We start from the raw sequence: 230686 nt of genomic DNA on the forward strand, positions 1-230686 counted from the left end.
TAAAGGAGAGCGAAAATGCGCAAAAGGAGGATGGTCCATGCTTCGCCTCGCAACGGGGACGGTAGTGTGCGTGCTTCAGACGCGGCCAGGCATGCAGCTTTTGGAGCTTGCGATGATGGAGGGGGATAAGCGGGAAAAAGCCGTGTCATTCACATGTGAAGAGTATGTCCCCGGTGATGCGTTACTCGTCAATACGACGGCAATGCGGATGCAACTCGGGACGGGCGGCTACCACTTCGTCGTGGGAAGAGCTGAGCCGGCTCCTGAGCTTGACCTCTATCCCGGGGCGTGGGGTCATGTGATGAAGCTGCGCTACTCTCCTTGGCAGATGGCGGTTGACTCCGTGGAGGAGCAAGCCAGTCCGTATCACGATCTGTTTTTGCGGGAAGATTTGTCGTTGGAGGGAACACCGGTCCTGATCGGGGAGCTGCACAGCCTGCTGCCGGCGGCTGTCATAGCCTTGAAACAGCAAGAACCGCAGGCAAAGATCGTCTATGTAATGCCGGATGGGTCCTCCTTGCCGATCGCTTTGAGCGGAAATGTGCATCAGTTGAAGCAGGCAGGCCTGCTGGACGCGACGATCACGGCCGGACACGCCTGGGGTGGTGATTTTGAAGCCGTCACTATCCATAGCGGCCTGTTGGCGGCCCGTCATGTCGCCGGGGCAGATGTGATCGTTTGCATGCTCGGACCGGGCGTGGCAGGGACAGGTACACCGTTTGCTTTTTCCGGCATACAGCTGGCGGAAGTGATCCATGCAGTCTCGGCGCTTGGGGGCTTTCCTATGCTCGTCCCGCGGATCAGCTTTGCAGATCCGCGCCAGCGTCATTACGGGATCAGCCACCACACGACGGCGATCCTCAGCAGGTATGCGCTGCGGCCGGCGGTTGTCTGCGTTCCGGTATTTGAAGATGACCGCGATCCTGTCCTTCAGAAGCAGATCTCAAGTCTGGAAGCGCGGGGGACGCATGTCTATGTCAAGGGAACGGCTCCTCACGTGGAACGAATCGCCGAGATGGAGAATCATTATGGCTTGACTTTTACGACGATGGGCAGGACCTGGCAAGAGGATCCGGTCCCGTTTCAGACTGCCGTCCTTGCCGCCGATTGGCTCGGGGACCGGCGTATGGATTTGGCCGAGGCGTTCAGCGCCGACCCGCATTGCTTCTCTTCTCCAGATAGGCTTGCAGCGTTACGTCTTTTTTGTGCCAGGAACGGAGGGCAGCCCTGATCTCCCAAGCTTTTCCCACCATGCGCAATTCCTTTTCGCTCACATAGGTTTTCATCCTTGATCTCCTCCGCTACAATAATGTGGACAAGCTTCATGTTCCCAACATATGGTGGCGCGTTGGCATTTAGAACGAGGAGAAAATAGAATAGGGAGGATCACACATGAACAACAAATACGAGCATCTTTACGAAAAAACCATTTCCAGCCAATCGATTTACGAAGGACGGATCATCAAAGTAAAGGTCGACGATGTGCTGCTCCCGAATGGGCATACGGCGAAGCGGGAAATCGTGAACCACCAGGGGGCCGTGGCAGTCATGCCGCTTACCGACGATGGAAAACTGATCGCCGTGCGCCAGTTCCGCAAGCCTTTGGAGCGGACTATCGTGGAAATTCCGGCAGGCAAGCTGGAACTGGGAGAAGAACCGCTCGCTTGCGCCGTCCGCGAGCTGGAGGAAGAAACGGGCTATACGGCCCAAAACATGGAGCTATTGAGCTCGTTTTATACATCGCCGGGCTTCGCGGATGAACTGCTTCACGTGTACGTGGCGACTGGCCTTGCCAAAGGAGAGAGCAGACCGGATGAAGACGAATTCGTGGATGTGCTGGAGCTGACGCTCGACGAAGCGAAGGAGCTGCATAAAAACGGAGAGATCCGCGACGCCAAGACGGTGGTCGCGCTGTTCGCCTGGGAAAACAGGGTGCTGAGATCCCGTGAATAATATCATGCTGGCCGACTTCTTTTGCGACATGCACATCCACATCGGCGGTACACGGAGCGGAAAACCGGTGAAAATAACTGCCTCCCGCCAAATGACGCTGACCAGCATTTTGGAGGAAGCGTCCGAAAGAAAAGGGATGGACGTCGTGGGCATTATCGATGCGCATTCCCCCGAAGTGCAGGAGGAATTGCTCGATTTGCTCTCCTGCGGGTCCGCGTCAGAGCACGAAGACGGCGGCATCATCTACAAGGATACGGTGCTCATCCTCGGCTGCGAGGTGGAAATCAAGGAAGAAGGCAGGGGAGAAGCCCATTTTCTGGTCTACCTGCCGCGTGTGAGAGACATGCAATCCTTTACCGGACGGCTCGCAGCGCGCTGCAAAAACGTGCATCTCAGCTCCCAGCGGATCCATGCAAGCTTACAGGAGCTGCAGACGTATGTGGAAGAACACGGAGGCGTGATCGTCCCTGCGCATATTTTCACACCGCACAAGGGCCTGTACGGCAACTGCGCCGATTCGCTGGCGGATGTGCTGGACCCGTCGCTCATCTACGCGGTAGAGCTAGGCCTCAGTGCCAATACCCGGATGGCCGATTGCCTGTCGGAGCTGCATGACAAGACATTCCTCACCAATTCGGACGCCCATTCCCTCGGAAAAATCGGCCGTGAGTACCAAGCGATTCGCATGGCGGAGCGGACGTATGCGGAGTGGGTAAAAGCGATTCGGAGGGAAGAGGGCCGAGGGGTGGCGGTCAATTACGGCTTGAAGCCCGCGTTGGGCAAATACCATCTGACAGCATGCCAGAATTGCCAGTCCCAGCTCCCCGCGGATGCCGAAGGGAGATGCCCGGAGTGCGGGTACAAACGGGTCGTCCGCGGAGTCGCAGCGCGCATCGAACAGCTGTCGGATTGTCCTCCGGATCGGCATCCCGCTCATCGCCCTCCTTACATAGAGCAGGTTCCTCTCGAGTTCATCCCCGGCGTAGGACCCAAGCTGATGCAAAAGCTGTACGAGGCATTCGGCACGCAGATGGACGTCCTGCACCGAGCCAGCAGGGACGACCTCGCGCGGGTCACGGGTGAAAAAATCGCGGCGCTGATTGAAAAAGCCCGCCTCGGCACGCTTTCCGTACAGGCCGGCGGGGCAGGGACATACGGGCGGATCGTCCGGGAGTGAGCAGGCATAGCGTCATACTCGTCCGCATAAGCTGTACAGTAATCAGGGAAGCGGGAGGCGACGCATCGTGCGTTCACGAGTCGGACAAACTATCCAAACGTATGCGAAAGACCATCAGTCGCTCTATTGGTTCACGATTGTCCTGTTTACCATGGGCGTCATTTTCGGGGCCGTGCTGGTCAATTCCTTGCCCCTTTCGCAGAAGCAGGAACTATACGGCTTTCTTCAATATTTCTTCAACAGCTTATCCCAGCAAGGCATCCCGGAGACGACCACCCATTTTCAAGATGCCTTCGGCTATTACGCGAAGACAGTGGGTATCATGTGGGTTTTGGGGCTGTCCATCATCGGCTTGCCCATGATCCTGCTCATTCTCTTCCTGAAAGGGGTGGTCGTCGGGTTTACCGTCGGCTTCCTTGTGAATCAGCTGCAATGGCACGGGGTGACGTTTGCGCTTTTGGGCGTTTTGCCGCAAAATTTGCTGGTCATTCCCGCCTTGTTCATCGTAGGCGTGAGCGGAATTTCGTTTTCGCTGCGACTGATCAAGACCAGGCTGATCAGCAAGCGCGATGTCATCATGCCTCACTTTGTCGGTTACACCGTTCTGGTGGTCTGCATGCTTGCTGTCTTGACGCTCGCCGCGCTGTTCGAGACGTTCGTATCGCCCAGGCTGATGCAGCTGGTGCTTAATTAAGAATAATTCTCATGTAAGAACTTCTGCATTTGACTTATTCAAGGACCCTCTACTATAATAGGAACAGGTTTCATGCGAGCGGGGAGGGGCATTAATGTTGGAAGAAAAATTAGAGAAAATCAAGCAGCAACTGCAGTCACAAAACTACAAGTTGACACCACAGCGTGAAGCCACTGTTCGCGTCCTGTTGGAAAATGAAGAAGACCATTTGAGCGCGGAAGATGTGTATCTCTTGGTTAAAGATAAAGCGCCGGAGATCGGGCTGGCGACTGTATACCGGACACTGGAGCTGCTCAGCGAGCTGAAGATTCTTCACAAAATGAACTTCGGCGATGGCGTAGCCAGATACGATCTGCGCGATGACAATGCAGCATACCATCATCATCATCTGATCTGTCTGAACTGTGGAACTGTCGATGAGATATTCGAAGACCTGCTCGTTACAGCAGAGGAAAAAGTCAAGAATGTTTACAACTTTTACATTACCGACCATCGCTTGACCTTTTACGGAATTTGCAGCCGCTGCATCGATAAAGTCAACGTGGAAGACTTTAAATAAAGAAAGCTTCTCTGGGAACGGAGAAGTTTTTTTCTTTTTCCCGCACGTTTTTCCTTTGTAATGGTCATCGGTTCCGCGTGGCATCATATACAAGGAATAACAGACAGGAGGCGAAACGGCTGATGATCATCGGCGTGCCGAAGGAATTGAAAAACAATGAAAATCGGGTCGGCCTGACACCTGCCGGGGTAAGCGCGTATAAACAGGCCGGCCATCGCGTGCTGGTCGAAACCCGGGCAGGAGCGGGCTCCGGATTCGGAGACGAGGACTACCTGGCTGCAGGGGCCGAAATTTTTGAAAAGGCGAGCGATATTTGGCTGCACGCCGATATGATTTGCAAGGTAAAAGAACCGCTGCCGGACGAATACCCGCTTTTTCGGGAAAATCAGATCCTGTTTACGTATTTGCACCTCGCCCCTGAAAAAGAGCTGACCCGGCAGCTCATGGAGAAAAAAGTAGTGGCGATTGCTTATGAGACGATCCAGACCGATGATCGGGCACTTCCGCTGCTGATGCCGATGAGCGAGGTGGCAGGGCGTATGTCCGTGCAAATCGGGGCGCAATTTTTGGAGAAGCCGCACGGAGGAAAGGGCATCCTGCTTGGCGGCGTGCCAGGCGTGCCGCCCGGAAAGGTCGTGATCGTCGGCGGAGGAATCGTCGGTACGAATGCGGCGAAGATGGCAATCGGGATGGGCGCTGATGTGACGATCCTCGATATCAACGCAAACAGGCTTCGCGAGCTGGACGATATGTTCCAGGGGCGCTTGCGGACACTGATGTCCAACCACTACAATCTGGCGGAAGCGGTTCGCCAGGCTGATTTGCTGATCGGAGCCGTTTTGATTCCGGGAGCACGGGCACCGCGCCTCGTGACTGAAGAAATGGTCAAATCCATGTCGCCTGGATCTGTCATTGTGGATGTGGCCATCGACCAGGGCGGATCCATCGAGACTGTCGACCGGATTTCCACCCACAGCGATCCGACCTACGTCAGGCACGGCGTCGTCCACTATTCCGTAGCCAACATGCCCGGGGCCGTTCCGCGCACCTCTACTATCGCCTTGTCCAACGTGACGCTTCCCTACGGTTTGCTCTTGGCAAACAAGGGCTATCGAACCGCGATCACGCAAAACCGTGCGCTTGCCCGGGGGGTGAACGTCATCAACGGACACATTGTCTATGAAGCGGTCGCCCGTTCGCTGCAGCTGCCGTATACGCCGCTGGATGACGTTCTGCAAGATTTGCCGATGTAGCGTCGAATGGGGGAGCGGACAAGTGCATATAATGGAGGGGAACAAGTAGGAGGGGATCGATATGCGGATTCCGTACCGCCGGTTGATGGAAGTCCTGCGCTTTCTGCTTCTGTTTGTGACGTGCACGCTGCTCTCCTATGGGATTATTGCGCTTCTGTCCGCCAAATTGCTTCCGGAAAGTCCCTATGAACAGCCCCATGGCAACGCGGTGAAGGTCATCAAGCTTTTGAATTCACCGCAGTCTCAAGATCTGGAAAGCTATTGGAGTCGTCTGCAGTTGTTTTACGTCACCGGAGAGTAAGGGCCCTCCGAAAGTAGGCGGAAAGAAGTTTTTCAAAAAAGCAGGAGTTTCTTTCTCTGCGTGGAAAGAAATACAGGATACTTATCACCTGAAGGGGACAGCTTCATGGACAGTCTGATTGATCAATTCATCCATTTCCTGGCTGTGGAGAAGGGGCTTTCGCAGAATACCCTGGAGTCCTACCAGCGGGATATGGTCGCCTATACCACGTACTTGCAGGAACAGGGAATAACGCGTATCGAGGATTCGACACGAACTCAGATTATCGGTTACCTGCTCGTCCTGAGAGAAAAGGGCAGAGCGACAGCTACACTTTCCCGAAACATGGCATCGATCCGGGCATTTTACCAGTTTCTCGTTCGGGACAAATACATAGACAAAGACCCCTCCATCCATCTGGAGACCCCGAAGATTGAGAAGCGGCTGCCCAAGGTGCTATCGATTGAGGAAGTGGAGCGTTTGCTGGAAAGTCCGCCGGTTCATCATCCTGCAGGACTGCGTGACAAGGCGATGCTGGAGCTGTTGTACGCGACGGGGATTCGCGTCTCCGAGCTGGTCAATCTGGATGCAGCCGACGTAAATCTGGACATGGGTTTTGTCAAATGTATGGGAAAAGGCTCCAAGGAGCGGATCATTCCTTTGGGCTCGGTCGCCGTACAAATGGTGCGGCAATATTTGGTGGCCGGCCGGCCGAAGCTGGTCAAGGGAACGGGCGATACAGCCCTGTTTCTGAATCATCTGGGCAAGCAGATTACGCGGCAAGGATTTTGGAAGATCATCAAGAGGTACGCACTGAAAGCCAACATTCGCACCGAAATCACCCCGCACACGCTCCGCCATTCCTTTGCGACCCATTTGCTGGAAAATGGTGCGGATCTGCGTTCCGTTCAGGAAATGCTGGGTCATGCAGACATTTCCACGACACAGATTTACACGCATGTCACACGGACCCGGATCAAAGATATTTATGCCAAGACTCACCCGAGGGCGTAGCCGAATCGGCGGATGCCTCGGGAGCTGCGGCGCCAATCAAAAAGAGAGAGCCCTTTACGGGTGCAGAAGACTCCGTCGCACTGCGAGGCGGAGCAACCTTTTTCTCATCAGGTCAGACGTCTGACGACTTGATGAAAATCTAATCATTTGCGGAACTGGAGGCGTTTGTATTGCGTTTTTCTCGAGTATTTTTGATCGTGATGGATAGCGTGGGAATTGGAGAATTGCCTGATGCTCCGAGATTTCACGATGAAGGCGCCCACACATTGGGACACATTGCCGAGAGGGTGGAAGGATTTCGTTTGCCGAATCTGGAAGCGCTTGGCCTGGGGAACATCGCCCCACTCAAAAACGTGCCTGCCGTCCCTGCCCCTAGTGCCCACTACGGAAAGATGCAGGAAATTTCCATGGGCAAGGATACGACTACGGGCCATTGGGAAATCATGGGGCTTCATGTGTCTACGCCGTTTAATACGTACCCGGACGGTTTTCCGGAGAGGCTGATTCACGAATTCGAAGAGCGGATCGGTCGGAAAGTGCTAGGGAACAAGGTCGCTTCCGGCACGGAAATTTTGGATGAGCTGGGCGAAGAGCATATGAAGACGGGAAACGTCATCGTCTATACTTCAGCGGACAGCGTGTTCCAAGTGGCCGCTCACGAGGAAGTCATCCCGCTGGAAGAGCTGTACCGCATTTGCCAGATCGCGCGCGAGCTGACACTTCGGGACGAATATGCCGTGACCCGCGTTATCGCCCGCCCGTTCGTAGGCGAACCAGGCCATTTTACCCGGACGGCAAATCGTCATGATTATTCGGTGAAGCCGTTCGCGCCGACCGTCATGAATCGCTTGCAGGAGGCTGGTCTCGCTTCGATTGCGATCGGGAAGATCAGCGACATTTACGCAGAGGAAGGGGTCACGAAGTCCATCCGCACCAAGGACAACATGGACGGAGTCAACCAGCTCTTGGCTACGATGCAAGAGCCGTTTACCGGTTTGAGCTTTGTCAATCTGGTCGATTTCGATGCGAAGTTCGGCCATCGCCGGGATCCGCAAGGTTACGGAGAAGCCCTGATGGAATTTGATGCGCGCATTCCCGAGCTGCTGGCTGCCCTGCAGGATGGCGACCTGCTCGTGATTACCGCCGACCACGGAAACGATCCTGTGCACCACGGCACGGACCACACCCGCGAGTACGTACCGCTTTTGGCGTACCACAAAGGAATGACCGGAGGCAGCAATCTCGGAGTTCGGGAGACGTTTGCGGATTTGGGGGCTACCATTGCAGACAACTTCGGCGTGCAAGCTCCCGTGATTGGGAAAAGCTTCCTGAGCCGTTTATAAAGATTAGGATTTATAAACATTTATATAGAAGAAACAGATGAAGAGGAGTGTTCCAGATGGCAAATTTCCATGAAGCAGTCGCCTTTATTCAACCAAAATTGGCAGAAACTCCAACGATCGGTCTTGTACTCGGATCCGGGCTGGGAGTGCTTGCGGATGAAATCGAAAATCCGGTCGTGATTCCTTACCATGAAATTCCGGGCTTTACCGTATCGACGGTGGTCGGTCACAAAGGGCAGCTGGTCATCGGAAAACTTCAAGGCAAACAAGTGGTCGCAATGCAAGGCCGCTTTCATTTTTACGAAGGACATGGACTGGACGCGGTCGTGTTCCCGATTCGCGTGATGAAGCTGCTTGGTGTGGAAACGATCATCGTGACCAACGCGGCAGGCGGCATCAACGAAAGCTACCGTCCCGGCAATCTGATGTTGATCTCCGACCATATCAACATGACGTTCCGCAATCCGCTGATCGGAGCGAATGATGAAGCGATGGGAGCTCGCTTCCCCGACATGTCCGAAGCGTATTCCAGGGAGCTGCGTCAAGTGGCGAAGGCGGTGGCGAGCGAACAAGGCATCGAGCTGCAGGAAGGTGTTTACGTCGGCCTGCTTGGTCCGAGCTACGAGACTCCTGCGGAAATTCGCATGCTTCGCATTCTGGGAGGGGACGCAGTCGGCATGTCGACGGTACCGGAAGTGATCGTCGCCCGCCATATGGGTGTGAAAGTGCTGGGGATTTCCTGCATCAGCAACATGGCCGCAGGTATTTTGGAGCAGCCTTTGTCCCATGATGAAGTCATGGAGACGACAGAAAAGGTGAAAACGCAATTCTTGGCATTGGTGAACGGCATCGTTGCCAAGCTGTAAGAGGCAACCCTAGGAGGGATAGCAATGCGCATGGTCGATATCATCGCCAAAAAACGAGATGGCGGCGAACTGACGACAGAAGAAATTCAATTTCTGGTCCGTGGCTACACAGATGGCAGCATTCCTGACTATCAAATGTCCGCATGGGCAATGGCAGTCGTGTTTCGCGGGATGACACCAAGGGAGACCGGAGACTTGACGCTGGCGATGGCAGGGTCTGGCGAACAGCTGGACCTGTCTTCCCTGAAGGGCATCAAGGTAGACAAGCACAGCACAGGCGGGGTAGGTGACAAGACGACGCTCGTGGTCGCTCCACTCGTCGCGGCAGCGGGTATTCCCGTTGCCAAAATGTCGGGGCGGGGTCTTGGCTATTCCGGCGGGACGATTGACAAGCTGGAGTCTTTCACCGGATTCGAGGTGGAGCGGACGCGCGAGCAGTTTTTGCAGCAGGTGCGGGACATTGGCGTGTCCGTCATCGGCCAGTCCGGCAATTTGACGCCGGCGGACAAAAAGCTGTATGCGCTGCGTGACGTGACGGCGACAGTGGAAGCTGTACCGCTCATCGCCAGTTCCATCATGTCCAAGAAGATCGCAGCGGGGGCAGACGCCATCCTGCTCGACGTGAAAGTGGGCAAAGGCGCTTTCATGAAGAGTCTGGAAGAGGCCGAGACGTTGGCGCGTGCGATGGTGGAAATCGGAAAGCAAGTGGGGAGGAGAACAGTGGCCGTCATCAGCGATATGAACCAGCCACTGGGCTTTGCCGTGGGCAATGCGCTGGAAGTGAAGGAAGCGATCGAGACATTGGCCGGAAAAGGACCGCGCGACTTGACCGAGCTGGCGCTTGCCGTCGGTTCTCGCATGCTCCTCTTGGGCGGGCTCGTAGCCAGCGAGCAGGAGGGCCGCAGCCGCCTGCAAGAGATCATGGCGGATGGATCCGCCGTGGAGAAGCTGGCCCAAATGGTAGCGGCACAAGGCGGGGACAAAAAGGATGTATACGATGCGGAGCGCCTGCCAAAAGCGACGATTATCCATGAGGTGAAAGCACAGGAGGACGGCTATTTGACGGCAATTGATGCGGAAGCTGTCGGACATGCTTCGGTTGTCCTCGGGGCGGGCAGATTGACCAAGGACATGCCGATCGATCTGGCAGTCGGCCTCGTGCTGCACAAAAAGCGGGGAGACCGCGTGCAAAAGGGAGACGTGCTGCTGACGATCCACGCGAATAAAGATGAACTGCTGCAAAGCGCCTTGCAGGAGCTGAAAGGCGCGTACTCGATTTCGACAGAAGCCCCGATCGAGCAGCCACTGATCTACAAAATTATCGAGTAAGAACCTGTCATTGATACGCAAAGAAAAAGGGGTATGCCCACTGCATGTCGCATACCTCTTTTCTGTTTAAAAATGTAGTTTCTCGAAAAAATATAGTTGATTAAATTCGTTTTTTCATATTCAATATTATTTATCTGCACGATGTTCAATAAAGTAAAAAATATTTTATTGTTCGGATGCTCTTTATAATGTTTTATAATTCTACTTGTCAAATTTCGTTGACACCGCTATCATTTCAGATTACTTTTAATGTAACAAACATAATGTAAAAGATTTTTTCGAATTTCGTAAAAAAATGATGGAGGTTCTCGGAAAATCGTATTTATGAAAAAGCTGGACCATGTTGACAAGCAGATCCTGCAAATCCTCCAGGAAGACGGACGAACACCGTATACAGAAATCGCGCATCAACTTGGTGTTAGTGAAGGTACGATTCGTTCCCGTATCACCCGCCTGTTGCAAGATGGAGTCTTCCAATTCGTGATCCATCCAGATCCGGAGAAATTGGGGCTGCATGTACAGGCTATCATCGGATTGACCACCAAACTGGGCATGCAGAAAAACGTCGCCGAAGAACTGAGCAAAATATCTGCCGTGCGGTTTGTGGGTGCGTTTAGCGGTAAGCACGACTTGATTCTCCAGGCGTGTTTCCATAGCAATGATGAACTGATCACCTTTGTCAATGAACGACTCTCTCAAATTGAAGGGATTGTGGCTGCCGATGTTTCTTTGGAACTGAAGCAGTACAAGGATTCCTTCTCTTTCGTTCAGGATGACGAGGTGACCTTGCAGTGAAAGGGGTTGATGCCTTCCAACCGAAGTCAGATCGCTTCGCAAGACGTTCGTTTTTTTCGCTCTTTATTTTCTGAAAAAAGACAAAAAAGAAAAACGTACTGGGGGTAATTGCGTTGAAAAAGAATGTGTTTGCACTCGTGAGCTCTCTTGCTGTACTCGGAACTGCCTTGGCGGGCTGCGGTGGCGGCCAGCAAGCATCCAATCAACCGCCTGCTGAGCAGCAAAGCGGAAACGGCCAAAGCCAAACGCCAGCGGCACCTGCGCCAGCCGAGAAGAAGCCTCAAGTGCTCCGATTGAATCTCCATTCCGAGCCGCCTACTGCGGATCCGGGACTTGCGGAAGATACCACTTCCGGCGCTATCATTCTTGCTACTTTCGATGGATTGACGCGGATCGGTGCAGACGACAAGCCGCACGAAGCTGCAGCAGAAAGCTGGACCGTATCGGACGACAAGCTTACGTATACGTTCAAGATCCGCGATCACAAGTGGAGCAATGGAGATCCCGTCACAGCTCATGACTTTGAATATGCTTGGAAGCGTGCTCTCGATCCGAAAACGGCTTCCAATTACGCATATCAGCTGTACTACATCAAAAACGGTGAAAAAGCGAACAAGGGCGAAGCAAAGCTTGACGATGTCGGTGTGAAGGCACTCGACGACAAAACTTTGGAAGTCAAACTGGAGAATCCGACTCCGTTCTTCCTTGAACTCCTTGCATTCCGCACCTACTTCCCGGTCAACCCGAAAGTGGTGCAAGGCAACGACAAGTGGGCAGGCGAAGCCAATACGCACGTCGGAAACGGACCGTTCAAAATCGAAACATGGGAGCACAAGAGCAAGCTCGTTCTCGTGAAGAACGACAACTACTGGGATAAGGACAACGTGAAGCTCGACCGCATCGAATTCGCGATGGTGGAAGACGAGAATACCGAGCTGTCCATGTTTGAAAACGGCGAACTTGACTGGGCCGGTTCTCCAACGAGCTCGCTCCCGACTGATGCGATTCCTGCATTGAAAGACTCCGGAAAAATGGTCACCAAGCCAATTGCAGGTACGTACTGGTACAAATTCAATACGGAGAAGCCGCCGTTCAACAACGTCAAGATCCGCAAAGCGTTCACGTACGCAATCGACCGCCAAGGCTTGATCGACAACATCCTGCAAACCGGACAGCTCCCTGCGACCGGCGCCGTACCGCCTTCCATGGTGCTCAATCCAAACGGCTACTTCAAGGACAAAGACATCGATACCGCGAAGAAGCTGCTGGAAGAGGGCATGAAGGAGCTGGGCATTTCCAAGCTGCCGCCGATCACCCTGTCCTACAACACTTCGGAAGGCCACAAAAAGATCGCCGAAGCCATCCAGGACCAATGGAAAAAGAATCTCGGCGTGGAGGTAAAACTCGAGAACAAAGAGTGGAAAGTATACCTCGAGGACCTGCATCAAGGAAAGTTCCAAATCGGCCGGATGGGCTGGCTGGGTGACTTCAACGATCCGATCAACTTCCTGGAGCTGTACAAAGACAAGGATGGCGGAAACAACGATACCCGCTGGGAAAATCCGAAGTTCAAGGAGCTGCTCAATCAGTCCGCATTGGAGTCCGATCTCGATAAGCGCAAAAAGATTCTGGCAGATGCCGAGCAAGTGCTGATGGATGACATGCCGATCATGCCGATTTACTTCTACACGCAATCTTGGGTCCAAGATCCAAAAGTCAAAGGCGTGCAGATGACCGGTCTTGGCGACGTGGATTGGAAAACCGCTTATATCGAGTAAAACCATCTCTTGCCGCACCCGGCAAGCAGATCTGGCAGCAGGAATCCGGTTTGGCGGCGGGACGGGAAAGGGTCAGCTTCGTCTCTCCCGCCCGCCAGGCCTTTCCATATAAAACATAGATGGCGCGCAGCAGCCAGTAGAAAAAAGAGAGAAAATTTTGCAAGAGATCATATCATGGGTTATTTACACAGCCGATTTTTGCACTGTGTCGGTAACGTCCGCAGTGTAAACATGGGACGTGAAAGCAATCATTATCTGTCAAGGGGGTAAGTTAGTTGATCCGTTATCTTGGTAAGCGCATCATCTTCATGCTCATCTCACTCTTCTTGATCGTAACGGCCACCTTCTTCATCATGAAAGCAGTTCCCGGTGGACCATTTACGTCAGAGAAAAATGTTCCGGATGAGATCAAAGCGGCTCTGGAGGCCAAATACAAACTCAACTTGCCGTTGCATGAGCAATATTTTGATTACTTGAAAGGTGTTATTACCTGGGATCTGGGTCCGTCCTTTACGGAAAAATCATCGACGGTCAATGAAATGATCAATCGCGGTTTCCCTGTTTCCGCTCACTTGGGAGCGCAAGCGCTCTTGCTAGCAGTATTCGGAGGCATTATTCTCGGTGTCATCGCAGCACTCAAGCACAACAAGTGGCAAGACTATTCAGCCATGGTACTCGCAGTACTCGGGCTTTCCGTTCCAGGATTTATCCTGGCATCATTTTACCAGTATTTCTTTTCCATTAAATGGGGCTTATTGCCTATCGCGAAGTGGGAAGGTTTCGAATACACGATTCTCCCGTCTCTCGCGCTTGCTGCATCGCCCATGGCGTTTATCGCACGCTTGACTCGTTCCAACATGATTGAGGTGCTGGGACAAGATTATATTAAAACGGCCAAAGCAAAAGGACTGCACACGTTTACCATCACGGTAAAACACGCAATCCGCAATGCTCTTTTGCCAGTCATCACTTACCTGGGTCCACTGATCGCCAACATTTTGACAGGTGCATTCGTTATCGAGCGCATCTTCGGGGTTCCTGGATTGGGACGCGAATTCGTTCTCTCGATTACCAACCGCGACTACACCGTAATCATGGGGACGACAGTATTCTACTCCATTATCTTGGTCGTGATGATCCTGATCGTTGACATCGCGTACACCTTGGTAGACCCACGGATCAAGCTGGCAGACGCAGGAAGGGAGTAATGATAAGATGCAACAATTGACGAAAGAGCATTTCGAGCCGATTTCCGTTGACCTTCGCCAATCTGAAGCAATCAAGCGCCCCAGCCTGTCGTTCTGGGCAGACGTATGGCGCCGATTGAAAATGAATAAAGTGGCAATGGCATCTATGATCTTTATCGCTTTGCTGATTCTCGCAGCGATCTTTGTGCCGTTTCTCACTCACAATGATTACTTTACGACTGATTTGGCTGGAAAGAACAAAAAACCTTCGATGGAGCACTGGTTTGGTACCGACGACCTGGGTCGCGACGTTTTCGTGCGTATCTGGTACGGCGCCCGCATCTCTTTGGAAGTAGGTCTCGCCGCTGCATTCATCGACCTGATCATCGGCGTCATCTGGGGTGGAATCGCCGGTTTCTACGGCGGAAAAGTGGATGAAGTCATGATGCGTATCGCCGATATTTTGTTTGCCATTCCATATCTTCTCGTTGTGATTTTGCTCATGGTTGTGTTAGAACCGGGGGTAGGGACGATTATTATCGCCTTGACGATAACCGGATGGATCGGGATGGCCCGGATCGTGCGGGGACAAATGCTTCAGCTGAAGTCTCAGGAGTTTGTTCTCGCAGCCCGTTCCCTCGGTGCCGACTCCAGCCGTCTGATCTTCAAGCACCTGATTCCAAACGCTTTGGGTCCGATCATCGTTACCTTGAGCTTGACTGTTCCGTCGGCTATTTTCGCCGAATCCTTCCTCTCCTTCATCGGATTGGGGGTAGCGGCGCCTATTGCTTCCTGGGGGACGATGTCGTCCGAAGGTTTGCCTGCCATGAAGTACTATCCATGGCGGCTGATGTTCCCGGCTGTTTTCATCTCCGTGACCATCTTGGCATTTAACTTGTTCGGTGACGGTCTGCGCGACGCAGTAGACCCACGCCTGCGGAAATAGGAGGGATCATCGTTATGGAACGCATTCTGGATGTAAAAGACCTGCACGTCTCCTTCCATACGTATGCAGGGGAAGTAAAAGCAGTACGCGGTGTCAATTTCCACGTGAACCGCGGGGAAGCGGTCGCGATCGTAGGGGAGTCCGGCTGTGGGAAATCCGTGACAGCCCAGTCTCTGATGAAACTGATCCCAATGCCTCCGGGCGATATCAAAAAAGGGGAAATTCTCTTCAACGGCGAGGATATCGTCAAGAAGTCGAATAAAGAAATGGAAGCCATCCGGGGGAAAGATATCGGGATGATCTTCCAGGACCCAATGACGTCCCTGAACCCGACGATGACCATTGGGAACCAGATTACAGAGGGCTTGATCAAACACCAAAACATGTCTCGCAGCGCCGCTCGCGAGCGTGCGATCGAGCTGTTGACGATGGTCGGGATTCCGCAGCCGGAAAAACGCGTCGAGCAATATCCGCACGAATTCTCCGGCGGGATGCGTCAGCGCGCGATGATCGCCATCGCTCTGGCTTGCTCTCCCAAGCTGCTGATCGCCGACGAGCCGACGACGGCTCTGGACGTGACCATTCAGGCCCAAATCTTGGACCTGATGAAGGACCTGCAAAAGAAAACCGGCACGTCGATCATTCTGATCACGCATGACCTCGGCGTCGTAGCTGAAATGTGCGACCGCGTCATCGTCATGTACGCAGGGAAAGTGATTGAATCGGGAACCGTAGACGATATTTTCTACAACCCACAGCACCCGTACACCAAAGGATTGCTCCGTTCCGTCCCGCGTCTGGACCTGAACCGCGACGAGCCGCTGACTCCGATCTTCGGAACTCCGCCGGACCTGCTTCGTCCGCCGGTCGGTTGTGGATTTACGGCACGTTGTGAATCCGCAATGCGCGTGTGCCAAGAGATCGATCCTGAACTGAACGATGTCAGCAAGACCCAACGAGCTGCTTGCTGGCTCCAGCATCCGCTAGCTCAGAACCGCGCAGGATCGTAGGAGGAGGGGTAACCGTGGAAAACCGTGATACGCTGATTGAAGTACGCAACCTGAAGAAGTTTTTTAGCATTGGTGACAATACACTGAAAGCCGTAAACGATATCTCTTTTGAAATCAAGCGCGGGGAGACGCTCGGTGTCGTAGGGGAGTCCGGCTGCGGGAAATCTACTGCAGGCCGCACCATTCTCCGACTGTACGACGCGACTGGCGGGGACGTGTTGTTTGAAGGCAAAAGCATCATGAACCTGAACAACCAGGAAATGAAGGCGATGCGCCGAAACATGCAGATGATCTTCCAAGACCCGTATGCTTCTCTGAACCCGCGTATGACAGTAGGGGATATCATCGGCGAGGCGCTGGATATTCACAACCTGGCCACCGGTCAAAAGCGCAAGGAACGCATTCAGGAGCTGCTGTCGCTGGTCAGCCTGAACCCTGAGCATATGAACCGCTTCCCGCACGAATTTTCCGGGGGCCAACGCCAGCGAATCGGGATTGCCCGCGCGCTGGCGGTTGAGCCGAAGTTCATTGTGTGCGACGAGCCGATCTCTGCCCTGGACGTTTCGGTACAGGCGCAAGTAGTCAACCTCCTGGAGCAGCTGCAGGAGAAAATGGGACTGACCTACATGTTCATCGCACATGACCTGTCCATGGTGAAATATATCTCTGACCGTGTAGCCGTGATGTACTTGGGCAAAATGGTGGAGCTGGCTGACAGTGAGGCGCTTTATGAGAAGCCGCTGCATCCGTACACACAAGCACTGTTGTCTGCGATTCCCATTCCGGATCCGGAAATCGAGCGCTCTCGTGAACGCATTGTTCTGCAAGGTGATGTGCCAAGCCCGATGAATCCGCCGAGCGGCTGCCATTTCCGCACCAGATGCCCGAAAGCCATGCCGGAGTGCGCTGCTGCGGCGCCAGAGTGGAAGGAAATCGAGCCGGGACACTTTGCTGCCTGCCATCTGTATAACTAATCACATCCAGCGGGTTCTCATGCCATTAGGCTGGGAACTCGCTTTCCTTTCTGGACGTGGTTTTACCTCTGGAAAAAACGGGTACGATACCCATAAGGATTTTTTTCAGAGGTGTTTTTTTCTGCTTTTGTTCTGGTAAATTGTAGAGCATTTAGAAAAAGGGGGCAAAAAAACATGAAAAAAATATCATTGCCACGATGGAAGGGAAAAAACCCGGGAAGATCCGCGCCATTCCTTGAAAAAGTCAAGTCGTTGACCGAGAGCTCTGCCAGCCAGTTAAAAGGATCGATTGCAACAAAAATGATTGTGTTTGGCCTGATTCTTGTCCTTATTATTATTGGTTCTTTGCAATACATAGCCCTTTCTTTTTCAAAGTCAACCTTGATCAACATCACCTCCAAGCAAGCCAAAATGTTGGCGGAGCAACACGCCACCAGCATGGAAGACTGGGTGTCTTCTATCGTCAAGTCTGCGGAGTCAACGGCAGCCAAGCGCGTCATGTCTACCGAGCTGGAGCCGTTGATCATGGAACAGTTCAGCCAGCTGCGGCAAAGCCACAAGGAGATTTCGAAGATCTATCTGGTCGATACGGCGACCGGGAAATCTCTCTACTCCCTGACCGGGAAAAACGAGATCGATTTCAAGCAGAAGCAGTACTTCCAGAAGGCGATGAGCAGCGAAGAACCCGTCGTCTCGGATGAAGAAATCATCGAAGGCATTAACAAGAGTTTTCTTTATATTGCGACTCCGATCGGGGAAAAGAACAAGGATACCAGCCGATTGTTTATCGTCGGCTTCACGATTGATGAAATCGTCGAAAAGGCGCAGCAGATTCCTTTCATGCAGAACGGCTACGCTTTCATTGTCCGTCCGGATGGCCTGGTCGTCGCGCACAAGAATCCGGAGCAAAACAACAAGCTTTCTCTGGCAGGAAACAGCGAGTACAGCGACATGATGGAATTGATGAAGCAGGATGCGAGCAACAGCCTCCTCTATTCCGATCAGGGGAAATCGAGCTTTGCCGCATTCGCTCCGATCCCTACGCTGCATTGGCACGTCGTTTTGTCGACCGGTGTGGATGAAGTGTACGGCGAAGTGAACGGCATGGGTTGGTACTTCGTGCTCATCAGCATCCCGGTGATTGCCGTATCGGTATGGCTGATCTGGTGGTTCGCGAGGCGTATCCGTTCTTCGCTGTACGCGATCGCACAGGACATGGAACGGATCGGCTCCGGTCAATTCGATGTCCATGTCCAGGTAAACGGCAATGACGAACTGGCCATGGTCGGCCGCAAGATGAACGAGATGGCTGGCGAGCTGCGCAATCTCATTGCCTTGGTCCAGGGACAAGCCAATCAGTTGAATATCGCTACGGATGAACTGACGCTGTTTGCAGAAGAAAACAAGGGTGCCATCAACGTGATCACGGAGAATATTTCCCTCATCGCGCAGCGCGTCTCGACGCAAACGAGCGAAGTACAGGCGACCGCACTGACCGTATCGGAAATCTCCCAAGGGGTGGAGCAGGTGGCTGTCGCTGCCGAGTCGACTTCCATGGCGACGACACGGACATTTGAACGTGCGCAAGGCGGCTTGCAATTGGTAGAGGACGTCATCGGTACCGTGCGCCGGGCGAGCGCCGAGGTCGAACGCACAGCCGGGCAGATGCACAGCCTGCGCGACCGTGCCCGCCAAATTACGAGCATCGTGGAAATGATCAGCAGCATCGCGTCGCAGACCAACCTGCTCGCCTTGAATGCCGCCATCGAAGCAGCCCGGGCCGGGGAAGCCGGCAGAGGGTTTTCCGTGGTCGCCAGCGAGGTTCGTAAGCTGGCGGAGGAGAGCAGCTCATTTTCGGAGCGAATCGCATCGATCGCTCATTCCATCAACGACGAGGCGATGGATATGAGCAAGCACATGGACGAAATCGTGACGATGGTCAGCGGCGGTCTGCAATCGGTGGAATCCGTCGGCACGGCCTTCCAGAACATCGTGGCGGAAATTCAGTCCGCAGCGGAGCAAAGCGAATCGATGACCGCTACGTCGGAAGAAATGGCGGCGGGCAATCAGGTAGTCACAGGCTCCATGCAGCGTTTGGCCGAAATGTCGGATGAAATCAGCGATTCCATCACCGGTGTCGTCGAGACGGTCGATGAGCAGCTGCACTCGATTGCAAGGATTAATGAAAACGTGGAACAACTGAAGAAAATGGCGGACGAGCTGACGGAAAACGTAAGCCGATTCGTGATCTGATGAGAAGTCCCTTCTGTATGATGCAGAAGGGATTTTTTTTGTGAATATTTTCCTGTCTGCTTGGTGAGAATAAAACCATGAATGGAGGGAAGAGACTGCTATGAAACGGAATGGATATCTCGCTCTATGCTTCATCATGTGCTTCACCTTCTTCTCCCCAATAGCCTCAGCTGTTGCTGCTGAGAAGTCTGGTTCCCAGACTGGAGAGATGAACTTTGCGCCCCATGCGAAATCGGCTGTCATGATCGAGGCAGATACGGGGACCGTCTTGTACGACAAAAACGCCAATGAAAAAATGCCCCCGGCCAGCATCACCAAGGTGATGACGATGCTTCTGATCATGGAAGCGATTGACCGTGGAGAACTCAAAATGACGGATAAAGTGAGGACAAGTGAAAGAGCTGCCTCCATGGGCGGATCGCAAATTTTCCTCCAGCCAGGCGAAGAAATGACCGTGGAAGATATGATCAAGGGCATCGCGATCGCATCGGGAAATGACGCCTCCGTTGCCATGGCCGAGCATCTGGGAGGGACGGAAGAAGGCTTCGTCAACCGGATGAACGAGCGAGCCAAGCAGCTCGGTATGAAGAACACGCATTTCGTCAATTCCAACGGGCTGCCCGCGGAGAACCATTACTCTTCCGCGCACGATATCGCAATCATGTCGAGAGAACTGCTGAAACACGAAGGCATCACCCGTTTCACGGGGACGTACCAGGATTACTTGCGCAAGGATAGCGCGAGCCCGTTTTGGCTGGTCAATACCAACCGGCTGGTGCGTTTTTACGAAGGGGTAGATGGCCTGAAAACGGGTTATACCGGCGAAGCCAAATACTGCTTGACCGCGACTGCGAAGCGCAACAATATGCGGATCATCGCGGTCGTCATGGGCGAGCCGGATGTGAAAACCAGAAACAGCGAAGTTTCCACAATGTTCAACTACGCGTTTACCCACTTCCAGGTCTTGCCGATGTACAAAAAGGGAGAAGCGGTCAAGACCATCACGGTCGATAAAGGCCAGCAGCCCCAGATCAATGCGGTGACCCCTCATTCCGTCAGCCTGCTGATGAAAAAGGGAGAATCCGCCGATCAGTTCAACCGGGAGATCGTGCTCGACCAGCGTGTCAATGCGCCCGTCAGCAGAGAGCAAATCATCGGGCACATTTTCATTCGGACCAAGGACGGCAAGGAAGTAAACCGAATCGACTTGCATCCGGAACAGTCGGTGGCGAAAGCAGGCATGTGGGAGATTCTTAAGCGGACGACCAAGAACGTCTTCATCAGTTACTAGGCAGACACCAATGAACGCGAAAAGAATCGAGTTGCCTCGAATGGACCATGGTGGCTGCTCGATTTTTTTGTTCTTTTGTCGAGGGGCAGGAATTGATTTGCGAGAGGAAGAAAGAGACTTTCATTACGGGATGAAGGAGTGAGTCAGCTATGAGTTTGCGCATCGCGATGGAGACCCGGCAGGACGTGCTGGTGATCCGTTTGCAAGGAGAGCTGGACCATCATACGGCAGAAGAATTGCGCAGTAAGGTGGATGAAATTTTACGAGCACCCCACATTCGTCATATTGTGCTTAGTTTGGCTGATTTGACGTTCATGGACAGTTCAGGCATCGGGGTCATTTTGGGCAGGTACAAGCAAGTGTCCTCCCGATCGGGTGAAATGTACGTGACCTCGATCAATCCGACGATCTATCGGATCTTTGAGATGTCTGGCTTGTTCAAAGTGATCAAGTTTCGTGAAAACGAAGCAGAAGCACTGCTCGTCCTGGGGGTGGCGTAACCATGGCAACACGCAATTTCATGTCGGTGTCGTTCGCGGCTGTAAGTCAAAATGAGGCGTTTGCCCGGGTGGCCGTCGCATCGTTCATCTCGCACCTGGACATCACCATGGATGAACTGGAAGAAATCAAGACAGTGATTTCTGAAGCGGTGACGAATGCGATCATCCACGGGTATGACGAGAATCCCGAGGGTGTGGTACATATCTCCGTGAAGATTGAAGAGGGAACTGTAGATATTGTCGTCGAAGACAACGGCAAGGGGATCGAAGACGTGGAGCAGGCCATGCAGCCGCTGTATACCACGAAGCCGGAGCTGGAGCGCTCCGGCATGGGCTTCACCATTATGGAGAATTTCATGGACTCTTTGGAAGTGGCGACATCCGTCGGCAAAGGAACGACTGTACGCCTGACCAAACGCCTGTCGTTTGCCAAAGCCTTGCAAAATTAGGGGTAGTGCCAAATGGGTGCCGATATCAAAAATGCGAGTCAACCATTTCTGACCAATGACCAAGTGAAAGATTTGATCGCCAAGAGCCAGGCTGGTGACGCGGATGCCCGCGAGCTTCTCGTGAACAGCAACATCAGGCTGGTCTGGTCCGTCGTCCAGCGCTTTATCAACCGTGGCTACGAGGCTGACGATCTGTTTCAGATCGGCTGCATCGGCCTGCTGAAAGCCGTCGACAAGTTCGATCTTACCTACGATGTGAGGTTTTCCACCTATGCTGTACCGATGATTATCGGGGAGATCCAGCGGTTTTTGCGCGATGACGGTACGGTCAAAGTGAGTCGATCCTTGAAGGAAACTGCCAACAAGGTGAGACGAGCGAAGGATGAGCTGTATAAGCAATTCGGCCGGGCACCCACCATCGCGGAGGTTGCGGAAGCAGTGGGAATCACGCCGGAAGAAGTCGTCTTTGCCCAGGAAGCGAGCCGAGCGCCTTCTTCTATCCATGAGACCGTATTTGAAAACGACGGAGATCCGATTACGCTGATCGACCAGATCGCGGACGAAGGGGTAAACAAATGGTTTGAAAAGATTGCGCTGAAAGATGCGATCAGCCGCTTGAGCGAGAGGGAACAGCTCATCGTCTACCTGCGGTATTACAAAGATCAGACCCAGTCAGAGGTAGCGGAACGGCTGGGCATCTCGCAAGTCCAGGTATCTCGTTTGGAAAAACGCATTTTGCAAACGATCAAGGATCAGATTGAAAACTAGCTCCCTGCGGTTAGGAGGGGGGCTGCCGAACGCACCAGAGCAGATTGCTTTGGTGTTTTTTGCTGTGCAAAAAAAAACGGACGGGTCAAGACTGGAACGCTGCAGGGGGTATGGCTTTCAGGGAGGGACACATACTAGCACTGCGAGAGAAAAAGCAAAAGGGAGGAATCCGTTTTGACAGAACCGATGTTTTTACGCCTGCGCAAACGGCTCGCGGTAAAACCCGAAGCGCTCATCACGATGGGAGACATCTGTCAAATTTACTGGAATGGGGAGCGCGAAGATGCCATCAAGCGCATGCCGATCTACCGGGTCAAGCCTGCCGACGGCAATCTCATCATCATCGATATCATGCAAGTAATTCAGCGGCTTCGTTCCGCTTATCCCGAAGTGGAGCTGGAGATCCAGGGCTCGCCGCAGATCATCGTGGAAGTGCAGAATCCAAAGAAGAGCGCCAATCTTGTGCTGGTGACGCTGGTCTGGATTTTGCTGTTCGTCGGCTCGGGTCTTGCGATCATGAACTTTCATACCGATGTCAGCATGATGCAGGTCCACCAACGGATCTTCTATCTGATTACCGGACAAGAAAGCAAGCAACCGCTTTGGCTGCAGATTCCGTACTCGATCGGGATCGGGATGGGGATGATTTTGTTTTTTAACCACATTTTCAAGAAGAAGATCAACGAGGAGCCAAGCCCTCTGGAAGTAGAGCTGTTCATGTACCAGCAAAGCCTCGACCAATACTACATCCAGCACGAAAACAAGGAAAACCAGCGGACGAAGCCATGACGATCTGGATCACAGCGCTTTTGGTGCTGATCGGCCTGGGGGGAGGCTTGGCAGTCGGGAGCGGATTGGTCGCGTTCATCACCGTGCTGGATATCATTCCGCGATTGACCCAATTGACCAACTCCCACCGCTTCATTCGGGCATTCGAATGGTCCCTGGTTATGGGGGCTATCTTTTTCACGCTCATCGATTTTTTTCAATGGGGAGCCAGGCTTCCGCTTGTCATCACATCCATCTATGGACTGTTTGCCGGGATATTCGTCGGAACGCTGGCCGCCGGTCTGACAGAAGTGTTAAACGTGTTTCCAATCTTGGCCAAGCGATTGAACATGGATGGGAAGCTGCTCTATCTGCTCATGGCCTTCGTATTCGGCAAGGTGATCGGTTCCATTTTGCAGTGGCTTTTGCATTTGTAATAGAGCCAACTGGTAAATACCACTATTCATAGGCAACTTTTGAAACAGGAAAGATATAGGTACGGTCCAAGACTGCGAAAGAAGGAGTGGAAAAATGGCGACCAAGGCAAAGTCTAAACCAGTGGGATCCATGCAGATGACAAAGCAGTTGTACCAGCAGCATGCATCCAAATACCAGCCGAAGCGAAACGTCCTGCTTAATTCCATTCGCGCGTTCTGGGTAGGCGGGACCATTTGTCTGCTCGGACAAATCTTGCAAAACATGTACATCCACGTCTTTGGATTCACGGAAAAAACGGCGAGCAATCCTACCGTTGCGACTCTCATCTTTCTCTCGGTTTTATTGACGGGGCTTGGTGTCTACGACAACATCGGCCAGTACGCCGGGGCAGGCTCAGCGGTGCCGGTCACCGGTTTCGCCAACTCGATCGCATCGGCAGCTATTGAACATCGCAGCGAAGGCTTGGTGCTCGGCGTAGGAGGCAACATGTTCAAACTGGCTGGATCGGTCATCGTGTTTGGCGTGGTGGCCGCTTTCATCGCGGGCATCATCAAAACGTTGTTCAAAATGATCGTTTGAGGAGGGAGCGCAGTGGACGCAAGCAAGCAAGGATCCCAAATCAATCGGCAAACATGGCGCTTCACCCATGATGTTCGCTTGCAGGCGTCAGCCGTTGCGGTCGGTCCCAAAGAAGGGGAGGGACCTTTGGCTTCGTTGTTTGACAAGGTTTACGACGACTTGTACTGCGGACAGCAAACGTGGGAGGATGCAGAGCGGCAATTGATGGAAGATGCGGTTTCCGCGGTTTTGAAAAAAGCGGGCATCACGGGCAAGGATGTCGACCTCATCCTCGCCGGGGACTTGCTCAACCAGAATATCACGACGAACTTTACCGCCGAAAAGCTGGCGATTCCTCTCCTGGGGATGTACGGGGCATGTTCCACTTCAATGCTGACGCTCTCTACAGCCGCTGCCTTGGTCAACGCGGGCTATGCGAGCAGGGCGATTGCAGCCTGCAGCAGCCATAACGCAACGGCAGAGCGGCAATATCGCTATCCGACCGAATACGGCGGACAGAAGCCGCCGTCCGCCCAATGGACGGTGACGGGCGCGGGAGCAGGCTTGGTCGCGATTGGCGGAAGCGGGCCGCGTATCACCTATGCGACCATCGGGAAAGTAGTCGACATGGGCATCAAGGATCCATTCGATATGGGTTCAGCGATGGCTCCAGCAGCGGTCTCGACGTTGCAGACGCATTTCAAGGATACCGGAAGAACCCCGCAGTCATACGACCTGATTGTCACGGGGGACCTCGCTTCCGTCGGTTATCCGATCGTAAAAGAGCTGATGCGAAACGACGGGTACGAGATGGAGCCGGTCTACAACGATTGCGGCCTGATGATTTTCAGCCCGGACCAGGATGTGTTCGCTGGCGGGAGCGGCTGTGCGAGCAGTGCGGTCGTCACGTACAGCTACATCATGGATCAGCTGCAGAAGGGACTTTTGAAAAAAGTGCTCGTGTGTGCGACGGGAGCACTGCTCAGTCCCATCAGCTATCAGCAAGGAAATTCAATCCCCTGCATCGCTCATGCGGTCGCTTTGGAAGGAGAGGTATGATGGAATACGTCATTGCGTTTGTCATCGGAGGACTGATTTGCGTGGTAGGCCAGCTGCTGCTGGATGTTGGCAAACTCACTCCCGCGCATGTGATGAGCACATTGGTAGTGGCCGGTGTCGTCCTGGATTTCATCGGGGTATACGACAAGTTTATCGACTTTGCGGGAGCGGGCGCCACTGTGCCGATCACGAGCTTCGGGCACTCCCTGTACCACGGCGCAATCAGCGAAGCCAACCAGCACGGTCTGATTGGTGTCGTGACCGGAATCTTTGAAGTGACAAGCGCCGGTATATCAGCCGCTATCGCATTTGGATTTCTGGCCTCTCTCGTCTTCAAGCCGAAAGGGTAAGGCAAGTGAGCAAAGGCGGTGACCGGTGATGAACCGACAGCGAAGAAGGGTGATTCTGGTAACGGACGGGGACTACGTCGCCCAAAAAGTAATCGAGAGGGTCGCCGGCGAGGTAGGAGGACGCTGCATCTCGCTCTCCGCAGGCAATCCGACGCCGCTGCGAGGCAGCCAGATGGTTGAACTCATCAAGATGGCACCGTACGATCCCGTGATGGTCATGTTCGACGACAATGGCGACTTTGGGAGGGGAAGAGGGGAGCAGGCGATTGAGTACGTCGTCAAACACCCGGATATCGAAGTGATCGGCGCCATTGCCGTCGCTTCGAATACGAGGTCGGTCCGTGGCGCGACCGTCAGCTACTCTGTCGACAACCGGGGTAGGGTGGTGGAAGGCGCCGTGGACAAAGACGGATATGCTGACCCGCAGCTTCAAAATCGCATCTATGGCGACACCGTGGATATTTTGAACACGCTTCACGTGCCAAATGTCATCGGCATCGGCGACATCGGTAAGATGGATGGAAGAGACAGTCTGGACAACGGCTGCCCGATTACCAGAAAAGCCGTGCAGTGGATATTGGAAAGGAGCGGAGAGCATGACACACGTAACCGAGAAGCGCCGTCCCATCTCGGACCACATTGAAGAGAACAAGGAGTATTTTCACGACCGGCTGGGGGTGGGCACCAGCTTTGATATCGCTGCCCACGACTTCTACATCGGGAGCACGCGGGTGCTTTTGTATTACATAAACGGTTTTGCCGACAGCCATCTCATCACCCTGATCATGAAAGACTTGAACGATCTGCGTGGGCGAGAGGTACAAAACAACGTGTTTGACCTTCTGTTTTACAAGTACATTCCCTTTTACCAACTGGAAAAAGTCAGCACGACCGACGAATTCATGGACAAGCTGCTGGTTGGGCAGGTGGGTCTGATCATCGACCATTCTCCCCATGCCATCATCATGGACGCGAAGGTGCTGCCGGTACGGACACCGGCAGAGCCCGATACGGAGAGAATCGTACGGGGGGCCCACGACGGCTTCACGGAGGCGCTGGTCACCAACACGGTCCTGACTCGAAGGCGGATTCGCGACGAGCGCCTGCGCTTCGAAATCATGCAGATCGGGGAGCGCACGAAGACGGACGTAGCCGTCGCATATTTGAAGGATGTAGCCAATCCCAAGCTGGTAGACACGCTCAAGGAACGCCTGCAACATATTCAGATCGACGGGATTCCGATGGCGGAAAAGACGGTGGAGGAGTTTATCATCGGCAAGACGCTCAATCCCTTTCCGATGGTCCGGTATACGGAGCGTCCCGATGTAGCGGCAGTGCATTTGCTGGAGGGACACGTGCTCGTTTACGTAGACAACTCTCCCAGCGTGATGATTACCCCCGCGACTTATTTTCACCATGTCCAGCACGCAGAAGAGTACCGCCAGACACCGGTTGTCGGGGCTTACCTGCGCTGGGTGCGCTTCTTCGGCATTTTCGCATCGCTATTCATTTTGCCGATCTGGCTTTTGCTCGTGATGCACCCGAGCATGATTCCGGAGCCGCTGCACTTTATCGGGATCAAGCACAAAGGGAGCATTCCTCTGCTGGGGCAATTCCTGATGGCGGAGGTCGGGCTGGATCTGATGCGAATGGCCGCGATCCATACGCCGACTCCTCTGTCCGTGGCCATGGGACTTCTGGCGGCGATCCTGGTGGGAGATGTGGCCATCAAAGTGGGGTTGTTCGCCCCGGAAGTCATTCTCTACCTGGCGGTTGCTGCCATCGGCATGTATGCCACGCCAAGCTATGAGCTCAGCATGGCCAACCGCCTGGTCCGCCTCTTCTTGATCCTCATGGTCGGGTTCTTCTCCACGACAGGCTTGATGATCGGATTGACGCTTGTCCTGATCGCGCTGGCCGCCACCCGTTCCCTGGATACTCCATACCTGTGGCCGTTCATTCCGTTCAATTACAAAGCGCTGAAGGATGTTTTGATCCGGATGGCCGTGCCGCAGAAAAACACCCGCCCCAGTATTGTCCGATCGAAGAATAGCGCCAGGCAATAATATTCTGAAAACGTCGGTCAACACCCATTGTCAAATGAACGTCCATGTAGTACATTGGATGGGAAGCCTTGCTTAGATAAGTATGTTCGGCAACTGACCTTGTGTCGGTTGCCTTTCTCTATAAAAGGTTGAAAGAGGCAAGACTGATTCGGTGCAGGAGACTGGGGAGGAAAGAAGCATGTTTTTACACGGGACAAGTCGAGTAAACGAGCAGGGCAACCTGGAGATCGGAGGTTGCGATACGACCAAGCTCGTACAGACATACGGCACACCGCTTTACGTATACGATGAGGCGCATATCCGCAGCAATTGCCGGGAATTTGTTGAGGCCTTCCGCAAGTCAGGCTTTGCTTTTCAGGTAGCATATGCCAGCAAGGCGTTCTGCACCATGGCCATGTGCAAATTGGTCGAAGAGGAAGGGCTGTCGCTGGATGTCGTGTCAGGAGGCGAGCTGTTCACCGCCTTGCAGGCAGGCTTCCCGCCGGAGCGCATTCATTTCCATGGCAACAACAAATCTCCGGACGAGATCACCATGGCGCTGGATGCAAAAATCGGCTGCTTCGTAGTCGACAACTTTTACGAGCTTCACCTGCTGGAAGAGCTGGCGGGGGAACGGGGCGAAAAAGTATCGGTCCTGCTGCGTGTCACACCAGGGGTTGAGGCGCATACGCACGAATACATTTCCACCGGCCAGGTGGATTCAAAATTTGGATTTGACGTAAAACACGGCCACGCTTTGGACGCGATGCGATACGCGCACGAGAGCCGTCATCTTCATTTGCTGGGCGTACACAGCCACATCGGTTCGCAAATTTTCGAGACGGAAGGCTTCCTCGTCGCGGTGAAAAAATTGACCGAGCTGCTGGGCGAGGCCAAGGAAGCGTTTGGCTTCGTGCCGGAAGTGCTGAACGTAGGGGGCGGATTCGGAATCCGCTACGTGGAAGGGGATACGCCGCAGCCTGCGGAAGCGTATATCAAGGCGATCACAGACGCCGTGCGCGAAGAGCTGAACGCCCGCAGCATTCCGCTTCCGGAACTGTGGATCGAGCCGGGGCGCAGCATTGTAGGCGACGCAGGCACGACCCTGTACCGCATCGGCTCCCGGAAGGAAATCCCGGGCGTGCGCAAATACGTAGCGGTGGACGGCGGCATGACCGACAACCTCAGACCAGCCCTGTATCAGGCTGAATACGAAGCGGCCATTGCCAACAAAATGAACGAGCCTGCCACAGAGGTCGTCTCCATCGCCGGCAAGTGCTGCGAATCCGGCGATATGCTGATCTGGGACGTGAAGCTGCCCGCCTCTTCCGCAGGTGACATTTTGGCGGTGCCAAGCACAGGCGCCTACGGCTACTCCATGTCAAACAACTACAACCGAATCGCTCGTCCGGCCGTTGTATTCGTAAAAGACGGCGAAGCGGATCTGATCGTCAAGCGCGAGAGTTACGCGGACGTCATCAGCCATGACCTGCTGCCAAAGCGTGCGCAATTGCAACGCTAACCGAATGAAATTGAGAGCCTCCCCGGGAGTTCGGGGAGGCTTTTTCGCGCTCGCGACGAGATTATTTATCAATCCTCCATCACTCATTTACAAAAAATTCACGAGCGGGTGCCATAATGGAAGGGGGCGAGGAGGAAGGATTCACCATGTGGTCGATGCTCATGAGAAAGTTTCGGCGTTTTCCCGTCTTTTCCCTGGATAAGCGACAATGGATGAAAAACGTCATCCACCAGGAAGTTGGGAAAGGGAAGCGCGTCATCATGTTTTATGTAGATATCGTCAAACTGACGGAAGTGGAGAATCGCTATGGCGATGTGATCGCCAAACGGGTCCTCCATATTTTCGAGCGGATTCTGCCGCATGTCTCCCGCCAGGTGTTTGAAATTCGCGGCAACATACTCGCCATTCAAAAGCTGTGGGGCGACGACTTTGCCATCTACGTCTCGTTTGGCGGGGACGTGAATGAGGAAGACTGCCGGATGCTCTCGATTCATTTTCAGGAACAAGCCGAAAAACAGCTCAATCGGCAGGTGAGTTTCGTCAACCGGGAGGAGCTTCGCGTCCATATCGGCTATGCGGCTATCTCGGGACAAGACATCGTCAAGGAAATGTACACGTCAGTCAAGCGGGCCGCACATATGGCCAAGTACGGAATCACCTCCGAAACCTATACGCACGTCACGCAATTTCACCAGGTACTCGCCGAGGAGAATGTGACGATGAATTTTATGCCCATCGTTCATTTGCCGGATGGGGAGACCCTAGGCTGGGAGGCGCTGGCACGTGGACCGGAGGGAAGTCCGTTTGCGACGCCGTCGATGCTGTTTCGCTATGCGGAAGAGACGGACACGGTCTTCCGGCTGGAACACATTTGCCGGAAACGGGCGTTGGAACAGCTGCGTTACGTCAAGCCTCAACAAAAGCTGTTCATTAATTTGGACCCCCGCGCAATTGACGATCCGTTTCTTCTGCGGGGAGAAGTGTTTGCCCGCTTTGAACAATACGGCTTGAATCCGTATAACATTGTGTTTGAAATTACCGAGCGACATGCCATCTCGAACTATGCGGTGTTTCGCAAAATCATCGAAGAATACCGCAAAAAGGGGTATCTCATAGCCGTCGATGATGCGGGAGCGGGCTATTCCAGCCTGGAATCGATCACAGAGATTTACCCGGACTTCATCAAGCTCGATATGTCGCTGATTCGCAACGTCGATGTCGATCCGATCAAGCAGGCTCTCTTGGAAACCATCGTGCAGTTTGCCGAAAAGGTCGGGTGCAAAATCATCGCGGAGGGAATCGAGACCGGACGCGAGCTGGAAACGCTGATCGAGGTCGGAGTGACTTACGGCCAGGGCTATTTTCTCGGCAAACCGGACAAAGGCATGGGGCACGCATCCGGGCAAGCGATGAATTTTCTGCGCACGATGCAGGAGAAAAAAGCGAGCGTACGGGAAGAGCCGTTCCTGTTCACTCCCGCCATGTCGGAGATCTTGGCGAAGACGATCACGGTGGAAAAGCATGTGAAGGTGCGACGCGTCCATGAAATTTTCGAACAAAACCAGCGGATTGAAAGTGTCGTGGTCCTGGAAGAGGGCCGGCCAGTCGGGCTCGTCATGCGCTTTGCACTCTATCAAGTGCTGGGTGGTCAATACGGAATCGCCCTTTATTACGAGAGGCCGGTCTCGCAAATCATGAACGCCAATCCGCTCATCGTCACCAAGGACGACAAACTGGACGAAGTGGCGCGCAGGGCGATGACACGGGATGCCTACCACTTGTACGATGTGGTCATCATTACAGGCGTTGAAGGGGAGTACATCGGAATTGTCACCGTACAGAGCTTGCTGGACAAAATGGCCTCCATCAAGCTCGAGATGGCTTCTTCCGCCAATCCGCTGACAGGACTTCCCGGAAACGTGCAGATCGAACGGGAGTTGAACAAGCGCATCAAGCAGCAGGTGTCGCAGATGGTCATCTACTGCGATCTGGATCGCTTCAAGTGGTTCAACGACCGCTATGGATTCGAGACGGGGGACCAGATTATTGTCCGGACCGCGAATCTGCTCAAGGAAGCGGTGATGCGGTGCGGCAGCGGAGACGATTTTATCGGGCACATCGGCGGAGACGACTTTATTTTGATCACGAAGGCCGCGGGTGCAGACGAGCTGATATCGTTTCTGCTCGAGGCGTTCCCCTTGTTTTTTGCGGACATTTATGAAAAGAGGGGCTTGGGGGAAGGAGCTATCCTTTCCATGTCGATGGCCGGCGTATGCATGATCCCTGGGCTCTATGAAAATGTGGAAGCGATTGCCGAGCGGGCCGCTTACGTCAAAAAGCGGGCCAAGGAGCTGCCAGGCACCGTCTTCCTCGACGAAAGGGACTGCGCAGCCGATGAAACGCACCAAACGCAGGTATAAGTTGGACGGCACTCCTCACCCATGGTAAAATGGGTACGTTAACTTAACCCATGTCTGGAGGCTCACAAATGAAAAAAGCGCTGATCACCATGGAAAACGGCAACCAAATCGAACTGGAGCTGTTTGAAAAAGAAGCTCCGGGAACCGTTGCCAACTTCGAGAAGCTGGCAAACGAAGGCTTCTACAACGGTCTGTCGTTCCATCGCGTCATCCCTGGATTCGTCGCGCAAGGTGGCTGCCCTTACGGAACAGGTACAGGCGGCCCTGGCTATACCATCAAATGCGAAACAAAAGGCAACCCGCACAAGCATCTGCGCGGCGCTCTGTCCATGGCCCATGCGGGAAAAGATACCGGCGGCAGCCAATTCTTCATCTGCTACGATTCCTTCCCTCACCTGGATGGCGTACATACCGTATTCGGCAACGTCATCTCCGGCATGGAGCACGTCGATGCCATTAAACAAGGCGACAAGATGAGCACCGTCAAAGTAACGGCTGAATAGGAGTGCCCCGACAAAACACTGGCGTTGAATCGCCGGTGTTTTTCTGTTTGTCAAGGAACGCGCTGGCCAGAGGCTTGTAAGCCTATCCATCTGCTGGTATCCTAGAAAATAGACGATTTTTTTGAGGAGGAACCAATGGATCTTTTTCATTTTGATTGGAAGACGGTGCCGTTCCGCATGATCGCGTTCGTCATCGCCTTCTCTTTGCATGAATGGGCTCACGCCTTTGTCGCCTGGAGGCTGGGAGACAATACGGCGAAAGACGAAGGCCGCTTGACCGTGAATCCGATTCCCCACATCGACCCGTTCGGTTTGATCCTGATCCTGTTCGGGCCGTTTGGCTGGGCGAAACCGGTTCCGATCAATCCGCTTCATTTTCGCGGCAATAAAAGGCTGGGGATCGTGTACGTGTCGGCAGCAGGTCCGCTGATCAATCTGGTGCTGGGCATTTTGTTTTCCGTTCTGTACATCGTGGTGGGCTACTCGGGAGCACTGGAAGGCATGACGGAGAAATGGGCGTACGCCATTAAGCTTACGATAGAGTATTGCATCATCATCAACTCGGCTTTGTTTGTTTTCAATCTGTTGCCGATCGCCCCTCTGGACGGATACAAGATCCTGCGTTTCTTGTCACCGCGCAGCTGGGATCGCTTTTTCTACAATTACGAGGTCTACGGACCGTGGATCTTGCTGCTTTTGATCTTCATCCCGGGCATCAGCTCCACGATCTTCGGAATACCGCTCGGCTTCGTCATTATGTGGGTGCAACAAGCAGCTTTGAAGATCGTCACACTGTTCGTATAAGGAAACGAGGGACTACCTGTGGCTTACAGCATCAAACTGGATTCTTTTGAGGGGCCGCTCGACCTGTTGCTCCATCTGATAGACAAGGCCAAAGTGGATATTTACGACATTCCCATCGCGGAAATAACCGAGCAGTACTTGGCGACGATCGATACGATGCAGCAGCTGCAGCTGGATGTAGCGAGCGAATTCGTCGTCATGGCGGCGAGCCTCCTCTCGATCAAAAGCAAGATGCTGCTGCCGAAGAAAGAGGAGCACGTCTTTCAGCAGCTCCTCGATATGGACGTCGAAGAGATCGACCCGAGGGAAGAGCTGGTCCAGCGGCTCTTGGAGTACAAGCGCTACAAGATGCTGGCGGAGCGCCTGCGGGAGATGGAAATCGGACGCAATCAGGTGTATACGCGCCCGGCGGAAAATTTGGCTCCCTACGTGCGGGAAGAGGATCATACCGTGAAGAACGTCACACTTTACGACCTCATTTCCGCCCTGGAGAGATTGGTGAAAAAGGCGACGGACAAGCAGCCGATTACCAAAGTATCGCGCGATGAAGTGTCCATCAAGGACAGGATGCGCGAAATTCGCGAGCTGGTCCGGGTAGGGGGAGGAATGGTTCGCTTCTCCCAGCTCTTCTCCAAAGGAGCGACCCGCTCGGAGATCGTCACAAGCTTCCTGGCCTTACTGGAGCTGATGAAAGCGAAAGAAATCACCTGCGTCCAGAATCAGTTGTTTCAGGACATCATGATTTGCGAGAACAAAACGAAAGGAGTCCCTGAAGATGGACTATGACAAGCTGAAAGGCGTCATTGAGGGCTTGTTGTTCATTTCGGGCGATGAAGGCATCGATGCCAAGGAAATCAGCGAGATCATCGAGGTATCGGAAGAAGAAGTCATCGACTTGATTGAAGACATGAAAGCAGACTTTCGCCGCGCAGGGAGAGGGATTCAGATCGTAGAGGTCGCCCGGGCGTATCAGCTCACGACACTGCCCGAGCACGTTCCTTACTTTGAGCGGCTGGCCAGCTCGCCGAACCAGTCGACGCTTTCCCAGGCTGCGCTGGAGACCTTGGCCATCATCGCTTACAAACAGCCCCTGACCCGCTCGGAAATCGAAGAAATCCGGGGAGTGAAATGCGAAAAGGCGCTCAACACCTTGCTGTCCAAGCAGCTCATTCGCGAAGCGGGGCGAGCGGAAGGCATCGGGAGACCCATCCTGTATGCGACGACCAAGGACTTTTTGGAACACTTTGGATTGCGGGAATTGGCGGACCTGCCGGAGCCCCCGGTCAATTTGGACATTGAGGAGGCCCGCATGGAAGCGTCCGCCCTGTTCGGAAAGGCCGAAGAACCGACAAACGACTAGCTGCGTACGGGCAGTTTTTCGTACTAATAGACGACTCGTCCCCATATACTTGGTACAAACCTGTGCATCGTCGTACTTTGTAATGGGGAGGACGTTTATGAAGGTGCGAAAATTAGTGTCCGGCGTGCTCGTCGTTTTTCTTTTTATACAGGTCCTTCTGTTGCCTGCTACGGACGCGAATGCCGCTGCCAAGCCCCCTGGGCTGTCGGCGGAGAGTGCAGCGCTGATTGACGTGACGAGCGGGCGAATCCTGTACTCGAAAAATGGCACGAAAAAAATGCGAATCGCAAGTCTGACCAAGACGATGACTGCGATTGTGGCGATCGAGTCGGGCAAGCTGAACGACGTGGTCACAGTGCCGCAAGAGGCCGTAGGAGTCGAAGGTTCTTCCATTTACCTGAAAAAAGGGGAAAAGCTGACCCTGGAAGAGCTATTGTACGGGCTGATGCTACGCTCCGGCAACGATGCGGCAGTGACGATCGCCACCCATGTCGGGGGCTCGCTCCCCGGCTTCGTCTACATGATGAACGAGAAAGCGGCAATGATCGGGATGAGCCACACGAACTTTACGAATCCGCACGGGCTCGACGACAGCAACATGCACTACTCTACGGCCGAAGATATGGCCAAACTGTCCGCCTACGCCTTGCGCAATCCCGTGTTCCGCCAGATCGTGTCTACAAAAGTAAAGGACATCTCGTGGGAGGGCGAGCAGTGGGACCGGCGTCTCTTGAACAAAAACAAAATGCTCCACCTGTACGAGGGAGCGGACGGAGTAAAAACCGGCTATACGAAGCTAGCGAAGCGCTGCCTTGCATCGTCCGCCACGCGCGACGGAAGGCAGCTGGCGACGATCACGCTTAATGCCTCGGACGACTGGAACGACTCCGCCAAGCTGTTGGACTACGGCTTTGCCAACTTTCCGCTGAAAGAACTGGTAGGGGGCAAGCAGGACGTGAAGCCGGATACGCCCGTTACGATGGAGAGGGGTACGCACCTTGTCACCATGAACGCGTTTCGCTATCCGCTGCAGCCAACCGAGGCCGATGACGTACACAAGCGCGTCGTTCTTGGGGAGTCGGTGATCAACGGGAAAATGAACGGTCAATTGGTGGGCTTTCTGCAATTTTACCTGAAGGAGGACATGATCGGACAAGTGCCGCTGTTGGTAAGTGCCGATTCCTCGGTCGAGGGGAGACCCGAGTCCGGAATCCGCGGGTTTTGGCGGCACTTCTGGACGATAGCGGCGGGAGGGCTGTGGAGTGCTTAACATCATCTGGCTGGCCCTGATTGTCGTCAGTATCGTGGTAGCCGCCATCAATGGAAAGATCAATGTCGTCAACCAGGCAGCATTCGAGGGAGCAAAGACAGGCGTGACCGTTTGCTTTGGCCTGCTGAGCATTCTCGCCTTCTGGATGGGTCTCATGCGCATAGCAGAAAGATCGGGGCTGCTGGAGCTGCTGGCACGCGTCCTGTCCCCGATCATCCGGCTGCTGTTTCCCGATGTGCCCAATGGGCATCCCGCCATCGGCTACATTTTGTCGAACATGAGCGCGAATTTGCTCGGGCTGGGTAACGCAGCGACGCCCATGGGACTGAAAGCCATGGAAGAGCTGCAAAAACTCAACCCGAACAAACATGTGGCCTCCCCTGCCATGTGCACGCTCCTCGCGATCAATACAGCGAGCATCACCATCATCCCGACCACGATGATTGCCATCCGGATGCAGTACGGCTCCGCGAGTCCGGTAGAAATCGTCGGAACGACTTTGCTCTCTTCCTTCGGGGCAACGATTGTCGCCCTTCTCCTAGACCGCTGGTACCGCTACCGTCATGCGAAACGTCACAGATAGGGGGAAGTCGCATGTACCAATGGGTATCCCTGCTTTCTCTCTGGGCCATTCCCGTAACGATCTCCTTCGTGCTGCTGTACGGCTGGCGGAAGCAGGTACCCGTCTACGAGGCTTTCGTGGATGGGGCGAAGGGCGGACTCACGACAACGATCCGCATTCTTCCGCACCTGATTGCCATGATGGTGGCCGTGACGATGTTCCGGGAGTCGGGTGCCCTCGAACTGTTGCTTGGACTGATCCGACCGCTGCTCGATGCGTTGCATTTCCCGGAAGAGCTGGTCCCGCTCGCTTTGCTGAGACCGTTGACGGGGACTGGGTCGCTTGCGATCGCCACGGACCTGATCGCTCAATACGGGCCGGATTCCTTTTTGGGCAGGCTGGCGGCGACCATGCAAGGCAGCACCGATACGACGCTTTACGTCCTGACTGTGTACTTCGGCGCCGTCGGAATCCGCAACTCGGCTTACGCCTTGAAAGTCGGGCTCTGGTCCGATTTGGCCGGGGTCATTTTTTCCCTGCTTGTCGTCTCGTACGTATTTTCCTAAACAGAGTTCCGGAAAAACTTCCTCGGCTTGGGGAAGTTTTTCCCTTTTTCTTGTCCACACTGGTAAGAATGGGTATGATGTTGGAGAGGTGATCCATGAATGGAACGTTTACAAAAAGTTTTGGCACACGCAGGAGTCGCCTCTCGTCGGCATTGCGAAGAACTGATCGTGCAAGGCAGTGTTCAAGTGAACGGCAAAGTGGTGCGTGAATTGGGTACGCGAGTGGATCCAAGCGTCGATCGGATCACGGTGAACGGCCGGGCGATCCGCATCGAGCAGCACGTCTACCTGATGCTATACAAGCCTACGGGCGTTATTACCAGTGTATCGGACCCGCGCGGACGGCGGGTGGTCACGGACCTGCTCACGGGAATCAAGGAGCGTGTTTACCCGGTAGGCCGCCTGGATTACGATACGTCCGGCTTGCTCCTGCTGACGAACGACGGGGAGCTGGCCAACCGGCTGGCCCATCCGAGCTACGAGATCGACAAGGTGTACCGCGCCTGGGTGCGAGGTGTTCCGAGTCCTGACAAAATCAAAAGGCTGGCGACAGGGATTCGCCTCGAAGACGGTATGACTTCGCCAGGAGAGGCCCGGTTGCTCAAAACCGCCCCCGGTCAGGACAAGGCGCTCGTCGAATTGACCATTCACGAGGGGCGAAACAGGCAAGTGCGGCGAATGTGCGAGGCGATCGGCCATCCCGTCCTTTCGTTGGAGCGGATCAGGCTCGGCTTCCTGACATTGGAAGGATTGCAGCTTGGGCAGTACCGTCCACTGACGAGCACGGAAGTCGAAAGGCTGAAGCAAGGGCTCGTCCAAAAGCGAAAGCCCCGAGAGAATCGGCGTTGATACGTTCAAAATCTGTTCATAAGTTATACGCTGCCGGAAAAACTAGGAACGCTATAATAGAAAGGAAAAACATTGTAATTGATTAGGGTAGATGGGAGTTAGGGCAAATATGAACAAAAGCAATCGTACATACATTCGCGTCGCCGTTTTGGGCCTCCTGCTCGTGGCGCTTGTCTTTGCTCTCTATTCAAGCTTTGTCAAGGATCCGAATGCGGTCAAGGTGGGGAGTGCGGCTCCGAACTTCAGCTTGCAGCAGCTGAACGGACCAGAGATGGCCTTGGGCGATCTGAAGGGCAAAGGGGTCGTGCTCAATTTCTGGGGAACGTGGTGCGAGCCGTGCAAGAAGGAACTGCCTGCGCTGCAGCAGCAATACAACCAGTTCAAGGACAAAGGGCTGGTCGTGATCGGCGTCAACATCGGCGAATCTCCTGTTGCCGTCGAGCCGTTCGTAAAGCAGTTCGGTGTCAATTTCCCGATCCTGCTCGACAGCGATTCCCAAATCACCAAGCTGTATCGCATCGGTCCCATTCCGACGACGTACTTCATTTCTCCGGATGGGGATGTGGAAGAGATCTTCATCGGCCAGTTGAACGAAGCCATGATTGCAGAGAAAGTGACGAAAATCTTGCCGTAAGTGAGGATTTACTATGGATCAGCGAAAATGTGAATGTGGACATGCCAATCCCGTTGGAACGCTGCTCTGCGAATCCTGTGGCAAGCCCCTGGACGTTGAACTAGCGGAGCAGACAGCATTTCCGGACATGCGCTACGAAGGAATGGCGCGCCGTTCCCAGACGTACACGAAGACAATCATCGACCGGGTCTGGAACTGGTTTTCTTCTGTCAAAATTGCAATCGGTATCATTCTTGTCATCTTGATTGCGTCGGCTGTGGGGACGGTGTTCCCCCAACAGCAATACATACCTGTGCCCGTGCCGACGGAAGCGGACGTGGCCCGCTTCTATACAGAGACGTACGGAACGCTGGGGACCATTTACTACGAACTGGGCTTCCACAACTTGTATTCTTCCTGGTGGTTTGTGACCCTTCTGGTCATGCTCGGGACGTCGTTGGTCATTTGCAGCTTGGATCGCGTCGTGCCGCTGTACAAAGCGCTTTCCAAACCGCGACTCAACCAGCACAAGTCGTTTTTAAAAGGCCAAAAGCTCTTTGGCGAGGGATCAATGCCGGCCGGCCAGACTCAGGAAGAACTATTGGGTACTGCCGGGCAAGCGCTCCGGAAGAAAGGCTATCGCATTTTCTCGACCGATCGCGCGCTGATGGCCGAAAAAGGCAGATTCAGCCGCTGGGGGCCGTACATCAACCATATCGGGTTGATTCTCTTTTTGATCGGGGTGCTCATGCGCAATCTTCCCGGATTCTTCCTGGATGAGTACGTCTGGGTGCGGGAAGGCCAGACCGTGGCGATTCCCGATACGCCATACTACGTCAAGAATGTGCAGTACCATACCGAGTACTGGTCCGAGAGTGACATGCCGCAGCAGCTGGACTTGAAAGGCGGCGTCATCCCGAAGAGCTTCCAGACCGATGCTATTTTGTACATAAACAAAAACGCCGATTTGCCGGGAGCCAAACCCGAGCTGGTGGAAGTGAAAAAGGGACCGATCGTGGTCAATCACCCGATGGAGCATGAAAGCCTTTACTTGTACCAATCGGGCGTGCAGGAAATGCAGTTGGGCGCTCTGAACTTCGAACTGGTCGATCAGAAAGCGGGCAACAAGCAGCTGGGGCAAATCAAGATCGACCTGTACAATCCGCCGAAAGAGCAGGACATCGGCAACGGGATCAAAGTGAGAACGCTCGACTACTTTCCGGATTTCATCATGGGGAAGGACGGCAAACCTGCAACCCAGACCAACTTGCCGAAAAACCCGATGGTCGCATTGGAAGTCATCGGAGAAAACGGGAGCCTCAACGAAAAAATGGTCTACCTGCAAGGAACGATCATCACCCAGAAGTCGGACCCTCGCTACGGACTGGTCATCCATAAGCCGGATCTGATCGACATCACGGGATTGAACGTACGCATGGACAAAGCGGTTCCCTTGATCTACTTCGGTGCGTTCATCTTCATGATCGGGGTGGTAATGGGCTTCTTCTGGCAGCATCGCCGCATTTGGGTCCAGTTTCAGGAAGGGCACATCCTGCTCGCCGCCCATACCAACAAAAACTGGTATGGCATGCGCAGAGAAGTGGACGGCCTGATCGATCAGATGAAATGGCAGCTCGTATTGGAAGAAAAATCGAAGGCGTAATGGCTTCAAGGAGGGACTTCTGAGTGCAGCTCATCCAATTGAGTGACTGGTTATTGGATATCGCGTTTCTGCTTTACGTGCTCTCGTCTGTAGTATTCGTCGTAGCGGTGACGGGGAAGAAATGGGCGGGGCGCGATCCCCACGTGCACGAAGCGCGTTTTGGCCGCATTGCATACGTGATGGCGGTCATCGGTTTTTTGGCCCAGACCGGATATGTCGTGACCCGCTGGATCGGGGGCGGGCATAGTCCCACCAGCAACATGTTCGAGTTCATGGCATTCCTGGACTTCTGTATTATTCTCGCCTATCTGATTATTTACAGGATTTACAAGCTGACAGTGATCGGTGCTTTCGTCCTGCCGCTCGGGGTCATCATGCTGGCGTACTCGTACGTGTTCCCGAAGGAAGTCACGCCGCTCATCCCTTCGCTGCAAAGCTATTGGCTGCACATCCATGTAACGACAGCGGCATTGGGAGAAGGAATTCTGGCGGTCGGATTTGCAGCAGGTCTCATGTACCTGATTCGCACAGTCCCGCAACATGTCTCCACCAGGAGCACGAAATGGCTGGAAGTGGTTTTGGCCGTCGTACTGATGCTGGTGGGCTTTATCGGAATGGAATCTACATTCGCCCGCTTGGATCAAAAGACGATCTTTGAAATGAACAAGGCGCAGCCGAACGCGCTAGGGCAAATGGAGAAGCCGCAAGCCGTCTACACCATGCCGGCGATCGTGGCGCCAGCCGATTCCACTGTCATTCAGGCAGGACCGATGTCTCCGCTGTTTACGGCACCTACCTGGATGGAAGGCAAAGATGCCGCTCGCAAACTGAATACGATGCTGTGGTCGATCATTACGGGCGTGATCCTTTACGGAGTCTTGCGCTTGCTCTTCCGCAAGAGGCTGGGGGCGATCATTCAGCCGTCCGTAGAAGGGATCGAGCCGGAATTGCTGGATGAGATCAGCTACCGTGCGATCAGCATCGGCTACCCAGTCTTCACGCTGGGAGCCCTCATCTTCGCCATGATTTGGGCGCAAGAGGCATGGGGACGCTTCTGGGGCTGGGATCCAAAAGAGGTATGGGCGTTGATCGTCTGGCTGTTTTACAGCGCATATCTGCATTTGCGCCTGTCGCGCGGCTGGATTGGTGCAAAGTCAGCCTGGATGTCCGTCATCGGTTTTGTCATCATCTTGATCACGCTGGTCGTAGTCAACCTGGTCATTGCCGGTTTGCACTCCTACGCAGGCGTCTAACTATCCGAGAAAAAGCTGGTTCAAACGCCAGCTTTTTGGACTATTTTCTTACGGTTATACGATATCATGAGGCTAAGAGGTGTAAAGCATGGAGAAAATGGCACGTATCCTTGTTGTTGATGATGAAGAGCGCATCCGCCGTCTGCTGAAGATGTATCTGGAACGAGAAAACTTCCTTATCGACGAAGCCGACAACGGGGAGCAGGCAGTCGAAATGGCGGTCGGCAGCGACTACGACATCATCCTGCTCGACCTGATGCTGCCAGGCATGGACGGCATTGAAGTCTGTCAGCGCATTCGCGAGTTCAAAGCTACGCCCATCATCATGCTGACGGCAAAAGGAGAGGAGACCAACCGCGTTCACGGGTTTGAGGCGGGAGTCGACGATTACGTGGTGAAGCCGTTCAGCCCCCGTGAAGTGATGTACCGTGTGAAGGCCATCCTGCGCCGTTCTTCCGCTACCGCTTATTTGAAAACAGAGACATTCAATAGCCATTCGGTCCTCGTCTTCCCGGAACTCACGATTGATCACGATGCGCATAAAGTCATCGCAAGCGGCCAGGAAGTAAGTCTCACACCGAAAGAATACGAGCTGCTGCACTACCTGGCGCTCTCCCCTGATAAAGTCTTTACCCGGGAAGAATTGCTGAAGGATGTATGGCACTACGAGTTCTTCGGAGATTTGCGCACGGTGGATACGCACATCAAGCGCTTGCGCGAGAAGCTGAACCGCGTCTCTCCTCAGGCGGCAAACATGATAGCGACAGTGTGGGGCGTCGGCTACAAGCTAGAGGTGCCAAAATAACGTGGACGTCTATTTTCGCAGCGTAGTCGGAAAGCTATGGATGACCATTATCGCCTTGTTTGCCCTGGTCTTGACGATTTTCAGCCTGCTGATCGTACAGTCCTTCGATAGCTTTTACACGAATCGGCAAACCAAAAACTTGCAAGAGCTAGCGGAAGGTCTGTCAAACGGCCTGTCCGCCAGCGAGGATACGCAGCGGGCGCTGGAGATGGCTGCGACGTTTGGCGTCGTGCACCATACCGGGATGGTCGTGCTGGACAACCAGAAAAAAGTGATTGGAACGAGCGAAGGGAAAGGTCTTCCCCCAATTCCGATCGACCAGCTGCTGGCTGCGCCCGAGCTAAGGCTGCAGGACGCACTGGCAGGCAAGCATCCAGCACCCGAGCGGATCTATTTGCCAGTCGGGGGCGGCGGACAGAACAATCCAAACGCCAATATACAAATACTCGCGGTGGCTGTCCCGATGAAATCCGCTGCGGCACAGTACGGATCGGTCGTCATGTATCAGGCGATCGAAGATTTTGATGATACGGTGAACGAAGTACGATTCCTCATTTTCGTGGTGGGGGTCATCGCCTTTATTTCCACGACTGTTTTCGCCTTTTTCCTCTCCTCGAGAATCACGATTCCGCTGCGGCAGATGAAGGAGACCGCCCATCGGATTGCGGAAGGGGACTTCCATGCGGAGATTCCCATCCGGACGACGGACGAGCTGGGCGAGCTGGCTGCTTCGTTCAATACGATGGCCACTCGGCTCAATCAGCTCGTCGATGCCTTGTCCAAGGAAAAGGAGCAGCTTGCCAGCGTATTGCGCAGCATGGTCGACGGAGTCGTGATGATCGATACGGAAGGCAAGATCGCTTTGACCAACCCTCCGGCTGAGCGCTTTTTGCGGGATTGGAAATACGAGCATCCGTCCGAACCGATTCCGCTGTTCTCGATTTATCAGCAAGTCGTCCAGACCGGACAGGAAGTGACGGAGGATATACCCCTGCAGGGACGCATCTGGGCGCTGGTCATGGTGCCGGTGAACGACCGCGAGCAAATTCGCGGAGCGGTTGCGGCTCTCAGGGACATGACACAGGAGCGCAAACTGGACAAGATGCGCAACGATTTCGTCGCCAACGTTTCCCATGAGCTGCGCACGCCTCTGTCCATGCTGCAAGGATACAGCGAAGCGATCGTGGACGACTTCGCCACGACGCCCGAAGAGCACAAGGAGCTGGCGCAGATCATCTACGACGAATCGGTGCGCATGACCAAGCTCGTCAATGAACTGCTCAGCCTGGCGCGGATGGAAGCGGGGCATGTAGAGCTGTTCCGGGAAACTGTGGAGCTGCGGCCTTATATGGAGCGAATCCAGCGCAAATTCACCAATCTGGCTCGGGAGCGGGACATTCATCTGCTTCTTGACATGGCGACCACTCACAGCGAAGTGAACATCGATCCGGATCGGATGGAGCAGGTGCTGACGAATCTGATCGACAATGCATTGAGGCACACGCCGGCAAGCGGAAGTGTGACGATTCGGGCCCGCGGAGAAAAAGACAAGACGCTGCTGCTGGAAATTAGCGATACGGGCAGCGGTATTCCACAGGAAGACCTGCCGTTCGTGTTTGAGCGTTTTTACAAGGCGGACAAGGCTCGGACGCGCGGTCGGGTAGGCGGCACGGGCCTTGGTCTCGCGATTGCGCGGAACCTCGTAGAGGCGCACGGTGGGACGATCAACGTACAGAGCAAGCTGGGAGAAGGAACGACGTTTACGATAGCCCTGCCTGTCCAAGCGAAGACAAAATAGGAGTGTAGAGAGAAATGATCAAGACGATCTTGTTTGATGTGGATGGCGTCATGCTCAGTGAAGAACGTTACTTTGACGCGTCCGCACTGACTGTATGGGAGCTGCTGTACAGCCCGCAATACCTCGGGCTGAAGTCGGACGCCTTTACCCCCGCTCCGCAGGAAACCGATATTCGCCGGATTCGCGAAGAGGTGTTCGCGAGAGACGAAGTGCTGGACTTGATCAAAGCACGGGGGATCAACTCCAACTGGGACATGGTCTACTTGACGTTTTCCTATCATTTGATACGACTGGTTGAGGAATTGAAATCGCAAATGGGGGAGAAAGCAGCCAGCCTGCTTGGCGGGCAGATCGACCGTGAGAAGCTGGCACAGCTGCGAGTGTGGAAAGAGGCATACGCTCCAGGCTTTGCTCCCGACTACGCTGCGTTTACTCCCGATTTCGCGAAGGGTACTGCGCAAAAGGCGGAGATGCTGCTTTATCTCAATCAAATTGCCAAGGAGCGCTGCGGTATCGAGACGGACACGTTCTCGCGCAACAGCGTGCTGTGGGAGCTTTGTCAGGAGACGTTTCAGGAATGGTACCTCGGCGATGAGCGGGTCGCCGCTTCCATCGGCAGAGACACGATGCAGCCCGGCAAGAAAGGCTTTCTGGCCGATGAAATTCCGATCGTTCCGCCAGCTGAGCTGATCGAGCTGCTTCGCACATTGAAAGAGAAGGGGTATACGCTCGGGATTGGCACCGGACGGCCGACGATCGAGACACACGTCCCTTTGAATGAATTGAAGGTCCTGGAATGGTTTGACCCGGATCGTATCGTGACGGCGTCCCACGTATTGCAGGCCGAAGAGGAATATCCGGAGCATGCTCCCTTGTCCAAGCCGCATCCTTTTTCCTATGTAAAAGGGATGCTGGGATTATCTGCCCCGAACAGCGGTGTGGTGAACATTCCTCTCCCGATCGCCAATGGGGAGGAAGTGTTGATCGTCGGAGACTCTATGGCGGATTTCCTCGCGGCACGTTCCATCGGCTGCCAATTTGCGGCTACGCTCACCGGCCTGTCTGGTCAGGAGGCGCGGTCCAAGTTTGAGGAAGTCAAAGCCGACTACATCCTCGACGATGTACGCGGTCTCCTGTCCATTCTGAAATAGGGCGAGGACGAACGCGAATCGATTGACTCAAAAAAGACTCCGTCTGGCAGATCCAGGCGGAGTCTTTTTGCTGACCTCTTTTATTCCCATTGCAGCGATTTCAGGCATTGACAACGGAAGGCGTGAATCAAAAACAGATCCACGACATTCTTGCGCACGATCACCTCGTACGTGCCATCTTCGTGCGAGTAAAACAGCGCGTCCGTATAGTCCTTGTTCTCCTCGAAAAATGTGCGAACTTGCTTGAGACGTTTGCGCATCTCCTCGGATTTGACGACGATTTGGAACGAGACGTCGTTGTGGTTTTCGATCTTCTGAATATCGATCAAAGATTCGTCAAAGGTATAGCTCAGCAAGCGGTTTCCTCCTCACCAAATGAAATAGCGCAAGTATACGTAGAGATGAGAAATCACTATGGAGATGAGCATCAGCGGGAAAGCGACTTTCAGGAAGCCGACGAAGCTGATGTTGTGTCCTTCCTTGGAGGCCAGTCCTGCGACGATGACGTTGGCGCTTGCTCCAATCAGCGTACCGTTACCGCCCAGACACGCCCCGAGCGCAAGGCTCCACCATAGTGGTTCTAAGTTCGTGATGCCAAGAGAGCCCATTTCCTTGATCATCGGGATCATCGTCGCGACGAAAGGAATGTTGTCGATAAAAGCGGAAGCGATCGCACTCAGCCACAAAATGAGCAGGGAGGTATGAAGTGGATCGCCACCGGTCAGCTTCATGGCTTCTGCCGCGAGTTTTCCGATGACACCGGTTTCAACCAGCCCCGAGACGAGGACAAACAAGCCGATGAAGAAGAAGATGGTATTCCACTCGACTTTGCTGATGGCATCCTCCAAGTAGTGCTCGCCGGTGAGCAAGAGCAAAAGGAAGGCGCCAGTCAAAGCGATCGTGGCGGACTCGAGCTCAAGAGCACCGTGCAGCATGAACCCGATGATCGTCAAAGCCATGACGGTTAACGATTTTTTCAGCAAAACGGTGTCGGTAATCTCGTCGCGTTCGTTCAGCTGCATGATCTTCGCGCTCAGTTCCGGTGTTGTGACCAATTGCTTGCGGTAAATGAACACGAAACAGAGGATCGTAACGGCCATAATGATCACGATAACGGGAGCGAGGTTGAACAAAAAGGCCATGAAATCGAGTTCGGGTACAGCACTGCCGATCATGATATTGGGAGGATCGCCAATCAGTGTCGCGGTTCCCCCTGCATTTGAAGCAATAATCTCACTGATCAAAAAGGGGATCGGGTTCAATTGCAGTTGGCGTGCGATGCTGAACGTGACCGGAACGATCAGCAGAACAGTCGTCACGTTGTCCAGAAAGGCGGACGCGACCGCTGTGATAATACTTAAGTAGACAAGGATTCGAATGGGCTTGCCCTTTGCAGCCTTGGCAGCGCGGATGGCGACGTATTTAAACACGCCTGTCTGCGCGGTGATGGCTACCAGGATCATCATCCCGATGAGCAGCCCCAATGTGTTGAAGTCGATGTGATGGATGGCCTGCTCCTGGCTTACGATGCCAAACAAAACCATGAGGATCCCGCCGGACATCGCAACGATAGTGCGGTGCAGCTTTTCACTAATAATGAATGCGTACGTGACTAAAAAGATGCCGATGGCAAACAGCGCCTGATTCGTCATAAGAAGCTCCTTTCATTTGCAGGGTGGTCTTGTCCTATTATAGCGAGAAGGAAAAAAAGGGTAAAGAAAAAGACCCGGCTCGCAGCCAGGTCTTTTCAAGCCTTACGAATAAAGCGATCCCTTACAGCTCGATTTGTGTCACGCTTTTGACTTCGGCCAGTTCACCCATGGTATCCAGCAGCTCAGCAGTGAGCGGCTTGTCTACGGACAGCATCATGATCGCGTCTCCGCCGACGTCGCGACGACCGACCTGCATGGTAGCGATGTTGACGCTGTTTTCGCCGAGAATGGAACCGACTCGTCCGATTACACCCGGACGGTCATTGTGGTGAATGTAGAGCAGATAGCCTTCCGGAGCGACGTCGATCGCATAGTCGTCGATTTTCACGATCCGGGCGCCGTATCCGTTCAGGCGGGTACCTGCTACGGTACGCGTTTCCTGCGTCGTTTTCAGGGAAACCGTCAGCAAGTTCGTAAAGCCCTTGTTCTGAGCGGCTTTCTGTTCCGTTACTGTGATGTCGCGAACCTTGGCCAGAAGCGGCGCATTCACGAAATTCACTTCTTCACCCAGGCGGAAAGACAGCACTCCTTTCAGCACAGTGCGCGTCAGCGGCGACGTATCGACATCGGTCAGTTCGCCGCTGTATTTGATCTCCACTTCCGAAATGGAGCCGACAGTCACCTGTGCGAGGAAGTGCCCCAATTTTTCGCCGAGAGTGAAGTACGGCTGCACTTTTTCCATGACGTGCGCCGGGATCGAAGGCAAGTTCACTGCATTTTTGAACGGCTCTCCACGCAGCACCTTGAGAATCTCCTCGGATACATCTACGGCCACATTTTCTTGGGCTTCGATGGTGGAAGCACCCAAGTGAGGGGTCGTGACGACTTTCGGATGACCGACCAGCGGGTTGTCTACAGGCGGTTCTTCTTCGTAGACATCCAATGCGGCTCCGGCTACTTTTCCGGTCGTCAGCGCTTCGTACAACGCTTTTTCATCGATGATCCCGCCGCGAGCGCAGTTGATGAGGCGCACGCCATCCTTCATCTTCGCGAATTCGCGGGAGCTGATAATGTGGCGGGTTTCTTTCGTGAGCGGAGTGTGCACGGTGATGAAGTCGGCATTTCGGCAAATCTCGTCGACCGTTGCGTGGATGACGCCCATTTTTTGCGCGCGCTCCTCTGTCAGGAATGGATCGTAGCCCATGACGGTCATACCAAACGCTTTCGCGCGTTTTGCTACCTCGGAGCCGATCCGTCCCATTCCGATGACGCCGAGCACTTTGTTGTTCAGCTCGACACCTTGAAAGCTTTTGCGGTCCCAAGTGCCGTCCACCAGTTTCTTGTGAGCCTGCGGAATGTTGCGGGCGACTGCCATCAGCATCGCAAAGGAGTGCTCTGCAGTAGAAATCGTATTTCCGTCAGGGGCATTGATGACCGGAATACCGGCCTGGGTAGCGGCGTTCACATCGATGTTGTCGACACCCACACCGGCACGGCCTACGGCTTTCAGCTTTTTGCCTGCCGCGAACACTTCTGCTGTCACTTGCGTCTGGCTGCGGACGAGCAGGGCATCGTAGTCTCCGATAACAGCGAGCAGATCGCTAGGGGAGAGGTTGGTTTGACGAACGACTTCGACGTCGGGAGCGTCCAGCAGCTGTTGAATACCAAATTCGCTAAGTGGGTCCGTAATCAGTACTTTATACATGTGCGATGAGCACCTCCTGAGCAGCTTTTACGCCGGCGCCCAGTTCGACAGGGGCACCGATTTTGTGGAGCGACATTTCAAGGGCAGCGATGACTTGCAGGACGTCGAGCGGTTCGCAGTAGCCCATGTGGCCGATACGGAAAATCTTTCCTTTCAGATGCTGCTGTCCGCCTGCGATGGTGATGTTGTAATGCTTGGTCAGAGCCTTGCGCATCGCTTCGGCATCAAAAGCGCCTTGCGGGTCGCAGGAAGTGACGGTCGTCGCTGCGTAGGCGTCTTCGGCCATCAGCTTGATTCCCAGTGCCCGCATCGCCGCGCGGGTCATATCGCGCATGAGCTCGTGGCGTTTGACGATGGCAGGCAAGCTCTCCTCTTCCATCATGTCGAGCACTTCCGCGAGGCCGAAGATCAAGGATACAGCAGGCGTATACGGTGTGGTTTGATCAGCCAGGCTCTTACGGTACGCTTTCAGATCCAGGTAAAACGCGAGCGACTTGTTCTTTTCGATGACGGACCAGGCGCGTTCGCTGGCTGCCAGGAAGGCGAGGCCGGTAGGGAGCATAAACGCTTTCTGAGAGCCTGTCACCACGATGTCGACACCCCAGGCGTCCATTTCGCAAGGGACAGCGCCCAGGCAGCTCACTGCGTCTACGATGAACAGAGCGTCCGTCTTTTTGCGGATGACCTGTGCCAGCTCGGCGATCGGGTTTTGCACCCCGGTAGAAGTTTCACAGTAGGTAGCAAAGACGGCCTTCACTTGCGGCTTTTCATTCAGGAACGAGTCCAGAAGCTCCGGAGTGACTGCCGTGCCCCAAGGAACCTCAAGGCGGTGAGCAACAATGCCGTAGCGCTCGCAAATTTTGGCGAAGCGTTCGCCGAAGTTGCCGCTGACCAGAATTGCCGCTTCATCTCCTGGCTGGAGGGTGTTGACTACACCCATTTCCAATGCGCTTGTTCCGCTTCCCGCGATGATGTAGACATCTTGCTTGGTTCCGAAATACGGCTTGAGGCGCTCAGCTGTACGTGCGAACAGAGCGGAGAACTTGCCGCTGCGATGACCGATCATCGGCTGGTTCATGGCGCTTTGCACGCGCGGCGGGATCGGGGTAGGACCCGGGATTCTCAAAATCAATTTGTCAGTAAACATGCTCTCTCTCCTCCTTGAATACAAGCAAAATAAAAAACCTCCCGTTCTCACACTGCTCCTATCACAGAACAGTGAGGGACGAGAGGCTTTGCTTCGCGGTGCCACCCTCATTTACCCTTCTTTTCTCAAAGAAGAGCCTTAGCAGGTACATGACCTAAAGAGATAACGGATCTACCGTTCGCGTCTACAGGAGGTGGGCCTCGTTCGACGCAACAGCTCGAAAGTGCTTATCTGTGATTGGAACCGCCGATTCGCAGCAACCATCGGCTCTCTGAGGGTTTCCAGGGCACAGCGTTTCTTCGTCATCGCTGTTTTGCATTATGTGTTCGTAAGATTTGTACTTACGATAACACGGCAAAAAGGGGAGCGTCAAGCACAAAAAACAGAAAAAAAGAACGTTATCTATGAAAAAGTATTTTTTGTTCGTAAATAAAGGTCAATTGAAGTCTTGAACAGTCTGAAAAACAACCAAAAACCGAACGTTAGGATATTAGTCTCACGAAAAATGGAAAAAAGCCGTTTTAATGTTCGGTTTTTCTGTGATTTTATTGTATCGAATCCAAGGCGAAGTGGAAATGAAAATTTGCTGATCAACCGTTCATCGGCGATTGCGAAGAAACTGAAAAACCTCTCGCGCCCAAATGGCGGAGAGGTTTTCTTCCCATGAAGTCGGAATCACTATTCCACTTTGATCGAGTCAGTTGGGCATCCTTCAGCAGCGTCGCGAACGTCGTCTTGAAGAATGTCTGGGATTTCAACACTGTTGGAGTTGTCATCCAATTTGTTGAAAGCCAAGCCCTCATCGTCGTAGTCAAAGACGTCAGGAGCGGTCGCTCCACAAGCGCCGCAGGCAATACAAGTATCTTTATCTACCCATGTTGTCATCGTGGTTTCACCTCCCATTACGAAGTGGTACGTCCACTATCATAGACCATTGTATGCTCTTGCTGACAAGATTTCAAGATTGAATCAGTCTAAAAATGTACTTACCTGTAAATCGGAATTTCCGGAGTATGCAGCCCGGAGTAGAGTTTGCTGCTCATTTGCTTGAAATCCCCTGCATGCACGGCATCTGTCGCTTCCAAAAGCAGAAGCGCACTCTTTACATCGTGGACTCCCAGCGACTGGGCCTCATTGGAGGCAAGCAGCTTGTCGATCCGCGCCGTCAGGTCTTCCGGACTGTAATTTCTCCATTGTTTCTGTCCAGACATCGCGATAGCGGCGAGGTACGTCCGGTAATGGAAAGGATACTGCTTCCATTCATTTGTGCTGACGGTTGCGGTTGGAACCGTTTTTGGCATCGGCTGTTTTCGTACATAGGCGGATTCCCATACCGCAACAGACTGGTACAGCAGCTCCTGGGCCGAAAGCCAGCTGTTTTGGAACAGCGTCAGGCGTGAAGCGATGTCAGCTGGGCTCTGGGCATTACTATTCTGATCGGATCGCAGTTGCTCCATACTATCCAAATAAGCCCGGAGGCTGTTTGTAAAAGTGGTGTGGGATTGTGCCAGCAGCGGAGAAGTGGGCAGCGGCACGTTCTTTTCCAAAGTGCTCAAAGTCCGCTCTGCCATCTTGGTCAATCGCTTCAACGAATCGGCTCTTTGCGTTTGATCCAGCGAAGCCCACTTGCCCATCTCCTCGAAATGAGCCTGGCGAAAATCGAGCAGGGGAGCGTAAACTGCGTAATAAAACCGGACGAAGTCCTGTTCGTTATAGAGCTTTTGCTCTTTCAGCATCTTTTCTTTTTGGGCTTCTTTCTGTTCCGTTTCCTGCTTGGCGGCTTGCTCGGCTGCGATTCGCGTCTTCATGTAATGGGCGCCGAAAAAAAATCCACCAACCGTGCAAGCAAGTGTTATGATGATCATGTACGCCATCATAAATTCTGACTTTTTCAATCGTTTTGTCATAAAACTCCTCCGTCTGATGATGCAGCGAATAATAAAAGTAAAGAAAGATCAAATAAAGGAGTACCAATGAATAACCGGAGCATTGCGGCACAGGAAATTCTTAGCGCTGTCGCCTTAAACGCCATGATTCCGCTTGCCAACGAGCGAACGCTTCAGGCAGCCTACTACATATTGCGGGGCCGAAAAGCCAATCAGACTCTGCAAGACGTGCACTTGTACCACCTTTATCCGTATTATCGGATGTTTCCCCGTTTTTCAAAAGAGGATTGGGAGAAAATTGTTTCAACTTTGTTGCAAGACGGGCTGATCGAGCCGCTGACTGTGAAGGGAGCGAGCGCCAAACCGTCTTTTGCCGTGACCGCGAAGGGCATTAGTCAGGCCCGTGAATGGCGGGAGAGCTATCAGCTCGATCAATGGTTCGGTCCGTTTACCGACGCGGGCATTGCCCAACGGATCGAGCTGTTTTGGCATCGACTGCATCTGCTCGTGCAGACGGTTTCCCATCTTCTGGCGGAAGACCTCGGATTCTTGCCTGTCGTATCCGACAAAAAAATACAGCAGTGGGTCAAGGAGCAAGTCGCTACGCAAAAAGCCAGAGCCCTGTGGCAACGGCAACTGTGCGAGGAGCTGCATCGACTGTGGTCTTCATTGCCGGAGCGCGTGCAGATGTTGCTCGTCGGACAATTGTCCGGGGCAAGCCAAGTGGGAAAAACGCTGGGACAGCTGGCCCAAAAGCTTGAAGAACCCGCTGCCTATCTGCACCTGCTGTTTCGCTATGGACTGGCGGCGTCGCTCCAGCGATTGCAGATGGAGCCAGGACAGTTTGACTTGCTTTCGCGCTTGGCCGTCCAGGACGATAAGCTGGACGCCCGCCTGACGGAAAGCGCCGCCCGCACGTATTCCCTGATCCGTCGAGGATGGGGAATCGAACAAATTGCCACAGCCCGAAAAATCAAGATCAGCACCGTAGAAGACCATCTGGCGGAAATCGCCCTGCGCTGCCCGGAGTGGGATTGCTCGGCTTACTTGGATCCCGGCCTGGGAGCCCTGATTGTGCAGATCAGCGAACAACTGCAAACGAGCAGGCTTCGGCTGATCAAAGACCAAGCGGGCGCTTCCGTCTCTTACTTGCAAATTCGCCTGGCACTGGCGCGCAGACAGGGGGAGGGCGGGGAATGAACGGAATGCTTCTGCAAAAACTGAAAGACCATTTCGGGCATGATTCCTTTCGGCCGGGTCAGGAAGAAGTCATCCGTCGTGTGCTGAACGGCCGCAATGTCCTTGCCCTGCTGGCGACGGGAGGAGGAAAGTCGGTTACGTACCAGCTCCCCGCTCTGCTTCTGCCGGGTATCACTGTGGTAGTTTCCCCGTTGATTTCGCTGATGATCGATCAGGTGCAGCAGCTGAGAGCGAAGAGGAAAATCGCAGCGGCGTACATCAACAGTACACAGGACCAGGGAGAAGCGCGGGAGATCATGCAAGGTCTGGCGAGCAGAAAGTACAAGCTGCTGTACATCTCGCCGGAAAAGCTGCAGCAGCCTTACATTCAGTCGGCATTGCGGCGGGTGGGAGTATCTCTTGTTGCAGTCGACGAGGCTCACTGCATTTCTCAGTGGGGCCATGATTTTCGGACAGACTACCTGAGGCTGCCTGACGCGATTCGCCAGCTGGGAAACCCGCCGGTTATAGCGGTTACCGCTACTGCCACTTCCGATGTTCGCGACGAAATTCGCGAGCTGCTGCATATCGAATTGGACGATGTCATTGTTCAACCGGTCAACCGGGCGAATATTGCCCTCGATCTACTTTCGGTACAAGACGAAGTAGAGCGCCGCGAGCAGGTCATCGGGCTGATCGACGAACTGAAAGGTCCCGGTATTGTTTACTGCAGTACGCGAAGCGCGGTCGAAGCACTCGTCGCTACCTATCAGCTGTCGGGCAAAAAAAGGGTGCACGGCTATCACGGCGGGATGGACAGCATGGAGCGGATGTTGATCCAGACGCAATATTTGTCCGGGGAGCTCGATGTCATCATCGCTACGAACGCCTTTGGCATGGGCATCGACAAGCCTGACATTCGCTATGTCATCCACTATCAGATGCCGGCCAGCCTGGAGGCATACGCGCAAGAAATAGGCCGCGTGGGGCGTGACGGAGAGCCAGGGTACGCCGTCTTGTTTTACGTAGAGGACGATTGGCTGATTCATCAGCACATGGTCGAAAAGGAATACCCGACACAGGCCCAGGTCGCCAGGTTCTGTCAATGGTTTGCTGCCGGCCATCCTGTGAACGCAGAAGCCTGCGCTGCTCTTGAAATGTCGGAAGAAATGGTCCAGATGCTGACGTTTTATGCCCAGGACGCGAGCGGGCGATCAGAAGTCGCGGCTGCGATCGACAGGACCATGGAAACTCCACGGCAAATTTGGCTGGAGATGGACAGGCGGAAGCGTTTGAAGATGCAAAAGCTGCATGCAATGCGCTTATATATAGAGGAATCGGCTGAATGCCTGCGCAAAAAATTGAATCGCTACTTCTCCGAGGAGGAGAGGCGCTTTTCCCTTCATTGCTGCTCCCGCTGCGGACTGGACAAGCAGGCTTATCGTGGTGATCGGAACACCGGGGCTGGAAACAAGGACGAGAACGTTTGGAATTTGCGGCAGGCGTTGGAGAACCTTTTGCCGAAAAAGGAATAGGGGGAAAATCACAGGGAGGGACAGTGGGCAAGAGATGGATGAAGCTAATTTGCGGTTAAATCTCTGGCTGACACAAGTAGTGGTTCTGGCAATCGCTGCGGTCGGCAGCTTTCTCGTCCATGGGATAGGCGGAACGGCAGGACTTTTTGATATGCCAAAGTGGACAGGCATGACACTGGCGATGGGCTTCGCGCTGTCGATTGTAGTGGCGAGCATCGCTATGGACCGCTTTCTGCCGCCACATTGGCAAGACGATGGCAATGTGAACGAGCTGGTATTTGGAAGCATGTCGCCGCTCATGACCGTACTGGTCTGCATTTCGGTCGGGGTGGGAGAAGAGTGGCTGTTTCGCGGCGTCGTCCAGCATTTTGCCGGGAATTTGGGGACGAGCGTCATATTTACGGTCATCCATATCCGATATTTGAAGAAGCCGCTGCTTTTTCTCAGTGTTTTTACCACCAGCATGCTGCTGGGACTTTTGTATGAATGGGAAGGCACTTTGTGGCCGTCGATCACCGCCCATATCGCGATTGATCTGTTGCTGGCCTTTTACTTGCAGTACACATTGAAAAAGGGGAAGGGGGAGAAAGAGTGAGCTTGGAACAAACCGGGCTGCCGCCTAGGCGCCATCGCAGGAATCGCCCAGCGGGGCCATTTTCGTTCAAAAGGATTATTCAATCGGGACTGGTTGTGTTTGGTGCGCTGTTTTTCGGCGTAATCGGAATCGAACTGTACCAGGCGAAGGTCAGTAAACCGCCGGCTGCAGAAGGCGGGCCCGTGGTAACGACAGAACCGGCAGGCACCGGGGATGATCAGGACAAACAGTCAGCAGCTGGTGCGGTCGAACCGAATGCTTCGTCAGCTCCGGTCACGGTGGCTTCGTCCGCCACTCAGGGGCAGCCAACACCAACTCTGCCTTCCCGGGATGGCCATTCATCCGCGCCGCCTGCTTCCACCCAAGAAATGGGGCAAACGGCAGGCACTGTTTCATCCTTCGGCCGAACTGAGGAAAAGGGCGCAAAGGCAAGCCAAGGAACTGGAGATAATCCGGGACCGGCGTCGAACAGTCCGAAGCCGGTGACAAGCAGCACCGCACAGAAGCCGAAAGCCGTCAAACATGTGGTACAAAAGGGCGAGACGCTCTACATGCTTTCGCGCAAATATTACGGCAACAACTCGAACGTGGCCCGCATCGCTTCCTACAACGGCCTGTCGGTGGAAGCGCAGCTGACAGCCGGAAAAGTGATCCTGGTCCCGCTTTCCCCGTAATGGTATTTTGCTTCCCGGGTTATGCTAGGGGGAAATGCGAAATGACGGGTGGCGATTGCCGGTGATATACGATACCATCATCGTTGGCGGAGGAATCGGCGGGTTGCAGACTGCCATTCAATTGGCGAGGAGCTTGCGCCGTGTCGCGGTCGTAGACATTCCGGGCGGGAGGTCTATGATCGCGAAAGGCTACCGCAACCTTTTGGGATTTCCAGAAGGAATCAGCGGAGAAAGCCTGCGCCAACTCGGCAGGGAGCAGGCGGCCAAGTACGGAGCCGTCTTTGTCGAAGAGGAAGTGATCTCTCTGCGAAGCGAAGGAGATCGAGGCTTTTTCATCTATACCAAAAGCGCGTCCTCTCCTTTGCATGCACGGACGCTGGTCATGGCGACCGGAATACGCGATCCTTTCCCTGACCTACCGGGAATCCATGAATGTCTGGGTGTGTCCGTCTTCTTGTGCCCGGATTGCGACGGTTATGAGACGGTCGGGCAGAAGGTGGCGGTAATCGGGGCATTGCCGCAAGCGATTGGCATGGCGGACGAGCTTGCCCACTATACGACAGACATCGTCGTGGTGAATCATGAGAAAAGTCCCGTGGAAGACGATTGGAGGCAAGAGCTGCAAGAAAAAGCGTTTCCGTTCGGGACATCAGTTGGAGGTCACGAGGGCATTCCTTGCCATTCCCGGGGCTAAGGTGCAAACTGGTCTCCTGCAGGGCTTTTCGGTTCGGCTCAATCCAAAGGGACACGTCTTGACGAACCCGCGAACGAAAGAAACCGACCATCCAAATGTTTGGGCTGTTGGGGATATTGGAGAGCATTCGCAACAAGTTGCTGTGGCGATGGGGGACGGTGCGCTGGCCGCTATCTGGATTCAAAAGCGGTTGCGCGAACTGGATGCAAAAAAACGCCGATGACCGGCGTTTTTTGTTTGCCGGGTGATCTTCGCGCCTGCCGCTGAGGAACCCGAACTAGCAAAGGTCAATACTATGGGAAGAAAAGGGCTGCAAATAGGAGGAACCTCGCGTGGTGGCCATCATGGGGAGAAGCTTGCTGGTAGGGGTCCTTGCCTGGATCTTGGGAAATGGGGCACTGCGTGCATTTCCATCAGGACACCACCAGCTTACCCACATCGGCGACTGGCTTTCGCTTCTTCTGTTTTCGCCGGTTGAACTATTGCTATCCGCTTTTTTGTTTGCGCTCGCTTCGTTTCTCTTGTTCGGCTTGCTGCATTTTCACGTACAGCAGTACATTTTCCTGCGAAATGCAGGCGGAGCGCTCGTTTGGATGCACCTGACGTTGTGCCTGTTCACGTTTTTTCTGCTCGTCATACAGTTCGCCAAAATGCCTGTCGCCACCACCTTCACTGCTGTGCTTGCCGTCATGTACGAAATGACGAGGGGAGACCTGCTTTTCCTGGGAAAGCGCAGGAATTGACAGGCGGTGCCAATCTTCTCCCATCGGATTCGACAGCGACCGCGAATGTGCGCGAACGACACGCCCGTCACCCCCGTGGCTATGTTCTGGATAACAAATGTGATATGATAGGACTACCTCGGATTTTCCCAAACGCTAAAAATGGTTGAATGAAGAGCGGGTATTCGTCGGAAAATGCGGAGAACTCTTACAGGCTTACCATCATATTTTGTAGTACGACTGGATGGCGAGGAGGGACAGTCATGCGTGTTGAACGCCTTGGTCAAGATAAAATACGAATCTTTTTAACGTTTGACGACCTGTCAGAGCGCGGGATAGAGAAAGAAGACATGTGGCGTGACATTCCTAAAGTACATGAACTGTTCAACGACATGATGGAGCAGGCGTATCATGAATTGGGTTTTGAAGTGTCAGGGCCTGTTGCCGTTGAAGTGTTCGCCTTGCCAGCTCAGGGGATGGTCGTAATCGTGACACGGGGCAAGACCGGCTCGAAGGAAGGAAAAGAAGAAGAGGAATTCGACGACGAAGACGTGTATGAGCTTGAGGTGACGTTGGAGGAAAGCGACCTCATCATCTACGCCTTCCGAGATTTTGAGCATATGGTCGAAGCCGCTCATCGCATAAACGCTCTTTTGACAAATGGTGGTTCCGCTTATTTCTACCAGGGCAAATATCATTTGGTGCTGGAAGAGGTGGAACTGGATCAGGAGCGCTACCACAAGCTGATTGCGATTCTCTCTGAGTACGGGGAAGCGACGCCGACAACCATTTACGTGCTGGAGGAATACGGAAAAGTTGTCGTGGCAGATGATGCAGTCAAGGAAATATGCAGGCATTTCACATGATCGCTTGAAAGCCTGGGAAGATAAAAACAGCACCTAGTCAACCGCTAGGTGCTTTTGCTGTTTTCAGGGGTCGTTTTTTGACTTTTTGGTCTCTTTTTGGTCTTGAAATTTTGGCAAAAGAAAGGGAAGTTTCCGATTTTTCGCGTTACTGCCAACGCTTTGCCCGCAGAGGCGCTGGTCAGAGTGTTGGGGGTTTGTGGAAAAGGTGTTGCCGGTCTGGAAGAAAAACGTTTGCGAATGCCCCGTCTGAAGCAAAAAATACGCATTCTCCGAAAAAAATTGTCCATGAATAAACTTCCATCATTTCACCATGTTACGGCGGAACGGTTTCACTCAACTGGTAATGAAACGGCCCCATTTGGGGAGCCTACACATATGGACGTTATCGCATTTTCGTGCTTGTACAGTCAATTCAGACTACTCATATCAACGTTTTTGGCTGCTGGAAATCCTTTGAATGAATATGCGCATGAAACGAAGAAAACGCTTCCGAATTGGAAAAAAGGTTTTTTTTACGCTTCTCATCCGAAAGACAAACATGTATACTAAAGGCTGCGTTTACCGATAACATTTTTGAGGTGGTAAGTAATGGGTAATCAAGACGTGGTAACCGAAAGCACCCAAGGGAATGAAAAGCAAGAAAGCATGAACTTGCTGAAATCTACTCAAGTGGTGATCAAGGAAGCACTGGAGAAACTAGGTTACCAAGAATCGATGTATGAACTCTTGAAGGAGCCGCTGCGCGTTCTGACCGTACGCATTCCCGTTCGCATGGATAACGGCGAAGTGAAAGTGTTTACGGGCTATCGTGCACAGCACAACGATGCTGTAGGTCCGACCAAGGGGGGCATTCGTTTCCACCCGGAAGTTACTGAGGATGAAGTTAAAGCACTTTCTATCTGGATGAGCCTCAAAGCAGGTATCGTCGATCTGCCATACGGTGGCGGTAAAGGCGGTATCATTTGCGACCCGCGTGAAATGTCTTTCCGTGAACTGGAGAGACTGAGCCGCGGTTACGTTCGCGCAATCAGCCAGCTTGTGGGACCGACGAAAGACATTCCGGCTCCGGACGTCTTTACGAACTCGCAAATCATGGCATGGATGATGGACGAATATAGCCGTATCCGTGAATTTGACTCCCCTGGTTTCATTACGGGCAAACCGATCGCACTGGGTGGTTCCCATGGCCGTGAAACAGCTACGGCGAAAGGTGTAACCATCTGCATCCGCGAAGCTGCCAAACGCCGCAACATCGACGTGAAGGGCGCTCGCGTAGTAATCCAAGGCTTTGGTAACGCAGGTAGCTACCTGGCGAAATTCATGCACGATGCAGGTGCGAAAGTAGTGGGAATTTCCGACGCATACGGCGCTCTGCACGATCCGAACGGTCTGGACATCGACTATCTGCTCGATCGCCGCGACTCTTTCGGAACCGTGACCAAGCTGTTCAACAACACGATCACAAACAAAGAACTGCTCGAACTGGAATGCGATATCTTGGTGCCGGCAGCCATTGAAAACCAAATCACTGCTGCAAACGCTCACAATATCAAGGCGCAGATCGTGGTGGAAGCAGCAAACGGTCCGACCACTCTCGAAGCGACCAAAATCTTGACAGAACGCGGTATCCTGCTCGTTCCGGACGTACTGGCAAGTGCAGGCGGCGTGACTGTGTCCTACTTCGAGTGGGTGCAAAACAACCAAGGCTACTACTGGACAGAAGAAGAAGTGGAAGAAAAACTGGAACAAGTGATGGTTCGTTCTTTCGAGAACGTATACTCCCTGTCCCAAACACGCCGCGTAGACATGCGCCTTTCCGCATACATGGTGGGGGCACGCAAAATGGCAGAAGCATCCCGCTTCCGTGGCTGGGTATAATCGAAGTTCCGTTCTGTACTCCGCATCCCATAACCAAAACCCCTCTTTGGCCAAAACCAAGGAGGGGTTTTTTTATCATCCGCCGTTTACTGATCAAACAGCTTCTGCAATTGTTGAAAATCGCGGGTGTGCTGGAGGGTTACCATCAGTTTCAGCCGTGCTTTTTGTCCATTCAGGCCGTTGGAGAAGATGACGCCGAGCTCCTTCAACTGGCGTCCGCCGCCTTCGTAATCATAGACGTCCTGCACCTGTCCGTTGTAGCAGCGGGAGACGAGCACGATCGGAATGCCTTTCGCCAACACCTGTTTCAATGTAGGGAGGATGGCAGGGGGGAGGTTGCCAAGGCCGAATGCTTCAATGACCAGACCGTCGATCGGCTGCTCCAGCAAAAATTGCAGCCAGGAGGGATCCATCCCCGCTACCGCCTTGATCAGCGGCACGTTGGCATCCGCATGAGTGATGGCGTAATGCTCGCGTGTGAGGGGAGCGTGGTGATAGTGCACATGTTTCTTGGCGATGGTGCCGATTGGACCGTATTGAGGCGATTGGAAGGTCGCCACGTTGCTCGTGTGGGTCTTGGTTACGTGGCAAGCCGCATGAATTTCATCGTTGAAAACCACCAGCACGCCTTTGTTCACACTGTCAGGATCGGCGGCGGTCCGAACGGACGATATCAGATTGACAGGGCCGTCTGCTCCGAGCTCGTTGCTGCTTCGCATGGCTCCGGTTACGACGACGGGGATCGTCAGGGCCAAAGTCAGATCGAGGAAGTACGCGGTTTCCTCCAATGTATCCGTGCCGTGGGTGATCACGAGTCCGTCGTACGGCTGGGCGGCGAGCTCCTGTTCGATGTGCAGCCGCAGTTGGTTCATAATGGCAGGAGTCATATGCGGGCTTGGCAAATTCAGGACATTTTTCATCGTGATGTCGGCATAGCGTTCGAGGAATGGCACAATTTTGTTGACCGCTTGATCGTCCAGCGGTTTTACGCCTTCTGTGTCGTCGACAGACATGGCGATGGTGCCGCCTGTATTGAGTACCAGTATTTTTTTCAACATGATCTCTCTCCTGTAACGGGTTTTCAGCAACCAGTATTCATGGTACGATGAATATCAGCCTTGTGTAAAGGAGCAATACGCAGATGATTGCTATGATCGGAGCGGCAGTCGCCCCCGGTATTGCCATCTTGAGCTATTTTTACCTGCGTGATAGCCTGGAACCGGAGCCGATTTCGATGGTGATCCGGTCATTTATCTTTGGGGTGCTGCTGGTGATCCCTGTCATGGTGATCCAGTACATCATGCAGAATGAGTGGAACTGGCGGGACGGCATTGTCGCGGAAGTGTTCCAATCCGCAGTAGTAGAGGAATTTTTCAAATGGATGGTCATTTTTTTTACAGCGTACAAACATGTAGAATTCGATGAGCCGTATGACGGGATCGTATACGCCGTGGCAGTTTCGCTCGGCTTCGCTACGTTGGAAAACCTGTTTTACTTGATTATCAATGGAATGGATATCGCCTTATGGCGGGCTCTGTTGCCGGTGTCCAGCCATGCCTTGTTCGCAGTGTGGATGGGATATTATCTGGGATTGGCGAAGTTCTCCAAGTCCGCTGTCAAAGAGCGGGTGTTTCTCTGGGTCTCAGTAGCTTTGCCAATCGGATTGCATGCGTTGTACAACGCCATCTTTTTGTCTGTCCAAAACTGGCTGGTGGTAATCGTACCGTTCATGCTCATCCTCTGGTGGCAAGGGCTGAAAAAGGTGCAGCGCGCCCACGATTTCGGTTCTAAAAAGCTCTCTTCGCGTCCACAATAGACGAGAGGAGGAGACGAAACGTGCTGAAAAACCAACGTGCAAAAGTTACCATTCGCTGCAATGTCTGTGGAGAAAAATTCACCCTGAGGGGCCGCCGCGAGCCGGGTGGACAGGTAGAAACAGGCTTCAAGCAATGCCTGTGCGACAATGACAAGCATTTCAGTGTAGACGAGACTTGACAGAGAGGCCGATGCGTTTTTGCGCGTCGGTCTTTTTTGTATGGCAAGCGGAGCTCTCCCCAGAATCTGTGTATAATCCATACTTCCTCCACTAACACTATGCAGAGACTTCACGAAAAGCCAAAGGGGATGTAGCTTCAGGGCTACACGATTCCGCTTTTCTGGATTAGTTTTTGACTGCTGAAAGGAGGAGTATAACATATGGTTTACGGAGCTACTGCACGCATCTTGTTTCCCGTAGCCCTGGTCGCGCTGGTAGGGGCGGGTGTGTGGGGGTATCAGGAGCACAATGAGAAAAACTCGGTGCTGATCAAGGCGGAAAACTCATATCAACGGGCTTTTCATGATCTGACATACCACGTGGACAAACTTCATGACGAATTGGGGAAGGCGCTGGTCGTCAATTCGCGCCGCCAGATGACTCCTACATTGACGAGCGTATGGCGCCTCGCCTATGCGGCCCAGTCTGACGTGGGGCAATTGCCGCTCACGTTGATGCCGTTCAGCAAGACGGAAGAAATGCTTTCCCGGGTCGCAGATTTCTCCTACCGGGTAGCTGTGAGAGATCTGGACAAGCAACCGCTGACCGAAAAAGAATACGGCACGCTGAAAAGCTTGCATAAGCATTCCGCCGATATTCAAAATGAGCTGCGCAAGGTGCAGTCCAATGTCATCAATAATCAGCTGCGCTGGATGGATGTGGAGACGGCACTTGCTTCCGACGACAAAAAATCGGACAACACGATTGTCGACGGATTCCAAACCATCGAGAAAAAGGTGCAGGAGTATCCGGACCTGGATTGGGGAGTCGGCATCCAAAGCCTGGATAAAAAGAAACAGCAGCGGATCAAAGGGCTCGATGGCAAAACGATCACCAAGGAGGATGCTCAGCGCATCGCGACGGAGTTTTTGAGAGACAAGGCGAAGGGTGCCCGAATAGAAGTGGATGAGAACGGGCAGGGCCAGCAATACAATGCGTTTAGCGTTCGAGTGAGCTCTCCCGACCAAAAGCATACGACCCACCTGGACGTGACGAAACGCGGCGGGAAAGTGGTCTGGATGATGAACGAACGTGCGGTAGGCAAAGAAACCATCGACATGAAGCAGGGAGAAGAGCTCGGACGCAAGTTTTTGGAGCACCGCGGCTTCAAGGATATGGCCGTGACAGAGACGGACAGCTACGGAAACAGCGCCGTGTACACGTTTGTCCCGATGAAGGATGGGGTACGCATTTACCCGGACTCCATGACGGTTCAAGTCGCTCTCGACAATGGGGAAGTCACCGGGTTCAATGCGACCGAGTACTTGTTCAACAACAAGCAGCGCACGTTGCCCAAGCCGCGTATCACCAAGGAGGAGGCGCGGAAAAAAGTCAATCCGAGCGTGAAGGTGACGAGTGAACGTCTGGCTCTGATCGAAGGCAAGAACGACGGAAACGAAGTGCTCGTCTGGGAAATGGCTTGCGACTTCGACAACAGCCCCTACATGATCTACATTAATGCGGAGAACGGGGAAGAGGAAGAAGTCGTGAAAATGGATACCGGAAAAGGTGATCGTGCGGAGAGGTAAAATCATGTGCGGCAATAGTGGGGGAAGCCTTGATTTTAGTGGCTTTCCCCATTTGCCGTAACGCAGCGCATGGGTATATAATGGAAACGTGAGAGGGGAAAAAGGAGGAACGTTTCCACATGTTGCTACCAAGAATTGGACAATCAATACGACTCAGTTTTACGGGTTCCTCTGAAGAGACGCGGGAGCATACTTACAAGAGCAGAATCGTGGACATTCAAGACGAGATTGCGTTAATCGAATTGCCGACCAATGAAGATACGGGTCGCACAGGCTTGTTCGGGGCGGGGGAAGCCTGCGAAGTCTGGTATCTGGGGGAGGATGGCTCCCGGTTCGATTTCCGTTCCACGATCGTGGGCAGGAGAAGCGAGCACATCCCGGTGTTGTTTTTGCAATTGCCCGCAAAGGATGCCATTCACCGTACGCAGCGTCGCAACTATTTGCGGATTGACTCTTCCCTGGACGTTGCCATCAAGCTGGACGACCCCATCAGGCGCTATCATTTTCTCGCCAGAACGGTCGATATCAGCGGCGGGGGCTTGTCTTTTACCTGTGAAGAATCATACCGGCTGCAAACGGGCGACAAGGTCCAGGTGTGGATATCCATGCCGAACAAATCGGGAGCTGTGCAGCATGCAAGCGCAGTCATGGAGGTCGTACGCCAGAAGCCGGCCGAGAAAAAAGGCTTGCATCAGTGGATTTCGGGCAAGTTTGTGCAAATCAGCGAACAGGATCGGGCAAAAGTGGTCCGCGCATGCTATGAAAGACAGTTGGAGCTACGCAAAAAGGGAGTTGTTGAGTAACATCCGATCCAAAAGGACGTGAAGCAGGTGACGAGTCAGTACAACGAGTGCTTTCGACGTTTCGCAGGCAGGATGGAAAAAGGCATCATGATCGGAATTGTTGTTTGTGCGATGGCTCTCACCGTCGGAGAAATGCTGATCCAGTACGCGCCGACGCGGCTGTTTCTGGTCGAGACGGAGCGGCTGGAAGGAGTTTCTAGACTCCCATGAGGGTTTGCGCAAGCTTCCATACTATGGTACTATTATAGATAACATAGAAACAGGCAGATGTATGGTAGAGGCTTCGACAGAAGCTTTTCTTGTTTCTATTCCCTTTCCGAATTTACAGTACATAGCAGGTGAGACGTAGATGAACATTGCCATTGATGGACCAGCGGGAGCAGGAAAAAGTACTGTTGCAGGGAAAGTTGCAAGTCGCCTGGAATACGTTTACATCGATACAGGTTCGATGTATCGGGCGTTGGCATGGGCTGTCCACAACCAAGGACTTCCTATCGCCGACGAGCGTACCGTGTCCGAACTGCTGCAGCACAACCAGATTCGACTGGTTCGCGAAGGCGGACAGCAGCATGTGTACTGGAATGACACCGATGTGACCGCGTGGATCCGGACGCCGGAAGTGAGCCAATACGCTTCCATCGTGGCCAGCTACGGTTCCGTTCGTGAACAGATGCTGGTGTTGCAAAGAAACTTGGCAAAGCAGGGCAACGTCGTGATGGACGGAAGAGATATCGGGACTCACGTGCTGCCCGACGCTGAGGTGAAGATCTTTCTGACTGCTTCCATTCGGGAGCGGGCCGAGAGAAGATGGAAAGAACTCCTCGCAAAAGGAAGTCAGGCACAGCTCGCCGATCTGGAGAAGGAAATCGCAGAGCGCGACTACCGCGACATGAACAGGGAAGCAGCTCCCCTTCGTCAGGCGGAAGATGCCGTGCTGGTGGATACCACCGGGATGAGCATCGATGAGGTCGTGGAAAAAATCCTGCAAATTTGCGAGCGAATGGGAGAGTCCGCCCAGTGAGTTACTATCGTACATTTCGAGGCTTTTTTCGGATTATTTTTTCGCTTGTCTTTCGATGGCAAGTAATCGGGCGTGAACATATACCTAAGGAAGGCCCTGTCATTCTTTGCGCCAATCACATTTCGCTGTGGGATCCGCCGCTGCTCGGTTCAGGAATCGAGCGCATGGTGAATTTCATGGCGAAGGAAGAGCTGTTCCGCATCCCCGTTCTCTCTTTCCTGATCACCAAGTTCGGAGCATTTCCGGTCAAGAGAGGGGCAGGCGACCGTGCAGCGATCCGGGCGACGCTGAAACTGCTGGAAGATGGGAAAATCTTGGGAATATTTCCGGAAGGCACACGCAGCAAGACAGGTGAACTTGGTGAAGGTATGCATGGTGTCGCCCTATTCGCCCTCAAATCGCAGGCACAGGTCATTCCGGTCGCAATCGTCGGGCCATACCGTTGGTTCCGCCCCATCAAAATCGTATACGGCGAGCCGATCGACCTGACAGCGTTGCGTGAGGTCAAGTCGAACGCAGATACGTTAAAAGAGACAAGCGATCTGATTATGCGGCACATCCGAGAATTGCTTGATCAGCATCGTTCCTAAGCAGACGGTATAGAATTACTAAAGGGTAGAATACTAATTCTGCTGGAACATACTGGCTTCGTCAGTAGGAACTGCAAGCCCTCGGGCGGCAGTTAAAAATATACATGCTCCCGCTTCGTGTAACGTGGTAAAAAGAACGTCTACATAGATGGTCTGGGACTGGATGGTATTAAGGAGGTCTTTTGGATGATGGAAGAAACGAACGTAAGTCTAACAGATGCAAAGACGGTTTCCGTGGGGGATGTCGTCAAGGCTACCGTAACGAAAGTGGAAGACAAACAAGCTTTGGTCGACGTCGGCTACAAATACGATGGACTCATTCCGATCAGTGAACTTTCTCCCCTGCACGTCGAAAAAGTATCGGACGTGGTAGCCGTCGGCGACACCTTCGAAGTGAAGGTGATCAAGCTGAACGACGAGAAGGAAGAGCTCGTGGTGTCCAAAAAAGCGGTCGCCATGGAATCTTCCTGGGCAGACCTGGAGAAAAAGATGGCGGATGGCGAGATCATCGAGGCAACCGTCAAGGAAGTAGTCAAAGGCGGTCTCGTCGTTGATGTCGGCGTACGCGGCTTTATCCCTGCTTCGATGGTAGAGCGCCATTTTGTTGAGGACTTTTCCGATTACAAAGGGAAGTCTTTGACCCTCAAAGTCGTTGAAATGGACAAAGAAAAGAACAAAGTAATCCTCTCCCACAAAGCTGTCCTGGAAGAGGAAGCCAAGCAACAAAAGCAATCGGTACTGGATAAAATTCAGCCGGGACAAATCCTCGAAGGTACTGTGCAGCGCATGACAGACTTCGGCGTCTTTGTCGACATCGGCGGAGTTGACGGCCTCGTACACGTTTCTGAGCTGGCGTGGAATCGCGTCGATAAGCCTTCCGACGTCGTAAAAGAGGGCGACAAGGTAACCGTGAAAGTGCTCAAAGTCGACAAGGAAAATGAGCGGATCGGTCTGAGCATCAAGGAAACGCAGGCGGGCCCTTGGGCGAAAGTGGCTGACGAATTCAAAGTGGGCTCCGTCGTGAACGGTACCGTCAAGCGTCTGGTTTCGTTCGGTGCATTCGTGGAAGTGGCACCTGGCATCGAAGGGCTGGTTCACATTTCCCAAATTGCCAACCGTCGTGTAAACACACCTGGAGAGGTCCTGAAAGAAGGCCAAGAAGTACAGGTGAAAATCCTGGACATCGTCCCGCAAGAGCAGCGTATCAGCCTGAGCATTCGCGCCGTCGAGGAAGATCGCGTGGAGCAGGCAGAGCGTGCCAGCAAAAAAGAGCAGCAGCAATTCCAGCAAGAAAACAACCAGCCGATGGGCGTAACGCTGGGCGAGCTGTTTGGCGACCTGAAAGACAAATTCAAGTAAGCAATGATAGATGAGGGGATACGCACAGGCGTATCCCTTTTTCTTTGGTATTCGAAGGAAAGGAGAATGGGAATGGATCGGTCTTTGCGAAAGCTCGAACATATCCGGCATGCACTGTCTGCACAAGAAATGGAGGGAAGCGTATTTGACGATGTCCGATTCGTTCCGAACAGCCTGCCTGACTCTCGATATGCGGATACGTCGCTTATCTGCGATCTAGGACCGTTTCGGCTCTCCTCGCCGATTCTGATCAATGCGATGACTGGCGGGGCCGAGCAGACGACACAAATCAACCGCAAGCTGGCCATCATTGCGAGAGAGCGAGGACTGGCGATGGCGGTCGGCTCCCAGATGGCGGCATTGCGGGATCCAACTGTCCGGCATAGCTACCAGGTCGTCCGGGAAGAGCATCCACACGGAATCATCTTTGCAAACGTGGGGGCGGAAGCGACCGTGGAGGAAGCGCAGGCGGCTGTTGACATGATCGAAGCGGATGGGCTGCAAATTCATTTGAATGTAATGCAAGAGCTCTTGATGCCGGAGGGAGACCGGGAATTTCGGGGCTATCTCGAGCGCATTAGCAGCATTCGGGAGAGCGTGAACGTACCGGTGATCGTCAAGGAGGTAGGCTTTGGCATGGCGAGGAGCAGCATTCAGGAGCTGGTGGGAATAGGCGTCGATTTGATTGATGTCGGAGGCAAAGGAGGAACCAACTTTGCCAGGGTCGAGAATATGCGCCGGACCGAGCCTCTTGTCATGTTTGAAGAGTGGGGGCTGTCCACGGTCGAGAGCTTGCTGGAGGCCTCGTGTGCGACAGGCCTCACTACGCAGTTCATCGCGACAGGAGGCATCCGAAATGGATACGATGCAGCTAAAGCACTGGCGTTAGGGGCTTCAGCATCTGGAATCGCGGGTGCGATGCTGAAGTGCGTGCAGACGATGAGTCTCGAAGAATGTATGGAAGCCGTGGATATGTGGCACCACCAGATCAGGATCGTAATGACGGCGCTGGGGGTAAAACGGGTGAGTGGGCTTTCAGAGCAGCCGCTTCTCATAACGGGAAAGACGGCCGAGTTGGCGCGCCTGCGCGGCATTTCCTTGGAGCGGTGGGCGCAAAAGAAGTGAGTCGTCCAGCCGGTGACTCATGAAAGGCTGGAGGTTGAGGCATACTTTGGGGAGACTACCACATCCCAAAGGAGAAGAACATGAACGAGGGAACCATTGCGCTTCTTTCCCAGTGGTGCTTGATTTGCTTGGTCTGGATGGGGAGCATGGATCCACTGCTGTCGGAAATGAAGGTGTCACCGAGACGCTTGCTTGCCGTCCTTTGCGCGTTTCTGCTCTGTTCCTTTGTCAGTTGGAAAGTGTACTTCGCACCGATCGAAGTGAGTCTCAGCGGTGCGATGCTGCCTTTTTTGGCCAGCGCTTGGCTGTACGCCCGGCTGCCTCAGGTGCACAGGAGGCTGTATGTGCTGGGAGCGTGCGCTACGGCAGTCCTTCTGTTTTGGCTAAGGTGGCTGTTTTTCAACGATCCCATCCTGTTGTTTTGGGATGAACGAGTGATTTTGCCGGTCACCGGAATCTTGTCCATCTTGGCGATGACTCGTCACCGTGTAGCCCAATTGTTCCAAGTGATGGTCGCTCTCCCATTGGCCGACGTGCTCTACTCTCTGTACTTCCGAAGGCTTTCCGGTACTTGCTCGCTGGGGAGCGAGTATGCGCAAGATTTGCTTTGGAGCGCGATCTCTTTATGGGGGATTGTCACAATCACGCGCTTGGCTGCACTGCGTATCCTCAAATGGAAGAAGACCGCGTCACCCGATTCCAACCCAAAGAGGTGAGGAGGCCAACATGCTGCCACAACTGCTTCGAAATGAGTTCGTTTTTCCGCTGGCCATCGGATTTGTTTTCGGGATTCTGTGCCGGATCAATTTGCTGAGGACGGATTACCGGCAATACCCCACCTATCCGCACGGGAAAATCATTCACGTCTCCCTTGGCGTCATTGCGTCAGCGCTGGGAGCGTTGGCGATTCCGGCATTGCTCAAGGAAAACTATACGGCTGTCACTTTTCTCACGGTGGCTGCCCAGCAATTCCGGGATGTGCGGAATATGGAGAGGACGACCCTCAGCGAGATCGACAAGCAGGAGCTGGTGCCGCGGGGAGGTCCTTACATCGAAGGGATCGCCATGGTGTTTGAAGGCCGGAACTATCTGGTCATGTTCACGTCGCTGTTGACGACGACCGCCACGATCTTTTTTCAGTGGTGGGGAGGGATCATTGTCGGGCTAATCGCGATCGCCGCATCCATGAAGCTGAAGTCGGGCAAGACGCTGAAGCTGATTGTGGATGTCGACCCGGCTCCGGTCAGGGTGGAAGGCAAAGACCTGTATGTGGGAGACATCTACATCATGAACGTCGGGCTGCAAGACTCGCAAAACGTAATCCGGGAGCAGGGGATGGGCTTTATCCTGGTACCCAAAGATGCGAATGCGACAGTCACGATCGCACACCCCGGACAGCGCCAGGCGATTCTGCACGATGTCGCGACACAATTGGGAGTGTACACGGATTCGGGCGAGCCGTCTTTGACACCGTTGGTTAAGCGGGATCTGCATACCGGCAGACTGGGCGTTTTCTTGCTTCCCCAGGTCAAGGATCCGGATCGGGCCCAGAGTGTCATCCGCGCCGTTCCCATCCTGGAGAGCGTATTCCGCATGCCGCTCAAAACCAATGCCGCGAAGCAGGAGGTGTAGATCATGCCGAGCCAGATTTTGGCCGTGATCACCTTGACCAAGGACAGCATCGCAGGCGGTGCCCCTATTTTTATCGAGCCGGACAAGGAAAGGATGCAGCAAACGGCGTTTACCCTGGAGAAGATTCTGGACGCGATGGTGCATGAAATAAGGGAAGATACCCTCATCATTGTTCGGCATAACTAGTCTATGGTATGATTAGCAAGACAAAAAGTAAATGAGAGAGAGTGTTGTTGATTATGGGATTGCCAGTGGTAGCCATAGTGGGGAGACCCAACGTGGGCAAGTCCACGATATTTAACAGGCTGGTCGGCGAGAGAATCGCCATCGTGGAAGATATGCCGGGGGTAACCCGTGACCGTCTGTACGGAAAAGGAGAATGGTTGACCCACACGTTTCACGTGATTGATACGGGCGGAATTGAGTTCGGCGAGACCGACGAAATTCTCACGCAAATGCGTTACCAGGCGGAGCTCGCCATCGATGAGGCGGATGTGATCATCATGATCGCGGACAGCCGGACAGGCGTGACTGACGCAGATATGGAGCTGGCGCGAATGCTGAACCGCACGGGGAAGCCGATCGTGCTTGCCGTGAACAAAGCGGACAACCCGGACATGCGCGCCGATATTTACGATTTTTACTCCCTCGGACTGGGAGAGCCTTATCCGATTTCGGGGGCTCACGGTCTTGGCCTGGGGGATATGCTGGAGGAAGTCGCCCGTCATTTTCCGGAGCGGGACGAAGACGAGTACAGCGACGATGTCATTCGCGTGTCGATCATCGGACGCCCAAACGTCGGGAAGTCGTCGTTGACCAATGCGATTCTCGGCGAAGAGCGCGTCATTGTCAGCGATGTGGCAGGCACGACCCGGGATGCGATCGATACGCCGTTTGAACGGGACGGGCAGAGCTACATCCTCGTGGATACGGCAGGGATGCGCAAACGCGGGAAGGTGTACGAGAATACCGAGAAGTACAGCGTGATGCGGGCGATGCGGGCCATCGAGGACTCGGATGTCGTGCTGGTTGTCATCAACGGGGAAGAAGGCATCATCGAGCAGGACAAAAAGATCGCGGGCTATGCGCACGAAGCAGGGCGCGGTGTCATGATCGTCGTCAACAAGTGGGATGCTGTGGAAAAGGACGACAAAACCATGCAGCGCTTCACCGAGTTGATCCGCGAAGAGTTCAAATATCTGGACTACGCTCCTATTCTGTACGTCTCGGCCAAGTCCAAGCAGCGCGTACATACGATACTGCCGAAAGTCAATGAAATCGCACAGGCGCATGCCATGCGCGTCCCGACCTCCGTGCTGAACGATCTGGTGACGGATGCCACGATTCGGACTCCACCGCCATCCGACAGAGGAAAACGTCTCAAGATCAACTATGCGACGCAGGCGACCGTCAAGCCGCCGACGTTCATTTTGTTCGTCAATGACCCGGAACTGATGCATTTCTCCTATGAGCGCTATATAGAGAACAAAATACGGGAAGCGTTTGTGTTTGAAGGGACGCCGGTACGTATTTGGACGCGGAAAAAAACGTAGGGAGAGGAAACCGCCATGGTGATTTTATCCTGGGTGCTCAGCTATCTTATCGGCTCGATTAGCTTTAGTTATCTCATCGCCAAAAAAGTAGCAGGAATCGATATCCGTTCCCACGGAAGCGGGAATGCCGGGGCGACGAACACGCTGCGCGTTTTGGGGAAAGGACCGGGAATCGCCGTTCTGATTTTGGATGCGCTGAAAGGGCTCGCGGCCATGGGGATTACCCATTTGATCACAGGGGATCCGGCAGCTTATGCGGTGTCGGGACTTTTTGCGATCGCGGGCCACAACTGGCCGATCTTTTTCGGGTTTCGCGGGGGAAAAGGCATTGCTACCACGCTTGGGGTAGCACTGGGCTTTTCTCCCGTGGCCTTTCTCATTGGTGCGGTTCTGGCTGTACTGGTGATCGCGGTGACGCGTTATGTATCGCTCGGTTCGCTGGTTCTCGTGACGGCATTGCCCATCGTCATTTATGTATTGGACAAACCGATTGCTTTTTTCTGGACGAGTTTGATTCTCGCGGTCTTTGCGTATGTTCGCCATTATAATAATATCCGAAATCTTCTCACGGGAAACGAACGGAAGCTGGGAGACAAATCCCACCGCACACTGGGCTAGGAGGGAAACCAATTGATTCAAAATGTTGCCGTCATCGGCGCGGGCAGTTGGGGAACTGCACTCGCTACTGTTTTGGCGGATAACGGCCATCAGGTCTCCATTTGGATGCGGGACCCGAAGCAGGCTGACAGTATCAATCACGATCATGTAAACGAAAAGTACTTGCCAGGCGCCAAGCTTTCCGCCAGAATCGTCGCCACGACGGATTTGCGTCTTGCCGTGTCGGAAAAACAGGTCGTACTCGTGGCTGTACCGTCCCACGCCATGCGGCAAATCTGCCGCGACCTTGCGCCGCTCGTTGCGGAAGAAGCGCTGCTGATTCACGCTGTCAAGGGATTTGAGCTGGAGACGCTCAAGCGCATGTCAGAGGTCATCTCCGAGGAGTTGCCCTCTGCAATCGCCTCGAGGCTGGCCGTGCTGTCCGGGCCGAGCCACGCGGAAGAAGTGGTTAAGCGGCAGCCTACCACGGTCGTCGTCGCCTCGGAGTCCGAAGAGAGCATGCTGCGGGCCCAGGACTTGCTGATGAACCGGAACTTCCGGGTTTACACCAATCCGGATGTGGTAGGCGCGGAAATCGCGGGTGCGCTGAAAAACATCATTGCACTGGGGGCAGGCATTTCCGATGGCCTCGGGTTCGGAGACAATGCCAAGGCTGCTTTGCTTACGCGCGGTCTCGCGGAGATCAGTCGCCTGGGACTCAAGATGGGAGCGATGCCGCCTACGTTCTCCGGGTTGGCCGGTATCGGTGATCTCGTCGCGACCTGCACGAGCAAGCACAGCCGAAATTGGCGGGCGGGGTTCCTGCTGGGCCAGGGCAAAAAGCTGGATGACGTACTCAACGAAATCGGCATGGTCGTGGAAGGCGTTCGGACGACTCGTGCTGCCAACGTCATTGCCGAGCGGGAAGACGTGGAGATGCCGATTACGCACGTCCTTTACGCGATTTTGTTTGAGGGCAAGGACCCGCGGAAAGGCGTGGAAAAATTGATGGGAAGACTGAAAACGTACGAGATGGAATACTTGAATCCGGACGGTGAGTAGGCGAATGCCTCACACTTTTAGGCTCTTGCACATACCATAGGGTGTAAACCTTGGTGGCAGGAGGAGTCCAATATGAGCAATCCATTTTCTGGCGGGTTCTTGGATCGTTTGAAGGGGAAAGGCACGGAAAAAATCGATGAGTCAAAACTGCGTTCGTTGGCCAGTCAAGTAAAGAAGAGCGATTTTGAGGACGAGGAAAAGCTGAGACAGATTATCAAAACGCTCGCCACACTCGCTGGAAAGCAGCTGACAGTCGAAAAGGAAGACAAGATCGTCGAGATGTTCTACAACCAAGAAATCAATATCCACGACATGGCTTCCATATCCAAGCTGTTGAAATGAGAGAAATGGGCGATTATGCCCGTTACCTGATGACAAATTGGTCATACAGTAAGACTAGGAACAATCATGGCTCTACAGGGACATGGCTGACCTACAGAACCAAGAAAAAAAGAGGGATCTCATCCCTCTTTTTTTCGTTGCTTTGCATTGTTGCTGTTGCCGACTGTCTGGCTCAGGAGATTTTGGACTAATGGAGATTGCAGCAATCCCAGCAGCTGGCCGATATCTATGTTGCCAAGCGGATTGCTGTTGGTGGCTGCCGGTTCGGGTTCCGGTGACTCTTCTTCGGCCATTCTGGCTGCCTCGGATACGCCCTTGCGCCTGGTTCCCTTCTTTTCCGTCGCGGCCGCCTCTGCTTTTTCTTCCGGTTTTTTTCCGAGGTTTTCAAACAATTCCATCGCTCCGTACAACGAGTCCATCGTTTCCTCGACCTGACGGATCGTACTGCTGATCCCTTTGATATTATTTCGCATTCTGGAGACGGACGTCCGCAAGTCAACCGCTGGTACGATCTTTTTTGGCGTGATCGCCAGGGAAACGTCCGTCACCTCTTCGCTCAGCTTCCTGCTTGGTATGGGGGCGTAGGGATTGCGCCATTTTCGCGTGTTTTTCGCTTTGCTGCTCAATTGCCATCCCTCCAATGGGCGAATTCATCAGGATAGTCTATGCGAACGTCCAGATGGAGGTTCGCAGGCCGTCAGACGAAGGCAGGCGAAATATGGTATAATGAAGCAAAAAATGCAAAGGATGCTGTTTTTCCAGATGGTTATCGATCCTATGACCAAGATGAACATCTCGTTGATTGCGATCGGCCTGATGTTTGTCTGCAACCTGCTCATGATTTTTGCCAGGAAAATGACCAATGCGCCACTTCGTTTTTTAGTCAAAACGTTGGCGTTTTTGCTGCTCCTCGCAGTTTTTGTCATGATCCTCATTGTCATTTTTGTCTAAGGAGAGGGAAAAATGTCTCAACTAACGCTAGTAACCCGTGACGGCAGACATGTGCTTCCGGTAGAGCTCAACCAGACGGTCGTCGCTCTCGCCAAAAAGAACAAGGTCGTGTGGGGGCACGCTTGCCAACGAGGGGTATGTGCCCAGTGCCGGACGCTTGTCGTCGAAGGCGCGGAATATCTAAACGAAGTCACCAATGAAGAAAAGCTCCGGCTGCGCAAAGCAGAACGCGCAGAAGGGTATCGGCTCGGCTGCCAGATTCAGATCGTCCGAGAGGGAGATGTACAGCTGGCACATCGGCCGTATTGACAGGAGTCGTGGTACCATGGGCAAAGTAACGTTTCTCCCAAGCGGGAAAAGCATCAAAGCAAGGCCAGGACAATCGATGGTCAGTGCCGCTGCAGCCGCACGAGTCGTCATCCCTCAGCGCTGCGGTGGACATGCCTCCTGCCTGATGTGCCGTGTAGTACTGGAAAGCGGCGAACTGTCCCCGCCATCCGCTCTGGAAAAAAGGAAGATGCCGGAACGGGATCTCGCGGAAGGCGTCAGGCTCGGCTGTCAGGCAAAAGCGACCGGCAAAGACTGCACGGTACGCATCCCCGAAAACCGCTTGAAGTCCGTCGTACAGGCGGCGTTGGAGCGACAGCGGAAAGAAAACGAAGAGTAAGGTAGAGGTGTACATCTTTCATGTGGCAATCATGGCGCAAATCGTTCAAGCTGATCGCGAGCTTGGCTGTCCTATCCGTCCTCTTGTCCGGCTGCTTGTATCCGGACGAGCGCAAGGCGGAAAACCAAGTTCCCAGCGTATTTTATTTGGAAGCGACGCAAAAGGCAATCGAGCAATTTCAACAAGACACTGGAGTGCTGCCGATTGTGACCAAGCAGATGGACACGCCCATCTTTGAAAAATACGAAATCGACTTTCGTAAAATGATCCCCAGGTACATGCCGGATGCACCGGGGAACGCCTTTGAAAAAGGCGGCGTCTACAAGTACGTCTTAATTGACGTGGAAACCAAACCGACAGCGAAGCTGCTGAATCTGGGAGCCGTCAGCACGGTAGCTGACGTGCAAAGCGCGGTAAACCGTTATCGCGGATACTACAACAAGCTGCCCATCAAAGACGACCTGGGCAACGGCTACTACTCGATCGACCACGAGGAGCTCGGTGTGAAAACGTGGCAGGTTCCTTCCACAGTCGGCCAAAACTTTTTGCCTCTGGTCATGAACGCAAACGGCGAAGTAGGCATCGATTATGCGTCGGATATCGCGCAGCTGCTGCGTGAGAAAAAAGTGGAAGTACCGAAAAATACCGACCCGCGTTACGTGTTTGCCCGCGAATCGATGTTCGTGCCGGCGAAATCTTTCCCGTATGAATTGGTAAACGGCGAACCGCGCCTGCTCAAATTGTAACGAAAAAACGACTCGAGTCCGAGTCGTTTTTTTTGTTCTAGTTATCCAGCAAATACATATATTTGTACTGTCCACGAAACTAGTACGAGATTCCCGGGGAAAATACTGGCGGTCAGGGATAATTCGGAAAAACGGTCATAGTGTAAAAATAGACAAATAGAAGGAGGTCATCGATGGTGGAACGAGTCGACATCTTTAAAGACATAGCCGAACGGACGGGCGGCGATATCTACCTGGGAGTGGTAGGGCCCGTACGTACGGGAAAATCGACCTTTATCAAGCGGTTTATGGAGCAGGTCGTCATCCCGAATATCCAGTCGGAAGCAGAGCGGATCCGAGCAACGGATGAATTGCCGCAGAGTGCTTCAGGCCGAACGATCATGACGACAGAACCAAAATTTGTTCCGAATCAGGCCGTCAATGTACATGTAACCGAAGGGCTCAGTATCAACGTCCGCCTCGTTGACTGCGTCGGTTATACGGTACAAGGGGCCAAAGGATTTGAAGACGACAACGGGCCGCGGATGGTGAACACCCCCTGGTACGAAGAGCCGGTCCCGTTCGAAGAAGCAGCGGAAGTAGGGACCCGCAAAGTCATCCAGGAGCATTCTACCATCGGGATCGTGGTCACGACAGACGGCAGTATCGCGGAGATTCCGCGTGTGGGATACATTGACGCCGAGGAACGGGTGGTAAACGAGCTCAAGGAAGTAGGGAAGCCGTTCGTCATTGTGGTCAACTCCACGCGTCCGCGCTCGGACGAGGCCCAAAACCTCCGCTTGCAGCTCCAGGAAAAATACGATGTTCCGGTAGTAGCCCTCTCTGTGGATCACATGTCGGAACAGGAAATCTTGCTTCTCATGAGAGAAGTACTGTTTGAGTTCCCAGTCCATGAAGTAAACGTAAACCTGCCAAGCTGGGTCATGGTGCTGGAGAGCGGGCACTGGCTCCGCCAAAACTACGAGGAAGCCGTACGTGAAACCGTGCAGGATATTCGCAGGTTGCGCGACGTGGACCGCGTCGTCGGCTTCTTCAACGACTACGACTTCGTGGAGCGAGCGTCCCTCGCAGGCATGCACATGGGGCAGGGGATAGCGGAAATCGATCTCTATGCTCCGGATGAACTGTACGACCGCATACTGATGGAGATCGTAGGGGTCGAGATCAATGGCAAGGATCACTTGCTGAAAATCATGCAGGAGTTTGCCCATGCCAAGCGTGAGTATGATCAGGTGGCAGAAGCGCTGCACATGGTCCGCAGTACAGGTTATGGCATAGCGGCTCCGTCCTTGCATGAAATGACCTTGGACGAACCTGAACTCATTCGCCAAGGACCTCGTTTCGGCGTTCGGTTGAAGGCGACCGCTCCTTCCATTCACATGATCCGCGTCGATGTAGAATCCGAGTTCGCACCGATCATCGGGACCGAAAAGCAGAGCGAAGAGCTCGTCCGATACCTGATGCAAGACTTTGACAAAGACCCGCTCTCGATCTGGAATTCCGACATCTTCGGCCGTTCGCTCCATTCCATCGTCAGGGAGGGCATCCAGGCGAAAATTACGATGATGCCCGACAACGCCCGCTACAAATTGCAGGAAACGCTGGGACGGATTATCAACGAAGGCTCGGGTGGACTGATCGCGATTATTTTGTAAGAACTAGGAGAAAAGTCCTAGAAAGGCATTTAAAAATGGAGGCACCCGGCGTGACGGGATGCCTTTTTTTCTTGTATTTCGCTTTATTTCGACAGGAGGGGCTTGAATTTAGGAAATCGGTGTATTACTATAAGCTTGTCAGAACGGTAAAAACAACCATTCGTGTATAAAACGCACGGTTTCGGTTAAGAAAAATAGTAATAAGGACTTGGCGTTCTTTGAGGGGAGGTGAACAAAAATGAACAAAACAGAACTGATTGCAAAAGTGGCTGAAACCACTGAACTCACCAAGAAAGATGCGACCAAAGCTGTTGACGCAGTACTCGACGCAATTGCTGACGCATTGAAAACAGGTGACAAAGTCCAACTGATCGGCTTTGGTAACTTCGAGGTTCGTGAGCGTGCGGCTCGTAAAGGTCGTAACCCGCAAACAGGCGAAGAGATCGAAATCGCTTCCAGCAAAGTGCCTGCGTTTAAACCGGGCAAGCAACTCAAAGACTCCATCAAGTAATCGTCACGTACGTGATCGAAACACTTACATAAAAAAATCCACATTTTTGCAATGTGGATTTTTTTCTGCCTAAATTGGGTGAGTTACATAAGGTTCACGCTGCGAATGTTTTTGTTTTTTGGCAGACGTTGTGATAAGATGGCCTTGTTTCTTTGACGAGACAAGACCCTGAATTTAAAGAGCCAGAGTCTCAAGGTAGGAGGTACGCAAATGGACGTTGATTTGGATAAAATACAGCAGGCTGTCCGGATGATTCTCGAAGCGGTAGGGGAAGATCCGGATCGGGAAGGGCTGTTGGATACGCCGAAACGTGTAGCGAAAATGTACGCCGAAGTATTCGAAGGCATGAGAATAGACGAGGAACAATATTTCGAAACCGTGTTTAGTGAAGATCACGAAGAGATGGTTCTCGTGAAGGACATTCCGTTCTACTCGATGTGCGAGCATCACCTGGTGCCTTTCTTCGGAAAAGCGCATGTGGCCTACGTGCCGCGCGGAGGCCGGGTGGTCGGACTTAGCAAGCTGGCGAGGGCCGTCGACACGGTAGCGCGCCGTCCGCAATTGCAGGAGAGAATCACCTCGACGGTAGCGGATGCCATCGTCCGCAAGCTGGATCCTCACGGTGTCGTCGTGGTCGTGGAAGCCGAGCATATGTGCATGACGATGCGGGGAGTCAAAAAGCCTGGTTCCAAAACCGTCACCTCTGCTGTGCGCGGGATGTTCGAAAAGGATGCCGCTGCGAGAGCCGAGGTATTCAGCCTGATCCGCTCGTAATACTCCGGGCGTCATTAGAAAAAAACGTAAAAAGCTATTGACCGTACAGGTAAATTATTGTATAGTACAGATGTACGTCGGGATGTGGCGCAGCCCGGTAGCGCGCACCCTTGGGGTGGGTGAGGTCCAGGGTTCGAATCCCTGCATTCCGACCATCTACATTGCATGTACGGAAGCCTGAGAGATCAGGCTTCTTTTTTCGTTTGATCCGGATTCCATATTTTCTATTGGCTTCCTGTTCTTTCTTTTCTATAATAGGGGAGAGACAAGCTAGGAAAGGTTGTTCGTAGCCATGAAGGTTCCCGTATCGCTTCAGCCCTATATGAATCAGTTATCGCAATCGTATGGTACCTCTCTGGCGCAAGGGTCGCTACCGGCCGGAGATCCGGGAATGTTTTCCGACGTGCTGCAGGCGCAGCTCTCTGCCGGCCAGCGCGTCATTACCGCCGAGGAGATCATCGCGGATCTGGATGGTTCGCCTGAATGGAACTACCCGCAGGGTGATTACGGCAGTCGAACAGATGCTTCTGCTAGCGGGGCGAACGGAGGCCGATCCTCCATCCCACCCGCAGACCTGATGCATAAAATCGATCGAGTGGCCCAGTCGATTGGCGTGGATAAAGATTTGGTCCGGGAAGTGGTACGCGCAGAGTCCAACTTCAATCCGTTGGCCGTCTCCGGTGCAGGAGCCAAGGGGTTGATGCAGCTCATGGATCAGACAGCGAAAGCGTTGAACGTTCGCGATGTCTATAATCCGGATGAAAACCTTACCGGGGGCACCAAGTATTTAAAGAGCCTCTTGGACCGTTACGACGGCAATGTGAAGGTGGCGCTGGCTGCATACAATGCCGGGCCGGGACGTGTTAGCCGCCTGGGGATCGACGACGATCAGGAATTGATGGAGAAGTACGACCAATTGCCCCAAGAGACGCAGCGCTATGTGGAAAAAATCATGAACAGATTGCAGTCTGACCGGACATCATAGTAGTCAAAGACACATATCGCACCCGCAAGGAGGAAAAACAGTGTCGCAACCGTATAATCAGGATTATTTTGTGGTAAAAGCGAAGGAAAACGGTGTCCATGTAATCGGGCTCACCCGCGGCTCCGATACCCGCTTCCACCATACGGAAAAGCTCGATAAAGGTGAAGTCATGATCTTTCAATTTACCGAGCATACTTCTGCGATCAAGGTTCGCGGGAAGGCTGTGATTTACTCCCAGCACGGGACGGTTGACACGACCGAATAGCTGGCACGTTTGGCGCAAAAGCAGGCATAGCCTGCTTTTTTTGTTTGTACAATGGTGGGGAGGAGGGATGTCTATGCCACGAAGACTGCTTGCTGCCATCGCCGTTTCCGCATTATTGGCTTTCCTGCTGTCGCTCGTCCCGAGCGCACGTTGGAAGCAGACGGATATTCCGACCTTCCAAGCTTCCCGTCCGATTGACCTGAGCGAGCGAAATGCGCTGGATTTGTTTACAACGGTCCCCACACATTATAATATTAAGCGTATAAAATGGGAAAATCCGTCGGTTTATGTCGATTTGGCCGTGAAACCGGAAGAAAAGGTGGAGCTCTCTCGCGTTTATCTGGATTTTTACAGCTTGACACGTGAGCTTTTTGCTGTAACGGCAAATGTCAAGCACGTGTATTTCCGCTTGCTGGAGGAAAAGGACGTTCCCAAAGAATCCAGGCTGTTAGTGGCGATTGAGTCCAGTGATGCCAATCAGGCTGCTTTCGGCAAGCCCCCGGAAGAAATCCCGGATGTGGACACCTATGTGCGGGGGGCGTTTCCGGTCCGGATTGACCCGTATTTTTACGAGAGAATTAGTCCCTGATGTTAGAAGTATGGTATGATGATAAGGACGGCCATTTGACCGGGCAGTACAGATAGACGAAAGAGTGTACGGAACAGGCAGACAGCATCAGGTTGTGCTCAGCTTGTGGAGGAGGACGCATGAGCAAAGAACAAATCCCCTATGTAGAAGAAGTTCGGTCCATCATCGAGCAGATCTACAGGCGAAGTACCCATTCCTATGTAGAACATTACGTTGACGTTCCTTCCCTGGCGGAAAATCGTCTAGCCCTTTTGTATCTGTTTTTGCGGGAGCAAGGGATGACAAAGGAACGCTCCGTCGTTTACTGCACGGCGACTGGGCTTGTCCAGCTGGGCTTGGACATTCACGAATACGTAAAAAATGATTACGAACGAACGCTGGCTGCCGAACGCAATCGACAGTTGACCGTTTTGGCAGGAGATTATTACAGCGCACGCTATTATGCTCTCTTGGCGGAAGCCGGCGAGATTGCGGCCATCCAGGTATTATCCGCAGCGGTTCAACGCGTGAACGAAGCAAAAATGAGGCTGTACCTGGCAGGAAAGGACGGCAAGCTCCCATCGGATGAGGAGTATTGGGAACTGCGCAATACGATTGACACAGGACTGTACGTAGCTGTCGTGGAGGCGTGTGCGGATTCCGAAGAAAAGCGCCGCTTCTGGACGGACTTGATGAAAGAAACGGCGAAAGTGGAAAGCGTGATCGGGGAATGGGAGCAGCTAAAGTGGCAAGAACAGGTTCCATTTGGTTTTGCCCGTTTTTTGCTGCAAAAGCCGGGGACGACCCTGGCGCAGGTTATGGCGGGCATTGAGCAGAAGGCCATCGAATTGATCGGCATGTGCGAGCAGATGGTCCGGACGCTGCACCCGGTTGAGACCCGCAATATGCTCGCTACGATGACCGCGCGTTATTCACATCGGGTCAACCGGCTGAAACGGGTAATTGAGGAGATGTAGTCGAAGTGAACCAAACCCAAATGAACGACAAAGCCCAGTATGTTCACTCCGTGTTCGAGAGCATCGCAAGCGAATACGACAAGATGAACAACGTGATCAGCTTTGGCAGCCATGTTGCATGGCGCAATTACACGATGAAGCAAATGGATATTCGGCCGGGCCAAACCGCACTGGATGTGGCGTGCGGTACCGCTGACTGGACGATCGCGCTCGCACAGGCTGTCGGCACGGAAGGACGTGTGGTCGGGCTTGACTTTAGCCAAAATATGCTTGATGTCGGCGCGTACAAGGTTACCCAAAAGGGTGTCGGGCACATCGTGAGTCTGGTAAACGGGGATGCGATGAAGCTGCCGTACGAGGACAATACGTTTGATCACGCCACGATCGGCTTTGCGCTGCGGAATGTACCAGACATCCAGACGGTGCTAAGTGAGATGGCGCGGGTGGTGAAGCCCGGCGGAAAGGTCGTCTCGCTGGAAGTGTCCAAGCCTCCTTTTCTCCCTTATCGCAAGCTCTTTTATTTTTATTTCTACAACATCTTGCCGTTGATTGCGAAATGGACGGTAAACAAATACGAGCAGTATGCGTGGCTGCCCAAGTCGCTGACGAACTTTCCGGACAGTCGCGAGCTTGCGCGCATGTTTCAGCAGGCGGGACTGGATCCCGTGCAAGTGAAGCTGTTCATGGGCGGAGTGGCTGCTCTGCACATCGGAGTCAAGCCGTAACGCAATCGGGCCTCCCGTCCGGTTTGGCACCGAAATTTTGCAAGAACCGGTTGGGGAGCTGCAGGTATTTCTTCAGTGGATAGGAAGTGTATTACATGAGTCTTCGTAAGTTGAAAATTATTTTGGAAATGATCAAGTTCGAGCATTCCCTGTTTGCTTTGCCATTTGCTTTTATGGGGGCCGTATTGGGGAATATTGTCATTGAGAAGTCTTGGCCCACTTGGACGGAAATCTTTTGGGTTACAGTCGCGATGGTTGGTGCGCGCAGCGCCGCCATGTCCCTGAATCGGGTGATCGATCGCTTTATCGATGCGAAGAACCCGCGGACGGCGAACAGAGCGATTCCTGCAGGACTGATTTCGATTGTGGAAGTCATCGCGTTCATTGTGGTGTCCTTTGCTGTCCTGTTTATCGCTGCGTACCAACTCAATCCGCTGGCCGTCAAGCTGCTGCCCCTCGCGGTATTCGTGCTGGTATTGTACTCGTATACGAAGCGTTTTACGTGGCTGTGCCACTTTGTGCTGGGGGTAGCGATCGGCTTCGGACCGCTTGGAGGCTGGGTCGCGACGACCGGGCAGGTAGACGGAATCGGCCTTTTGCTGTTTGCGTCTGTGATGTTCTGGACGGCTGGATTTGACATTATCTACGCTTGTCAGGATGCAGACTTCGACCGAAAAGAAGGCCTGTATTCCATGCCGAGCCGTTTCGGGGTTGGCAATGCGCTGATGGTCGCCCGGGCGTGCCACGTCTTGACATTTGTCGGACTCATGTCGCTGTACGTGCTGGCTGATCTGTCCATCTGGTTCCTGCTCGGCGTTTTGATCTCGGGTGCGATTCTGATTTACGAGCACACGCTGGTCAAGCCGACCGATCTGTCCAAGCTGGATGTGGCCTTCTTCAACATGAACGGCATCTTGAGCGTCGTCATGTTTGCGTTCACGATGATTGATCTGGTGATCTCATGAGCGGACAGAAGTGGGCGGTCGGCATTACAGGAGCGAGCGGTGCGATCTACGGCGTACGGGTAGTACAGGAGCTTTTGCGTGCCGGGCACACCGTTCACCTCATGGTTACAGAAGCAGGCTGGCAAGTGTTTCACGATGAGCTAGATTGGCAGGCGGAAGACCGTGACAGCTTTTTGCATGACAAGCTGCAGCAAAACTTTCCCGGACAGCTGCACTACTGGGGGTTGCGGGACTTCAACTGCCCGGCTGCCAGTGGTTCCTATCGATGCGACGGGATGATTGTCGTCCCTTGCTCGATGGGAACTGTCTCCGGGATTGCCCACGGCGCATCAGGCAATCTGCTAGAGCGAGTCGCCGATGTTATGATCAAGGAAGGCAGACGTCTGGTCCTCGTCCCGAGAGAAACGCCGTTGAATGCCATCCATCTGGAAAACATGCTCACGCTAAGCAGGCTAGGGGTCAGGATCCTCCCGGCGATGCCTGGATATTATCAAAAACCGCAAACGATGGACGACCTGATCAATTTCGTTGTGGGAAAAGCTTTGGATGCACTGGATGTACCACATTCGCTGTTTCGGCGTTGGGGGGAATAGTAGCGTGACAAAGTCGCTAAAAATCGGGCAGATCCTGTACACGAACGTATTGCCGGTTTATTTTTACTTTGAGCAGGAGCGGTTTGAAGACCGCATCGAGTTCATTCGGCAAGTCCCTGCGCAATTGAATGCGGCCATGGCACAAGGTGAGATCGACTTGGGTCCGATCTCTTCCTTCAGCTATGCCGAGCACGCGTCTGAATATGTGGCGCTCGCGGATCTGTCCGTCAGCGCAAAAGGGCGGGTAGGCTCCCTTTTCCTGTTCAGCAAGAAGCCGATCGAACAGCTGAACGGGTCGCGAATCGCCCTGACCAATACGTCCGCAACGACGGTCAATTTGTTGAAGATCGTTCTCCATAAGTTTTACGAATATGAGATTTCGTACGTTACACAAGAGCCCGTTCTGGAAGAAATGTTGCAAGAGGCGGATGCGGCGCTGTTAATCGGAGACGACGCGATTGACGCCAAGCGAAGGGGCGGCGACCTCCATGTATACGACCTTGGCGAATTGTGGCATCAGTTCACGGGCTATTCCATGACGTTTGCGATTTGGGCGGTGCGGAAGGCAGTGCTGGCCGAGCATGGCTCACTTCTTGCCGACGTGCACGCCTCTTTTCTGGCGAGCAAAGAAAAGACGAGACAGCATACGGGTCCTCTCATCGATTACGTACTGGCCCACTTCGGTGGCGACAGGGAGGAATGGACCCGCTATTTTCAAGGATTGCAGCACGATTTCGGCGACGAACAGCGGATTGGACTCGAGTATTACTACCGATGCGCAGCGGAGCTGGGACTTCTACCTGTGCCTGCGACCGTCGACATCTGGCAGGCTGGTGGACGGCAGACCAATACTACGCTCACGAGATAGGTGGAACGGATGAACCTAGTCGATATTTACTTCAAGATGAAAAAGGACGTCCAGTACATTGAAGACGAACTGGAAAAATCGATCGATACCGATATGCGGGAGCTCTACCAATCCTCGACGCATCTGCTGAAGGCAGGGGGGAAGCGGATTCGTCCCGTGTTTGTCCTCCTTGGCGGCAAGTGGGGAGAGTACGATGTCAAACGCCTGAGGCACGTGGCGGTGCCGCTGGAGCTGATCCATATGGCTTCGCTCGTTCACGACGACGTGATTGACGATGCAGACAAGCGCCGCGGGAAAGACACGGTTCGGATGAAATGGGACAACAAGGTGGCCATGTATGCGGGAGATTATATCTTTGCGCGAGCGCTCGCCATTGCCGCACAGCTTCCCATCCCGAGACTCCACCGAATCTTGTCCAATGCGATGGTCGAGCTTTGCAAGGGCGAGATTGAACAAGTCAAAGACTTGAACAACTGGGACCAAAACTTCCGTACGTACCTGCGCCGGATCAAGCGGAAGACTGCGCTGTTGATTGCGATCAGCTGCCAGCTGGGAGCTGTGGCGAGTGGAGCGACTGACGAGCTCATCCGGAAAATGTACTGGTACGGATATAATGTTGGCATGGCTTTCCAAATAACGGATGACATCCTTGATTTTACCGGGACGGAAAAACAATTGGGAAAACCCGCCGGGAGCGACCTCGCCCACGGGAATATCACGCTGCCTGCACTCTACACGGCCCATTTCGGACGTGCTCGCGAACGCTTCCAGAAGTGGATTGCAGACCAGACATTTTGGGATCATGTCGACGAAGCGATTCAGCTGGTTCGGGCGGATGAAGGAATCGCCTTTTCACAAAAGCTGGCAGAGCGCTATATCGCCCGTGCCCATGCGATTTTGGCCGATTTGCCAAACAACCAGGCGAAAACGTCTTTGGCAGGCATTGCCGATTTTATTATCGAGCGCAAATTTTAATGGTTTTTTAACAGCATGCCTGTTGCTTGGCTACTTTTCTTTTGATAAAATTTTCGTTGGTGTGTAGGCACCAATACATAGCTCTAATGGAGGCAACCTTACAATGGAAAAAACATTCCTTATGGTAAAACCTGATGGCGTACAACGTAACCTGATCGGGGAGATCGTTTCCCGCTTTGAGAAAAAAGGATATCAACTGGTTGGCGCGAAGCTGATGAACGTGAGCCGCGAGCTGGCAGAAAAACACTACGCTGAGCACAAAGAGCGTCCTTTCTTCGGCGAACTGGTAGACTTCATCACTTCCGGTCCTGTATTCGCAATGGTATGGCAAGGAAACAACGTAATCAGCACCGCTCGCGCTATGATGGGCAAAACCAACCCGGTTGACGCAGCTGCTGGTACCATCCGCGGCGATTTCGCTACTTCCGTGGGCATGAACATCATCCATGGCTCCGATTCCCCTGAAAGCGCTGAGCGTGAAATCGGCCTGTGGTTCTCTGCTGACGAAGTACTCTCCTTCGAAAAAACCATCCAACGCTGGATCTAAGGTGTAGCACCGATTTGAAAAATAACCCCGGAAACGGGGTTATTTTCGTTTTTTCGTCACAATGTCCCATGAGCTCGATAGGATTTTGGCGAAAAATAGCGAAAAAAGAGGGGAAGTAGTCAAAGGGGGAACGTTCCCATGGAAGATAAGGACTTTCTACAATTTATCGCAAACGTCAAAAAAATGACCGGAATTGATCTTGCCCTCTACAAGGAAGCACAGATGAAGCGCAGATTGACTTCGCTCCGCGTAAAACGAGGCTATCAGTCGTTCAGCCAGTACTTTGATGCCATCGCCAAAGACAAGGAGCTCTTTTACGAGTTTTTGGACCGGATGACGATAAACGTATCCGAATTTTTTCGCAATCCGGGCAGGTGGGAAGTGCTCGAAAATAAAATATTGCCTCGTCTGGCTGCGAAGTCGCCCCGCCTCAAATGCTGGAGCGCCGCTTGTTCGACGGGCGAGGAGCCGTATACGCTCTCGCTCATCCTGCTGCGCAAGCGACTGGAAGCGACGGTGCTCGCATCGGATATCGATGAAGGGGCGATTGCCAAGGCCAAGCAAGGGGTGTACACGGACAGGTCCCTGCAGGACTGCCCGAAGGAACTCGTCAGCAAATACTTCTCCAAAGATACGCTCAGCTACCGTATTAGCGATGAAGTGAAGAACCGCGTCACGTTCAAGAAGCACAATCTCCTCGCCGACCCATTCGACTCGCAGTTCGACCTGATCATTTGCCGCAACGTCATGATCTACTTTACGGAGGAGGCCAAGCACGAGCTGTATCACAAGTTCAGCAGGGCCTTGAAACCGGGGGGAGTGCTGTTCGTCGGGAGTACGGAACAAATTTTTCAGCCCCAGCAATATCAATTGGAGACAGAAGATACGTTCTTTTATCGAAAAATGGGATGATTCACAGGTCTGATGAGTATATCTCTGCCCTTTTTTCCCAAGAATAGAAATACGGATGATCAAACAGGGGGGCAGCAGATGGACAAACACAAGGTCATTGAGGCGTATCGTCGCGGTCTCATTACTTTGCAAGAGTGCGGGCAAATCTTGGGTGCCGAAAAAACGCAGCTGGACGATCTGATGCGTGTCGACCATTCGCGTCAGCCGCTTGGCTCCAATCCATACTTGATCGTAGACCAACTGTAAACGACGCCTTGGCGTTACCGCTGCGCTTCTCCTTGCCGGAGGAGCGTTTTTCCTGCCCGGAGAAAGGAAATCAGTCCGTTTGCGACTTTGGTATTTCCACGGCGTGGCAGGTATGATATTATAGCGCTTAAAAGTGATAAAGGACAGCGCCCGTTTGATAGCAGATGGGAGAGGGCTGCCTGGAGGATGGAGGAAGCGAGAGATGCGTTACTTGACAGCAGGGGAGTCTCATGGGCCGCAATTGACGGCGATCATTGAAGGCGTCCCGAGCAATCTGCCGATTTCCGCTGAGGCGATCAACGAGCAGTTGGCACGCCGCCAGAAGGGACATGGACGCGGCAGAAGAATGCAGATTGAGAAAGACCAGGTGAAAATCCTTTCCGGTGTGCGACACGGTTATACGACCGGGGCACCGATTACATTGGTGGTGGAAAACAGAGACTGGACCCACTGGCAAGGGATCATGAGTGCGGAGCCGGTCGAGGGTGCTGAAGAGAAGCGCCGTGTTTCTCGTCCACGTCCCGGCCATGCGGATTTGAACGGGGCGATTAAATATCACCAGCGCGATATGCGAAATATTCTGGAACGTTCCAGCGCCCGCGAGACGACCATTCGCGTAGCGGTAGGAGCGGTAGCGCGCCAGCTGCTTGCCGCGTTCGGCATTCGCTTGGGCGGACAAGTGCTGCAAATCAACGATGTCGTGGCCAAGCGCGAGGAAGTGAGCCTGGATGAACTGATCGCGCGTACGGAAGAATCACCTGTCCGCTGTCTGGACAAGGAAGCGGAACAAAAGATGATGGCAGCGATCGACAAAGCCAAAGAGGACGGGGATTCTCTCGGCGGAATCGTGGAGGTCATCGTGGAAGGCGTACCGATCGGTCTGGGCAGTCACGTGCAGTGGGATCGCAAGCTCGACGGGCGTCTGGCGCAGGCGATCATGAGCATTCAAGCGTTTAAAGGGGTAGAGATCGGAATCGGATTCGAAGCGGCAGGGCTTCCCGGTTCGCAGGTGCACGATGAGATCGTGTGGAACGAAGAGACAGGATACAGCCGGAAGACAAACAGGGCGGGCGGCTTGGAGGGCGGCATGACGACCGGAATGCCGATCGTCGTGCGCGGTGTGATGAAGCCGATCCCGACCTTGTACAAGCCGCTTATGAGTGTTGATATCGATTCGAGAGAACCGTTCTCCGCCAGCATCGAGCGCTCCGACAGCTGTGCGGTGCCAGCCGCGAGCGTCGTGGCGGAAGCGGTGGTAGCATGGGAAATTGCGCAGGCAATGTGCGAGAAGTTCCCGTCCGATTCGATGGATGACATGGTGGAAAACGTCCGCCAATACCGTGCGTACACGGAGAAGTTTTAATGAGGCACGAAGAGAGATTGATTGTCGATTTGGGAGAGCGCTCATACCCGATCGTGATCGGAGAGGGAGTCCTGCAAAAGACTGGGGCACTGCTTCTGGAAGCAGGCATTTCAACCTCGAGCAAGCTGTTGATTGTGACGGACGAGCACGTCGCGGCTCACTATCTCGAACCGTTGCGGGACGTACTGGCGGAGGCGGGCTACCGCACTACCGCCAGCGTCATCGCGGCGGGAGAGCAATCGAAAAGCCTCGCGGTCTACGACCGGATCATGACCGAGGCGATTGAGGCTGGGCTTGACCGCAAATCTGCAATCCTGGCTTTGGGAGGCGGCGTCGTCGGCGACTTGGCTGGCTTTGTAGCTGCCACCTATATGCGCGGGATTCACTTTGTCCAGCTTCCAACCACCCTGCTTGCCCACGACAGCTCGGTCGGCGGAAAAGTAGCCATCAATCACCCGCTGGGCAAAAACCTGATCGGTGCGTTCCATCAACCGCGTGTAGTCATTTACGATACGTCTGCTTTGCGTACGCTCCCGAAGAGAGAAGTGGCGGCGGGCTTTGCCGAAGTGGTCAAACACGGGTTGATTTCGGATTCTGCCTTCGTCGACTGGCTGGAGGAGCATGCCCAGAGCCTGTGGGAGCTGGATTCCGAATTGCTCGCGCAGGCAATTTCCCGCGGTTGTGCCGTCAAGGCGGCAATCGTGTCGAACGACGAGACGGAGCAAGGCCAGAGAGCTTTGCTCAATTTGGGGCATACGTTTGGGCACGCGTTTGAAGCATTAAGCGCCTATTCCGTGCTCAATCACGGAGAGGCGATTTCTATCGGCATGTGCCTGGCGGCGAAAGTAGCGGAAAGGGTCGGGCTTGCGGACCAAGGGGTGTACGAGCGCACGCAGCGGCTCCTGAGCTTGTACCATCTGCCGACGGGATGGCCGGGCGATTTGACGCCCGAAGCCGTGCTGGACGCGATGAAACGGGACAAGAAGACGGTGGGCGGCAAGCTTGCTTTGGTATTGCCGCGGGCCATCGGTCACGTAGAAGTAGTAAAAGACATCGATGAAGCGATCATCTTGACAGTGATGAGAGAAGAAGTGGAGGCTTAGGCAATGGGAGTGCGAGGAATCAGAGGAGCAATCACGGTAGAGGCGGACACGCGCGAGGAGATCGTCTCCTCGACGAAGCTGCTGCTTGAGGAAATGGTCACCCGCAATCAGGTGCAGCCGGAGGATATCGGCAGCGTGATCATTACGACGACGGAAGATTTGAGTGCGACATTTCCTGCACAGGCAGCGCGCATGCTGGAAGGCGATGGGTGGCAGTACGTTCCCCTCATGTGCGCCCGCGAAATTCCGGTGCCGGGCGGATTGCCGCTGTGTGTGCGCGTGATGATGCACGTCAACACTGAAAAGACGGCGAAAGAGATCCAGCACGTGTTTTTGCGCGATGCAGTGAAGCTTCGTCCTGATTTGACAAATCGGTAGTTGACTTTCTGGGCGCTCTCTTTTACGATAAGTGAAACGAGAGCGCCTCGTTTTCCGGTTTTTATGAGAATTGCCGGCTGAGAGCAGAGCAAGTAGAGCAGAGTTGAGATGAGTTAGGTTGAGGAGAGAAGAGCAGGCTGGGATATTTGTTGTACGCCCAAACCAGTGCTCGCACTGGTTTTTTTATTTCGTCGATATGTGGTTGACGGGTAAGAAGCTTCGCCTGCGATAAAGGCTAGGCATTACAAGTTTATCCATGAAAAACGATGCATTGTTTTTCATTAAACTTGAGTGGTGGACGTATAAAGCTGGCTCCCGGGAACGGGCAGCGTAGGCCGTCCTCCGCAATTGCATATTTTCTCCCCCTACCTCTCGCTCTAGAAAGCGGGCAGAGAAAAGGCATAGACCTTTTCCTGGACCCGAAAAAGGAGATGAGAGTCCATGTATTTCCCCTCCCTGGCCGAGGTTCAATCCCTTTCGGCAGACTATTCCTTTATTCCCGTTAGCATGACCTTGTTGGCCGATCAAGAAACACCGATCCGTCTGTATCAGAAGATTCGCACAAGCGACTCGTTTCTGCTGGAGAGTGTAGAAGGCGGGGCGAGATGGGCGCGATTTTCGTTCATCGGCATGAACCCCTTTCAGATCGTGGAAGCCAAAGGCGAGGAAATCACTGTCAGCCGCCGAGGCAGCGAGCGCACCATCCATCAGGGCAATCCGGTGCACTTCCTGCGTGAGGAAATGGACCGTTACAAAAGCCCGAAGCTGCCTGGATTTCCCCGATTGAGCGGAGGCGCAGTAGGTTTCTTCGGCTACAATACGCTCCGCTACTTTGAAAATTTGCCGGCACATCGGCATGAGGCACTGCGCGTTCCCGACATGCGCTTCTTGTTCGTGGACGAGATGATCGCGTTTGACCATCTGAAGCAGGTAATTCAGCTGATCGTCAATTTGCACGTCGAAAATGGCGATACTCCAGATGACATTGCCCGAAAATACGAACAAGTCTGTGATCGGCTTGAGCGTCTTGCCGCCAACGTGTCTGCTCCCGCGGAAACGGAGCAGCGCATCCAGGTAGCCGCTCAAAAACCGGCGCCACTTTCGGTCCAGGCCAACATGAGGCGGGAGCAGTACGAGCGAATCGTGGAACAGGCAAAAGCGTACATCGCGGCAGGAGATATTTTTCAAGTGGTGCTGTCCCAGCGTTTTTCTGTAAAGACAGACGTCGATCCGTTTGCCGTGTACCGTTTGCTTCGTACGCTCAACCCGTCGCCTTATATGTTCTACCTCGAATACGAGGGGGAGACCGTCGTGGGCACATCGCCGGAGCTCCTGGTTCGTGTAGAGGACGAGAAGGTGGAGATGCGCCCGATCGCAGGAACGCGCAAGCGGGGGGCGACTCCAGAGGAAGACGAACAGCTCGCGGCGGATCTTTTGGCCGACAGCAAAGAGCGCGCCGAGCACTACATGCTGCTCGACCTCGGACGCAATGACGTCGGGAAAGTCTCCGCATACGGAAGCGTGAAGGTGGAAGAAGCGCTGGTCATCGAGAATTACTCCCATGTCATGCACATGGTCTCTCACGTCACTGGCAAGCTTCGCGAAGGACTTCACCCGTTCGATGCGCTGCTCTCGGCCTTCCCCGCCGGGACAGTCTCCGGCTCGCCCAAATTGCGGGCCATGGAAATCATCGCCGAGCTGGAGCCCGATGCCCGGCATTTGTACGCCGGAGCGATCGGATACATTTCCTTCGACGGCTCCCTGGATAGCTGCATCACCATTCGGACGCTGTTCTTCCAGGATGGCATTGCTCACGTGCAGGCCGGAGCGGGCATCGTGGCGGATTCCGTACCGGCGAGCGAGTACCAGGAGACAGTCAACAAGGCAGCCGCCATGATTTCCGCTCTGGAAAAAGCCGAGCAGTTATTCGCGCGCAAGGAGGAGATGACATGCTGACCCAGGCACTCGAACACATTTTGCAGGGCAAGCATCTGGATACAGCCGTCGCGGAAGAGGCGATGGGCGAAATCATGGACGGAAAAGCCACGCCGGCGCAGATCGGTGCTTTTCTCGCCAGCCTTCGATTGAAGGGGGAACAAGCAGAAGAGATCATCGGCTTCGCCCGTGCGATGAGAGCGCGTGCGACGAGGTTTCCTATCGATATTCCTGGTTTGGTCGATACGTGCGGTACGGGAGGGGACGGTGCCCATACGTTTAACATTTCGACGGCAAGTGCGTTTGTGGCGGCGAGCGATGGTGTACGGATCGCCAAACATGGCAACCGGGCCGTATCGAGCAAGAGCGGGAGCGCCGATGTGCTCGAGGCGCTCGGAGTTCCTGTCGACTTGTCGCCGAAGGATGCAGCCGATTGCTTGCGCGTCACCAATCTGTGCTTCCTGTTCGCTCCACTTTACCATCAGGCGATGAAGCATGCGGCAGGACCGCGCAAGGAGCTGGCCGTACGCACCGTTTTCAACCTCCTCGGACCGATGACCAATCCCGCAGGGGCCAGCCACCAGCTGATGGGCGTGTATGACCGCAAGCTGCTCGAGACGGTCGCGTCTGTGCTGGGCCAGCTCGATGTCAGGCGGGCGCTGGTCGTGGCGGGCGAGGATGGGCTCGATGAACTGACGGTGACGGGTGCCAGCCACATCGCAGAACTGCGGGATGGCGAGATTCGGACATATGAGATCACACCGGAGCAATTTGGGCTGCGCAGGCATGAAAAGGAGGCCCTGAGAGGAGGAGACGCTGCGGAGAATGCGGCGATCATCCACGAGGTGTTCTCCGGCAAGCGTGGAGCGGCCCGCGACATCGTCCTGCTGAACGCCGGGGCGATTCTGTATCTGGCAGATCGCACCAGCTCGATCGAAGCGGGCGTGATCCGGGCGGCAGAGCTGATCGACGACGGACTCGTGATGAGAAAGCTGGAGCACATCAGGCAAATCGCAGGGGGAATGATTCATGCTTCGTAAAATCGTAGAGAAAAAACGGGAGGAAGTAGGCCGCCTCCACCAGGAACACTCTCTGGCATCGCTGCTGGCGGACGCAAAAGCAATGGAGCGTCCGCGCGGCTTCCGGCAGGCCCTGGAAGAAAGCGCGAGGCCGGTCAGTGTCATAGCCGAGGTGAAAAAAGCGTCGCCTTCCAAGGGGCTGATTCGCGCGGATTTCGATCCGGTCGCGATCGCCAGAGCCTATGAGGCTGCTCAGGCAGAATGTATGTCCGTGCTAACGGATGAGTCCTTTTTCCAAGGCAGCTTGTCGTATCTTCGCCAGATTCGCGAGGTAGTCGATCGGCCTTTGCTTAGAAAGGACTTTCTCATCGATGAATGGCAAGTAATCGAAGCGCGTGCGGCAGGCGCTGATGCGATCCTGCTCATCGCGGCGATCCTCGACGGAGAAGAACTGCGCCACCTGTCCCAGACGGCTGCGGAGCTGGGGATGGACGTGCTGCTGGAAGTGCACGACCGCAAAGAATGCGACGTGGTGTTTCGATATACAGAGCCGAAGCTGCTCGGGATCAACAATCGCAATCTTCATACCTTCCAAACCGATCTGGCGGTTACGCATGGCATCATCGCGGATCTGCCCCGCTCTATCACTGTCGTAAGCGAGAGCGGAATATCCCGGCCGGTCGACATTGAACAGGTGAGAGAGGCCGGTGCGCGAGCCGTGCTGGTAGGCGAGCACTTTATGCGCCAGACGGACGTTGCTCAGGCCGTCCTTTCGCTGGTAGGGGCAGCCTCGACAGCCAAACCGGGGGTGATCTTGTGACTCGGATCAAAATCTGCGGCATCAAACAGGCGGATACTTTGGAGCTTCTTCGCGACCTTGGCGTCGATTACGTCGGTTTCGTTTTTGCCCCGAGCAAGCGACAGGTGGATGCAGCTTCAGCCACGGCACTGCTCGCGTCCGTAACGGGCCATCCTCCTGCCGTAGGCGTTTTCGTCAACCCGACGATGGAAGAATTGGCTGACGTGGTGGCTCAGGTTCCGCTCGCCGTCATCCAGCTGCACGGACAGGAGTCTCCTGCGTTTTGTCAGGAGGCACGCGATCGGTTTGGCCTGCAGGTGTGGAAAGCGCTGGCCGTCGGCGGAGAAGAGGACGCGACACGTGAAATCGGGCGATATACCGACGCAGTCGATGCGTTTTTGTTTGACACGTACGATCCGAGTCAGGCGGGCGGTACCGGCAAGCGCTTTTCCTGGGATCATATTCCTCGACTGCAGGAGAAGTGCGGGGAAAAATCGTGCATCATCGCGGGCGGAATCAACCCGGAGAACGTGGCAGAGCTGGTCGGCCGGTACAAGGCGGAGATGATCGACGTCTCCAGCGGAGTAGAGACGGACGGAGTAAAAGACGGCGAAAAAATCAAAACGTTGGTGGAGAGGGTGAAGGCGCATGAAGGAAGCAGTGGCAGCTACGCGAGTCGTGCCTGACAAAAACGGGCGCTTCGGAGCGTTTGGAGGAAAGTTTGTACCGGAGACGTTGATGAATGCGCTGACCGAGTTGGAAGCGGCGTTCGCCGAAGCGATGCAGGATCCGGCTTTTCGCGAGGAATTGAACGGATTGCTCCGCGAGTACGCAGGGCGTCCTACTCCGCTTACCTACGCGGAGCGGCTGACGGAAGAGCTCGGAGGGGCCCGCATTTATCTCAAGCGGGAAGATCTGAACCATACCGGTGCCCACAAGCTGAACAATGCCTTGGGGCAAGGGCTATTGGCAAAGCGCATGGGGAAAAAGTCGATCATCGCCGAAACGGGAGCGGGCCAGCACGGCGTAGCTAGCGCGACGGTCGCGGCGAAGCTGGGGCTTTCCTGCAAAGTGTTCATGGGCGAGGAAGACATCCGCAGGCAGTCGCTGAACGTATTTCGCATGAACCTGCTGGGCGCCGAAGTGGTTCCGGCCGTATCCGGCTCGCGCACGCTGAAGGACGCGACAAATGAAGCGATCCGCTATTGGGTCTCCAACGTGGAGGAGACGTTTTACGTGATCGGCTCGGTTGTGGGCCCGCACCCTTATCCATACATCGTGCGGGAGTTCCAGAAGATCATCGGTGAAGAGACGCGCGCGCAAATTTTGCAAATGCTGGGCAAGCTGCCGGACGAGATCATCGCCTGCGTCGGCGGGGGAAGCAATGCGATCGGGATGTTCTACCCGTTTATCTCGGACGGACAAGTCGCGCTGCGCGGTGTGGAAGCGGCCGGTCGAGGTGTGGATACTGACAAGCATGCGGCTACCCTCAGCCTCGGACGTCCGGGTGTGATCCACGGTTCTCTGACCTATTTGCTGCAGGATGAGCACGGGCAAGTGCAGGAGGCGCACTCCATTTCAGCGGGACTGGATTATCCCGGCGTCGGGCCGGAGCACGCCTACCTCAAGGATTCCGGCAGGGTGACCTACACCTCCGTTACGGACGAGGAAGCGCTGGCGGCTGTTCAGATGCTTTGCAGAACGGAAGGGATCATCCCGGCGCTCGAGAGCGCGCATGCGATCGCCGAAGCCATGAAACGCGCCCCGCAGATGTCGAAAGACGAGATTCTCGTCATTTGTCTGTCGGGCCGCGGGGACAAAGACGTGCTGACGATCCAGGATGCACTGGGAAGCAAAGAGGAGGGGAAACAGCAATGACGACAGCCGTGAATCGCATCGATAAATTGTTTGCGGATCGCAGCCGCAAACGCTTTATCCCGTATATTACCGTGGGAGATCCGACGTTGGAGGCGACCTATCAGCTCGCGCATGCATTGGTGGAAGCGGGAGCAGACCTGCTCGAGCTCGGGATTCCATATTCCGATCCGCTGGCGGACGGCCCGACGATCCAGCGGGCGTCGCAGCGAGCGCTGGAAAACGGCGTGTCGATCGGTGACGCTCTCCAGCTCGTAGCAAGATTGCGAAAATCCGGGATGGAAGCAGCGCTCGTCTTGTTTACCTACATCAATCCGGTTATGCAGTACGGGATTGACCGGTTCTTCTCCGATCTCGCCAAGTACGGTGCCGACGGAGTCGTCATTCCGGATTTGCCCGTCGAGGAAAACGGCCTGGCGGTGGAAGCGGCCAGGAAGTACGGACTCCACGTCATTTCCTTGGTGGCGCCGACCTCGGAATCGCGGATCAAGTCGATCGGGGAACAGGCAAGCGGATTCCTCTACTGCGTATCATCCCTGGGGGTTACGGGCGCCCGCGAGAGCTTGCGCGATGATCTGTCCGAGTTTTTGGAAAGAGTAAAGGCAAGCACGGCTGTCCCAACCGCTGTCGGCTTTGGGATTTCCACGCCGCAGCAGGTAAAGGCTGTCGCGCCCCATACGGACGGAGTAATCGTCGGCAGCGCGATCGTCCGAGAAATTGAGAAACATGCAGAGCAATTGAAAGATCCCGTGCAGTCCCCAGAGGCTGTCGAAAAAATAAAAACGTTTGTACATCAGCTGGCGAGTGCGCTACAATAATGGGAAAAACGTGACTGGAGTGAACGTGGATGCAACCGAAGCAACGCATACTCAATGCCCCGGTGTATCAGCCGGGGAAGCCCATTGATGACGTCAAAAGGGAATACGGTTTGACGGAAGTGATCAAGCTGGCGTCCAACGAAAATCCGTATGGCTCATCGCCGAAGGCAAAAGAAGCCATTGCCGCCCAATTGGACAATCTGTCTCTTTATCCGGACGGCGCGAGCCTGAGCCTGCGCTGGGATTTGGCCGAGTTTCTCGGGGTGAAACCAGGTCAGCTGATCTTCGGCAACGGTTCGGACGAGAACCTGCTGATGATCTCCCGCGCTTACCTCAGCGAGGGCACCAATACGGTCATGGCGAAGCCTACATTCTCCCAGTACCGTTCCAATGCGATTATCGAAGGGGCGGAGCTGATCGAGGTTCCGCTGAAGGAAGGCGTCCACGACCTGGAAGCGATGGCTGCTGCGATCAACGAGCAGACGCGTGTAGTCTGGGTGTGCAACCCGAACAACCCTTCCGGCACGATCGTGACCAAAACAGAGCTTGAGGCTTTCCTCAAACAAGTGCCGAAAAACGTTCTCGTCGTGCTGGACGAAGCGTATTACGAATACGTCGTAGATCCGGAATACCCGCAAACCGTACCGATGCTGGCTGATTATCCAAACCTGATCATCCTGCGGACGTTCTCCAAAATTTACGGGCTGGCTACGCTGCGCGTAGGGTACGGCATCGCGTCCGAAGAGATCGTTTCCCAGCTCGAGCATGTACGCGAGCCGTTCAATACGGGAACGCTGGGTCAAGTGGCCGCGAGAGCAGCCCTGCACGATCAGGATTTCGTGAAAACCTGCCGCGAACGCAATCGCGAAGGCATGAAACAATTCACTGACGCTTTTGAAGCATGGGGCCTGGAGTATTATCCATCGCAGACCAACTTCATCCTGGTGAATCTGAATCGGGATTCCGACGAAGTATTCAAGAAGCTCCTCAGTCAGGGAATCATCATCCGCTCCGGCAATGCGCTCGGCCATCCGGGCTGGCAGCGCATCACGATTGGGACTCCGGAGCAAAATGAAAAGCTCCTTGCTGCCCTGAAAGATATCGTCACAGGTGCATGAATAAAAGGATGCCGGGGGGACTCCCGGCATCTTTGTCTACACGCGCAAAGGAAGGATCGAAACATTGAAATGAAAAAAATGACCATAGCCATTATCGGCGTCGGCCTCATTGGCGGGTCGATCGCTCTGTCCATGCGTCGCGATCCGGCGATCCGGGTTGTCGGCTACGACATTCGCCAGGATAGCTTGGACAAGGCCTTGACACTTGGCGTTATTCATGCAGGGACGACAGACCTGCAGACGGCGGTGCGGGAAGCGAACGTCATCTTCCTGGCCGCCCCCGTGGAGCAGATCTTTGCCACTCTGCGGAAGCTCTCCGACCTGGACCTGCAGCCCGAAGTCATCGTGACCGACGTAGGAAGCACAAAGTCCGCAATTGTCAGCCAAGCGGTGAAAGTCGTTCCGCCCCATGTGACTTTCATCGGCGGACACCCGATGGCGGGCTCCCACAAGTCGGGGGTAGAAGCGGCATCGGATCGTCTGCTCGAAAACGCCTACTACGTGCTGACGCCTGCCTCGGATGCTCCAGAGCATCACGTGCAGCGACTCGTAGAACTGTTGTCTCTCACGCGGGCCAAAGTCGTACAGATGGATCCGGACACGCACGACCAGGTAGTGGGCGCTGTTAGCCACTTTCCTCACGTGCTGGCCTCTGCGCTCGTCAATCTGGTGGCGGGGTACGATGATGAAAACGCCTGGCACGCCCGATTGGCCGCAGGAGGATTCCGCGACATCACCCGCATCGCATCGAGCAATCCGCGTATGTGGCGGGATGTTCTGCTGCAAAACCGCGATCATATCCTGAAAATCGCGAAGGATTGGGCGAGTGCCCTTGAAGATGTGATGGACCTGGTCGAAGCGGGCGATGCGGACCGGATCGAGCATTTTTTCCAAACCGCCCGCGATTTTCGCGATGGTTTGCCGGAGCGCAAGCCCGGGGCATTGCCGCCGCTGTTCGACCTGTACATCGATATTCCCGACCATCCGGGCGAAATCGGACGAATTACCACGCTGCTCGGCGCAAAGCAGATCAACATCACAAATCTGCAGATCAGGGAAACGCGCGAGGATATTTACGGAGCCCTGCGGATTACGTTCCAGTCCCAGGACGAGATGGAAAAAGGGGAAGAGCTGCTCCGTTATTTCGATTACAATGTATACAGACGAGTCTAGCATTCTGGTACCGTCAGACTTTACAACGAAGACGCTTCACAGCATGACTGCTACGAGTTAGAAAAAGGGGAGTGGAACAGTGCTTCGCGTAAGACAAGCCAAAACAATCAACGGAACCGTCCGCGTTCCGGGAGACAAGTCGATTTCTCACCGCGCTGTCATGTTTGGGGCGCTGGCGGAAGGAACAACGAAGATCGAAGGATTCCTCCCCGGTGCCGATTGCCTGAGTACCATCAGCTGCTTTCGGAGAATGGGGATTGCCATCGAACAGGATGGCGATAAGGTCACCGTTCACGGAAAAGGGTGGTACGGACTGCAGGAGCCGTCCGAGCGGCTTGATGTCGGCAATTCGGGTACGACGATTCGCCTGATGGCAGGCATCATGTCCACCCAGCCGTTTCACGTCGTCATGGAAGGGGACGAGTCGATCGCCAAAAGGCCAATGCGCCGGGTGATCGGTCCGCTCCGGCAAATGGGAGCCAAAATCGACGGGCGGAAAGACGGGGAGTTCACGCCGCTTGCCATTCGCGGAGGCGATCTGCACGGCATCTCCTACCAGTCGCCGGTGGCCAGCGCCCAGGTAAAATCCGCGATACTGCTGGCGGGCTTGCAGGCAAAAGGAGTAACCAGCGTGACGGAGCCTCATCTGTCCCGCGATCATACCGAGCGCATGCTGCAAGCATTTGGCGTCCAGGTGATTCGCGATGGACTGACGGTCTCGGTAGAGGGTGGGCAAACCTTGAAAGGGCGGACGATTCAGGTGCCAGGGGACATCTCTTCGGCGGCATTCCTGATCGCTGCCGTCATGATGGTCCCAGGCAGCTCGCTGTTGATCGAAAACGTCGGCATCAACCCGAGCCGCACCGGTATCATCGACATCGTAAAAGCGATGGGCGGCAGCCTGGAGCTCGTCAACGAGCGTGTGGTGAACGAAGAACCGGTGGCAGACCTTTTGGTGAAGCACTCAGAACTGCACGGCATCGAGATCGAAGGGGACATCATCCCTCGTCTCATCGACGAGATTCCGGTGATTGCAGTGATGGCTACCCAGGCAACGGGGCGAACGGTCATTCGCGACGCCGAAGAACTGAAAGTAAAAGAAACAGACCGGATCGCTACGGTCGTAAGCCAGCTGTCCAAATTCGGAGCCAAGGTCACGCCAACGGATGATGGAATGATCATTGAAGGCAAAACCGAGCTGAGTGGGGCCGTAATTGACAGCATGGGGGATCACCGGATCGGCATGGCGATGGCCGTCGCTGGTCTGGCGGCGACAGGGGAAACGGGCATCGAGAATGAAGAGGCTATTGATGTTTCTTTCCCTGGATTCGCGACCTTGCTGGAAACAATCAGCCGTTCATAGACGATTTGCAAAACAACCCGCATGGAATGTCGTGCGGGTTGTTTGCTAGGGAAAAAGCGTGCCGAACTGGCAAATGGACCTGCACAAGTAAAAAATCTTTCAAGAGCCTAGTTTTTAGCAAAAATGATTTGACAAGCGCTTACATTCCGTTTATTATAAAAATACAGTATGGTTTCTCTCCACTCCTATCCAATATAATAAAGCACAGTCGTGCTACCGCCGTTTGAATGCGCTTACAATCAACGGCGGTCTTTTTTTGTACTTTTTGCCCGATTCCCGCATATGCTCGTACAAATCGGAATCTCGAAAGCAGGGATCGGGAGGGGGACGAGCAGTGTCTCATCAGGAGCTGGTCATTCGCGGGGGAACGGTCGTTACATCGTACGGCGTGAAGGAAGCCGATATTTGGATTGCGGACGGGCAAATTACCCGGATCGCCAAGGATACCTTGCCGAAAAGCTCGATGGGTGTTCCTCTCGTGGAGATCGATGCGGAAGGCATGTATTTGCTGCCCGGTTTCGTGGCTCTCCCGGATACGCCGTTGTACAAGGTAAGGGAACGCGATTCCTATCTGGATCGATTTCGTCATTTGATCAAATTGGGCTGTACAAGCCTGGTGGATACGTTTTATCCTGAGCCGTGGATGAATCATACACAGGTCAAGTACCAGCAGGCCGCTCATTACAACAGCCTGGTGGATTACATCTGGCACATCGGCCTGGACGTCTCGCAATTGAGCGAGGCACAGGTGCACGGGTGGAAACGGCGCGGCTTTTCCGCTCTGCATGTGACCGTGCGCACTCCGGAGGAAATTTCCAGCGTAAATTGGGAAACGATTTCGAGCCTTCATCCGTCAAATAAGACGATTCTTCATTTACACATGCCGTCCAGCGGCCTTGGAAAAGAACAGAAGGACCGCCTGAGACGGTCTTGGATGGAAACGACACAGTATTGGAAGCTGCGAACCGTCATACCCGATTCGACGACCGAACTGGAATCCATCGAGGCCGATCCTTATTACCATATCTTCCGATTGAAAAAAGAGTGGACGGATCGAGCCTTGCGACAAATGAACCGCCACTGGTTTCGCACCTGGCAGGTAGCGGCCCCCTTGCACGATGTGCAGGTCGATGTTCGCCGCAAATGGTGCGAGCCGGATGAACTGCTTTGCCTGCTGGTTCGACTTGCTTCGACGAATGTAGCCAAGGCTGTCGGCTTGTACCCGCGAAAAGGGACGCTGCTCCCAGGTTCGGATGCGGATATTGTTTTCCTGAAAAAGGAATTTTGGTTGACAAAGTATGATCTTTCCACTATTCTCAATTTTAACGAAACGCAACTTCCAGCATCTGTTATGTCGAACGGTAAGTGGATTTATCGAGATATGCAGTTTAGCGCTTCCATTGGCATGGGAAGGTGCCTGTTCGACACCAAACCCTACACATATGTCATATAACCCCAAAAATGGGGGTTTTTTCGTGAAGGATTCCAGCCAAGTAACGAGAAAAAGAATCGTAGGCTCGCGCAACTTTTTACATCCCCAGCAGTCTAATTTAGCAAAAGGCCGCTGAGGGATCGGAATCGCAAGGAGGTAATCCTGATCATGACCGATTCCCAGCTTATCCGAGAGATTAAAGAAGGTAATCTGGAATGCTATGCTGAACTGATTCGTCGATATGAGAAAAAGATCCTCTCCTTTGTCACGCATTTACTGCGTCAGGCTCATTTGGAACATATCGCAGAGGATATCTGTCAGGAGACGTTTTACAAGGCGTATAAAAGCATTCATTCTTTCCGAGATGTAGAGGCGACTTTCTCCACCTGGCTTTATACGATCGCGCGAAATTCTGTCCTCAGTGAGCTGCGCAAGAGCCGCAATTCGGACGTGTACTTGGACGACACGCTGCAAGTTCCCGTTGCAGCAGCCAAGAATTTGCCCGAGCAAGTGCTGCTGCGCAATGAGCGGGAGCTGATGGTCAGACAGGCAATCAACAGTTTGCCGGAGAAGCAGCGTTCCGCACTGATTTTGCGGGAATACGAGCAAATGGACTACACCGAGATCGCGACGATCCTGGATCTCACAGTCAGTTCTGTGAAGTCCTTGCTTTTCCGCGCGCGCCAAAGTATTAAAGGACAGTTGGAAACCTACATCCTGGACCCTCATTTGGATGAAGCTGAAGGGATGAATCGATGATGAGATGTGAAGAAGTTCAGGAGATGTTACCTGAATACGCCGATAACCTGTTGCCGGAAGTGACGAAGCGCCGTGTGGACCATCACATGGCGGCATGCTACGCCTGTCGTTCGGATTATGAGATGTGGACGGATAGCGGCGAATGGATGAAGATGGATAAGGAAGAGTACCATTCCGTCACGCCATCTCGTTCGATCGTAGATGCGGTCATGGCACGGATTCTCTCCGAAGAAAAGTGGGCCATTCCGATTGGGCGGAAGATCTTTAGCGTAACGGCCAGGATGCGCCGGATCGGTGCAAGTGTGGCGGTTCTTTTGCTGATGCTGTTTACCTTTACTTTGTATCTGAATACGAGCAACACGGAAGACGCCAATTCGCTCGTGATCAACGGCGAAGTGATGGCGATCAATACGCCAAAGGCCGAAGTGATCTCTTCCTCGATGCAATCGGACGACGGTACGTATGTGGTCCAGGCGGAGACAGCGGTCTCGCAGGAGGAGCCGCTTGCGAATGCGACAGCTTCGATCGTGCCACTCGACAACAAGCCGAGCTCCAGCGATCCGGCCAAGCCCAACTACAGTATTGTGCTCAGTGTTTTTGGCATTTTGATTACGGTTATCACAATGAGTTGGCTAACACGGGCTTAATGGTATATGATCATAGGAAAGACAAAGACCGTCCTTGGACGGTCTTTTGTGGCTCTACGCGGGATGGATCGCATCCGTGCAAACTTTTTACATACGAGGTGAATGTGGCATGCCAAAACAGTGGCTCTATGTCATAGATGAAGCGGTGAAGCGCATTGAGAACGACGAAGTGGAGCTCGGCTTGACTGCACTGCAAAAAGTGCAGGAACATGGAAAGGAACTCCCGGATGTCATGATGTACCTGGCAGAGGTATGGTACCGTTTGGGGCATCTGGACGAGGCGGCCAATCTGCTGACGGAGGTCATGGAAAAAAATCCGGCGATGGATCCGTCCTTGCGCAGGGAATGCCAAATGCTACTGGCCGAGATCGCCCTGGATTCCAGCGATTTTGAGACGGCTCAGCACTTGCTGTACGAGTGCAAGGAATCCGGCTATGAAAGCATCCAGCTGGATTTGCTCCTGGCTGATCTGTATTCTTTGCAGGATCTGGACGAAGTGGCGGTCAAGTACCTGGAGCAGGCGCGGCAGAAAGAGCCGGACAATCAAGACTTGCTGGCAGCTTTGGGGAATTTGTACTTCCGCATCGGGCGTGACGACGAGGCTATGAAGCTCCTGGATATGGCAGGTGAGGAGAGCTTGCCCCTGCTTATGGCAAAAGGTCGTTCTCTGGCGCAGAGCGGACAATTTGAACAGGCGTACCAGGTGTTTCGCCAGGCGCTCGTCCTCGATCAATCTCCGGAGGTGCTATACGGGTGCAGCCTGATGGCATTCCATCTGGGACGACTGGATGAAGCGGCCGAGTTGGTCAACAATCTGCAGGCGTTGGACGAGGAGTACGTAGCCTCCTACCCGCTTGCCGCGGATATCTACCTGTCTTCGGGTCGCACGGAAAAAGCGATCGATTCCCTGAAGCAGTACGTTTCGTTGTCAGGATTTGACCTCGACCAGATCCGCCGGCTGATCGCCCTTTTGACGCAAGCTGGACGCTATGATGAAGCCAAGGAATACCAGCAGCTCCACGATCTGTGGGACGAAGAAGCGGAAGACGAATAAACAAACCGGATAGATACAGGAAGTCACGTCGGTGGCTTCCTGTTTATTTTTCCGCATATTGGCAAGAATGAGGGATACAAGTACGTCATCGTAAAGAAGGGATGCAAGGATGAACTTGGCTGAGATCTTGGTGTATACCGATATCCGGCAGCTCCATCAGATTGCCGACCATTACGGATGCGAATGCAACCCTCATTCCAAAAACGAACTGATCACGTCGCTGCTGTCCAGCCTCAGACACCGGATGACCATCTCGCAAGAAGTAGCGCACTTGTCGAAGGAAGAGATGCACTTTCTGCTGCTGCTGTTTCTCGATAAGCGGACGGTGATGTCCCTGGAGGATTTGCTGGCCAAAGCCGGCATCGCCCTTGAGAGCAGCAAGGAGAAAAAACGCGAGGAAGCCAGGCGGTACATCGCTTCGGCCATGCGCCGCGGATGGATCTTCCCGGCCAAGAGCAAAACGGTCGGACAGTACCAGGTGCCGCTGGACATCAGAGAGCCGTATCTGCAGAGCTGGCTTGATAAGTGGCGGGAAGACAACCGGCTGATTTCACCCGGGCCGGATGCGTATCGGGACGAAGGGACCGCCCTTTGCGACGATATCATGCAATTTTTACAATTCCTTCAGCAGGAGCCGGTGCCGCTGACGGCGGAGGGAGGAATGTACAAGCGACACCAGCAGCAGCTGTTTCAGTTTCTCCACGTGAAGGAAGAGACACTGCAGCCCCAGAAGTGGCGCTTTGGTTACGGATTGCATTTTGACCTGTATCCAGACCGATTCTCTTTGCTCTATGACTTCTGTTACTACCATAAATGGATCGAGGAGACGGCGGGAAGGGTCGCGATCACGGAAGCGGGAATGGAACTCCTGCAGCTCTCCTATGGAGACCCGCTGTACCACGAGCTGATCCGCTTCTGGATGCGGCTGTACAAGCGCGCGATTCCCAACCTGCCCATGCTCGTCCAGCTCATACCGTTGATCGCTGCGGGAGGCTGGGTCAGCCAGCAGACGCTCTTGGATACGTTGCTGCCGTGGATCAAGGAGTTTTATTATGACTCGCCCGCTGATATTCTAGTCAATCGCGTCTGCAAGATGATGGTCCACCTCGGATTGCTCAGAGTGGGGCAGGACGAGCAGGGGCAGTGGCTGTACACGGCGACGTATGCTAGCCAAACATGGCTTCGCAAATACAATGGCTTTACAGAAACGACTATTTTATTGAAGTGAGGGATGGGTATGGAGTGGCCGAATTTCTATTCCAACGCGTACGGAACAAACAATCAAATGGTATCCGGTCTGTTGTCCGAGATGGTGATTGACGAACAGATGCGCCAGTATCGGAAGCGTACATTGTATCAGGAAATCGACGAAGCTTTGGCGAGCAAGAACAAGGAAGTATTTTTGCGCCTGACCGACGAGCTGAAGGAAATCATGGCGTATGAACAGGCGTAACCATTGAAATCAAAGCAATTGCCAGTCTCCGCACATTCATGATACGCTAGTTTCCAGAATCTACGAAATGGAAGAGGAGACGGCCTTATGCAGTGGAATGTCGATGAACTGGAAAACTGGGAGGAGCTGCGGAGCTTTGTAGACACCGCACTTCTCCCTATTTATTTGTACCGGAAAGGAAAGTCCGTGCCCGAACACGCAATGCGGATGAACTATTTGCTGAATGTAGCGGCAGCCATTGAGCAAAAATTGAAAGGGAGAGTGCTGCTGTACCCGGTCAGCTACCATTTCGCGGAAGAGCAGACCTCCCAGGAAGCGCCGGAAGGCTTTGTCCACCAAATCCTGCTGCACTTCCAAGGCGATCGGGTGCGTCCGGCGCAAACGGTTGAGGAGGCAAACGTGCTGACGCTGCCGGTAGGCGATGAGGACCTCGATTCCTCGTTGCGTTTCGAAGTGACGGTAGACGTGCTCTACAAAGAAATCATTCGCCATTGGCAGCGTTCGAGCGCGAAATAGAGCAAGACGTTTCCGGCCATAATATAGGAGAATAAGAGGGCAAGGGGCAAATTTTGACAAAATGGCAACAATCGCTTCGTTAGCCCGGATTGGAATAAGTCAGGGGAGTTGGACATTCTTGACATTGGAAAAGCCGTTAGCTATGATTGGGATTGACCTAGTGTATATGTAATGAAAACGCCATCGTTGCGCTATTTTACAGGATAAGGAGGGAAAAAGAGATGGGCGACAAACGCGAAATATCCAGACGCACATTTTTGAACTACGCTCTGATGGGAACTGGCGGGTTCCTTGCAGCGGGAATGATCACCCCTATGATTCGCTTTGCAGTGGACCCCTTGCTGAAAGGGCATGCAGGTGGAGATAAAGTGGCAGTCGGCAGTCCGGATGAATTTAATGCCGAGCCAAAACGTGTTGAATTCAAGGTCCATACCAAGGACGGTTGGTATGAAGCCGAATCCACAATGTCCGCATGGGTAACCAAAAACGAGAAGGGTGAAATCCTCGCTCTGTCCCCGATCTGTAAGCACTTGGGCTGCACGGTAGACTGGAACACCAGTCCTGAGCATCCAAACCAGTATTTCTGTCCGTGCCACATGGGCCGTTATTCGATCAACGGCGAACACATCTTGGGAACTCCTCCGTTGGTGTCCCTCGACGAGTACGAGACGGAAGTAAAAGATGGAAAACTGTATTTGGGGAAAATAAAACCAAATCCTCGTCCGGGGGTGACAGGCTAAAATGTTACAGAAAATGTATGATTGGGTCGATGAGCGCCTGAACATCACTCCAATGTGGCGTGATTTGGCCGACCACGAAGTACCTGAGCACGTGAACCCGGCCCATCATTTTTCCGCTTTCGTTTACTGCTTTGGTGGCCTAACGTTCTTTATTACCGTTATTCAAATCTTGTCTGGTATGTTTTTGACGATGTACTACGTGCCAGACATCATCAATGCGTATGAATCCGTCAATTACCTGCAGAACGAAGTAGCGTTCGGGGTAATCGTACGCGGTATGCATCACTGGGGCGCCAGCTTGGTCATTGTGATGATGTTCCTACATACGTTGCGTGTGTTCTTTACAGGTGCGTACAAAAAACCTCGCGAACTGAACTGGGTTGTCGGGATGCTGATTTTCTTCGTGATGCTCGGTCTCGGCTTCACAGGCTATCTGTTGCCATGGGATAACACCGCTTACTTCGCGACCAAAGTAGGTCTGGAGATCGCAAACTCTGTACCGCTCATTGGTCCTTACGTCAAAATGCTGCTCACGGGTGGAGACATCGTTGGTGCGCAAACGCTTTCTCGTTTCTTCGCCATCCACGTATTCTTCCTGCCGGGCGCTCTTCTCGGTCTGCTCGGGGCGCACTTTATCATGATCCGTTCGCAAGGTATCTCCGGTCCACTATAAACTGTCTTCGATACTAAGGAGGAAATAGCATGGCAAAACTTGACAAAGATGCTACCTTCGTCGGAGACTCGCGGGTGCCGGCGAAGCGTATCCCAAACATTTCTCCATCCTATTCTGACTTTCCGGGAAAGACGGAGCCGTTCTGGCCCAACTTCCTGTTGAAAGAGTGGATGGTGGCAGCTGTTTGCTTGGTCGGATTCCTCGTGCTGACGGTTTCCCATCCGTCGCCGTTGACTGACAAAGCAAACCCGAATGACACGTCGTTCGTTCCGTTGCCTGACTGGTACTTCCTGTTCCTGTACCAAATGCTGAAATATCCTTGGGCTTCCGGTGACTGGGTAGTCCTCGGGACCATCGTCATTCCTGGGATCGCTTTCGGCGGTTTGATGCTGGCTCCATGGCTCGATACGAGCAAAGAACGCCGTCCAAGCAAACGTCCGGTAGCGACAGGCCTGATGCTGACAGCACTGGTAGGGGTATTCTACCTGACTTGGGCTGCTGACCACGAGCACTCCCTGAGCCATCCATCCAGCAAGACGGGTGGGGGACACAATGGAGGCTCCAACGCAGCTGCTCCTGCTCCAGCTGACTCCAGCTTTAAAGCGGACGCTGTATGGAAAGCGCAATCCAGCTGCATGGGCTGCCACGGTCAAAACATGGAGGGGGCTGTAGGGCCAAACCTCCAAAAAATCGGTAGCAAATACAATGCAGAGGAAATTGCCGACATCATCCACAACGGAAAGCCACCTGGAATGCCAGGCGGTATGATCAAGGATGAAGCGGAAATCAAGAAGTTGGCTGAATACATGGCAAGCTTGAAATAAGCTAATAGGGAAAAAGCTGACTGAAGCAAAGGTCAGCTTTTTCTTTAGCGGCGTACACAGCGGGAGACGATAATCATGATCTGGATATGGGAGTGGTTTAGGCATTCTTTGGGGAAAAGATGGTTTCTGTGGACGCTGTTCATCATCAATTTTCTGGGGACCATATACGGATTTATCTGGTATGGAAATCAGTTGGCCGAAACGCCAGCGTTCTTGCGCCCTTTTGTCCCGGATAGCCCGACAGGGAGCGGACTTTTCACATTAGTTCTGCTCACGTACTTGTTGGGTCGCCACATTCCTGTACTGGAAGCTTTGGCTGGCATAACCAATTTCAAATATGGTGTTTGGGCGGTCTGCATTATCTTGGCTGGCTGGATGTTGGGAAATGAAGTGCGGTGGACAGACATCATGCTTATGATTTCCCATACGGGCATGGCCGTGGAATCTGTCCTGTACGCACGTTTTTACAAGCTGAGTCTGCTCCCAGTCGGAATCGCGGCACTGTGGACCCTGAATAACGACTTTCTCGATTACGTGATGCTTATCCATCCTTGGTTGCCGAGTGTACTTGATCCCTACGAAGGGATTGTTGGCTTATTCACTGTGCTTCTCAGCTTGATTTCCATTGCCGTTATTTGGTTTGCAAACAGCAAGTCTGCGATAAACAAGGTCTAATCTTGTCCTCCTTTCCATAGTCTGTACAAGGGAAAGGAGGTTTTTTGCGTTGAAGAAAAACATCCGCTATTTGTTATTTTTCATAGTCATCGGCCTTTTTTTGTCGTGGCCCATCCACAGTCTGTACACGAAGCTGGATCAGCCTACGGATGAAAAGCAGCTGGCAGCCTTGGATCAGATTGCGCACGAGATGCTGACCAACGTAAAAAAAGGAGATATCGACGGGGCCCAAAAGCGGATCGTCCAACTGGCCCAGCAGTTTCCGAACCAGCGTATGCCGATCCCTATCCGAATCGAAAGCCTCAATGCGGTGACACAGTCGATTCTTGCGGCAAAAAAGAGCTTTGCAGGGGCGAATGTGAGCGAGCAGCAGCTTCTCTGGCACGCCACTCAAGTGCGGGTAGCCATTGACGCATTGACACACGTGCACCAACCGATGTGGAGAAGCTACTATCCTTCCATTGCCACACAAGTCCAAAATTTGCAGCAATCCGCAGTCGAGCGAAATTATACCCAATTCCGCGAGCAGTTTGACGAAAACTATCGTCTGTATCTCGTGATCAAGCCTGCGATGAGCATTCAGCTTCCCGAAGCCGAGATGACGTCGATTTCTGCCGCTTACGATCGGATCTCCAAAGAAATGCGCAATGCCCAGGTGGATTGGCAGTTGGTTCGGGAGGCGCTGAGGGATTTGAACGGATCGATGCAGACGGCGTTTATCGGGCGCGAGGAGAGCACCTTTGCCAGACTCATGATGCGGCCCGATTCTCCGATGACGATGATCGTCTCCGTCGGGATTGCCTTGCTGATTGCGTTGTCGTACGTGGCATGGAAAAAATACGAAGGGGAAATTCGTTCGGCGTAGAGGATGTGCCAGGTCGGCGAGGAGAGTGACCGGGGGGAGAAGGCAGCATACGAAAAAACGCGGGGGAGCGCCACCCGCGTTTTTTTGTCTATCCCTTACTGGTGAATCGGCTGCTTGTTCTCGTCCAATGTAAATCCTTCACCCAATACCTCATGAACATCGTTGACGATGACGAAGGCATGGGGGTCGATCTCTTGCACGATCGCCTTGAAGCGCATGACCTCATTGCGGCTGACGACTACGTAGATCACCTGTTTTTCCGCTCCCGAGTACGCCCCTTTGCCGGACAGCAGGGTCACACCGCGTCCAAAGTCGAGGATTTGCTTGCAGATGTCATCCGTGTGCTCGGAAATAATGGTGAGAGCCTTGCCCGCGTATGCCCCATCCTGAAGAAAATCGATGACGCGGGCCGCGATGAAGACGACGACGAGCGTGTACATGGCACTTTCCAGATTCAAGTAGAACAGAGAAGCGCCGATGACCAGGATATCGCCGAGGAACAAGGTTCTTCCCATGCTGACACCCATGTATTTTTGCAGCAGACGGGCAATGATATCGACCCCGCCAGTCGTGCCTCCGTAACGGAAGATGATGCCGAGTCCCACCCCGACAGCGACTCCGGCGTACAGCGAAGCCAGCAAGCGATCATTCATGGGGAGCGGGAGAACGTTGTCAAAGACGGACAAAAACACGGATAGAGAAACCGTTCCCAAAATGGTATAGAAAAACGACGTGCGTCCGAGGATCTTCCACCCCAAGATGAACAGAGGGATGTTCAGGGCGAAGAAGACGAAGCCTTGGTCAACCACGGGGAACAGCAGCTTGATCAGAATGCTGATCCCGGTTATTCCGCCTTCTGCGAGATGGTTGGGGATGTTGAATGAGTTGATGCCGAATCCCATGATGGCAGAACCGATGATGATGGCGATGATGCTCTTGAGACGTACATTCATAAAGTCCTCCTGTTCGCCAATCGGGCAAAAACAGCGATCCCGATCGACATGAAATGCAGGTAAATCGCACGTTACCTTTAGCCATACGAATGCCATTATAATGGAGAGTTTCTTCGATTGTCCATATGTTGGAAGGCGCATACACCTTAGATTTGGCAAACGAAGCCTTTTCGGTTACGATAAGTGAAAGAGAGAAGCATGCCTAGGTAAAGGAGTGAGCCGATGGAACGGCAGAAGACTATGCATGAAATGCAGCAGGAAGTGGACAAGTACATATCGCAATTCAAGGAAGGCTATTTCTCTCCGCTCGCCATGATGGCGCGAATGACGGAAGAGGTAGGCGAATTGGCAAGGGAAATCAACCACTTCTACGGCGAGAAGCCAAAGAAGCGGGACGAAGGCGAAAAAACGGTCGAGGAAGAGCTGGGTGACGTTCTGTTTATCGTGATCTGTTTTGCCAACTCTCTCGGGATCGACCTGCAGGAAGCCTTTGATCGTATTATGCACAAATTCAATACCCGCGATAAAGATCGTTGGACGAGAATAGAGGAGAGCCAGGGATGATGGAAAAGCAAATTCGTGTTGCGGTAGCAGGGGCGAATGGCCGAATGGGGCAGGAAGTCGTGAAAATGCTGGGAGAAGATCCGCAGCTTTTCTATACAGGAAATCTGGATACGCGTGGGGACGAACAATCCGTCCGGGTGCAGCTGGAAGAGATGAAGCCGGAGGTGCTGGTGGATTTTACGACACCGCACAGCGTCTACCGCCATCTGGATATCTGTCTGCAGTACGGGGTGCGCCCTGTCGTAGGGACTACCGGCCTTTCGCCGCAACAGTTGCAGGAGATGACAGACCGTTATAAGGAAGCGGGGCTCGGCGGGATTATCGCTCCCAACTTCGCAATTGGCGCCATCCTCTGCATGAAGTTCGCCGCGATGGCTGCCAAGTACATGCCGCATGTCGAAATTATCGAGCTGCATCACGACCGAAAGCTGGATGCGCCAAGCGGAACTGCGCTGAAGACAGCGGAAATGATCGCAGAGGTACGCAAGGAGCTGAGCCAAGGCCACCCGGAAGAAAAAGAGATCATCCAAGGTGCCCGCGGAGCGGAATACGACGGATTCCGCATCCACAGCGTACGGCTTCCGGGGATGGTAGCGCATCAGGAGGTACTGTTCGGAGCGGTGGGGCAGACCTTGTCCATTCGCCATGACTCCATTAACCGCGAGTCGTTCATGCCGGGTGTCAACATGGCGATCAAAGCGGTGGTCAATATGAATCAGCTGCTTTACGGATTGGAACATCTGATGGATTAAACGTTTGTTTAACAGCGGAACGAGCGATCTCAAGTGAACATAAGGGAGAGGTTTGCGTGAAAATTGCTTTAATCGCCCACGACCGGAAGAAAGAAGAAATCGTACAGCTTGCGATGGCGTATGAATCGATTTTGGCCAGACACGAGCTGGTCGCCACTGGAACGACTGGACAGCGGATTATGGATTCGACTTCGTTATCCGTGGCTCGCGTCCTCTCGGGACCGCTGGGAGGCGATCAGCAAATCGGCGCGATGATCGCCCGCAACGAAATGGACCTGATCATCTTTTTGCGCGATCCGCTGACTGCCCAGCCGCATGAGCCGGACATTACCGCGCTGCTCAGGCTTTGCGACGTCCACAAAATTCCGTTCGCCACCAATCTCGGCACAGCGGAAATTTTGCTCAAGGCTCTGGAGCGCGGGGAGCTGGACTGGCGCGATGTGGTACATAAGGAGAATGAAAAATGAGTTCACTAGATATCCTGGCGATCGGGGCACATCCGGACGATGTGGAAATCGGTGCAGCCGGCAGCTTGCTCTTGGCAGCGAAACAAGGAAAACGCATCGGAATCCTCGATTTGACGTACGCCGAGCTGTCTTCCAACGGGAATGTGGAGCGCCGGCAGCAGGAAGCGGCTGCGGCCGACCGGCTGCTCGGTGTGACCCAGCGATTCAACTTTGGCCTGCCTGATCGCGGCTTGGAAGGCGTCAGAGACGAGGCAATCAGTCGGGTGGTGGACTTGATAAGGCGGACTCGTCCGCAAATCGTCCTTGCACCTTATTTCCAGGATCGTCACCCCGATCACGAAAGCGTCAGCAGGATTGTACGAGAAGCAGTCTTTTCCGCCGGTATCCATAAATATCAGCCGGACGACGCCCATCCTGCCTACCGTCCCGCTCAGCTCTTATACTATTTTATTAATTCGACGGTAACCCCACAGGTGGTTGTCGATGTGACGGCGATTTACCCGGAAAAAATGAACGTCCTGAAATGCTACCGCAGCCAGTTTGAGCTGGAGGAGGGCAGCGTGGCGACCCCCCTCACAAACGGATACCTGGAAAGTGTGGAGTACCGGGAGCGTCTGTTTGGCCAGCAGGCTGGCGTCATGTATGCGGAAGGCTTTGTAGGGGCTGCGCCGTATGTACTTTCCAATTTGTAAGAAGGAGTGACACCCAGATGAACATCGGGATCACCTGCTACCCGTCCTTGGGCGGGTCGGGCGTCGTTGCGACGGAATTGGGCAAGTTGCTCGCGGAACGAGGCCACCAGGTGCATTTTATCACCTCGGGGATGCCGTTTCGCCTGGGCGCCTTTCACCCGAATATCTTTTATCATGAAGTTGAAGTGAACAATTATGACGTCTTCAAATATCCCCCGTACGATTTGACGCTGGCCAACCGCATGGCTCAGGTCGCCAAAAATGAAAAACTGGACCTGCTGCACGTCCATTACGCTGTGCCGCACGCCCTGTGCGCCTTTTTGGCCAAACAGATGGTCGGGGATCATCTCAAGATCATGACGACCTTGCACGGAACGGATATCACCGTGCTCGGATACGACTCCAACCTGAGCGATATGATCCGCTTCGGCATTGAGCAAAGCGATCTGGTCACGGCGGTGTCGAAAGATTTGATCCGCCAGACAAAAGAATTGCTTCATGTCGACAAGGAAATCGTCCCGGTCTACAATTTCGTGGACAAACGCCGCTACTATCCGAAGGAAGTGGGCAAGCTGAAAAGCGTTTTCGCACCGAACGGCGAAAAAGTCATCATGCACATCTCCAACTTCCGGCCGGTGAAGCGAGTGCCGGACGTGATCGATATTTTTGAGAAGGTGCAGAAAGAAGTCCCGTCCCGTCTCATTCTCATTGGCGAAGGACCGGAGATGGGGGCAGTCCGCAAAATGATAGCCGAGAAGGGACTGGCCGATCACGTCTGTTTCTTGGGCAAGCAGGAGGATGTCGCGGAAGTATTGTCCATGGCCGATGTCATGCTGCTGCCTTCGGAAAAAGAGAGTTTTGGCCTGGTCGCTCTCGAGGCGATGGCTTGCGGCGTCCCGGTAGTGGCGACGGTCGCGGGAGGACTTCCGGAAGTGGTTTTGGACGGAGTCTGCGGTTTCTTGCGCCCGATTGGCGATGTGGAAGGGATGGCAAAAGCAACGGTTCAACTGCTGCAAAACCAAGAGCTGTACCATCAGTTTTCCATGAACAGCATCGAGCGTTCTTGCAAGACGTTTTGTCACGAGACGATCGCTTCCCAGTACGAGGCGCTGTACGAGCGCATTGTCGGGTAGGAGCTACGGACGATGTGTGCTGCCTTTTGTCATGTGCAGCAATTTCGAAATGAAAATAAACAACCCGTATAAAATTTTCATCGGACATTCCTCCTTGGTTAGGCGGACGGGACGGATATGGAGGGAGATCACATGGGAAAAGAACTGGCGGCCTCCGTGCTGAAGACACTGGAGGATCATGGCTTTGAAGCCTATTTCGTCGGCGGCTGCGTCCGCGATTGGCTGCTCGAGAGACCCGTGCATGATATAGATATATGCACAAATGCCCATCCCGGCGACGTGACCCGCCTGTTTCCCGACCATGTTCCGACAGGACTCAAACACGGTACGGTTTCGGTAAGGGTGAACGGACAATTCTTCGAGGTAACGACGTACCGAAAGGAAGGCAAGTACGAGGATTATCGCAGGCCGAGCGCTGTCGAGTTTGTCGAAGAGCTCTCGCTCGACCTTGAGCGGCGAGATTTTACGATGAACGCGATGGCAATGGATTTGCAAGGCGGACTACATGATCCGTTTGACGGTCAGGGCGATTTGGCGAGGCGTCTCGTGCGGGCCGTCGGGGACCCCGGGGAACGCTTTCGGGAAGACGCCTTGCGATTGCTGCGGGCAGTCCGTTTCGCAGCGCAGCTCGGCTTCGCCATTGAACCGGATACGCTGGACGCGATGAAAGAAACGGCACCGTACTTGGCCCGGATCGCTGTCGAGAGGGTGCGCGAAGAGCTGAACAAGATGCTGGCAAGTGCCGAGCCCCAGATCGGCTGCTGGCTGTTGTGCGAGACGAGGCTGTTCGACTACGCCCCGCTGGTGGCCGGTCTGTTTGACAAGTCAGTCGACGACTCATGGCGGTTGGTCCATCTTCCTGCGCTCACGCAAAGATGGGCACTGTTGATGTACGCAGCCGGATATGAGACGGAAGCGGCCCGGCAAGTGTGCACGGGACTGCGGATGTCCAAACGCGAGACAGAGTCGATTTGCACGCTCGTCAGCTTGCTGGGGCGGATTCAGCCGGATTGGGATTCCCCCGTCTCATTTGACTGGGGTCCGCTGCTGCTGAAGGAGGGCAGGGAGACCTGCGAAGACCTGGCTCACGTCATCCAGGCATGCTGGTGGAACCATGCCGATCCCCGATTGTTTTCCGCCATGCAATCCGCTTACGAAGCGATGCCGGTGAAATCTTTGAAGGAGCTGGCTATCACGGGTCGAGACTTGCAGGTCGCCTTGCAGAAAAAGCCGGGCGAGTGGATCTGGCGCACGCTCGATACACTGCTGGAGCATACTGCCCTGCACGGGCTGCCGAACGAGCGGGACGTATTGATCGAGGTAGCGAGGAAAGAGGTTGCACGAGATGAATATTAAGCAGGTTATCCTAAAAGCGTTTCACGATCATCCGGGACGCTTCATTTCCGGAGAAGAGCTGAGCCAGACGTGCGGCTGCTCGCGAACGGCAGTATGGAAGCATATCGAAGAGCTGCGGAAGGACGGCTACGAGGTGGAAGCCGTGCGCAAGTCGGGTTACCGGCTGCTCGGCGCTCCGGACCGTCTGTCAGCTGCGGAAATCACTGCCGGATTGGACACCGATCGCATGGGTCAGCACGTCATTGCTCACGATGAGGTAGTCTCCACCCAGCCCCTGGCCCACGAAGCCGCTGCACGCGGCGCGAAAGAAGGCACACTGGTGCTGGCAGAATTGCAGACGGGCGGCAAGGGCCGCCTGGGCCGCCCCTGGCATTCCCCGAAAGGTACAGGCATCTGGATGAGCCTGATCATCCGTCCGGCCATTCCGCTGCCGAAGACGCCACAAATGACCTTGTTGACAGCGGTGAGCGTGGCTCGCGCCATTCGGGAAGAGACAGGGCTGCCTGTCAAAATCAAATGGCCCAACGATATTTTCATCGGCGATAAAAAGGTTTGCGGAATACTGACCGAGCTGAACGCCGAGTCGGATCGGGTCAACTACTTGGTCATCGGAATTGGACTCAACGCCAACAGCGTGGCAGAGGACTTTCCGGAAGAGCTCGCCAGGATCGCGACCTCATTGCGGATCGAGTCGGGCGAGCCGATAAAACGGGCGCGGTTCATCCAGCAATTTTGCCGGATATTCGAAGAAGAGTACGACCATTATCTGGCGCATGGCTTCGCCCGGGCAAAAGCCGAGTGGGAGAAGCATTCCTACACGATCGGACGGTGGGTAAACGTCCAGACGATTTCGCAAAGGCTCGAGGGCCGAGCTGTCGGCTTGGACGAGGAGGGGGTTCTGATGGTCGAAGATCAGGACGGGGCCATCCACAAAGTGTACTCAGCCGACGTCAATTATCGTGCAAATGAGTGAATCTTTTGCTATACTCCATGAGTGGAGGCTGTATCACCTGGTGAACGGTACTCCCGGAGTATGTTTTTCTTTTTCCTGCGTAACACGAAACGAATGATTCACGTATGGACAAAAATCTGCTCAGAGCCTGTGTGGACCGAGACAGAAGGAATCCGTAAAGACGCATGATGTCTCTTTGGCATGGACAACCTTCTCCCGTTTTCGGCGAGAAGGTTTTTTTGATGCCATTTGCTCCCCAGGTTAGGTGCGTACAGAGGTGAACAGAATGGCAAATGGCAACAAACCGGTGACGACCTACGACATTCGAAAAAAGAAAGAGGCAAACGTCCCCATCACCATGATGACGGCGTATGACTATCCTTCCGCCAAGCTGGTCGAGGAAGCGGGAGTGGACATGATATTGGTTGGGGATTCGCTCGGAATGGTCGTACTTGGATACGACTCGACGATCCCGGTGACGATGGAGGATATGGTTCACCATACGAAGGCAGTGACCCGCGCGGCGAAGCGGGCATTGGTAGTGACCGACCTGCCGTTTCTCAGCTATCACGGAACAATGGAAGAGGCAGTAAAAAATGCCGGCCGACTGATGCAGGAAGGCGGAGCAAAGGCGGTCAAGCTGGAAGGCGGCCGCGAACTCGCTCCATTGATCGAACGCTGTGTGCAGGCCGGAATTCCGGTCGTGGGGCATATCGGGTTGACCCCCCAGTCTGTCCACCAATTGGGCGGCTACAAAGTGCAAGGGCGTGACTTGGCGGCTGCACAGCGCCTCCTCGAAGATGCGCTCTCCCTGCAGGCCGCGGGAGCTTTTGCCGTGGTTTTGGAGTGCGTGCCGGAAGAAGTGACGGGAATGATTGCGAAAAAACTGGAGATTCCGGTCATTGGAATCGGTGCAGGCGTTGCGTGCGATGGACAAGTATTGGTCTTCCATGACGTCGTCGGGTACGCGTCCCAACTGACTCCGAAGTTCGTGAAGAGATATGCCGACATCGGGGAGACGATCCGTGAGGCTGTATCCAGCTACGTCAAGGAAGTAGAAGCACGCAGCTTCCCCGCGGCGGAGCACGTCTTCCACGCCTCGGAGGATACGATCAAACAGCTGTACGGAGAAGGAGTGGCCCAATCATGATTGAAACCATGCGCCAAATCAATACGATCGCCGAGATGCGCGTCCATATAAACGAGGCCAAACGGCAAGGTAAGAAAGTCGGTTTCGTACCGACGATGGGGTACTTGCATGAGGGGCATTTGAGCCTCGTGCGTGCGGCAAGAGAAACCTGCGATCTGGTCGTCATGAGCATCTTCGTCAACCCGCTGCAGTTCGGTCCGAACGAAGACTTTGACCGGTATCCGCGCGATATCGAGCGGGACAGGGAGCTGGCCAGATCGGCGGGGGTCGACCTGCTGTTCACCCCCGAAGTGAGGGAGATGTATCCGCGGCCGATGTTGACCAATGTATCGGTCGCCACCGTTACCGAGCCGCTGTGCGGAAGGTCCCGTCCCGGACATTTTGACGGAGTGGCTACAGTCGTGGCCAAGCTGTTCCAGATCGTCCAGCCGGATTACGCCTTCTTCGGTCAGAAAGATGCGCAACAGGTAGCTGTCGTCACGCAAATGACGTACGACCTGTCGATGCCGGTTCAGGTCGTCCCTTGCCCGATTGTACGGGAGGCGGATGGCTTGGCCATGAGCTCGCGCAATGTCTACTTGTCTTTGGAAGAGCGAAGCCAAGCGCTCGTTTTGTCTCGCAGCCTGAAGCAGGCGGAAGCCTGGCTGGCGGAAGGGATGGCAATCCGTGAAATTCGCGATGGCCTGATCCGCATGATTTCGGAAATGCCGCTCGCTTCGATCGATTACGTCGAGGTGCTGGGCTATCCCGATCTGGCGCCGGTCGACAAGCCTTCTAAGGGCGATTCGATTATTGTGGCGCTCGCTGTCCGTTTCGGAAAGACACGGTTGATCGACAATCTGATCACGACCATCTGAGAATCAGGAGGTATCTGCTTTGTTTCGCACAATGATGAAGGCAAAAATTCACCGTGCAACGGTAACGGAAGCGAATTTGAACTACGTCGGCTCCATCACGATCGACAAAAACCTGTTGGACGCGCTGGATATTTTGCCGGGAGAAAAGGTACAAATTGTCAATAACAACAACGGCGCCAGACTGGAAACGTACGTCATTGAAGGGGCGCCAGGCAGCGGCGTAATCTGCCTGAACGGGGCGGCAGCCCGACTGGTTCAGGAAGGCGACATTGTGATCATCATTGCCTATGCCATGATGACAGACGAGGAAGCGCGCACGTTCAAACCGCGCGTCGCGATTATGGATGAGAACAATCAAATCAAGGAAATGATTGGGGAAGAAGTCCACGGTACGGTATTGTAGCCGGATCGCTTTGCATAGAGCCACCTGCCTTGTGAGACAATGAGACTACTCACGCCTCATAGGGGGTGGCTTTTGCGTGAAAATCGAAGAATGGTTCCAGACTCTGAAGAATAAAGCGGAACTCATTGAAAGCAAATGGGCGGGTGCAACAGAACAGGAGCGAATTCAGCTTGCCGACCAGCTGTTTTACTTGCGGCAGGTCAGCGATACGGTCGTTGACCTGTGGCTGCAGTTTGAGGAGCGCCTGTCGAATGCCATACGGCGAATCAAGCAGATGGAGGGGCAACTGCCATCGGAGGGCAATCAGGTGCAGGCGGCGGCGACTCAAGAGAATGCTGCCAAGCATGCTAAGCCGCCGGAAGCGGACGGAGAGGACACTATCAGTCAAAAGGAGACCGTACCTTACGAGCCGATGTTTCGGCGCGGAGAGGGCTTTTATCATCTGCGCATGTACCAGGACGCCAAAAAATGCTTTGCCGAGCTGATCCGCGAATCGCCGGATTGGGAAAGCGGACGATTGTACTACGCCTACAGCCTGCTGTTTTGCGAAGAGCGGGAGAGCGCCTTCCGAGAATTTCGCTTGCTGAGCCGTTCTGCCAGCTCTCCGGCTGTCATGGCAATCAGCTACAATGCCATCGGGTGCATTCTCGCGGAGGAGGAGCAATGGCTGGAAGCAGCTCAGGCTTTCAAGGCATCGCTGGAAGCGAGACCCGACCAAGAAGAGGCGCGCTACAACTTGGCTCTCTGCTACTTGAAAGACGGGGACGCTCAGGAGGCTTTGGAGGAAGCGGAGCGCTGCCTGCTAAAGGATGAGAGTGACTGGGAAGCACAAATGCTTTGGCTGCGAGCGGCTCAGATGTTGCAGGCCATGGATGAGACGGCCGAATTGGCGCCTCCTTCCCCGCTGCAATTGCCGACGCGCGACCTGGGTACCGACACGCTTCAAGAGATGGCTTCTCTTTACGAATCGGTCGGAAATTATCACCGGGCGCAGATTTGCTATCACTTTTTGGCGGAAAGGCTGCCGCGGGAAGGCTGGACCTGGCATGGTCTCGCATGGAATACTTGGCTGATCTCCGGGACGAGGAGGGCCTTGACCCTCATGAAAAAGGCAATCAGCCTCGCGCCGCACGAAGATGACTTTACGTTCAGCTACGGTTGGATGCAGCTGTTCGACGGCAAAGCGGAACAAGCAGTGGCCGCCTTCCGCAAAATGCTGGAGAACAACAGGGACAACCGGCTAGGGCAGTCGGGGATGATTTCTGCGTACGAGAAGCTGGGCGAGCTGCAGGCAGCCAAAAAGCTGGCGAAAGAGTTTACGGAGGATCCTGAGCCGTACATCCGTTCTTTGGGCTATTTTCATCTCGGCCGCCTTGCGGTTGTAGAAGAAAATTGGCGGTTGGCGGAACAGTACTTCCAGCGTACTCTGCCGCATGCCAACCTGATCCGGGAGGTCCCCATCTACATGCAGCTGTGCGCAAGCAAGCTAGGAGAACAAAATCGGCAAAGCGGGCAGCTTCAGCCTTCCCTGCAACTGCAAGCAGGAAATCCCCCGGTTGTTGCCGAAGAGTGAGGGGGGAGCGGATGAGAGGATCCGCCCAGGTTATGAGGTGACAAACGTTTGAATCGATTACTGGTAGTAGACTTTGAAACGACGGGAAGCCATCCGCGTCAAGGAGACAGCATCATCCAGATCGGCGCCGTAGCCATTGATGACGGCCAAGTGACGGACAGCCTCTCTACCTTGGTAAATCCGGGGCAGCCTATCCCGCCTTTTATTACGCAATTGACTGGCATTACCGACGAAATGGTCGCGGACGCACCGACGCTGGAAGAGGTGTTTCCGCGCCTGCTGCGGTTATTGGATGGCAGGGCTTTTGTGGCCCACAATGCCAGCTTTGATCTCCAATTTTTGCAAGAAGCCCTGCTGAGCCAGGGCTATTATGCGTTTGACGGGTATGTGCTGGATACGGTCGAGCTGTCGCGGCTGATCCTGCCTACCCAAAACAGCTACCGACTAGGTGAGCTGGCATCCGATCTGGAAATTGCCCACGACCATCCCCATCAGGCAGACAGCGACGCGATGGCAACAGCCGAATTGTTCCTGCATCTGATGAACATCCTGAAGAGCTTGCCATTGGTGACCATCCAGCGCCTTCAGATGCTGGTGTCCTCCTTTCGCTCGGATATCGGGTCCCTTTTGAGGTTTATCGAAATGGAAAAGCTCGTGTCCATCCCGGAGATGGATGCAGAGCCGGGCAAAAACGACGGGGAGGAAATGTGGGACGTATACCGACAGCTGGCGCTGCGCAAGCGCGAGGAGAAGCTGACAGCCTCCTTAAAGCCGCAACGCCGAGCGGAGACCCCGATGTCCCCTTTTTCTGAAATGCTGGAGGGAATTATCGGTGAACGGGGCAGTTTGCCTGTCCGTGTAGCCGGTTACCAGCGCCGGGAGGCCCAGGAAGCCATGATGAACGCAGTGTTCGACGCCATGCAGGATGGCGTTCATCTCCTGGTGGAAGCGGGTACGGGTACGGGAAAATCATTGGGATATCTCATTCCCGGCATTATTTGGGCCAAGCAAAATCAGCAGCCATTGGTGGTCAGCACGAACACGATCCAACTCCAGGAGCAGCTGTTTCATAAAGAGATTTTGACCTTGCAGCAGACGCTCCCGTTTGATTTTCGGGCATCGACATTGAAAGGCAGAGGGAATTATTTGTGCCTGCGAAAGTTCGAGCAGGCGCTGGAAGAGCCGGTCGAAGGCAGCAGCCAGGAGATGCGAATGGTCAAAGGACAAATGCTGGTCTGGCTCACACAGACCCGGACTGGCGACGTCGAGGAACTCAGCATGCCGCCTGCAGGGCAGCTTTTTTGGCAGCAAGTCAAGAGCGACACCGGCTCCTGTCTGAACCGTGCTTGCCCGTGGTTCAGCCGCTGCTATTACTTTCAGGCGAAGGAGCGGGCGAGGGACGCGGAGGTTTTAATCGTCAACCATGCGCTTCTCATCAGCGATTTGCAGGCGGAGAGCAGAATCCTGCCGCCGTACGAAGTGGCCATTATCGACGAGGCGCACCACCTGGAGGACGCGGCGACCCAGCACCTGGGCAAGCAGTTTACGACTACGCAGCTGCTGTTTCTGTTCGACAGGGCATCCGTGGAACCGGACGGGGCACTGACCCGGTACGTGGCAGAGTGGGAGAGCTGGCTTGGTTCGCCGCAGAGCAGTCTGCAGGAACAATTGGCGGCGCTTGTTCCACTGTCGGCCCGTATGCGGGAAAAGGCCCAGTACTGGACGCAGCTGTTGTATGCGTGGGCATCCGATCGGGCGGAGGAGACGACGGATGCGGGACGGGAAACGGTCCGATACCGCGCCGAATCGTTCACGGGCAAGCATGAAAGAATCCGCAAGTCGACGCGCAAGCTCATCGAGAGTATGACTGCGTTTGCCGAGGGAATGGAAAAACTTCTAGAAGGAGTCCCGGTGGAAGAAAAACCGCCGTTTGCCGTGAGCAGCTTGCGAACGGATCTTTCCGGACTCCTCGGCGACTGGCAAAAAGTCGTGGAGCTGCTGCACTTCTTTTTGCTGGAGCAGGATCCGCAGTATGTCTACTGGATGGAGGTAGAGTCCCGCACGGCCCGCAAGCAGGTTCACCTGTCGGCTGCCTTGCTGGACGTCTCCGAATCGCTGGCAGAGCCGCTCTTTGGCCAAAAGCGCAGCTTGATTCTCACTTCCGCCACCTTGACCGTGAAAAACAGCTTTTCTTACGTCATGAACCGATTTGGGCTGGACAAGCTGCCGGAAAATCGGGTGAGGACATTGGCGCTTCCTTCGCCTTTTGCCTACGACCAGCAAGGATTGCTGCTGATTCCGTCTGATTTTCCGGCACCTGGAAAGGACAGCGACCAAGCGTATTTCGAAGCGGTCGTTCAAGGTTGCATCGATGTCGTCCAGGCGACCAAGGGCCGGACGATGATCCTGCTGACCTCCCACAGCATGCTGCGGATGGTCTACCAGGCCATGAAGGAACGCTTCGCGGAGTCCGGAGAATCGTACACGCTGCTTGGCCACGGGATTGACAGCAACAATCGCAGCAAGCTGGTCGGACTGTTTCAGACAATCGAGCGAAGCGTGCTGCTGGGAACGAGCAGCTTTTGGGAAGGGGTAGACATCCCGGGAGAAGCGCTGAGCAGTCTGGTCATCGTACGGCTGCCCTTTACCCCGCCGAATCACCCTGTCTACCAAGGCAGGGCCGACTTTCTCAAGGCAGAGGGCAAAAACGCGTTTATGTCCCTGGCTTTGCCGCAGGCCGTCATCATGTTCAAGCAAGGAGTGGGCAGGCTGATTCGCCACCAGCTCGACCGCGGTGTCGTCATCGTCTTTGACACGCGGATCGTGGAATCCCGATACGGACGGTCCTTTTTGCAATCGTTGCCTCCCTACCAGGTGGAGAGCGGTCCGTGGCCGGAGCTTCGCGAGAGAATCGAACCGTTTCTGGGCATGACCACCTTGCCGGATTCATAAAATGAAGCAATAGTCTCCCAGGGATTTAGGTGATAAAATAGATGGGATGGAAAACAAAATGGCGCTGGTTGCTTCTGGGATTTTGCGCGGCATTCCTCTTTTCCTGCACGCCCCAGAGTCGGACGCAAAGCGTGGTCAAAGTGGAAGACCCGTATGCCAGTGAGAATGAGCAAGACTTCACCGGTCTTGTCCTTACCTATTTTGCGCTTCCGCACGGAGAAAGCACGCTTGTCCGCCTTCCGGGGGGCAAGACGATGCTGATCGACACGGGACGTGCAGAAGATTGGCCTGTTTTGTTTGAACGCTTGTCGGAACGAAAACTAACGAGGCTCGACTATCTGGTGATCACGAACGATCAACCTGAACATATAGGCGGCTATCCGTTTCTCGAAAAACAGTTTTTGGTCGACACTGTCATTTTGCCCAAGCTGATTCAGTCATCGATTGAAAATGTCGTACCCTTGCGCCCTTCCCAAAAGCGGATAGCCTTGACGACTCAGGATCTGCCGCAGCTGGGAGACGACGTGAGCATGCAGGTGCTGCTTCCGGAGGAGCCATTGTTTCTGTCTCCGCAAAACAATTCGCTCGTCTTTCGGTTGCAGCACAAGCAGCTGCGGTTTTTGTTCACGAGCGGGATCAATGAGAAAGCGGAGGAGCGTCTGCTGGAGAAATACGGCGACCAGCTGAAGGCAGAGGTGCTGAAGGTGGGGGACCAGGGCAGCAATCAAGGTTCGTCCCAGCCTTTTCTCAGCAAGGTCGACCCGCAAGTCGCGATTATCCAGACGGGGAAGCTCCGCGACAAGATGAAGGACAGCCATACGGAAGTCTTGGAGCGGTTGGGCGAATCGTGGGCAGAGACTTACATCACCAGTCAGGACGGATCGATCACGATTTTGTCGAACGGGGAGGATTATCGGATCATCAAGCAAAAAAAGCAATAAGGGGGAGACCGAGCGTGGCCAAACACGAAAAAATTTCGGAAGCGGTCGTTCGCCGCCTGCCGATTTATCTTCGCTACCTCAGTTATCTGCAGCAAGTAGGGGTGGCAACCGTTTCCTCCGGGCAAATGGGCAAGAATCTGGATGTCAATCCGGCGCAAATCCGCAAAGATCTGGCCGCGTTCGGGGACTTTGGCAAGAAGGGCATCGGCTACGATGTCCATTACCTCGTGGAAAACATTCGCCAAATCCTCAAGCTGACGGATGAAATTCGGGTCGTGCTGGTAGGTGCCGGGCATTTGGGTCATGCCATCAGCAATTACAACGCTTATTTGAAGGATAACATGCGGATTGCGGCTATCTTTGACTGCGATCCCCAAAAGCTGGGAAAACAAGTGGCGGGTATTTCGATCCAGCCTCTGGAAGAGCTGGAACAGACGATCGCAGAAAAGCAGATCAAGCTGGCGATCATCACGGTACCTGCCCCGGCAGCGCAATCCGTATGTGATCAGTTGACTAAAGCGGGGATCAAAGGAATCCTGAATTTCGCCCCAACCACGATACGCGCTCCCAAGGACGTGCGTATCCACTACGCGGATGTGACATCCAATTTGCAAAGCCTGGCTTATTACTTATCGTAAAGAACGGAGTGTTTCCATGAAAAAAACCATCCTGATCCATGCAACAGTCATTACCGTAAACGAGGCAAACGAAGTCATCCACGATGGTGCCGTCGCGTTCGAGGGCGACAAGATTACGTACGTCGGGCCGACTCCGGAAGACCTCTCCGACGCAGGGTACGACGAAGTCATCGACCAAAAAGGCGATTACATCCTTCCGGGGTTGATCAATACGCATGGCCACGCCGGCATGTCGCTCCTGCGGGGATACGCGGACGATTTGCCGTTGCAGCAATGGCTGGAGGACAAAATGTGGCCGCTGGAAGCCCAATTTACGAGCGACCATGTGAAATGGGGCACCCAGCTGTCGCTGATTGAGATGATCCGCACCGGTACGACGACTTTCGTGGATATGTACGACCATATGGACGAGGTAGCGAAAGCGGTCCATGCGGCTGGCATGCGCGCTCGCCTCTGCCGGGGAATGATCGGCTTGTGCTCGGAGGAGGAGCGCAAAGCCAAACTGCAGGATGCGACCCTGTTCGCAAAAGAATGGCATGGTCAGGCGGACGGCCGCATCACTGTCATGATGGCTCCGCATGCCCCTTATACATGCGACCCGTCCTTCATTACCCAAATCATTGAGAAAGCCGACGAACTCTCGTTGCCTCTGCACATCCACATGTCGGAAACGGCCTGGGAAGTAGGGCAGAACGAGCGCGATTACGGACTGCGTCCCGTGGCACACCTGGAAAAGCTGGGAATGTTTAAGCGTCCTACACTCGTCGCGCATGCCGTGCATCTGACGGATGAAGAGATTGATATCTTGGCAAACTATCAAGTAAGAGTTTCTCATAACGTCGTGAGCAACTTGAAGCTGGCAAGCGGCGTGGCGCCCGTGCCGAAAATGCTGGCGAAAGGCGTAAGCGTCTCTCTGGGAACGGACAGTTCTGCCAGCAACAACAACCTGAACCTGTTTGAGGAATTGAAATTGGCCGCGATCCTGCACAAGGGCGTAAACTACGATCCGGTAGCAGTTCCAGCGGAGGAAGCCTTGCGCATGGCGACCCGCTACGGCGCAGATGGTGTCTTCCAGTCCGAGTCGTTGGGTTCCATTGAAGTAGGAAAACAGGCGGACCTGATTGTCATGGACAGCCATCAGGCCCACTTCCATCCGGCACACGAACCGATTTCTCACGTGGTTTACGCAGCGAACGGCAGGGATGTGAAGGACACGATCGTCGCCGGCAAATACTTGATGCGCAATCACCAGCTGCTGACGCTGGATGAAGAACGGGCGATTTACGAAGCAAACCGCATGTTCCAAATGCTGAAACGGTAAAAGGCTCCTGTCAGGTGTGGACAGGAGTGAAAGAAAGTAGTTGTAGGTAGGGGAAATTGGGTTTCAACAACGTCATGCCGTGCTTATTTTCGCCACAACTCGGTCAGGGGATGATGGCGAAAATCCAGTGAGGGTGTGTGTGATGAAATGCGAAGTGGTGAAGACAAGGCTGCCCAGGAGACGCGGTATTCCTGAATCAAGAACCCTAGTACGTCAGGAGATGTGGGTTGCTCGGAGCTCTTCACACGCTCACCTCCTCGGGGTGTACATGTAGTATGACCGACGTCCCCCTCGGTATGAGTAGCAACTTTTCCGTCCCGTTCTAAAACCTTCCCGTATAGCATAGGCTTAGACAACAAAACGGGACAGGGGGATTGGGACATGTATATCCGGCCCAAGCTGCTGTGGTGGCTCATACCCATCTTTCTCAGTCTGTTTTTCGTGGGGATCGCGCTCGGTTCCTTGGACAACCGAAGCGACATGAAAGGTGGACGAGTCATGGAGCAGGGAGCAAGCGCGGGATACGACCCGGCGACGCTGTCTGGATTGCTGGATCAGTTGACGCGGGAAGAGGAGCGGACGTTTGTCGTATACATGCAGAATCACGCTTTAAACGGGCGCTATCAGCGCGAACGGTTTTCGCTTTCCGGCGAAATCGCTGGCCACACGTTAGAAATTTCCCGTAACGACGAGCAAAAGGTAAACGTAATAATAGATGGACAGACGCAGGATCATACGTCGCTGCCTTATGCGCTGTACACGCCGCACGAGCATGCGTCTCTGATCAAAAGCGTCCTGCAATCGGTGGCCCCTCAGCCTTTGCAAGACCCCAGCGGTCAGGGCTGGAAGGGGTTTCGTGTGTCCGTTCCACCAAGGGAGGTCACCTCGCTGCTCGCACTCTGGTTGGGGCCATCGTTTCCGATCGAGGACCTCACACCGGAGCTTGCAAAAGGGATTGGTGTGACCTACCAGCTCTGGTACGAGCCGTCGTCGGGCAACATACGGCAAATGGACATGGAGATGACAATCAAGACGGCAGCAGGCGTCAAGCGCGACGAGCTGCGATTTCGCCTGTAACGTCACGAAGAAAAAAGGAGTTATCGTACAGTGCCTGTAAGAATGATCGTGGGAGCACTCGTTTTTGTGTTGATTGTAGGGGCGGGTTTTGCTTACCATTTGACCTCCACGGTCGTGGGGAAAAGAAGCGACTTTGATGAACAAGTGATGAAATGGGTGCAGGAACGGACGACAATCAGCCAAGTGGACTCGATCGATGAGTACAGAGGCAAGCAAAGCTACGCGGTCGTATTGGGCAAAAACCAGGTGGGCACACCTGTCGTCGCGTGGCTGACGGACAAGACCGCTGCATTCGACCGCATGGATCGCGCTGTTCCGCAGAAAAATGTGGAGGCCGCCGTGCTTAAGGGATTTCCCGGAGCCAAAATCTTGCACATCGTTCCCGGATTGGATAATGACCAACGTTTTTGGGAAGTGACGCTGCAGGACAAGGACGGGCGTTATCGCTATCTGCATTACGACTTGTTCCATGGAGGTTTGTTGGCCTCGTACGTTTTGGCGTCTGGTTCCTGAATTAAAAAGTTTCGGACCTTTCCCCTTTGGGGAAAGGTTTTTTCTTGTCGCAGCAGGGTTCTCAGAAGCCGAATGGCACAGTAACCAAGAACTGTATAACCATTTTGATATACTCGTATGATATACTAATTGCGATGAAAGAGATAGAAAAGAACGTATAAGCAGGGGGGAGAAGCAGTGCAATTGAAAAAAGGTACGATTGGATTGTCCTTGGTAGCGACACTCGCTCTCCTGTTCGGAGGATGGTTCTTTTATCAAAAGATTGAAATTGAAGAGCCGATCCGTACGGAAATCGGACAGTTGCAATCCGCGTCCTTGACGCATTTGGATGTCGGTAAGGATCAAATTGAAATAGATTTGAAAGTGACAAAACCGGAAACGTTTCCACAAGAATATCGCGAGCTGCTCGACAAGACAAACGGGCTTGCGGGAAGCAAGAAGGTAGTCATTTCCGTCGAGAATCAGTCGCAAGATTTGAAAGACATTTGGAAGAACGGCCAGTTTGTATTTACAGAAGTAATGGATCTCCATCAATACAGCCGGATTCCGCAGATCGTAGATCAGTGGAAAAAGGAGAACAAGCTCGATGATGCGACCGCTTTGATGGACGATACCAACATCTATGTTTACTTGAAAAAAGGGTCGGAGGATTTTTACACTATCATTCCCCGGTCCATGGAAGATGAGGTGACGGCCCGTGGGTAAAGAGCTCTTGATTGGCGTCGTTCCCGGAGTATTGATTTTCCTGTTGTTCTTGGGCATCAACATCACTCCGTTTGTGTTGTTTGCCCTCGTGCTTGGAGCCATCTACTTTTTCGTCCTACGCCAGCAAGGCGGCCAGGGTGGCAACTTCGCGCTTGGCGGCAAGCGCAAACAGAGCAAGCATATCATACCGAAAACCAATATCCAGTTTGCTGATATCGGTGGACAGGAACGGGCGAAAAAAGAATTGAAAGAAGCACTCGACTTCTTGGTGTACAAAGACAAGATCGAGCAATATGGCATTCGTCCGATCAAAGGCGTGCTGCTCACCGGACCGCCCGGAACAGGCAAGACGTTGATGGCAAAAGCCGCAGCCAACTACACCAACTCCGCTTTCGTGGCTGCCTCCGGCTCCCAGTTTGTAGAGATGTACGTGGGGGTAGGGGCGCAGCGAATTCGTGAGATGTTCAAGGAAGTCAAGGCAATCGCCGAGAAAAACGGTCAGGATAGCGCGATTATCTTCATCGACGAAATTGACGTGATCGGCGGGAAGCGCGACGGCCAGCAGCAAAAAGAGTACGACCAGACGTTGAACCAGCTGCTGACGGAAATGGACGGGGTGGCGACGAGCGACAAGCCGCGCGTCCTGGTCATGGCGGCGACCAACCGGATCGATATGCTGGATGCGGCTTTGCTGCGCCCGGGCCGCTTTGACCGCCACATCAATGTGGATTTGCCGGACAAACCGGCACGTGAGCAAATCTTGACGATTCATACAGCGAACAAGCCGCTCGGCTCCGATGTCGTGCTGGAAAAGGTAGCGCAAGAGACGTTCGGTTTTTCTGGCGCGCAGCTCGAAAGTGTGGCCAATGAGGCTGCGATCTATGCCATGCGCGAGAACTGCAGCAAGATCGAGTCACGTCACTTCGCCTATGCGGTCGACAAAGTGATGCTCGGGGAAAAAGTAGACCGCGAAGCGTCCGAGGAAGAGAAAAAGCGCGTCGCCTTGCACGAGCTGGGGCACGCGATCGTCAGCGAGATGGTTCGTCCGGGTTCGGTGTCGCAGGTCACGCTGAGTCCGCGAGGCAAAGCGCTGGGCTACGTGCGGCAAAATCCTCTGGAAGACCGCTATCTGTACACGAAGGATGCCATGGAGAAACAAATCATGGTCAGTCTGGGAGGAGCTGTCGCTGAAGAAATCTATTACGGCGGCCGCAGTACAGGGTCGAAAAACGACTTTGAGCAAGCGCTGGGAATGGCCCAGGAGATTGTGCAGAGCGGGATGTCCAGACTGGGGATCGTCCATCTGCAATACGTGGATAAAACGCGGATTCACGATGAGGTCGAGCACCTGCTGGAAAACCTGCTGGAGCGAACGCACAGCCTGCTGGCGAAATGTGACGCCGTGTTTAAAAACGGGCTCCAGACGCTGCTCGATGCGGAAGTTTTGCAGGGAGACGAATTCCGCGAGCTGCTCAAGCAAAACCAAACCAAAGAAGAGCATGTCGCTGTATAAGCATCGCATGGCAGCGCATCCGAATAAAACCGCAAGACTGACAGACGATTCTGTTGATCTTGCGGTTTTTTGTACGGGTAACAGCAACCCTAGCGAACCAAACTTTTTTCCGAAGGGGTGCCAAACGCCCTCCTCTGTGAATATCTTACAGAATGATCTGGGATTGACATCAGGAGGCAAGGAGACTCTATGGCAAATGTAAATCGGCGCAAGCTGAACAAAAATTTGGGGAAAACCGTCCGGAGAAGCTCTGCGGAATTTGAAATTCCGCTGTTCCAATCCAAGCGCAATGTCGATTGGCTTTCAGAGCTGGAAGAGGATCTTTTGGACGGCGAGATTCCTCCCGAACAATCACAACCGCTCCCGACAGCAGCGAAGGGGAATCCAGCTACTCCGCCGCTGCAAAAAATGCCGACCCAAGGCATCTCCTCCAACCAGACGACTTACACCAAGGTGATCAAGGAGCGGAATGACGACCGGGTGAGATCATTTGTTTACACGGACGATTTGACCGACCAGTCCGTCACCACGGAGAAAATCGCGAATCGGGCGATTGACGCGACAAAAATGAAGCCAGGCATTGTAGACAATACGCTCTTGAAAGACTATGCAGTGGACAGCAGCAAGCTGGCTGACCAAAGCGTCACCTCGAACAAGATCGCTCCCCAAGCGATCCAGAGCGAGCATCTGGGACGAGGAATCATCAACAGCGATATGATTCAGGATCGATCCATTTCCGGTCAAAAGCTGATCAACTACAGCATTTCATCGGAAAAATTGGCGGACAAAGTCATCGATTCAATGAAGTTTGCCGAAGGAGCGATCCAGAGCAAACACATTCAGGAGCAGGCCATTACCAGTGAACTGATCCAGGATCAGGCGATCACTTCGGAGAAAATCAAAACAGGCGGGATCCATACCAGACACCTGGCGAATTACGCGATCAATTCCGTCAAGCTGGAGGACGGAGCGGTCACGAGCGATAAGATTCGTGACGGCGCAGTGACGGCAGCAAAACTCGATGAGAATGTGATCGAATCCCAGCACATTCGGGAGGGATCCATTCTTCACCACCACGTCGCGGACCAGGCCATAGACCAGCGAAATCTGGCGCCCGGCTCTGTGACAGATACACACCTTGCCTTTCAGGCGGTATTTACGCAGCACCTCCAAGATGAAGCGGTTACGAGCGACAAAATCGGCCCCTATGCCGTGTTGACCGAACATTTGGACCACGCGAGCGTTACCTCTGAAAAAATTGCAAGGGAGTCGGTCACTGGTGTCCACTTGCAAGCCTCAAGCGTCCAGACTTCCCATTTGCAAGACCATGCCATCTCCACGAAAAAGCTCGGGGATCAGCAAGTGACGACAGCCAAGCTGGCTGACAGAGCCGTGACGAGCGAGAAGCTGGGGAATCGGAGTGTCGGCAGCCACCATCTGCTGGAGGAAAGCATCGAGGCGAGGCATCTGGCTGACAACTCGATCACCCCTGAAAAGCTCGCCCGCAAGTCCATTGAAGATCGGCATTTGACGGAACGGCTCATCGGCCCTGCCCACTTGCGGGAGTACGCGGTGCAAACACAGCATCTCGGGGATCATGTGGTCACAACGTCCAAGATCGCTCCGGAGTCGATTTCGACGGATAAAATCACGGAACTGAGCGTCACGACGACGAAGCTGGCAGACTCGGCCGTCACTTCTCCCAAATTGGGAACGGAAGCAGTGAAGACGCGACATCTGGGGAAAGGCGCAGTCACGGGGGAGAAATTGGCGGAAAAGGCGGTATCGTCCACTCACCTCGCCAGTCTGTCCGTGCAGAATGAACATCTCCAGCCTAAGTCGGTCAGCAAGGAGAAGCTGCAGGATGGCAGCGTCACACGCGAGAAGCTGACGGATCGGGTCATAGATGGATCCAAAATCGAGCTGCAATCCTTGACTGGGGAGCATGTGGTACTGGAGAGCCTGACTGGTCGCCACCTCGCCGCAGGAAGCATCACGTCCGAAAAGCTGGCGAAGCAAACCATCGAGACGCAGCACATCGTCGATCGGGCCATTACGGAAGAGAAGCTCGCGGACGGAATCGTGACAGAGAATAAAGTGGCTCCCGGATCAATCAGCGACATTCATATTGTGGACCGCAGCATTTCTCCGGAAAAGCTTTCGTTTTACCCGGTTCAAACGGCCAGAAGGCACGCTCCGGCCTTGCAGCTGTTTGGATCCACGCCATACCGGATGCCGGCAAGCGAGCGGACTGTGGACGTCGTCATTCGGCTTCCGGAGCCGTTTGGCGATGCCAGTTACTGCATCGTAGCCATGACCAACCAGCCCGGAATGGGGGCTTCCCTGAAAAAAACGTCCAAATTTTCGGCTATTATTACCGTGTTTCGCTCGCGGGAAGACGGTGAGATCAGCGGGATGCTCCAATGGATCGCTCTCGGGGAAAAGGGGAGCCCTGATGATGACGGCTTCACAGAAGAAGATTTCCTGGAAGAAGAAGGGAGCGATTGGTCAAGCGAGTCACCGGAGGCATTGACAGAGGATGACTTGTTGCGGGAACTGGAGGAAGAGCTTGTAGAAAGAGAGGAGACCTTAGGGCAAGGGATTGAGCATGCCGACCGCCAATCTGAATAGCGGCAGCCGACGAGGCGCCTTTCTGCAGCCAGCGGAAAGGCTATTTTGTTTCCGTAATGTTATTATGGTAAACTAAATGCGGAGTCTGTCATTGAATTTGCCCATCCCCGATAGTATAATTGCAAGGTATACTCAGTCTGTTATTTGTCTGGGACGGTAAATGGAGGGAATTGATCCGATGTTGACGACGATTGCCCGAATCGGGCAGCATGTTGGACAAGAAGTACGTTTGGGCTGCTGGCTGTATAACAAGCGCGGCAGCGGCAAGATCCAATTTTTGCAACTGCGCGATGGCTCCGGCTTTATCCAGGGGGTCGTAGTAAAGGCAGAAGTGGCTGAGGATGTTTGGGAAAGAGCATCGAAACTGACACAAGAAAGCTCTCTTTACATAACTGGGGTTGTTCGGGCGGACGATCGCGCGCCGAGCGGCTTTGAATTGAATGTGACGGGCGTGGAAATCATCCAGCTCGCGGAAAACTATCCGATTTCCTTGAAAGAGCACGGCGTGGATTTTCTGATGGACCATCGCCACCTCTGGCTGCGCACACCGCGTCAGCGCGCCGTGATGGCTATCCGCTCCGAAGTCATCCGGGCGGTGTACGAGTTCTTCCAGCAAAACGGGTTCTACAAAGTCGATCCGCCGATTTTGACGCCTACTTCCGCTGAGGGAACCACAAACCTGTTCCATACCAAGTATTTTGACGAGGATGCCTATCTGTCTCAATCGGGCCAGCTGTACATGGAAGCGGCGGCAATGGCTCTGGGCCGCGTATACTCGTTCGGACCGACGTTCCGCGCTGAGAAGTCGAAAACCCGTCGCCACCTGATCGAGTTTTGGATGATCGAGCCGGAGATGGCGTTCGTGGATCACGAAGAAAATCTGCGCATTCAGGAAGCGTTTGTCTCCCACATCGTGCAATCCGTCCTGAAGAATTGCCAGATGGAACTGAAAACGCTGGAACGCGACACGACCAAGCTGCAAAACGTGACCGGTCCATTCCCTCGCATCAGCTACGACGATGCGATCAAGCTGCTCCAGGAAAAAGGAAGCGAGATCAAGTGGGGCGACGATTTTGGCGCTCCGGACGAGACGACGATCGCAGAGCACTTCGACAAGCCGGTCTTCATTACGAACTACCCGACTGAAATCAAGGCCTTCTACATGAAGCCGGATCCGAATCGCCCGGAAGTCGTACTGTGTGCCGATTTGATCGCACCGGAAGGATACGGGGAGATCATCGGAGGAAGTCAGCGGATTGACGATCCTGAGCTCCTGGAAAAACGCTTTGCTGAGCATGAGCTTTCGGAAGAGGCTTATCGTTGGTACCTCGATTTGCGGAAGTACGGCACGGTTCCGCATTCCGGCTTCGGACTGGGACTGGAGCGCACAATCGCCTGGATTTGCGGACTGGATCACGTTCGCGAGACCATCCCGTTCCCTCGCATGCTGTATCGCCTGTACCCGTAATTCTCGTACACCCTGTTGCTGAGGGCAGCAGGGTGTTCCTATTGATTGATCATGCTTCTACCTGTTTCTGCACTCCCTTGTCATTCCAACTCAGAGGTGAAAAACGCTTTATGGATTCTCAACTATTGCAATTGTTGCAAGAAGGTGCGACGTCCGTCTCGAACCTGCTTCTCAAAATGTACAAACGCATGTTTCTGGCCGATGATGAAATGATGCTGCTCATTCATCTGCTCTCGTTTCAGCAGGAAGGAAACCGTTTCCCGACGTTGACGGAACTCGAAGAGCGCATGTCTATGCCAAACATGAGACTGATTCAATCGCTGCAGAAGCTGCTGAAAGAGGAATGGATTCGCATCGATGAATTTATTGACCCGCAAACCGGGATGCGGCATGAGCAATACAATTTGACGCCTTTGTATCGGAAGCTGTACCAAACCTGGCGAGAGCAGCAAACGAACTCTCACATGATCGAGTCGATTCATGAGCCGTATCGGCAAACGGCAGCAGCGGCTGTGGATGAAGAGCCGGTAGCCATTTACGGACGATTTGAACAAGCCTTCGGACGGCCGCTCTCTCCATTTGAACTGGAGAGCATCCACATGTGGGCGGAGCAGGACGGCTATTCGGAAGAGCTGATCTTGACCGCCTTGCGCGAGGCAGCAACGGTCGGAAAGCTGCACATTCGCTACATCGACCGCATCTTGCTGGAATGGCAAAAACAGCAAATCACAAGTGTGGAGCAAGCACGTCAATACAGCATGAATTTCCGCCGAAACCGTCAACCGCTTTGATTGTTGCAATCGAGGCGGTTTTTTTGTTGCCGTCATACCGTACGCGTACCCATTTTCGACTCTCGTCATACCCTATAGCATACTTGCACGTTGCCGGCCCTGCATCCTTGATCCCAGATCAGCAGGGGCAACAGTTTGGAGGGAATGGCTTGTGGAAAAAAAGAAGAAATGGGATCTGCCGCATTGGGTGATGCCGGGCGTTTTTTCCGGCAACTTTGTGGTAGAGGAAGCCGTCGAGCGTATTTCCATCGTCAAACCGACGGAAAAGGAAACGGAAACGGCCACTGTCAAACTTCAGGAGGCGAAAGGCGATGAGGCATCCGTGCAGACATCCCCGCTCGCGCCGGAGCAGCCGATTGAAATCATTTTGACCCAGAAGGAGTCGGTCATTCGCGATCAGGTGGAAAAGCTCGAGCTGGAAATGACAGAGTTGAAGCGGCAGCTAGCCGCCTGGGAGCAGCGATTCCGGGAGATCGAAGAAAAGCAGACGAAGGAATTGCAGTACTTGTACCAGGTCGTACTGGCTCTGAAAAAGGAGTGGGAGAGCGAGCGTAATGAAGATCGCCATCATTAGTCCGGGTCCGTTCTCCGTGCCTCCCGTCAAAGGCAGCTCAGTCGAGCACGACATCGACGAAGTGACGAAGATGATGGACCCGGAACACAGGGTCACGATCTACACTCGCACCTGCGCTACTTACCCGAAGTCTACGGTAGAGGAAAACCGGGAATTCATCCGCTTTCCCTACCAGGGGCCAGGTCCATACTTACGGCGAATCATCCGGCACATTCGCAAGCACAAGCCGGATGTCATCATGGTGGAAAACAGGCCAACCTATGTGCTTGCCTTAAAAAACCGCTTTCCCAAAATTCCGGTGTTTGTAAACATGCACTCGCATGTCTTTGCATCAAAAGGCATCATCAGCAAAGAAAAAATGAAGCGCGTAGTTCGCCTGGCATCCGGCTTTTTCACCAACAGCGAGTACCTGCGCCGCCATTTTATCAAGACGTGCAAAATACCACCGCATAAAATACATGCCGTTCACTTGGGAGTAGACGTCAGCCCGTATCAGGTAGCCAAAATCCATTATTCGATCCGCAAGCTGCGCAAACAGATCGGACTTTCGCCGGACGATCGTGTCCTTTTTTACGCGGGGAGACTGATGAGGGCAAAAGGGGTCCACGTGCTCTTAAAGGCGTTTCGTGCCGTCAGCGAGCAGGATCCGCTGGCCCGGCTCGTCATCGTGGGGGGTACGGGCTATGGCAGCAACCGCCTGACCCCTTATGTGCGCGAGCTGAAAAAATTGGCGAAGCCGCTGGGGGACAAAGTCAAATTCGTCAACTTCGTCCCCAGTGCAAAAATGCCGTTGTACTACCAGCTTGGAGACGTCGTCGCTACTCCCTCGGTCTGGCAGGAAGCGTTTTGCCGCGTCAATCTCGAAGCGATGGCTTCCGGCAAGCCGGTAATCACGACGCCGCGCGGAGGGATAGGTGAAGTAGTTGCCCATCAAAGCAGCGGATTCTTGCTTCCTCCCAAAGCGTGGAAAACGGAGCTGCCCGTCGTCTGGAATCTTCTCTGGAGCATACCGGGGATTCGGGCGGAGATGGGAAGGCAAGCGCTGCTGAGAGCCAAGCAGTTTTCCTGGTATGCGACAGCCCAAGGGTACTTGAACGTATTCGAAAGCGCACTGGGAAAACGTACGGGAGAAGAGGCTTCGCAGGAGAAGCAGCTGCTGCGTAAAACCGGATAAAGCCGTATCCCGCTTCATAGGTGCCAGCCCTTTCTTATGCGGGTGTGGACGTCAGCCCTGTCCAGATTTCGCAAGACGCATACCTTATAAGTATCGCAGAGCACTATTGGGGAGTGATACTTGTGAAAGGGTTAATCTTGTGTGCTGGACGTGGTACGCGACTGCACCCGTTCTCCTATTCGCAGCCCAAAACCCTCCTCCCTGTGGCCAATCATCCAGTATTACACTACTGCATCCGCAAACTGCGTGAAGTGGGTGTCCATGACATCGGGATCGTCATTCACCCTTCCCAAGTGCAAATCCCTCCACTCGTGGGCGATGGTAGTCGATTCGGGGCTACCATTACGTTTATTGAGCAGGAGGAACCATTGGGAATCGCCCATGCCGTCCAATTAGCGCAACCGTTTCTACATGACGAACCGTTTATTTTGTTACTCGGTGACAACTTGTTGATGGATTCGCTGCACGGGCTTACACGTGCGTTTTCAAGTACTTCGTCCGACGGAGTTGTGATGCTAAGTGAAGTGGAGAGACCACAGGACTATGGGATCGCCGAAATACAGGAAGAGCGTCTCGTCTCGGTAGAGGAAAAACCCCGCCAACCAAAGAGCAATCTGGCCGTCATTGGCGCATACCTGTTCACCAAACCCATTTTTGAGTCGATTGCTACACTTCAGCCGTCCGCCCGCGGGGAATACGAAATCACAGACGCGATACAGTCCATGATTGATCGGGGATATCAGATCGTGCACACCGTTACGAGTGGAAAGTATTCCGATGTAGGGACGATTGATCGGTGGCTGGAGGCCAATCGGTGGATGCTGACCAACGATTTGGGCAAGCGCTACCAGGTCGGCGCCGATTCGATCGTGGAGAACTGTGAAATCGTGGGACCTGTCCTGATCGGCGACGGCTGCGAGATCCGGAATTGCCGGTTGGGGCCTTTTGTTTCTATTCAAAATGGCGTGCGATTGAACAATTGTGCACATATTGAAAACAGCATTTTACTCGAGAACAGCTCACTAGAGGATGTCGCCTGGAACGTGACGGACAGCGTGTTTGGCCGTTCTTCCCACTTGAACGGACACTCCAGCGATACGAGCGGCGTCTTCCTTGTAAGCGACAAGTCTTCCATCCGAATTCCAGCTGTCAAGAGGGAGGAGCCATGAGTCCGACCTTTACCGTAGTCATTCCGACGTACAATCGTGCCAAGTTTATTCGAAAGGCGATCCGAAGCGTGATCAAGCAGACCTGCAAAGATTGGAAGCTGCTGATCATGGACGACGCCTCTACGGATAAAACGCGTGTCAAGGTAGAGAAATACTTGTTCTACCCGAATATCACCTACTATCGAATGGAGAAAAACTCGGGCATCTCCAAGGTGATGAACCAGGCGCTGTCGATGGTGGATACCCCATACCTCGTACAGCTGGATTCGGACGATTGGCTGCCGAAACGGACATTGGCGGTTCTCAAGAAGTACATTCATAAAAGCAAACCAAAAACGGCGTTGTATTACGGAAATGTGAAAATTTGGAGGGTAAAACGAGGCAAATACTACAATCCGTTCCTCGTCAAGCACAAGCATTTCCGCAACAAATACCAGTTTCTCAAATACAACCGGTGGATGGTCGCTCCGCGCTGCTACCGGGTGGCGGCCCTGAGGGAGGTCGGCGGCTGGGATACTTCCGACAAATACGAAGGGCGGATCATGGAGGATCGCCGGATCATTCTGCGTCTGATCGAGCGATACCCTGTCCGGTACATCAACAAAAAGCTGTACAATCGAACCAAACACCGCGGCCAACTGACGGACGGCAAAATGAAGCGCAGGCGCAACCACCTCAGGCGAAAAACATTCAAGTACTACCTGAAGCGGTGGGGGAACAAATTCAAACCGGTGTTTACGTACCGGAACGGTTATCTGGTTATCAAACGGCTGAAGAAAGTGAGGCGGCGGCGGCGATGACAAAAGCGCTTGTCACCGGTTGTGCCGGTTTTATCGGGTCTCATTTGACCCAGCGTCTGCTCCAGGATGGGGTGGTGGTCATCGGGGTCGACGGGTTTCTGGATAATTACGATGTGTCGGCAAAGCTGCGCAATTTGGCGGAGATCGGCAGGCATCCGGCCTTTACCTTCCATTCGACAATGCTGCAGACGCAGCGGTGGAACGAATGGCTGGATGGGGTGGACGTCGTGTACCACCTTGCCGCGCTGCCTGGCGTCCGCAACAGTTGGGGAAAGGCTTTCTCCGACTATGTCCATCACAACATCCTGGCGACGCAGCAATTGCTGGAGGCGTGCCTGCAAAGGCCGAAGCCTCCCGTGGTCGTCGCTTCTTCTTCTTCGTCCGTATACGGAACGATGCAGGGCACATTCACGGATGAGTCTGCGCCCCTTCGTCCCGTCTCTCCCTACGGAGTCACCAAGGAAGCGATGGAGCAAATTTGTCGGGTATACGTGAAAGCGCATGGTTTGCCGATCACGATGCTCCGCTATTTCACTGTCTATGGTCCCCGGCAGCGTCCGGATATGGCGTTCCACCGCTTCTTTCGGCAAATGATGAAAGGCGATCCGGTCGTGATCTATGGCGATGGCCAGCAGACAAGGGATTTCACCTTTGTTTCCGATGCGGTAGAAGCCAATATCCTGGCCGCGAAGCACGCAGCGCCCGGGGAGATTTTCAACGTCGGCGGCGATCGGGAAATCAAATTGCTCGATGTGCTGTCCATCATGGGCGGCCTGTTGAACACCACGCCCAACCTTTCCTTCCAAAAGGGGCCGGCTGGCGATTCGCAGCGCACGTGTGCGGACATCCAACTGGCCCAAACACGCCTGGGATACCGGCCGCAAGTTCCGCTTGAAGAAGGACTTCGGTTGCAATTGGCCGACATGCGCGCGCAAGCCAAGGGATAATTCTAGGGAAACGGGAGGCAAGTCGCATGCAGCGGGTCCTCGTTTATCGAAGAAAATTTCTGCCACGGAGCGAAACGTTTATCTACGAGCAATTGCTGGGGCACCAGGCGGTCAAACCGATCGTGCTGACAAGGCAGCGCCCGTTCAATCGCAAACAATTCCCTTATTCGCCGGTCTATGTGCGCAAGCGCTTGGCCGGCCTCTCCACATGGCTCCGGAAAAAAAAGGTGAAGTGTTTGCATGCGAGATTTGGACCTGCCGGCCTGGAGCTGCTCCCGTATGCACGAAAGACAAAATTGCCGCTCATCACTTCGTTTCACGGTTTTGACGCAACCAAGCGAGTCAAGGAAAACCCTGGATACAGACGCAGTTTGCGGCGTCTTTTCCGCAGAGGGAAAGCATTTACGGTTGTCAGCAACCACATGAAAAAAAGGCTGATCCGCCTAGGTTGTCCCGCCAAGAAAATTACCCTCATCCGCTCGGGAATCGATTTGCGAAAATTCCCGATGCAGCCGATCCTGCCGGTAAACGACGGGGAGTATCGCCTGCTCAGCGTAGGGCGCTTGACGGAAAAGAAGGGCATGGACACACTGGTTCGAGCGTTTGCCCGCGTACGCAAGGAATTTCCCCGTGCCAAGTTGATCATCATTGGGGACGGTGAATGGAAGCCGAAGCTGCGGCGGCTGATCAAAAAGCACAAGCTGGGCAAGCGGGTCGTGCTGAAGGGTGCTCAGCCACATCGCGAGGTGCAGCGTCAGCTCGGCAAGTGCCACGTATTCGTGCTTGCATGCAAGACCGCCCGAAGCGGCGACAAGGAAGGCATTCCGAACGTGCTGATGGAAGCGATGGCGACGGGACGGCCGGTCATCTCCACCTACCATTCGGGCATCCCCGAGCTGGTCGTGCACAAGGAAACCGGATATTTGGTGCCGGAGCGCTCACCGACCCAGCTGGGAAAGATGATCAATCACGTACTGGACTCGCAGGATGAGTGGAACCAAATGGCGGCACGAGCCAGGGAGAAAGTGGAGCGCAACCATAACATCGACAAACAGCGGGCCAAACTGGAAGACCTCTACCTGCGAGTGATGGGGAAATCAGCATCGAAGAAGCCCGCCCAAGGCTGAGTAGGGGCGGATCATCAGGAACGATATTTCTTGCTGAATCGGAAAGGGAGAGAAAAGCGTCTCCCTTTCCGATTCAGTGAAATGGATGGGGTGAAACCATGAAGGTTGCCGTTATCGGTACCGGATACGTTGGATTGACGACAGCTGTTTCGCTGGCCATGGGAGGCCATCAGGTCATCGGGATCGATCTGGTCGATTCGAAAATCGCGCAGCTTAGGCAAGGCCGATCACCGATTTACGAGCCGGGATTGGAGGAAGCGCTCGTATCAATGCTCGGGCAGGGCATGCTCGATTTTACCACGAAGATCGCAGATGCACAGGAAGCCGACGTTTTGTTCGTTTGCGTCGGAACACCGGAAGCGGCTGACGGGACAGCGAACTTGAGCTATCTGGAGGCAGCCGTATCCGATGTGCAATCGCTGCAGCGGGTTGCTCCGAGAAGTCGGGTTGTCGTCATAAAGAGTACGGTCCCGGTAGGAACGGGAGACCGGATCGCAAGTGAGCTGCGTGAAAGCAGTGACTTGCACATCGCTTCCAATCCCGAGTTTTTGAGGGAAGGGAGTGCATTGCAGGATGCCCTGCAACCTTCACGCATCGTGATCGGAACAGCAGACGAGACCGCCGCCTCCGTCCTGGAGAAGCTTTATGAAGGAGTATCCGCACCACGCATTGCAACGACGCGGGCGAATGCCGAACTGATCAAGTACGCTTCCAATGCCTTTCTCGCGACCCGCATTTCCTTTATGAACGAGCTGGCGAGATTGAGCGAAGCGCTGGGTACGGACATTACTACAGTGGCACGAGGAATGGGTCTTGACAGCCGCATTGGACCTGAATTTTTGCGGGCGGGTGTCGGCTACGGCGGTTCCTGTTTCCCTAAGGACACGATCGCGCTGCTCCAATTGGCCCAGCAGCATGGAGTGTCCTTAAGCATTTTGGATAAAGCGCGAGAAGTCAACGCCACGCAGCCGATCTGGTTTTTGCAGCAGCTGCACAAACGGCTGCCGGATTTGGCCGGGAAGCAGATTGCTGTTCTGGGGCTGGCGTTCAAGCCGGATACCGATGACATCCGGGAAGCACCTTCTCTCAAAATCCTGGAAGCTCTGCAAAAGGCGGGGGCGAAGGTGGCTGCCTACGACCCGATCGCATCGCCGGCAGTCCGTGCCATTTTCCCGCAAGTTCAGTACGCGGACAGTCCGGCACAAGCATGTCAAGGTGCGCATGCAGCGCTGCTCGTGACGGAGTGGAAGGAGTGCGTCGAGCTGGATTGGAAGTCCATCAAGGCGAGCATGGAATCGCCTCTCCTGTTTGACGGTCGCAATGCATGGCCCTCAACGCAGCTGAGGGAAGCGGGATTTTTCTATACAGGCGTAGGCAAGAGCTGATTTCTCCGAGTGGGGAGAGTCGGCTTTTTTTCTGCCGATTTGAACCGGGAGGCATAATGCGTTAGGATAATCATATGGATGATTTCACCAGCCAGCAAAAGATGAGGGAGTGATCGCGGTGAACAAAAGCAAAACGCTGCCGAAGCGCAGTGAAGTTCCTGCCGAGTACAAATGGAGGCTCGAAGATATTTATTCCACGGATGCCGATTGGGAAAAGGATGTTGAGAAGGCCAAGCAGCTGGCAGACCAAATCGCAGGTCTGAAGGGCAAGATCGGATCGTCCGGAAAAGAGCTGCTGGATGCCCTGACCTTGCAGGACGAACTGCTCAAGACCATGGATCAGGTGTACGTGTACGCCCGGATGCGGCGGGACGAGGACAATGCCAACAGCACCTACCAGGGTCTGACGGATCGAGCCAGCAGCCTGAGCACCCAAGTGTACGGGGCGATTTCTTACATACAGCCGGAAATTTTGGAGATTCCCACGGAGGAGCTGGAGAAGTGGCTGAAGGAAGTGCCGGGCCTTGATCACTATCGGATTTTGCTCGAGGAGATTACGCGTTTCAAGCCGCATACACTGACGTCCGAAGAAGAGGCTCTCCTGGCCAACATCAGCGAGCTGGCTTCGGCTCCATCCAAAATTTACGGAATGCTGAACAACGCGGACATGAAATTCCCCATGATCACCGATGAAAACGGGGAAGAAGTGGAGCTGACGAAAGGCCGCTACACGCAGTTCATGGAGAGCAAGGACAGGCGTGTGCGCAAAGAGGCTTTCGAGGGCCTGTACGCGACCTATGGCAAATTCCGCAATACGATCGCGGCTTCGCTTACTTCCGCAATCAAAGGGGATGTGTTCTACGCACGCACCCGCAAGTATCCTTCGGCATTGTACGCCGCCTTGTTCGCGGACAAGGTGGATGTGTCCGTCTACGACAATCTGATCGCCACCATCCATGAGCATCTGCCGCTCATGCACCGATACATCGCCTTGCGCAAAAAGCTCCTCGGTGTCGATGAGCTTCACATGTATGACTTGTACGTGCCGATCGTGCCGGAAGTGGACATGAAAATTCCGTACGATCAGGCTGTCGAGACGATCAAGAAAGCGCTCCACCCGCTCGGAGAGGAGTATGGCCGCGTACTGGAGGAAGGGTTTACGAACGGATGGATCGACGTTCATGAAAACGAAGGCAAGACCAGCGGTGCCTACTCCTGGGGAGCTTATACGACTCACCCGTTCGTGCTGATGAACTACCAGGACAATGTGAACAACATGTTTACGCTGGCGCATGAAATGGGGCACGCCCTGCACAGCTACCATTCGAATCACGCACAGCCGTATACGTATGCGGATTACAAAATCTTCGTGGCCGAGGTGGCTTCCACGCTCAACGAAGCCCTGCTCATGCACTACCTGCTCGAGACCACGACCGACAAGCAGCAGCGGATGTTCCTGATCAACTACTATCTGGAGCAGTTCCGCGGCACCGTGTTCCGTCAGACGATGTTTGCGGAATTCGAGAAGATCGTGCACGAAAAAGAAGAGAAGGGCGAGCCGCTGACGGCTGATTCGCTGAGCGAAATCTACCGCGAGCTCAACGTGGCGTACCACGGGCCGGATATGGTGGTGGACAGCCAGATTGATCTGGAATGGGCAAGAATTCCCCACTTCTACCGCAATTTTTACGTGTACAAGTACGCGACCGGCTTCTCGGCGGCCACATCGCTCTCCAAACAGATCCTGGAGGAAGGGCAGCCGGCTGTCGACCGCTACCTCCAATTCCTGAAGGGCGGGAGCTCGGACTATCCGTTGAACCTGTTGAAGAAAGCTGGAGTCGACATGACCTCTCCAGAACCGATTCGGGAAGGTCTGGCCGTGTTCAAGGAGCTGCTGGATGAGCTGGAGCAGCTCGCCGCAGGGAAGTAATCATACGACAAAAAGCAGTCAAGGACATACCTTGGCTGCTTTTTGTGTGAATCTGGAAATTTTGAAAAAAAGAGGTAACGTTTCCAGGTGAGTTACGTATATAGTTATGTCCATGGCAGCAGAGTCCCTCCGTCCTTGGACGGAGAACAATTTCCAACTGCTGGCTGTTTTGCGGGGCAGGGAAAAACTGGCACAATGGTGCAAGGAAATGATTGCAATTATTTGGAGGAATCAAGGTGAAAAAACGAGCGTCAATGATCGTGGCTACCCTCATGTTGGTGGCGACCGGGTGCGGCCCGGCTCCAGAAGCGCCGCAGCAGGCAGAAGCAAAAGCGAAGGTAGTGGAAGTTTTCCGGGTACAAAAGGAGGCCGCTCCCGTATCCCTGACGGTGACAGGCATGGTGGAAGCCAAACGGGACGCCGTTCTCCCATTCGGAACGGGCGGCACGATCTCAGCCATTTCCGTCACGAAAGGCTCCAAAATCGGCCAAGGACAATTGCTGGCGACGTTGGATACCAAGTACTATCAAAAGGAAGTAGAAGTCGCAGCGAGCCAGGTGGAGGAAGCGGCCGCCCGCAAATCTCAGACGCTCAAGGGCGCTACGTCACAAGCCATCGAGCAGCAGCGCCTGCAAGTAAAAAGCGCGCAGACCAGGCTGGACAAAGCGCGTCAGGATGTCGCAGTCGGCGAAAACCTCTTCGTTGGCGGAGCTATTTCGCAAAGCGAAATAAATGACCGGAAGCGGGCGTTGAGCCAAGCGGAAATCGATTTGAAAAATTCGCAGCTTGCTTTGGATGAGCTTTTGCGAGGTGCGGAGCCTGAAGACGTGGCAGTTGCCAATGCTTCGATCAAACAGGCGACGGGACAGGTGGAGCGAGCGAAAAAAAGCCTGGACGATGCCAAGATCGAAGCTCCTTTCGCTGGAACGATCGTAGACGTATACAAACAGACAGGAGAACAAGCGTCCCCCGGCGAGCAAATCATTCATCTGGTCGATTTGTCGGAAGTAAAGGTCACACTGGATGTGACCAACGATCTGATCGCTCAATTCCGAGAGAAGGAAAAGGTGCAGATCGTATCGGGTGACGGCAAGAAAAGTCCGGGTACGGTGACATTCGTGTCTCCTGTCGTCGACAAGCAGACGGGCAAATATCGGGTAGAAGTGACGGTTGCCAACCCGGACAGCTACTGGCGCGGCGGAATGACGGCGACAGTCGAGGTGCCGAGAAAGGTCGGCGGGTTTCTGGTTCCTCTGGAGAGTGTCGGCGTAAGTCAGTCCCAGCATTACGTGATGGCCATTGAAAATGGCCTGACGGTGAAAAAGGAAGTCAAAGCTGGACAGATGGTTGGCGACAAGATTGAAATTTTGTCCGGAATCAAAGAAGGAGACCAGCTTTTGCGTTCCGGCATCACGTTTTACGTCGAGGGGCAAAAAGTAGAGGCGAGGGGAGAATAGACTAGATGAACAAGATGATTCTCTTTTTGCTGAAAAGGCGGCTGATTGTCTACCTCTTCACGTTTCTGATCGTGATTGCGGGAATCGGTTCCCTGTTTAGCTTCAACGTGGAGCTTGTGCCCAAGACGAACTTCCCCGTCCTTTCCGTCAACATTTCTGGCGGTTCGATCCCGCCGGAAGAGATGGAAGATAAAATTACGAAGAAAATCGAACAAGAACTCAAGTCGATTGCGGAAATCAAAGAATACTCCTCGACGACAGGCTCAGGCTCCGTCAATATCCGGATCACAGCCGAAGAAGGCAAGGGGGACAAAGTCAAGACGGATGTGCAAAACGCGGTCAACCGGCTGCGCAACGGCTTCCCGAAGTCAGTGGATCGGGTAGAAGTCAACCAGATGAACTTCGGAGACGACGCGTTGATCGACTATGCCCTTGTTGGCGCGGATCCGCAGGCGATGCTCAGCCTGGCGAAGACGACCATCAAAGACCGGATCGAGGCTGTTCCGGGAGTGAAGGAAGTCGAAATATCCGATCGCAGCTTTGAAAACCAGATCGCTGTCACATTGCGACCAGAGCTTTTGAGCGCCTACCGGACCACCCCGGCCGAAGTGATCTCGCAGCTCCAGGAAACGAACTGGAAGCAAGCGGTGGGGACGCTGGAGAATACCGGCTTCGACACGGTCGTGATGGTAGACGATACGTACAGCACCGTGCAGGAAATGGCGGAGCTGCCGATCGAGACGCCGAACGGGATCGTCACCTTGAATCAGCTGGCCACTGTCGAGGATTTGCGCGGGAAGGTGAAGGATTCGGTCGCATTGACGGACGGAAGTGTGTTCATTCACATGAGCGTGAAGCGCGCAGAAGGCAGCGATCTGATCACCACGCAAGGCAAGGTAGAGAATGTCGTCCGTGAAATCAATGCAGAGGCGAACGGCCAGTACCAAATGAAAGTCATGGTAGAAGCAGTCTCGTACATCCAGCACGCGGTGACCAATTTGAGCCGCGATGTCATGATCGGGGGCGCGCTTGCGATCATCATTCTGTTTGTTTTCCTGCGCAACTGGCGTGTGACGCTCGTCATTGCGACGACATTGCCCCTTTCCGCACTGATGACTTTTATCGCGATGAAATTGGGCGGCTACAACATCGACATGGTCACGCTGCTGTCGCTCAGCTTGTCGGTCGGTCTCATCGTCGATGCCGCGATCGTCGTGCTCGAGAGCATCTACCATTTCCGCGAAAAAGGAGAGACACTCACGCAGGCAATCGTAAAAGGAACCCGTGAAGTATTGACCCCGGTGTTTACATCGCAGCTTACGATTATTATCGTATTTTTGCCGCTGGTTTTTGCGGACTTCGAAGACTGGCTCAAGCCAATCCTGGCCACGATTGCCTTCACGGTATCTTCTGCCATTATCGCGTCGACCATCGCAGCCTTCTTCTTCGTTCCTGTCTTCTCCGACCGCTTCTTGCAGAAGGACAAGAAGATCTCGCTGGAAGGAGAAGCAAAGGAGCACGTCATCGTCCGCTGGTTTAGCAAGCTGCTTCAGCTGGCGCTCCGCCATCGGGTGATCACCTTGCTGGCCGCAATATCGATCTTCGTCGCGGCCGGTGTGCTCACTCCGCTGATGAAGATGGGGCAGGGTATCGATGCCAATGAAAACCTGGTGTTTGCCACCATAGAGATGCCGACCGGCTCGACGCTGGAAAACACGCAGAAGGCGGCGGTGGCGGGCGAAGCCGCACTGCGGGGCATCCCGGACGTAAAAGACGTATTCTTCTTCTCGTCGAAGGAAAGCTCGGAAATTTTTATCTCACTTCGTCCAAAAAGCGAACGGGCGCACGATAAAGAAGCGCTGACTGCGGAGATAAACGACCGGCTCAAGGCGATCCCCGGGATCGAATCGATCTCGACCGCATTCGGCGGGCAAGGGACGGAAGCCCCGATCCAGCTCGACATCGTCGGCGATGACATGGAGCAAATGCGCAAGACTGCCGCGGACGTAGAAGGAATGCTCGCGACGATTCCAGGCGTCAACAACATTCGCAACGACTTCAAGGAAGGCAAGGAAAAAGTGACGCTCGTTCCGAAGCAGGAGGCATTGTCGCGTCTAAACGTAGACCCGCGCTCACTGCTTCAGCAGCTCAGCACGATGATTGGCGACCAACCGATCACTTCCATTACGAAGGACGGTATCGAGGTGGATGTCGTCGCCAAAATGCCGGATAACTGGCTGAAGCACCCGGACCAATTGCACAGCCTGATGATCAGCAGCAGAAGCGGAGCCGCCGTACCGCTGTCGGAACTGGTGGAATGGACGTACAGCAAATCGCCGGTCGTCATCACGCGTGACAAAGGAGAGAGGATCGTCACTGTGTCCGCCGAATTGCAAGGCAGCGATCTGGGAACGGTGGGCAGGCAAATCACGGAGAAACTGCCGACACTTGCGGTTCCTGCGGGGTACCGGGTCGACATCGCGGGCAAGCTCAAAGAGCAGAGCGCCAACATGACACAGGGTGTCTTCGTCTTTGCCGGTGTCCTCGCCCTGATCTACGTGGTCATGGTCGCACAGTTCGGACGCCTTTCCCAGCCGTTCATCATCCTGCTGACGATTCCGATGGCCCTGGTAGGGGTCGTCATCGGCTTCGTCCTCACGCAGCGGATATTCGGCGAAATGGCAATGATCGGGATCATCATGCTGGTCGGAATCGTGGTATCCAACGCCATTCTCCTGATCGACCGGATCAACCTGCTGCGGGGGCGCGGCATGAAACTGGCTGATGCGATCGTGCAGGGCACGAAGGAGCGGGTTCGCCCGGTCATCATGACGAAATTGACCGCCATTTTGGGCATGCTGCCGATGGCGCTGGCAATGGCGGAAGGCTCCGATCTGGAAGCGCCGCTCGCGACGGCTGTCATTTCGGGGCTGGTCTTCCACACCATCGTGACGCTTGTCCTCGTGCCTGTCCTGTATTCGCTCTTTGAAGGGGCGAAAGAAAAACGAATGGCCAAGAAAGCGGCGCGCCAGGCCAAGAGACTGGCCAAGCGGGCGGAAAAGGCCAACCTGCAGCCGACCCAAATGTAAACGTTTTGCCCGAGGAGAAGAGGAGTGTGCGGCGCCTCTTCTCTTTTCCTTTTCGTGCGTCAGAAAGTTCGGTAGAATAAAGAAAAAGCCATAAGGATAGACTGATAGGCATCGCGAAAGGGGAATGAACATGGATCTGCAATTGAAGGGCAAGACGGCGATCGTACTCGCCTCATCGAAAGGGCTGGGAAGGGCGACCGCCATTTGTCTGGCGCAGGAAGGGGCCAACGTGACGATATGCGGGCGCGACGAGGCAGCGTTGTCCGCTGTCCGCGCCGAGATCGAAAAGGAAACGGGGCGGGCACCCCTGGCCGTAACTGTTGACGTGACCAAAGAAGCGGACATCAAGCGGGTGGTGGACGAGACGGTTCGCCAGTTCGGGGGCGTACATATTTTGATCAACAATTCGGGAGGACCTACGCCAGGCACGTTTGACCAGCTCAGCGACGAGCACTGGATCCGTGCGTTCGAGCTCAATCTGCTCAGCTATGTGCGTGCGATTCGAGCCGTATTGCCGCACATGAGAGCCGAACAATTCGGCCGGATCGTCAACTTCGCGTCCTCTTCGTTCAAGCAGCCGCTGGACAATCTGATCCTGTCCAACACGTTCCGCACAGGGGTGCTGGGCCTGGCAAAAACGCTGTCCGCTGAGCTCGGCCCCGACGGTATTTTGATCAATACGATCGGTCCCGGCCGAATTGCGACGGACCGTGTGAAGCAGCTGGACGAAATAGCAGCCGAGAAGCACGGCAAGGATGCCGATGAGGTGCGCCGCCAATCGGAAGCAATGATTCCGCTCGGCCGGTATGGTCAGCCGGACGAGTTTGCCCGCATGGCGACATTTTTGGCTTCCCCTGCCAACAGTTACGTGACCGGTCAGTCCTTCCTCGTAGATGGCGGATTGGTGCGGGCCATCTAGGGAAAAATCGTAGGAAAGGAGTTTTGGCATGAGTAAAGAAAGCTCGTTTGACATCGTGTCGAAAGTCGATCTCTCCGAAGTAAACAACGCCATTCAAACAGCCCTCAAGGAAATCGAGAACCGCTTCGACTTCAAAGGAAGCAAAAGCAAGATTACGCTCGAGAAGGAAGAGCTCGTCCTCGTCTCGGACGACGAATTCAAGCTGAGCCAGGTCAAGGATATCCTGCTCGGAAAGCTGGTCAAACGGGATGTACCCATCAAGAATCTGGACTACGGCAAAGTGGAACCGGCCGCAGGCGGCACGGTGCGTCAGCACGTCAAGCTGGTCCAGGGCATCGACAAGGAAAATGCGAAAAAGATCAATGCCATCATCAAGGATACCGGCCTGAAAGTGAAGACGCAAATTCAGGATGACCAGATCCGCGTGACGGGAAAGAGCAAAGACGAGCTCCAGGGAATCATCACCGCGATCCGCAAAGCAGATCTCCCGCTGGAAGTCCAATTCATAAACTATCGATAAATGCTAGAAAAGTTTTGCTTCTAACTCTCGGACCTCTCGCGTATGTTTGTACAAATAAGTGACAAGCACGAGCGAAAGGGAGAGTAGAGACATGAGAGTCTTTATCGTCAGTATGCGCAATCTCATTTTGGGCGGGATCGTCTTTCTGATCGTACTGGTGGCGGGCATCGTTTTGTTGGTCAAAGACCCTTTGCACGTATCGGATACGTATCGGCTGGGAGATGAGAGCGTGACCGCCTCCACCGTTCCGCAGCAGTCTGGAGATGCCCAAAAGCCGTCGTTGAACATGGACATCAAGGTGGATGGAACGACTGCAGAAGTATCGCTGCTCACCCAAAATTTCCAGTTTGTCGAGGAAAACGGGGACATGAGCCAGCAGCCAGTCTTCGGGCAAGGGCACGCCCATCTGTACCTCGATGGCGAGGCAAAAGGGATGATCTACCATCCGGAATTCCTCTTGAAAAAGCTGCCCAAAGGCGAGCACGAGCTGCGTGTCGAGCTGAATTACAGCAATCACCTCCCGTACAAAGTGGAGTCGACCCAAAAGTTTGTCGTGAAGTAAAAGAAGAGCGTTCCGTTGCGGGGACGCTTTTCTTTTTTTTTGCAAAAGCACGGTGATCCTCTCTCGATTTGCTTCGGGTAGAGTTTTTTTATGGGGAGAAGGAATATGCTGGATAGAGGAGAATTCCTCTTTGGAAAGCAGAATAGTCTGAATGTTTTGGGGGTGTTTTGCATGCTGCGCAACATCACGATTGGGGATTTGTTGGACGAAACAGCCGGACGATATCCAGAGAAAGAAGCGCTCGTCTACCAGGAAAGGGGACTGCGGTACTCGTTTGCCGAGTTCCAGGGGATATGCAACCAGGCAGCAAGGGGGTTCATGTCGCTAGGGATCCAAAAAGGGGAGAATATCGCGATCTGGGCGACCAATGTGCCCGAGTGGGTCATCTCCCAGTACGCGACAGCGAAAATGGGAGCCGTGCTGGTAACGGTGAATACCAGCTACCGGACACATGAGCTCGAATATTTGCTGCGGCAGTCGGAGGCGACGACCTTGCTGCTCATCGATTCGTACCGCGATGCAAACTACCTTGCCATGATCCGCGACATTTGCCCCGAGCTGGACACGGCAAAACCGGGCGAGCTTTGTGCTGAGCGCCTGCCTCACTTGAAGAACGTCATTTACATAGGGGATGAGCGTCAGCCAGGCATGTTTTTGTGGAGCGATTTGCTGAAGCGTTCCGCCTCGGTCAGCGAGGAGGAGCGGATTGCAAGACAGCGGACGCTCGAGCCCGACGACGTCATCAACATGCAGTACACCTCTGGGACTACGGGCTTCCCCAAAGGCGTGATGCTTTCACATAACAACATTGTCAACAACGCTGTCAAAGTCGCGGGATGTCAGCGTCTGGGCCCGGAAGACAGGGTGTGCATACCCGTTCCGTTTTTTCACTGCTTTGGCTGTGTGATGGGGACGTTGGCGTGCGTAGCCACAGGGGCGACAATGGTGCCCGTGACGGCGTTCGATCCGGGTCTCGTGCTTTCCGTTGTAGAAAAAGAGCGGTGTACGGCCCTGTATGGAGTCCCGACCATGTTTATTGCGGAGCTCAATCACCCGAGCTTCGGAGAACGGGATCTCAGCTCCTTGCGTACGGGAATCATGGCTGGCTCTCTCTGTCCGACTGAGGTCATGAAAAGCGTGATCGATAAAATGGGAATTCGCGATATTACCATTGCTTATGGACAGACGGAGTCATCCCCGGTCATTACCCAGACGGTCCCGGAAGACTCGTTTGAGCGCAAAGTGACGACAGTCGGACGAGTGCATGAAGGCGTCGAGGCGAAAGTCATTGATCCTGTGACAGGTGATACCTTGCCGCCCGGTGTCCAGGGAGAGCTATGCACGCGAGGCTACCTCGTCATGAAAGGCTACTACAATATGCCGGAGCAGACGGCCAAGGCCATCGACTCGGACGGATGGCTGCATACCGGCGATCTCGCTACCGTGGATGAGGAGGGGTATTTCCGGATCACGGGAAGGCTCAAGGACATGATTATCCGCGGCGGTGAAAATATTTATCCGCGCGAGGTCGAGGAGTTTTTGTACACGCATCCGAAAATTTTGGACGTCCAAATCGTCGGGGTCCCGGATCCGCTGTACGGCGAGCAGGTGCTGGCATGCATCCGCGTCAGACCGGGGGAAGCATTGACAGAAGAAGAAGTGCTCCGTTACTGCGAGGGAAAGATCGCACGATTCAAAATACCGAAGTACATCCGGTTCATGGACGAATACCCGATGACCGCCTCCGGAAAAATCCAAAAGTTCAAACTGCGCGAGCAAGCAATCCACGACTTGGGTCTGCAGGCGGCGAGCGATACGGAAACTGCGTAAACACCCAAGACGCCGGGAACTTTTCTCGGCGTTTTTTGGCATGGGCATCAGGAAGCAGCTTTTCACCTCTTTCGCATAGTCCTGCAGGGGTGGTATTCTTCGTCTGCCGCACTCTCTCTCAGGTAATTTTGGAAAACACTGTGAACGACCGCTCTTTACATTCGGGCATGTCTCCTCTATGATGGGTGGGAAATAGGGTGAGAGGGGCAGCAGAGAGTGGATATCAGAAAATTGGGACCGGAGGATGCGGAAGCATTTGCCGCGGTCAGGCTCGAGGCGTTAAAAAACGATCCAGACGCTTTTGGATCGACTTATGGATATGAGAAAAACCGCCCGATGGAGGAATGGCGTGCCAGACTCTCGCCTGCAAACGAAGGGGAGAACGGATATTTCGGTGCTTTTGCCGATGGTGAAATCGTCGGGACGATTGGTTACTTCCGGCATAAAGGGACAAAAGCACGGCACAAGGCGGCGATCGTTTCCATGTATGTGCGCCAGGATCACCGGGGTACGGGCATGGCGGCCGGATTGATGCAGGCCGCGCTAGAGTACTTGAAGGGGCTGGGGGATATAGACCAGGTGCAGCTTGCCGTCGTCAGCTCCAACCCGGCTGCCGTACGCTTCTACGAAAAGATGGGCTTTCAGGTGTACGGACAGGAAAAACGGGCGCTGAAGGCAGGAGACCGCTTTTTCGACGAGACGCACATGTACCTGCTGTTGTAAAAAAAGCTCTGGCAATGCCCGGTATCGAAGTTTATCCCGATTGATCTGCATGGAATCAGAAAAGCGAAGGCATGATTTCCATGCCTTCGCCTCTGTTTGGAAATGGGATATGCTTTACCAAAGGCTGCCGATTAGCGGCTTGCCTCGTATGCCGCGATTTTGTCTTCATATTGCAGGGTAATGCCGATATCGTCCAGGCCGTTCAGCAAGCAATAGCGGCGGTAGGAGTCTACCTCGAACGGGTAGGAGAGTCCTTCGCTGTCTTTTACGACCTGCTCCTGCAGATCGATCGTCAGCTGGTAGCCTTCCCGGCTCTCTGCCCGCTTGAACAGTTCATCGACTTGCTCTTCGCTCAGCTTGATGGGCAAAAAGCCGTTTTTGAAGCAGTTGTTGTAAAAGATGTCCGCAAAAGACGGAGCGATGACCGCGCGGAAGCCGTAATCCGTCAGAGCCCAAGGGGCGTGCTCGCGGGAGGAGCCGCAGCCGAAGTTGTTTCGGGCGAGCAGAATGGTCGAATCCTTGTAGGCCGGTGTATTCAGAACGAACGAATCAATCGGAGTGCCGTCGACGTTGAAGCGCCACTCGTAGAAGAGGAATTGGCCAAAGCCGCTGCGCTCGATGCGCTTCAGGAATTGTTTCGGGATGATCGCGTCTGTATCTACGTTTACACGGTCGAGCGGGGCTACGAGACCGGTATGGACAACAAATGGGTTCATTGGAATACCTCCTTGCTCACGTTCTCATTTTTCCATTCGCGCACGTCTACAAAGTGACCGGCGATGGCTGCTGCGGCTGCCATTTCAGGGCTGACCAGGTGTGTGCGTCCGCCGCGTCCTTGACGGCCTTCGAAGTTGCGGTTGGAAGTGGATGCGCAGCGCTCGCCTTCCGACAGGATATCCGGGTTCATCGCCAGGCACATCGAGCATCCGGATTCGCGCCAGTCAAAACCGGCTTCCTGAAAGATGAGGTGCAAGCCTTCTTGCTCAGCGAGCTGTTTCACGGCTTGGGAGCCGGGAACCACCATCGCGTGTACGTGAGGGGAGACCTTGCGACCTTTGGCTACCGCCGCAGCAGCGCGGAGGTCTTCGATGCGGCCGTTCGTACAGGAACCGATGAACACGCGGTCGATTTTGATCTCACTCATCGGTGTGCCAGGCGTCAGCCCCATATAGGCGAGGGCGTCTTGAGCGGCCTTGCGCTGCGATACCGTCTCGAAGGATTCCGGATCCGGCACGACGCTGTTGATGTTCGTACCCATGCCAGGGCTGGTGCCCCAAGTGACCTGCGGAGCAATCTCGGACGCATCGATTTCCACGACCGTGTCGTACTGGGCACCTTCGTCCGTGCACAGCTGCTTCCAAGCTTCCACGGCAGCCAGGAAGTCTTCGCCTTGAGGAGCGTAGCGCTTTCCTTTCAAGTAGTCAAACGTCGTTTGGTCAGGAGCGATCAGTCCGGCACGCGCGCCGCCTTCGATCGTCATGTTGCAGACGGTCATGCGCTCTTCCATCGTCAGCTTGCGAATGGCAGCGCCTGTATACTCAATGACGTATCCGGTAGCAAAATCAGTGCCGTACTTTGCGATAATGGCCAAAATTAAGTCTTTTGCGGTTACGCCAAATGGCAGATCGCCGTTCACGCGTACTTCCATCGTTTTCGGCTTGGATTGCTGCAAGCATTGGGTCGCCAGTACGTGCTCCACTTCGCTCGTCCCGATCCCGAAAGCGAGGGCTCCGAATGCACCGTGCGTGGAGGTGTGGCTGTCGCCGCAGACGATCGTCTTGCCAGGGAGGGTCAAACCGAGCTCAGGCCCGATGACGTGAACGATCCCTTGGTCAGGGCTGTTGAGATCGGCCAGGGTAATGCCGAACTCTTTGCAGTTTTCAGTCAACGTTTCCATCTGCTGACGGGAGATCGGATCTTTTACGTTGAAGCGGTCAGCGGTTGGAACGTTGTGGTCCATCGTAGCGAATGTCAGCTCCGGGCGGCGCACTTTGCGGCCTGCCAAGCGGAGTCCTTCAAACGCTTGCGGGGAGGTTACTTCATGAACCAGATGCAGATCAATGTACAGCAGGCTTGGTTTGCCCGGTTCCTCGTGAATCACGTGATTGTCCCAAATTTTTTCAAACATGGTGCGAGCTTTCATATGAATGATTCCTCCTTCGTGCGAAACTCTTACCAAGGTTGTATCATGGCAAAGAAAATAGTTCAAAGATATAATTATTATGAGAAGGATAGTTTTTGCCTATCAGGAGGTTTTTATGGAGTTACGACAAGTTCGCTATGTGCTCGCCGTCGCGGAAGAACGCAGTTTTTCCCGCGCAGCAAACCGATTGCATCTGGCTCAGCCCTCGCTTAGCCAACAGATCGCCAAACTGGAAAAATTGCTCGGAGTGAGCTTGTTTCATCGATTGCCGCAGCATGTAGAATTGACGGATGCAGGCCAACGATTCGTCCAGGTGGCGCAGACGCTTGTGGACATGTCGGAAGGACTGGAGCGCGAGATGCGGGCGTACGCAGTAGGGGAGAGCGGAAAGCTGCTCGTAGGCAGCCTGCCCATAACCGGTGCGTACGTATTGCCCCGGGTGATTTCGACCTTCACCAAGCAATTTCCGGGGGTCGAACTCCAACTGATGGAGGATACCTCCAGCCATTTGGAGCAGCTGCTTGTCCGTGGGAAAATTGACGTCAGCTTGCTGACCATGCCGATCAGTGATCCGTCTCTGGAAATCATACCGGCGATCAACGAAGACATTTATTTGGCGCTTCCGCAGCAGCATCCTCTGGCGGATCGGGAAGAGATCGATCTCGCCGAGGTAGCGGATCAACCGTTTATTTTGCTGAAGGAAGGGCAAGGCTTTCGGACCATTTCGCTGCGGCTTTGTGAACAGGCGGGGTTTCGACCGCGGATCGTATTCGAGAGCAGCAATATTCAAACGGTGCAATCGCTGGTAGCTGCCGGCATGGGCCTTTCCTTCGCGCCGAAAATGATTGCGCTTGCGCCGGGGACAGTTGATCCTCCCGTCTATGTACGTCTGACATCCAAGCCGTATCGCACGCTGGTCGTCGCCTATCGCAAGGACAGGCCGTTGTCCCGCCCTGGCGAGGCATTTGTCCAGTCTCTCGTCGAGCAGGGCGGGCATATTTGATACAAGTCAGTAAACAACCCAGTTCTCCCGTTGATGGAAAGCTGGGTTGTTTTCCTTTTCACTGCACGAGCTCGGAAAAGACGACCAGGCGCTTGGCGTGCTCCTGCTTCTTCTTGTTGAATCTCCCGGCACAAGTGATGAGGTTCAGATGGGATTGATCGGAATCGCCAAATATTTGTTCGATGGGTGCCTGATCTGCGGGAAAGCTCTCCACTTTCGTGACTTCGAACGTGAGAGTCTTTCCGCTTTCATCACGTACGAGTACGTGGTCTCCGGGCTGGAGCTTGCGAAGGTGGTAAAAGACCGCAGGGCCTGTGTAATGGTCGAAGTGTCCGGCAATGACAGCGCTGCCTCTCATTCCCGGCTTGGTCCAGGGAGCGAGAATGCCTACGCGGTCAAATGCTTTGGGGACGTCCATCTGTCCATTCGGAAGCACGCCAACGGGTTCCACAACCGTTTCGAGGTGAATAGCGGGGATGTTCAGCCACTTCGGCATGATTCCGCTCGCGAGCGGTCTCGCCGTTGGCCGCTTTGCTTGCAAAAACGGACCGTATAGCAGGTGAGGGCCGTATGCGATCGTCCTGACGGCTGAGTCCTCGTTTTGCTTGGCGGATTTTTCTTCAGGCAACGCTTCTTGCCGAATCGGACTGACGTCAGAAGAAGGCAGGTTCGCCTGCTGCCCGCAGCCTGTGGCAGCCAGGCAGAGCAAGGCGGCAATCAGTATTAATTTCTTCACCTTGGCACCTCCACTCGAAGAACACGGCAAAAGAGAAAAGAGGGAAAGAATCCCTCTTTATTCGCTTGCCCCGCCCATGCCGGTTTTCGGCATTGCTTTGATGTGAACGCCTTTTTTAGCGGCTTTTGTATGCAGTTTGTGGGCTTTTTGGGTGGCCTTTGTCTTCATGTGATGAGCCTTGGTTTGGATCTTGTGATGCTTTTTCCCGTCGTCATGAGTAGCTGCGGACACAGGGAGAGCGGAGCAAACGAAGCAAACAGCCAGAGCCAAAGCAGCAATCTTCTTCATGATGTCACCATCCTGTTTGTATTGGTCTTGCATCATGTAGAATGTCCTTCTTTGGTTGCGCTCTTACTGGGAAATTCAGAAGAAATGGGCGGCATAGACAAGGTGCCCAGCTCTTGGGAAAAGGGGACGAGACTCGCCGACACTTCTGATTGCACATCAGCGTCACGGTTGTGATACACTAATCCCAAAGCATTGTGGGAGGGAACATACATGAAAGAAGTAAAAACCGAAGCAGAATTCGAACAAGCCATTTCCGGAACCAAACCGGTTGTCGTCAAATTTTTCACAGACTGGTGCCCGGATTGCCACCGGATCGATCCGTTCATGCCGGCGGTGGAGGAAAAATACAAAGCGGACCTGGACATGATTTCCGTGAACCGCGATACGCTTCCGGAGCTGTCCGAAAAGCTGGACGTCTTTGGCATTCCCAGCTTCATCGCTTTTCAACAAGGCAAGGAACTGGTGAGGTTCGTCAGCAAGCTGGGCAAAAGCCGTGAAGAAATCGAGCATTTCCTCGACCGCGCCATTCAGGTGGGAAAAGGGTTGGAGCAAGCCTAAACGCTTCGAGGACATGCAAGGAGATATGCCGTACATGCAAGCCATGAAAAAAGAGGGGGAATGGCTCGTTGCGCAGCTCGCTGCTGCAGATGCGGACATTCCCATTGGGAACCTGCTGAGAGAGGGATGGAGACTGCCTAAAAAGCAGGTCCATCTTTTGTTTCAGCAGAAAGAAGTGCAGATCGACGGACAGCCAGTACCGCAGCACGCAAAAGGCCGTGAGGGTCAGGAAATTCGCCTGCGGCTGCTTGCCCCGGAGCCATATGGAGTAGAGCCTGTGTTTGAGCCGATGGAGGTTTTGTACGAGGACGATCATCTGCTGATCGTGGACAAACCGGCAAAAGTACTTGTCCATCCGACCGAACCGTCGCATGAACGGACGCTGGATCACATGGTGGCGGGTCATTTGATGCGCTCTGGCATCCAAGCGAAGGTCCGGCACGTACATCGGCTGGATCAGGACACTTCGGGATTGGTATTGTACGCCAAGCATGCGTGGGCGTCGGCCATTCTCGATGAAATGCTGCGGGAGCGAAAGATCAAGCGCTCGTATGTGGCGTTCGTCCATGGCCACCTGAAGGGCAGTGGAACGATCCGGGAGCCGATCGGCAGAGACCGCAACCATCCGACGCGCAGAAGGGTAAGTCCGCGCGGGGAGAAGGCCGTGACCCATTACGACCTGCGTCAGAGGTTCCCAGGGGGCAGTCAGGTAGCATGCCGGCTGGAGACAGGGCGCACGCATCAAATTCGCGTCCATCTCAGCCATATCGGACATCCTCTCATGGGAGACATCCTCTATGGAGGAAAAGCCTCTCTGATCGATCGTCAGGCGCTTCACGCCGAAGTGCTGCGATTTGAACACCCGTTTGGCGGGCAAATGATCGAGGTGCGCGCGGCGATGCCAAATGATCTGAAGGAACTGGAAAAGCGGCTGCAGGAAGCGCCAACGCGCCGATAAATGAATAAACTGCCAGGGAAGAATCGAGAGGGGTGGCAAGATGAAACGACCCACGATCGGCATCCTGACCTGGCGGGAAGGCAAAAAATTCGCGGAACCGGCCTATTTCCGGCGTCTTCTTCGGGCAGGGCAAGAGCTGGGAAGCACCGTATTTCTCTTTTCGCCCAAAGATGTGCGCGCATCAGGGAAACAGGTGCGAGGTTTTGTGCTGGACCGAAACGGGAATTGGCAAGCCAAGCTGTTTGACCGGCCCGATGCCGTGTTCGACCGTTACCGCTATACGCCGACCCAGGCGTTCAAAGACTACGTTGCTTTTCGACGCACGAGCGACTTCCTGTACGCGAACAACCGGCTGGCAAACAAATGGCGCGTCCACGAAGTCCTGTATCGCGATCCCCGAATGCACCGCTGGCTTCCGGAAACGCTGCTGTGCAACCGGGCCAACCTGCAGAAAATGCTGGGCCGCCACACCTATTTGTACGTGAAGCCCTTGAACGGGACGGGGGGCCGCAACATCTTGTCCATTGAAAAAACAGGGCAAGGGTACCGACTGATGGGCCGAGACAAGCGCCGGGCTAAAATCGTAACCGTCATCCGGAGTACGGATGCGCTGCAGCGTTGGGTAGAGCGCTGGACGAAGGGGGAGAAACACATCGTCCAGCAAGGGCTGCGGCTTCAACTCATACCCAATCGCGCCGTCGACATGCGCCTGCTGATCCAAAAAGACGGCCAGGGCGATTGGGACATCACGGGACACGGCATCCGGGTCGGGGGAGAGAAAAGCGCGACTTCCAACCTGCACGGAGGCGGGAAAGCGGTCGCGGTCCCTGCGTTTTTGCGCCCGCGCTTCGGGGAAGCCCGTACGGCTGAAATTATCCGGGACTGCGAACAGCTCGCTTACCAGACTGCCGATACACTGGAGAATCACTTCGGGCGCATGGTGGAGTTTGGATTGGATATCGGCATCGACGTCGAAGGAAAAGCGTGGTTGATTGAAGTCAATCCGAAACCGGCGCGGGAAATCTTCCGTGAAATGGGCGCACTTGCCCAGTACAAACAGGCGATTTCGCGGCCGATCGAGTACGCGATGTACCTGGCCCGAACCAAAGGACTGGAGGATAAGGAGAAAAGGTACCCTTCAGCGGCTGCAAGGCGATGAACGGTCAAATGGGAAAAGCCGGATCGACATGATCCGGCTTTTTGCTTTGGGGGAGGTTTCGTTTTACATAATAAATATTATGTTAATCGAAGCGATTTATGCTCATCATTCACAAATCTTGTGAAAGTCGGACCATATCCACGACCTGAATGCCATTCTCGAAGATTTCCTCCTCGTAATGGCGAAGGAAAAAGTCGCGATCAACCCCGGTGATACGAAACCCGCACTTTTGATAGAGGGCTAGCTGATCTACACTGGAATTGCCCGTTCCAACCTCAATCGTCTTGTACCCGAGCTGTTTTGCTTGAGTGACGGCATGCTGGACCAAGCGCTTCCCGATTCCCTTTCCTTGATGGGCTTCGTCTACAGCCACATTGACGAGCTCGACAGTGTCCGGCCGTGTAGGCAACAGGACGTACACTCCCACGATGACGCCGTCTTGTTCCGCTATGTAGCAGCTGCCGCGTCGGAGATAGCCTTCCACCAGCTTGGGGGAAGGGTCGGCCAACAGCAGGAGGCTCATGGGAGGCTGTTCGGCGGGGGATAACGGTTTGATCGTCATGTTTTCAACTCCTATTGAAAAAACTTCCTTTCCTTTCCATATCGGTTGTTCATGAAAATTGTAACCGACCGGGAGGAATTCGACAACGGGAAGAAAAAGGCGTGCAAACAGGAAATTCAGATGGAAATCGCGAACAGACCAAGGTATGATAGTCAGGGAGGAGCCCGTCCGAATTTCGCGACGGTTTTTTTCTATGCGGGTGGAAATTGGCCCTCCTGCATGATTACAACCCCCTGTCTGTTGGCGAGACTGGGGAGAGAAGGAGTGATGCGCGTGGAACAGCTGCTTCAGTTGGCAAAAGACTATTGGCCGGTAGCGCTTCTCATCATCGTGGTGATCATGGCAGCCCAATGGATGGTGCGCAGCTTGGTTCGGATTATATCCTTGCTCGTCGTAGTAGGCGTCGTTTTGGTTCTCTTCTTCCAATTTAGTCCAGAGGAAGTCATCCAGATGGGGCGCCAAGCCGTACAAGCAACCCAGGAAGTGGTTGACAAAACCATCAAGCCTGTGCTGGACGCAGAGCTAAAGAATGCGGATATTGCGTTTCAACCGGATGGCAGCTATGAAGTCAAGACGGCGAGCATCCGCATTGTGGGGAAGAAAGGCGAGTCGAAGGCTACGGTTTACTACAAAGACGACAAATGGGAAGTGGATATCGGTCAGCTCGGAAAGCTGTTTGAAGAGCGTCTCGACAAGGCCGAACAGCAAAATGCTGCTTTGTAAAGCGCACGACCGCAAAAAGACGCAGTCCTACGAGGAGCTGCGTCTTTTTGAATTCCTTTCAACTTGGAACGTTACGCCATACCCTTCTCGGGATCAGATCAAGGGCTCGAGCCCAGTTGGGTCTATCCGAGTCGTGGCGGCACGCGCAGGCGGCTTGCTTGCTCGTAGGCGTACGCCGACCGGATGAGGGTCGGCTCTGAAAAGGCAGTACCCGTAAACACGACGCCAAAGGGCTTGCCCGTAGAAGTGTAGCCAGCTGGTACTGCGACGGAAGGATAGCCTGCCCGTGCGGCGATGCCGTAGCCTTCGCTTCCGGGAAACAGGAGGCAGTCCAGATCGTGCTCGCGAAGCACGGCATCGATTCCTTTTTCTCGGGACATTTCCAGGTCAAACGCACGCTGATTCAGATAGGCAGCTTCTGTCAGCGTCCCGCTCGTCGCATTCGAGCGTTCCAGCAAGACCTGTCCGAAACGCAGCGCCTGCTCCGGATGCTCGCGGTTGAAGGCGATGACATCCGCCAGGGTACGGATCGGGTAAGAGGCGGGCAAGGTTTTGAGATACGCGTTTACGCCTGATTTGAATTCATGCAGGAGCACGTTTGGGCCCCATTCGACATGTTCGGACGGAATCGAAACCGGGTCGACCAGCGTGGCGCCTGCTTGCTTCAGCTGCGCGACGGCAGCTTCGTACAAGGCCTTTTCTTCTTCTTCGTACTTGTCCAAATAGCGCGAACGCACGATGCCGATACGTGCGCCTTTCAGTCCGGAGGCGTCCAGGTACGGTCGGTAATCGGAGTGGGCGAGACCGACGCTTTTGCCGGTGACGGGATCGAGTTCATCGCAGCCTGCCAGGACTCCGAGCAAAATCGCTGCGTCCTCAACGCATCGGGCCATGGGACCGGCTGTATCCTGACTCGTCGAGATGGGGATGATGCCCCGGCGGCTGATCAGGCCGACTGTCGGTTTGATCCCGACCAGCGAGTTGCGGAAGGAAGGGTTGAGAATCGATCCGGAGGTTTCCGTACCGACAGCCACAACGGCAAAGCCGGCAGCGATGGCAGCACCGGAGCCCGAACTGGAGCCGCCTACGTCGAAGACACCGGGGCCGTACGGATTGCGGACTTGTCCGCCACGTGAGCTATATCCGTTTGGCATGTGCTCGGACATGTAGTTGGCCCATTCGGTCAAGTTCGTCTTGCCTAAAATGACTGCACCGGCCTCGCGCAGTTTGGAGGCGACAAACGAGTCCGCAGACGCGTACGAGTCTGCGAGCGCGAGCGATCCGGCGGTCGTGTGCATCTGGTCTTTGGTCGCGATGTTGTCTTTGAGCAGGACGGGAATCCCGTGGAGGGGTCCGCGACTACCTTTCCCTGTGCGTTCCCGATCGAGCGCTTCCGCGATGTGCAAAGCGTCCGGATTGATTTCGCTGATCGCGTTGATGGCTGCACCTTGCTTGTCGTACTGGGCGATTCGCTGCAGAAACAACAGAGTCAGCTCACGCGATGTGGTTCTGCCTGCTTCCATTGCCTCTTGCCATTCACGTATGGTTGCTTCATGATTCAGGGCCATCATATCCCGCCTTTGTTCGCAAAGTTTGACCAATTTCTATTTCTATTGTACAAGATTGCGGATCGGATGGAAGGGGGAGAGGAGCGAGACCAGCAGCAAAACGAAAAAAGCCGACTCCCACAATGGAATCGGCTTTCATTTATCTTACGCGTTGGAGCCTGCGGCTTGCAGCTTTGCCTTCTCTTCTTCCTCCACGTATCGGTTGCGTGGATGCTCGCGGCATTCGTCCGAGCAGGAGCGCTTGTATTTGACCTCGCATTCCGGGCAGCAGAAGTGCTGCTTGTTGCAGAACGGGTTGGCGCAGTTGACGTAGCGGTCTTCTGCCTTGCCGCAGTAGTAGCAGCGGCCGATGACGACGTCTTCCTCCGTGTGGTTGATCGGAACGGAGATGCGCTCGTCAAAGACGTAGCATTTGCCATCCCACAGGCGGCCTTTGACTTCCGGATCTTTTCCGTAGGTGACAATACCGCCGTGAAGCTGGTAGACGTCTTCGAAGCCTTCCTCGAGGAGCACACCTGTCAGCTTTTCGCAGCGAATCCCGCCTGTGCAGTAGGTGAGGACCTTCTTATCCTTGAACTGGCTCATGTTCTCACGGATCCACTCCGGAAACTCGCGGGAAGAGTCCACTTCGGGACGAATGGCTCCGCGGAAATGACCGAGGTCGTACTCGTAGTAATTGCGGCCATCCAGCACGACGACGTCATCGCGCTGCAGCATTTCGTAAAACTCTTTCGGGCTCAGATACTTGCCGGTTTTTTGGTTCGGATCGACGTCCTTCTCCAAGCGCCAGGTAACGAGCTCCTTTTTCGCGCGGACGAACATCTTTTTAAAGGCATGATCGTCCGCCTCATCTATTTTGAACCAGATATCCGCAAAACGCGGGTCTTTTCGTACATATTCCATGTAAGCGTCCGTTTGTTCAACCGTGCCGGAGACGGTTCCGTTCATGCCTTCCGGAGCGATGATGATACGGCCCTTCAGTCCGAGATCCTTGCAAAATTGCAGATGCTCGGCCGCATACTCTTCGTAATTTTCAACAGGAGTATACTTGTAATACAACAGAATGCGATATGGCTTTTGTACTTGCAAGGTACAATCCACCTTTCTTTACCTATATTGATTTTTGGGTGCAAACGTGATTATACCACATTAAAATCAATTCTGCTGAAAAAATGAATGGGATATGTGAGCTTTCTATGAAAAAGAGGGCAAAAGCCTTACCGAAGCAGAGGACATTGCGAGCGAACGTTTTCCTGCCTTGCTGGGAGGGGAGGGTTCTTGTAAACTATGAAAGGATAACAGGCAAGAAAGAGGAGAGACGCCCGATGATGCTGACAAATGAACGAGTCATTGCCCAAGTGAAAATAAAGAAACTCCATCCGGAGGCAACAATCCCGAAGTACGCACGTGCCATGGACGCCGGGTTTGACCTGGTCGCTGTCGAGGATGTGCTGGTCGCTCCGGGTCAGACGGCCAAGGTTCCGACCGGGCTGGCTTTCGCGTTGCCGGAAGGATTCGAACTGCAGGTTCGCCCACGCTCCGGCATCAGCGCGAAAACCAAGCTGCGCCTCTCGAACGCACCAGGCACCGTCGATGCCGGTTACCGCGGAGAGGTGTGCGTCCTTATCGACAACACAAGGCTCCCCAGTTCCGCGAGAAAGACCAGCTGCCTGGATGTGAGCGAAAAAGAAGTAACTGTCCCACAGGAAGTCGATCCAAACAGCTACTGGATCAAAAAAGGCGACCGGATCGCCCAAGGCGTCATCGCCATCGTCCCGCTGGCCGAATTCGAGGTCGTCGATGAACTGGACGAGACGGAGCGCGGTGCCGGAGGCTTTGGAAGCAGCGGCATTACAGGCTGACAGCGAAATGGTAGAAACGTCCCTAAGTGGACGGCCACGGTTCGTTACGACAATCCGTGGCTGTCATCCGGGGCGTTTTTCTTTTTCCATGGCTTTCTCAAGGGAGCGGGACAGATCCGGGGGTAGCCGGGATGCACCGTTCCTTCGGGGACTCTGAATGGTTTGGCAGGGGACGCGGATGGCCTTCCCTTCATTCGGGATATCCTAAAGGCGATGACTGCGGAGGGGACAGAGATCATGAGCGTAGGAAAGCTGTATTGGCCAGAGACATTGCCCAATCCGCCGCGTTATCCGGAACTGGACTCGGATATCGCCTGCGACGTCGCGATTGTCGGAGGCGGGGAGGCGGGCGCCATGTGCGCTTACTATTTGATGCAGCACGATGTAGACGTCGTACTAGTAGACAAAAGCCAGATCGCCCAGAGAAGCAGCCTCGCCAACACCGGAATCTTGCAATTCGCCAACGACAAGCCGCTTGCGGCATGCATCCGTTCCTTCGGGGAGGATAGAGGGACGCGGTTTTACCACTTGTGCAAGCAAGCGGTGGATCAACTGGAGAGGATCTCCCGAACGATCGGCATCTGGCCGGATTATCTCCGAAAAGATTGCTTGTACTTTGCCAGCCGGCCGGAAGATGTGGAGCCCCTCCGACTGGAGTATCAGGTCTTGCAAAAGCATGGTTTCCCCGTTCATTATCTGGAACAAACGGACGTAGAGCAGCGTTTTTCCTTCTCAAAGCCAGGGGCCATCTACTCTACTGGGGACGCACAGGTCAATCCATACAAGCTGGTCCACGGAATCGTTGAGCATGCCGCCAGGAGGGGGTTGCGGGTTTTTGTCCACACCGAAATTGCGCAATACAAGCAAGATGGTGGAGACATGCTGCTCTTGACGAAAAAAGGAAACCGCATTCGCTGCAAGCGTGTCGTATTCGCGACGGGATACGAGACCCAAAAAATACGACGCAACGCGAATGCCATCCTGGCGACCAGCTCGGCGATCGTCACCCATCCGGTAAAAGCCTTTCCCGGTTGGCCCGGAACCTGCTTGATTTGGGAAACGGCACGACCCTATTTATACATTCGGACGACGCCGGACGGGCGGATCATCGCGGGAGGCTTGGACGAGCCGCATACGGATCCGATGCAGCGGGAGGCTCTTCTCCCCCGCAAGCGGGATCAGCTGCTCGCCGAGCTGCAGAAACTGTTTCCGCAAATCCCGCTGCGGGCAGAGTATTACTGGTCTGCCGTTTTTGGTGAAACCCATGACGGACTGCCGATGATTGGCGAGCAAGACGGCTATCCGAATTGCCTGTTCTCGCTCGGATACGGGGGAAACGGCACCGTGTACGCGAATATCGGGGGTCAAATCATCGCAGATCTGATCGTCAAGGGGAGTCATCCGGATGCGTCGTTGTTTTCATTTGCGCGTCCTCGTTACGCAACTGCATCCCACCTGTGAAGCCTTAGAAAAAGCGGAATTGTCGCATAGACAATCCGCTTTTTTTCATCTCGCAGCGCTTCTTCGCAAGGGCACCGAAAGAAACCTGCAAAAAAGCGATCGTAGTATGGATTTCGTAGTACTTCCTTCCTAGTCCTGAAAATATGGTTAAAGGGAGAAAGGAGGTGAAAGAATTGGCGACCCGCTTTCTAAAGATTGCCGCCGTTTATTTTGTGATCGCTATTGTTCTGGGAATCATCATGGGCATCACCAAAGCGTTTGCGTACGCCTCGGTTCACGCCCACCTCAATCTGGCAGGCTGGGTGACACTTGCGATAATCGGACTTATTTATCGAGCTTATCCGCAGGCAGCGCAAAACAAGCTGGCGAGCTGGCATTTCTGGCTGCATAACATCGGGCTTCCTGTCATGCAGGGCAGTTTGTTCCTCATGCTCCTTACAGAAGTGGAGACATTCGTCGTCGGAACCATCATCGGTTCGTTGGTGCTGGGAGTGGGCATTTTCCTATTTGCGATCAACTTGTGGAAGAACGCGAGCGAGTAAAACCGTTGGCAAGGACCAGCGTGCGGCCCTATTCGATTGGGCGTACGCTGGTTTTTTTATTCCATCGAGAAGGGGCTGAAAATAGGGAGCGCTGAAGCCGGTGCGCATAGAAAACGGGAAGCCGAGTCATTCTACATTTAAATGTGGACAAGAAAAGGAGGGTTCCATGCAGAAAAGCATGCAAAAAGGGCAAAACGCGAAGTCTTCGGAAGCTCTGATTCCTTCCCTTGTCCAGACGATCGAACAAGCGTTTCAGCTGAAACGAAATCCGCTCCCGTGGGGCAAGGCGATTGGAGCCGGCATTTGCTCGGGGACCCCAGTTCTGATCGGTCTTGCCCTGGGCAATATAAAGTACGGAATGCTTGCTGGCATCGGCAGCTTTACCTATTTGTACGTTTCCAACATTCCGTATACCCAGCGTGCGAAAAGGCTGTTCTTTGTCATGCTCGGATTGTCCTTGTCTGTGGGATTGGGGACGCTTGTGGCTCCTCACCCGCTTGCGTCCGCTTTCGTGGTCGGCATGATCGGAGCGGTTGTCTCCTTTATTTTCGGGGCGTTCAAAATCCAAGGTCCGTCCTCCATTTTCTTTGTGATGGGCTTCTCACTCGCCACTGGCATGCCGCTGGATCCGGCCGCAGCCCCCGTACGGGCGGGACTTGTTTTGCTGGGCGGAGCATTGGGGTGGGCCATCGCTATGATCGGTTGGCTGCGGAATCCGCACGGCCCGGAGACGACCGCATTGCGACAGGTGTACCGCGAGCTGGCTGGATTCATCGATTCGGTCGGTACCAACCGCTCCCATGAAAAGCGGCAAAAACTCGTATCCGTACTGAAATCCGCCGATGAGACGCTTTCTGTTGGACAAGTGTCCTGGCAGCGTTCTGGTCAATATCAACGGCTCCTCCTTCTGAATGACAAGGCGAATACGATCTTTTTGGACATCCTTGAGCGTTTGGACGGGCAGGCGGGCAAGCTCCCTCCGCATCTTGGACGAACAGTGAGAGCCATTGCTGATTCGCTGGACGGAAAAAATGGGCACCCCCTGCCGATTGATTTTCAAAGGGAGCCATCCGCAGGGGGGGAGCGGCTGGAAGCGGACGTCCGGGAGGCAGCCGCTCTTGTATCTGAACCAATAACGGTCATGGAAAGGGAAGAGCATGTGGCCCGGCCATCGTTTCGAATGGTGATGGGCGGAGCTTTCGACAAAAATTCCATTGTCTTTCTCAATTCCATCCGCTTCGGATTGATCTTGGCGGTGGCTGCGATCTTCGCCTACTCGTTTGAATTGAATCGATCGTATTGGGTCACCTTGTCCTGTGCGGCCGTCATGGCGGGATCGACGCTGATCGCGACGTTTCACCGGGCGATTCAACGGACGATCGGGACCGTCGTCGGCATCATGGTAGCGACCATCATCTTGTCTGCCCAGCAGCAGGGATGGATTATCGCCGTCCTGATCATGGCACTGACGGCGCTTACGGAGCTCTCCATCGTTCTCAACTACGGGCTGGCGGCCTTTTTTATCACGCCCAATGCCTTGCTGCTGGCAGAGAGCATGGCTCAGCAGAAGAGCTTGTCGTTCTTCGCTTCAGCGCGAATTGTCGATGTCCTCATGGGCTGTGCAATCGGACTGATCGGTACGCTGATGATCGGCAGGAGACAGGCGTCAAGCCTTTTGCCGCATTACATCGCCAAAACGATCCGCAGTGAGCAGCAATACATGCTGACGCTGTTTTCCGACCGGAGAGACACTGTGGACGTGACCCAGTCCATCGAACGGAGAAAACTGCACACGAATCTCGGCAACCTGAAGCTGGTGTACGCAACCGCAGTGGGAGAGGTCCCCGGCAACAAGACCAGGCTGCAATTTTTGTGGCCCGCCATCTTCTCCATCGAGCACGTGGCGTACTTGCTCGACTCCTGCCTGAAAACCGGCACGTGTCCCGTCTTGTCCGATGCAAAGCTTTCCCAGCTTTTGCTCGCGTTCGAGACCATGGCGATTTCGGCTGAACAAGGCGTTGCGCTCGAGAAGAAACCGATACCGGAAATCACTGGATTTTCCCAGCTGGAAAAAGAGATACGCGTCTTGCAGGACGCTCTGCAGGTCAGCTGCAAAGATCGATGAAGAAGCTCTCCCGTGTGGAGAGCTTCGTTTTCATGTGCGGGGCGCCCAATTTTCGGAGTGGGCGAATGGCACCCGAACCTTAGCCTACCCATGAGGCATAGTGTAGATGGAAATGTCATTGACAGGAACAAAAAGGAAGGTATAATTCGAAATAACAAGTATTCCGATTAAAATAGTATAGATTAAAAAGGAGTGAACGAAATCCGTATGTGGAAAACACCCAGCGCAATCCAAACCTTTTGGAAACGATTCGGAATCGTCGCGATAGCGGCCGCGATAGGAGGCTGCTCCCAGGCGACCACGACCGGGGGAGAGAGCAAGCCGGCCGAAACGGCATCTGTCGTTGAATTGCTGAATGTCTCCTACGATCCGACGCGCGAATTTTATCAAGACGTAAACAAGGAATTCGCAGCGGAATGGAAAGAAAAAACGGGGCAGACGGTCACCATCAAGCAATCGCATGGTGGCTCCGGAAAGCAGTCCCGCTCGGTCATCGACGGTTTGGAAGCGGATGTCGTGACGCTCGCGCTGGCTTACGATATCGATGCGATCGCGGAGCGGGGATTGATCCCTCCCGAGTGGCAAAAGAAATTGACGGAGAACAGCTCGCCTTACACCTCCACCATCGTCTTTCTCGTGCGCAAGGGAAATCCCAAGCAAATCAAAGATTGGGACGATTTGATCAAGCCCGGCGTTTCCGTCATTACCCCGAATCCGAAAACGTCTGGCGGCGCTCGTTGGAACTACCTTGCCGCCTGGGGCTACGCTTTGGAAAAGAACAACGGCGACCAAGCGAAGGCAAAGGAGTTCGTCACCAGCCTGTTCAAAAATGTTCCGGTACTCGACTCCGGCGCTCGCGGATCGACCACGACTTTCGTGGAGCGCGGCATCGGAGACGTCCTGATCGCGTGGGAAAACGAGGCGTATTTGGCGGTCAACGAGCTGGGCAAAGACAAGTTTGAAATCGTCAATCCGTCTCTCAGCATTCTGGCGGAGCCCCCTGTGACGGTCGTCGACAAGTACGTGGATAAACACAAGACACGGGATGTAGCTGAAGCGTATTTGCAGTTCCTGTACTCGAAAAAAGGGCAGGAACTGGCAGCCAAACACTACTACCGGCCACGCGACAAGGAAGTGCTGAAAGCCCATACGCCAGCGTTCCCGGAAATCAAGCTGTTTACGATCGACGAGCTGTTCGGGGGATGGACGAAAGCCCAAAAGGACCACTTTGCCGATCAAGGAATTTTTGACCAAATTTACAAGCCGTAATCTACCAATACCGTCAGAGGAGTTAACTCCATGAGAAAAACCTTTCGAAACAGAGGGTTTTTGCCGGGCTTTGGCATCACGATGGGCTATTCCATCGTCTATCTCAGCCTGCTCGTGCTCATCCCTCTGTCTGTCCTGTTCCTGAAGGCGTCGACCATGAGTTGGCAGCAGTTCGCCGACACCATCCTGGACGGTCGGGTGCTCGCCTCGATCCGAGTGAGCATCCTGTCCTCTTTCTTCGCTGCGATCGTCAATGCTGTCTTTGGGGTGCTTGTGGCGTGGGTATTGGCCCGCTATCAGTTCGTGGGGAAGCGGATCATTGACGGCATCGTTGACCTGCCGTTCGCTTTGCCTACGGCAGTCGGCGGGATCGCCTTGACCTCCATCTATGCGGAAAATGGCTGGGTGGGCCAGTATTTGGCCGAATGGGGAATCAAGGTAGCCTACACGCCGATCGGCATATGGGTCGCGCTCACATTCATCGGGCTGCCGTTTGTGGTCCGCACTGTCCAACCGGTCCTGCAGGATTGGGATCTTCAGATGGAAGAGGCTGCGGCGACGTTGGGGGCGACACGCTGGAGCACATTCATTCGCGTGATTTTGCCGCACCTGATGCCCGCCGTCATCACAGGATTTGCACTTGCCTTCGCACGCGCGCTGGGAGAGTACGGCTCGGTCGTGTTCATTTCGGGGAACATGCCGCTCAAGACGGAAATCGTTCCGCTCTTGATCATGACCAAGCTGGAGCAGTTCGACTATGCGGGTGCGACGGCGATCGCAACGGTCATGCTTGTGATTTCTTTCGTCATGCTTCTCGTCATCAACTACTTGCAATGGAGAATCAACAAATTTGATGCCGCCCGTTAGGAGGTGCCGCTCGTGAAGCATTTGACCGAGCCGGCTTATATTCGCTGGCTGCTGATTGGCCTGGCGCTGGCGTTCCTCGCGCTGTTCCTGATTTTGCCGCTCATCGCGGTCTTTACGGAGGCGTTCAAGCAGGGAGCGGCCGTCTTCGCCGCTTCGATCACGGATCCGGAGACGCTGTCCGCCGTGAAGCTGACCCTCCTGGTCGCTGCCATCAGCGTCCCGCTCAATGTGACGTTTGGGGTCGCGGCTGCCTGGGCCATCGCCAAATTTTCCTTTCGCGGGAAAAACGTGCTGTTGACGCTGATCGATTTGCCGTTTGCCGTGTCGCCGGTCATCGCCGGTCTCATCTTCGTCTTGCTGTTCGGGAGCCAGGGTGTTTTTGGACCGTGGCTGGAACAGTATGACATCAAGATCATCTTCGCCGTACCCGGCATCGTGCTGGCGACGACCTTCGTCACTTTTCCGTTCGTTGCCCGTGAGCTGATTCCGATCATGGAAGCGCAAGGAAAAGACGAGGAAGAGGCGGCAGTTTCCCTGGGGGCGAGCGGTTGGAAAACGTTCTTGCGCGTCACCCTGCCCAATGTGAAATGGGGACTTCTGTACGGAGTCATTTTGTGCAACGCCCGCGCGATGGGAGAGTTTGGCGCGGTGTCCGTCGTCTCCGGCCACATCAGGGGAATGACCAACACGCTGCCTCTGCATGTTGAAATTTTATACAACGAATACCAGTTTGCCGCTGCGTTCGCCGTCGCTACCTTGCTTGCCGTACTGGGTCTCGTCACGCTGATCGTCAAAGGCTTGATCGAGTGGAAGACGGAACGCGAGCGCAGCGCGGGGGAAGAGTACCATCACTACGAGGGGACAGGAGAGAAAGCCGGATGAGCATAGAAGTCGTGAACATTTCCAAATCGTATAAAAACTTTATGGCATTGCGCGACGTCAGCCTGCAAATACCCGAGGGTGAACTGGTTGCGCTGCTCGGTCCTTCTGGCTCGGGGAAGACGACGCTACTACGCTTGATTGCTGGGCTGGAGCAGCCGGAGCAGGGAAGCATCCTGTTCAACGGGGAAGACAATACAGACCGCGACGTGCGCGAGCGTCAGGTCGGCTTCGTGTTCCAGCATTACGCCTTGTTTCGGCACATGAACATCTTTGACAACATCGCGTTCGGACTGACGGTGCGTCCGCGCAAAACCCGTCCGAGCAAGCAGGAAATCCAGGAAAAGGTGCATTCGCTTCTCAAGCTGGTACAACTGGATGGGTTGGCTCACCGCTATCCTTCGCAGCTGTCAGGAGGACAGCGGCAGCGTGTAGCACTGGCTCGCGCGCTGGCCGTCGAGCCCAAATTCCTGCTGCTCGACGAGCCGTTCGGGGCACTGGATACGAAGGTCAGACAGGAGCTGAGGCGCTGGCTTCGGCATTTGCACGGAAAGCTCGGGTTGACTATCCTGTTCGTCACGCACGACCAGGAGGAGGCGATGGAGCTCGCTGATCAGGTCGTGGTCATGAACGAAGGAAGGGTCGAACAGGTAGGGCCGCCAGAAGAGATCTACAACCGGCCCGCCAATCCTTTCGTGTACAGCTTTCTCGGGCGGGTCAATCTGTTTCAGGGCAGGATCCGCGACGGCAAGGTACAGCTGGGGGAAGCCGAGTTCGAGACGCAATGGACCCAAAAAGCAGGCGAATATGCTGCGGTGGGGTACATGCGGCCCCACGATGTGGAAATCAGCCTGACACCCAAAAAAGGCCAATCCGTACCGGCGCAAATCAGGCACATTTCCTTGCTTGGCTCTATCGTTCGCCTGGATCTGAGGCGGTTGGACACGGATGAAGTGTTTGAAGCGGAGCTGACGCGCCAGCGGTTTGCGGAGCTGCAGCTGGAGGAGAAGGGAACGGTCTACGTGACGCTGCACAACCTGTCCTTTTACGTAGATTCGCAAACGACGGCAGTGCCGGCATCAGCTTTTGTCCCCCTGCGCGCTACCGTCTGAGAGGAAAAATGACCGAACCGGCCTGACCTGTGCAGACCGGTTCATTTTGTGTACGGTAAAGCGGCTGCTATTCCCCGCGCTGCTTGGACCGTGTTTCTTCTTTTCCCAAGGTGGTGGAAGATCTGGTCTGCGAAGGGTTTTCCTTGTTGCCCATTTCGTTTTTTACGCCGTTTTTTTTCGACATGCTCCCTGCCTCCTTCTCGTGGAATGGAAGTTCTCGGCTAGTTTTCCCCAATCGGAGTGCTTCTATCGCTGCGACCGATTGTTTTTTGCATTATCCGGCCAACTCTGTTAAGATAAGTGTTTGAACGATTCAAAAAAGGCAGGTATTGCGACGATGATAAGCACTCAGAACGTGACGCTGCGCTACGGCAAACGCGCACTGTTTGAAGATGTATCCATTAAGTTTACCCCGGGTAACTGTTACGGCCTCATCGGCGCGAACGGAGCGGGGAAGTCTACGTTTCTCAAGATTCTCTCCGGAGAAATCGAACCGACCAGCGGCCACGTTTCCGTGACGCCGGGCGAGAGGATCGCCGTGTTGAAACAAAACCACTTCGAGTTTGACGAGTACGAAGTGTTGAAGACCGTCATCATGGGACATAAACGTCTCTATGAGATCATGGAAGAGAAGACGGCCCTGTACATGAAGGAGGATTTCTCCGAAGCGGACGGCAATCGTGCCTCCGAGCTGGAGGGAGAATTCGAGGAACTGAACGGCTGGATGGCAGAAGCGGATGCGGCGAGCCTCCTGATCGGACTGGGGATCCCGACGGAGCTCCATGACAAGCAGATGAAGGATTTGGCCAGTACGGAGAAAGTGCGCGTTCTCCTGGCCCAGGCGCTGTTTGGCAATCCGCACGTCCTGCTGCTCGACGAGCCGACCAACCACCTGGACATCGAGTCGATTCGTTGGCTGGAAAACTTCCTGGCGGATTACGAAAATACCGTCATCGTCGTTTCCCATGACCGCCATTTCCTGAATAAAGTGTGCACGCACATCGCGGACATCGACTTCGGCAAGATTCAAATGTACGTCGGTAACTACGACTTCTGGTACGAATCCAGCCAATTGGCGCTGAAGATGGTTCGCGAACAGAACAAGAAAAAAGAAGAAAAGATGAAGGAGCTGCAGGAGTTTATCGCGCGTTTCTCCGCCAACGCTTCCAAGTCCAAGCAGGCGACGTCGCGGAAAAAGCTGCTGGAGAAAATTACGCTGGAAGACATTCGTCCGTCCAGCCGCAAATATCCGTTCATCAACTTCAAGCCGGAGCGCGAGGCGGGCAAGAACCTGCTTGCGATCGAAGGCATTAGCAAAACGATCGAGGGGGAAAAGCTGTTTGATAAGCTGCACCTCGTGATCAACAAGGGGGATAAAGTGGCGTTTGTCGGTCCGAACGAGCTGGCAAAAACCACCTTCTTCCAAATTGTCATGGGAGAAGTGCAGCCGGACGAAGGCACGTTTGAATGGGGGGTCACGACTTCCCAGGCGTACTTCCCGAAAGACAATGCGGCTTATTTCGATACGGACCTCAATCTGGTTGACTGGCTCCGCCAATATTCCAAAGAGCAGGACGAGACGTTTATCCGCGGCTTCCTGGGACGCATGCTTTTCTCCGGCGACGAAGCGCTGAAGAAGGCCAATGTGTTGTCCGGGGGAGAAAAGGTGCGCTGCATGCTGTCCAAGATGATGCTGTCCGCAGCCAACGTCCTCATTATGGATGAGCCGACCAACCACTTGGACCTCGAATCGATTACGGCATTGAACAACGGCCTGATCGATTTCGACGGCACGCTGCTCTTCGTCTCACACGACCACCAGTTCGTGCAGACGATCGCCAACCGGATCATTGAATTTACGCCAAAAGGAATCATCGACAAGATGATGACGTACGACGAGTATTTGGAAAGTGAAGAAATCAAGCGCCTGCGCGAAGAACACTACGCGTAAGCGGGATGACTAAAGAGAGCCCTCGGCACGAGGCGGCGAATCGTCGCGCTGTGCGAGGGCTCTTCGGCGTTTTTTAGGAAGGGGTCTCCTCGATGAATTCCACTTTGCGCAAGAACGCCTCCTTGCTGGAAAAAATGACCCGCTCCTTTCGGGGGGCAGTGAAGTAGACCACGATATACTGATCGTCTATGTACTCGACGATTCCGCGCTTTTTCGGCCGCTCGATCGTCTTCACCGGTTTGTTCAGCCATTCATCCATCCGCTTTTCCTCCTGCCTGTCGCTTGCCTCCATTATATCAGACGAGGGGCTGACGCCCAATGGCGTGAACCGTCAAAGCGATTCGAAACAGCAGCTGATCCTGGCCGTTTTCGGGAGTGAGGCCGGTCAGTTCGCGTATGAGCTGCATGCGGTATTTGACCGTGTTTTTGTGGACGAAAAGGCGATTTGCCGTCTCCACGTGATTTCCGTTGGCGAACAGGAAGGCCTGCAAAGTTTCCACGAGCTGCCCGTTTTTTTCCGCATCGTATTGAAGCAGCTTGTCCAGGCATTCCGCAGCAAGCACCTGCGCTTCGTGGCTCGGCTCCTCCGCAAAGAGAATGCGCTCCAGTGCGAGCGCGTGATAATGCTGGATCCGCAAAGGAGGAGCACCGGTCTTTGCATAGGCGTAGCCGCATTGGCGCAAGACCGTGCGAAAGCTGATTTTCGCTTCCCGGTAACTGTGGGCGATCCCGTCCCATCCTGGGTGAATGCGACCGATGCCTACCGGTATGGGCGATACGGACGACTTCGCAAGCGAGGCACCAAGCGAGCAGAGCAGTGATTCGAGGTGTGGACATTGCCCGTAAGCGGTGGGGACCAGCAGCACGACATGATTGTCCCGGTCGAGGCCAGTCAGGCCACCCGTGTCGCTTCTGGCCAGGATGCCATTGATGAGCTCCAGCAGTTCGCGGTTTCGTCTCCATCCGTCCACGGGATCGTCGTCGCTCGTTCGGACACTCATCACCAAGGATTGATAATCCTCGGCAAGGGCCCAGCCGACTTCTTCCGCCTTGCGCAGGAGAACATCTCTCGGACCGGTCTGTCCGCTGAGGAGCGCCTGCAAAAACTCATTGCGAAACCGCTGGAACGTCTCGCTGACCGTCTGTTGGCGCTCGAGCTCGAGAGACAAGAGGGCAGCGCTCTGTTCAATAGCCACCTTTTCCCATGCATACAGTTCCCTGTCAGACTGCTGAATCAGAATGGCGCCGTATACCTGCTGCCTCAGGAGCAACCAGCGGATTGCAGTGCCGGCTGCAGGCGTCACGAGCGGCTGCGCCAGCAAATGGTGAGGAGCCGGCAGCCCGCACTCTCTGTCCACTGAGGAGAGGTCCGAGAAAGCGCCCAAAGCGGGAGCTGTCCACTGCCAGCGCAGGGACGGGACGTAAATGCAGACAGGAACTTGCAGCGCTTCATGGAGCAACTGGGCCAGCGCGGATACCGGCGCCCCTGCTGTCAGATGCCGGTGAAATCTTTCGTAAATCGCATGGGTCCGGTCCAACTCGGCACGCTGCTTATCATTGATGTAACGGACGACGGGAACAATGACATCCGACCACGCTTTTTCCATGGGAAAGGCAAGGATGGGCATCTGTTTTCGACCGGCATGCTCGATGACCGCCCGAGGCAATTCGTCGATATACCGTCCCAGCTTGATGGCGATGCCAGGCGTGCCGATTTCCGTCAAATCGTCGATGAGTCGTATCAGTCCTGATTCGCTCGTCTCCCGATGGGCCACAAAAGGATAGCCGGTCGTCAGAACGAATTCCCCCGGCCGAAGCCATTTGTGGCCGTCAGGTGAGTCGAATGAGGTTACACCCAGCAGCTCTTTGTCCAGGAAGGCTTCCCCGGCGAGCACAGATTGTTCGTCAAACCCTCCCACGGCAATCAATTCTCGCACCGTAATCACGTCAGCTCCCCCTTTTATGTCCTGCGTACAATCCGCAGGCAGCTTTTCTGGCAAATCGGACAAAGGAAAAGAGCGAATCTTTCGATAATCATAGATTACATGTCCCGATGGCATGGCTGCAATGGGACAAATCGAACAAAACAGGGGGATTTGCATGAAAGCAAGAGACTGGCTTGGCGTACTTCCGTTTGTCGGGATGCTGGGAGGCGTTCCTTTTGTCAACAAAGTAGAGCCCTATGTCCTTGGTATGCCATTTGTCCTGTTCTGGATCGTGCTGTGGGTCGTGCTCACCTCGGCGATCATGGCATTGGTGAATCGTCTGGATTCCGCCGCGAGAGAGGAGGAGCATCAAGGATGAACACAGCCCTGATCATCATCTTTCTGGTTCTGCTGCTCGCGATCTACTCCGGCATTCGCGCACAAAAAGGAAAAGACATGAACATGGAGCAATGGACGGTCGGGGGCAGAGGGTTTGGCTCCATCTTCATTTTTCTGCTGGTCGCCGGAGAGATCTACACCACCTTTACCTTCCTGGGAGGGAGCGGCTGGGCGTACTCCAAAGGCGCTCCCTCGTACTACGTCTTGTCCTACATCGCTCTTGCCTACGTGATCTCCTACTGGCTGCTGCCACCCATCTGGCGCTATGCCAAAAAGCATCGGCTCGTTTCCCAATCCGACTTTTTTGTCAGCAAGTACAACAGCAAAGGACTGGGGATTCTGGTCGCAGCCGTCGGGGTCATCGCCATCATCCCGTATTTGATTCTCCAGTTCAAGGGTCTCGGCATCATCGTTTCCGAAGCCTCATACGGTTCCATCACGCCTACCGCAGCCGTGTGGATCGGGACGATCGCAGTGACCATCTACGTCATGATTTCCGGGATTCACGGCTCGGCGTGGACCGCCGCGATCAAAGACATTATGATTTTCGTCGTCGTGGTCTTCATGGGCTTGTATTTGCCATACCATTACTACGGAGGGATCCAGCCGATGTTTGAGGCGGTAGAGGCCGCAAATCCGGGATTTCTGGCCTTTCCTGACGAAGGCTTGAGCGTTTCCTGGTACATCTCTACGGTGCTGGTCACGGTGTTTGGCTTCTACATGTGGCCGCACACGTTTGGCTCCATTTTTTCCGCCAAAAACGAAAACGTCTTCCGCAAAAACACCGTCATGCTGCCGCTCTACACGCTCATGCTGCTGTTCGTATTCTTCGTGGGCTTTACCGCGATCCTTCAGGTCCCCGGTCTCAAAGGAGCGGATGGTGACCTGTCTCTCCTGCGCTTGTCCCTCAAGACCTTCGACCCGTGGATCGTCGGACTCATCGGGGCCGCCGGATTGCTGACGGCGCTGGTGCCCGGCTCCATGCTGCTCATGACGGCAGCAACGCTTCTTGCCAAAAACGTGTACAAGGTAATGGCACCCGCTGCGTCGGAAGCTCGTATCGCCCGGGTCGCCAAACTGCTGGTGCCCGTCCTTTCGCTCATCTCCCTGTACTTTACGCTCCATGGAGGGGATACGCTCGTCACGCTGCTGCTGATGGGCTACAGCCTGGTCACCCAGTTGTTTCCCGCCTTGCTTTTGAGTTTGCAGCCGCAGCCCTGGGTGAACAAGTACGGCGCGTTTGCCGGGATTTTGGCCGGCGTGTTGACGGTTGCGTACGTCACCGTCTTCAAAGTGACGATCGGGACCATGTTCCCGGACTGGCCCGCCGCCATCAAGGATTTGAATATTGGCGTGGCCGCCCTGCTCGTCAACCTCGTCGTGATGTTCGGCACCACGCTTGTGACCCGCCTCATGCTGACGCCGGGTACGCAAGCAGCCAACACCGGGGGCTCACCCACACTGTAGGAATGGGGAATGCGGATTTCGACCTCGATTCAACTGACGAATCTCAATGGGCTAAAGGAGGAATTTTTCATGGCAGATATCGTGTTTCGCAATGGAAGGGTGGTAACGGCAGATGCAGCCAATCGCGTCGTACAGGCGGTCGCCGTCAAAGGAAACCGGATCGTAGCAGTGGGCACCAATGAAGAAGCGGATCGTCTGATTCACTCGCAGACGCGCATCGTCGACCTGAAAGGAAGGAGCCTTCTTCCCGGCTTCATCGACGCGCACCTGCACATGACGATCTACGGGACGAACAAGCTGGGAGTCGATTGCAAGGCGAGGAATATCACCTCGATCGATGACTTGCTTGGCGCTCTGGCGGAACAAGCGAAAAAGACGCCGAAGGGAGAATGGATCAGAGCCTGCGGTTTCGACGAAAATCGCATGGTGGAAAAACGGTATCCGACGATCGGGGAGCTGGATGCCATCTCAACCGAGCATCCGATCTTCGTCATGCGTACATGCGCCCACCACTCGATTGCAAACAGTACGGCGATGGCCCTCGCCGGATTCGACCGGAATACCCCTGATCCGCAGGGAGGGCGAATCGATCGGGATGAGTGCGGAGATTTGACCGGGTTCCTCGTGGAAACGGCCCATATGCAGATGTTCGAGCGGGCAGCCTTTACCGAAGCCGAATACATGCAAGGACTAAGGCTCGCTTCCGAAGATTTCGTGGCACGGGGGATCACAAGCATCCACGATGCGGGAGGATACGGACCGGACAACTTCCGGGCGATGCAGAAGGCTGTTCAGTCAGGCGATGTCAAAGTGAGAATTTACGCGATTGTATGCGCGCTGAACCGGTCGGAGGAATTTGTGCGGAAGATGATCGACGCGGGGCTTGTAACAGGAACAGGCGACGAACGCTTTCGGATCGGTCCGGCCAAGGTATTCACGGACGGAGCGAGCATCGCCCCGACGATGGCCATGCGCGAACCTTTCGACAGCAGACCGGGCGACTGCGGAATTCTCTACTACGAACAGGACGAGTTGAATACGATTTTGGGAGAGGCGCATGCAAAGGGCTTCCAGATTACGGCTCACGCACAAGGCGACCGGGCGATCGAGATGCTGCTCGACTGCTTCGAGACAGCGCTGGCTGCTCACCCGAGGGAAAATCACCGTCACCGGATTGAACACGCGGGCGTCTCGGCTCCCGATCTGATCGAGCGAATGGCTCGCCTTGGCGTCGTACCGATTCCGAACCCGGCGTTCATTTACGAATACGGGGACAGCTACGTCAACAATATCGGCCAGCGGGCGAGGCACATGTTTCCGGCGCGGGATCAGATCGACAACGGGATCATCGCAGCGGGAGCCTCTGATAGCCCCGTGACCAGCTTTGATCCATTGATCGGGATTCATGCGGCTGTCAACCGGATGAGTAAAACGGGCCAGGCGGTAGGGGAAAATCAGCGGGTGAGTGTGCTGGAGGCGATCCGGATGTTTACCTGGAACGGAGCGTACGCCAGTTTTGAAGAGGGGGTGAAAGGGAGCATCGAGCCAGGCAAACTGGCGGATCTGGTCGTGCTTGGCGGCGACATTCTCAGTGTCCCGGCGGATCGGATCAAAGACTTGCAGGTGGAGATGACCATGATCGACGGCGAGTTCGTCTACCAAAAGCAAGAGGAGGAGGTCGTGCAGTCTTGAGTATGCAAGCGAGGACTCTTACGATCAATCAGGAGCGGTTGCAAAAGAGGATCCAGGACCTGTCTCGCATCGGGCGGATCGGCGAGACCGGAGTTTGCCGATTGGCCTTGTCGCCGGAGGATCGCGCAGGGGTGGAGCAAGTTCGTCTCTGGATGGACGAGGCGGGCTTGCAGACGCGAATGGACGACTTTGGCAACCTGATCGGCAGGCTGGAGGGGCGAAATCCGGATGCCCCGCTGCTGATGGTCGGCTCCCACATAGATTCGCAGCCGTACGGAGGCCGGTATGATGGCGCAATCGGCGTACTGGGCGGGCTGGAAGCGCTGCAGACAATGAAAGAACAGGGGATCGTTCCTGAGCAAAGTGTGGAAGTGGTCGCCTTTTGCGATGAAGAAGGATGCCGATTTCAAAAAGGTCTGTTCGGATCTCGGGGCATATTAGGCCGTCTGGAGCCGGGAGAGCTGGAACGAACGGACAAGAACGGGGTTTCCCGCAGGCAGGCGCTGCTCGAATTCGGCTGCGACCCGGATCGGCTGGAGGCATCCGTGTATCCGGAGGGCAGCATCGGGGCCTATCTGGAGCTGCACATCGAACAAGGGCCGGTACTTGATCGCGCAGGCGAGCCTGTCGGGATCGTATCCGCGATTTCCGGGCCGCTGTGGTGGACGGTAGAGTTGACAGGCTTTGCGGGCCACGCGGGCTCCGTGCCCATGAACATGCGCCAGGACGCCTTGCTGGGCGCGGCCAAAGTGATTATGGCTCTAAATGAACTGGCGAGGCTGGATCCGGCCGCTCCTACGGTCGGGACCGTCGGCCACCTCGAAGTGTTTCCGGATTCGCGCAACATCATCCCGGAGCGTGTCCGGTTCACGGTCGATTTGCGTGACGTCGACCAGGAGCGCAGAAACGAGCGGGAGCAGGCGCTGCGGGAAGCCATCGAGCTGGCGGCCATGGAGGGCGGCCTCACCTACACGATCACGGAAGACACGAACAGCGATCCGCGCTACTGCGCCCCGTGGATCAAGGACATCATCCGCGAAGAGGGCAGGGTGCTCGGCATTGAAGCGCGCGAGCTGATGAGCGGACCCTTCCACGACGCGCTGGCGCTGTCGTACGTGTGCGATTACGGAATGATCTTCGTCCGCTGCAAGGACGGGATCAGCCACAATCCCGCCGAGTTTTCCTCCTTCGAAGATGTAGCCTTGGGCACCGAGCTGCTGTACAAAACGGTTCTGCGCATGACTGCAGCCGGCAAGTAGCCGCATCGAAAAAAACATCGCCCAGCCGTTGTCGGGTGGGCGATGTTTTTTCGATTGAAAAAGGGGGGAGTCGATGTGGTTGGTGTAAGCCCTACAGTTCCTCCACGTCTGCAAAGTAATGATTCTTGCGGTAAGAAACAGCCTCCATCGTCGCTATCAGGTTTTCCCCATGGAAGATGTCGATGCGGTAGAACCCTGTACGAAAGTTTCGTCTGGTCTCAGTCGCACGGATGACGATCCTGTCTCCCGGTTTGGCCGCCTCCATAAACTGGATGGTTGTGGAAAGACCGAGGGAGGTACTCGGTTTTCCTATTGTTTATGGAGTCGGATTTCATGAGAAGGAAGGGTTTTCTTCTTTCGGAATAGACTAACCATGTATCCGCAGAAGCCTCCGATCAGAGAAGGGAGCATCCAGCCCAGACCTACCTGATACAAGGGAAGGTACTGCGTTAGCCAATCTTGCATGACAGCGCTGTGCACTCCCGCGGCATGCAGTCCATCAAACAAACTAATCAGAAAGGTAAAGAGCAGGCTTCCTTGATATACCTCGGGCCTGCCATGAAATGCGTTGTGAAAAAACGTCAAAAACAGCAACGAAATAGCGATGGGATACATCGTCATCAACACGGGCACGGAAACCTTAATCAGTTCAGTTAAACCGATGTTTGCTACAAGCGTGCTGAAAACGGACAGAATCACGGCAAACTTTTTGTACGAAACAGCCGGAACCAGCGTATGAAAAAAAGTGGAGCAGGCGGTAATCAGGCCTACACTCGTGGTCAAGCATGCCACGGTTATCATGAATCCCAGAAGAACGGCGCCATAGGAACCAAAATAATAGTTCGAAACCTTCGCCAAAATTTCGGCTCCGTTTTCTAAGTGACCCAGTTTTGCCACACTGGAAGCACCCATGTAGGAAAGAGCCGTATAAAACAGGACGAGAAGAGTACCGGCAATGGCTGTAGCTTTTGCACAGGTAGCCAAAACCTGTTTTTTGGCAGTGATTCCTTTTTCCTTCAGGGCGTTCACGATAATGATTCCAAATACAAAAGCAACAAGGGCATCAAGCGTTAGGTACCCTTCCTGAAACCCTTTGAAGAATACATCGGTTTTGTAATCATCTGAAGGGGCCTGAAGCGCTCCAATCGGATGAAGAACCGCTGTCGCTACGATGATTCCGATAAAAGTCAATTTGATTGGAGTTAAGATTTTTCCAACAAGATTGACAATTTTTACAGGATTCAGGGATAGCAGACAAGCAATGGAAAAAAATACGATGCTAAAGACCACGAGCGGGATCGGACCTGGCTGGCTTGGCAGGAAAGGCTTTATCCCAATTTCAAACGAAACATTGCCGGATCTCGGAATCGCGAAAAATGGGCCAATTGCCAGATAAAGAATCGTCGTGAAAACAAGCCCGAACAGCGGATGAACACGACCTGCCAGAGAACGCAAGTCTTCTTTCCCCGAATAAACAAATGCAGAGATGGCAAGCAAAGGCAAACCAACTCCCGTAACCAAAAAACCGGCATTGGCGATCCATACATGGGTTCCCGCCAATTGGCCAAGCATCGGCGGGAAGATCAAGTTGCCGGCTCCAAAAAACAACGCAAACAACATAAATCCCAATATGACAACAAAAGAAAATGGTGCTTTTTGTGACACAAGATTTCCTCCTAAACCTCTATCTCTCGCACCCAGATCATTCCCTGCGGCTGGTTGCTCAAGATAAATTTCCTCCCTGCTTGCATGATGTCGCGCCCGTTTCTTCAGATCATTCCGTGATCCGACTGCCGTCATCATGAATGGCATTCCTTTATTAAAGGCAATACCTTTTCAGGATTCATGAGACTAAACTCCTAATTTTCACTCTCATCAAAATTGATTATAAGCGAACAAGCGGATAAAAAACATATACACAAGGGTACCACTTGCAAGAGAAAGAAGCATTTTTCTCTTCCAGATCTGGAAGAGAGCAACTACACCGATCGAAAGGAATTCGGGGATTCCGCGGCTGCCGGAAACCAGACTGACATCCTTGATTTCATTCGGATCGTTACCTTTGCGGCGCAAGACCTTCGGACAAGTTTTTGCGTGTTGCCCTCGCCTCTACCCGTTCGCTGGACGAGTTAAAAGCGGGGTTAGAGATTTTGAAACAAAATCTCTAATCGATGAAGCACGGGAAAGACGGAAATTTCCTGGGAGGTAAGAGCGGCTGTGAAACGGGGAATCGAACGAGCAGATTTCACCCGAATATTTGGAGAACAGGAACGAGACAGGAGGTGGGCTTTTTGCTATAGTTTAGTCATGTGAGAAAAGAAGGGGTGTACTGGCATTGAAAATGCGTGTTTCTGCCGTGCAGTATCATCTGCATACCATACATAGCTTTGACCAATTCGCTCATCAGGTAGAGCACTACGTGAAAAACGCGCAGGAGTACGACACCGAATTCCTGCTGTTTCCCGAGCTGTTCACGACACAGCTGATGTCTATTGGCGACGGACAAGGGAACGCTTTGCCGATTACGGCGCTGCCTTCCTTTACCGAGCAGTACGTGGAGCTGTTTCGTTCTCTCGCAGCCAAATATGACATGCACCTCATCGGAGGCACCCATATCATCGAAGAAAACGGCAAGCTCTACAATACGGCATTCCTTTTCTACCCGGATGGCCGCGTAGGCCAGCAAAAGAAAATTCACATCACGCCGTGGGAAGTCAAAGGCTGGAACATGGGCGCAGGCGATTCTCTGCAAATTTTTGAGACGGACAAAGGAAAAGTGGCCATGATCATTTGCTACGATATCGAATTTCCGGAATGGGTCCGAATCGCCAAAGCGCGCGGTGCTGACGTCATTTTCTGCCCATCCTGCACCGACGATCGCCACGCCTTCCACCGCGTCCGCTATACGAGCCACGCCCGCACGATCGAGAACCAGGTGTACGTTGTCTTGACTGGCACGGTAGGTTCTTTGCCGACAGTCGACTTCATGCGCGCCAACTTTGGACAAGCGGCCATCCTCACGCCGAACGACGTTCCATTCCCGCCGCGCGGGATTTTGGCAGAGGGAGAGATCAACCACGACATGCTGGTTACGGCCGATCTGGATCTGCAGCTCTTATACGACGTGCGCGAGAAAGGGTCTGTGACGACCTGGCGGGATCGCCGTATCGATCTGTATCCCGATTGGAAATAGAAGCGCGCGCCAGGGGGACGACCATGTACCGAAAAGAACTGTACGTGTTTGAACAGGACAAGCCGCGCAAAGCCGTCGTGCGAAACTATGCCGCCCGGGACTTCGATGAGCTGATCCGCATCCAGGCGGAAAGCTTTCCGCCGCCCTTCCCATCAGAGCTGTGGTGGAACCGCGAGCAGCTTACGAACCACATCACGCTGTTTCCCGAAGGGGCAATCTGCGTAGAGGTGGAAGGTGTGCTGGCAGGGTCCATGACGGGACTGTTGGTCGATTTTGATCCGAGCCAGCCCGATCACAGCTGGGAGGAGATCACCGACAACGGCTACATCCGAAACCATACACCGAACGGAGATACGCTCTACATCGTCGATATTTGCATTCGACCCAGCCACCGCAAGCTGGGCCTCGGCCAGCAGATGATGCAGGCCATGTACGAGTTGGTCGTGCACCACAAGCTCAAACGGCTGCTCGGCGGCGGGCGGATGCCCGGATACGGCCGTTTTGCAGACCTGTGGACGCCAGAGGAGTATGTAAACAGGGTGGTGGCGGGGGAAGTCAAAGATCCGGTCCTGACATTCCTGATGCGCTGCGGACGCACACCGCTGCAAGTGGTCGCCGATTATCTCGAAGACGAAGAATCACGCAATTTCGCGACCTTGATGGAATGGAAAAACCCGTTTTTGCCGAGCTAGGTTGCCCACAAGATCACATGGAGAGGAAGAACGATAAATGGAATTCGTACGTATTGCTCATATTGACAACCCGTTGTTCGCCAAAATGCACCGCTTGATGCAAGAAGTGTTTCCACCTGAAGAAGTGCTGGAGTTCGAGCTGTGGAGAGAACCGCTCGAAGATCCAGGCATCCGCGTTTTTGTCGCCGTCCACGAAGGGGAAGTGGTCGGCGCCACCGAATATCGCTATTATCCGGACCTCAATGTCGCGATGACCGATTTTACGATCATCGGGCGGGAAGGGCTCGGAGTAGGGCGTTTCCTGGCGAGAGAGCGGCAAAAAGACTTGCATGCCCTCGCCGCAGCAAACGGCAAAGAATTGTACGGCATGTTTGCGGAAATCTACGATCCGTACCGGGTAGAAGAGCATTCGTTTGGCGGTATCAAGCCGATGGACCCATTCGTGCGGCGTGAGGTCTTGTCCCATTTGGGCTACAAGCGCACCGACATCGACTACGTTCACCCTTCGTGGCAAAACGACGGGGAAGCCGTATCCGGGCTGGATCTGGGCTTCATGCCAACCAACGAAGACCAGACGACACTCGAGGCAGACCTGATCGTGACGTTCCTTACTCGCTACTACGCGGTGCTGCCGCATAAGCCGCAGGCGTGGCTGGACATGGTGGGAAGCCTTGCCGGCAAGGAAACGGTTGAGCTGCTGCCGATCTAAAGAACGTATCCAGAACCGACTCCTGTGGGGCTAACGCAGCTGCTTCACGGGAGTTTTTTGGTAGAAGGGACGAGGGAGGTGTGACGGAGCTGAAAGGGCAAAATCTGGCTTCGATCCTTTTGTACCTGGCAGTCTTTTTTCATCTGCTGGGGATGAGCGGCTGGGTCGCTTCTGCCATGGCGCAGCCGATCCAGCTGGCGGTTCTCGGTCTGCTCTTGACCGCATTGTTCGTGCTGCGGAAAAAGAAGCGAAAGGCCAAGCGACGTCCGCGCAAGCCGCCAGTGGAAGTGACGGAAATGCTTGAAAGGGCGGAAGGGGATAGTCCTGGCCAATAATCTTTCCCAAAAAACGTCGGACAGTACTGCAGAGACATCATCCTGTAATCCTAACCGGGGCAAGCGAACCAAGCTTTCGCTCAGTTCCCTACGAATGTATGGGGGCGTTGGAAACCAATCGGGCCACTGCTCAGCAGGGACCAGGCTGGATTCGGCAAAGGCGAAGGGAAAAAGGGGGATAGCGGCGAAGTTTTCATGAGAGAGCAGCCGATCGGAACAATCAGGATAGAGCGGTTGCGCGCAACTGTTGCAAATGCAACGTTTGAAATGTTGCGTTTGCAACAGTGTAAGCGCGTTTTGCAACGATGGGACAATAGTTGCTCTTTATAATTAACAGAAAATTTGAAACATACTGATTTGGCACAAGAGTTGCTAGTTATTGCAATACCGACAGAAAAATTTGCAAAAAGTGAGGGGAGCGCATGTCGAACCAACCGCTTATTCGCGTCGAGGATGTCTCGTTTGCCTACCAGGTCAACCAGGATCAGCACATTACTGTACTCCAAAACGTCTCCCTCGAGGTCTTTCCCGGAGAGTATGTGGCGATCATCGGTCACAACGGCTCCGGCAAGTCGACGCTTTCCAAGCATTTGAACGGAATCCTCACGCCGAGGGAAGGAAATGTCGTGGTGGGCGGGGTCAACACGCGTGACAAGCAGCGTATCCATGAAGTAAGAAGCCGGGTGGGCATGGTCTTCCAGCATCCCGACAACCAGATCGTCGCGACCATCGTGGAGGATGATGTGGCTTTCGGTTTGGAGAATATCGGCGTATCCGCAGAAGAAATGAAAGAGCGTATCGACTTTGCCCTCGATGCCGTCGGGATGAGCGTTTTTCGCCATCGTCCGCCTCACCACTTGTCCGGCGGCCAAAAACAGCGCATCGCCATCGCAGGGATCTTGGCGATGAAGCCGCAATGCATCGTTCTCGACGAAGCGACGAGCATGCTGGACAGCTACGGAAGGCAAGACATACTGGCTGTCGTTCGCAAGCTGCACAAGGAAGGCATGACGATCGTGACGGTGACCCACCACATGTCGGAGGTGGCGGAAGCGGATCGGGTGGTCGTCATGGAAGCAGGCAGGATCGTGCTGCAAGGTACCCCGCGGGAAGTCTTCGCGGCCGATCAGGAAAAGCTGCGCGAGCTACATCTTGACGTCCCGGACGCCAGCCGGATCGCATCGCTGGTGCACGCCCAGTTTCCGGCTTTTTCCCGGAATCTGATCTACAACGAGGAGGTCGTGGCAGAGGTTAACCGTGTGAACGCCAGTCAAGCGGAGGCGAGCGGATCATGACACAACCGATGATAGACGTACAAGACCTGTCACATATTTACATGCAAGGGACTCCGCTTGAGCACCGCGCCCTGGACCAGGTGAATCTTCAGGTAGCCGAAGGAGAGTGCATGGCGATCATCGGCCATACGGGCTCGGGGAAGTCGACCTTGATCCAGCATTTCAACGGGTTGCTCCGTCCGCAGTCAGGCACTGTCGTCGTCGCCGGCCTGGATGTTTCCCAGCCCAAGCTGGATATCCGCACGCTGCGCAGGCAGGTAGGTCTGGTCTTTCAAAATCCCGAAGATCAGCTCTTTGAAAAACTGGTTGGAGATGATGTGGCCTATGGCCCCTTCAAGATGGGTCAACCGCTGGAAGAGGTGCGTCGCCGCGTGCAGTGGGCAATGGAACTGGTCGGCTTGTCCTTCCAGGAAATGAAAGATCGTCCCACCTTTGCGCTGAGCGGCGGGCAAAAACGCAAAGTCGCCTTGGCCGGAGTCCTCGCCTTGCAGCCCAAAGTGCTCGTGCTCGACGAACCGACGGCGGGGCTGGATCCGCTATCGCGAAAAGAACTGCTTGACCGCATCCGCCAACTCAACCGGCAGGAGAAATTAACCGTGATCTTTGTCTCGCACAACATGGAGGAGGTGGCGCAGCTGGCTGACCGGGTGTACGTAATGGCAAACGGAAAGGCTGTGTGCGATGGTACACCTCGACAAATTTTCGGGAACCAGGAACTCTTGCGCCAGCATCATATCGGGACGCCGGAATCCGTCGACATCCTGTACCGGCTGCGGGAGGAAGGCTACGGAATCAACCCTGAGGCGTACTTGCCCGAAGAGACGGCAGGCGAAATCTTGAAGCTGCTCAAACGCTAAGGAGGGGAGCCAGATGTCAGCTGAATTTGAATTGACACGGAACATAACCATTGGCCAGTATCTGCCGACAGGGTCCATCGTTCACCGGCTGGATCCGCGCTTCAAGCTGGCGGCCTTTATTATCATGATTTTGGCGATTGCCATCTGCAACACGTATGTGGGCAACATTTTTGCGATACTTGTCTGCATGTGGCTGTTTCAGGTATCCAAGATTCCCATCCACTACGGAGTCTCCGGCATCAAGCCTGCCATCCCGTTCATCATCATTCTCGCTGTCCTGCAGCTGCTCTTCTACGGGGGCATCGCAAACGGCGGGACGGTTTATTTCGAATACGGCTTCGTCACCATTACGAGCGAGAGCATCCGTCTGGTTTTGGTTTCCGCCATGCGGTTTGTGGAAGTGATCTTTTTGTCCAGCGTGCTGACGCTAAGCACATCGACCACCGAGCTGACACACGGAATGGAACGACTGATGGGGCCGCTGGAAAAGGTGAAGTTCCCCGTACACGCTTTTGCGCTGATCATCACGATCGCCATCCGCTTCGTCCCGACCTTCGCGATGGAAATGGAAAAAATGATGAAGGCACAGGCATCACGCGGCGCGGATTTCGGCACGGGGGAATGGTGGCGGATCGTCAGGCGAACCAAAGACATGTTTCCCATCATCATTCCGCTGTTCAATGTCGCGCTGGCACGCGCCGAAGATCTGATTCTGGCGATGGAGGCGCGCTGCTACGTGCCCGGAGCCTCCCGAACGAGATTCGCCCACTACACGGCGAACAGCAAGGATTACGTGGCGATCGTCGTGAGCATTGTCATTTCTGCGGTCATGTTAGGAATACCGTGGTAATAAGCCCGGGAAGTCTCCCTATACGGGATTTCCATACACCATCACCATTAAAGGAGGAATACGCATGGAAAAAGGCTTGACCGTGCGCAAGATCGTCATTGCGGGTGTGCTGGGAGCCATCGCCATCTTGCTCGGAGTGACGCGTCTCGGCTACATCCCTGTTCCGACAGCTGCGGGGAACGCCACCATCATGCACATCCCGGCGGTCATCGGCGGCATCATGGAAGGGTGGGGCGTTGGCATGATCATCGGTCTCATTTTTGGAGTCTCTTCTTTTTTAAACGCGACCGTCCCGCTGTTCAAAGACCCGCTCGTTGCCATCCTGCCGCGTCTCTTTATCGGGGTCACGGCTTACCTGACCTACGTCGGTCTGAAAAACGTCAACCAATATGTGGCCATTGGCGTAGCAGGCTTCGTCGGAGCGATGACCAATACGATCCTCGTTCTGGGAATGGCGGTCATCCGTGGCTACATGGCCCCCGGCGTGGCTGCGACGGTAGCGATCACCAGCGGATTGCCGGAAGCGGTCGTCTCGGTCATCGTGACACTGGCGGTAGTTGCGGCGTGGAAGAAGATCGGTTCCGCAGGAAAACAAAAATCGAAAATTTCTGGAGATTTCTAAATGAAGACAGGAACAATCACAGATGTGCCTGGCGTTAAAGTAGGCCATGCGCAAAACGAGGAAGCGCTGACGGGCTGCACCGTTATTTTGCTGGAGCAACCGTCGGTGTGCGGCGTGGATGTCCGGGGCTCTGCCCCGGGCACCCGCGAGACGGATCTCTTGGACCCGATGAATCTCGTCCAGACCGTTCACGCGGTATGCCTGTCCGGCGGGAGCGCCTATGGGCTGGATGCGGCCACTGGTGTGATGCAGTATTTGGAGGAGCAAGGAGCAGGACTCGACGTCGGGTACGGGGTCGTGCCGATCGTTCCAGCGGCAGTTCTGTTCGATCTGGCTGTCGGCAACCATCGGATTCGTCCTGACCGCAAAATGGGGTATGAAGCTGCCGCACGCGCTAGCAAGGATCCGGTCGCACAAGGGAACGCAGGTGCGGGCATGGGGGCTTCGGTAGGGAAGATGGGGGGCTTTGCCAACGCAATGAAGAGCGGATTGGGCTCCGCTTCCATGACACTCCCATCCGGCCTGGTCGTCGGAGCGGTCGTGGCAGTCAATGCAGTCGGGCACGTCTTCGATCCGCAATCCGGACAGATCGTGGCGGGGCCTCGCAATGAAAAGGGACAGATCGTGGATAGTGTGGAGTTGATGAAAACGCAAATCCAAAGTCCGATCCCGCCCGGCACCAACACGACGATCGCTGTCGTGGCAAGCAACGCGAAGCTGAGCAAGGCGGAAGCTAAAAAGGTGGCGCAAATGGCCCACGATGGATTGGCCCGGACGATCCGGCCCATTCACACGATGTTCGACGGGGATACCATTTTTTCCATAGCGACAGGCGAAGTGGCAGCGACTGTCGACCTGATCGGGTCCCTATCCGCAGACGTCCTTGCGGAAGCGGTCATTCAGGCGGTACGGATGGCAGAACCGGCAGGGGGACTTCCTTCCAGCGGCAGCCTTCAAAGGTAGGACACATGTCGCTTTCACACAAATGGATGCAGAGGAGTGATTGTCAGATGAACCAAGTAATTTCCTTTGTCGACGAGCAAGAAGTCGTACGGTTGACCCAGGAGCTGGTGCGCATCGACAGCGTATACCGACCAGAACAGCCGGGTGCAAACGAGGAGCGGGTAGCTCATTTCGTGGCAGATTACTTGCGAGGGATGGGGCTCCATGTATATGTCGAGGAAGTGGTGCCGGGACGCCCCAATGTCATCGCCTTTTACGATTCGGGAAGGCCGGGGAAAACGCTGCTGTTCGAGGCTCATACCGACGTGGTGACCGAGGGAGACCGCGATGCCTGGAGCTACGATCCGTTCGGCGGCACGATTTCCGGGGGGCGGATCTACGGCCGGGGCTCGTGCGATACCAAGGGCAATCTCGCAGCAGCGATCTGTGCCGTCAAAGCCATCCAACGCTCCAAGCAAGCGTTCACAGGCAAAATTCTCCTGTGCATTCCGTGTGACGAAGAAGGCATGATGATCGGCATCAAGGATTTTATTCGCAGAGGCTGGGCAAACAACGTCGATGCCGCGATCATATGCGAGCCGGAGGAAAACCAGTTGTGCATTACCCAAAAAGGGGCGATGAGGGCGATCTTGCGCACTTTCGGGAAAATGGCGCACGGGGCGATGCCGCTGACGGGAATCAATCCGAATACACGCATGGCGAGAGCGATTGTCGCTCTGGAAGAGCTGGAGCGCAAAGAGATGGCGCGGCTCGGACAGCACCCGATGCTTGGCTTGCCCAGCATCACTCCGACCATCTTGCAAGCGCCCGTAAAAGGCGACGCGCAAATCAACGTCGTGCCGGACCAGTGCATGACGACACTCGATATCCGCACCGTTCCCGGACAGGATCACGCCGAACTGCATCGGGAAATGTCGGCGATCCTGGAAGCGCTGGGGCGCGAGGACGACAAGTTCAAGGCGACGCTGGAGATCATCGAGGAGCGGCCGTGGACCTTGACGGACATGGAGCATGAGGTCGTACAGGCCGTAGCGAGCTCCTACCGGGAGATCACCAAGAAAGAGCCTGTATACAATGGCGTGCCTGGAGCGACGGATGGGACTTTTCTGCACAAGGTGGGGATTCCCATCCTCACGACAGGAGCGGGCGATCGTCATATCCCGCACCATGCGGACGAGTATGTCGACATCGATCAATTGGTGGAGTCTACCCAGCTGTTTGCTTTGTCTGCATTGACATTCCTGACTCAGCCTGTCCGCGCATAACCGGGAGACCATGCCCTGCCATCCGATCGGCGGGGTCTTTTTTTGCCAAAAACTTGCTTACTCCATCCAAATTTTTTTATACTAGCGGAAGGCACGAAAAGCAGATTTTCTTTTGTTTCAAACTCGTACATACACCAACAGAAAGACAAGGAGGCGGGACCCATGAACATGCGCTGGAATTTGGACGTTCTGTATACATCTTTTGATTCGCCAGAATGCAGGCAAGATTGGGACAAATTGTGCCGCGAGATGGATGAGATCAAGAACTGGGCGGCAAAGGAGCTTTCTTCGCAAGACGATGCCGTCGTCAAAATGGAAGCGTACCTTGCCAAGATGACGTCCATTTTGCAAACGCAAACGCGCCTGTACAGCTATGCGGAGCTGACAGCGAGTGTGGATGCCAAAAATGAAAAGGCATTGCAGCTGGCGGAGCGGGTCCAAACGCAGTCTGTCGAGCTGGTCGAGCCAAACGTGAAGTTTCAGGCGTGGCTTGGCTCGCTTCCCGACCTGGACGGACTCATCAGCAAGTCCGAGCTTCTGAAGACGCATCGGTACATGCTGACCGAACTGTCTGAGAAGAGCAAGTACATGCTCAGTGAAAAAGAGGAAATCATCCTCGCGAAAATGAAGAATACCGGCTCCAACGCATGGACCAAGCTGCAGGAGCTCTTGACTTCCACGCTGCTGGTGGAGTTGACGGATGGGGGAGAGACGAAGCAGCTGCCACTTCCGGTTGTGCGAAACATGGCTTATGAAAAGGATCCCGCATTGAGAAAAAAGGCATACGAAGCGGAATTGGCCGCCTATCCCAAAATCGAGGAGTCATCCGCTGCCAGTCTCAACGGGATCAAAGGCGAAGTGATTACGGTAGCCAAACTGCGGGGCTACGAATCGGCTTTGGACAAAACCTTGAAGGACTCGCGGATGGACAAGGAAACACTCGATGCGATGCTCGATGCCATCCGTGAAAGTTTGCCCACTTTCCACCGCTATTATCGCAAAAAGGCGGAAATCTTGGGACATGCGGACGGGAAGCTTCCGTTTTACGACCTGTTCGCGCCCGTAGGAAACGCCGATATGCGCTTTACCTATCAGGAAGCCCGCGATTTTATCGTCAAGCACTTTGGCAGCTTTAGCGAAAAGCTGGCGAATTATGCAGCGCGCGCCTTTGACAACCAGTGGATCGATGCCGAGACGAGGGAAGGCAAGCGGGGAGGGGCGTTTTGTGCCAACCTGCACATCGTTGGGGAAAGCCGGATCATGGCCAACTTTACCGGCAGCTACAACGACGTAAGCACGCTCGCTCACGAGCTTGGGCACGGTTACCACGGGGAATGCCTGGTGCAAGAAGCCTTCTTCAACAGCGACTATCCAATGCCGATTGCGGAAACGGCGTCGATTCTGTGCGAGACGATCATCGCCAAAGCGGCTTTGCAGCAAGCGACCCCGGAAGAAGCCTTTGCCATTCTGGAAAACGACATATCCGGCGCAGGCCAAGTGATCGTCGATATTTACAGCCGCTTCCTTTTCGAGTCGGAGCTGTTTGCACGCCGCGAGCAAGGCTCCCTGTCCGTTAACGAACTCAAGGAGCTTATGCTTCAGGCGCAAAAAGACGCATACGGGGATGGTCTGAATCCGGATCTCCTTCACCCGTATATGTGGGTATGCAAACCGCACTACTACAGCGCGGATTACAACTACTACAACTTCCCGTACGCGTTTGGTCTCTTGTTTGCAAAAGGGCTGTACGCTGTTTACCTCGAGCGCGGGGAAGCTTTTGTGGAACAATACGACCAGCTGCTTTCGGTGACCGGAAAGATGAACATTGCAGATGTGGCCGCCATCATGGATGTAGATGTTCGCTCCATCGATTTCTGGCGGAATTCCTTGGCTCTTATTGCCAAAGATATCGAAACGTTTGTAAAGCTCGCCGATTCCCGATCCTGATACGGCTGCAAAAACGTCCAGACATCATCTGGACGTTTTTTTGTGCGCATAGCATTGAACGCGACAGGAGAAAGTAAGAAAAACAAATGAGGTGATTACGTGGTGAACGGATTGCAGCTGCTGGACCTCCTGAGGGAGACTGAGAACAAGATGCTTCATTTACATAGAGCGATCGACAGGGTGACCAGCGAACCGGACTTCAAGGAGACCGTAAGCGTGCTGACCGTGGTCGTCCGGGATTACCAGATGCAGCTCGATAAAATGAAGCAGGCGTTGGGGAACCTCGAAATCAGCACCAGTCAAAATTCATCGCAATCCTCTCAAGCTCAAAATACGACGCACTAGGTGCCAGAAAAAAAGCAGCCGCGATCTGTCTGAGCAGATTCGCCAGCTGCTTTTTTAGCTAGTCCTACTGAAAGTCTACGTACCGTTTGACGCCGTAGAACGGGTAGAGCTTGTCCATGTATTCCACTTTTCCGTAGCGAACATCGTCGCCGTTGGCATGGACGATGACGCCGTTCCCCATGTAAATCGCCACGTGGGAAACGCGCCCTTTGCCAAGAGCGTCGTAGAACAAAAGATCGCCAGGCTGCGCTTCATCCATCGAGACTTTTTTGCCGCCTGCAAACTGCTCTTCCGACGTGCGAGGGAGAGTCACTCCCAATTGGTTGAAAACGTAAGAGGTAAAACCGCTGCAATCAAATCCGTCCGGGGTTGTGCCGCCGAAGACGTAAGGGGTTTTCAACAGGGGTTGGATAATGGACTCCAGACGATCCAATTTTGCCGAGTCCACCTCGTCCGAATAGTCGGGATGCGAGGTCGAGGTCAAGTAAGCGGAATTGACAAACGCTTCTTTTTCGTCCTCAAATTTGATTTTCGTCCACTCGTCCTCGGTGTCTACGACCTCTACGACATCGCCGTAGTGCAGTTTGCCGAGGATCTTGCCCTCGAGGGAAGGCTTTTTGCGGACATTGACCACGTCTCCCGTCACGCGTGCTCGATGCTTGTCCACTTTCGGAGCGTCGTCGGCTGCGGCGTCCGAATGCTCATGTTCTTCGGAAGACACCAGGTCGGGGGGAACGGAAGTCCCGTCATCCGAAGTGGCGATGCCTGTCAAGGTGAGGGTCTGGCCGATTGCCAGCCGATCGGAAGTCAGTTGGTTCACTTGCATGAGTTGGCTCACCGTCGTCTGATGCTCTCGGGCGATTTTGCTCAACGTATCACCTGCCGCAACCACGTACACCGGCGAGGCGGCGTGGGCAGCAGTAGGCAGCAGAGTGAAGAGGGCGAGGAAGGTGATCAGCCTCGAAGTGTGTTTCATGTCATCGTCTCCACCAATCTACTATATTCTGCATATCTAGATAAAATTCTAGCGGATTTTCAATGGTAAATCTATGAAAAATTGATGTAATGAAAAAGTTTTTAAAAACTATTGCCTTTTAAAATCGAATCGTGCTATATTACAAGAGTCGCCGCGAGCACAATGCGACACGGCGAGCGTTTTCATTAGCTTGGAGCTGTGGTGAAGTTGGAGTTCACGCCGGTCTGTCACACCGGAGGTCGCGGGTTCGAGTCCCGTCAGCTCCGCCATTTTTCTCTCGGACTTCCGTAGCGTAAATTGGCGAAAGAGGCAATTGCAGTAGCGCCGGTGTAGCTCAATTGGTAGAGCACCTGACTTGTAATCAGGGGGTTGTGGGTTCAAGTCCTATCGCCGGCACCATCTAATTTGTATATGCGGTCATGGCGGAATTGGCAGACGCGCTAGATTCAGGTTCTAGTGGTGGCAACACCGTGGAGGTTCAAGTCCTCTCGACCGCACCATACTTGTTAGGGAAGCCCTTCAGATATATTCTGAAGGGCTCTTTTTTTGTCATCGCGAGGTCCTCTAAGAAGGAGCTTGAAAAGTGGGGCGTCAGACGTCTTCTTCCTAAACGAAATCCATTTCGTCCTTCGACGTATCAAGCAGGGGCCTTGAAAGTGGCATTCGGTAATTTTATAATATTAACATACTAATCAGTATTCTAAAGATACACTAAGTCGTCAGTTATCGAGGTGATTCCCTTGACGGTACGGGACAGAGTTTACGAAGCGGCCGAACGTTTGGTGGGCACAAAGCCTTTCGACCGCATCACGTTCGCCGATGTCGCGGAAGCTGCCGGCGTGCATTGGACTGCCGTTCGCAGGCATTTTGGCGGCAAAGAGGAGTTGAGAGCCTGGTTCAAGAGAAGGCAAGCTTCCGAGCAGTTTGGACTGGCCGACACCAAGACTCGGGTCCTGGAGGCGGCGGCTTTCGTTTTCGCTGCCCAAGGCTATGCGAATGCATCCTTGGAAAAGGTCGCTGAACACGCGGGCCTGAGCAAAGGCGCTGTATACTGGCATTTCGCCAGCAAGCAGGATTTGTTCCTTGCGATCCTCGAGCGCAATTTTGAGCAGCAGCTTCGCATGCTTCCGGGGCAAATGGAACGCATTCTGTTGTCGGTCGACCCGCTGCTGGCGCTTGAGGGCTGGCTGGAATCGCAGTTCTCCTGCCTGGAAATGGGCGAACACAATTCCTTGCTGTTCTTGGAATTTGTTGTATCCAGCCGTGAACCGGAAATAAGGAATCGGCTGCAGAAGCTTCACTGCAGCTTGATCCGACAGGTAGGAACCCTTCTTCGCGAAATGCAGCGAAAGGGTTATCTCTCGGAAGAGGCTGATCCCGAATCGATGGCACTTATGTTCGACGCCTTGTTGAAAGGAGTTCTGGTGGAGTGGAACATCGATCCAAATCCAGCTCAATTGAGGACGCTCATTCGGACGATCTCCAAGACGCTGTGGCAAGGGCTGGCGACGGCGAAGCGTTAAGAAAATGAGAGAAATCGAGCAATGGAGGAGAAGCGTGGTGATCGTTTTGGCAGCATTGTCGATATTGGTCGCGGCTTTTTGTTTGTATGGACGATATCAATTCAGGAAAATGGAGAAGCAATACCCGCCGAATGGGCAGTTCGTGACAGTGGAAGGGATTACGCTGCACTACGTAAGCAGAGGGGAAGGCAGACCGGTCGTGTTCCTTCATGGTGGAGTGCTGACGGGAAATGATTTTCGTGAATCAATCGAGCTGGCGGCATCCGCCGGTTATCGCGGGATTGCATTCGATCGCCCTGGATACGGGCACAGCGAGAGGCCGATTGGCGAGCCCGTCACACCCAGGACGCAAGCGAGGCTGTTGCATGAAGCGCTTGGGGCTCTCGGCATCGAGAAGCCGATTCTGGTCGGGCACTCTTGGAGCGGCGTCCTTGTGCTGACCTATGCGATCGACTACCCGGACGACATATCGGGTATTGTCACCTTGGGAGGCGGCATGTACCCGGAAGGCTACCCTGCGGAGAAGGGCGATCCGATCTCGACTCTTGTCACCACCCCGATTCTGGGGAATATCGTGATGCATTCGCTTTTGGCAGTCATGGGCCCGGCGCTGGCGGTGAATGTTTTAAAAGAAACGTTCAAGCCCGAGCCCGTTCCCGAAGCGTACCGTGAAGCAACGCTCGCTTATTGGCTGCGCCCGTCGCAGTTTCGCGCCAACCGGGAAGATGTGCTGGCATTCGTTCCTGGTGTCCGGGCCATTATGGACCGTTATCCGGAGATCGATACTCCTCTCGTCATTGCGGTTGGAGCAGACGATCCTTTCCCGACGCGGGAACACAGCTTCCGGCTGCACGAACAGGTGCCCGACTCGAAGCTCCTCTTGCTTCCGGGCGTCGCCCACATGATCCCGCAAAATCATCCGGAAGCGGTCATGGAAGCAGTGAAGGCGATCCCCAACCGGCAGGGCAAATTCGAATGAACACCACGGACCTTTACGAATGCGAAAACGGCCGGGAGTTGGATCGAAGTCTCGGGAGTGGATACCATTTAAAGCAACAAGAGTGAAAGGATGCTTACGAAAAATTACCTACTTACATAAATTGTGGTGATCCTGTACAATGGCTTCATAGACAGGAGGGAGCCAAACTCATGATTATCGAAGTATTTCAAGATACGGTGTGCCCGTGGTGCCGCATCGGCAAGAAAAACTTGTTTGACGCCATGGCAAAATGGCAAGGGGAACCCATTGAGGTGCGCTATCGGGCCTATCAGCTCGATCCTCACACGCCGAAGGAAAGCCTGCCTTTCTGGGAAACGATGGCTGCAAACAAAGGCGGCAGAGCCGCATTCGAACAAATGGTTCAGCACGCGGCAAATGCAGGAGCGGCCGCCGGCATTTCGTTCGATTTTTCCAAAGTAGCTGCCTGGCCGAACACACTTGCTTCCCATACCCTCATCAAATGCGCGCCGGAAGCGGATCGGACACGCGCTGTGGACGCCGTGTACAAAGCGTACTTTGAGGATGGCCAAGACATCGGGGATCTCGAGGTGCTTGTCTCCATCGCCAAGGACCTGGGGATGGACGGTGCGCAGGTGCGTCAAGCGATCGAAGCGGATGCCAAACAAGCGGAAATTGCGGAAGACATCGCTTTCGCCCGTGAGCTGCAAATTACGGGGGTGCCGTTTTTCGTCATTGACAACAAGCTGGCTCTGTCTGGGGCCCATCCGGCGGAGAATTTCCTCAAAGCCTTTCAACAAGCGCAGGAGACGACCGAATAGCAGGATGTTTTCTCCCCAGGGAAACCGCCGTTTTATCGGCGGTTTTCTTGTGTGGTCCGTCCAACATTTACTGGTTGAAGAGCGCTTTTTCCATGCGTTAGAGTAGATACGAAACATGGGGACAATCACAGCATGACAGAAGCGAGGGGACGAGGTATGAAACGATCCAGGATATCGACGGCAGGCTTGGTGGCAGCTGCCATTTCGTTCGCGGCAGTGGTGCCGGGAAATCCCGTATGGGCGGCTGGCGGCCCGGCGGCAGCTGGGCAAGAGCACGATGTGGATGAGATGGACCATACCCGTGAGGAAATCTTGGGCCTGTATTCTACCTCCATGGCCGGGAGCTCCGACGCTCGCATTCATAATATAGAAAAAGCGGTGAATCTGCTAAACGGGGAAAAGATCGAACCGCATCGCCTTTTCTCCTATAATGATACGATCGGCAATTCCAACCTGGCGGATGATGGATGGGAGAAGGCCGGCGTCATCGCCAACGGACGGTTGACGGACGATTATGGCGGAGGGATCTGCCAGGTATCGAGCACCTTGTTTAACGCAGCCGCAGGAGCCGGTATGCTGATCGTTGAACGCCATTCCCACAGCAAGACGGTCAGTTACGTCCCGCCCGGCCTGGATGCGACCGTGGCGTACGGCCAGTTGGATTTTCAGTTCGTGAATCCGTATGACTATCCGGTGAAAATCAACGCGAAAACGTACGCGGACAACCTTGTGGTCATTACCATCGTACGTGCATAACTAAAGCAAAGGCATTTGCCAACCAAGGAGGCTCCTATCACAGGAGCCTCTTTTGACTGTCCGGGAGCGGCCAGCCCATCGAATCCAACAGGGATAACCCAATCATTCGGGAGCATAAAATAGGTGCGTTCTCAAAAAAATGGCCGCACGGCAGCCGCCTGTCTTCATAAATGGAAGAAGGCAGGACCATACTGGTTGAAAAAGGAGGTGTTGGCGGCATGTACGTGCAGGTGACGGGTGATCGTGACAAAAGGACGCTGATCGTGATGGGAGAGCCCCTCTCGTGTCAACCGGATGGGCCCTACCTCCTGCCTGGCAGGCTGGTTCGTGCGTTGAAGCCGGAAGATTTGCCGGTAGACGTACCGTTTATGCTGGAAGGAGCGCTTCCATCCGGTTACGGATTTTACCGGGAGGACGCAGTCGTGTTTTGGCGAGATGCCGGACAAAGCTCCCTGCGGGTGAAAGTGACGTCCACGTATGCGGCAGAAGAATGGGATGGCTTGTTCTCGCTGAACGCCACCTTGGAGGCGAGAAAAGCAGTGCTGGAGCAGGATGCGGAATTCGTGCGCGTGCAATATGAAGCAGGCGAACAGGCGTCTACGATTCGCTATGAATTCGGGTGGGCCAAAGAGGAGCCGACGGATCTGGAGGAGGCGCTGGAAGCCATTTGCGATACGGTCTTTGAGGTGGAAGCGAGGGGAAACGCCAAGCTGTGGCCGCATTTCGGAAGACGTTCTGAGGACTTCTGAAGTTCTGTTGCGCATCTACCATCCGTGATATAGTAAAAAGGAGAGAATGGGAAGACAGGCGACCCAAGGAAAAGGAGAGACTAGATGATGCAACAGATCCGAAATATTTATTGTGTGGGCCGGAACTACAAGCTGCATGCGGAAGAATTGGGCAATGACGTTCCTACCAAGCCCATGATTTTCAGCAAGCCGACCCACGCCCTGGCTCTGGCCGCCGGAGGGGAGATCGAGCTGCCGGGTTCGCGCGGCGAGCTGCATTATGAAACGGAACTGGTCATCCAGATGGCGCGGTCATACGAACCTGGAGCTTCCCTGAAGCAGATGGTGGACGGAATTGCACTGGGCATCGATTTCACACTTCGCGACGTACAGTCCGAACTGAAGAAAAAAGGGCATCCGTGGCTGCTCGCAAAAGGGTTTAAAAATTCAGCGATTCTCACTTCGTTTCATCCGTTTCCAGGCGTTGAGGGACTCCTCCAAAAAGACTTCGCTCTGCTGAAAAACGGCGAACAGGTGCAGCGAGGGAATATCGGCAACGTCATTTTCGATTTGGCTACGCTGATTCAGTACATCGGGGAGAATTTTGGACTGGAAAAGGGAGACATCATCTACACCGGGACACCGGAAGGGGTGGGACCGGTATCTGACGGAGACGTTTTGACCTTCCTGTGGGGAGACGAAAATTGGGGCGAATTTACAGCCAAATTGCGCTGAGCGCTCTTCGGCATGAATGAGAAAAAAGCCAGCATCTGCCTGATCATGTCAGATGCTGGCTTTTTTTCGTGACCGCAGTCACGTTGAAAGCGTTTTTCATCTCGTCTGGTACCTTAGAACTAAAAGGCGGTAACGGCACTGTTTGCCGCTCGTTTTCCGGATAGTCCTATGCTCCCAAAATAGATACTGGTAAATTTTACGGTCTTATCCTCCTGTTTCCTCCTGAGTTAATCTGTCGGTGTAGCCCACGAAGGTTCCACAACATGACAAGGAGGAAAAGAAAGTGACGAAACGAGATTGGGTAATGAAGTCAACAGTAGCAGTCATCCTGAGTACGTCCCTGTTAATGGGTGGTCAAGTTGGACAAGCATCGGCAGCGACCACGAGCTATACGCAGCAAACGAAGGAAGTTGCGACGATTGCGAAATCGTTGCTCGGAAAGCCCTATAAGTACCAGGCATCTGGACCGAACCAATTTGGCTCGGCTAACCTGGCGACCTATGTGTACAAGCAAGTCGGCGTGAAGATTGGCAGCACGCTAGGCAGCCTGTACAAAGCCGGGACAAAAGTGACGAAAAACAGTGTAAAAGCCGGAGATCTGGTGTTCTTTTCCTCGAATGGCTCCGGAAGTCCTACATTCATGGGAATATACATAGGCAATGACCAGTATGTCTACTCTTCCCAAGGAGATGGTAAGGTAGTCCTGAAATCTTTCTCCGACTACAGCAAGAAGTTCGTCGGCGCTCGCCGGATCTTGGACGAATCGTCCAGCAATTCCAATTCGTCCAATTCTTCCAGCAAGCCTGCCACGGATATCGCAAGTCAAGTGATCAAACACGGTGAAAAGTACATGGGTACTCCATACAAATATGGATCCAGCAAAGACACCACCAAGACGTTCGACTGCTCCTCATTTACACAGCGGGTATTCAAGGAAGTCGGCATCACACTGCCGCGCGACTCCCGCCAGCAATCTACGGTTGGGAAGACCGTGTCCAAAAAGGATCTGCAAGTCGGCGATCTGATCTTCATGAAGGCGTCCGTGAACAGCTCGTCGGATCGAATCACCCACGTAGCCATTTATGCAGGAAACGGGAAGATCCTGCACACGTACGGCAGTCCAGGCGTGACGTACTCCAAGTTCGACGGGACGAACTGGGAGAAGCGCGTGGTCAAAATCAAACGAGTCATCTAACCGAAGGAAAAAAAGATCGAAGGCCTAGGCTCTCCTGCTCATGCAAGGGGGGCCTTTGTCCTATCTGTTAGGTAAGACGTATCGGAGATGAAATAGTTTCGCAAAGCGCCTCTGGCAAATGTTTCAATCCATGGGACAACTTTTTTGCACGAGTAGACAGCATAGAGGAAAAATTGCAAAAACGTCGAATTGCTGTTTATGTATAGATGAAAAAGTGGAGGTGTGTCTGGTGGAATTGAACATGCCAACGTTTTATAATTTCGCGGCCCAAGTGGATGAGTGGGCTGTCAAACATCCGGACAAGCGTGCGGTGTGGGAGCTGGACGAGCAGGGACAAGAGCAGATCCTGACGTACGAGGAGCTGCGCCGCTTTTCCAATCGAATCGCAAACGGACTTGGCTCCATCGGCATCGAACGGGGGGACAGGGTCTTGGTGCTTGTTTCCCGGGGCACGACGGCCTACGGGCTGTACCTGGCATTGCTCAAGCTGGGCGCGGTCATCATGCCGGGCTCCGAGATGCTCCGCCAAAAAGACATCGAATACCGGGTTAACCATGCCAAGGCAAAGGCTGTCATCGGTTTCGACGGGGTGCTGGCAGAGGTGGATCCGATCCGGGGGCAATGTGCGTCTCTCAAGCACTTTGTGACCATCGGTGAAAGCAAGGAGGGCTGGATCAGTCTCGATCACCTGCTGCAACACCAGGATGAGGAGTTCGAATGCGCGCAGACACGCTCCGATGAGCTCGCTTTCCTTTCCTATACCTCTGGTACGACGGGTGGTCCCAAAGGAGTCATGCACGTGCACGGTTGGCCCTTTGCTCATTTGGCTGTTGCGGCCAAGCAATGGCTGGATGTGCGGGAAGAGGACACGGTTTGGGCGACGGCAGGTCCCGGCTGGGCGAAATGGATCTGGAGCCCGTTTGTCTCGACGCTCGGGATGGGAGCGACAGCCTTCGTTTACAAAGGGCGTTTCGGTGCTGAGACGTACCTGAACTTGTTACAGAAGTATCCGATCTCTGTCTTGTGTGCGACGCCAACTGAGTACAGGCTGATGGCCAAGGTATCCGATCTGGAATCGTATCAGCTGCAGGCCCTTCGCTCTGCCTGTTCGGCGGGTGAGCCGCTCAACCGGGAAGTCATCGATACCTTCCGCCGCGTCTTCCAGTTGACGGTGCGCGATGGCTACGGACAGACGGAAAACACCTTGATTGTGGGGACCTTCGTCGGCATGGAGCCCAAGCCCGGTTCCATGGGGCGCCCCTCTCCAGTGGCCAGGATCGCCATTGTGGACGAGGAAGGAATGGAAGTGCAGACCGGACAAGTCGGGGATATCGCAATCGATCGCAACATGGTTGCGTTGTTCAAAGGGTATTTGGATGATCCGGAGCGTACGGCAAAAGCGTTCCGGGGAGAATGGTACATCACGGGCGACCAGGGACGGATGGATGAAGACGGTTACATTTGGTTTGAAGGGCGATCGGATGACATCATCATCTCCGGTGGCTACACGATCGGTCCTTTCGAAGTGGAGGACGCGCTAGTCAAGCATCCGGCAGTAGCCGAGTGCGCCGCAGTCGCGAGTCCCGACCCAGAGCGGGGCAACATCGTGAAAGCCTTTGTCATTCTGAAGAAAGGCGTCACGCCGTCGGATGAGCTGATCGCGCAGCTGCAAGAACACGTGAAGACGTTGACGGCTCCCTACAAGTACCCGCGCAAAATCGAATTTGTCGAGGAGCTGCCGAAGACGACATCCGGCAAGATCAGGCGGATTGAGCTGCGGCAGATGGAAAGAGATCGTTTGCGCTCGTAAGTCGCAGTCTTACGGAAATGTAAGGTTGGCGTAAGTGTATTCGATGGGAACATACGAGCATTTCCCCTACAATGAAAAACAGAAGCAAGGCAGGGGGAGTGCAGCATGAGTCATTACACCGTCACGGCTGGAAGCAAGAGCGATTCCTTTATGGGGACGACTCGCGTAGCCAGCGTCAAACATACACCGAACCGACCGTGGAAACGATACCTCCTGTCCAGCGTCATCCTGACGATCCTGGTGGCTGTTCTGTCACCCGTCATGCTGGCCTGGGCAGGGAATATATGGATCGACCAAAAAAAGCTGGACCACGTGGAACAACTCGCGACCGGCAGCTACGTCAAGCTCGATGAGATGCCGGACTACGTGTGGCAATCCTTTGTTTCCGTGGAGGACCATCGCTTCATGACCCACCCGGGAGTCGACTATTACTCGTTGGCCCGAGCTGTCTGGGCCGATCTGCAGGCAGGGGCCTACGTCCAGGGAGGGAGCACGATTACGATGCAGCTGGCGCGCAACCTGTTTTTGACGCAAGACAAGACCTTGCTGCGCAAAGCGAAAGAAATTGCCATCGCCTTTCAGTTGGAACAGCGGTACAGCAAAGAGCAGTTGATGGAAATGTATCTGAACGTGATTTACTTCGGGCACGGCTGCTACGGGATTGACGCTGCTTCCCAGCTGTACTTCGGGAAAAAGGGGAATGGCAAAGGGGCCGAGGCCATTTCCCTGGGGGAAGCAGCGATGCTCGCTTCGCTTCCCAAGTCCCCGGCAGCGTACTCGCCACTCAAGCACTGGCAGGAGGCCAAACAGCGCCAAGCCGTCGTGCTTGGGCAGATGGTCGAGCAGGGAGTGATTACAAAGGAACAAATGCGTCAGGCCCAAACCGAAGCCATCGCGAAGAAGCCTGCACGTACACCGGCGTCGTAGACCATATGGCGCCGAAATAGGAAGGAGCTCCTCTGTCTGCAGGCAGGGGAGTTTTTCTGCTATTTGGATGGGGGCTGCCCAAACAGCGAAAGTCCGGGCAGCTTTCCCTATGCAGAGCTATGTCGTTCGGTTGACGGCTTTGCTCAAGGCGTCTTCAAGGACGTGGGCGTACTGCATGGTCGTCTCGATCTTCGAGTGGCCGAGCTGTGCCTGCAGCTGGTGCGGGTCCGGATTCAGACGCAAAAACTGGGTTGCGAAGCTGTGGCGCAGCTTATGTACCGACAGATCCGGAATGCCAAAGGCCTTTGCGTATTTTTTGACGAGCTTTTGCACGGACCGGACCTCGATCCTGTGACCGTTCGGATTGGTGGGAGAAACGGCCAGAAACACCGCATTCTCCTGGGGAGAAGGGCGGTATTTGTCTCGGGCTTGCAGATAGCGGATCAAATACTCTTTGCCCCAATCGCTGAAAAAAGGCGCATCTTCCTTTTTTCCTTTACGGATCAGCTTCAGCTGGTTTTTTTCCATCACGATGTCGCTCAAATCCAGGCTGACGATTTCCGAAACCCGAAAGCCCCCGGACAAGATCAGGGCGACGATGGCCGTATCGCGATCGCGGTTCTGCATATGATACTGCTGCTTTTTGGCGGTTTGGCAGTGCGCCAGATACCCGTTGTAGATGAAATCGACAAATTCATAGATTTCTTCGTCAATCAATATTTTGGCCCGAATGGCGTGAGCGCGGGCAAGCGGAGTCAGCTCCGTTGTCTCCACCTCAATTTTGGCCATAACGTTGCGATTCAGGTAGGATTCGCCGTTCTCATCCTCTGCCAAAGCGGATAAATAATGAAACAACGACTTCAGGCTGGAGATTTTTCGGCTGATCGTGCGGTCGCTGTATTCTTTGCGCGAGCTTCTGGTCGGGCGGGTGAGCAAAGCCGACCGCTCATACAAATGAGATTCCTGGAGATAGAGGATGTAGCTTTCCACCGTTTCTTTCTTCAGCTCATTCAGGTCTGCGAGGGGGATGTCTTTCATGTCGGTTGCACGTGTCAATCCCTCCGTCATCATCCAGCGAAAGAAAAAAGCGATATCACGCAAGTAGGCGAGCAGCGTGGAGGGGGAATTTTTTTTCGTCTTCTTGTGTTCGATGAACTTTTCAATATACCAAGGATAGGCGCCGATGGATTGCAAAAGCTGCAGGGCGTCTCGCTGTTTCGTCACGGACATGCTACCACCACCATTCTCGATGAATTGGATACGAACATATATTCTAGCAAAAACAAAACCGTCTGGGAATGAAAAATTACCATCTAGACAATCATCCCGACGGCAGGTATAGTTAGAAGGTACATAAAACGTAACGATTCCGTTTCATAAAAGGAAGGAGAAAGCGAATGGCGACTTGGGATTTGACTCAAACCAGGCACCATGTTTTGCTGTGCAATGGAGGAAGCTGCACACGCAAGGGAGGGGAAGAGCTGACGACAGCGATCCGTGATGCGATTACGGAAGCAGGATTGGATGATGTGGTTCATACGACCCGCACTCGCTGCAACGGGCGATGCGAGGATGCTTGTGTCATGATCGTCTACCCGGAGGGGATCTGGTACCAGAACGTCACCCCGGATGACGCAAAGCGCATCGTGGAGCAACACTTTCAAAATGGAGATCCGGTCGCTTCGCTGATTTCCCATCACTATTCGGACAGAAGCTTTGTTCGAGACGAAAAAGCGGTACCCGGTATCTTGAAGTCAGAAAAGAACAAGAAGTAAGTCAAAACCGCGCTTTAGCTGCCACAGCTGGAGGGTGGTTTTTTTTATGGGGAAAGGCGATGCGTGCGTGTCAGGAGGGAGTACAGCCAAGTTTTCGAATGTCTAAGATGGTGGGAAACGGAGAAATTATGATGGATAGACCAAAGAACATGCTTGAAAGCGCTATCTTTTGTGTCTTTGTGATATGGACATTTCAAGAAAACGATGGTATTCTGATGAGGAGTAAGGTTGATATTATGCGATTTTTCTAAAAGAGATTTAGTCCGTGTGGTATGAACACTTGTATTCGTGGAATTTACTTCCGGCGTTCGCAGGTGTCCAGACCTACGACTGACTGTTGGAGGGATTCGACTTGTCGAGCAAAACATTGGAAGCTTTCTTGCACGAAAACCTGGAAGACCTGAAAAGCAAAGGGTTGTACAATGTGATCGACCCGCTGCAAAGCGCAAATGGCCCGGTTATCACCATTTCCGGAAAGGAACTGATAAACCTGTCCTCCAATAACTACCTGGGACTCGCGACAGACCAACGCCTGATCGATGCAGCGATGGCTGCCGCCCAGAAGTACGGGGTAGGGGCAGGAGCGGTTCGTACCATCAACGGTACGCTGGAGCTCCATGTGCAGCTGGAAGAAAAGCTCGCAGCGTTCAAGCATACCGAAGCGGCAATCGCTTACCAGTCCGGTTTCAACTGCAACATGGCAGCGATCTCCGCTGTCATGGACAAGGACGATGCGATCCTGTCCGACGAGCTGAATCACGCTTCGATCATTGACGGCTGCCGCCTGTCTCGGGCACAGATCATTCGGGTGAATCATTCGGATATCGACGATCTTCGGGCGAAGGCCAAGGAAGCGAAAGAATCCGGCAAGTATAAAAAAGTGATGGTCATTACAGACGGCGTCTTCTCCATGGACGGCGACATCGCCAAGCTCCCGGAAATCGTGGAGGTCGCAGAGGAGTTCGACCTGATTACGTACGTGGATGACGCTCACGGCTCTGGTGTGCTCGGGAAAGGGGCAGGTACGGTCAAGCACTTTGGATTGTCGGACAAAATCGACTTCCAGATCGGCACGCTCTCCAAAGCCATTGGAGTCGTAGGCGGATACGTAGCGGGCAGAAAGGACCTGATCGACTGGCTCAAGGTCCGCAGCCGTCCTTTCCTGTTCTCGACTGCGCTGACGCCGGCAGACGTCGCTGCTTCTATCACCGCGATCGATATATTGCAAAACAGCACAGAACTCCATGACAAGCTGTGGGACAACGGCAATTACCTGAAGAAGGGCCTCAAGCAGCTCGGATTCGATATCGGCAACAGCGAAACCCCGATCACGCCTTGCATTATCGGAGACGAAAAACAGACGCAGGAATTCAGCAAACGACTGTATGAAGCTGGCGTTTACGCCAAAGCGATCGTCTTTCCGACGGTACCAAAAGGAACGGGACGCGTACGAAACATGCCAACCGCAGCCCATACCAAAGAAATGCTGGATCGCGCCCTTGGCATCTATGAAAAAGTTGGGAAAGAAATGGGGATCTTGAAATGAAAAAGATTTTCGTCACCGGAGCATTGGGACAAATCGGGTCAGAGCTCGTCATGAAACTGCGTGAAGTCTACGGAGCGGACCAAGTCATCGCATCAGATATCCGAAAGAAAGACGATGATCAGGTGGTGAAGTCTGGCCCCTTTGAAATTCTCGACGTCACGGACGGCAAGCGGATGTTTGAACTGGCCAAGTCTCATCAGGTCGACACAATCATTCATTTGGCTGCACTGCTGTCGGCGACGGCGGAAGCAAAGCCGCTTTTGGCATGGAACCTGAACATGGGCGGGCTGGTCAATGCGCTTGAAGCAGCGCGGGAGCTGAACTGCCAGTTTTTCACTCCCAGCTCGATCGGAGCATTCGGGCCATCGACGCCGAAAAACAACACCCCGCAAGACACCATCCAACGGCCGACGACCATGTACGGTGTCAATAAAGTGTCGGGCGAATTGCTGTGCGATTACTACTACCAAAAGTTTGGGGTGGATACGCGTGGGGTGCGCTTCCCCGGCCTGATTTCCTATGTAGCCCCTCCAGGAGGCGGAACAACCGACTACGCCGTCGAAATTTACTACAAGGCGATCCAGGAAGGTGCTTATACCTCCTACATCGCAAAAGACACTTACATGGACATGATGTATATGCCGGATGCCTTGAATGCGATCATCTCCCTGATGGAAGCGGACGGCACGAAGCTGAAGCATCGCAATGCGTTCAACGTGACGGCCATGAGCATTGAACCGGAGCAAGTGGCAGCAGCTATCCGCAAGCACATCCCGGACTTCAAGCTCTCCTACCAGGTAGACCCTGTGCGCCAGGCGATCGCGGACAGCTGGCCGAACTCCATCGATGCGACGGCGGCCAAAGAAGAGTGGGGCTTTACCGCCGAGTACGATTTGGATAAGATGACGGAAGACATGCTCGCGAAATTGCGTCGAAAGCTGCTGCAAAAAGTGGGATAAAAGAAGTGTTGAAAAGACTGCCATGGCGGAAAAATTCCCAGGCAGTCTTTTTTTATCGCTGGGCAATCTGGCTGTTGGAAGGAGAAGGGAAATATGGTAGAATGATTGGCGAACGGTTGTTCTGAGCGGACGTGTTCTCTACTATCAGGCGTTCGTCAGGAAAAGTTGAGTAAAAGGCAGGTGCAGCCATGGACAATGATCGGTACGCCGAGATCGATGCGGTGATCGAATTTATTCACCGGCATATCGACGAACCACTTCCCCTTTCTCGTCTGGCTTCGTATGTCGCATACAGCCCCTATCATTTTACCCGCATTTTTAAAGAGAGAATGGGGTTGCCCCCGCTCTATTACGTTTCCTCTCTGCGCCTGCAAAAAGCGAAAGACTTGCTTTTGAAAACCAACATGAGCATCCGCGATATCGGATTGGAAATTGGGCAGCAAAGCCTGGGCACGTTTTCTACCCGATTCACCGAACGGGTAGGGGTGACTCCTTCGGTTTTTCGCTATTCCGCCCAAGCGGCTGACACAGACTTTCAAACTCTGCGAAAGATTGGCGACTGGAACCTGGAAAAACTGCCTACCCCACGGAAATTTTCCGTGACCGGGACCGTTCATGCCGAGCTCCCGTTTGACGGTGTCGTCTTGGTCGGCCTGTTCGCCAAGCCGATTCCGGAAGGGTTGCCGCTGTATGGGACCGTAATCCGTTCTTCGGCAGGACATTTTTCCCTGAGAGATATCAGGCCGGGGACGTATTACCTGATGGCAACTTCCGTCCATTGGGAGATGGATGCCAAGGAAATCCTGCTCCCGAACTCGACGCTCCGCACCCGTTCCAGACAGCCTATCATCGTCACTCCAGATTCGGTGGTTCCCCATCAAGACGTCAGGCTCTACCCGCCCCGCCCCGACGATCCACCTATCCTCATCTCGCTGCCGCTGCTCATGAACCACTTCCTGGCAAAGCATGAGGGCGCGGGCAACGGGGGAGGCAGGATCTAAGAGAATGGTCATGCAAAAGATCGGGCGGAAATCGGAAGGGGACCGATAGACGGGAAGACTCGACGCTCAACTCAGCAACTGACCGATGGCTAGTACAAAGATCAAGATGACGGAAAGGCTAAAGGACATCATCAGGGTGATCCCGATCCTCAGTGCGGTCAGCCAGTTGTTGATGGAAAATAGTCCGAGGAAGCTCAGGAAAAAGGCGGCAAGGGACAGACACAGGACGATCCAAAGGGGATGGACGCCTGTCCAATGAAAGATCGCTGTCTTTACCTGGGAAGAAAAGGCAGAAGATGCAAACAAGGCGAGGCAGAACAAGGTCAGGATGAATGACCATCGATTACAGTGACGGGCCAAAGGAAACACCTCTCATGTAACCAATTTGGGTGATGATGAACTAGGTCTGCAGTACGAAATCCTTGTTCTTATTTTATTTGGAAACATTTTCAAATTCAACAGTTTTCGACAGGGATGCCAATCTGGACATCATGCAATCCCAATCCAAATTAAAAGATGATTGCGAACGCTCCCGCAGGAATATCGGAGCTTTGTGCAATCATCTTTCTTTTTTGGGGGGCGCCTATAGTCTTTGCCGTACCTGTTTGAGGGTGATGGCATTGGTGATGGCGGTCCACATGTCATTCGATTCCGAACCGATGTACCAGTAGGCAAGACCGCCTACCTGCCGATTCAGGCTGGATTGAACTTTCAGGCTGATGGACCGGCTTTCTTCGAGCCAGATCGTATGGGTCGCCCCTTGCATCTGATAACGAGAGCGGTATTGCCCGATACCTCCATCCCATCCTGTATTTGCCTTGTATTGCGAGAGCCGTTGATACGACTCCGGAACGGTCAGATCGGTCGACTGCCATTGGCCGCCGGCTTGGTACCAGTCCCGAGTGTACAAGGGCATTCCGACGATGAGCTTTTGCGACGGGATGTCGTCCAGCACGCTTCCGATGACGTACTCGAACCACGGAATGGACGCAACCGATCCGGGCTGGGAGCTGCCTGCCCAGTGCTCCTCGTAGGCCATCAGCACGAGGTAGTCTGCGGAAGCGGACAATTTCGCAAAGTCAAACGGTTCGCTCCAATCCGTGCCGGTGTCGGGCGGAATGTCTACGGAAAGGACGGCCCCTTTGGCGTGCAAGGCGGTAGCAAGCTCTTTGATAAAAGCGGTAAAATTGTCCCGATCGGACGGATCGAAACCTTCGAAGTCGACATTGATCCCGTTCAGCTGATACTTGTCGACGAAAGAGCCCAGCTTTTGCACGACGGCAGTCCGCTTGGCCTTGTCGGACAGCATCGCATGCGTCGCGTCCGCGTCAAATTGATTGCCGAACAACGCCCATACTTTCTTTCCGTTATCCTTTGCCCACTTCACCAGGGAAGGGTCCGAATAATCAAGGATAGAGCCGTCTTTCTGCAAGAAGTACCAGCGAGGGGAGAGCGTGTTTACACTGGTCTTCTGTACCTGGGCGATAAACTCCTTTGTCGTAGATTGATACTGCCAGCCTAGTGAAACCAAAGGCTTTGCCGAAACAGTCTGTCCCTTTTGTTCATCCAGAATCCTCTTTAAAATGACAGCCGTCTCTTCGCGGGAGAGAGCTGCCGCCGGACGGAAATAGCCCTGGAAGCCGACCAGCCATTGTTTTTGCATGGCCGCGCTGACAGAGGTCCGCGCCCAGTCGGAAATGGCAGCCGCATCCTTGACGGACGGCTTGGACGAGGAGGACGTTTTCAGAGCAAGAGCTCTGACCAAAAAAGCAGCTGCTTCCTGACGGGAAATCGTCCGATTCGGCGAAAAAGCAGTCGCGCTCGTGCCGTTTGCCATGTTCAGGGAGACTGCCGCCTGGATGTATCCGTAAGCCCACGAGGATTTGGGCACATCCGCGAAGACAGGAACGGTGCCAGCGACTGGCTTGATCCCGAGAGTCCGGTCGAGCATGGAGACAAATTCTGCACGGGTGACAGGGCTTTTGGGGTGAAAATACCCGTTTTCGTCACCGGAAACGATACCGGCCGCATACAGGGATCGGATTTGTGAGGCTGCATAACTGCCTGCAATATCGCGCAGGCTATTCGTTGACGCCGCGGAAGAAGGCACGCCGACGGCCAACGTGAAGCCATACGTCAAAAACGCGAGTGATACCAGCCAAATATGTAAGAGTGGTTTTTTCTTCATATCTCCAGTATAAGGAGAGGCAACCGGCGTTTCATTGGTGATTTATTGGCAGTTCAAAGGCATTTGAACCTGGGGCCGACTCTTTGGAACCCTTGGAGATATGGTATGATAGGGAAGAAACATGGAATAGAGAGAAGAAGTGAGGCGGGAGAGATATGGAAGACGTACTGATTGTGGGTGCTGGGCCATGCGGGCTCGCGGCAGCAATCGCGTGCAAGCGCGCGGGGTTGAACCCGATCAATATAGAAAAAGGGTCACTGGTCCACTCCATATACAGATATCCGACGTACATGATTTTCCACAGCACAGCGGAGCGGTTGGAAATTGGCGACATTCCGTTCCCTACACCAAACGAGAAACCGACCCGTCAGGAAGCACTCCAATACTACCGGCTGGTGGCGGCGCGTGAACAGCTGCGCATTCGCAGCTTTGAGACGGTGACCGGGACGAAGCCGATGGAAGACGGCGGATTCCGGGTGACGACTTCGGACCGTTTTGGAGACGCGCATACGTATGAAACCAGGAATCTCATTATTGCGACGGGCTATTTTGACAATCCGAATCGGTTGAATATCCCGGGGGAGGACCTCCCCAAAGTCTCTTCCTTTTACAAGGAGGCACACCCGTATGCGGGGCTGAAAGTGGCCATCGTAGGCGGCAACAACTCTGCGGTGGACGCGTCTATGGAGCTCGAGCGGGCAGGGGCGGAAGTGACGGTCATCTACCGGCGGAACGAATTGTCCGAAAAGGTGAAGGCCTGGACGCGCCCCGTGTTTGAAAGCCTGGTCGAAAAAGGGCGGATCCGCATGATGTTCGGCTCTGTTGTGGAATCGATCGGGGAGAAGACGATCCGGGTAAGGACAGGAGAACAGACCGTAGAGCTGGAAAACGATCACGTCTTTACATTGATCGGGTACCGGCCGGATCGCACTTTATTGGAATCGCTCGGGGTGGAAATGGATCACCAGACCGGTAGCCCGCAGCATCATCCGGAGACGATGGAAACCAACGTACCTGGGGTGTATATTGCCGGTGTTATCGCGGCAGGTCACCGTGCAAACGCCATCTTTATCGAAAACGGCCGCTTCCACGGCGACCTGATCGCCCGTCACATCACGTCACGTCACGGCTGGCTCGTTAGCCGGACTACATCTTCCACTCGAGCTGCTTGCCCCCGATCAGGTGGTAGTGCAGGTGGAAGACGGTTTGTTGGCCGTGTTGGCCGATGTTGGTGATCACACGGAAGCCGGAATCCTTGACGTCCATCGTTTTCGCAACGTTTTGCAGGGCGAGGTGGAGATGCCCGATCAACTCCTTGTCCTCCGGAGCGATTGCCAGCAGAGAAGAAATGTGTTTTTTCGGGATCATCAAAACGTGTACGGGAGCAATCGGGTTGATGTCATGAAAAGCTACGACATGCTCATCCTCGTACACTTTTTTCGATGGGATTTCATTGTTGACGATTTTGCAAAAGAGACAGTCCATCCAACTCGACATCCTTTCCTGAAGAAAATAAGGGTAAAAGCCTACTTCGTCATGCGAGTAGGCTTTCCCTTTTCATGATGGCCACGTTTTTTATCCCGCAATCTGTCTGTACGTCCAGAAATAAAGAAACAGAATGACGATTCCAAAGCCGATCGCGTACGACGGTTTCACCCAGTTGGTCAGCACATAGCAGGATGCGATGAACAAGACGAGTCCTATGGCGCCGAGGATTCCGCTCTTTTGGGCAAGGTGGAACTCCTGAGCGTTCATATATTTGATCTGGAGCATCATGTTCAAGAGAGTGATGATGGGCAATGTCGTGATAATGCCGGAAAGGAAAATATTTTTGGTCTTGCTGAAGTAGGTAGCCAATACGACGATAGCGCCACCCATTATAAATTTGATCAAATAATCGAGCATGAAAAAGCCTCCCGGTACTGTACAGGAAATCGAGTTGGGTCTACCAACTTGTCCATTATACATCCGGGAGTCTCGAAAAAGTAGAGATATGTTCACTGCTACTAAAATCAAAGAAATCGGGATGGTTCGAGGAAAACGGGTTACGGGGTAGGCATTTTGCTGGCATCCATGTACAGCACGTTCCACCGATGTCCGTCCAGATCGGCGAACCCCGCACCGTACATCCAGCCTTGGTCTTTTGGCTTGCTGAAAATAGTTCCGCCTGCCTCTACCACTTTTTCCAACAATTCATCCACTTCCTCTTTGCTCTGCGCATCGATGGAAAAGAGAACCTGGCTGCCATTTGTCAAATCCGGGATCTCCGTGCCGGTAAATTGCTTGAAAGCAGCTTCCGGAAAGAGCATCAAGACTACTTGCTTCTCCCCGATGTACAGGCTCGCTTGATTGTCGCTGTCTCCAAATCGAGGATTGGGTGCGAAGCCGATACGGGTAAAAAAGGCTTTGGATTTCTGTACGTCCTTCACGGGTAGATTGAACCAAAATTCCTTCGTCATAGGACTCATCTCCTTTGCTACTTTCTTTTCATGATCTTCGTGAAGGATTCTCCCTTTCCCTTTCCTGTCCCCATTTTTTGTGTGATTTTTGCCGTTGACTCTCCTCTAGGGGGAGCCCTTACGCTAGGTTTCAGGAGGTGATGACAAGTGCTGTACACGGTAAAGGAAGTTTCGACGCTGTCCAATGTCACGATCAAGACGCTGCATCACTACCATAAAATCGGACTTCTCTTGCCGCGGCAGATCAGCGAGTCCGGCTATCGGCTGTACGGGCAGCAGGAGCTGGAAAAATTGCAGGAAATCTTGTTTTACCGGGAGCTGGACCTCTCTTTGGAGCAAATCAAACGGCTGCTGGAGAGAGAGGTGGACCGCCCCAAAATTTTGGTCGAGCAACAGGCAATGCTCCGGCAAAAGGCACGCAGGCTGGAGAGGGTGATGAAGACGCTGGAACAATCTATTCAAGCAATGGAGGCAGGAGTAACGATGGATCAAAAAGAGATGTTTGCAGGTTTTGCGAGCGAGAAAGAGTGGAGGGAAGCCCTCCGGGAGCAAAGAGATTATTTGCAGGAGACGTATCAGGTCGACCTCGATACACGTGAAATCGATGTGACAAGGATGAACGAACAGGCCCAGGAAGCCGTAGCGTTTATGACGGAAATGGCGAATGCGCTGAAGTCCGGGGTCAAGCATTCGGATAAACGGGTGCACGAAGCCATCCGCCGCCATCTGGAGTTTCTCGGAAAGCACGGACATGCTGTGACGCCACGCGGCTTTGCCGACCAGACGCGGTTCTTCCTGCAGGATGACTTTCATTTGCAGATGCTGGAAGGGCAGCAGACCGGTTTGGCTTATTATTTGTCCGCCGCAGCTGAGTCGTTCGCCTCAGCGTAGGACCTCGAGAATGCAACACGAGTTTTGCCGCAACAAGAAGAACAGCCCTGGCGCACATTCGCTGCCAGGGCTCAACTCATTCAGGGACCCGCGTCGGACTTCACGGTAAACACCTTTTGCAAAAAACGCAGGACCTCCCTCCACGAATGCTCGCTGGCGTAGGCGTTGTTTTTGGCCGTGCCGCCGTTGAGCCGCGTCCTTGTGGTGGGGATGTACGGGAAGCGGATCATGTGTCCCGTATCGGGATAGCGCAGATGAACGACTTCATGCGGGAACCCTTTTTCCTGCAAGCGGGCGACGATGCGCTCGCAATGCTCGGCAGCCGGCCACCAGTGGTCATCATCCGACGAGAGCAAAAGGATCGGTCCATTGATTCGCTCCACGGATATCGTTGCCTCTTCCAGCCATTTGCAGTCTTTCCATGACTGGGCGTGCAAATGGTCAATTCGCTGCCCGGATTCGAGGCGCGCCTTGGCTTCTTTGGACTGCTCTTCGGTCCAGGGCACGAACGGCAGCGGCTCTCCGCGGAACGACCAGGAGGATTGTGGTGAAAACAAGTCGGATCCAGGACGTTCGCGATCGGTTCCGATACAGACCGTCGAGCTGGGGCTCGACGCAATGACTGCCCGTACCTCTGGATCGATCGAGCCGATGACGAGGGCCAGTTCAGCGCCTTTCGAACGGCCGAAAACGGCGATGCTCTCGGATTGGACGTGCCGCTGGCGCTTTAGCCAGGAGATGGCCTGTTGTATGTACTCCAAAGGAATCCGGCTCAGATCGTCGGGGAGATCGTCGCACTGAAAGTAAGCCAAGGCGAGGGCAGGGTAGCCGTGAGACGCGAACAACGCGGCGAATTGGGAGCACGATCCGATCCCGCCTTCGCTTCCTCCCAATACGAGGATGGCTGGCCGAGGCTCAGCTTGTGGATCATGGAAATACAGACCGACGAGCCCGTCATCTCGAATTTTCTCAATCGCAATGGTCGGAGAGACAAAGATGCGGGTAACGGCTGCTTTTGCAACCGGTTGGCCGTTGACTTCAGCGGTCAAATGGATGTCGGTAGAGCGAGGAGCGAACTCGAAGGTATCGAGGGAGTTGGGGCTGAAAAACCGAAGGGTCTGGACGTGCATCGACCAAAACAATCCCATCGGGTCGATTCCTTCGTACGTCCCGAACAGAGGCGCCTGGGATACGAGGTCGACGTTTCCTTCCGCATCTGCCTGAAAAATGGCATGGGAAGATGCCGTCATTTCTCCGCCGGGCAGACCGTCAGTCAGGGTCGCGTGCAATGTGATCAACTGATGCGGCGCAAAGCCGCTCAAGGTAATGTGGACTGGGACGTCCAGCATGGCAACGGGTGGCGTGACTTCAATCAGTGGCTGCATCATGGCAGACAACACTCCCTTATTCCATTCATGGAAAATGCGGACAAGACCATTATAGTAGACTGGGGAAAACGAGCGGAAGATAGGATGTGACAGTTCCGGGAACTTGACTTCGTGCAAGAGGTGTAACTATAATCATTACAACGAAAGGGTGACGAACATGAAAATCAGCAGCCGTTTTTCTGTCGCAGTCCACATCCTGTCGCTGCTTTCCATCGAGACGACGGCGCACTGTACGTCAGAATGGATCGCGGGCAGTGTCAATACCAATCCGGTGATCATCCGCCGTGTCCTGGGCCAGCTGAAAAAGGCCGGGATGGTTCAGGTCCGTTCGGGGACGGGAGGGGCATCACTCACGAAAGAGCTGAACGAGATTACGCTGCTCGATGTGTACCGGGCAGTCGATGTCGTGGAGGAAGGCCGCCTATTCCACATACACGAGCAGCCGAATCCGGAATGTCCGGTCGGAGCGAATATCCAGTTTGTGCTGGAACTCATATTGACCCGTGCCCAAAACGCGATGGAAGACATCCTGGGCAGCGTGACATTGGAGCAGCTCGTCTCCGATTTGCGGCTGCAGATGGTGCAAAACGGGTAACAGTCAGCTTCCCACGGAAGGGATCGACTCCGCCATGTCGTATGTTAGTAAAGGGGAGTGATTCCATCGGAACGGGGGCTGATTTTCGTGATGGTACCTGACATGATACAGCCGATCCACACCTACCTTCGTCCGACTGATACCTTGGAGGATGCCGCTCGCGTGATGCTGGAGACGCGCTTTGACGTCTTGCCCGTGGGTGATGAGCACGGACGTCTGGTAGGTGTTTTTTCGCGCACCTCTCTCTATCGCATGATCCTGGAAAAAGTTCCGTCGCATTCTTCGATTGCCCGGTATGTCAAAGCGGAAGCCGTGACGACGCAGCTGGAGCGGCTGGATCAGCTCACGTTTGAGGAGCTGGAGCGGGTAATTCAAAACAGCCAGGTCGGCTCCAGCATCATCATTGACAGCGAGCGAAGAATCATCGGGGTGTTGACCAAATCCCGTGTGGTCAATGCGCTGGTCGAATCGAAAAACGATTTGCGGGAGCAGCTGGAGGCGATCTTGCAATCAGCCAAGCGGGAGGCTGAGCCAAGGGGCGAGGGTTCCTTGCTTGCGGATAAAGCTGCTGCGGCACAGGTCCATCAGGCTACGTACCACTGGGAGCACATCCTTACGCGGGACAAGGGGATGAAGCAGCTGATCGTCGCCGCGCAAAAAGCGGCCCGCCGAGACACGACGATCCTGTTGCGAGGGGAAAGCGGAACCGGAAAAGAGCTGTTTGCCCATGCTCTCCACCATACCAGCAAACGCGCCAAAGGACCGTTCGTGACGATCAACTGCGCATCGGTGCCGGAGCACTTGCTGGAAGCGGAATTTTTCGGGTATGAAACCGGCGCGTTCACAGGCGCGGACCGGGCGGGAAGAATGGGCAAGCTGGAGCTGGCCCATGGCGGCACCCTGTTTCTCGACGAGATCGGCGACATGGCCTTGCACCTTCAGGCAAAGCTCTTGCGGGTCATCGAAGGAAAAGAGTTCTACCGAGTCGGGGGGACGAAGCCGATTCGTGCCGATGTTCGCATCATTTCTGCGACGAATGCGCCGCTGGAAGAGATGATTTCCCAAAAAACGTTTCGCGAAGAGCTGTACTACCGTCTCCAGGTCGTCACTTTGTCTATTCCTCCGCTCCGGGCCCGGGCAGGGGACATCCTTTTGCTGGCCAACGCTTTCATCAAGCAGCTCAATCCCATTCTCGAGACTGCGGTCACCGGGATCGAGGAGTCTGTGCAAAAGGTGCTGTACCAGTATGAGTGGCCAGGGAATATCCGCCAGCTTCGCAACGTTATCGAAAGAGGGATGATCATGGCGGAAATGGGGAAGATCTCATTTGCCGACCTGCCGGACGATCTGCTGGGCAAGGCTCGGGACATCCATGGAAAGAAGGTGCTGCAGGTGGCGGAAAAGACGGAGCTGGAGCGGGCTCTGCGCGAGACCGACGGAAACAAGGCGAAGGCGGCCCGTTTGCTCGGGATCAGCAGGTCTGCCTTTTACGAAAAATTGAAAAAATTAAAGCTGTAATCTGTCCGGGAAGCCGGACAGTTTTTTGTTGTCGTTTACAGGAACGGACAGTTTTGCTGCCCAAACCCCTTTTGGCGCGAGCTGAGTATTTGGCAGCAAAATTGCAATACACAAGAGGTGCAGACCATAGACTTATTCCAAAGGACGACGCAACCAAACAGGAAAAGGGAGCTGATCAAATGGTACGTGAGGCTGTGATTGTTGAGGCGGTGCGCACCCCGATCGGGAGACGTGGCGGAGTACTGAGCCAAACCAGACCGGATGAGCTTGCAGCGGAGGTGTTGCGGGAGGTGGTGAACCGCAGCGGGATATCTGCTGAGCTGGTGGAAGACGTCATCTTGGGCTGCGTGTCCCAGGTGAGCGAGCAGGCGGGGGACATCGCCCGCGTCGCTGCGTTGATCGCCGGCTTTCCGATCGAAGTGCCGGGGACGACGATCGACCGGCAATGCGGATCCAGTCAGCAAGCGGTTCACTTTGCTGCGCAGGCGATTTTGAGCGGCGACATGGACGTGGTGATCGCAGGAGGGGTCGAGAGCATGAGCCGTGTGCCGATGGGCTCCACCAGCCAGGGAGCAAAGCGCAGCGAAAAGCTCACCTCCCGATTTGAGCTGATCAATCAGGGACTGTCAGCGGAGCGCATCGCCCAGAAGTGGGGCTTTTCGCGCAGCCAGTTGGACGAATACGCAGCCGAGAGTCACTTGCGGGCATTGCGGGCGCAGGAAGAAGGAAGATTCGAGAGAGAGATCATGCCGCTCACGGTGACGCTTCCAGATGGCTCCCGGGGGCGAGTCTTCCAGGATGAAGGGCCGCGCAAAGGCTCGACTGTGGAAAAGCTGGGGACGCTAAGGCCGTCCTTTCAGGAAGATGGGCGGATCCACGCGGGCAATGCCAGCCAAATCAGCGACGGAGCTGCCGCGATCCTGCTCATGTCCCGGGAAAAAGCGGAAAGCTTGGGCGTAAGGCCCCGCGCGCGCATCGTAGCCAGATCGGTGGTAGGCTCGGATCCAACGCTCATGCTGACAGGTCCGATCGCTGCCACAGAGAAAGTGCTCCGGAAGGCTGGACTGACTCTCGCAGACATGGACCTGTACGAAGTGAATGAAGCATTCGCGCCGGTTCCCCTTTGCTGGATGACCGAGCTGGGCGCTGATCCTGACAAACTGAATCCAAACGGAGGAGCAATTGCGCTGGGACATCCGCTCGGTGCGAGCGGAGCGCGGGTGATGGTGACGCTTCTGCACGAGCTGGAGCGCACGGGCAAACGGTACGGATTACAGGCGATTTGCGAAGGCCTCGGCATGGCGAACGCCACGATCATCGAACGGCTCGACTAAGGGGTGAGCAGGATGCTGTCAGGAATCCTCGTCATCGACTTTACCCAGCACCTTCCTGGACCGTATGCGACACTGCGACTGGCTGATCGGGGCGCGACCGTCGTGAAAGTGGAGACGCCGCAGGGCGACCCCGCACGCCGATCCGTCATCAAAACCCATGGGGAAAGCGAGCTGTTTCTCGCCAACGGTCGCAACAAGCAAAGCGTCGTCCTCAATCTCAAGGAAGAGTCCCAGCGCTACGTCGCCCTCGATCTGATCAGGCAGGCGGACGTGGTGCTCGAGAGCTTTCGTCCGGGCGTAGCGGGGCGCCTCGGCATCGGCTATGAGGATGCCGTAAAAGTAAACCCTGGCATCGTGTACTGCTCGCTGTCGGGCTATGGACAAAGCGGGCCGATGCACCAGCTGGGGAGTCATGACATCAATTACATGGCTCTCGGCGGCGCTTTGGCGCAATTGAAGGACGATGGCGGCTCACCGATTCCGCCTAGCTTGACCTTTGCCGACATGGCAGGCGGGATGGCTGCAGCGGAGGCAATTTTGGCGGCGCTGGTGCAGCGCGGGAAAACAGGGAAAGGCGCCTATCTGGACATCGCGATAGCGGATGTCGTGCTGGCGATGATGACGACGCATGTCACGATCGAGTCGGCCACAGGCGAGCCGCACGGGCTCTCCATCCTGTCCAGAGGGTTGGTCGCATACGGGATCTACCGGACAAAGGATGATCGATACGTGGCACTGGGTGCTCTGGAGTCGAAATTTTGGGAAAATTTTTGCGTGGCAGTGGAGCGTCCGCAGTGGCGTCCAGCGGGCAGAACCCCTCCCCATCCGGATAACCCTGTCTACCAAGAAATGAAGACATTGTTTCAGAGCCGCACACTGGCGGAATGGACAGCATTTTCCCTGGAGGTGGACTGCTGTCTGACACCGGTGCTGGAGGTGGGAGAGCTGGACGCTCACCCCCAAATTCAGTCTCGCGGGCTGATTCAGGAGCGCTGGGGGCATCGCTATGTCGGCACTTGCTATCAGGAGCCGGGTCCTGTACTGGATGCCGCTATGCCTGCCCCCGGGCTTGGTGAACATACGGACGAGTGGCTGAGGAGATTGATGAAAAACTCGTGAAGGAGAGAGGCGAAGATGAGCTACGAACAACTCCAAGTACATGTGGAGAACAAAGTCGGCACGATCAAGCTATGCAGGGCGGACGTACGAAACGCGCTGGTCCCGGAGCTGCGAAGAGAGCTGCTGGAGGCATTGGCCCAGCTCGGACAGGACGATGAAGTGAATGTCCTGGTGCTGACGGGGGATGGCAAAGCGTTTTGCGCGGGCGGCGACTTGGGCGGCATGAACAAAAAGGCGAGCGCTGTGACTGCGAGGAAGCGGATGCTTCAATCCCATGAGCTGATCCGCAATCTTCTCCGTCTGGAAAAGCCCGTGATCGCAGCTGTCAATGGAGCTGCGGCAGGTGCCGGCTTCAGCCTGGCTTTGGCTTGCGATCTGGTCTTTGCGGGCAAATCGTCCTTTTTCGTGCAGAGCTTTGTCAATGTCGGCCTGGTTCCCGACCTCGGCGCGGTCCACTTCCTGACCAGCCTGCTCGGGCCGCATCGGGCCAAGGAGCTGATGTTCCTGGGGGACAGAGTCTCAGCCGAGGAAGCATTCGAGCTGGGGCTGGTCAACCGCGTGATCGACGATGAGAGCCTGATGGAGGAAACGCTCGCAGTGGCCGAAAGGGTGGCAAACGGACCGGCGATCTCGATCGGCCTGACCAAAGCCATGGTGAACCGGACCATCCTGGGTCAGCTTCACGACACGTTTGAAATGGAAGCGTTCGCGCAGGGGCTGTGCTTTGAAACGGAGGATTTCCGCGAAGGCGTGACAGCTTTTTTCGAGAAGCGGTCTCCTCGGTTCACAGGACGCTAAATGCCTTGGCAAAAGGAGGAGAGGGCAAATGTCAACGACAGCGGCGTACGATCCGCACAGGATCAGGCATCCGTATTTGACCGAGGAGCACCAAATGTTCCGCGAATCCCTGCGGAAGTTTTTGCAAAAAGAAGTCGAGCCCTATTTCGAACAGTGGGAAGCGGATGAATTCATCCCTCGTTCGTACTGGACGAGAATGGGAGAAAACGGGTTCTTGTGTCCGCAGGTCGCGCCGGAATACGGGGGGCTTGGACTCGACTTCGGCTTTTCTGTCGTCCTGGCCGAAGAAATGGGAAAAGTGGGGGGAGGAATCGGCGGGCCGGGCTTGCATTCCTCGATCGTCGTACCGTATTTGGAAGCGTTCGGGACGGAGGAGCAGAAGGAGAAGTATTTGCCCAAGTGCATTTCGGGCGAGATCGTGACAGCTATCGCCATGACCGAGCCTGCCGCAGGATCCGATGTGGCCGGCATTCGCACAACGGCGATTCGCAGTGGCGACCACTATATCGTGAACGGAGAAAAGACGTTTATTACGAACGGCATTCACGCCGATCTGGTCATCGTGGCGGTCAAGACGGATCCCAAAGCCAATCCGCCCCATCGCGGGGTCAGTCTCTTGCTCGTCGAACGCGATACGCCGGGTTTTTCTCGCGGCAAAAAGCTGAAGAAGGTGGGGCTGCGCAGCCAGGATACAGCGGAGCTCATTTTCGAAGACGCGAAAGTACCTTTCTCCGCGCTGCTGGGCGAGGAAGGCAAAGGCTTCTACTACTTGATGCACAAGCTGCAGCAGGAGAGGATCCTCGCCGCATTGGGTGCGCTGGTCGCGGCAGAAGACATGCTGGAGCTGACGATTCAGTACGTCAAACAACGGCAGGCATTCGGGCGCGCCATCAGCACGTTTCAGAATACCCAGTTCGAGATTGCGGAGATGGCGACTGACGTTCAGTTGGCCCGTACGTTTGTCGATGACTTGATCGTTCGGCATATGCAAGGGCAGGACGTCGTGACACAGGTCTCGATGGCGAAGTGGTGGATTACGGACATGGCCAGACGCATGGCTCCACGCTGCATGCAGCTGCACGGAGGCTACGGCTTTACCGAAGAGTACAAGATTGGCAGAAGGTATAGGGACATTGCCGTATCGCCGATCTTTGCTGGATCGAACGAAATCATGAAAGTCATCATCGCCAAAAACTTGGGGCTGTGAAAGGGAAACGGACCCAAACAGAAAAGGGGAGTGCAAGATGGGCGGTATGCTGGCAGACCAAGTGGCGATCATAACGGGATCGGGAAGGGGAGTAGGACGGGAAGCGGCTCTGATGATGGCGGAGCACGGAGCGAAAGTAGTCGTCTCCGATCGCGACGAAGGCCCTGCTCATGAAGTGGCGGCAGCGATCCGGACGAAAGGCGGGGAGGCTCTCGTCTACACGGGTGACGTCACCGCTGCCGATTTCGCCAAAGGGATCCTCGATGCGACGGTTGCGGCGTACGGGAGGCTCGACATATTGGTTAACAACGCCGGATACACCTCAGATGCCCTGATTCACAAAATGACGGATGAGCAGTTCCAGGCCATGCTCGACATTCATTTGATCGCACCGTTCCGGCTCATTCGCGAAGCGGCTCCGTACATGCGGGACGCTGCAAAAAAGGAAATCGAGCAAGGAATCGTCCACCATCGAAAGATCGTCAATGTCTCTTCGGTGGCAGGCATCAGCGGCAACGTAGGTCAAGCCAACTACTCCTCCGCCAAAGCAGGGATGGTCGGATTGACCAAGACGGTCGCCAAGGAGTGGGCAGGCTTCAACATCAATTCCAACGCCGTGGCATTCGGTTTCATCGACACGCGGCTCACGCAGCCGAAGGAGCTGGGAGAGACCGTCGAGGGCGTAGCGGTCGGCATACCGGAAAAAGTCCGGAACCTTTTTATCGATAAAATCCCGCAAAAGCGGGCAGGAGATCCGAAAGAAGCGGCCGCAGGCATTTTCTATCTGGCTTCCCCGCTTTCCAACTACGTCAACGGGCAAGTGCTTCATATCAACGGCGGAACGTACACTTGACAGTCGAACTACTCGAGAACGGGCCCGATTCGATGGACGAACGCCGGACTCAGTAAAGCTGTGCCGGCGTCCGACACCATGTCTAGACTCTCGAAAAAACCTGACGGGGAGAGGTTCTATCGTGATCTTGACTACCGGATTGATGAGAAACGCCATCGTCATGCCAGAGAAAGAAGCGATCGTCGACGGGGACTACCGGTTTACCTACGCACAGTTCGCCGGACGGGTCGCCAAGCTGAAGATGTCCTTGGCCGAAGCGGGAATTCAGAGAGGGGACCGCGTCGCTGTACTGATGCTAAACGATTTTCGCTACATAGAGCTGCTGTTCGGTGTGACGGCCTTGGGAGCGATCCTGGTGCCGCTCAACTACCGCCTGGCACCTGAAGAGCTGGCCTTCATCCTACAGGATGCGGGAGCGAAAGCGCTCGTTGTCCATCGGGAATTTTTGAAAACGCTTCCGTACTTACGGGAGCAGGTCCCCACCCTTTCCCACTTCGTCGTGGCAGATGAGGGTCCGGCGGATGGAGAGGAGCTCGAATCGTATGAAGCGTGGATCGCGCGGGCGCCGGATGTACCGCTTTGCTACTCGGCAGATGTGCACGAGGATGACGTAGCGGGATTGTTTTATACAGGGGGCACGACGGGTCGATCCAAAGGAGTCATGCTCACCCATCGGAACATGGTCAGCAACTTTTACCATACGAGCGTGCTGACAGGGGTGAGTCAACATTCGCGCTATTTGCATGCCGCTCCCATGTTTCATCTCGCAGACGGAGCGAGCATGGTGAGCATCACGATCGTAGGAGGGACCCACTGTGTGATCCGCTCCTTTACTCCGAAGGCACTGATGCAAGCCATCGAGGCGTACAAGGTGACGTCCACCTTGCTCGTACCGACCATGCTGGGGATGGTCATGAATGATCCCGATTTCAAAAAATACGATGTCAGCTCGCTTGAACGGGTCACGTACGGCGCAGCTCCGATGCCGCTCACGCTGCTGAAGCAAGTCATGCGGGAGTTTCCCGGCATTCAGCTGGTGCAAGGCTACGGCATGACGGAAGCATCTCCTTCGCTCACCCAGTTGACAGCCGAGTACCATGTCGTCAGCGAAGGGGAGAGAGACGAGCGGAGGCTGCTGTCCGCCGGCAAGCCGGTACTGGGTGTGGAAGTGAGGGTCGTCGACGAGAAAGGGCAAGATGTCCCCATCGGTCAGGTAGGGGAAGTGATCGCACGGGGGGACAACATCATGAAAGGCTATTGGAATCTCCCTGAGGAGACAGGCGCGGTCCTGAAGAACGGATGGTACTACACGGGAGATATGGGGAAATTCGACGAGGATCACTTCCTGTACATCGTCGACCGGAAAAAAGACATGATTATCAGCGGCGGGGAAAACATCTACTGTCCGGAGGTGGAAAATATCCTTTATCAGCACCCGGATGTGATGGAGGTAGCCGTGGTCGGGGCGCCCGATGAAAAGTGGGGCGAAGCCGTAGTCGCTGTGGTGGTCAAGAAGGCGGGAAGTACGTTGAACGAGCAAGAGCTGATCGACTTTGCCCGAGGCAAGCTCGCTGGCTACAAGACGCCGAAGCGGATCGCCTTCGCATCGGAGCTGCCCAAGAGCGGAGCGGGAAAAATCCTGAAGCGCCACATTCGGGAGGGCTTCTGGGAAGGAATGTCCCGTCAGGTGAACTGAATTCAGGAGATTTGCCTGCCGCGCAAACGTGGCAGGTCTTTTTGTGTCCCCCGATCGGACAGGTTTTCCCATGCTTCGCCGGACCGGACATGATTCAGGGTGGAAAAAGCCGAATGTTCCCGATATAATGTTATTATTCTGAAAAGTGTTGCGGACCGACAATGGCGTCGATTTCGCATCTGTCTCTCTCATGCACGTCCATTCTCTAAGAGCCGGAGGTGGAGTCTTGCGTCAATCGTATCGAATCATTGTCATTGATGACGATCCTATCACACGTATGGACCTGGTCGAAATGCTGCAGGAGGTAGGATATGATGTCGTGGCGGAGGGGAAAAACGGCGAAGAAGCTGTCCGTTTGACGCAAACGTGGCGCCCCCACTTGGTGATCATGGACGTGAAAATGCCGGTGATGGATGGACTTGCGGCGACAGGGATTATTCGCAGCACCTCGGATACGGATGTTCTATTGCTTACGGCGTACAGCCAAAAGGACATGGTGGCGCGGGCGAAGGCAAAGGGCGTCTGCGGGTATCTGGTGAAGCCGGTCATGGAAGAAGAATTGCTTCCGGCGGTAGAGCGGGTATTGGCAAGCCGATTGAGATGAAGGAAAAGTGAACAGGGCAAAGCAATGGCGCTTCTTTCAGGCAGACGGGTCTTTTTCCGCTTGTCTTGGGGGGTGCTTTTTTGTTCTGCCAAAGCCGATTTTTGGCTTGGCGCTTCATACAGACTAGCTCAGAAAGAGGGGGGAACGCGGATGAATTTGTCATGTGTCATTCGCAAGCAGCATTATCAGTTTCGGTCGGTACGCGAAGTGCTGGCAAAGGCCAGCGAGGAAAAATCCGGCGACCGCATGAGCAAGATCGCCGCAGAATCGGCGCTGGAAAGGATGGCAGCCAAAGTCGTGCTCAGTGAAATGACCTTGGCCGACCTCTACGAAAACCCGGTTATTCCGTACGAAACCGATGAGGTGACCCGAGTAATTTACGATGATGTGAACCTCTCGATCTACCAGGAAATCAAAAACTGGACGGTCGGCGAGCTGCGCGAATACATCCTGTCCTTCGAGGCCGGCATGCCAGAGCTGACGAGAATCAGTCGTGGCTTGACGAGTGAAATGATCTCCGCGACGGCCAAGCTGATGTCGAGCATCGACCTGGTGATGGCCTCCCAAAAGATGCGGCACCAGGCGTATTGCAATACGCTGATCGGAGAGCCGGGCCGTCTCGCGTTTCGCTGTCAGCCGAACCATCCCATAGACGATCCGGAGGGCATTCTCGCTTCGATCAAGGAAGGACTGTCATACGGCTCAGGGGATGCCGTCATCGGGATCAATCCCAACAACGACTCGGTTGAAAGCGTAACCAAACTGCTGAAGATGACGCACGAGTTCATGCAGAAGTGGCAAATTCCAACGCAAAACTGTGTGCTTGCGCATATTACGACGCAGATGCAGGCACTGAGGGGCGGCGCTCCCATCTCGTTGATGTTCCAAAGTCTGGCCGGGACCCAGCGGGCAAACGAGGCGTTCGGCGTGTCCAAGGATCTGCTGGATGAAGCGATGGAGCTGATGCTCCGGAAAGGAACCGCCGCCGGCCCGAACGTGATGTACTTCGAGACAGGGCAGGGATCGGAAGTATCGCTGGACTCGCACGAAGGGGTGGATATGCAGACGCTGGAGGCAAGAACGTACGGTTTTTGCCGACATTGGAAGCCATTTATGGTAAACAACGTTTCGGGCTTTATCGGTCCTGAGACCCTGTACGACGGCAGGCAGATGATCCGCGCCGATCTGGAGGACTTGTTCATGGGGAAGCTGCACGGGCTTCCGATGGGGATTGCCCCGACCTACACCAACCATATGCACGCCGATCAGAATGATCAGGAGATCGCGGGCATGCTGACGGCGCTTGCGGGCGCAAACTTTTACATGGGCGTGCCCGGTGGGGACGATGTCATGCTCAGCTATCAGGATACGAGCTACCACGACGACGCCAGCTACCGGGAGCTGCTGGGACTGCGGCCGCTTCGCGAGTTTGAGAAATGGCTGGAAAAAATGGGGATCATGGAGAACGGCCGATTGACCGACCGGGCTGGGGATCTGTCTATTTTTGACTAGGGGAGGCGAAAGCGATGAAAGATTTGAATGTAGACCACCTCGTCCAGCGCGTACTGGAGGAGATCGCGAAAAACAGGCAGACTGCCATTCATTTTCCCGAACAAAAGCAGTTGGGGGTGCCGCAGCCGAACAACCGCGAAGCGCTGGAGAGAGCGATGGGACGGACGCCTGCGCGAATCGGCATCGGCAGGGCAGGGACGAGGCTGAAAACGCAGAGCTACCTGCAGTTTCGGATCGATCAGGCAGCGGCTCAGGATGCCGTGATGAAGTCGATCGACCCCGGATGGATCGAGCGGCTGCAGCTCCCTGCTTTGTACACCCGTGCGAAGGATATGGAGGAATACTTGATGAATCTGGATTCCGGCCGCCTGCTCTCGGACGAGTCGGCCGCATGGCTGAGCCAGCACGGGGAGAAGGGCAAGGATGTCCAGATCATTATCTCCGACGGCCTCAGCACCTCGGCATGTGAAGCGACCATACCCGACCTGTTGCCGGCTCTGATGCAGGGGCTTGCACTGAGAAAGATCAGCGTGGCTAGGCCGCTCTTCATTCACAGGGGCCGAGTGTGGGTCCAGGACCATGTCGCTTCCATCGTAAAATGCAAGGTGGTCATTTCCTTGATCGGGGAGAGACCAGGGCTTGCAACGGCGGAGAGTCTGAGCGCCTACATGGTCTACCAGCCCAGCGAGCGGATCGTCGAATCGGATCGGACGGTCATTTCCAATATACATCGTGGCGGGACTCCTCCGATTGAGGCGGGTGCGTACTTGGCAGAGCTGCTGGAGGATATTTTGCGGTGCCAGGCGAGCGGTGTGGCGTACGCGCAGAAACGGATGAAAGAACAGTGAGATTGCTACTGGCGAATCCTCTCATCATGCTCTAGAATACAAATAAGTAGAACATATTTGATGAGGAGTTGCTACGCATGACGGAGCCAAATCAAAACGAAAAAGATACCCCGGAAGAGCGCGGGAAAATCAGTCTGCAGGAAGCGATGAAGCGCAAGCTCGCGGAGAAAAAGGCAGCCCAGGCTGCGGCTCGCAATCCGGTTAACCAAAAAGCGCAAAATCAAATGATGAAAAGCCAACAAACGAAAAAACCGAACAACCAACGCAGACGCACCGGCGTGTAATCGGCTTGCGTTGAATGACCGACAGGGGATGGGCAGCCTGAACGTTTGCTGCCCATCCTTTTTATTTTCGGGAGCAGCATGGGCATGAGAGATACAGCAGGCCATCCCTGCCACATGCTTTCGATGTGTTTGTGGAAAAGGGGTGGAAACGTGAAAATGGAGCGCATGATCGCCATCATCATGATGCTTCTGAATCGCCGCAGGATGAGCGCCCAGCAGCTTGCCAGCCACTTCGAGGTCTCTTTGCGCACGATTTATCGCGATTTGGAAGCAATCAATGCAGCCGGCATCCCGATCGTCGCCTTCCCCGGCTCGAGCGGCGGCTACGAAATCATGGAGAATTTTACGATCGACCGGCAATACCTTTCGCTAGAGGAGCTGGTAACGGTCATTGCCGCTTTGAAGGGCGTACAGTCCACAGCAGAGGACCAGCAAATCGCGCTTTTGCTGGAAAAAATCAAGACGCTGGTGCCTGTCAAAGAATCCGAATCGGGTACGCGCACCGCTTATCCGATCGTATACGACTTCAATCCCTGGGGCAGCACACAAGAGTCGATGCGAAAGGTAAACCTGCTGCGTGAAGCGGTCGAGCGAAGGCAGCGTGTATCTTTTCTCTACACCAAGCCGCAAGGGGATGCTGGCGAAAGGACGATCGAGCCGGTCACGCTCGTTTTGAAAGGCTATGTCTGGTACGTCTACGGATATTGTCTGTGGCGGCAGTCGTATCGTTTCTTCCGCCTTTCGCGCATTGCTGATCTGTGCGCACTCCCGGAGTCTTTCGAGGGGCATGACAATCCGGTGGAAAAACTCACATGGCTGGAAGAATGGGACAGGGCGGATGAAGTCAGTTTGGTCATGGAGTTTTCCGCCAGCGCCCACGTCCGGGTCCGGGATATGTTTTCCCCGGAGCAAATCGAGCCCATGCAAAACGGCTCTCTTTTGGTGCGGGCCTCGTTGCCGAACGATGAATGGCTGCACGGGATGCTGCTCAGCTTCGGAGATGCGCTGGCGGTGATAGCACCAG

Annotated in this window: 238 protein-coding genes, 4 tRNA genes, 1 pseudogene and 1 other annotated feature (1 of these 244 cut by a window edge); of the genes and pseudogenes, 213 read left to right on the forward strand and 30 right to left on the reverse strand. The window is 54.3% G+C overall.

What is annotated here, in order from left to right; genetic code table 11:
• Positions 1-37 precede the first annotated feature (37 nt).
• Positions 38-1231 carry a DUF3866 family protein gene (locus tag RGB73_RS12925; RefSeq protein ID WP_310772588.1) on the forward strand — a complete coding sequence of 398 codons (1194 nt, stop codon included), beginning with the start codon at positions 38-40 and terminating at the stop codon, positions 1229-1231.
• Between the two features lie 7 nt (positions 1232-1238).
• On the opposite strand, the pseudogene RGB73_RS30605 reads toward RGB73_RS12925, so the two are convergent.
• Positions 1239-1286 (reverse strand): annotated as a pseudogene (locus RGB73_RS30605) (hypothetical protein); the annotation flags it as partial.
• Positions 1287-1392: 106 nt separating this feature from the next.
• On the opposite strand from RGB73_RS30605, the gene RGB73_RS12930 reads away from it, so the two are divergent.
• The 44 genes from RGB73_RS12930 (at position 1393) to RGB73_RS13145 (ending at position 44776) form a co-directional block, all read left to right on the forward strand.
• Positions 1393-1953, forward strand: coding sequence for an NUDIX hydrolase (locus RGB73_RS12930; RefSeq protein ID WP_310772589.1), 561 nt, complete (start codon positions 1393-1395; stop codon positions 1951-1953).
• A gap of 4 nt (positions 1954-1957) precedes the next feature.
• A complete protein-coding gene (locus RGB73_RS12935; RefSeq protein WP_310774278.1) occupies positions 1958-3130 on the forward strand; it encodes an endonuclease Q family protein in 1173 nt (390 codons plus the stop codon).
• Between the two features lie 67 nt (positions 3131-3197).
• Complete coding sequence (gene spoIIM / locus RGB73_RS12940; protein ID WP_310772591.1) at positions 3198-3824, forward strand: stage II sporulation protein M; 627 nt, start codon at positions 3198-3200, stop codon at positions 3822-3824.
• 94 nt (positions 3825-3918) lie between these two features.
• Positions 3919-4383: a ferric iron uptake transcriptional regulator gene (fur, locus tag RGB73_RS12945; RefSeq protein WP_310772592.1), complete on the forward strand. Its 465-nt coding sequence runs from the start codon at positions 3919-3921 to the stop codon at positions 4381-4383.
• Between the two features lie 122 nt (positions 4384-4505).
• On the forward strand, positions 4506-5636 hold the full coding sequence (ald, locus tag RGB73_RS12950; protein WP_310772593.1) for an alanine dehydrogenase: 1131 nt from the start codon (positions 4506-4508) through the stop codon (positions 5634-5636).
• Positions 5637-5697: 61 nt separating this feature from the next.
• Positions 5698-5937, forward strand: coding sequence for a DUF4227 family protein (locus RGB73_RS12955; RefSeq protein ID WP_310772595.1), 240 nt, complete (start codon positions 5698-5700; stop codon positions 5935-5937).
• 105 nt (positions 5938-6042) lie between these two features.
• A complete protein-coding gene (xerD, locus tag RGB73_RS12960; RefSeq protein WP_310772596.1) occupies positions 6043-6930 on the forward strand; it encodes a site-specific tyrosine recombinase XerD in 888 nt (295 codons plus the stop codon).
• A 170-nt stretch (positions 6931-7100) separates the two neighbouring features.
• On the forward strand, positions 7101-8273 hold the full coding sequence (gene deoB, locus RGB73_RS12965; protein ID WP_310772597.1) for a phosphopentomutase: 1173 nt from the start codon (positions 7101-7103) through the stop codon (positions 8271-8273).
• A 56-nt stretch (positions 8274-8329) separates the two neighbouring features.
• Positions 8330-9139, forward strand: coding sequence for a purine-nucleoside phosphorylase (locus tag RGB73_RS12970; RefSeq protein WP_310772598.1), 810 nt, complete (start codon positions 8330-8332; stop codon positions 9137-9139).
• A 24-nt stretch (positions 9140-9163) separates the two neighbouring features.
• Entirely contained in the window at positions 9164-10468 is a 1305-nt protein-coding gene (locus RGB73_RS12975) for a pyrimidine-nucleoside phosphorylase (protein ID WP_310772600.1), read from the forward strand.
• Positions 10469-10792: 324 nt separating this feature from the next.
• Positions 10793-11263, forward strand: a complete 471-nt coding sequence (locus tag RGB73_RS12980; RefSeq protein ID WP_310772601.1) for an Lrp/AsnC family transcriptional regulator — start codon at positions 10793-10795, stop codon at positions 11261-11263.
• Positions 11264-11376: 113 nt separating this feature from the next.
• The gene (locus RGB73_RS12985; protein WP_310772603.1) at positions 11377-13041 is read left to right on the forward strand and encodes a peptide ABC transporter substrate-binding protein; all 1665 of its coding nucleotides are present in this window, start codon (positions 11377-11379) and stop codon (positions 13039-13041) included.
• A 275-nt stretch (positions 13042-13316) separates the two neighbouring features.
• The gene (locus tag RGB73_RS12990; protein WP_310772604.1) at positions 13317-14249 is read left to right on the forward strand and encodes an ABC transporter permease; all 933 of its coding nucleotides are present in this window, start codon (positions 13317-13319) and stop codon (positions 14247-14249) included.
• Between the two features lie 7 nt (positions 14250-14256).
• Positions 14257-15174: an ABC transporter permease gene (locus tag RGB73_RS12995; RefSeq protein ID WP_310772605.1), complete on the forward strand. Its 918-nt coding sequence runs from the start codon at positions 14257-14259 to the stop codon at positions 15172-15174.
• A gap of 14 nt (positions 15175-15188) precedes the next feature.
• A complete protein-coding gene (locus RGB73_RS13000) occupies positions 15189-16184 on the forward strand; it encodes an ABC transporter ATP-binding protein (RefSeq protein ID WP_310772607.1) in 996 nt (331 codons plus the stop codon).
• A 14-nt stretch (positions 16185-16198) separates the two neighbouring features.
• The gene (locus tag RGB73_RS13005) at positions 16199-17158 is read left to right on the forward strand and encodes an ABC transporter ATP-binding protein (protein WP_310772609.1); all 960 of its coding nucleotides are present in this window, start codon (positions 16199-16201) and stop codon (positions 17156-17158) included.
• A gap of 174 nt (positions 17159-17332) precedes the next feature.
• Complete coding sequence (locus tag RGB73_RS13010; RefSeq protein ID WP_310772611.1) at positions 17333-19411, forward strand: methyl-accepting chemotaxis protein; 2079 nt, start codon at positions 17333-17335, stop codon at positions 19409-19411.
• Positions 19412-19511: 100 nt separating this feature from the next.
• Positions 19512-20702, forward strand: coding sequence for a D-alanyl-D-alanine carboxypeptidase family protein (locus tag RGB73_RS13015; protein WP_310772613.1), 1191 nt, complete (start codon positions 19512-19514; stop codon positions 20700-20702).
• 149 nt (positions 20703-20851) lie between these two features.
• Positions 20852-21202, forward strand: a complete 351-nt coding sequence (gene spoIIAA / locus RGB73_RS13020; RefSeq protein ID WP_310772615.1) for an anti-sigma F factor antagonist — start codon at positions 20852-20854, stop codon at positions 21200-21202.
• 2 nt (positions 21203-21204) lie between these two features.
• Positions 21205-21651 carry an anti-sigma F factor gene (spoIIAB, locus tag RGB73_RS13025; RefSeq protein ID WP_310772617.1) on the forward strand — a complete coding sequence of 149 codons (447 nt, stop codon included), beginning with the start codon at positions 21205-21207 and terminating at the stop codon, positions 21649-21651.
• Positions 21652-21663: 12 nt separating this feature from the next.
• On the forward strand, positions 21664-22419 hold the full coding sequence (sigF, locus tag RGB73_RS13030) for an RNA polymerase sporulation sigma factor SigF (protein WP_310772619.1): 756 nt from the start codon (positions 21664-21666) through the stop codon (positions 22417-22419).
• Positions 22420-22605: 186 nt separating this feature from the next.
• Complete coding sequence (locus tag RGB73_RS13035) at positions 22606-23208, forward strand: stage V sporulation protein AA (RefSeq protein ID WP_396136213.1); 603 nt, start codon at positions 22606-22608, stop codon at positions 23206-23208.
• Positions 23205-23624, forward strand: a complete 420-nt coding sequence (locus RGB73_RS13040) for a stage V sporulation protein AB (RefSeq protein ID WP_310772623.1) — start codon at positions 23205-23207, stop codon at positions 23622-23624. The genes RGB73_RS13035 and RGB73_RS13040 overlap by 4 nt, the downstream gene beginning before the upstream one ends.
• A 94-nt stretch (positions 23625-23718) precedes the next feature.
• A complete protein-coding gene (spoVAC, locus tag RGB73_RS13045; protein ID WP_310772625.1) occupies positions 23719-24204 on the forward strand; it encodes a stage V sporulation protein AC in 486 nt (161 codons plus the stop codon).
• A gap of 12 nt (positions 24205-24216) precedes the next feature.
• Positions 24217-25242 carry a stage V sporulation protein AD gene (spoVAD, locus tag RGB73_RS13050; protein WP_310772627.1) on the forward strand — a complete coding sequence of 342 codons (1026 nt, stop codon included), beginning with the start codon at positions 24217-24219 and terminating at the stop codon, positions 25240-25242.
• Positions 25242-25592, forward strand: a complete 351-nt coding sequence (gene spoVAE / locus RGB73_RS13055) for a stage V sporulation protein AE (RefSeq protein ID WP_310774281.1) — start codon at positions 25242-25244, stop codon at positions 25590-25592. Before spoVAD ends, spoVAE begins: the two co-directional genes overlap by 1 nt.
• Before the next feature lie 28 nt (positions 25593-25620).
• Positions 25621-26235, forward strand: coding sequence for a stage V sporulation protein SpoVABEA (spoVAEA, locus tag RGB73_RS13060; protein WP_310772629.1), 615 nt, complete (start codon positions 25621-25623; stop codon positions 26233-26235).
• Positions 26189-27658 (forward strand): spore germination protein, encoded by a 1470-nt coding sequence (locus RGB73_RS13065; RefSeq protein ID WP_310772631.1) that lies wholly within the window; start codon positions 26189-26191, stop codon positions 27656-27658. Before spoVAEA ends, RGB73_RS13065 begins: the two co-directional genes overlap by 47 nt.
• 178 nt (positions 27659-27836) lie before the next feature.
• Entirely contained in the window at positions 27837-29159 is a 1323-nt protein-coding gene (gene lysA, locus RGB73_RS13070) for a diaminopimelate decarboxylase (RefSeq protein ID WP_310772633.1), read from the forward strand.
• A 146-nt stretch (positions 29160-29305) separates the two neighbouring features.
• A complete protein-coding gene (locus RGB73_RS13075; RefSeq protein WP_310772635.1) occupies positions 29306-31579 on the forward strand; it encodes a GGDEF domain-containing protein in 2274 nt (757 codons plus the stop codon).
• A 68-nt stretch (positions 31580-31647) separates the two neighbouring features.
• Positions 31648-32082 carry a peptidylprolyl isomerase gene (locus RGB73_RS13080; protein ID WP_310772637.1) on the forward strand — a complete coding sequence of 145 codons (435 nt, stop codon included), beginning with the start codon at positions 31648-31650 and terminating at the stop codon, positions 32080-32082.
• 135 nt (positions 32083-32217) lie between these two features.
• On the forward strand, positions 32218-32886 hold the full coding sequence (locus tag RGB73_RS13085; protein WP_310772639.1) for a site-2 protease family protein: 669 nt from the start codon (positions 32218-32220) through the stop codon (positions 32884-32886).
• Between the two features lie 18 nt (positions 32887-32904).
• Positions 32905-33672, forward strand: coding sequence for a segregation and condensation protein A (locus RGB73_RS13090; RefSeq protein WP_310772641.1), 768 nt, complete (start codon positions 32905-32907; stop codon positions 33670-33672).
• Entirely contained in the window at positions 33662-34246 is a 585-nt protein-coding gene (gene scpB / locus RGB73_RS13095) for an SMC-Scp complex subunit ScpB (RefSeq protein WP_310772643.1), read from the forward strand. Before RGB73_RS13090 ends, scpB begins: the two co-directional genes overlap by 11 nt.
• A gap of 97 nt (positions 34247-34343) precedes the next feature.
• Positions 34344-35516: a D-alanyl-D-alanine carboxypeptidase family protein gene (locus RGB73_RS13100; protein WP_310772645.1), complete on the forward strand. Its 1173-nt coding sequence runs from the start codon at positions 34344-34346 to the stop codon at positions 35514-35516.
• Positions 35509-36099: a nucleoside recognition domain-containing protein gene (locus tag RGB73_RS13105; RefSeq protein ID WP_310772647.1), complete on the forward strand. Its 591-nt coding sequence runs from the start codon at positions 35509-35511 to the stop codon at positions 36097-36099. The genes RGB73_RS13100 and RGB73_RS13105 overlap by 8 nt, the downstream gene beginning before the upstream one ends.
• Before the next feature lie 11 nt (positions 36100-36110).
• On the forward strand, positions 36111-36644 hold the full coding sequence (locus RGB73_RS13110; protein ID WP_310772649.1) for a spore maturation protein: 534 nt from the start codon (positions 36111-36113) through the stop codon (positions 36642-36644).
• A 99-nt stretch (positions 36645-36743) separates the two neighbouring features.
• Positions 36744-37493: a pseudouridine synthase gene (locus tag RGB73_RS13115; protein WP_310772651.1), complete on the forward strand. Its 750-nt coding sequence runs from the start codon at positions 36744-36746 to the stop codon at positions 37491-37493.
• 109 nt (positions 37494-37602) lie between these two features.
• On the forward strand, positions 37603-38127 hold the full coding sequence (gene resA, locus RGB73_RS13120; protein ID WP_310772653.1) for a thiol-disulfide oxidoreductase ResA: 525 nt from the start codon (positions 37603-37605) through the stop codon (positions 38125-38127).
• Between the two features lie 13 nt (positions 38128-38140).
• Positions 38141-39769 carry a cytochrome c biogenesis protein ResB gene (gene resB, locus RGB73_RS13125; protein WP_310772655.1) on the forward strand — a complete coding sequence of 543 codons (1629 nt, stop codon included), beginning with the start codon at positions 38141-38143 and terminating at the stop codon, positions 39767-39769.
• A gap of 23 nt (positions 39770-39792) precedes the next feature.
• Positions 39793-41022 (forward strand): c-type cytochrome biogenesis protein CcsB, encoded by a 1230-nt coding sequence (gene ccsB / locus RGB73_RS13130; RefSeq protein ID WP_310772657.1) that lies wholly within the window; start codon positions 39793-39795, stop codon positions 41020-41022.
• 88 nt (positions 41023-41110) lie between these two features.
• A complete protein-coding gene (locus RGB73_RS13135) occupies positions 41111-41827 on the forward strand; it encodes a response regulator transcription factor (RefSeq protein WP_005835983.1) in 717 nt (238 codons plus the stop codon).
• Position 41828: 1 nt separating this feature from the next.
• Positions 41829-43625, forward strand: a complete 1797-nt coding sequence (locus RGB73_RS13140) for an ATP-binding protein (protein ID WP_310772663.1) — start codon at positions 41829-41831, stop codon at positions 43623-43625.
• 14 nt (positions 43626-43639) lie between these two features.
• Positions 43640-44776: an HAD family hydrolase gene (locus tag RGB73_RS13145; RefSeq protein ID WP_310772665.1), complete on the forward strand. Its 1137-nt coding sequence runs from the start codon at positions 43640-43642 to the stop codon at positions 44774-44776.
• Between the two features lie 80 nt (positions 44777-44856).
• Here the strand turns inward: RGB73_RS13145 and RGB73_RS13150 are convergent, their stop codons facing one another.
• From RGB73_RS13150 to RGB73_RS13175, 6 genes are all read right to left on the reverse strand, one after another.
• Positions 44857-45132, reverse strand: coding sequence for a hypothetical protein (locus RGB73_RS13150; RefSeq protein ID WP_310772667.1), 276 nt, complete (start codon positions 45130-45132; stop codon positions 44857-44859).
• 12 nt (positions 45133-45144) lie between these two features.
• Positions 45145-46428 carry an ArsB/NhaD family transporter gene (locus tag RGB73_RS13155; protein ID WP_310772669.1) on the reverse strand — a complete coding sequence of 428 codons (1284 nt, stop codon included), beginning with the start codon at positions 46426-46428 and terminating at the stop codon, positions 45145-45147.
• A 121-nt stretch (positions 46429-46549) separates the two neighbouring features.
• The gene (gene serA, locus RGB73_RS13160; RefSeq protein ID WP_310772671.1) at positions 46550-48133 is read right to left on the reverse strand and encodes a phosphoglycerate dehydrogenase; all 1584 of its coding nucleotides are present in this window, start codon (positions 48131-48133) and stop codon (positions 46550-46552) included.
• On the reverse strand, positions 48126-49280 hold the full coding sequence (locus RGB73_RS13165; protein WP_310772673.1) for a pyridoxal-phosphate-dependent aminotransferase family protein: 1155 nt from the start codon (positions 49278-49280) through the stop codon (positions 48126-48128). The genes serA and RGB73_RS13165 overlap by 8 nt, the downstream gene beginning before the upstream one ends.
• A 71-nt stretch (positions 49281-49351) precedes the next feature.
• Positions 49352-49595, reverse strand: a binding site (T-box leader).
• Between the two features lie 363 nt (positions 49596-49958).
• Positions 49959-50165, reverse strand: coding sequence for a ferredoxin (locus RGB73_RS13170; protein ID WP_005836244.1), 207 nt, complete (start codon positions 50163-50165; stop codon positions 49959-49961).
• Positions 50166-50266: 101 nt separating this feature from the next.
• A complete protein-coding gene (locus RGB73_RS13175) occupies positions 50267-51187 on the reverse strand; it encodes a hypothetical protein (protein ID WP_310772676.1) in 921 nt (306 codons plus the stop codon).
• Positions 51188-51253: 66 nt separating this feature from the next.
• Between RGB73_RS13175 and RGB73_RS13180 the strand changes: the two genes are divergently transcribed.
• The 10 genes from RGB73_RS13180 to RGB73_RS13220 all read left to right on the forward strand — a co-directional run bounded on the left by RGB73_RS13180 (position 51254) and on the right by RGB73_RS13220 (position 59309).
• Complete coding sequence (locus tag RGB73_RS13180; protein ID WP_310772678.1) at positions 51254-52366, forward strand: YpbB family protein; 1113 nt, start codon at positions 51254-51256, stop codon at positions 52364-52366.
• Complete coding sequence (locus RGB73_RS13185; protein ID WP_310772679.1) at positions 52363-53880, forward strand: RecQ family ATP-dependent DNA helicase; 1518 nt, start codon at positions 52363-52365, stop codon at positions 53878-53880. The genes RGB73_RS13180 and RGB73_RS13185 overlap by 4 nt, the downstream gene beginning before the upstream one ends.
• 34 nt (positions 53881-53914) lie before the next feature.
• Entirely contained in the window at positions 53915-54475 is a 561-nt protein-coding gene (locus tag RGB73_RS13190) for a CPBP family intramembrane glutamic endopeptidase (protein WP_310772681.1), read from the forward strand.
• Complete coding sequence (locus tag RGB73_RS13195) at positions 54472-55149, forward strand: LysM peptidoglycan-binding domain-containing protein (RefSeq protein ID WP_310772683.1); 678 nt, start codon at positions 54472-54474, stop codon at positions 55147-55149. The genes RGB73_RS13190 and RGB73_RS13195 overlap by 4 nt, the downstream gene beginning before the upstream one ends.
• Before the next feature lie 61 nt (positions 55150-55210).
• A complete protein-coding gene (locus tag RGB73_RS13200; protein ID WP_310772685.1) occupies positions 55211-55843 on the forward strand; it encodes an NAD(P)/FAD-dependent oxidoreductase in 633 nt (210 codons plus the stop codon).
• Positions 55731-56066, forward strand: coding sequence for an FAD-dependent oxidoreductase (locus RGB73_RS30610; protein ID WP_396136189.1), 336 nt, complete (start codon positions 55731-55733; stop codon positions 56064-56066). The genes RGB73_RS13200 and RGB73_RS30610 overlap by 113 nt, the downstream gene beginning before the upstream one ends.
• 109 nt (positions 56067-56175) lie before the next feature.
• Positions 56176-56586 (forward strand): hypothetical protein, encoded by a 411-nt coding sequence (locus tag RGB73_RS13205; protein WP_310772687.1) that lies wholly within the window; start codon positions 56176-56178, stop codon positions 56584-56586.
• Positions 56587-56828: 242 nt separating this feature from the next.
• Entirely contained in the window at positions 56829-57431 is a 603-nt protein-coding gene (locus RGB73_RS13210; protein ID WP_310772689.1) for a genetic competence negative regulator, read from the forward strand.
• Between the two features lie 102 nt (positions 57432-57533).
• Complete coding sequence (locus RGB73_RS13215; RefSeq protein ID WP_310772691.1) at positions 57534-57980, forward strand: hypothetical protein; 447 nt, start codon at positions 57534-57536, stop codon at positions 57978-57980.
• A 96-nt stretch (positions 57981-58076) separates the two neighbouring features.
• Positions 58077-59309: a Glu/Leu/Phe/Val family dehydrogenase gene (locus RGB73_RS13220; RefSeq protein WP_396136214.1), complete on the forward strand. Its 1233-nt coding sequence runs from the start codon at positions 58077-58079 to the stop codon at positions 59307-59309.
• Positions 59310-59395: 86 nt separating this feature from the next.
• Here the strand turns inward: RGB73_RS13220 and RGB73_RS13225 are convergent, their stop codons facing one another.
• The gene (locus tag RGB73_RS13225) at positions 59396-60367 is read right to left on the reverse strand and encodes an asparaginase (protein ID WP_310772694.1); all 972 of its coding nucleotides are present in this window, start codon (positions 60365-60367) and stop codon (positions 59396-59398) included.
• An 83-nt stretch (positions 60368-60450) separates the two neighbouring features.
• Here RGB73_RS13225 and prsW point away from each other — a divergent pair, with 83 nt between their 5' ends.
• The 16 genes from prsW (at position 60451) to RGB73_RS13305 (ending at position 72957) form a co-directional block, all read left to right on the forward strand.
• Positions 60451-61125, forward strand: coding sequence for a glutamic-type intramembrane protease PrsW (gene prsW, locus RGB73_RS13230; protein ID WP_310772696.1), 675 nt, complete (start codon positions 60451-60453; stop codon positions 61123-61125).
• A gap of 20 nt (positions 61126-61145) precedes the next feature.
• Positions 61146-61304, forward strand: coding sequence for a hypothetical protein (locus RGB73_RS13235; protein ID WP_310772698.1), 159 nt, complete (start codon positions 61146-61148; stop codon positions 61302-61304).
• 201 nt (positions 61305-61505) lie between these two features.
• The gene (ypeB, locus tag RGB73_RS13240) at positions 61506-62873 is read left to right on the forward strand and encodes a germination protein YpeB (protein ID WP_310772700.1); all 1368 of its coding nucleotides are present in this window, start codon (positions 61506-61508) and stop codon (positions 62871-62873) included.
• A 119-nt stretch (positions 62874-62992) separates the two neighbouring features.
• Positions 62993-63676 (forward strand): flagellar brake protein, encoded by a 684-nt coding sequence (locus tag RGB73_RS13245; RefSeq protein ID WP_310772702.1) that lies wholly within the window; start codon positions 62993-62995, stop codon positions 63674-63676.
• Between the two features lie 27 nt (positions 63677-63703).
• Positions 63704-63886 (forward strand): hypothetical protein, encoded by a 183-nt coding sequence (locus RGB73_RS13250; protein ID WP_310772704.1) that lies wholly within the window; start codon positions 63704-63706, stop codon positions 63884-63886.
• Between the two features lie 139 nt (positions 63887-64025).
• Entirely contained in the window at positions 64026-64697 is a 672-nt protein-coding gene (gene cmk / locus RGB73_RS13255; protein ID WP_310772706.1) for a (d)CMP kinase, read from the forward strand.
• Positions 64694-65287, forward strand: coding sequence for a lysophospholipid acyltransferase family protein (locus RGB73_RS13260; RefSeq protein ID WP_310772708.1), 594 nt, complete (start codon positions 64694-64696; stop codon positions 65285-65287). The genes cmk and RGB73_RS13260 overlap by 4 nt, the downstream gene beginning before the upstream one ends.
• A gap of 186 nt (positions 65288-65473) precedes the next feature.
• Positions 65474-66646 carry a 30S ribosomal protein S1 gene (gene rpsA / locus RGB73_RS13265; RefSeq protein ID WP_310772711.1) on the forward strand — a complete coding sequence of 391 codons (1173 nt, stop codon included), beginning with the start codon at positions 65474-65476 and terminating at the stop codon, positions 66644-66646.
• 72 nt (positions 66647-66718) lie between these two features.
• On the forward strand, positions 66719-67771 hold the full coding sequence (gene fni, locus RGB73_RS13270; protein ID WP_310772713.1) for a type 2 isopentenyl-diphosphate Delta-isomerase: 1053 nt from the start codon (positions 66719-66721) through the stop codon (positions 67769-67771).
• A gap of 80 nt (positions 67772-67851) precedes the next feature.
• Positions 67852-68487: a YphA family membrane protein gene (locus RGB73_RS13275; protein ID WP_310772715.1), complete on the forward strand. Its 636-nt coding sequence runs from the start codon at positions 67852-67854 to the stop codon at positions 68485-68487.
• A gap of 10 nt (positions 68488-68497) precedes the next feature.
• Positions 68498-69403, forward strand: coding sequence for a YIEGIA family protein (locus RGB73_RS13280; protein WP_310772717.1), 906 nt, complete (start codon positions 68498-68500; stop codon positions 69401-69403).
• Positions 69404-69406: 3 nt separating this feature from the next.
• On the forward strand, positions 69407-69589 hold the full coding sequence (locus RGB73_RS13285) for a capping complex subunit for YIEGIA (RefSeq protein WP_310772719.1): 183 nt from the start codon (positions 69407-69409) through the stop codon (positions 69587-69589).
• A gap of 53 nt (positions 69590-69642) precedes the next feature.
• Positions 69643-70956 (forward strand): ribosome biogenesis GTPase Der, encoded by a 1314-nt coding sequence (gene der, locus RGB73_RS13290; RefSeq protein WP_310772721.1) that lies wholly within the window; start codon positions 69643-69645, stop codon positions 70954-70956.
• A 15-nt stretch (positions 70957-70971) separates the two neighbouring features.
• A complete protein-coding gene (plsY, locus tag RGB73_RS13295; protein WP_310772723.1) occupies positions 70972-71574 on the forward strand; it encodes a glycerol-3-phosphate 1-O-acyltransferase PlsY in 603 nt (200 codons plus the stop codon).
• A gap of 12 nt (positions 71575-71586) precedes the next feature.
• On the forward strand, positions 71587-72615 hold the full coding sequence (locus RGB73_RS13300) for an NAD(P)H-dependent glycerol-3-phosphate dehydrogenase (RefSeq protein ID WP_310772725.1): 1029 nt from the start codon (positions 71587-71589) through the stop codon (positions 72613-72615).
• 72 nt (positions 72616-72687) lie between these two features.
• Positions 72688-72957, forward strand: coding sequence for a stage VI sporulation protein F (locus RGB73_RS13305; RefSeq protein ID WP_310772727.1), 270 nt, complete (start codon positions 72688-72690; stop codon positions 72955-72957).
• A 119-nt stretch (positions 72958-73076) separates the two neighbouring features.
• On the opposite strand, the gene RGB73_RS13310 is transcribed toward RGB73_RS13305, so the two are convergent.
• The gene (locus RGB73_RS13310; RefSeq protein ID WP_310772729.1) at positions 73077-73583 is read right to left on the reverse strand and encodes a hypothetical protein; all 507 of its coding nucleotides are present in this window, start codon (positions 73581-73583) and stop codon (positions 73077-73079) included.
• Between the two features lie 136 nt (positions 73584-73719).
• Here RGB73_RS13310 and RGB73_RS13315 point away from each other — a divergent pair, with 136 nt between their 5' ends.
• The 44 genes from RGB73_RS13315 to RGB73_RS13530 all read left to right on the forward strand — a co-directional run bounded on the left by RGB73_RS13315 (position 73720) and on the right by RGB73_RS13530 (position 109469).
• Positions 73720-73908 carry a DUF2768 family protein gene (locus RGB73_RS13315; protein ID WP_310772731.1) on the forward strand — a complete coding sequence of 63 codons (189 nt, stop codon included), beginning with the start codon at positions 73720-73722 and terminating at the stop codon, positions 73906-73908.
• A 12-nt stretch (positions 73909-73920) separates the two neighbouring features.
• Complete coding sequence (locus RGB73_RS13320) at positions 73921-74217, forward strand: 2Fe-2S iron-sulfur cluster-binding protein (protein ID WP_310772732.1); 297 nt, start codon at positions 73921-73923, stop codon at positions 74215-74217.
• Between the two features lie 16 nt (positions 74218-74233).
• A complete protein-coding gene (locus tag RGB73_RS13325; protein ID WP_310772734.1) occupies positions 74234-74575 on the forward strand; it encodes a 2Fe-2S iron-sulfur cluster-binding protein in 342 nt (113 codons plus the stop codon).
• Between the two features lie 20 nt (positions 74576-74595).
• Entirely contained in the window at positions 74596-75321 is a 726-nt protein-coding gene (locus tag RGB73_RS13330; RefSeq protein ID WP_310772736.1) for a hypothetical protein, read from the forward strand.
• Between the two features lie 176 nt (positions 75322-75497).
• Positions 75498-76976 carry a stage IV sporulation protein A gene (spoIVA, locus tag RGB73_RS13335; RefSeq protein ID WP_310774284.1) on the forward strand — a complete coding sequence of 493 codons (1479 nt, stop codon included), beginning with the start codon at positions 75498-75500 and terminating at the stop codon, positions 76974-76976.
• A gap of 238 nt (positions 76977-77214) precedes the next feature.
• Positions 77215-77487, forward strand: a complete 273-nt coding sequence (locus RGB73_RS13340; protein ID WP_005831316.1) for an HU family DNA-binding protein — start codon at positions 77215-77217, stop codon at positions 77485-77487.
• Between the two features lie 210 nt (positions 77488-77697).
• Positions 77698-78261, forward strand: a complete 564-nt coding sequence (folE, locus tag RGB73_RS13345) for a GTP cyclohydrolase I FolE (protein WP_310772752.1) — start codon at positions 77698-77700, stop codon at positions 78259-78261.
• Positions 78262-78339: 78 nt separating this feature from the next.
• A tRNA-Pro gene (locus tag RGB73_RS13350) sits at positions 78340-78416 on the forward strand.
• A 137-nt stretch (positions 78417-78553) separates the two neighbouring features.
• Positions 78554-79246: a lytic transglycosylase domain-containing protein gene (locus tag RGB73_RS13355; protein WP_310772756.1), complete on the forward strand. Its 693-nt coding sequence runs from the start codon at positions 78554-78556 to the stop codon at positions 79244-79246.
• 40 nt (positions 79247-79286) lie between these two features.
• Positions 79287-79511, forward strand: coding sequence for a trp RNA-binding attenuation protein MtrB (mtrB, locus tag RGB73_RS13360; RefSeq protein WP_310772758.1), 225 nt, complete (start codon positions 79287-79289; stop codon positions 79509-79511).
• A gap of 73 nt (positions 79512-79584) precedes the next feature.
• Positions 79585-80100: a hypothetical protein gene (locus RGB73_RS13365; RefSeq protein WP_310772760.1), complete on the forward strand. Its 516-nt coding sequence runs from the start codon at positions 79585-79587 to the stop codon at positions 80098-80100.
• A 119-nt stretch (positions 80101-80219) separates the two neighbouring features.
• Positions 80220-81056, forward strand: coding sequence for a heptaprenyl diphosphate synthase component 1 (locus RGB73_RS13370; RefSeq protein ID WP_310772763.1), 837 nt, complete (start codon positions 80220-80222; stop codon positions 81054-81056).
• A 5-nt stretch (positions 81057-81061) separates the two neighbouring features.
• Positions 81062-81781: a demethylmenaquinone methyltransferase gene (locus RGB73_RS13375; protein ID WP_310772765.1), complete on the forward strand. Its 720-nt coding sequence runs from the start codon at positions 81062-81064 to the stop codon at positions 81779-81781.
• A gap of 95 nt (positions 81782-81876) precedes the next feature.
• Positions 81877-82746 carry a UbiA-like polyprenyltransferase gene (locus tag RGB73_RS13380; RefSeq protein ID WP_310772767.1) on the forward strand — a complete coding sequence of 290 codons (870 nt, stop codon included), beginning with the start codon at positions 81877-81879 and terminating at the stop codon, positions 82744-82746.
• On the forward strand, positions 82743-83339 hold the full coding sequence (locus RGB73_RS13385; protein WP_310772769.1) for a UbiX family flavin prenyltransferase: 597 nt from the start codon (positions 82743-82745) through the stop codon (positions 83337-83339). The genes RGB73_RS13380 and RGB73_RS13385 overlap by 4 nt, the downstream gene beginning before the upstream one ends.
• Before the next feature lie 4 nt (positions 83340-83343).
• Positions 83344-84207 carry a menaquinone biosynthesis protein gene (locus tag RGB73_RS13390; protein WP_310772773.1) on the forward strand — a complete coding sequence of 288 codons (864 nt, stop codon included), beginning with the start codon at positions 83344-83346 and terminating at the stop codon, positions 84205-84207.
• Positions 84208-84216: 9 nt separating this feature from the next.
• A complete protein-coding gene (locus RGB73_RS13395) occupies positions 84217-85182 on the forward strand; it encodes a polyprenyl synthetase family protein (protein ID WP_310772775.1) in 966 nt (321 codons plus the stop codon).
• A 103-nt stretch (positions 85183-85285) separates the two neighbouring features.
• The gene (ndk, locus tag RGB73_RS13400; RefSeq protein WP_310772777.1) at positions 85286-85729 is read left to right on the forward strand and encodes a nucleoside-diphosphate kinase; all 444 of its coding nucleotides are present in this window, start codon (positions 85286-85288) and stop codon (positions 85727-85729) included.
• A 138-nt stretch (positions 85730-85867) separates the two neighbouring features.
• Positions 85868-86641: a CheR family methyltransferase gene (locus RGB73_RS13405; RefSeq protein WP_310772779.1), complete on the forward strand. Its 774-nt coding sequence runs from the start codon at positions 85868-85870 to the stop codon at positions 86639-86641.
• Between the two features lie 78 nt (positions 86642-86719).
• Positions 86720-86887 (forward strand): hypothetical protein, encoded by a 168-nt coding sequence (locus tag RGB73_RS13410; protein WP_310772781.1) that lies wholly within the window; start codon positions 86720-86722, stop codon positions 86885-86887.
• A 202-nt stretch (positions 86888-87089) separates the two neighbouring features.
• Positions 87090-88250, forward strand: coding sequence for a chorismate synthase (gene aroC / locus RGB73_RS13415; protein WP_310772783.1), 1161 nt, complete (start codon positions 87090-87092; stop codon positions 88248-88250).
• Entirely contained in the window at positions 88250-89353 is a 1104-nt protein-coding gene (gene aroB, locus RGB73_RS13420) for a 3-dehydroquinate synthase (protein WP_310772785.1), read from the forward strand. The genes aroC and aroB overlap by 1 nt, the downstream gene beginning before the upstream one ends.
• Positions 89354-89356: 3 nt before the next feature.
• Entirely contained in the window at positions 89357-89731 is a 375-nt protein-coding gene (gene aroH, locus RGB73_RS13425; RefSeq protein ID WP_310772787.1) for a chorismate mutase, read from the forward strand.
• Positions 89732-90172: 441 nt separating this feature from the next.
• On the forward strand, positions 90173-91687 hold the full coding sequence (gene trpE / locus RGB73_RS13430) for an anthranilate synthase component I (protein ID WP_310772789.1): 1515 nt from the start codon (positions 90173-90175) through the stop codon (positions 91685-91687).
• A complete protein-coding gene (gene trpD, locus RGB73_RS13435; protein WP_310772791.1) occupies positions 91681-92706 on the forward strand; it encodes an anthranilate phosphoribosyltransferase in 1026 nt (341 codons plus the stop codon). Before trpE ends, trpD begins: the two co-directional genes overlap by 7 nt.
• Positions 92696-93505, forward strand: coding sequence for an indole-3-glycerol phosphate synthase TrpC (gene trpC / locus RGB73_RS13440; RefSeq protein ID WP_310772794.1), 810 nt, complete (start codon positions 92696-92698; stop codon positions 93503-93505). The genes trpD and trpC overlap by 11 nt, the downstream gene beginning before the upstream one ends.
• Positions 93502-94170, forward strand: a complete 669-nt coding sequence (locus RGB73_RS13445) for a phosphoribosylanthranilate isomerase (RefSeq protein ID WP_310772796.1) — start codon at positions 93502-93504, stop codon at positions 94168-94170. Before trpC ends, RGB73_RS13445 begins: the two co-directional genes overlap by 4 nt.
• Entirely contained in the window at positions 94133-95362 is a 1230-nt protein-coding gene (gene trpB / locus RGB73_RS13450; RefSeq protein WP_310772798.1) for a tryptophan synthase subunit beta, read from the forward strand. Before RGB73_RS13445 ends, trpB begins: the two co-directional genes overlap by 38 nt.
• Positions 95359-96177, forward strand: a complete 819-nt coding sequence (gene trpA, locus RGB73_RS13455) for a tryptophan synthase subunit alpha (RefSeq protein ID WP_310772800.1) — start codon at positions 95359-95361, stop codon at positions 96175-96177. Before trpB ends, trpA begins: the two co-directional genes overlap by 4 nt.
• A 29-nt stretch (positions 96178-96206) precedes the next feature.
• Positions 96207-97295 carry a histidinol-phosphate transaminase gene (gene hisC, locus RGB73_RS13460; RefSeq protein WP_310772802.1) on the forward strand — a complete coding sequence of 363 codons (1089 nt, stop codon included), beginning with the start codon at positions 96207-96209 and terminating at the stop codon, positions 97293-97295.
• Positions 97296-97364: 69 nt separating this feature from the next.
• On the forward strand, positions 97365-98468 hold the full coding sequence (locus RGB73_RS13465) for a prephenate dehydrogenase (protein ID WP_310772804.1): 1104 nt from the start codon (positions 97365-97367) through the stop codon (positions 98466-98468).
• A gap of 79 nt (positions 98469-98547) precedes the next feature.
• Positions 98548-99831 carry a 3-phosphoshikimate 1-carboxyvinyltransferase gene (gene aroA / locus RGB73_RS13470; RefSeq protein WP_310772806.1) on the forward strand — a complete coding sequence of 428 codons (1284 nt, stop codon included), beginning with the start codon at positions 98548-98550 and terminating at the stop codon, positions 99829-99831.
• Between the two features lie 334 nt (positions 99832-100165).
• A complete protein-coding gene (locus RGB73_RS13475) occupies positions 100166-101284 on the forward strand; it encodes an amidohydrolase family protein (RefSeq protein WP_310772808.1) in 1119 nt (372 codons plus the stop codon).
• A 147-nt stretch (positions 101285-101431) separates the two neighbouring features.
• Positions 101432-102022 (forward strand): RNA polymerase sigma factor, encoded by a 591-nt coding sequence (locus RGB73_RS13480; RefSeq protein WP_310772810.1) that lies wholly within the window; start codon positions 101432-101434, stop codon positions 102020-102022.
• Entirely contained in the window at positions 102022-102669 is a 648-nt protein-coding gene (locus tag RGB73_RS13485) for a zf-HC2 domain-containing protein (RefSeq protein ID WP_310774285.1), read from the forward strand. Before RGB73_RS13480 ends, RGB73_RS13485 begins: the two co-directional genes overlap by 1 nt.
• Positions 102670-102778: 109 nt before the next feature.
• On the forward strand, positions 102779-103723 hold the full coding sequence (locus RGB73_RS13490) for a tetratricopeptide repeat protein (protein ID WP_310772812.1): 945 nt from the start codon (positions 102779-102781) through the stop codon (positions 103721-103723).
• 109 nt (positions 103724-103832) lie between these two features.
• Entirely contained in the window at positions 103833-104951 is a 1119-nt protein-coding gene (locus RGB73_RS13495) for a hypothetical protein (protein WP_310772814.1), read from the forward strand.
• A 9-nt stretch (positions 104952-104960) separates the two neighbouring features.
• Positions 104961-105176, forward strand: coding sequence for an IDEAL domain-containing protein (locus RGB73_RS13500; RefSeq protein ID WP_310772816.1), 216 nt, complete (start codon positions 104961-104963; stop codon positions 105174-105176).
• A gap of 87 nt (positions 105177-105263) precedes the next feature.
• On the forward strand, positions 105264-105692 hold the full coding sequence (locus RGB73_RS13505) for a DUF2487 family protein (protein ID WP_310772818.1): 429 nt from the start codon (positions 105264-105266) through the stop codon (positions 105690-105692).
• Between the two features lie 221 nt (positions 105693-105913).
• Positions 105914-106432 (forward strand): Rieske (2Fe-2S) protein, encoded by a 519-nt coding sequence (locus RGB73_RS13510; protein WP_310772820.1) that lies wholly within the window; start codon positions 105914-105916, stop codon positions 106430-106432.
• A gap of 1 nt (position 106433) precedes the next feature.
• Positions 106434-107105 carry a menaquinol-cytochrome c reductase cytochrome b subunit gene (gene qcrB / locus RGB73_RS13515; RefSeq protein WP_310772822.1) on the forward strand — a complete coding sequence of 224 codons (672 nt, stop codon included), beginning with the start codon at positions 106434-106436 and terminating at the stop codon, positions 107103-107105.
• A 29-nt stretch (positions 107106-107134) separates the two neighbouring features.
• Positions 107135-107929, forward strand: a complete 795-nt coding sequence (locus RGB73_RS13520; RefSeq protein ID WP_310772824.1) for a menaquinol-cytochrome c reductase cytochrome b/c subunit — start codon at positions 107135-107137, stop codon at positions 107927-107929.
• 75 nt (positions 107930-108004) lie between these two features.
• Positions 108005-108604 carry a DUF1405 domain-containing protein gene (locus RGB73_RS13525; RefSeq protein WP_310772826.1) on the forward strand — a complete coding sequence of 200 codons (600 nt, stop codon included), beginning with the start codon at positions 108005-108007 and terminating at the stop codon, positions 108602-108604.
• 49 nt (positions 108605-108653) lie between these two features.
• The gene (locus RGB73_RS13530; RefSeq protein WP_310772828.1) at positions 108654-109469 is read left to right on the forward strand and encodes a sporulation protein YpjB; all 816 of its coding nucleotides are present in this window, start codon (positions 108654-108656) and stop codon (positions 109467-109469) included.
• A 95-nt stretch (positions 109470-109564) separates the two neighbouring features.
• Here RGB73_RS13530 and RGB73_RS13535 read toward each other — a convergent pair whose 3' ends face one another.
• Positions 109565-110422 carry a YitT family protein gene (locus RGB73_RS13535; RefSeq protein WP_310772830.1) on the reverse strand — a complete coding sequence of 286 codons (858 nt, stop codon included), beginning with the start codon at positions 110420-110422 and terminating at the stop codon, positions 109565-109567.
• A gap of 222 nt (positions 110423-110644) precedes the next feature.
• Between RGB73_RS13535 and RGB73_RS13540 the strand changes: the two genes are divergently transcribed.
• The 37 genes from RGB73_RS13540 (at position 110645) to RGB73_RS13720 (ending at position 153077) form a co-directional block, all read left to right on the forward strand.
• Positions 110645-110986, forward strand: a complete 342-nt coding sequence (locus RGB73_RS13540; protein ID WP_310772832.1) for a nucleotide pyrophosphohydrolase — start codon at positions 110645-110647, stop codon at positions 110984-110986.
• Positions 110986-111738 (forward strand): 4-hydroxy-tetrahydrodipicolinate reductase, encoded by a 753-nt coding sequence (dapB, locus tag RGB73_RS13545; RefSeq protein ID WP_310774287.1) that lies wholly within the window; start codon positions 110986-110988, stop codon positions 111736-111738. Before RGB73_RS13540 ends, dapB begins: the two co-directional genes overlap by 1 nt.
• Before the next feature lie 56 nt (positions 111739-111794).
• The gene (locus tag RGB73_RS13550; protein WP_310772834.1) at positions 111795-112205 is read left to right on the forward strand and encodes a methylglyoxal synthase; all 411 of its coding nucleotides are present in this window, start codon (positions 111795-111797) and stop codon (positions 112203-112205) included.
• Positions 112202-112897 (forward strand): bacillithiol biosynthesis deacetylase BshB1, encoded by a 696-nt coding sequence (bshB1, locus tag RGB73_RS13555; protein WP_310772836.1) that lies wholly within the window; start codon positions 112202-112204, stop codon positions 112895-112897. Before RGB73_RS13550 ends, bshB1 begins: the two co-directional genes overlap by 4 nt.
• A 17-nt stretch (positions 112898-112914) precedes the next feature.
• A complete protein-coding gene (bshA, locus tag RGB73_RS13560; RefSeq protein ID WP_310772838.1) occupies positions 112915-114030 on the forward strand; it encodes an N-acetyl-alpha-D-glucosaminyl L-malate synthase BshA in 1116 nt (371 codons plus the stop codon).
• 132 nt (positions 114031-114162) lie between these two features.
• Positions 114163-115386, forward strand: a complete 1224-nt coding sequence (locus tag RGB73_RS13565) for a CCA tRNA nucleotidyltransferase (protein WP_310772840.1) — start codon at positions 114163-114165, stop codon at positions 115384-115386.
• Entirely contained in the window at positions 115376-116359 is a 984-nt protein-coding gene (locus RGB73_RS13570) for a biotin--[acetyl-CoA-carboxylase] ligase (protein ID WP_310772842.1), read from the forward strand. The genes RGB73_RS13565 and RGB73_RS13570 overlap by 11 nt, the downstream gene beginning before the upstream one ends.
• Positions 116360-116624: 265 nt before the next feature.
• Entirely contained in the window at positions 116625-117488 is an 864-nt protein-coding gene (panB, locus tag RGB73_RS13575; protein WP_310774290.1) for a 3-methyl-2-oxobutanoate hydroxymethyltransferase, read from the forward strand.
• Positions 117485-118345, forward strand: a complete 861-nt coding sequence (panC, locus tag RGB73_RS13580) for a pantoate--beta-alanine ligase (RefSeq protein WP_310772844.1) — start codon at positions 117485-117487, stop codon at positions 118343-118345. The genes panB and panC overlap by 4 nt, the downstream gene beginning before the upstream one ends.
• A 19-nt stretch (positions 118346-118364) precedes the next feature.
• Positions 118365-118748, forward strand: coding sequence for an aspartate 1-decarboxylase (gene panD / locus RGB73_RS13585; RefSeq protein ID WP_310772846.1), 384 nt, complete (start codon positions 118365-118367; stop codon positions 118746-118748).
• Between the two features lie 76 nt (positions 118749-118824).
• Positions 118825-120321 (forward strand): tetratricopeptide repeat protein, encoded by a 1497-nt coding sequence (locus tag RGB73_RS13590; protein WP_310772848.1) that lies wholly within the window; start codon positions 118825-118827, stop codon positions 120319-120321.
• Between the two features lie 48 nt (positions 120322-120369).
• Positions 120370-123273 (forward strand): ATP-dependent DNA helicase DinG, encoded by a 2904-nt coding sequence (dinG, locus tag RGB73_RS13595; RefSeq protein WP_310772850.1) that lies wholly within the window; start codon positions 120370-120372, stop codon positions 123271-123273.
• 41 nt (positions 123274-123314) lie between these two features.
• Positions 123315-124214 carry a ComEC/Rec2 family competence protein gene (locus RGB73_RS13600; protein WP_310772852.1) on the forward strand — a complete coding sequence of 300 codons (900 nt, stop codon included), beginning with the start codon at positions 123315-123317 and terminating at the stop codon, positions 124212-124214.
• Between the two features lie 14 nt (positions 124215-124228).
• Positions 124229-124852: a redox-sensing transcriptional repressor Rex gene (locus RGB73_RS13605; protein WP_310772854.1), complete on the forward strand. Its 624-nt coding sequence runs from the start codon at positions 124229-124231 to the stop codon at positions 124850-124852.
• Positions 124853-124868: 16 nt separating this feature from the next.
• On the forward strand, positions 124869-126173 hold the full coding sequence (locus tag RGB73_RS13610; protein ID WP_310772856.1) for an amidohydrolase: 1305 nt from the start codon (positions 124869-124871) through the stop codon (positions 126171-126173).
• 381 nt (positions 126174-126554) lie between these two features.
• A complete protein-coding gene (locus tag RGB73_RS13615; protein WP_310772858.1) occupies positions 126555-127250 on the forward strand; it encodes a hypothetical protein in 696 nt (231 codons plus the stop codon).
• A gap of 30 nt (positions 127251-127280) precedes the next feature.
• Positions 127281-127763, forward strand: a complete 483-nt coding sequence (locus tag RGB73_RS13620) for a cell wall elongation regulator TseB-like domain-containing protein (protein WP_310772860.1) — start codon at positions 127281-127283, stop codon at positions 127761-127763.
• A gap of 177 nt (positions 127764-127940) precedes the next feature.
• Positions 127941-128468 carry a hypothetical protein gene (locus tag RGB73_RS13625; protein ID WP_310772862.1) on the forward strand — a complete coding sequence of 176 codons (528 nt, stop codon included), beginning with the start codon at positions 127941-127943 and terminating at the stop codon, positions 128466-128468.
• Positions 128461-129981: an AAA family ATPase gene (locus RGB73_RS13630; protein ID WP_310772864.1), complete on the forward strand. Its 1521-nt coding sequence runs from the start codon at positions 128461-128463 to the stop codon at positions 129979-129981. Before RGB73_RS13625 ends, RGB73_RS13630 begins: the two co-directional genes overlap by 8 nt.
• Positions 129982-130170: 189 nt before the next feature.
• Positions 130171-132612 (forward strand): WIAG-tail domain, encoded by a 2442-nt coding sequence (locus RGB73_RS13635; protein ID WP_310772866.1) that lies wholly within the window; start codon positions 130171-130173, stop codon positions 132610-132612.
• A gap of 178 nt (positions 132613-132790) precedes the next feature.
• Complete coding sequence (gene asnS, locus RGB73_RS13640) at positions 132791-134080, forward strand: asparagine--tRNA ligase (RefSeq protein ID WP_310772868.1); 1290 nt, start codon at positions 132791-132793, stop codon at positions 134078-134080.
• 110 nt (positions 134081-134190) lie between these two features.
• Positions 134191-134871 (forward strand): DnaD domain-containing protein, encoded by a 681-nt coding sequence (locus RGB73_RS13645; RefSeq protein ID WP_310772870.1) that lies wholly within the window; start codon positions 134191-134193, stop codon positions 134869-134871.
• A gap of 151 nt (positions 134872-135022) precedes the next feature.
• Positions 135023-135445 (forward strand): hypothetical protein, encoded by a 423-nt coding sequence (locus RGB73_RS13650; RefSeq protein WP_310772872.1) that lies wholly within the window; start codon positions 135023-135025, stop codon positions 135443-135445.
• On the forward strand, positions 135426-136619 hold the full coding sequence (locus tag RGB73_RS13655) for a glycosyltransferase family 4 protein (protein ID WP_310772874.1): 1194 nt from the start codon (positions 135426-135428) through the stop codon (positions 136617-136619). The genes RGB73_RS13650 and RGB73_RS13655 overlap by 20 nt, the downstream gene beginning before the upstream one ends.
• Positions 136620-136741: 122 nt before the next feature.
• Positions 136742-137788: a glucose-1-phosphate thymidylyltransferase gene (locus RGB73_RS13660; RefSeq protein ID WP_310772876.1), complete on the forward strand. Its 1047-nt coding sequence runs from the start codon at positions 136742-136744 to the stop codon at positions 137786-137788.
• Positions 137785-138588, forward strand: coding sequence for a glycosyltransferase family 2 protein (locus RGB73_RS13665; RefSeq protein WP_310772878.1), 804 nt, complete (start codon positions 137785-137787; stop codon positions 138586-138588). The genes RGB73_RS13660 and RGB73_RS13665 overlap by 4 nt, the downstream gene beginning before the upstream one ends.
• Positions 138585-139535 carry an NAD-dependent epimerase/dehydratase family protein gene (locus tag RGB73_RS13670; protein ID WP_310772880.1) on the forward strand — a complete coding sequence of 317 codons (951 nt, stop codon included), beginning with the start codon at positions 138585-138587 and terminating at the stop codon, positions 139533-139535. The genes RGB73_RS13665 and RGB73_RS13670 overlap by 4 nt, the downstream gene beginning before the upstream one ends.
• 26 nt (positions 139536-139561) lie before the next feature.
• Positions 139562-140662 (forward strand): glycosyltransferase, encoded by a 1101-nt coding sequence (locus RGB73_RS13675; protein ID WP_310772882.1) that lies wholly within the window; start codon positions 139562-139564, stop codon positions 140660-140662.
• A 98-nt stretch (positions 140663-140760) separates the two neighbouring features.
• Positions 140761-142047 carry a UDP-glucose dehydrogenase family protein gene (locus RGB73_RS13680; RefSeq protein ID WP_310772884.1) on the forward strand — a complete coding sequence of 429 codons (1287 nt, stop codon included), beginning with the start codon at positions 140761-140763 and terminating at the stop codon, positions 142045-142047.
• Positions 142048-142165: 118 nt separating this feature from the next.
• Complete coding sequence (gene pepF, locus RGB73_RS13685) at positions 142166-143977, forward strand: oligoendopeptidase F (protein WP_310772886.1); 1812 nt, start codon at positions 142166-142168, stop codon at positions 143975-143977.
• 236 nt (positions 143978-144213) lie between these two features.
• A complete protein-coding gene (locus tag RGB73_RS13690) occupies positions 144214-145434 on the forward strand; it encodes an efflux RND transporter periplasmic adaptor subunit (protein ID WP_310772888.1) in 1221 nt (406 codons plus the stop codon).
• A 5-nt stretch (positions 145435-145439) separates the two neighbouring features.
• The gene (locus RGB73_RS13695) at positions 145440-148523 is read left to right on the forward strand and encodes an efflux RND transporter permease subunit (protein ID WP_310772889.1); all 3084 of its coding nucleotides are present in this window, start codon (positions 145440-145442) and stop codon (positions 148521-148523) included.
• 130 nt (positions 148524-148653) lie between these two features.
• Complete coding sequence (locus RGB73_RS13700) at positions 148654-149442, forward strand: SDR family oxidoreductase (protein ID WP_310772891.1); 789 nt, start codon at positions 148654-148656, stop codon at positions 149440-149442.
• 28 nt (positions 149443-149470) lie between these two features.
• A complete protein-coding gene (locus tag RGB73_RS13705; RefSeq protein ID WP_310772893.1) occupies positions 149471-149962 on the forward strand; it encodes a YajQ family cyclic di-GMP-binding protein in 492 nt (163 codons plus the stop codon).
• Between the two features lie 91 nt (positions 149963-150053).
• Positions 150054-150524 carry a hypothetical protein gene (locus RGB73_RS13710; protein ID WP_310772895.1) on the forward strand — a complete coding sequence of 157 codons (471 nt, stop codon included), beginning with the start codon at positions 150054-150056 and terminating at the stop codon, positions 150522-150524.
• 171 nt (positions 150525-150695) lie between these two features.
• Positions 150696-152354 (forward strand): AMP-binding protein, encoded by a 1659-nt coding sequence (locus RGB73_RS13715; RefSeq protein ID WP_310772897.1) that lies wholly within the window; start codon positions 150696-150698, stop codon positions 152352-152354.
• Between the two features lie 216 nt (positions 152355-152570).
• Positions 152571-153077, forward strand: a complete 507-nt coding sequence (locus RGB73_RS13720) for a GNAT family N-acetyltransferase (RefSeq protein WP_310772899.1) — start codon at positions 152571-152573, stop codon at positions 153075-153077.
• Positions 153078-153208: 131 nt separating this feature from the next.
• On the opposite strand, the gene leuD is transcribed toward RGB73_RS13720, so the two are convergent.
• Together leuD and leuC are read right to left on the reverse strand one after the other, a co-directional pair.
• Entirely contained in the window at positions 153209-153793 is a 585-nt protein-coding gene (gene leuD, locus RGB73_RS13725) for a 3-isopropylmalate dehydratase small subunit (RefSeq protein WP_310772901.1), read from the reverse strand.
• Positions 153790-155220 carry a 3-isopropylmalate dehydratase large subunit gene (gene leuC, locus RGB73_RS13730; RefSeq protein ID WP_310772903.1) on the reverse strand — a complete coding sequence of 477 codons (1431 nt, stop codon included), beginning with the start codon at positions 155218-155220 and terminating at the stop codon, positions 153790-153792. Before leuC ends, leuD begins: the two co-directional genes overlap by 4 nt.
• 115 nt (positions 155221-155335) lie before the next feature.
• Between leuC and RGB73_RS13735 the strand changes: the two genes are divergently transcribed.
• Positions 155336-156223: a LysR family transcriptional regulator gene (locus RGB73_RS13735; protein ID WP_310772905.1), complete on the forward strand. Its 888-nt coding sequence runs from the start codon at positions 155336-155338 to the stop codon at positions 156221-156223.
• A gap of 58 nt (positions 156224-156281) precedes the next feature.
• Here the strand turns inward: RGB73_RS13735 and RGB73_RS13740 are convergent, their stop codons facing one another.
• Together RGB73_RS13740 and RGB73_RS13745 are read right to left on the reverse strand one after the other, a co-directional pair.
• Positions 156282-156959, reverse strand: coding sequence for a class F sortase (locus tag RGB73_RS13740; RefSeq protein ID WP_310772907.1), 678 nt, complete (start codon positions 156957-156959; stop codon positions 156282-156284).
• Positions 156960-157016: 57 nt separating this feature from the next.
• Positions 157017-157283 (reverse strand): hypothetical protein, encoded by a 267-nt coding sequence (locus RGB73_RS13745; RefSeq protein ID WP_310772909.1) that lies wholly within the window; start codon positions 157281-157283, stop codon positions 157017-157019.
• 174 nt (positions 157284-157457) lie between these two features.
• Here RGB73_RS13745 and RGB73_RS13750 point away from each other — a divergent pair, with 174 nt between their 5' ends.
• Genes RGB73_RS13750 through RGB73_RS13760 form a run of 3 tightly spaced genes read left to right on the forward strand, consistent with a single transcriptional unit; the run spans position 157458 to position 159922 of the window.
• The gene (locus tag RGB73_RS13750) at positions 157458-157805 is read left to right on the forward strand and encodes a thioredoxin family protein (RefSeq protein ID WP_310772911.1); all 348 of its coding nucleotides are present in this window, start codon (positions 157458-157460) and stop codon (positions 157803-157805) included.
• 34 nt (positions 157806-157839) lie between these two features.
• Positions 157840-158763 carry an RluA family pseudouridine synthase gene (locus RGB73_RS13755; RefSeq protein ID WP_310772913.1) on the forward strand — a complete coding sequence of 308 codons (924 nt, stop codon included), beginning with the start codon at positions 157840-157842 and terminating at the stop codon, positions 158761-158763.
• Positions 158764-158803: 40 nt separating this feature from the next.
• Entirely contained in the window at positions 158804-159922 is a 1119-nt protein-coding gene (locus RGB73_RS13760) for a YheC/YheD family endospore coat-associated protein (protein ID WP_310772916.1), read from the forward strand.
• Positions 159923-160031: 109 nt separating this feature from the next.
• Here RGB73_RS13760 and RGB73_RS13765 read toward each other — a convergent pair whose 3' ends face one another.
• Positions 160032-160484, reverse strand: coding sequence for a GNAT family N-acetyltransferase (locus RGB73_RS13765; RefSeq protein ID WP_310772918.1), 453 nt, complete (start codon positions 160482-160484; stop codon positions 160032-160034).
• A 267-nt stretch (positions 160485-160751) separates the two neighbouring features.
• On the opposite strand from RGB73_RS13765, the gene RGB73_RS13770 reads away from it, so the two are divergent.
• A complete protein-coding gene (locus RGB73_RS13770; protein ID WP_310772921.1) occupies positions 160752-161207 on the forward strand; it encodes a hypothetical protein in 456 nt (151 codons plus the stop codon).
• 122 nt (positions 161208-161329) lie between these two features.
• On the opposite strand, the gene RGB73_RS13775 is transcribed toward RGB73_RS13770, so the two are convergent.
• Together RGB73_RS13775 and trhO are read right to left on the reverse strand one after the other, a co-directional pair.
• Positions 161330-162730, reverse strand: coding sequence for an amidase family protein (locus RGB73_RS13775; RefSeq protein ID WP_396136190.1), 1401 nt, complete (start codon positions 162728-162730; stop codon positions 161330-161332).
• 189 nt (positions 162731-162919) lie between these two features.
• Positions 162920-163864, reverse strand: coding sequence for an oxygen-dependent tRNA uridine(34) hydroxylase TrhO (gene trhO / locus RGB73_RS13780; protein WP_310772923.1), 945 nt, complete (start codon positions 163862-163864; stop codon positions 162920-162922).
• Between the two features lie 236 nt (positions 163865-164100).
• Between trhO and dut the strand changes: the two genes are divergently transcribed.
• The 9 genes from dut to RGB73_RS13825 all read left to right on the forward strand — a co-directional run bounded on the left by dut (position 164101) and on the right by RGB73_RS13825 (position 174843).
• Positions 164101-164637: a dUTP diphosphatase gene (dut, locus tag RGB73_RS13785; protein ID WP_310772926.1), complete on the forward strand. Its 537-nt coding sequence runs from the start codon at positions 164101-164103 to the stop codon at positions 164635-164637.
• Between the two features lie 237 nt (positions 164638-164874).
• A complete protein-coding gene (locus RGB73_RS13790; RefSeq protein ID WP_310772929.1) occupies positions 164875-166098 on the forward strand; it encodes an NAD(P)/FAD-dependent oxidoreductase in 1224 nt (407 codons plus the stop codon).
• A gap of 164 nt (positions 166099-166262) precedes the next feature.
• A complete protein-coding gene (locus tag RGB73_RS13795; protein WP_310772932.1) occupies positions 166263-166640 on the forward strand; it encodes a cytochrome-c oxidase in 378 nt (125 codons plus the stop codon).
• A 166-nt stretch (positions 166641-166806) separates the two neighbouring features.
• Positions 166807-168765 (forward strand): FUSC family protein, encoded by a 1959-nt coding sequence (locus tag RGB73_RS13800; protein WP_310772935.1) that lies wholly within the window; start codon positions 166807-166809, stop codon positions 168763-168765.
• A gap of 207 nt (positions 168766-168972) precedes the next feature.
• Positions 168973-170034, forward strand: coding sequence for a sulfate ABC transporter substrate-binding protein (locus tag RGB73_RS13805; protein ID WP_310772938.1), 1062 nt, complete (start codon positions 168973-168975; stop codon positions 170032-170034).
• Between the two features lie 30 nt (positions 170035-170064).
• Positions 170065-170901: a sulfate ABC transporter permease subunit CysT gene (gene cysT / locus RGB73_RS13810; RefSeq protein WP_310772941.1), complete on the forward strand. Its 837-nt coding sequence runs from the start codon at positions 170065-170067 to the stop codon at positions 170899-170901.
• Positions 170902-170913: 12 nt separating this feature from the next.
• Positions 170914-171783, forward strand: a complete 870-nt coding sequence (gene cysW / locus RGB73_RS13815) for a sulfate ABC transporter permease subunit CysW (RefSeq protein WP_310772945.1) — start codon at positions 170914-170916, stop codon at positions 171781-171783.
• Positions 171780-172892 (forward strand): sulfate/molybdate ABC transporter ATP-binding protein, encoded by a 1113-nt coding sequence (locus RGB73_RS13820; protein ID WP_310772948.1) that lies wholly within the window; start codon positions 171780-171782, stop codon positions 172890-172892. The genes cysW and RGB73_RS13820 overlap by 4 nt, the downstream gene beginning before the upstream one ends.
• A gap of 337 nt (positions 172893-173229) precedes the next feature.
• Positions 173230-174843 (forward strand): ABC-F family ATP-binding cassette domain-containing protein, encoded by a 1614-nt coding sequence (locus RGB73_RS13825; RefSeq protein ID WP_310772951.1) that lies wholly within the window; start codon positions 173230-173232, stop codon positions 174841-174843.
• A gap of 73 nt (positions 174844-174916) precedes the next feature.
• Here RGB73_RS13825 and RGB73_RS13830 read toward each other — a convergent pair whose 3' ends face one another.
• Both RGB73_RS13830 and RGB73_RS13835 read right to left on the reverse strand, forming a co-directional pair.
• Positions 174917-175102 carry a hypothetical protein gene (locus tag RGB73_RS13830; RefSeq protein ID WP_310772954.1) on the reverse strand — a complete coding sequence of 62 codons (186 nt, stop codon included), beginning with the start codon at positions 175100-175102 and terminating at the stop codon, positions 174917-174919.
• A gap of 37 nt (positions 175103-175139) precedes the next feature.
• Positions 175140-176789 (reverse strand): PucR family transcriptional regulator, encoded by a 1650-nt coding sequence (locus RGB73_RS13835; RefSeq protein WP_310772957.1) that lies wholly within the window; start codon positions 176787-176789, stop codon positions 175140-175142.
• Between the two features lie 154 nt (positions 176790-176943).
• On the opposite strand from RGB73_RS13835, the gene RGB73_RS13840 reads away from it, so the two are divergent.
• From RGB73_RS13840 to RGB73_RS13855, 4 genes are all read left to right on the forward strand, one after another.
• On the forward strand, positions 176944-177147 hold the full coding sequence (locus RGB73_RS13840) for a DUF3311 domain-containing protein (RefSeq protein WP_310772960.1): 204 nt from the start codon (positions 176944-176946) through the stop codon (positions 177145-177147).
• Positions 177144-178634 carry a sodium:solute symporter family protein gene (locus tag RGB73_RS13845; protein WP_310772963.1) on the forward strand — a complete coding sequence of 497 codons (1491 nt, stop codon included), beginning with the start codon at positions 177144-177146 and terminating at the stop codon, positions 178632-178634. The genes RGB73_RS13840 and RGB73_RS13845 overlap by 4 nt, the downstream gene beginning before the upstream one ends.
• A 69-nt stretch (positions 178635-178703) precedes the next feature.
• Positions 178704-180326 (forward strand): amidohydrolase, encoded by a 1623-nt coding sequence (locus tag RGB73_RS13850; RefSeq protein WP_310772967.1) that lies wholly within the window; start codon positions 178704-178706, stop codon positions 180324-180326.
• Positions 180327-180328: 2 nt separating this feature from the next.
• Positions 180329-181585, forward strand: coding sequence for a M20 family metallo-hydrolase (locus RGB73_RS13855; protein ID WP_396136215.1), 1257 nt, complete (start codon positions 180329-180331; stop codon positions 181583-181585).
• A 91-nt stretch (positions 181586-181676) separates the two neighbouring features.
• Here the strand turns inward: RGB73_RS13855 and RGB73_RS13860 are convergent, their stop codons facing one another.
• The 3 genes from RGB73_RS13860 to RGB73_RS13870 form a co-directional block, all read right to left on the reverse strand.
• Positions 181677-181850 (reverse strand): hypothetical protein, encoded by a 174-nt coding sequence (locus RGB73_RS13860; protein ID WP_310772974.1) that lies wholly within the window; start codon positions 181848-181850, stop codon positions 181677-181679.
• 44 nt (positions 181851-181894) lie between these two features.
• Entirely contained in the window at positions 181895-183250 is a 1356-nt protein-coding gene (brnQ, locus tag RGB73_RS13865; RefSeq protein ID WP_310774294.1) for a branched-chain amino acid transport system II carrier protein, read from the reverse strand.
• Between the two features lie 210 nt (positions 183251-183460).
• A complete protein-coding gene (locus RGB73_RS13870) occupies positions 183461-183658 on the reverse strand; it encodes an AzlD domain-containing protein (protein WP_310772976.1) in 198 nt (65 codons plus the stop codon).
• A 262-nt stretch (positions 183659-183920) separates the two neighbouring features.
• Here RGB73_RS13870 and RGB73_RS13875 point away from each other — a divergent pair, with 262 nt between their 5' ends.
• From RGB73_RS13875 to RGB73_RS13930, 12 genes are all read left to right on the forward strand, one after another.
• Positions 183921-184778, forward strand: a complete 858-nt coding sequence (locus RGB73_RS13875) for a carbon-nitrogen hydrolase family protein (protein WP_310772980.1) — start codon at positions 183921-183923, stop codon at positions 184776-184778.
• Positions 184779-184801: 23 nt separating this feature from the next.
• On the forward strand, positions 184802-185470 hold the full coding sequence (locus RGB73_RS13880) for a GNAT family N-acetyltransferase (protein ID WP_310772983.1): 669 nt from the start codon (positions 184802-184804) through the stop codon (positions 185468-185470).
• 37 nt (positions 185471-185507) lie between these two features.
• On the forward strand, positions 185508-186179 hold the full coding sequence (locus RGB73_RS13885; RefSeq protein ID WP_310772986.1) for a GNAT family N-acetyltransferase: 672 nt from the start codon (positions 185508-185510) through the stop codon (positions 186177-186179).
• Positions 186180-186259: 80 nt separating this feature from the next.
• The gene (locus tag RGB73_RS13890; protein WP_310772989.1) at positions 186260-186514 is read left to right on the forward strand and encodes a hypothetical protein; all 255 of its coding nucleotides are present in this window, start codon (positions 186260-186262) and stop codon (positions 186512-186514) included.
• A 422-nt stretch (positions 186515-186936) separates the two neighbouring features.
• Complete coding sequence (locus RGB73_RS13895; RefSeq protein WP_310772992.1) at positions 186937-187809, forward strand: energy-coupling factor transporter ATPase; 873 nt, start codon at positions 186937-186939, stop codon at positions 187807-187809.
• On the forward strand, positions 187806-188666 hold the full coding sequence (locus RGB73_RS13900) for an energy-coupling factor transporter ATPase (protein WP_310772995.1): 861 nt from the start codon (positions 187806-187808) through the stop codon (positions 188664-188666). Before RGB73_RS13895 ends, RGB73_RS13900 begins: the two co-directional genes overlap by 4 nt.
• 13 nt (positions 188667-188679) lie before the next feature.
• The gene (locus RGB73_RS13905) at positions 188680-189516 is read left to right on the forward strand and encodes an energy-coupling factor transporter transmembrane component T family protein (protein ID WP_310772999.1); all 837 of its coding nucleotides are present in this window, start codon (positions 188680-188682) and stop codon (positions 189514-189516) included.
• 64 nt (positions 189517-189580) lie between these two features.
• Positions 189581-190138 (forward strand): ECF transporter S component, encoded by a 558-nt coding sequence (locus tag RGB73_RS13910; RefSeq protein ID WP_310773002.1) that lies wholly within the window; start codon positions 189581-189583, stop codon positions 190136-190138.
• Positions 190139-191101, forward strand: coding sequence for a P1 family peptidase (locus tag RGB73_RS13915; RefSeq protein WP_310773005.1), 963 nt, complete (start codon positions 190139-190141; stop codon positions 191099-191101).
• Positions 191102-191148: 47 nt separating this feature from the next.
• On the forward strand, positions 191149-192366 hold the full coding sequence (locus RGB73_RS13920; RefSeq protein ID WP_310773008.1) for a M20 family metallopeptidase: 1218 nt from the start codon (positions 191149-191151) through the stop codon (positions 192364-192366).
• Positions 192367-192528: 162 nt separating this feature from the next.
• Positions 192529-194313 (forward strand): M3 family oligoendopeptidase, encoded by a 1785-nt coding sequence (locus RGB73_RS13925; RefSeq protein WP_310773010.1) that lies wholly within the window; start codon positions 192529-192531, stop codon positions 194311-194313.
• 99 nt (positions 194314-194412) lie between these two features.
• Positions 194413-194658 (forward strand): hypothetical protein, encoded by a 246-nt coding sequence (locus tag RGB73_RS13930; protein ID WP_310773012.1) that lies wholly within the window; start codon positions 194413-194415, stop codon positions 194656-194658.
• 64 nt (positions 194659-194722) lie between these two features.
• Here RGB73_RS13930 and RGB73_RS13935 read toward each other — a convergent pair whose 3' ends face one another.
• The gene (locus tag RGB73_RS13935) at positions 194723-195634 is read right to left on the reverse strand and encodes a C40 family peptidase (RefSeq protein WP_310773015.1); all 912 of its coding nucleotides are present in this window, start codon (positions 195632-195634) and stop codon (positions 194723-194725) included.
• Positions 195635-195826: 192 nt separating this feature from the next.
• On the opposite strand from RGB73_RS13935, the gene RGB73_RS13940 reads away from it, so the two are divergent.
• The 12 genes from RGB73_RS13940 to RGB73_RS13995 all read left to right on the forward strand — a co-directional run bounded on the left by RGB73_RS13940 (position 195827) and on the right by RGB73_RS13995 (position 205087).
• Positions 195827-195903: transfer RNA gene (locus RGB73_RS13940), tRNA-Asp, on the forward strand.
• Between the two features lie 54 nt (positions 195904-195957).
• A tRNA-Thr gene (locus tag RGB73_RS13945) sits at positions 195958-196033 on the forward strand.
• A 14-nt stretch (positions 196034-196047) separates the two neighbouring features.
• A tRNA-Leu gene (locus tag RGB73_RS13950) sits at positions 196048-196134 on the forward strand.
• A 240-nt stretch (positions 196135-196374) separates the two neighbouring features.
• Complete coding sequence (locus RGB73_RS13955; protein ID WP_310773018.1) at positions 196375-197157, forward strand: TetR/AcrR family transcriptional regulator; 783 nt, start codon at positions 196375-196377, stop codon at positions 197155-197157.
• 34 nt (positions 197158-197191) lie between these two features.
• Positions 197192-198136 carry an alpha/beta fold hydrolase gene (locus tag RGB73_RS13960; protein ID WP_310773021.1) on the forward strand — a complete coding sequence of 315 codons (945 nt, stop codon included), beginning with the start codon at positions 197192-197194 and terminating at the stop codon, positions 198134-198136.
• Between the two features lie 170 nt (positions 198137-198306).
• Positions 198307-198936, forward strand: coding sequence for a DsbA family oxidoreductase (locus tag RGB73_RS13965; RefSeq protein WP_310773024.1), 630 nt, complete (start codon positions 198307-198309; stop codon positions 198934-198936).
• Between the two features lie 156 nt (positions 198937-199092).
• On the forward strand, positions 199093-199692 hold the full coding sequence (locus tag RGB73_RS13970) for a VanW family protein (RefSeq protein ID WP_310773027.1): 600 nt from the start codon (positions 199093-199095) through the stop codon (positions 199690-199692).
• A gap of 218 nt (positions 199693-199910) precedes the next feature.
• Positions 199911-200441: an immunoglobulin domain-containing protein gene (locus tag RGB73_RS13975; RefSeq protein WP_310773030.1), complete on the forward strand. Its 531-nt coding sequence runs from the start codon at positions 199911-199913 to the stop codon at positions 200439-200441.
• An 87-nt stretch (positions 200442-200528) separates the two neighbouring features.
• Entirely contained in the window at positions 200529-201155 is a 627-nt protein-coding gene (locus RGB73_RS13980) for a fumarylacetoacetate hydrolase family protein (RefSeq protein WP_310774296.1), read from the forward strand.
• 283 nt (positions 201156-201438) lie between these two features.
• On the forward strand, positions 201439-202350 hold the full coding sequence (locus RGB73_RS13985) for a C40 family peptidase (protein ID WP_310773033.1): 912 nt from the start codon (positions 201439-201441) through the stop codon (positions 202348-202350).
• A gap of 241 nt (positions 202351-202591) precedes the next feature.
• Positions 202592-204160, forward strand: a complete 1569-nt coding sequence (locus RGB73_RS13990; RefSeq protein ID WP_310773035.1) for an acetate--CoA ligase — start codon at positions 202592-202594, stop codon at positions 204158-204160.
• A 105-nt stretch (positions 204161-204265) separates the two neighbouring features.
• Entirely contained in the window at positions 204266-205087 is an 822-nt protein-coding gene (locus tag RGB73_RS13995; RefSeq protein WP_310773037.1) for a transglycosylase domain-containing protein, read from the forward strand.
• A 117-nt stretch (positions 205088-205204) separates the two neighbouring features.
• Here RGB73_RS13995 and xerS read toward each other — a convergent pair whose 3' ends face one another.
• Positions 205205-206317: a tyrosine recombinase XerS gene (gene xerS, locus RGB73_RS14000; protein ID WP_310773039.1), complete on the reverse strand. Its 1113-nt coding sequence runs from the start codon at positions 206315-206317 to the stop codon at positions 205205-205207.
• A 167-nt stretch (positions 206318-206484) separates the two neighbouring features.
• On the opposite strand from xerS, the gene RGB73_RS14005 reads away from it, so the two are divergent.
• From RGB73_RS14005 to RGB73_RS14020, 4 genes are all read left to right on the forward strand, one after another.
• The gene (locus RGB73_RS14005; RefSeq protein WP_310773041.1) at positions 206485-206862 is read left to right on the forward strand and encodes a (2Fe-2S) ferredoxin domain-containing protein; all 378 of its coding nucleotides are present in this window, start codon (positions 206485-206487) and stop codon (positions 206860-206862) included.
• A 352-nt stretch (positions 206863-207214) separates the two neighbouring features.
• Positions 207215-208408 carry a glycine C-acetyltransferase gene (locus tag RGB73_RS14010; protein ID WP_310773043.1) on the forward strand — a complete coding sequence of 398 codons (1194 nt, stop codon included), beginning with the start codon at positions 207215-207217 and terminating at the stop codon, positions 208406-208408.
• The gene (locus tag RGB73_RS14015; protein ID WP_310773046.1) at positions 208405-209367 is read left to right on the forward strand and encodes an L-threonine 3-dehydrogenase; all 963 of its coding nucleotides are present in this window, start codon (positions 208405-208407) and stop codon (positions 209365-209367) included. The genes RGB73_RS14010 and RGB73_RS14015 overlap by 4 nt, the downstream gene beginning before the upstream one ends.
• A gap of 188 nt (positions 209368-209555) precedes the next feature.
• Entirely contained in the window at positions 209556-210368 is an 813-nt protein-coding gene (locus RGB73_RS14020) for a helix-turn-helix domain-containing protein (protein WP_310773049.1), read from the forward strand.
• A gap of 66 nt (positions 210369-210434) precedes the next feature.
• Here RGB73_RS14020 and RGB73_RS14025 read toward each other — a convergent pair whose 3' ends face one another.
• Together RGB73_RS14025 and RGB73_RS14030 are read right to left on the reverse strand one after the other, a co-directional pair.
• Positions 210435-210728, reverse strand: a complete 294-nt coding sequence (locus RGB73_RS14025; protein WP_310773052.1) for a hypothetical protein — start codon at positions 210726-210728, stop codon at positions 210435-210437.
• Positions 210729-210951: 223 nt separating this feature from the next.
• Positions 210952-212556 carry a glycosyl hydrolase family 18 protein gene (locus RGB73_RS14030; RefSeq protein ID WP_310773055.1) on the reverse strand — a complete coding sequence of 535 codons (1605 nt, stop codon included), beginning with the start codon at positions 212554-212556 and terminating at the stop codon, positions 210952-210954.
• A 155-nt stretch (positions 212557-212711) separates the two neighbouring features.
• Here RGB73_RS14030 and RGB73_RS14035 point away from each other — a divergent pair, with 155 nt between their 5' ends.
• On the forward strand, positions 212712-213791 hold the full coding sequence (locus tag RGB73_RS14035) for a YpdA family putative bacillithiol disulfide reductase (RefSeq protein WP_310773057.1): 1080 nt from the start codon (positions 212712-212714) through the stop codon (positions 213789-213791).
• Here RGB73_RS14035 and RGB73_RS14040 read toward each other — a convergent pair.
• The 3 genes from RGB73_RS14040 to RGB73_RS14050 all read right to left on the reverse strand — a co-directional run bounded on the left by RGB73_RS14040 (position 213703) and on the right by RGB73_RS14050 (position 215015).
• Positions 213703-214041, reverse strand: a complete 339-nt coding sequence (locus tag RGB73_RS14040; RefSeq protein ID WP_310773060.1) for a histidine triad nucleotide-binding protein — start codon at positions 214039-214041, stop codon at positions 213703-213705. The two genes, RGB73_RS14035 and RGB73_RS14040, sit on opposite strands and share 89 nt — an antisense overlap.
• 90 nt (positions 214042-214131) lie before the next feature.
• On the reverse strand, positions 214132-214461 hold the full coding sequence (locus tag RGB73_RS14045; RefSeq protein WP_310773063.1) for a DUF3147 family protein: 330 nt from the start codon (positions 214459-214461) through the stop codon (positions 214132-214134).
• Between the two features lie 140 nt (positions 214462-214601).
• The gene (locus tag RGB73_RS14050) at positions 214602-215015 is read right to left on the reverse strand and encodes a VOC family protein (protein ID WP_310773066.1); all 414 of its coding nucleotides are present in this window, start codon (positions 215013-215015) and stop codon (positions 214602-214604) included.
• 147 nt (positions 215016-215162) lie between these two features.
• On the opposite strand from RGB73_RS14050, the gene RGB73_RS14055 reads away from it, so the two are divergent.
• Positions 215163-215906, forward strand: a complete 744-nt coding sequence (locus RGB73_RS14055; protein WP_310773069.1) for a MerR family transcriptional regulator — start codon at positions 215163-215165, stop codon at positions 215904-215906.
• 80 nt (positions 215907-215986) lie between these two features.
• Here RGB73_RS14055 and RGB73_RS14060 read toward each other — a convergent pair whose 3' ends face one another.
• Positions 215987-217294 (reverse strand): acyl-CoA thioesterase/bile acid-CoA:amino acid N-acyltransferase family protein, encoded by a 1308-nt coding sequence (locus RGB73_RS14060; RefSeq protein ID WP_310773072.1) that lies wholly within the window; start codon positions 217292-217294, stop codon positions 215987-215989.
• A gap of 157 nt (positions 217295-217451) precedes the next feature.
• On the opposite strand from RGB73_RS14060, the gene RGB73_RS14065 reads away from it, so the two are divergent.
• From RGB73_RS14065 to RGB73_RS14125, 13 genes are all read left to right on the forward strand, one after another.
• Positions 217452-217889: an Rrf2 family transcriptional regulator gene (locus RGB73_RS14065; RefSeq protein ID WP_310773076.1), complete on the forward strand. Its 438-nt coding sequence runs from the start codon at positions 217452-217454 to the stop codon at positions 217887-217889.
• A 90-nt stretch (positions 217890-217979) separates the two neighbouring features.
• Positions 217980-219407, forward strand: a complete 1428-nt coding sequence (locus RGB73_RS14070) for a sigma 54-interacting transcriptional regulator (protein WP_310774298.1) — start codon at positions 217980-217982, stop codon at positions 219405-219407.
• A 179-nt stretch (positions 219408-219586) separates the two neighbouring features.
• Positions 219587-220741, forward strand: a complete 1155-nt coding sequence (locus RGB73_RS14075; protein ID WP_310773079.1) for a thiolase family protein — start codon at positions 219587-219589, stop codon at positions 220739-220741.
• Between the two features lie 12 nt (positions 220742-220753).
• The gene (locus RGB73_RS14080; protein WP_310773082.1) at positions 220754-221860 is read left to right on the forward strand and encodes a CaiB/BaiF CoA transferase family protein; all 1107 of its coding nucleotides are present in this window, start codon (positions 220754-220756) and stop codon (positions 221858-221860) included.
• Positions 221861-221875: 15 nt separating this feature from the next.
• Complete coding sequence (locus tag RGB73_RS14085) at positions 221876-222658, forward strand: enoyl-CoA hydratase/isomerase family protein (protein WP_310773084.1); 783 nt, start codon at positions 221876-221878, stop codon at positions 222656-222658.
• 28 nt (positions 222659-222686) lie between these two features.
• Positions 222687-223865 (forward strand): acyl-CoA dehydrogenase family protein, encoded by a 1179-nt coding sequence (locus RGB73_RS14090; protein ID WP_310773087.1) that lies wholly within the window; start codon positions 222687-222689, stop codon positions 223863-223865.
• A 37-nt stretch (positions 223866-223902) separates the two neighbouring features.
• A complete protein-coding gene (locus RGB73_RS14095) occupies positions 223903-224718 on the forward strand; it encodes an SDR family NAD(P)-dependent oxidoreductase (RefSeq protein ID WP_310773090.1) in 816 nt (271 codons plus the stop codon).
• Positions 224719-224839: 121 nt separating this feature from the next.
• Positions 224840-226414 carry a long-chain-fatty-acid--CoA ligase gene (locus RGB73_RS14100; protein ID WP_310773093.1) on the forward strand — a complete coding sequence of 525 codons (1575 nt, stop codon included), beginning with the start codon at positions 224840-224842 and terminating at the stop codon, positions 226412-226414.
• Positions 226415-226640: 226 nt separating this feature from the next.
• Positions 226641-227018: a response regulator gene (locus RGB73_RS14105; RefSeq protein ID WP_310773096.1), complete on the forward strand. Its 378-nt coding sequence runs from the start codon at positions 226641-226643 to the stop codon at positions 227016-227018.
• Positions 227019-227168: 150 nt separating this feature from the next.
• Positions 227169-228530: an ethanolamine ammonia-lyase subunit EutB gene (locus RGB73_RS14110; protein ID WP_310773098.1), complete on the forward strand. Its 1362-nt coding sequence runs from the start codon at positions 227169-227171 to the stop codon at positions 228528-228530.
• Between the two features lie 14 nt (positions 228531-228544).
• Entirely contained in the window at positions 228545-229378 is an 834-nt protein-coding gene (gene eutC / locus RGB73_RS14115; protein ID WP_310773101.1) for an ethanolamine ammonia-lyase subunit EutC, read from the forward strand.
• Positions 229379-229455: 77 nt separating this feature from the next.
• The gene (locus RGB73_RS14120) at positions 229456-229662 is read left to right on the forward strand and encodes a hypothetical protein (protein WP_310773102.1); all 207 of its coding nucleotides are present in this window, start codon (positions 229456-229458) and stop codon (positions 229660-229662) included.
• Positions 229663-229818: 156 nt separating this feature from the next.
• Positions 229819-230686, forward strand: partial view of a helix-turn-helix transcriptional regulator gene (locus tag RGB73_RS14125; protein WP_310774300.1) — the 5' portion only. 62 nt of this gene lie beyond the right edge of the window; 868 of the gene's 930 nt are visible here — the first part of the coding sequence; the start codon lies at positions 229819-229821; its stop codon lies off the right edge, out of view.

Origin of the sequence: Brevibacillus brevis (genome assembly GCF_031583145.1) — a bacterium.
GTDB classification, from domain to species: Bacteria; Bacillota; Bacilli; order Brevibacillales; family Brevibacillaceae; genus Brevibacillus; species Brevibacillus brevis_E.

Bases quoted from the DNA above. Each gene is read 5' to 3' on its own strand.
- RGB73_RS12925 (WP_310772588.1), top strand. From the start codon at position 38: ATGCTTCGCCTCGCAACGGGGACGGTAGTGTGCGTGCTTCAGACGCGG.
- RGB73_RS12930 (WP_310772589.1), top strand. From the start codon at position 1,393: ATGAACAACAAATACGAGCATCTTTACGAAAAAACCATTTCCAGCCAA.
- RGB73_RS12935 (WP_310774278.1), top strand. From the start codon at position 1,958: ATGCTGGCCGACTTCTTTTGCGACATGCACATCCACATCGGCGGTACA.
- fur (WP_310772592.1), top strand. From the start codon at position 3,919: ATGTTGGAAGAAAAATTAGAGAAAATCAAGCAGCAACTGCAGTCACAA.
- ald (WP_310772593.1), top strand. From the start codon at position 4,506: ATGATCATCGGCGTGCCGAAGGAATTGAAAAACAATGAAAATCGGGTC.
- RGB73_RS12955 (WP_310772595.1), top strand. From the start codon at position 5,698: ATGCGGATTCCGTACCGCCGGTTGATGGAAGTCCTGCGCTTTCTGCTT.
- xerD (WP_310772596.1), top strand. From the start codon at position 6,043: ATGGACAGTCTGATTGATCAATTCATCCATTTCCTGGCTGTGGAGAAG.
- RGB73_RS12970 (WP_310772598.1), top strand. From the start codon at position 8,330: ATGGCAAATTTCCATGAAGCAGTCGCCTTTATTCAACCAAAATTGGCA.
- RGB73_RS12975 (WP_310772600.1), top strand. From the start codon at position 9,164: ATGCGCATGGTCGATATCATCGCCAAAAAACGAGATGGCGGCGAACTG.
- RGB73_RS12980 (WP_310772601.1), top strand. From the start codon at position 10,793: ATGAAAAAGCTGGACCATGTTGACAAGCAGATCCTGCAAATCCTCCAG.
- RGB73_RS12995 (WP_310772605.1), top strand. From the start codon at position 14,257: ATGCAACAATTGACGAAAGAGCATTTCGAGCCGATTTCCGTTGACCTT.
- RGB73_RS13000 (WP_310772607.1), top strand. From the start codon at position 15,189: ATGGAACGCATTCTGGATGTAAAAGACCTGCACGTCTCCTTCCATACG.
- RGB73_RS13010 (WP_310772611.1), top strand. From the start codon at position 17,333: ATGAAAAAAATATCATTGCCACGATGGAAGGGAAAAAACCCGGGAAGA.
- RGB73_RS13015 (WP_310772613.1), top strand. From the start codon at position 19,512: ATGAAACGGAATGGATATCTCGCTCTATGCTTCATCATGTGCTTCACC.
- spoIIAA (WP_310772615.1), top strand. From the start codon at position 20,852: ATGAGTTTGCGCATCGCGATGGAGACCCGGCAGGACGTGCTGGTGATC.
- spoIIAB (WP_310772617.1), top strand. From the start codon at position 21,205: ATGGCAACACGCAATTTCATGTCGGTGTCGTTCGCGGCTGTAAGTCAA.
- sigF (WP_310772619.1), top strand. From the start codon at position 21,664: ATGGGTGCCGATATCAAAAATGCGAGTCAACCATTTCTGACCAATGAC.
- RGB73_RS13035 (WP_396136213.1), top strand. From the start codon at position 22,606: ATGTTTTTACGCCTGCGCAAACGGCTCGCGGTAAAACCCGAAGCGCTC.
- RGB73_RS13040 (WP_310772623.1), top strand. From the start codon at position 23,205: ATGACGATCTGGATCACAGCGCTTTTGGTGCTGATCGGCCTGGGGGGA.
- spoVAC (WP_310772625.1), top strand. From the start codon at position 23,719: ATGGCGACCAAGGCAAAGTCTAAACCAGTGGGATCCATGCAGATGACA.
- spoVAE (WP_310774281.1), top strand. From the start codon at position 25,242: ATGGAATACGTCATTGCGTTTGTCATCGGAGGACTGATTTGCGTGGTA.
- spoVAEA (WP_310772629.1), top strand. From the start codon at position 25,621: ATGAACCGACAGCGAAGAAGGGTGATTCTGGTAACGGACGGGGACTAC.
- RGB73_RS13065 (WP_310772631.1), top strand. From the start codon at position 26,189: ATGACACACGTAACCGAGAAGCGCCGTCCCATCTCGGACCACATTGAA.
- lysA (WP_310772633.1), top strand. From the start codon at position 27,837: ATGTTTTTACACGGGACAAGTCGAGTAAACGAGCAGGGCAACCTGGAG.
- RGB73_RS13075 (WP_310772635.1), top strand. From the start codon at position 29,306: ATGTGGTCGATGCTCATGAGAAAGTTTCGGCGTTTTCCCGTCTTTTCC.
- RGB73_RS13080 (WP_310772637.1), top strand. From the start codon at position 31,648: ATGAAAAAAGCGCTGATCACCATGGAAAACGGCAACCAAATCGAACTG.
- RGB73_RS13085 (WP_310772639.1), top strand. From the start codon at position 32,218: ATGGATCTTTTTCATTTTGATTGGAAGACGGTGCCGTTCCGCATGATC.
- scpB (WP_310772643.1), top strand. From the start codon at position 33,662: ATGGACTATGACAAGCTGAAAGGCGTCATTGAGGGCTTGTTGTTCATT.
- RGB73_RS13100 (WP_310772645.1), top strand. From the start codon at position 34,344: ATGAAGGTGCGAAAATTAGTGTCCGGCGTGCTCGTCGTTTTTCTTTTT.
- RGB73_RS13110 (WP_310772649.1), top strand. From the start codon at position 36,111: ATGTACCAATGGGTATCCCTGCTTTCTCTCTGGGCCATTCCCGTAACG.
- RGB73_RS13115 (WP_310772651.1), top strand. From the start codon at position 36,744: ATGGAACGTTTACAAAAAGTTTTGGCACACGCAGGAGTCGCCTCTCGT.
- resA (WP_310772653.1), top strand. From the start codon at position 37,603: ATGAACAAAAGCAATCGTACATACATTCGCGTCGCCGTTTTGGGCCTC.
- resB (WP_310772655.1), top strand. From the start codon at position 38,141: ATGGATCAGCGAAAATGTGAATGTGGACATGCCAATCCCGTTGGAACG.
- RGB73_RS13135 (WP_005835983.1), top strand. From the start codon at position 41,111: ATGGAGAAAATGGCACGTATCCTTGTTGTTGATGATGAAGAGCGCATC.
- RGB73_RS13145 (WP_310772665.1), top strand. From the start codon at position 43,640: ATGATCAAGACGATCTTGTTTGATGTGGATGGCGTCATGCTCAGTGAA.
- RGB73_RS13155 (WP_310772669.1), bottom strand. From the start codon at position 46,428: ATGACGAATCAGGCGCTGTTTGCCATCGGCATCTTTTTAGTCACGTAC.
- serA (WP_310772671.1), bottom strand. From the start codon at position 48,133: ATGTATAAAGTACTGATTACGGACCCACTTAGCGAATTTGGTATTCAA.
- RGB73_RS13165 (WP_310772673.1), bottom strand. From the start codon at position 49,280: ATGTTTACTGACAAATTGATTTTGAGAATCCCGGGTCCTACCCCGATC.
- RGB73_RS13170 (WP_005836244.1), bottom strand. From the start codon at position 50,165: ATGACAACATGGGTAGATAAAGATACTTGTATTGCCTGCGGCGCTTGT.
- RGB73_RS13175 (WP_310772676.1), bottom strand. From the start codon at position 51,187: ATGACAAAACGATTGAAAAAGTCAGAATTTATGATGGCGTACATGATC.
- RGB73_RS13180 (WP_310772678.1), top strand. From the start codon at position 51,254: ATGAATAACCGGAGCATTGCGGCACAGGAAATTCTTAGCGCTGTCGCC.
- RGB73_RS13185 (WP_310772679.1), top strand. From the start codon at position 52,363: ATGAACGGAATGCTTCTGCAAAAACTGAAAGACCATTTCGGGCATGAT.
- RGB73_RS13190 (WP_310772681.1), top strand. From the start codon at position 53,915: ATGGATGAAGCTAATTTGCGGTTAAATCTCTGGCTGACACAAGTAGTG.
- RGB73_RS30610 (WP_396136189.1), top strand. From the start codon at position 55,731: ATGAGAAAAGTCCCGTGGAAGACGATTGGAGGCAAGAGCTGCAAGAAA.
- RGB73_RS13210 (WP_310772689.1), top strand. From the start codon at position 56,829: ATGCGTGTTGAACGCCTTGGTCAAGATAAAATACGAATCTTTTTAACG.
- RGB73_RS13220 (WP_396136214.1), top strand. From the start codon at position 58,077: ATGAACTTGCTGAAATCTACTCAAGTGGTGATCAAGGAAGCACTGGAG.
- RGB73_RS13225 (WP_310772694.1), bottom strand. From the start codon at position 60,367: ATGTTGAAAAAAATACTGGTACTCAATACAGGCGGCACCATCGCCATG.
- prsW (WP_310772696.1), top strand. From the start codon at position 60,451: ATGATTGCTATGATCGGAGCGGCAGTCGCCCCCGGTATTGCCATCTTG.
- ypeB (WP_310772700.1), top strand. From the start codon at position 61,506: ATGGTTTACGGAGCTACTGCACGCATCTTGTTTCCCGTAGCCCTGGTC.
- RGB73_RS13245 (WP_310772702.1), top strand. From the start codon at position 62,993: ATGTTGCTACCAAGAATTGGACAATCAATACGACTCAGTTTTACGGGT.
- cmk (WP_310772706.1), top strand. From the start codon at position 64,026: ATGAACATTGCCATTGATGGACCAGCGGGAGCAGGAAAAAGTACTGTT.
- rpsA (WP_310772711.1), top strand. From the start codon at position 65,474: ATGATGGAAGAAACGAACGTAAGTCTAACAGATGCAAAGACGGTTTCC.
- fni (WP_310772713.1), top strand. From the start codon at position 66,719: ATGGATCGGTCTTTGCGAAAGCTCGAACATATCCGGCATGCACTGTCT.
- RGB73_RS13275 (WP_310772715.1), top strand. From the start codon at position 67,852: ATGAACGAGGGAACCATTGCGCTTCTTTCCCAGTGGTGCTTGATTTGC.
- RGB73_RS13280 (WP_310772717.1), top strand. From the start codon at position 68,498: ATGCTGCCACAACTGCTTCGAAATGAGTTCGTTTTTCCGCTGGCCATC.
- RGB73_RS13285 (WP_310772719.1), top strand. From the start codon at position 69,407: ATGCCGAGCCAGATTTTGGCCGTGATCACCTTGACCAAGGACAGCATC.
- der (WP_310772721.1), top strand. From the start codon at position 69,643: ATGGGATTGCCAGTGGTAGCCATAGTGGGGAGACCCAACGTGGGCAAG.
- plsY (WP_310772723.1), top strand. From the start codon at position 70,972: ATGGTGATTTTATCCTGGGTGCTCAGCTATCTTATCGGCTCGATTAGC.
- RGB73_RS13305 (WP_310772727.1), top strand. From the start codon at position 72,688: ATGAGCAATCCATTTTCTGGCGGGTTCTTGGATCGTTTGAAGGGGAAA.
- RGB73_RS13315 (WP_310772731.1), top strand. From the start codon at position 73,720: ATGGTTATCGATCCTATGACCAAGATGAACATCTCGTTGATTGCGATC.
- RGB73_RS13320 (WP_310772732.1), top strand. From the start codon at position 73,921: ATGTCTCAACTAACGCTAGTAACCCGTGACGGCAGACATGTGCTTCCG.
- RGB73_RS13325 (WP_310772734.1), top strand. From the start codon at position 74,234: ATGGGCAAAGTAACGTTTCTCCCAAGCGGGAAAAGCATCAAAGCAAGG.
- RGB73_RS13330 (WP_310772736.1), top strand. From the start codon at position 74,596: ATGTGGCAATCATGGCGCAAATCGTTCAAGCTGATCGCGAGCTTGGCT.
- RGB73_RS13340 (WP_005831316.1), top strand. From the start codon at position 77,215: ATGAACAAAACAGAACTGATTGCAAAAGTGGCTGAAACCACTGAACTC.
- folE (WP_310772752.1), top strand. From the start codon at position 77,698: ATGGACGTTGATTTGGATAAAATACAGCAGGCTGTCCGGATGATTCTC.
- RGB73_RS13355 (WP_310772756.1), top strand. From the start codon at position 78,554: ATGAAGGTTCCCGTATCGCTTCAGCCCTATATGAATCAGTTATCGCAA.
- RGB73_RS13365 (WP_310772760.1), top strand. From the start codon at position 79,585: ATGCCACGAAGACTGCTTGCTGCCATCGCCGTTTCCGCATTATTGGCT.
- RGB73_RS13370 (WP_310772763.1), top strand. From the start codon at position 80,220: ATGAGCAAAGAACAAATCCCCTATGTAGAAGAAGTTCGGTCCATCATC.
- RGB73_RS13380 (WP_310772767.1), top strand. From the start codon at position 81,877: ATGAGTCTTCGTAAGTTGAAAATTATTTTGGAAATGATCAAGTTCGAG.
- RGB73_RS13385 (WP_310772769.1), top strand. From the start codon at position 82,743: ATGAGCGGACAGAAGTGGGCGGTCGGCATTACAGGAGCGAGCGGTGCG.
- RGB73_RS13395 (WP_310772775.1), top strand. From the start codon at position 84,217: ATGAACCTAGTCGATATTTACTTCAAGATGAAAAAGGACGTCCAGTAC.
- ndk (WP_310772777.1), top strand. From the start codon at position 85,286: ATGGAAAAAACATTCCTTATGGTAAAACCTGATGGCGTACAACGTAAC.
- RGB73_RS13405 (WP_310772779.1), top strand. From the start codon at position 85,868: ATGGAAGATAAGGACTTTCTACAATTTATCGCAAACGTCAAAAAAATG.
- RGB73_RS13410 (WP_310772781.1), top strand. From the start codon at position 86,720: ATGGACAAACACAAGGTCATTGAGGCGTATCGTCGCGGTCTCATTACT.
- aroC (WP_310772783.1), top strand. From the start codon at position 87,090: ATGCGTTACTTGACAGCAGGGGAGTCTCATGGGCCGCAATTGACGGCG.
- aroB (WP_310772785.1), top strand. From the start codon at position 88,250: ATGAGGCACGAAGAGAGATTGATTGTCGATTTGGGAGAGCGCTCATAC.
- aroH (WP_310772787.1), top strand. From the start codon at position 89,357: ATGGGAGTGCGAGGAATCAGAGGAGCAATCACGGTAGAGGCGGACACG.
- trpE (WP_310772789.1), top strand. From the start codon at position 90,173: ATGTATTTCCCCTCCCTGGCCGAGGTTCAATCCCTTTCGGCAGACTAT.
- trpD (WP_310772791.1), top strand. From the start codon at position 91,681: ATGCTGACCCAGGCACTCGAACACATTTTGCAGGGCAAGCATCTGGAT.
- trpC (WP_310772794.1), top strand. From the start codon at position 92,696: ATGCTTCGTAAAATCGTAGAGAAAAAACGGGAGGAAGTAGGCCGCCTC.
- trpB (WP_310772798.1), top strand. From the start codon at position 94,133: ATGAAGGAAGCAGTGGCAGCTACGCGAGTCGTGCCTGACAAAAACGGG.
- trpA (WP_310772800.1), top strand. From the start codon at position 95,359: ATGACGACAGCCGTGAATCGCATCGATAAATTGTTTGCGGATCGCAGC.
- hisC (WP_310772802.1), top strand. From the start codon at position 96,207: ATGCAACCGAAGCAACGCATACTCAATGCCCCGGTGTATCAGCCGGGG.
- RGB73_RS13465 (WP_310772804.1), top strand. From the start codon at position 97,365: ATGAAAAAAATGACCATAGCCATTATCGGCGTCGGCCTCATTGGCGGG.
- RGB73_RS13480 (WP_310772810.1), top strand. From the start codon at position 101,432: ATGACCGATTCCCAGCTTATCCGAGAGATTAAAGAAGGTAATCTGGAA.
- RGB73_RS13485 (WP_310774285.1), top strand. From the start codon at position 102,022: ATGAGATGTGAAGAAGTTCAGGAGATGTTACCTGAATACGCCGATAAC.
- RGB73_RS13490 (WP_310772812.1), top strand. From the start codon at position 102,779: ATGCCAAAACAGTGGCTCTATGTCATAGATGAAGCGGTGAAGCGCATT.
- RGB73_RS13495 (WP_310772814.1), top strand. From the start codon at position 103,833: ATGAACTTGGCTGAGATCTTGGTGTATACCGATATCCGGCAGCTCCAT.
- RGB73_RS13500 (WP_310772816.1), top strand. From the start codon at position 104,961: ATGGAGTGGCCGAATTTCTATTCCAACGCGTACGGAACAAACAATCAA.
- RGB73_RS13505 (WP_310772818.1), top strand. From the start codon at position 105,264: ATGCAGTGGAATGTCGATGAACTGGAAAACTGGGAGGAGCTGCGGAGC.
- RGB73_RS13510 (WP_310772820.1), top strand. From the start codon at position 105,914: ATGGGCGACAAACGCGAAATATCCAGACGCACATTTTTGAACTACGCT.
- qcrB (WP_310772822.1), top strand. From the start codon at position 106,434: ATGTTACAGAAAATGTATGATTGGGTCGATGAGCGCCTGAACATCACT.
- RGB73_RS13520 (WP_310772824.1), top strand. From the start codon at position 107,135: ATGGCAAAACTTGACAAAGATGCTACCTTCGTCGGAGACTCGCGGGTG.
- RGB73_RS13525 (WP_310772826.1), top strand. From the start codon at position 108,005: ATGATCTGGATATGGGAGTGGTTTAGGCATTCTTTGGGGAAAAGATGG.
- RGB73_RS13535 (WP_310772830.1), bottom strand. From the start codon at position 110,422: ATGAATGTACGTCTCAAGAGCATCATCGCCATCATCATCGGTTCTGCC.
- RGB73_RS13540 (WP_310772832.1), top strand. From the start codon at position 110,645: ATGGAACGGCAGAAGACTATGCATGAAATGCAGCAGGAAGTGGACAAG.
- dapB (WP_310774287.1), top strand. From the start codon at position 110,986: ATGGAAAAGCAAATTCGTGTTGCGGTAGCAGGGGCGAATGGCCGAATG.
- bshB1 (WP_310772836.1), top strand. From the start codon at position 112,202: ATGAGTTCACTAGATATCCTGGCGATCGGGGCACATCCGGACGATGTG.
- bshA (WP_310772838.1), top strand. From the start codon at position 112,915: ATGAACATCGGGATCACCTGCTACCCGTCCTTGGGCGGGTCGGGCGTC.
- RGB73_RS13565 (WP_310772840.1), top strand. From the start codon at position 114,163: ATGGGAAAAGAACTGGCGGCCTCCGTGCTGAAGACACTGGAGGATCAT.
- RGB73_RS13570 (WP_310772842.1), top strand. From the start codon at position 115,376: ATGAATATTAAGCAGGTTATCCTAAAAGCGTTTCACGATCATCCGGGA.
- panB (WP_310774290.1), top strand. From the start codon at position 116,625: ATGGCAAATGGCAACAAACCGGTGACGACCTACGACATTCGAAAAAAG.
- panC (WP_310772844.1), top strand. From the start codon at position 117,485: ATGATTGAAACCATGCGCCAAATCAATACGATCGCCGAGATGCGCGTC.
- RGB73_RS13600 (WP_310772852.1), top strand. From the start codon at position 123,315: ATGGGATGGAAAACAAAATGGCGCTGGTTGCTTCTGGGATTTTGCGCG.
- RGB73_RS13610 (WP_310772856.1), top strand. From the start codon at position 124,869: ATGAAAAAAACCATCCTGATCCATGCAACAGTCATTACCGTAAACGAG.
- RGB73_RS13615 (WP_310772858.1), top strand. From the start codon at position 126,555: ATGTATATCCGGCCCAAGCTGCTGTGGTGGCTCATACCCATCTTTCTC.
- RGB73_RS13635 (WP_310772866.1), top strand. From the start codon at position 130,171: ATGGCAAATGTAAATCGGCGCAAGCTGAACAAAAATTTGGGGAAAACC.
- asnS (WP_310772868.1), top strand. From the start codon at position 132,791: ATGTTGACGACGATTGCCCGAATCGGGCAGCATGTTGGACAAGAAGTA.
- RGB73_RS13645 (WP_310772870.1), top strand. From the start codon at position 134,191: ATGGATTCTCAACTATTGCAATTGTTGCAAGAAGGTGCGACGTCCGTC.
- RGB73_RS13655 (WP_310772874.1), top strand. From the start codon at position 135,426: ATGAAGATCGCCATCATTAGTCCGGGTCCGTTCTCCGTGCCTCCCGTC.
- RGB73_RS13665 (WP_310772878.1), top strand. From the start codon at position 137,785: ATGAGTCCGACCTTTACCGTAGTCATTCCGACGTACAATCGTGCCAAG.
- RGB73_RS13670 (WP_310772880.1), top strand. From the start codon at position 138,585: ATGACAAAAGCGCTTGTCACCGGTTGTGCCGGTTTTATCGGGTCTCAT.
- RGB73_RS13675 (WP_310772882.1), top strand. From the start codon at position 139,562: ATGCAGCGGGTCCTCGTTTATCGAAGAAAATTTCTGCCACGGAGCGAA.
- RGB73_RS13680 (WP_310772884.1), top strand. From the start codon at position 140,761: ATGAAGGTTGCCGTTATCGGTACCGGATACGTTGGATTGACGACAGCT.
- RGB73_RS13695 (WP_310772889.1), top strand. From the start codon at position 145,440: ATGAACAAGATGATTCTCTTTTTGCTGAAAAGGCGGCTGATTGTCTAC.
- RGB73_RS13700 (WP_310772891.1), top strand. From the start codon at position 148,654: ATGGATCTGCAATTGAAGGGCAAGACGGCGATCGTACTCGCCTCATCG.
- RGB73_RS13705 (WP_310772893.1), top strand. From the start codon at position 149,471: ATGAGTAAAGAAAGCTCGTTTGACATCGTGTCGAAAGTCGATCTCTCC.
- RGB73_RS13710 (WP_310772895.1), top strand. From the start codon at position 150,054: ATGAGAGTCTTTATCGTCAGTATGCGCAATCTCATTTTGGGCGGGATC.
- RGB73_RS13715 (WP_310772897.1), top strand. From the start codon at position 150,696: ATGCTGCGCAACATCACGATTGGGGATTTGTTGGACGAAACAGCCGGA.
- leuD (WP_310772901.1), bottom strand. From the start codon at position 153,793: ATGAACCCATTTGTTGTCCATACCGGTCTCGTAGCCCCGCTCGACCGT.
- leuC (WP_310772903.1), bottom strand. From the start codon at position 155,220: ATGAAAGCTCGCACCATGTTTGAAAAAATTTGGGACAATCACGTGATT.
- RGB73_RS13735 (WP_310772905.1), top strand. From the start codon at position 155,336: ATGGAGTTACGACAAGTTCGCTATGTGCTCGCCGTCGCGGAAGAACGC.
- RGB73_RS13745 (WP_310772909.1), bottom strand. From the start codon at position 157,283: ATGATGCAAGACCAATACAAACAGGATGGTGACATCATGAAGAAGATT.
- RGB73_RS13750 (WP_310772911.1), top strand. From the start codon at position 157,458: ATGAAAGAAGTAAAAACCGAAGCAGAATTCGAACAAGCCATTTCCGGA.
- RGB73_RS13755 (WP_310772913.1), top strand. From the start codon at position 157,840: ATGCAAGCCATGAAAAAAGAGGGGGAATGGCTCGTTGCGCAGCTCGCT.
- RGB73_RS13760 (WP_310772916.1), top strand. From the start codon at position 158,804: ATGAAACGACCCACGATCGGCATCCTGACCTGGCGGGAAGGCAAAAAA.
- RGB73_RS13765 (WP_310772918.1), bottom strand. From the start codon at position 160,484: ATGACGATCAAACCGTTATCCCCCGCCGAACAGCCTCCCATGAGCCTC.
- RGB73_RS13770 (WP_310772921.1), top strand. From the start codon at position 160,752: ATGCGCGTGGAACAGCTGCTTCAGTTGGCAAAAGACTATTGGCCGGTA.
- RGB73_RS13775 (WP_396136190.1), bottom strand. From the start codon at position 162,730: ATGGAAGCAGGCAGAACCACATCGCGTGAGCTGACTCTGTTGTTTCTG.
- dut (WP_310772926.1), top strand. From the start codon at position 164,101: ATGATGCTGACAAATGAACGAGTCATTGCCCAAGTGAAAATAAAGAAA.
- RGB73_RS13790 (WP_310772929.1), top strand. From the start codon at position 164,875: ATGAGCGTAGGAAAGCTGTATTGGCCAGAGACATTGCCCAATCCGCCG.
- RGB73_RS13800 (WP_310772935.1), top strand. From the start codon at position 166,807: ATGCAGAAAAGCATGCAAAAAGGGCAAAACGCGAAGTCTTCGGAAGCT.
- RGB73_RS13805 (WP_310772938.1), top strand. From the start codon at position 168,973: ATGTGGAAAACACCCAGCGCAATCCAAACCTTTTGGAAACGATTCGGA.
- cysT (WP_310772941.1), top strand. From the start codon at position 170,065: ATGAGAAAAACCTTTCGAAACAGAGGGTTTTTGCCGGGCTTTGGCATC.
- RGB73_RS13820 (WP_310772948.1), top strand. From the start codon at position 171,780: ATGAGCATAGAAGTCGTGAACATTTCCAAATCGTATAAAAACTTTATG.
- RGB73_RS13825 (WP_310772951.1), top strand. From the start codon at position 173,230: ATGATAAGCACTCAGAACGTGACGCTGCGCTACGGCAAACGCGCACTG.
- RGB73_RS13830 (WP_310772954.1), bottom strand. From the start codon at position 175,102: ATGGATGAATGGCTGAACAAACCGGTGAAGACGATCGAGCGGCCGAAA.
- RGB73_RS13840 (WP_310772960.1), top strand. From the start codon at position 176,944: ATGAAAGCAAGAGACTGGCTTGGCGTACTTCCGTTTGTCGGGATGCTG.
- RGB73_RS13845 (WP_310772963.1), top strand. From the start codon at position 177,144: ATGAACACAGCCCTGATCATCATCTTTCTGGTTCTGCTGCTCGCGATC.
- RGB73_RS13850 (WP_310772967.1), top strand. From the start codon at position 178,704: ATGGCAGATATCGTGTTTCGCAATGGAAGGGTGGTAACGGCAGATGCA.
- RGB73_RS13855 (WP_396136215.1), top strand. From the start codon at position 180,329: ATGCAAGCGAGGACTCTTACGATCAATCAGGAGCGGTTGCAAAAGAGG.
- RGB73_RS13860 (WP_310772974.1), bottom strand. From the start codon at position 181,850: ATGGAGGCGGCCAAACCGGGAGACAGGATCGTCATCCGTGCGACTGAG.
- RGB73_RS13880 (WP_310772983.1), top strand. From the start codon at position 184,802: ATGTACCGAAAAGAACTGTACGTGTTTGAACAGGACAAGCCGCGCAAA.
- RGB73_RS13885 (WP_310772986.1), top strand. From the start codon at position 185,508: ATGGAATTCGTACGTATTGCTCATATTGACAACCCGTTGTTCGCCAAA.
- RGB73_RS13895 (WP_310772992.1), top strand. From the start codon at position 186,937: ATGTCGAACCAACCGCTTATTCGCGTCGAGGATGTCTCGTTTGCCTAC.
- RGB73_RS13900 (WP_310772995.1), top strand. From the start codon at position 187,806: ATGACACAACCGATGATAGACGTACAAGACCTGTCACATATTTACATG.
- RGB73_RS13905 (WP_310772999.1), top strand. From the start codon at position 188,680: ATGTCAGCTGAATTTGAATTGACACGGAACATAACCATTGGCCAGTAT.
- RGB73_RS13910 (WP_310773002.1), top strand. From the start codon at position 189,581: ATGGAAAAAGGCTTGACCGTGCGCAAGATCGTCATTGCGGGTGTGCTG.
- RGB73_RS13915 (WP_310773005.1), top strand. From the start codon at position 190,139: ATGAAGACAGGAACAATCACAGATGTGCCTGGCGTTAAAGTAGGCCAT.
- RGB73_RS13920 (WP_310773008.1), top strand. From the start codon at position 191,149: ATGAACCAAGTAATTTCCTTTGTCGACGAGCAAGAAGTCGTACGGTTG.
- RGB73_RS13925 (WP_310773010.1), top strand. From the start codon at position 192,529: ATGAACATGCGCTGGAATTTGGACGTTCTGTATACATCTTTTGATTCG.
- RGB73_RS13935 (WP_310773015.1), bottom strand. From the start codon at position 195,634: ATGAAACACACTTCGAGGCTGATCACCTTCCTCGCCCTCTTCACTCTG.
- RGB73_RS13965 (WP_310773024.1), top strand. From the start codon at position 198,307: ATGATTATCGAAGTATTTCAAGATACGGTGTGCCCGTGGTGCCGCATC.
- RGB73_RS13970 (WP_310773027.1), top strand. From the start codon at position 199,093: ATGAAACGATCCAGGATATCGACGGCAGGCTTGGTGGCAGCTGCCATT.
- RGB73_RS13975 (WP_310773030.1), top strand. From the start codon at position 199,911: ATGTACGTGCAGGTGACGGGTGATCGTGACAAAAGGACGCTGATCGTG.
- RGB73_RS13980 (WP_310774296.1), top strand. From the start codon at position 200,529: ATGCAACAGATCCGAAATATTTATTGTGTGGGCCGGAACTACAAGCTG.
- RGB73_RS13990 (WP_310773035.1), top strand. From the start codon at position 202,592: ATGCCAACGTTTTATAATTTCGCGGCCCAAGTGGATGAGTGGGCTGTC.
- RGB73_RS13995 (WP_310773037.1), top strand. From the start codon at position 204,266: ATGAGTCATTACACCGTCACGGCTGGAAGCAAGAGCGATTCCTTTATG.
- xerS (WP_310773039.1), bottom strand. From the start codon at position 206,317: ATGTCCGTGACGAAACAGCGAGACGCCCTGCAGCTTTTGCAATCCATC.
- RGB73_RS14005 (WP_310773041.1), top strand. From the start codon at position 206,485: ATGGCGACTTGGGATTTGACTCAAACCAGGCACCATGTTTTGCTGTGC.
- RGB73_RS14015 (WP_310773046.1), top strand. From the start codon at position 208,405: ATGAAAAAGATTTTCGTCACCGGAGCATTGGGACAAATCGGGTCAGAG.
- RGB73_RS14020 (WP_310773049.1), top strand. From the start codon at position 209,556: ATGGACAATGATCGGTACGCCGAGATCGATGCGGTGATCGAATTTATT.
- RGB73_RS14030 (WP_310773055.1), bottom strand. From the start codon at position 212,556: ATGAAGAAAAAACCACTCTTACATATTTGGCTGGTATCACTCGCGTTT.
- RGB73_RS14035 (WP_310773057.1), top strand. From the start codon at position 212,712: ATGGAAGACGTACTGATTGTGGGTGCTGGGCCATGCGGGCTCGCGGCA.
- RGB73_RS14040 (WP_310773060.1), bottom strand. From the start codon at position 214,041: ATGGACTGTCTCTTTTGCAAAATCGTCAACAATGAAATCCCATCGAAA.
- RGB73_RS14045 (WP_310773063.1), bottom strand. From the start codon at position 214,461: ATGCTCGATTATTTGATCAAATTTATAATGGGTGGCGCTATCGTCGTA.
- RGB73_RS14050 (WP_310773066.1), bottom strand. From the start codon at position 215,015: ATGACGAAGGAATTTTGGTTCAATCTACCCGTGAAGGACGTACAGAAA.
- RGB73_RS14060 (WP_310773072.1), bottom strand. From the start codon at position 217,294: ATGATGCAGCCACTGATTGAAGTCACGCCACCCGTTGCCATGCTGGAC.
- RGB73_RS14065 (WP_310773076.1), top strand. From the start codon at position 217,452: ATGAAAATCAGCAGCCGTTTTTCTGTCGCAGTCCACATCCTGTCGCTG.
- RGB73_RS14070 (WP_310774298.1), top strand. From the start codon at position 217,980: ATGGTACCTGACATGATACAGCCGATCCACACCTACCTTCGTCCGACT.
- RGB73_RS14075 (WP_310773079.1), top strand. From the start codon at position 219,587: ATGGTACGTGAGGCTGTGATTGTTGAGGCGGTGCGCACCCCGATCGGG.
- RGB73_RS14080 (WP_310773082.1), top strand. From the start codon at position 220,754: ATGCTGTCAGGAATCCTCGTCATCGACTTTACCCAGCACCTTCCTGGA.
- RGB73_RS14085 (WP_310773084.1), top strand. From the start codon at position 221,876: ATGAGCTACGAACAACTCCAAGTACATGTGGAGAACAAAGTCGGCACG.
- RGB73_RS14090 (WP_310773087.1), top strand. From the start codon at position 222,687: ATGTCAACGACAGCGGCGTACGATCCGCACAGGATCAGGCATCCGTAT.
- RGB73_RS14095 (WP_310773090.1), top strand. From the start codon at position 223,903: ATGGGCGGTATGCTGGCAGACCAAGTGGCGATCATAACGGGATCGGGA.
- RGB73_RS14110 (WP_310773098.1), top strand. From the start codon at position 227,169: ATGAATTTGTCATGTGTCATTCGCAAGCAGCATTATCAGTTTCGGTCG.
- eutC (WP_310773101.1), top strand. From the start codon at position 228,545: ATGAAAGATTTGAATGTAGACCACCTCGTCCAGCGCGTACTGGAGGAG.
- RGB73_RS14120 (WP_310773102.1), top strand. From the start codon at position 229,456: ATGACGGAGCCAAATCAAAACGAAAAAGATACCCCGGAAGAGCGCGGG.